This is a genomic window from Aromatoleum petrolei, assembly GCF_017894385.1.
GTDB classification, from domain to species: domain Bacteria; phylum Pseudomonadota; class Gammaproteobacteria; order Burkholderiales; family Rhodocyclaceae; genus Aromatoleum; species Aromatoleum petrolei.
Genome location: NZ_CP059560.1, coordinates 799,507 through 1,030,192, shown reverse-complemented (window position 1 = coordinate 1,030,192; position 230,686 = coordinate 799,507). Strand labels below are relative to the sequence as shown.

Sequence of the window (230,686 nt, the reverse complement as noted above, 5' to 3'; positions counted from 1 at the left end):
GCGCGGACGGGTGGCCGAACTGCGCCTCGCCGTTCAGGCGGCGGAGCTCGCGGCGGCGCAGTTCGACGAGCGGCTCGTGGAGGCCCAGGCCGACGAGGCGGCGCTGCAGCCGCTGCTCGTGCCGGATCTGCGCGAGGGTTCGCTGGTGCGGGAAGTCGGACGGCTTGCGCGCGAGATCGCGGAGCTGGGTCAGGTGAACCTCGCGGCACTGGACGAGCTGCGCAGCGCGCAGGAGCGCAAGGGTTATCTCGACGTGCAGTTCGATGATCTGATGCAGGCGATCGGTACGCTGGAGGACGCGATCCGGCGCATCGACCGCGAGACGCGCGAACAGCTGCAGGACACCTACAATACCGTGACGCAGCATTTCGGCACGCTGTTCCCGCAGCTCTTCGGCGGTGGGCAGGCGCGGCTGGTGCTGACGGGCGACGAAATCCTCGATGCGGGCATCCAGATCGTCGCCCAGCCGCCCGGGAAGAAAAACAGCTCCATCCACCTGTTGTCGGGTGGCGAGAAGGCGCTGACGGCGATCGCGCTGGTGTTCTCGATGTTCCAGTTGAATCCCGCGCCCTTCTGCATGCTTGACGAGGTGGATGCGCCGCTGGACGATACGAATACCGAGCGTTACTGCCAGATGGTGAAGCGCATGTCATCGCAGACGCAGTTCGTCTTCATCAGCCACAGCAAGATCACGATGGAGATCGCGCAGCAGCTCGTGGGCGTGACGATGCAGGAACAGGGCGTCTCGCGCGTGGTGGAAGTGGATATGGAAGAGGCGCTGCGCCTGGCGGAGCCGGCAGCGGCCTGAAGATGAGCACCGCCGCGGCCCGCAACGGGGACGCGGCGGCAAGGTTTAACTGCGAAGCCCAGGGAATTGCGAGGTTCGGCGCGCGCAGCGGCGGGACCGACAACGGGAAGGAAGATGGATAACGAATTGCAGATCGGGTTGGCGGCGCTGGGGGTGGCTTCGGTCGTCGGAATCGTCGCGTACAACAAGTGGCAGGAACGCAAGCATCGGCGCGAGGCCGAGCAGGCCTTCCGGTCGGATCATCGCGACGTGCTGCTGGAGCCCGGGGGCGGCTCCGCGGACGAGGTTCCTGCCGAGCGCCTGGAGCCCTCGATGGGCGAGGCGGAACCGGAAGCCCGCCGTGCGGCCGCGGCCGTGCGCGATTCCGGTGTGCGCAAGGTGACGCCGGGCGTTCCGGATGCGGTCGATCAGCGCATCGACTGCGTGATCCGCATCGAGGCGATCGAGCCCTTGGAAGCGCCGCGCTTGTGGGCCGCACAGGGCGAGCAGCTGATGGGCATCTCCAAGCCCGTGCGCTGGTTCGCCTTCGATGATGCGGCCAATCTGTGGCGATCGCTCGACGCGCATACGGCGGGAGCCTTCCACTGGTTCTGCGCGGCGATGCAGACGGTCGACCGCAGCGGGCCGATCAGCGAGAACGATTTCCTGCATTTCTCCGGCGGCATGCAGCGCGTGGCCGAACAGTTCCTGGCAGTGCCGGCCGACCTGCCGGCGCGTGGCGAGGCGCTGCGCAATGCAGCCGAGCTGGACAAGTTCTGCGCCAATGTGGATGTGCAGATCGGCATCAACGTGGTGAGCAACGGGCAGCCCTTCGTCGGCACCAAGATCCGGGCGCTGGCGGAGTCGCACGGCATGACGCTGGGTCCGGACGGCTCCTTCCATGCGCGTGACGAGGAGGGCAATACCCTGTACACGCTGAGCAACATGGAGCCGGCACTGTTTGCAGTCGAAGAGATGCGCGACCTTGCCACCAACGGCCTCACGCTGGTGATCGACGTCCCGCGCGTGCCGAACGGCGTGTTCGCGTTCGAGCGCATGATGCGCCAGGCCATGCAGATGGCCGACGCCTTGCAGGGGACCGTGGTGGACGACAATCGTGCCCCGTTCGGTGCCGAGGCGGCGACGCTGATTCGCGGCCAGATCCAGCATTTCCAGGCACAGATGGCGAGCGGGGACGTGCCGGCCGGCGGCCCGCTGGCGCAGCGCCTGTTCTCGGTCTGATGATCGCTTCGGCCCAGACGTTCGAGCGCGCCGCGCAGTTGCGGCGCGAACTCGAAGGCCACAATTACGCGTACTACGTCCTCGACACGCCGACCGTTCCGGACGCGGAATACGATCGCCTGTTCCGCGAACTCGAAGCGCTTGAGCGCGAGTTTCCCGAGCTGGCCACGCCCGATTCGCCGACACAGCGGGTCGGCGGTGCGCCGATGCCCGAACTCGCACCTGTGCGGCATGCGGTGCCGATGCTGTCGATCCGCACCGAAACCGATACCACGAACGGCGGCGTGATCGCCTTCGACACCCGTGTGCGCAACGCGCTGGGACTCGGTCCTGCCGACGCGCCGGTGGAGTACCTCGGCGAACTGAAGTTCGACGGGCTGGCGATCAGCCTGCGCTACGAACAGGGCGTGCTGGTGCGTGCAGCGACGCGCGGCGACGGCGAGACCGGCGAGGACGTGACGCACAACGTGCGCACGATCCGCCAGATTCCCCTGCGCCTGTCGGGCAAGCCGCCCGCGCTGCTGGAGGTGCGCGGCGAGATCTACATGCGCCGCGACGATTTCGAACGGTTGAATGCGCGTCAGGAACAGGCCGGCGACAAGCTGTTCATCAATCCGCGCAATACCGCGGCAGGCGCCGTGCGTCAGCTCGACCCGCGCATCGCCGCGAAGCGCCCCTTGTCCTTCTACGCTTATGGGCTGGGCGAGACGGGCGACTGGCCGCTGCCGCCCACGCAGGCGCAGCTGCTCGATGCCTTCGCGGCGTTCGGCCTGCCAGTGTGCGAGCACCGCGTTGTCGCCGCAGGCGTCGAGGGACTGTGCGGATTCCACGACCGCATCGCGGCCCTGCGTGACAGCCTGCCGTACGACATCGACGGGGTCGTGTACAAGGTCAACCGCTTCGAACTGCAGCGCGAGCTTGGTTTCGTCACGCGCGAGCCGCGCTGGGCGGTGGCGCACAAGTACCCGGCGCAGGAAGAGATCACCGAGCTCCTCGACATCGAGGTGCAGGTCGGCCGCACCGGCGCGCTGACGCCGGTCGCGCGGCTCAAGCCGGTGTTCGTCGGTGGCGTCACGGTGACCAATGCGACCTTGCACAATGAAGGGGAAATCCTGCGCAAGGGCGTGCTGATCGGCGATCACGTCATCGTACGGCGGGCCGGCGACGTTATACCGGAGGTCGTCGGGTCGGTGGTCGAACGGCGTACCGGCAGCGAACGGCCTTTCGTGATGCCGACGCGCTGCCCGGTGTGCGCGTCGCACGTCGAGAAGGCCGAGGACGAGGTGGTGGCACGCTGCACGGGCGGGTTGTTCTGTCCCGCGCAGCGCAAGCAGGCCCTGCTGCATTTCGCCGGGCGGCGCGCGATGGACATCGAGGGGCTGGGCGACAAGCTGGTCGACCAGCTTGTCGAGGCGGGCATCGTCAAGACGCCGGCCGACCTCTACAAGCTGGGCGTGCTGGCATTGGCGAACCTGCAGCGCATGGCCGAGAAGTCGGCGGCCAACCTGCTTGCGGCGATCGAGAAGAGCCGGCACACGACGCTGGCGCGCTTCATCTTCGCGCTCGGCATCCGCAATGTCGGCGAGGCGACGGCGAAGGATCTGGCGCGGCATTTCGGCTCGCTCGACGCGCTGATGGATGCGACGCCGGAGAGCCTGCTGGCGGTGCCCGATGTGGGGCCGGTGGTTGCGCAGAGCATCGTGGGCTTCTTCTCCGAGGCGCACAACCGCGAGGTGATCGAGCAGTTGCGTGCGGCGGGCGTGAAGTGGGAAGAGGGCGAGCCTGCGGCTCCGGTCGCGGGCAGCGCGAGCGGCAAGGTGTTCGTGCTGACCGGCACGCTGCCGACAATGAGCCGCGACGAGGCCAAGGCCCTGATCGAGGCGCACGGCGGCAAGGTCAGCGGCTCGGTGTCGAAGAAGACGGATTACGTGGTCGCGGGAGCGGAAGCCGGATCCAAGCTCGCGAAGGCGGAAGAGCTGGGCGTGGCGATCCTCGACGAGGACGGATTGCGCCACCTGCTGGAACAAGGTTGAAGATATGGCACGGACCAGACGCCGGGCTGAAGCAAAAGACGAAACGAGGGAGAGTCATCCAATGAAAAAGGTCACCAAGGCGGTATTCCCGGTAGCCGGCATGGGCACGCGCTTCCTGCCGGCCACCAAGGCCAGCCCGAAGGAAATGCTGCCGATCGTCGACAAGCCGCTGATCCAGTATGCGGTCGAGGAAGCGGTCTCGGCCGGTATCACCAACATGATCTTCATCACGGGCCGCACGAAGCGTTCCATCGAGGACCACTTCGACAAGGCCTACGAGCTGGAAACGGAGCTCGAGGCGCGCGGCAAGAAGGAGTTGCTGGAGATCGTCAAGAAGACGGTGCCGAAGGGTGTGAACTGCGTGTATATCCGCCAGTCGGAGGCGCTGGGCCTCGGCCATGCGGTGCTGTGCGCGGCGCCGGTGGTCGGTGACGAGGCTTTCGCCGTGATCCTTGCGGACGATCTGCTGGACAACCATGGGGCCGAGCCGATCATGCAGCAGATGGTGGGTGTGTATAACTACCACCGCTGCTCGGTACTGGGCACGATGAACGTGCCGCGCGAGGACACGCGTCAGTACGGTATCGTCAGCACCGACAGCCAGCAGGGCAACGTCCAGCGCGTGACCGGCATCGTCGAGAAGCCGAAGCCCGAGGATGCGCCGACGACCCAGGCGGTGGTCGGGCGTTACATCCTGACCCCGCACATCTTCGATCACCTGCGCTCGATCAAGCCGGGGGCGGGTGGCGAGCTGCAGCTCACGGACGCGATTGCCTCGCTGCTGAAGGAAGAGGCGGTGCTGTCCTATCAGTTCCAGGGCGTGCGCTACGACTGCGGCTCGAAGCTGGGCTACCTGAAGGCGACCGTCGAATTGGGCTTGCGCCATCCGGAGATCGGTGCGGATTTCGCGAGCTACCTGGCCGAGCGCAAGTAAGCGCGGATGAGGGAGCGCGGGGGGCGGGTTTTCCATGCTCCCTGAAACGAAAAAGGCGCTGCCGCGGTAGCGCCTTTTTCGTTGCCCCCGGCACCCGCCGGGGCGGGGAGGATTACATCGACTCGGCCTTGGCGGCGCGCTTGCGCTCGTTTTCGCTGAGGTAGCGCTTGCGCAGACGGATCGACTTCGGCGTGATCTCGACGAGCTCGTCGTCGGCGATGAACTCGATCGCGGATTCCAGCGTGAGCTGAATCGCCGGGACGAGGCGCACGGCTTCGTCGGTCCCCGAGGCGCGCACGTTGGTGAGCTGCTTGCCCTTGATCGGGTTGACGACGAGGTCGTTGTCGCGAGAGTGGATGCCGATGATCATGCCTTCGTACACCGGGTCGTTGTGCGTGACGAACATACGGCCGCGGTCCTGCAGCTTCCACAGCGCGTAGGCGACGGCCTGGCCATCGTCCTGCGAGATCAGCACGCCGTTGCGGCGTTCGCCCATCGCGCCGGCCATCGGGCCGTAGTCGTCGAACACGTGGCTGGCGAGGCCGGTGCCGCGCGTCAGGGTCAGGAATTCGCCCTGGAAACCGATCAGGCCGCGGGCGGGGATGCGGTATTCGAGACGGGTGCGGCCCTTGCCGTCGGACTGCATGTCCTGCAGTTCGCCGCGGCGGCGGCCGAGCTCTTCCATGACGCCGCCCTGGTGCTCTTCCTCGACGTCGACGGTGAGCATTTCGTACGGCTCGCACTTCACGCCGTCGATGTCGCGGAACACCACGCGCGGACGGCCGACTGCGAGTTCGAAGCCTTCGCGGCGCATGTTTTCAAGCAGGATGGTGAGGTGCAGCTCGCCGCGGCCGGAGACCAGGAACACGTCGGAGTCGTTGGTGTATTCGACGCGCAGCGCGACGTTCTTCAGCAGTTCCTTTTCTAGACGTTCGCGGATCTGGCGGCTGGTGACGAACTTGCCTTCGCGGCCGGCGAGCGGTGACGAGTTGACCATGAAGTTCATGGTCAGGGTCGGCTCGTCGACGGCGATCGGCTTGAGACCCTCGAGGTTGTCCGGGTGGCAGATCGTGACGCCGATGTTGACCTGGTCGATGCCCGAGATGAGCACGATATCGCCTGCCTCGGCGTAGTCGGCCTGGCTGCGTTCGAGGCCCTTGAAGGTGAGGATCTGACCGATCTTTGCCTTGCCGCGGTTTTCGTCGCCGTACATCACGACGACTTCCTGGTTCGGACGGACGCTGCCGCGCTTGATGCGGCCGATGCCGAGCTGGCCGATGTAGGTCGAGTAGTCGAGCGAGCAGACCTGCAGTTGCAGCGGGCCGTTGGCGTCGACTTCGGGCTGCGGCACGTGTTCGAGGATCGCTTCGTACAGCGGCTTCATGTCGGTGCCCGGCTGGCTGGCGTCGAGCATCGCGTAGCCGTTCAGCGCGGAGGCGTAGACGACCGGGAAATCGAGCTGCTCTTCGGTGGCGCCGAGCTTGTCGAACAGATCGAAGGTGTGGTTGATGACCCAGTCCGGACGGCTGCCCGGGCGGTCGATCTTGTTGATCACGACAATGGGCTTGAGGCCCAGGGCGAGTGCCTTACGGGTGACGAAGCGGGTCTGGGGCATCGGGCCTTCGACCGCATCGACCAGCAGCAGCACGCCGTCGACCATGGACAGGACGCGTTCGACTTCGCCGCCGAAGTCGGCGTGTCCCGGGGTGTCGATGATGTTGATGTGGGTATCGCCGTACTGGACTGCACAGTTCTTGGCGAGGATGGTGATGCCGCGCTCCTTCTCCAGGTCGTTGGAGTCCATCACGCGTTCGGAGACCTGCTGGTTCTCGCGGAAGGTGCCGGATTGGCGCAGGAGCTGGTCGACGAGCGTGGTCTTGCCGTGGTCGACGTGGGCGATGATGGCGATGTTGCGGATGGAGCGGGACATGGGGGGCCGGAAGTCTTTGAAAAGTTTTTAATTTTAGCACGCGGTGCGGCATCGCAGCATGGGTCGTCGCGCGATCGGGGAGCGTGCAGGCGGCCGTACGGATGTCGTCCGGGTAGCGGGTGTGCCGTCAATGCCGCGCGGGCCGGGGGGCGCTGCGGCCGCGTGCTAGAATCGGCGCCGTTTTTCAAGGAGACAGGCTTCATGCTCGCGATCATCGGCGGGACCGGACTCACCCAGCTTTCCACCCTCGAAATCACCCGGCGCGAGGTGGCGCGCACGCCTTACGGTGAGCCGTCCGGTGCGCTGACCTTCGGCAAGCTGGCGGAAAAGCCGGTGGTGTTTCTGGCGCGTCACGGTTACGGCCACACGATCCCGCCGCACCAGGTGAACTACCGTGCGAATATCTGGGCGCTGAAGCAGGCGAAGGTGTCGGCGATCGTGTCGGTCGCGTCGGTGGGCGGCATCCGCCCGGAGTTCGGGCCGGCTGCGATGGTGGTGCCGAACCAGATCATTGATTACACGTGGGGTCGCAAGAGCACATTCTTCGAGGGCGGCGAGTCGGCGGTGCATCACATCGACTTCACGCATCCCTACGACGAGCCGCTGCGCCAGCGCATTCTCGCGGCGGCCGCGGCAATGGGCGAGGCGATGTACGACGGCGGCGTGTATGCGGCGACGCAGGGGCCGCGCCTCGAGACGGCGGCGGAGATCAATCGCATGGAGCGCGACGGGGCGGATCTCGTAGGCATGACCGGCATGCCGGAGGCGGCGCTGGCGCGCGAGTTGAACCTGCCTTACGCGGCGATCAACGTGGTCGCCAACTTCGCCGCCGGCCGCGGTGCGAGCGAGACCGGGATCCAGTTCAGCAGCATCGAGGTGGTGCTGCAGGAGGCGATGGTGCGGGTGCGCCGCGTCCTCGAGGAGGTCTGCCGCGCCTCCTGAGTGCGGCTTGCGGCCGGAGCGCGTTCGTCCTCACCAGTAGAAGGCGAATTCCCGCTGCCCCTTGGCGGGGAGCTTGGCGTCGCGCAGTTGCTGCTTGCCTGCGTTGGTGACCGCGACGCGGTAATCGCCGGCGGGCAGGCGGGCAAACACGAACGGCCCCTGGGCGATGAGTTCGAGCACCTTGCGCCCGTCGCGTCGGGTCACGACGACTTCGGTGTCGGACAGGTAGGAACCGCCTTTTTCCGCGAAGACAAGCTTGAGGTTGTAGTCGGCGGCCGTGAAAAACAGTTGTTCGCGTTCGTCGAGGCTCACTCCGCCGGTGAGGTAGGGCACGCCCTCGAATTCGCCCTGTTGCAGGGCGGAATCCTGCGCGAGCGCAGCCGTCGCCGGCAGGGTGGCGGCAAGAGCCAGGAGTGCGGCGGCGATGATCGATCCTCGGTTCATCCTTATCACCTCCATTGTTTGCAGGGGCCGGCCGCGCGGGCGGACGGCTTCATGCACTAGTGACGCGCGAAGGTGCCGATGAGTTCGGCCTGGGCGATGACGTGGCCGTGCATTTCTGTTTCAAGTTGTGCCTTCGTCGGGTGTCCCAGGTCGGGAAGGACGGTATCCAGTGCATACAGCTTGTGGAAGTAGCGGTGGCGGCCGATCGGCGGGCAGGGGCCGCCGTAGCCTGTGCGCTTCCAGTCGTTGAGGCCTTCGAGGGTACCGGGCGGCAGCGTCGTCGTCGCGACGGCCTCGGGCAGGCCTTCTGCGGTCGCGGGGATGTTGTACAGGACCCAGTGTACCCAGGTCATCTTGGGCGCGGCGGGATCGGGGGCGTCGGGGTCGTCGACGATCAGCACGAGGCTCCGCGTGCCCGGCGGGAGGTCGCGCCACGCGAGCGGGGGCGATACGTTGCGGCCGTCGCAGGTATAGGTTGCGGGCATCGCGTTGCCGTGTGCGAAAGCGCTGGATGCCAGTTCAAGGCTCATGTCGGCGATCTCCTGTCGCATGCCGGTGTCAGCGCGGCGCGGGGGCGGCGGCGTCCAATCGGCGGTCTACGGTTTCGGCCAGCTCTTGCAGCGCAGGGGAGACGGTGACCGGCGGGGCCGCGGCGGGACCGATCTGGCGCAGGCGGGGCGGCAGCGCAGCAAGACTGGCGGTGGTACGGGCGCGCACCGCGGCAAGCGGCGGCGAGGGCGCAAGGCGCTGGCCGCCACGCATTACGGGGACGAGCAGGGGTTCGCCGTCCGCGGCATCGTCCGATGTCGTGAGCAGGTCGCCGCAGATGCAGCCGTCGGCGTCGCGGTGGCGGTAAACCTGCTTGCGGCCGGGCCACGTCGCCTTGCCTTCGGAGCGCTTGCGGCGCGGCTGGCCGTCGTATTCCTGCAGTTTGTACGCGCAGTCGAGCCAGGGCTGGTCCGCCGAGGTGTTCATGCGCGTGCCGACGCCGAAGCCGTCGATCGGCGCACCGCTGGCGAGCAGATCGTGCACGGCGAATTCGTCGAGATTGCCGCTGACGAAGATGCGCACCCCGGGCAGGCCTTCGCCGTCGAGGATCGCACGCACGCGCCGGGCGTGCTCGGCGAGGTCGCCGCTGTCGATGCGCACGGCCTGGATTGCGATGCCGTCGGGGGCGAGACGGGTGGCTAGATCGGCGAGCTTGCGCGCGGCCGATTCGGTGTCGTAGGTGTCGATGAGCATCGTGTTCGCCTTCGGCTGCGAGCGGGCGAAATGCTCGAAGGCGCCGAGTTCGTCGTCGTGGGCCTGGATGAAGGAGTGGGCCATCGTGCCGTACAGCGGAATGCCCCATTTCATGCCGGCGGCGACCGTCGCGGTGCCGTCGAAGCCGGCGAGGTGGCTGGCGCGCGCGGAGAGCAGGCCGGCTTCGGCGCCGTGGGCGCGGCGCAGGCCGAAGTCGACGAGCAGCCGGCCTTGCGCGGCGAGGGTGCAGCGCGCGGCCTTGGAGGCGACCATGGTCTGGAACTGCAGCAGGTTGATGATGCGCGTCTCGACGAGTTGGGCCTGCGGCAGGGGGGCGGTGACGCGCAGGATGGGTTCGTCGGCGAAGAACACCGTGCCTTCGGGCATCGCCTCGACGTCGCCGGTGAAGCGCAGGTTCGCGAGCCAGTCGATGAAGCGGCGGTGGAAGCGCCCGCAGGCGGCGAGCCACGCGAGTTCCTCGTCGGTGAAGCGCAGGGTCTCGAGGTAGTCGAGCACCTGCTCCAGACCGGCCGCGACGAGGAAGTTGCGGTGCTCGGGCAGCCGCCGCACGAAGAACTCGAACGAGGCCGTCCTGGTCATGCCGCCGTCGAAATAGGCCTGCAGCATGGTGAGCTGGTAGAGGTCGGTGAGCAGCGCGGACGCGGACGGGTTCATGCGGGATTCCCGATGTTGACGGACGCGATCGGGTGCGCGCCGAGCCGCGCCATTTCGTCGATGGCGCGCAGGCCGTCGCCGGGCGTGACGTCGACGGCGCGGATCGCGTCGGTGAGCAGGATCACTTCGTAGCCGTTCGCGAGGCCGTCGCGCACGGTGTTGAAGACGCAGTAGTCGGTGGCGAGGCCGCCGACGAGCAGGCGACGCACGCGGGCGGCCTGGAGGCGGTCGTGCAGATCGGTGCCGCCGAAGCCCGAGTAGGCGTCGACGTCGGCCGTGACGGCTTTGGATACGACGGTGGCGGATTCCGGAAGGGCAAGCGCAGGCGCGAAGGCCGCGCCGGGCGTGGCGGCGATGCAGTGCGGCGGCCACGGACCGCCGCGGGCCTGGAATGAGCAGTGATCCGGCGGATGCCAGTCGCGCGTGGCGATGACGGGCAGTCGGAGCTGCGTGCAGCGTGCGATCAGGGCGTTGAGCGGCGCGACCACTTCATCGCCCCGAGGCACGGCGAGGCTGCCCCCGGGGAGAAAGTCGTTCTGCACGTCGACGATGACCAGCGCGTCGCCGGGCTGCAGGGTGATCGGTGCGGCGGGGCGTCCCATCGTGCGTCTCCGGTCTTTCGATCATCAACCCGGCGTCCATCCACCCTCGTTCGCCCTGAGCGTGTCCAAGGGTAGTCGCAGGGTTTCGACGGGCTCGGCCCGAACGGTCGGTCATGGTCGGGCCGATTCCTTCTTGCCTTGTTACTTTAGACCTCCATCGGGCTCCTGCGTCCTTGCGCTCTTGCCATTGCCCTTCGCGCCACGCTTGCCGGAGCCGAATTCCTTGCGCAGGGCGATGAGCTCGGTGATGCGGGCCTCGATGCGCTGGTTCACGCTGCCTTCGGGGTAGGCGCCCTTGGCGTCGGCTTCGCCGGCCGAGATGCCGGTGAGGAGGGTGATCGCCTCGTCGACGGTGGATACGGGATGGACGTGGAAGCGTCCTTCGGCGGCGGCCTGCACGACGTCGTCGCGCAGCATCAGGTGTTTCACGTTGGATGCGGGAATCAGGACGCCCTGCTCGCCGGTGAGTCCGCGTGCCTGGCAGATATCGAAGAAGCCCTCGATCTTTTCGTTCACGCCGCCGATCGCCTGCACCTTGCCGTGCTGGTTGATGGAGCCGGTGATCGCGAGCGACTGGCGGATCGGTACGCCCGACAATGCAGAGAGCAATGCGCACAGTTCGGCGAGCGAGGCGCTGTCGCCTTCGACCGGGCCGTAGGACTGTTCGAACACGAGGCTGGCCGACAGCGACAGCGGGCGGTTCTGCGCGTAGCGCGACGCGAGACAGGCCGACAGGATCATCACGCCCTTGGTGTGGATGGCTCGGCCGAGCTCGGCCTTGCGCTCGATGTCGACGACGTCGCCGTCGCCGAGGCGGGCAGTCGCGGTGATGCGGGTGGGGCGGCCGAACATGAAGTCGCCAAGATCGATGACGGCGAGGCCGTTGATCTGGCCCACTTCGGCGCCGGTGGTGGAGATCAGCAAGGTGTTGCGCAGGACCGCGTCGTGCACCGCGTCGCGAAGGCGGTCGGCGCGTTCGATGCGGGCCGCCAGGGCGGACTCGATGTCGCGGCGCTGCATGGCGGGTCGGCCCGCCGCGCGCGCCACGTGGTCGGATTCGCGCAGCAGGTCGGCGAGCTCGCGTGTGCGCGTGCTGAGCTTGCCGGCGTCTTCGGCGAGGCGCGATGCGTATTCGACGAGGCGGCCGGCGGCGTCGCGGTCGAGCGGCAGCAGGCCCTGCTGGCGGGCGAGCGACGCCGCCTTGCGCAAGTAGTGGCGGGTGTTGTCGGGCGTGCGTTCGACGACGTCCTCGAAGTCGGCCCCGATCTTGAAGAGCTCGTCGAACTCCGGATCCAGGGCCTTGAGCAGGTAGTAGTGGCGGCGCAGGCCGACGAGGACGACCTTGACGGAGAGCGGGATCGGGTCGGGTTCGAGCGGCAGCGAGCCGACCCAGCCGAAGACCTGGGCGAGCGATTCGATGCGTACCTGGCCCGACTTCAGGGAACGCTTGAGGCCTTCCCAGGCGTAGGCCTGCGTCAGCACTTTTTCGGCGTCGAGGATCAGGTAGCCGCCGTTGGCGCGATGCAGCGCGCCGGCACGGATCAGCGTGAAGTTGGTGACCAGGGTGCCCATGTGGGCGATCTGGTCGACGCGGCCGACGAGGTTGGGGAAGGTCGGGTGGTCCTCGAACACGATGGGTGCGGTCTTGCGTCCGTCCTGGTCGACGAGCAGGTTGACCTGGTAGCGCTGCGCCGAGATGCCGCCTTCGCTCGGGCCGGACGAATCGCTCTTGCTCGCCTGGTCGCGCAGTTCCTGGCCGACCTCGACGACGTCGCGCAGCACCTTGTCGAGGAAGGTCTGGATTGCGGGCAGGTCGGAATGGCGTTCCTTCAGTTCCTCGACGAGGTGGCCGACCGCGAGCTCCAGCGTCTCGCGGCTCGCCTCGCGAATGCGCCCCTGCATTTCGCGCCGCTGTCGCGGGAACTGCTGCAGCAGTTTGTGCAGCTTTTCTCGCAGGCCTTCGATGAGCTTGCCGATGCGTTCGCGCTCTTCCTCGGGCAGCGCGTTGAAGGCTTCGGGGTCCAGGCTCTCTTCGCCCTTCATCGGCACGAATGCGAAGCCCTGAGGGGTGCGCAGGAAGGCGATGCCCTTGTCGCTCGCCTCGTCACCGAGCGCGCGCAGGGCGCTTTCCTCGCGCTGCTTGAATTCGTCCTGGATCGATTCGATGCGCGCGCGGTATTCGTCGCTGTCGAAGCCGGCGGCGATGGCCTGGCCGAGTTCGGAGACGAATTGTTGCATGTCGTCGCGGAACTGGGTGCCGCGTCCGGGCGGCAGCTGCAGCGCGTGGGGATAGTTTGGTTCGGCGAAGTTGTTGATGTAGATCCAGTCGCCGGGCGAGGGCCGTGTGGCCGCGTGGGCTTCCAGCAGGCGGCGCACGGCGGCGTGGCGCCCGCCGCCGGGTTCGCCGAGGACGAAGAGGTTGTAGCCGGGAGCGTCAATTTCCAGCGCCAGGCGTACGGCGTCTACGGCGCGCTCCTGACCGAAGATCTCGTCGGGTTCGGGCAGGCTCTCGGTGGTGTCGAAGTCGAGGAGATCGGGGGTGCAGCGAGTGCACAGTCGTTGTGGCTCGAGCGGAGGGATGGCGGGCATCGCGATGGTTCTCCTGCATCCTGATATTCGTTCCGGATTCCCGGTGTTTCGCCTGTAATTAAACTGGATGGGGCGATAGTTTGCGAGCTATTTGTTCATGAGTTGCAGAGACCATGCCAATCGCGTGGGAATGGCCTGGAACGAAATGCCGGTGGCCGGGTCCACAAGCCGAGGATAGCCATGCGCTTCGGACATGGAGGATCGTGGAATGGGCAAGCGTTCCGTGCAGCTCGACGAACTGATCAGCCAGGAATACCGCCATGGCTTCTACACGCCGCTGGACGTCGACGCCGTGCCGCGCGGCCTGTCCGAGGACGTGATCCGCCTGATCTCGGCGAAGAAGCAGGAGCCGGCCTTCATGCTCGAGTGGCGGCTGAAGGCGTTCCGCCACTGGCTCACGATGTCGGAACCGCACTGGGCGACGGTGCATCATCCGCCGATCGACTACCAGGACATCGTCTATTACTCGGCGCCGCGCGGAAAGGGCGACGGTCCGAAGAGCCTCGCCGAAGTCGATCCGGAACTGTTGCGCACCTACGAGAAGCTCGGCGTGCCGCTGCAGGAACGGGAGCTCCTCGCCGGCGTCGCGGTGGATGCGGTGTTCGACAGCGTGTCGGTCGCGACGACCTTCAAGGAGAAGCTTGCGTCGCTCGGCATCGTGTTCTGCTCGTTTTCGGAGGCCGTGCGCGATCATCCGGACCTCGTGCAGGAATATCTCGGTTCGGTCGTGCCCTACACGGACAACTATTTCGCGACGCTCAATTCGGCGGTGTTCTCCGACGGGTCGTTCTGCTACATCCCGCCGGGGGTGCGCTGTCCGATGGAGTTGTCGACCTATTTCCGCATCAACGCGAAGAACACCGGGCAGTTCGAGCGCACGCTGATCATCGCCGACCGCGGCGCCTACGTGAGCTACCTCGAAGGCTGCACGGCGCCGATGCGCGACGAGAACCAGCTGCATGCGGCGGTCGTCGAGCTGATCGCGCGCGAAGGCGCGCAGATCAAGTATTCGACGGTTCAGAACTGGTACCCGGGCGACAAGGACGGCAAGGGCGGCATCTACAACTTCGTGACCAAGCGTGGCGACTGCCGTGAGGCCAATTCGAAGATCTCGTGGACTCAGGTGGAAACCGGCTCGGCGATCACGTGGAAGTATCCGAGCGTGATCCTGCGCGGCGACAACTCGGTGGGCGAGTTCCACTCCGTGGCACTGACGAACCACTGGCAGCAGGCCGACACCGGCACGAAGATGATCCATCTGGGGCGCAACACGCGGAGCACGATCCTCTCGAAAGGCATCTCGGCGGGGCATGGCAGCAATGCCTACCGGGGGCTGGTGAAGGTCGCGAAGAGTGCGGCCGGTGCGCGCAACTACACGCAGTGCGACTCGCTGCTGCTCGGTGACCGCTGCGCGGCGCACACCTTCCCCTACATTGAGGTGAAGAACCCGACTGCGCGCGTCGAGCACGAGGCCTCGACCTCGCGGATCGGCGAGGACCAGCTCTTCTATTGCCAGAGCCGCGGCATTTCGGCCGAGGACGCGGTGTCGCTGATCGTGTCCGGCTTCTGCAAGGAGGTGTTCAAGCAGTTGCCGATGGAGTTCGCGGTCGAGGCGCAGAAGCTGATGGGCGTGAGCCTGGAGGGAAGCATAGGGTAAGGAGAGCACCATGCTCGAGATCCGCAACCTGCACGTGACGGTCGATGACAAACCCATCCTGCGTGGCCTCGATCTGGATGTGCGCGCAGGCGAGGTGCACGCGATCATGGGGCCGAACGGCTCGGGCAAGAGCACGCTTGCGCACGTGCTGGCGGGGCGCGAAGGCTATGTGGTGACGCAGGGGGAGATCCGCTACATGGGGCGCGACCTGCTCGCGCTGGCGCCGGAGGAGCGGGCGCGCGAAGGCATCTTCCTCGCGTTCCAGTATCCGGTGGAGATTCCCGGGGTCGCGAACATCTACCTGCTGAAGGCGGCGCTGAACGCGATGCGCCGGCACCGGGGCGAGGCCGAGCTCGATGCGGTCGACTTCCTCGCGCTGGTGAAGGGCAAGCTCAAGCTCATGGAAATGGATGAGACCCTGCTGTATCGCGCGGTGAACGAGGGGTTCTCCGGTGGTGAGAAGAAGCGCAACGAGATCCTGCAGATGGCGGTGCTGGAGCCGCGGCTGGCGATCCTCGACGAGACCGATTCGGGCCTCGACATCGATGCGCTGAAGGTGGTCTCGAACGGCGTGAACGCGATGCGCAGCCCGGAGCGCGCGATGATCCTCGTGACGCACTACCAGCGCCTGCTCGACCACATCCGGCCCGACCGCGTGCATGTGCTCGCGCAGGGGCGGATCGCGCTGTCGGGCGGGCCGGAGCTGGCACAGGAGCTGGAGCGGCGCGGTTATGCCTGGGTCGAAACCGAGGCGCGCGGGAAGCAGGCCGGCGCGGCGGGAGCGCAGCGATGAGAGTCGCACCCGCTGAACCCTGCGTGCCGGGATTCGTGTCGGCGTATCCGGCCCTCGCACCGCGGCTTCCCGGGGTGGCGCTCCCATGGTTGTGCCGGTGCCGTGACGAGGCGATGGAACGCTTCGCCGCGCTCGGCCTGCCGACCACGCGCGACGAGGACTGGAAATACACCAGCGTCGCGGCGATCGCGCGGCGGGCGTTCGGGGTGGCGACGGCGGTCGACCTCTCGGACGACGTCCGTGCGATGGTGTCGCGCCATGCGATGGCGGGAACGCACCGGATGGTGTTCGTCGATGGACATTTCGTGCCGGGATTGTCGCAAGCGATGCCCTTGCCGGCTGGCGCGTGGGTTGGCAGTTTGGCGCAGGCGCTCGATACGCGGGCGGAGGATGCGGAAGCCTTCTTCGCTGCTGCCGACGAGGCGACGGACGGTTTCGCGGCTTTGAACGCCGCGTTCTGGAGCGACGGCGCGTGGATGGACCTGGCCGCGGGCGTCGCGCTCGAAGCGCCGGTGCATCTGCTGTTCGTCACGACGCGCAGCGATCTCGCGGTCTTCCCGCGCAACCTGATCCGGGCGGGAGCAGGCGCCAGCGCGACGGTGATCGAACACCACGTCGGCCCGGATGGCGTCGCCTACCTCGGCGACACGGTGACGCGCGTCGTGCTCGGGCGCGGTGCGCGCGTCGCGCACACGAAACTGCAGCAGGAGGGCAGGAAGGCGTTCCACATTGCGGAGGTCGCTGCCGAGCAGGGGCAGGACAGCGCTTTCGTGTCGCACGCCTTCGCCTTCGGCAGCCAGCTCGCGCGTGCCGCGATCGCGACGCGGCTCGGTGCGGAAGGCTGCGAGGCGCGCCTATCGGGCCTCTACGTGGGAAGCGGGCGCCAGCACATCGACCACCACACCTGCATCGACCACGTCAGCCCGCGCGGCACCAGCCGCGAGCTGTACAAGGGCGTGCTCGACGAGGCGGCGCGGGCGGTGTTCAACGGTCGCGTGATCGTACGGCCGGATGCGCAGCGCAGCGACGCGTTGCAGTCGAATCGCAACCTGCTGTTGTCGGAGGACGCCGAGGTCGATACCAAGCCGCAGCTCGAGATCTGGGCGGACGACGTGAAATGCGCGCACGGCGCGACGGTCGGTCAGCTCGACGCGGATCAGCTGCACTACCTGCGCGCGCGCGGCATCGGCGAAGGCGATGCGCGGGCGCTGCTGATCCGGGCCTTTGCGGCGGACGCGCTCGCGGGCATCGAGCACGGCCCGCTGCGGATGCGGCTCGAATCGCTGCTGCCGGGTGCGCTGCCCGAGGTGGCGTGAGGAGGATGATGATGCGCGACGACCCGAAGGAGCGCGCGGCGCTGGGCAGGACGGCGAATGCGATCGCTGCGGCGAATGCGATCGCTCCGGCGGACGCCATCGCGCGCCGGCGGGCGGATTTTCCCATCCTCGCGCGGACGGTGAACGACCGTCCGCTGGTGTATCTCGACAACGGTGCGACGAGCCAGAAGCCGCAGTGCGTGATCGACTCCGAGACCCATTACTACGCGCATCTCAACGCCAACGTGCATCGCGGTGTGCATCGCCTGAGCCAGGAGGCGACCGATGCCTACGAGGCCGCACGCGACACCGCGCGGAATTTCCTCAACGCCGCGCAGCGCGAGGAGATCGTGTTCGTGCGCGGCACGACCGAGGCGATCAATCTCGTTGCCAACAGCTTCGGGGCGCGTTTCCGCGCCGGGGACGAGATCCTCATCACCGGCATGGAGCACCACTCCAACATCGTGCCGTGGCAGCTCGCGTGCGAGCGCAGCGGGGCGGTGCTGAAGGTGGCGCCCGTGGACGACAGCGGCGAACTCGACGGGGCAGCCTTCGAGTCGCTGCTGTCGCCGCGTACCCGCATCGTCGGGCTGACGCATGTGTCGAACGCGCTTGGCACGATCAATCCGGTGCGCGAGCTGATCGCGCTGGCGCATTCGTGCGGCGTGCCGGTGCTGCTCGACGGCGCGCAGGCGGTGCCGCATCTGGCGATCGACGTGCAGGCGCTGGATTGCGATTTCTACGCCTTCTCGGGTCACAAGCTGTACGGGCCGACCGGCACCGGCGTGCTGTATGGGCGGCGCGCCTTGCTGGAGGCGATGCCGCCGTGGCAGGGCGGCGGCGACATGATCCGCCAGGTGAGTTTCGCGCGCACGACCTACAACGACCTGCCGTACAAGTTCGAGGCGGGCACGCCCAACATCGCCGGGGCAATCGCGCTGGCGGAGGCGATGCGCTATGTGCAGGGCGTCGGCTTCGATGCGATCGCGGCCCACGAAGGTGCGCTGCTGCGCGATGCGACGGAGCGCGCGCGAGCGTTTCCGGGGCTGCGGCTGATCGGCACGGCACGCGAGAAGGCGGCGATCCTGTCCTTCGTGCTCGCGGACGTGCATGCGCACGACGTCGGCTCCATCCTCGACCACGAGGGCGTGGCGGTGCGCACCGGGCACCACTGCGCGATGCCGCTGATGGAGCGCTTTGGCGTCGCGGCGACGGTGCGGGCCTCCTTTGCCCTGTACAACACGCACGAGGATGTCGCGGCGCTGTTCGCGGCGCTGGAGAAGGTGCGGGAGGTGTTCGGCGATGCCTGAACTGCGCGACCTGTATCAGGAACTGATCATCGACCACGGCCGGCGGCCGCGCAATTACGGTGCGCTCGCCGATGCCAACCACAGGGCCGAGGGCTTCAACCCGCTGTGCGGCGACCGCATCACGCTGTTCGTGAAGACGCGCGAGGGGGTGATCGAGGACGTGCGCTTCGAGGGCACCGGCTGCGCGATCTCGACCGCTTCGGCGTCGCTGATGAGCGAGGCGTTGAAGGGCAGGACCGAGGCTGAGGCGCGGGCACTGTTCGACGGTTTCCATGCGCTGGTGACCGGCGAGGGCGCCGCGCAGGAGACGCCGCTCGGGAAGCTGGAAGTGCTCGCCGGCGTGGCGGAATTCCCGGCACGCGTGAAGTGCGCGACGCTCGCGTGGCACACGCTGCTGGCGGCCTTGAAAGACCAGTCCGCTCCGGTTTCCACGGAGCAGGATGACCCGGAGCGCGCGGATGCGGCCGGGACGGGGCGGGCGTCCGATGGATAAGCGGGAAAAGAAGGGAAAGAGCAGGAAGATGGGCATCTTCGATTGGCTGCATCGCGCCGAGAAGCTGAAGGCCGAAGAGCAACAGGCGCCGCCGGAGGCGGGTCTGCGGGCCGAGGTCATCGCGGCGCTGCGCACCGTTTATGACCCGGAGATTCCGGTCAACATCTACGATCTGGGCCTGATCTACGGACTCGATGTCGACGAGGAGTCGGGCAAGGTCGCCGTACGCATGACCCTGACGGCCCCCGGCTGCCCGGTCGCGGAGACTTTCCCGGGTACCGTGCAGTGCGTGGTCGAGGCAGCACCCGGCGTCAGCGAGGCGAGTGTCGAGCTGGTGTGGGATCCGCCGTGGTCGGCCGATCAGATGAGCGAAGCCGCGCGGCTGGAACTGGGGCTGCTGTGATGGCGGACTGGGTCGATGTCGCGAAGCTCGACGAATTCGGCGACGGAACGGTGCGCGTCGTGGCGCTGGACGACGGGCGCGAGGTGGCCGTGTTCAACGTGGGTGGGCGTTTCCATGCGATCGAGGACCGCTGCAGCCACGAGGAGGAGACCTTGTCCTGGGGTGTCGTCGAGGGCGACGAGGTGATCTGCCCGCGCCACGGCGCGCGCTTCTCGCTGGTGACGGGCGCGGCGCTCACGCCGCCGGCGTGCGAGCCCGTTGCGACCTTTGCGGTGCGTGTGGAAGGCGGCGTCGTGCAGGTCGACGCGGCGTCCGCGCGTTGATGGGTACGGTTCGCGGCGGTCCGCTCGGCCGTTCAGGTCGTTTCCATCGCCTGGTGCGCCGCGATGTAACGCACGACGTCCGCCGGCGGCACCGGCCGGCTGAAGCGAAAGCCCTGCATCACGTCGCAGCCGTGCAGCCGCAATGCGTCGATCTGGCTTTCCGTCTCCACGCCTTCGGCCAGGACGCTGAGCCCGAAGCCGCGCGCGATGCCGACGATCGCGCTGATCACCGGCGACTGGCAACTGGTGGTCTCAAGGTCGCGGACGAAGGACTGGTCGATCTTGATGGTGTTGACGGGGAAGCGGCGCAGGTAATTCAGCGATGAGAAGCGCGTGCCGAAGTCGTCGATCGAAATGCGCAGGCCGTGCGTGCGCAGCTCCTGCACCTTGGCGATGACGGTTTCGGCGTCATCCATCAGCATGTTCTCGGTAATCTCGATCTCGATGCATTCGGGCGCCAGCTCGTGCGTGCGGATCGGCTGCAGGATGCGCTCGACGATGTCGGCGCGGGTGAACTCGAGCGGCGAGATGTTCACGGCGACCTTCAGGTCGGTGATGCCCTGCTTGATCCAGATCGCCTGCTGGCGGCAGGCCTCGTTGAGGACCCAGTCGCTGATCGCGAAGATCAGGCCGCCTTCCTCGGCGAGCGGGATGAAGGTGTTGGGGCCCAGCATGCCGCGCTCGGGATGTTCCCAGCGCACCAGCGCCTCGACCCCGGTGACGCGGCCGCGGCGGATGTCGACCTGCGGCTGGTAGTGCAACGTGAGCTGGCCGCTTTCGATCGCGATGCGCAGCTCGTTGTCGAGGTCCACGCGCTCGCTGTGGTTGCGGCTCATCTCCTCCGTGTAGCGCAGGAAGCCGTTCTTGCCCTGGGCCTTGACCTGGCACATCGCGATGTCGGCGTCGCGCAACAGGTGGTCCGGCGTTTCGGCGTCGTCGGGGAACACCGCGATGCCGATGCTCGCCGTGCAGCGGAAGTCGCGCCCGCCAACGGTGAAGGGCGTTTTCAGCGCCGTGGTGATCTTCTCCGCGATCGTGCGCACGGCCTCGGCATCCGCGATGTCGGGCAGCAGGATGGTGAATTCGTCGCCGCTCTGGCGCGACATCGTGTCGCCGGCGCGCAGGCATTCGCGCACGCGACGCGCGAAGCCCTTCAACAGCTCGTCGCCCTCGAGTTGGCCGTGGGTGTCATTCACGAGCTTGAAGCGATCGAGGTCGATGTACATCAGGCCGACCACTTCGCCGCGGCGGCGCGCCTGGCTGATGGCGAGGTTGAGGCGGTCGCGGAACAGCACGCGGTTGGGCAGGCCGGTGAGGAGGTCGTGGTAGGTCTGGTAGCTGATCGTCTCCTCGGCGTGCTTGCGCTCGGTGATGTCGCGCAGGACGCCGGCGGTGCCGACGAAGCGCTTCGCATCGCCGTCGTCCACTTCATGCTGGTAGATGCCCTGCGAGCTCAGTATCGCGACGATGGTGCGGTTCTCGAAGCTGCGTACGTCGAGGTTGCGGCAGCGCAGGCGGATTTCCTGGTTGGTCGTCGCGCGCAGGCCGACGCGGCGCTCGGCGAAGGCGCTGCGAGCCTGCTCCAGGTCCATGGGGTGGACGATCACGGAGTAGTGCTTGCCCACGAGCTCGCCGCGGTTGTAGCCGAGCAGGGATTCGATGCGGCGGTTGAGGAAGACGAAGCGGCCTTCCGGGTCGAGGGTGTAGATGATGTCCGGCGAGTATTCGACGAGGAATCGGTGCAGGCGCTCGGAATCCTCGAGGCGCGCGGTCATGCGCGCGTTCTCGCGCTCGAGACGGCGGCGGCTGATGGCCTTGTCGACGGTCCGGATCAGGTCTTCCGGGTCCGCGTGCTTGCGGATGAACTCGCAGGCGCCGCGTCGCAGCGCGAGGATGGCGGAGTCGATTGCGTCGTCGCCGCTGAACACCACCACGGCGGTGTCGATGCCGGCTTCGGCCATCTGGGCCATGATCTCGGTGCCGTGCATGTCGGGCAGGTGCAGGTCCAACACCATGACATCGATCTCGGTGCTGCCGAGCCGGGCGATCGCGTCGGCGCCGTTCGCGCAGGTGAGGATCTCGCGTCCTTCCGCAGCGAGGAGCGCGCCGTAGGCTTCACGTATGCGCGGCTCGTCGTCGACGATCAGCACCCGCGCTACAGGCTGCGCGGCGGGGCCGGCCTTGCCTGCCGTGAACAGGCTCTTGCCAATCTCCATCGAAGTTCTCCGGAGCGAGTGTCACGCATCGCGCTGGCTCGCAAGCATCATGAAACCTGGACACACGGCAGCAGGAGTGAGAGCGTCGTGCCCACGCCCGCCTTGCTGCGACATGAAATTCTGCAGCCGATCCGTGCGGCGATACTGCCCACGATGGACAGACCGTGGCCGCGGTCGGCACTGCTGTGCGCCTGATCCGGGAAGGACAGGTTGCGGATTGCCTCGTCGGGCATTCCGGCACCGCTGTCCTCCATGCGGATCTCGACATACCGCCGTCCATTCTGAACGACTCCGTCGAGCACCGAGATTTCAAAGCGCCCACCTCGGGGCGTCGCCTCGGCGGCGTTCTTCCACAGGTTAACGAGGATTTGTTTCAGGCTGTCGGGGTCGCAGCCAGCGTTTTCGGTGTCTTCGCCGAGCCGGCTGGTGACGGTGATCCCCCTGTCGCCGAAAAGCGGTGCGTCGTAAAGGGCGAGGAGTTCGCGGATGAGCGCGTTGACCGCCACGGAGGTCGCCGCGCCGGTCGGCGTCGGTACCTCGTTCATGCGCCGCACGATGCCGGCGACGCGGTCGATTTCTTCGCGCAGCACATCGAGCTCGTGCCGCACTTCGCTGTTTTCAGGCAACTTCTGGTCGAGGATGCGCAGATAGCTCTTGATGATCCCGAGCGGATTGCCGGCTTCGTGCACGATGCGGCGTGCCTGTCGACGGAAGGCCGCGGCAGCTTCGTCCTCGGCCTGCTTGCGGGAGGCGGTGGCGTCCTGCCATGCCTCGACGCACACGCCGCCAATTCGGCCGAAGTTGAGCAGCCAGGGTGTGCGGCGTCTGAGTCGCGCGTGGGCCGGGTGGCCGAGGGCGAACAGCATCACGCCAACGGTGCGGCGCTTGCCGACCATCGGCACGGAGAGGACCCCTTCGCTGTCGAACGCACGCGCGAGCTGGCGGTCGAGCAGGGATTCGCGTGCTGGCCGTGCGTCGTCGAAGCTGCTGCGGACGTCACGGTCGGCGATCGCGCGCGTGGCGAGCCCCGCATCGCTGCCGCGCGGGACGCGGGTCTGCCGGAAGATGGCGGCCTGGCCTGCGATGTCCCTGCCGCTGAGGTCGCCCGAATCGCGGTCGATGAGCAGGAAGCCCATGCGCGGCAGTTCGAACAGGATGCGCGCAGATTCGCGCAGGGCGTTCAGCAGTTCGGTTTCGCTCGTGAGTTCGTGCAGGTCCTGCTGCAGCGGGTGCATCACCGCCATGTCGCGGACGCGCTCAGCCAGTGCGCGGTCCGCGTCGTGCGGCTCGTGCGCAGGTGCGAGGACCGTCACGTTGGGGAGCGTGCGCTGCGCCGGGGCGTCTTCGGGCTCGGGTTGTGCCGTGATCCCCATGGCGGTGGCGATGACTTGCACGTGGTCGAGGGCACGGGTCAGGATGCGTCCGGGTTCGAAGCTCGCGTCGGTGTCGAAGAGCGTTGCGCCGAGTTCCTCGAAGGGGGCGAGGCCGCGCACGCCGCGCGCGAGCACGTCGGCGAACCACACCAGGCGGGGCAGCTTCGAGGCGGTGACGATTTCCTCGGCACTCGCGTGGTGGAACAGGATTGCGTCGGCGAGTCCGCTGTCCAGCTGCCATTGGTCGGCGAGCCAGGTGCCCACCTCGCAGTGATCGGTCGACAGGCTGGTGCGCTCGAGCTCGGCGAGCTTGTCTTCATCTCCGGCCTGCGACAGCAGCCAGGCATACTGTTCCCCCAGCGCGGACATGAGCACGAGCTGGCCCACGTCGTGCAGGAGTCCGGCGAGATAGGCCTCTCCGGGGTGCGGATAGCCGGTTGCGGCGGCCAATGCGCGGCTGGTTTCGGCCACCAGGAGCGAGTGGTGCCAGAAATCGGTGAGATCGGCGGCGACCGTGCCGGGTTCGGAGTCGAACAGACGCTTGACCGCGAGGCAGGTGGCCATGGAGCGCACCAAGCGGATCCCGAGCAGCGACACGCAGGACTTGATGTCGCTCGCAGGGGTGCTGCGGCAGAACGCGGCCGAATTGGCGGCGGTCAGGATGCGGGCGCTCAGGGCCGGATCCTGGCTCACGACGGCGGCGAGTGAGTCGACGGTGGACGATTCGTCGTCCAGCAGCTGTATCAGGCGTAGCAGGACCTGCGGCAACGGAGGAACGTTCGCGCCTTCGACTGCAGCCGTGACGGTTTGCGGAAGTTGAAGATCGCGCATTGGTCGGATTATTCGATCGCCGATTACCACTGTCCGTGACGGGTATTGCCACCCGCGCCTTGCGCTCGTTGGCGCCGCACGATTACTGCCGTTCGAGAGTAACCTGTAAGTGATAGTAACCGAAGATTCATCATCTACGTAGGGTGGCCGGGTATAAGGCAACGCTTATTTGGTTGATGTGTGCAATTTTCACGCGAATCCGGCTTTCTCTGCCATTGCGCAACGGCGATCGCGATCCATGCTGAATACAGGTCGCGGAGCCGGAAGGGGGAAGGCCCCGTGGCGCCTGTGGCGGGAGAGGGACCGGGGGCGGGCATGGACATCTGGCGCGGACAGGTCGATGAGGTGTTGGCGGGGCTCGGAACGGGGCGCGAAGGTCTGGGCGTCGCCGAGGCCGCGCGCCGTCTTGCGACCTTCGGACGCAACCGCGTCGAGGCCCGTCCGCGACAAGTCCTCGCGCTGCGCTTTGCGCGCGAATTCACCCATTTCTTCGCGATCATCCTGTGGATTGCAGCGGCGCTTGCGCTGGTCGCCGACCGGTTCGATCCGGGGCAGGGCATGGGCGCGCTGGCCGCCGCGATCGTCGGCGTGATCTTCGTGAACGGATGTTTCTCGTTCTGGCAGGAGTATCGCGCCGAGCGGGCGATCGAGGCGCTGGCGGCGCTGTTGCCGCAGCGTGCGCTGGTCTGCCGCGACGGGGTGCTGGAGACGGTGCTGGCGCAGGACCTCGTGCCGGGCGACGTGATCGTGCTGGAAGCGGGCGACAACGTGCCGGCCGACTGCCGCGTGATCGGGGCGCAGGGACTGCGCGTGAATGCCGCGACGGTGACGGGCGAGTCGCGGCCGGTGGGACGGGTGGCCGAACCGGTGGAGGCCGCAGGGGCCGAGGACGCGCGCAACCTCGTGCTCGCGGGGACCTCCGTCGTGGCCGGGCATGCGCGGGCGGTGGTGTTTGCAACCGGCATGCACACGGAGTTCGGTCGCATCGCGCACCTGAGCCAGCACACGGAGGAGCGGCCGTCGCCGCTGGCGCTGGAGATCGCCCGTCTGTCGCGGCTCGTCGCGCTGGCGGCGACGGCGCTGGGCGCGGTGTTCTTCTTCGTCGGGCGCGCGATCGGCGTGCCTTTCTGGGACAGCGCGCTGTTCGCGATCGCGATCATCGTCGCCAACGTGCCGGAGGGGCTGATGCCGACCGTGACGCTGTCCCTCGCGATGGCGACGCAGCGCATGGCGCGGCGCAATGCGCTGGTGCGCCACCTGCCGGCGGTCGAGGCGCTCGGCGCGACGACGGTGATCTGCACCGACAAGACCGGGACACTGACCGAGAACCGCATGCGCGTCGTGAGCCTGCTGGCCGGGGGGAGGGAGCGGACGCCGCGCCCGGCAGGGGCGGAGGGGGCGAACGGGCCGGGCGTGACCGCGGAGCTGGCGGGCTTGCTGGCCGTTGCCGCAGGGTGCCACAGCCTGCGTCCCGATGCGGATGTGGAGGGCGGCTACGCGGGCGATCCGATGGAGGTCGCGCTGGTCGAGTGCGCCGCGGCATGGGGTGTGCGGGAGTCGGGCACGCGGATCGCCGAACTGCCGTTCGAGACGGGGCGCAACCGGATGTCGGTGGCGGTGGCGGAGGGTGGCGACGTCTGGTTGCTGTGCAAGGGCGCGCCGGAGGTCGTCGTGCCGCGCTGCGTGCTGCAGCGTGCACCCGATGGCGGGACCGTCGCGGTGGATGCGGACGCCGTCCGCAGCGCGCTCGATGCGATGGCGCGGCGCGGCCTGCGGGTGATCGCACTGGCGCGGCGCCGGCTCGATGCCGGTGAGACGGTCGCCGACGATAGGGCCAAAGACGAGGCCGAGCGAGACCTGATCCTCGAAGGGCTTGCCGGCATCGAGGATCCGCCGCGGCCGGATGTGCGCGAGGCGGTGGCCTGCTGCCGCGAGGCGGGCATCCGCGTGATCATGGTGACCGGGGATTACCCGGCGACGGCCGTCGCGATCGGACGCGAGATCGGCCTTACCGGAGAGGCGCCGCGGGTGTTGCGCGGCGAGGACGTCGCGCGGATGAACGCGGCGCAGCTCGCGCTGGCGCTCGACAGTCCCGAGGTGATCTGCGCGCGCGTCACGGCGGAGCACAAGCTGCGTGTCGTGCAGGCCCTGCAACGGCGCGGAGACGTGGTCGCGGTGACCGGCGACGGCGTGAACGACGCGCCGGCGCTGCGGGCGGCGGACATCGGCATCGCGATGGGGCGCGGCGGCACCGACGTGGCGAAGGAGGCGGCGGACATGGTGCTGCTGGACGACCACTTCGCGACCATCGTCAGCGCGATCGAGGAAGGGCGCGCGGTGTTCGAGAACCTGCGCAAGTTTCTGACCTACATCCTGACGTCGAACATCCCCGAACTGGTCCCGTGCCTGGTGTTCGTGCTGCTGCGCGTGCCCCTGCCGCTGACGGTGATCCAGATCCTGGCGGTCGATCTCGGCACCGACATGCTGCCGGCGCTCGCGCTCGGCGCCGAGCCGCCGTCCCCGGGGCTGATGAAGCGGCCGCCGCGCCCGCGCAGTGCGCGCCTGGTGGACGGAGCGCTGGTCGCGCGGGCCTACCTGTTCCTCGGTGTGCTGGAGTCGGCGGCGTCGCTCGCCGTGTTCTTCGGCGTGCTCGCGGCGGGCGGCTGGGTGCACGGCGAGGGGCTGGGAAGGCTGGATCCCCTGTATCTGGAGGCGACCACGGCCTGCCTGACGACGATCGTCGTGATGCAGGTCGCAAACCTGTTCCTGTGCCGCGATGCGCGCCAGGCTGCCTGGCCCCCGGGGCTGGGGGCGAATCGGCTATTGCTGTGGGGGCTGGGGTTCGAGTTGGCGCTGATCGCGGCGATCGTCTACCTGCCGGTCGGCAACGCCATTTTCGGCACCGCGCCACTGGACGCAGAGATCTGGCTACGGATGCTGCCCTTCGCGTTCGCGATGGTGGCGCTGGAGGAGGGGCGCAAGGCGTGGTTGCGACGTCGGGCCGCCGCTAGCGGCGGCGCGATCGGTGGATGCGGCTACGGGCGGGGCGCAGGGCGGCGGTAGTCGCGCAGCAGGCGCAAGGCCTCCTCGTCCTCGACTTGCGTGAAGTCGCCGTAGAAGCCGCTGATGCCGCCCAGCCAGGTCGGCTTGAGCACGCATTCGACGTCGTCGCAGTGGCGGGCGAGGGTGTCCAGCGTGTCGGGCGGGGCGACCGGGACGGCGACGATCAGCTCGTGCGGCTGCTTCGCGCGGATCACGTGCAGCGCCGCGAGCATGGTCGCGCCGGTCGCCACGCCGTCGTCGGTGACGATCACCGAGCGTCCTGTGATTTCGGCCGCGGGGCGCACGGCGCGGAAGCGTTCCTTGCGGCGGTCGATCTCGGCGATCTGGTGCGCACGCTCGCGCTGGAGGTATTCGTCATCGACGCCGATCACCGAGCGCGCATAGTCGGCGAGGTACTCCTCGCCGTCCTCTCCGATCGCGCCGATCGCGAGCTCCGGGTCGTAGCGGGCGCGCAGCTTGCGGGCGAGCACGACGTCGAGCTCCGCGCCGAGTTCGCGTGCGAGCACGGCGCCGGTGACGACGCCGCCGCGTGGTATCGCCAACACGAGCGGATTCTTCAGCGGGCGTCCCTTGAGCCTGGCCGCGAGTTGGCGCGCGGCGTCTTCCCTGTCCTTGAACATGGCCGTCTCCGATCATCCATTTCAGTTATGGAGGATCGCGGCGGAAAGGCAAGGAAACGGGGCTTCTGCCCCGCGAGTTGGCGTTCAGGGCGGCGCGACGCCGCGGCGGACCATCTCGACCATCGCCTCGGCGATCTGCTGCGGGGTGCGGCGGCCTTCGCGATACCACAGGTAGACCCAGTTCATGCCGCCGAGCAGGAACAGGCGCAGCAGCGAGCGGTCCGTGCCGGCTGCGAGGGGCAGGGCGTTGACCAGGTCGCGGAATAGTTGTTCGTAGGCTTCGCGCGCCGGCTGAATCTTCGCGAGGAGTTCCTGGTTGCCGACGAGTGCGAGGTTGTGCCCGGTGATGCGCTCGACCGCCGGGCCTTCGATCATCTGGGTGACGTGCACCTCGCAGGCGCGGCGTAGTCGCGCCCAAGGGTCGGAAAGGGCCTCGATCTCCTTGGTGATCGTGTGCATGACGCGCTGGAAACCTTCGTGGTGGACGGCGAGGTAGAGCTCGTCCTTGGACGCGAAGTGATGGTAGACGGAGCCGGGCAGCAGCCCGACCTTGCGCGCGATGTCGCGGATCGAACTGCGGTCGTAGCCCTGCTCGGAGAAGAGTTCGGCGGCGGCGTCGAGGATGATCTGGCGGCGGTCGCGCGGTTCGTCATGGTCGCCCGAACCGTCGCTGGCGCATATCGCCAGTTGGGTGCTGAGCGTGCCGCGTTCGAGGAGCTCGCGCTGGTTGTCGGTGAGGGTGGCGAGGCCCTCGGGGGTGGCGTCCACGAGGGCCTGCAGGCGCTTGGCGGTGGTCTCGAGGCCGTGCTTCTGCCAGATGTAGCGCACGCCGGAAGGCGAGATCGTCAGTCCGGTGCGGCGCAGGCGTTCGGCAACGGCGGCCTGCCCGAGCCCGGGTTCCTCCCGCGACAGCCGCAGGATCTCGGCCTCGGTCGGGGAGGGCTGCGGATCGTCGTGGGCGGCGGCCGGGGCGGAGGTCATCGAAAAGGTCTTTGGCTGCTGTTGTGGGGCGGGAATCATAGCGTGCAGGGCGTCAGGGTGCGTGTGCGGTCTTCCGGACGAGCATTTCGGCCCTCCCCGCCCTTGTTGATGATTGGACGACTTGATCCAGTGTTTGAGATGGTTGTCCGGGCGTCAATAGAAAGGACGCGCGACGCAATGAGCACCACGCCTGTCTCTTGTGCGCCGAGTACCGGCGAACCTTCGGGCGTCCAGTTCCGCAATCCAGGACGGTCGTACCAGGGGGTGTAGGCCGGTGTACAAACTAATCGAACAAGTGTTTGACAAGTAACAATAGCGCTGCTAACTTGGACACCATGCCGACCCATGACGAGGTCCGGCGACAGAGCGGCCGGAGCCGCCATCCAATCGACCCGACACCGTCGGGCGCAAAGACACCAAAGGAGTGAGTGAACATGCAGGTCAAGAAACTCGCAGTGCTGTGCTCGCTGGCCGCCGCCTCGTACGTTTCGCCGGCGCTGGCCGACATCACGATCGGCATCTCGCTGTCGGCGACGGGGCCGGGCGCCTCGCTGGGGATTCCCGAGAAGAACGTGTTTGCGCTGCTGCCGACGCAGATCGGCAACGAGAAGGTCAATTTCGTCGTGCTCGACGATGCCACCGATCCGACGATGGCGACGAAGAACGCGCGCAAGCTGGTGACCGAGGACAAGGTGGACGTGCTGATCGGTTCCTCGACGACGCCGGCGACCGCTGCGATCGCCGAGGTGGCCAGCGAGAGCGCCACGCCGCAGGTCACGATCAGTCCCGTATCGCTGCCGGCCGAGCGCAACAAGTGGGTGTTCCGCACCCCGCAGCAGAACAGCGTGATGGCCGCGGCGTTGGTCGGCCACATGAAGCAGAACGGCGTGAAAACGCTCGGCTTCATCGGTTTCTCGGACGCGTATGGCGAGGACTGGCTGACGTCGGTGATGGGCAAGGCGGAGGCGGCTGGCATCAAGCTCGTTGCGACCGAACGCTATGCGCGTGCGGACACCTCGGTGAGCGGCCAGGTGCTGAAGCTGATGTCGGCGCGACCCGACGCGATCCTGGTCGTCGGTTCGGGTAGCCCCGCCGCGCTGCCGCAGACCACGCTGGTCGAGCGCGGTTACAGGGGGCAGGTGTATCAGACGCACGCGGTCGCCAACCAGGCCTTTCTCAAGGTCGCGGGCAAGGCGGCCGACGGCGTGATCATCCCGGTTGGGCCGGTGGTGGTGGTGGATCAGATTGCCGATTCGCATCCGTCCAAGACGATCGGCAAGAGTCTCGTGACGAAGTACGAGGAGAAGTACGGCGCCGGCTCGTTCTCGTCCTTTGCAGGTCATGCCTTCGACGCGTGGCGGCTGATCGAGCAGGCGGTACCGGTCGCGCTGAAGAGCGCCAAGCCGGGTACGCCGGAGTTCCGCACGGCCCTGCGCGACGCGCTCGAGGGGAACAGGGAAGTCGTCGCGAGCCACGGCGTCTACAACATGAACGCCAACGACCATTTCGGCCTGGACGAGCGCTCGCACGTGCTGGTGAAGATCGACAGCGGCAATTACCGGCTGATCAAGTAAGCAGCGCATGCGGGGACGATTCATGAGCACACGCAACGAGATCGACGCGATGTTCGCGCGCCCGGTCGTGAATATCGAGGAAAGGCCCGATGGAAGCCGGGTCCTGCGGTCGGGCATCACGCTGCCTCAGACCTACGCGCGCTGCGTCGGCGAGTGGCTGGAGCACTGGGCGCGGGAGGCGCCGGAGCGCGTCTTCCTCGCCGAGCGCAACGCGGCGGGCGAGTGGGACAGGGTCACCTACGGCGAGGCGCGCCGGCGCGTGGTCGCGATCGCGACCTGGCTGCTGGGGCAGAACCTGTCCGCCGAGCGGCCGGTGGTGATCCTGTCCGACAATTCCATCGAGCATGCGCTGCTGATGTACGCGGCGATGCACATCGGCGTGCCTTCGTGCGCGATCTCGACGGGCAACTCGCTGATGTCGAAGGACTTCGCCAAGCTCAAGGGCAACATCGAGCTGATGCGCCCCGGCGTGATCTATGCCGACGAGGTTGGGCGCTTCGCGGCGGCGATCGAAGCGGTTCGGCCGTTGCACGACGGTGTGGTCCTCGCGGGCCGCCGGAGTGGACAGGTGGCCGGTTGCGTCGCCTTCGCGGACATCGAGGCGAGTGGTGGCAAGAGAAGCGGCGACGAGGCCGCGGTGATGCGTGCCTTCGATCGCATCACGCCCGACACGATCGCCAAGTTCCTCTTCACGTCCGGTTCGGTCGGTACGCCCAAGGCGGTCATCAACACGCAGCGCATGCTGTGCGCGAGCCAGTTGGCGAAGGAACTGGTGTGGCCCTTCCTCAGGGACGAGCCCCCGGTGCTGGTGGACTGGCTGCCGTGGAGCCATACCTTCGGCAGCAATCACAACCTGAACATGGTGCTGCGCTGCGGCGGCAGCCTCTACATCGATGACGGCAAGCCGGTGCCGGCGCTGCTGGGCAAGACCTTGCGCAACCTCAAGGAGGTGTCGCCGACGATTTACTTCAGCGTGCCGCGCGCCTACGACATGCTGGTGCCCGAACTGCGTCGCGACGCCGAACTGCGCAACGCCTTCTTCGGGCGCCTGAAGCTGATCTTCTACGCCGGCGCGGCGCTGCCGCAGCACCTGTGGGCGGAGCTGGAGAACCTGTCGGAGGAATCCATCGGCCGCCGCGTTGCGATGGTGTCGTCGTGGGGTTCGACCGAGACCGCGCCGCTCGCGACCGACTGCCATTTCCAGGCGGTGCGCTCGGGGGTGATCGGCGTGCCGGTGCCGGGCGTCGAACTGAAGCTGGTGCCGAGCGCGGACAAACTGGAAGTGCGCGTGCGCGGTCCGAACGTGTTCCCCGGCTACTGGAAGCAGCCCGAGCTCACGGCGAAGTCCTTCGACGAGGAAGGCTTCTACCTGATCGGCGATGCGGTCGAGTTCGTCGATCCGGCGCGGCCCGAAGAGGGGCTGCTGTTCGACGGCCGTGTGGGCGAGGACTTCAAGCTGCTGACGGGTACCTGGGTGCACGTGGGCGCGCTGCGCGTGAAGGGGATCGACGCGCTGAAGCCCGTCGCCCAGGACATCGTCGTAACCGGCCACGACCGCGACGAGATCGGCTTCCTGGTCTTCCCGAACGTCTCCGAGTGCCGCTCGCTGTGCCCCGGCCTGCCGGCCAATGCGCCGGTGGAGCAGGTGCTGGCAAATCCGGCGGTGCTGGCACGGGTGCGCCTGGGCATGACTGCGCTGACGCAGGGCGGGGGCGGATCCTCGACGGTGCCGACGCGGGCGCTGCTGATGGCCGAACCGCCGTCGGTGGAGGCGGGCGAGATCACCGACAAGGGCTACATCAACCAGCGTGCGGTGTTGGCACGGCGCGCGGATCTTGTCGCGGTGCTGTACGCCGAGATGCCGGACAAGGCAGTCATCACCGCGTGACATCGGGGCCGCCCGCCATGGGCGGCCGGAACAAGGAAAGAAGGATCGCCATGAGCGAAGAACTGGTAAGAACCTCGTTTGAGGACAACATCTATACGGTGATGCTGGCGCGGCCCGCGAAGCGCAACGCGATCAGCGACCGCCTCCTGAGTGCCATCGACGCCGCCTTCGCGGCCGTGCCTGAAGGCACGCGCGTGATCGTGCTGGGCGGCGAGGGCGAGCATTTCTGCGCCGGGCTGGATCTCACCGAGCACCAGCATCGCGACCCCTTCGGCGTGATGCAGCACTCGCGCGGATGGCATCGCGTGTTCGACAGCATCCAGAACGGCGGCATCCCGGTCGTCGCGGCGCTGCACGGCGCGGTGATCGGCGGCGGGCTGGAGCTGGCGACCTCGGCCCACGTGCGGGTCGCGGAACCGAACACGATCTATCAGTTGCCGGAAGGCCGACACGGCATCTTCGTCGGCGGCGGGGCATCGGTGCGCGTCGCGAAGATCATCGGCGCGGGGCGCATGTGCGAAATGATGCTGACCGGGCGCATCCTCGAATCCGACGAGGGCCAGCGCCTCGGCCTGTCGCACTACCTCGTCGGCCCCGGCGAGGCGCTGGCGAAGGCGCAGCAGCTCGCGCGCCGCATCGCCGAGAACGCGCCGATGGCGAACTGGGCGATGGTCAGCGCCGTACAGCGCATCGACAACCTGTCGAGCGACGACGGTTTCTTCGTCGAATCGCTGACCGCCGCATTGACACAGACCAGCCCGGAAGTCGCCGAGCGCATCGGGCACTTCCTGCAACGCAAGGGACTGGGACCGCAGCGATGAGCAATCCATACACCGCATCCGAAGCCGCCGCGCAAGCGCGCGCCTACGACGACATCTGGCTGGTGGCAGGGCAGCGCACGCCCTTCGCCGATTACAACGGCCCGCTGCGCGACGTGTCGCCGACCGATCTCGGCATCTTCGCGGCGCGCGCGCTGTTCGAGCGCAGCGGCATCCCGGCCGGCGAGGTCGATGCGATCGTCGCCGGCAACATGGCGCAGGCGAGCTTCGACGCCTACTTCCTGCCGCGCCACATCGGCCTGTATGCGGGGGTAAATCCGGCCGTGCCGGCGCTGCTAGTGCAGCGCCTGTGCGGCACCGGTTTCGAAACCATCCTCGCCGCGGCCGACCAGATTTCGCTCGGCAAGGCGAAGGTCGCATTGTGCGTGGGTACCGAGTCGATGTCGCGCAACCCGATCGCCGCCTACACGCACCGCGCGGGCTTCCGCATGGGGCAGCTCGACTTCCGCGATTTCCTGTGGGAAGCGACCAAGGACACCGCGCCGGGCGACAGCATGGGCGACACCGCCGAGAACCTTGCCAAGCGCTACGGCATCTCGCGCGAGGAGGTCGATCACTTCGCCGCGCAGAGTTTCGTGCGCGCCTGCTCGGCATGGGAGTCGGGCTACTTCGCCGACGAGGTCGCATCCGTGGTGAATTCGAACTGGGTGCTCCCGGGCTATAACCCGCGCGCCTTGAAGCTCGCCGATCGCGCCGAGTGCGTGGACCGCGACGGTCACGTGCGACCGACTTCGCTGGAAACCCTGCAAAAGCTGAAGCCGGCCTTCGGTGGCGTGCAGACCGGCGGCAATAGCTCGGCGATCGTCGATGGCGCAGCGGCGGTGATCGTCGCGCACGGCGACTGGGTGCGGGCGCATGGCGTGAAGCCGCTGGCGCGCATCGTCGCCGGCGCCTCGGTCGCGGTGCCGCCGGAGATCATGGGCATCGGCCCGGCGCCGGCCATTCGCGTGGCCGCGGCGCGAGCCGGACTGAAGGTGGGCGATCTGGGGCGCGTCGAGATCAACGAGGCCTTCGGTGCGCAGTACCTCGCGTGCGAGAAGGAGCTCGGGCTCGACCGCGACAAGACCAACGTGCATGGCGGCGCGATCGCGATCGGGCATCCGCTCGGCGCGTCGGGCGTGCGCCTGACGACGACAGTGGCGCGCGAGCTGCGCGAGGCCGGCCTGCAGTTCGGCGTGTCGTCGGCTTGCTGCGGCGGCGGGCAGGGCGTGGCGATCGTCGTCGAGAATGCGGCTTGAGGGACACCTGATGCAACTCGAACACAACACCTTCATCATCACCGGTGGCGCCTCCGGACTCGGCGAAGCCACTGCGCGCGCCTTCCACGCCGCGGGCGCCAACGTCGTCATCGCCGACCTGAACGCGGCAGCAGGCGAGAGGCTCGCCGACGAACTCGGCCCGCGCGCGACCTTCCATCGCACCGACGTCGCCTCGGAGACCGACGCGCGCGGCTGCGTCGAACTCGCCGTGCAACGGTTCGGCAGCCTGCAGGGCCTCGTGAACTGCGCCGGCATCGGCAACGCCGCGAAGGTGCTGGGCAAGGACGGCCCGCATCCGCTCGACGTCTTCGCCCGCATCGTGAATATCAACCTGGTGGGCACCTTCAACATGATCCGCATCGCCGCGGAGGCGATGGCGCAGGGCGCGGCGAACGCCGGCGGCGAGCGCGGCGTGATCATCAACACCGCCTCGGTGGCCGCCTACGACGGTCAGATCGGGCAGGCCGGCTACGCGGCGTCGAAGGGCGGCATCGTGTCGATGACGCTGCCGATCGCGCGCGAGCTGGCGCGCTTCGGCATCCGCGTCGTCACGATCGCACCGGGTCTGTTCCTGACGCCGATGATGAAGGGGTTGCCCGAGGACGTGCAGAAGTCGCTCGGGGAGTCCGTGCCCTTCCCGCCGCGGCTGGGCGAGCCGGCCGAATACGCGCAGCTGGCACGCTCGATCGTGGAGAATGCGATGCTCAACGGCGAGACGATCCGCCTCGACGGTGCGATCCGGCTCGCGCCGCGGTGAAACATTGCTGATCAGCCCGGCGATCAACTACTTCCGTTCGCCTTGAGCTTGGCAAAGGGCGAGGGCAGGGCTGCGACAGGCTCAGCCCGAACGGTGCTAAGTTTCCGGGCACATAAAACGGACTGCTGCCATGACCGATTACATCGCGCCGCTGCGCGACATGCACTTCATCCTGCGCGAGCTCGCGGGGCTTGACGCCGTCACGGTGCTGCCGGGCTGCGAGGAGGCAACGCCCGACGTCGTCGAGGCGATCCTCGACGAGGCGGGCAAGTTCGCCGCGGGCGTGCTCGCGCCGATCAACCGTGCGGGCGACGAGCAGGGATGCCGGCTGGAGGCGGACGGGCGGGTGACGACTCCCGAGGGCTGGAAGGAGGCTTGGCAGCAGTACGTCGAGGCGGGCTGGATCGGACTGTCGCTGCCGGTCGAATACGGCGGCCAGGGCCTGCCCAAGCTGGTTTCAACGCCCGTGTGGGAGATGTGGTTCTCGACCAACATGGCCTTCACGATGCTGCCGCAGTTGAACGTCAGCCAGGCCGAGGCGCTGCGCATCGCGGCGAGCGAGGACCTGAAGCAGACCTGGCTGCTCAAGGTGGTGAGCGGCGAGTGGGGCAGCACGATGAACCTCACGGAGCCGCAGGCGGGTTCCGATCTCGCGGCGACGCGCGCCCGCGCCGAACCGGCGGCCGACGGCACATACCGCGTCTTCGGCCAGAAGATCTTCATCTCCTGGGGCGAACACGAGCTCACCGAAAACATCGTCCATCTCGTGCTCGCGCGCCTGCCGGACGCCCCGGCGGGGGTGAAGGGGCTGTCGCTCTTTCTCGTGCCGAAGTACCTGCTCGACGCCGACGGAAATCCCGGCGCGAAGAACGACGTGCGCTGCATCGCCATCGAGCACAAGATGGGCATCCACGGCAGCCCGACCTGCACGATGAGCTACGGCGATGCGGGCGGGGCGGTCGGCTGGCTGGTTGGCGAGCCGAATCGCGGGCTGGAAACCATGTTCATCATGATGAACGAGGCGCGCTTCGGCGTCGGCGTGCAGGGCGCGGGGCTGGCCGAGCGCGCCTACCAGCTGGCGCTCGCCTATGCGCGCGAGCGCGTGCAGGGGCGCGACGCGATCACCGGCGAGGCGGGCAAGCCCATCCTGTGCCACCCGGACGTGAAGCGCATGCTGCTGTCGCTGCGCGCGCGTGTGATGGCGATGCGCGCGCTGCTGTACACGGCCGCGGCGTGGTTCGACACCGCGCACCATCACCCGGACGCGGCCGTTGCGGGCAAGGCGCAGCGCTACGTCGACCTGCTGATGCCGGTCGCGAAGGGCTGGTGCACCGAGGTCGGCCAGCAGGCGTGTTCGGACGCGATCCAGGTGTTCGGCGGCATGGGCTTCGTCGAGGAAACCGGCATCGCGCAGTTCGCCCGCGATGCCCGCATCATCACGATCTACGAGGGCACGACCGGCATCCAGGCGAACGATCTCGTCGGGCGCAAGATCCTGCGCGAAGGCGGCGAGACACTGTTCGAACTGATCGCCGAACTGCGCGCGACCGTTGCCGAGTTGCGGCGGGAGGCGGGATTCGGCCCCATCGCCGACGCGCTGGTCGAGAACATCGCCGTGCTCAACGAGACGACATACTGGCTGCTTGCGGCGGGGAAGGACCGCTTTGCCGAGGTCCTGGCCGGGGCGGTGCCCTTCCTGCATCTGCTGGGTACGGCATGCGGCATGTGGCAGATGGCGCGTCTCGCTCTGGCGGCGCGGCGCAGGATCGCGGCCGGGGAGGGCGATGCCGGCTACCACGAGAGCCTGGTCGAACTCGCGCGTTTCTATGCGGCCAGCTTCGCGCCGCAGGCCGCGGCACACGGGCGCACGGTGCGCGAAGCGGGCGGCGCGCTGGCGGCGTTCGACCCGCTCGCCTTCTGACGTTCGCGCATCACCGTACGGTGATGCTGATCTTTCTCGAACGGACGGGCGGGTTGTGCGGGACGTGCTTGTCGTCGCCCATCAGCAGTTGCAGCGTGTGCTTGCCGGGCGGGAGTTCCAGCATCGTCTCGGTCTCGCCCGCGCCGAAGTGAAGGTGGTTGCGATCCGAGGGGATCTCGTGGTCCAGCGCCGGCATGTCCGTGTCGATCAGCAGGTGGTGATGGCCGGTATTGGGGAAGGCCACCCCCTTCGGCGCGACCCCCATGTTGCGCAGGCCGAACCAGACCTTGAACGGCTTTCCGGCCGACATGACTTGGCCGTCGACCGGCCAGCCGATGTAGAGATAGGCATTCGCCGGGGCGGGCGTGCTGCCGGCGAGCGCCAGATCCGAGAGCAGCAAGGCCGCGATCGCGGCAACGAACGGCTTGTACATGAATTCGCTCCCACTGCTTCACTGCGTGATGGGGACACCGCCACTGCGGGCGACGGCTCGGGCCGACCGTGCGCTCAGGGGACGATGATCGTGACCTTTTTCGAATACACGGGCGGGTCGTGCGGCACGTGCCTGTGGTCGCCGAGGAGCATCTGCAGCGTGTGCTTGCCCGGCGGCAGTTCGATGCGCGCCTCGGTCTCGCCGGCGCCGAAATGCAGGTGATTGCGATCCGAGGGAATCTCGCCCTCGGTCACCAGCTCGGTGTCGATGAGGAGGTGGTGGTGTCCGACGTTGGGCATGTCCACCCCTTTCGGCGCAACGCCCATGTTGCGCAGGCCCATCCGCACCCAGAACTTGCCACCGACGATCGTTGCACCATCAGGCGGCCAGACGATGTAGGCCTCGGCGTTCGGCGGTGAAGGCGTCGCGGCGGCGGCCGCGGACGCAATGGTCAGAGCCGCCATCGTCAGCGCGGCAAGAGTGATTTCCCTCGACATGCTGCGCATCCTCCCCGCACAAAGCTGAAGCGAACACACGATCCCGGGCGCATGCGGCGCCCGACTTGCCCGAATTGATTATCACTTCACATTAGGACGGAACTTGCGGGAAAGATACATATAATGAACTGAGATATCGCGGGACTGTGGCCGCCCGAATCCGGGGTGGGCGAGGGGTCGTCCGGCCATGTCTCCTTTCTCCGCGCGAGTGCCCGGGAGGGCTTCCGGACTGCCATGGCAGCGCCCGGGAACCCGCGTTTCGGAGGAGGCCGTACGCTCAACTACAAGGCGAACGAGGTGCGGACGTGTGGCGAGAAATGCTCATCATCGTTGCGTTGGGAGCGAGCGCCGGCGCGGGCGTTCAGGCCGGGGTCCTGCCGAAGGACAGTGCCGACCAATACGAACTCACCTTCTGGGATTCGGTGAAGGACAGCCAGCACGCCAGCGATTACGAGGCGTACCTGAAGGCCTACCCGAACGGCCGCTTCGCGGCCCTCGCCAAGGCGCGCATCGAGCGCCTGCGCGCGGCGGCGCCGAAGACCGACGCGCCCGCTGCACCCAAGGTCGAGGCTCCTGCACCGAAGGTCGAACCCCCGCCGCCCAGGACACCCGCTGCTGCTCCGCCCGCGGCCGAACGGGTGCGGCCGGCCCCCGCTGCGGAGCGGCCACGCGCGACGCCGCGGGTCGCGCCGGCAGCCGCTGCCGCCGTGGCGAGCCTGACTGAAATCCGCGACTGTCCGGCCTGTCCCGTCATGGTCGGCTTGCCGCAAGGCGACTTCGTCATGGGCAGCAATACCGACGATCCGTCCGAACGGCCGGCGCATCCGGTGACCATCACGCAGGCGTTCGCGATCGCCAAGTACGAGGTCACCAACGAGCAGTGGGGCGCCTGCGTCGAGGCCGGCGCCTGCCCGCGCCTGGGCAGCGAAGGCAACGCCCCGAAGAACGCGCCGGTGCGCGACCTGAGCTGGGACGACGCGCAGCAGTACGTCAAGTGGCTGGCGAAGACGAGCGGCAAGCCGTATCGTCTGCCGACCGAGGCCGAGTGGGAATATGCAATTCGCGGCGGGACGACGAGCCGCTATTGGTGGGGCAGCCAGATGCGGCCGGGCAATGCGAACTGCAAGGACTGCGGCGAACCGTCGCGCGCCGACGGTCCCGCATCGGCCGGTTCCTTCGCCGCCAACCCGTTCGGCCTGCACGACATGAACGGCAGCGTGTGGGAGTGGGTCAGCGACTGCTGGCACAGCTCCTACAAGGGCGCCCCGTCCGATGGTCGTTCGTGGGAGGACGCGGACTGCCGGGTTCGCGTGATACGCGGCGGCTCGTGGCGGGAAGGGGCCGATTACATGACGTCGTCGACGCGCTTCAAGTACGGTGCGAGCGTCCGGCATTCCCAGAACGGCTTTCGCGTTGCGCGTGACCTGAAGTAGCGCAGGCGCCGCGACGCCTCAGCGTTCGCGCGCGCGAGTGGTGATCTGCACGAAGTCCGCGACGATGCGGTCCGTGCCGTGCTTGGCGGCGATCTCGCGCAGGCGCTGTTCGAGAGCGCGCAGGTATTCGGCCCGTGATTCGAATTCTGGCCGCAACCCTTCGAAGATCGGGACGGGCGTCACGAGCAGCGTGATCAGCTCCGTACCGAAAGGCTTCGAGATCGTCCAGCCCGCGAGCGTTCCGATGGTCGCGGAGTGGTTGGGCGGCGCCTGGTTGGCTCGCGCGCGCCGGCTTGGGACGAGGTGGGCGACGCTGCCGTCGAGGACGTGATAATCGACGTGGACGTAGGATTCATAGGCGGGCGTGGTGACGTCGACGATCAGCGCGTCGCCTTCCGTGAGCTCGGCGACGGCGCCGCGCATCCGGATCGACGCCGGGTGCCCGGCCTGCCAGTTGCGGTTCCAGTGGGACGAAAGCGCCGCGATCACGTTGCATTTGTCGTCGCTCAGTTGCTGCACGTCGGCCTTCAGCGTCTTGACACCCGGGATGGCATTGAGCGCCTCGGTTAGGCGCGCGACGCCGAAACGCTCGGGCACGTAGCCCCGGACCTGCAGCGCGTCGCCGCTGACCGAGGCCGTCAGTGCGGAACAGGGCACCTGGGCCAGAACGGGCGTGACCGCGGCGAGCGAGAGTGCGGGAGCGGGCGGCGGTGCGACGGGCACCGGCGTCGGCGCCGGGGTCGGCGCCGGGAGCGGGGGCGCGGCTTCTGCGGTCGGCGCCGGGGCGGCGGGCGGTTCGTCGGAACCTTGCGGCGACGCGGGGGTGTCGGACGGTTCCCAATACCAGATCACCGTCACCGCCACCAGCGCTGCCGTCGCGAGGCCAGCGACGCCCAGCGCCAGGGGCACGGTCAGGCGGTGCTCGCCTTTCATCCCCTGCAGGAACTGCGCGACGCTGGGCGTGCGCGACGCGCGATCGAAGGACAACGCGTTGCGCAGGGCCCGCCACTGCATGGCGGGAAGTCCTTTCGGGCGCTGCGGGCGCAAATTGGCATTGCGTGCCTGCGTCGCCGGCAGGCGCCCGAACGGGTGGGTGCCGGTCAGCAGTTCGTAGGTGATGCAGGCAAGCGCGTACACGTCGTCGCGCGGATCGGGTTCGAGGTGTTCGAGGATCTCGGGGCTCGCATACGCGGGCGTCAGGCCGCCCAGGCTGCCCGCGTCGAAGATCGTCGCCTCGACTTCTTCCTCCGAGCGCCGGAAGACGCGGGCGATGCCGAAGTCGATGATCTTCACCTGGCCATTGTCGGTGAGGAAGACGTTCGCCGGCTTGAAATCGCAGTGCACGAAGCCGCGCTCGTGTGCGTACGACAGTGCGTTCGCCATCCCGGTGAAGATGCGCAGGGCGTCGGCATAGGGCAGGCCGCGAAAATCCGGCGCGTGCAGCATGCGGCTCAGCGGCTGCCCGGCCAGGTATTCCATGGTCAGGTACACCATCGACCCGTCGCGGTCGAAGTCATACACGGTGACGATGTTCGGGTGCGCGAGCGTCTGCGCCTTCTTCGCTTCGCGCTGCAGGGCGATCAGCGATTTCGGGTGGCCGCGGAACTGGACGTTCAGGATCTTGATGGCGATGTAGGGATTGCGGTCGGAGGCTTCCAGCTTGCGCAGGTCGAGCGCCTTGTAAACGGTGCCCATGCCGCCGAAGCCGATGCATTCTTCCAGCCGGAAGCGTCCCTTGATGGTCTCGCCGACGCCCTTGACCCGCTCCGGTTCGGCGTCCGGCGGGGCGGGCGAGGCCGCATCGGCCGGCGGGAACATGTCGGCGGGGTTGATCAGCATCCGGGTCTGGTCGGCGCTGGTGGCGGCACCCTTGTTCTGCTCCGGCGCTGCCAAATGCTCGATACGCCGATGCACTTCCGCGTAGACGTCCGGCGGCAGCGGGTACTTGGTGTTTTCCTCGCTAAGGACTTCCAGGAGTTGGGTGTAGTCGGTCTTTTCGGCCTTCAGGGCGTGGTCAACCTGCGCGAAGAACTCGTTGCTGGACAGACCTCCGGCCTGAAAGGCGTGAATCGCGTGCGAAAGACTAGCCATGCGCTCCCCCTCGGTTGGCCGCGGATCCCTGGGCATCATGTTCTCGCCCGCTCGGGCCGGAGAGGATGAACCGGGCGCTGTCGCGGGTTGTGCGACGGGGGCGCACCGCGGCGCCCTTCGGGCAGGGGAAGCGACTGCGCAAAATTCCCCAATCGGACCTTTCAAGAAAAATATAGCCCATATCCATGCGCTTGGCGGTGCGTGGCGCACGCCTGAGAGGCGCTCGCCGCCCTGTCTGCCGCGCCGGTCGCGGCGGATGTTGCTGCCGCGCAGACAGTATTTCGGCGACCTGTTCGGTGGCGCCCACCAGTCTCAGCCGCCGCGCAGGCCGAGTTACGCTGAAAATTTCCTGGACAATGAAAAAGATGCAGTGTTTTCAATGTGTTGAATGTTGTTGGCGGTGCCGCTGTACAGCTGGCACGCTCCCTGCGATAGGAGTTTCGAGCGCGCGAAAGTGCTCGAAACAAATCACCGACCCAAGACGCAAACCCAAGGAGAGCCATCATGAAAACCCTGACCATCAACGACCTGCCGATGACCGAAGAACTGGACCGCGAAGCCATGAGCGAAGTGCGCGGCGGCATGTACATGGGCTTTGCGCCCTATTACTGGGGCGGCTATGTCGACGCCTCGACCACGGACATGTCCTTCAGTGCCGCGCAGCTGATCAACCAGGGGCAGAGCGTCGCGACCAACGTCGGCAACAACGTGGCCGTGCTGGGTGGGTTCGCAAACCCGTCGGTGCCGGTCACCGCGACCCAGAACGCCAGCATCAACAACAACGTCCGCTTCTGATCCAGTCACCGCCCGCGGAGGCAAGCGGCCTCCGCAGCACCCCCACCCCGAGGAGAGCCATCATGAAAACCCTGACCATCAACGACCTGCCGATGACCGAAGAACTGGACTGCGAAGCCATGAGCGCAGTGCGCGGCGGCATGCACATCCTCCCGTATCCGTGGTTCGGCTATGACGCCTCGGTGACGAACGCCTCGTTCGAAGCGCTGCAGCAGATCAACCAGGGCCAGAGCGTCGTCACCAACGTCGGCAACAACGTGGCCGTGCTGGGCGGGTTCGCAAACCCGTCGGTGCCGGTGACCGCGACGCAGAACGCCGACATCAATAACCGCGTGCATTTCTGAGCGGCCGCGCGGACGCGGGGGCCCGACGGCCTCCGCGCCGCGACCCGCATCTCGCCCGGAACCGGCTTTTCAGCGCCATGTCGAATATCGTTGGGATGATCCGTCCGGCGCATGCGGGAGGAGGGGGGATGCAAAATACAAGGACCGTTCCCGAGTCCGCGACTCCAGTGATGGCCTACCTGGAGGTGACCGCCGCGGGCAAGGTCTTCCCCCTGCACGACGAGGTGCTCATCGGGCGCGATCCGCAGGACTCGCTCTCATCCGACCGCTTCCTGTGCATTCCCGAACACACCGTCAGCCGCCGCCATGCGCGCATCCGGCTGCGCGACGGGGCCTACTTCGTCGAGGACCTTCACTCGTCCAACGGTACTTTCGTGCTCGGCAAACGCCTGCAGCCGGGCGCCTGGCATCCCTTGCGCGATGGTGACGAGCTGGCGGTTGCGGCCGAGCACATCATATTCCATTCGCTGCTCGTGCCGCCGCCCGAAAGCGTGCCGGCCATGATCAAGCAGACGGTCGACGCGACCCTGTACGCCCGCCCGCTCGCGGCCCCGCCGGCGCAGACGGCGGGCGATGCGCAGCTGACGATCCGCAAGCTGCACGCGATGGCCCAGGTCGGGATCGCAGTGGGGGCGGTGACCAACAGCGAGACGCTGATCGAGAAGATCATGAACCTGATCTTCGAGCTGTTTCCGCTGGCCGAACGGGCTTTCATCCTGCTGAGCAAGAACCGCGACGAGGCGCCGGTGCAGGTGGCGGCGCGCCGGCGCGACGGCACGGTGGATCGCGGTGACACGCTGCGGCTGTCGCGCACCATCGTCGCCGAGGTGCTGCAGAACAAGCTGGCCGTCCTGTCGGTCGATACGCTCGCCGACCGCCGTTTCGGCGCGCAGGAATCGATCGTCGACCAAGGGATCCGCAGCGTGATGTGCGCCCCGCTGCTGCTCGAGGACGAGGTGCTGGGCCTGATCCAGGTCGATACGTCCTCGGATCCGTATGCCTTCAAGGGCGAGGATCTGCAGATGCTGACCGGGGTGTGCGCGGAAATGGCCGTTGCGCTGAAGAACTTCCAGCTGTATTCGGACATCGAGCGCCTGCTGGAAGGCTTCGTCCGCGCCTCGGTGCAGGCGATCGAGGAGCGCGATCCGGTGACGGCCGGGCATTCCTTCCGCGTCGCCCACTATGCGGAGGGGCTGGCCCAAGCGGTGGACCGTGCGGACGGACCGGAACTGCGCCAGATCGTGTTCACGAAGGACCAGCTGCGCGAGATCCGCTATGCGGCGCTGCTGCACGACTTCGGCAAGGTGGGCGTGCGCGAGCACGTGCTGCGCAAGGAGAAGAAGCTCCACCACGCCGACATGCGCATGCTCGAGCAGCGCTTCAAGTATGCCTGCGCGTGCCTGGAGCGGCAGGCGTATCGCCAGCTCGCCGAGCGCCAGTGCGAGCAGGCGCTGGGTGTCGAGGCGTTCCGCGAGGAGAAGCGGCGGGTCGAGGCGGGATTGCGCGAGGAGTTCGGGCGTCTGGACGAGTTTCTCGCAGCGATCCGGCGCGCCAATGAACCGGCGATCTCGTATACCGAAGCGCCGCGCGAGCTCGACGCGATTCTCGACTATACCTACAGAGAACCGGACGGTGCCGCCGTGCCGCTGCTGCTGCAGCACGAGCATCTGGCGCTCGGTGTATCGAAGGGCTGTCTGACCGCCGAGGAGCGCAAGCAGATCGAGTCGCACGTGGCCGATACCTATTCGTTCCTGATCCTGATCCCGTGGACGCACGACCTGTCCGGCGTGCCGGCCATCGCGCACGGGCATCACGAGAAGCTGGACGGCTCGGGGTATCCGATGGGGCTGCGCGGTGGGCAGATCAGCGTCCAGACCCGCATCCTGACGATCTGCGACATCTACGATGCACTGACGGCGGGCGACCGGCCGTACAAGAAGGCGGTGCCGGTCGCGGAGGCGCTGGGGCTGCTGGAGGCGGAGTGCCGGGCGGGGCACATCGATTCGCGCCTGTTCAGCGTGTTCGTCGAATCGAAGGTGTGGGCAGCGGCCTAGGCCGCGTGTCCGCGAAGGCACAAGAGGCATCGTCGTCGGGCGTCTGGCACGTCGGGCGGCGGGAGAAGTGGAATGAGACCTATTAACCTGACTGCCGCCCGCCTGCTGCTTGTCGGCATGGGTGTCGTGCTCGCGAGCGGTTGCGCCAACGTGGGCATCACCGAGTACGCGCGTCCCGCCACGCCCGCGAAGGCCGACTGGTCGCGTCAGGCGGTGTCGGCCGCCGACACGATCGCGCCCGACTGGTGGCGCGAGTTCCGCGACCCCCACCTCGACGAGCTGGTCAATAAGGCGATATCCGGCAACTTCGACGTCAAGATCCTCGCCGCGCGCATCCAGGTCGCCAACGCGCAGATCGGCGAGGCACGCGCCGGGGCGCTGCCCACGCTCGACCTCGGCGCCGGCGCGAGCTTCGAGAAAAGCACCGGCCAGAAATCCGTGACCCAGTACAACCTCGGCACTCAGCTCAACTGGGAAATCGACATCTGGGGCAAGGTGGAGAAGGGCGTCCAGGCGCAGACCGCCGAGTACCATGCGTCCGAGGCCGACTGGCGGGCCGGCTACCTGAAGCTCGTCTCCGACGTATCGACGACCTATTTCCAGATCCTGCAGCTGGACGAGCAGATCGACCAGCAGCAGCGCGCGCTCGCCAGGAACCGGGAAATCCTCACCACCTACGAGGCGATGCACAAGCACGGGCTCGTACCCAACACTCAGGTGCTGCGCCAGCGTGCCGAGATTAACAAGCTGACGCACGACCTGCTGGACCTGCGCCGCGCGCGCGATCTCGCCGGCAATGCGCTCGCGACCCTGCTCGGGGTGCCGGCGGGTGAATTCAGGGTGCCGGTGGGGCGCCTGCAGGATCGAGTGCAGCTGCCGGCGGTGCCGGCCGGCCTTCCTTCCCTGCTGCTCGAGCGCCGGCCCGACATCATTGCCGCGGAGTTCCGCGTGCTGCAGGCGCACAACCTGGTCGGGCAGGCCAAGCTCGCGCAGCTGCCGTCGATCAGCCTGACCGCGCGCGGCGGCACGTCCAGTTTCGCGCTGGGCGACCTGCTCAAGTCCTTCACCTTCGGCTTCCTGCCGAGCATCAACATCCCGCTGCTCGACCCGAGCGTGAAGGCGCGCGTGAAGACCAGCGAGGCCCAGATCAAGGTCGTGGAGCACGACTACCAGCGTGTCGTCATCGGCGCGTTCGAGGAAGTGGAGAACGCGCTGGTGAATCTCGATGCGCACAAGCAGCAGCGAACGGAGCTGCAACAGCAGATCGACCAGCTGAAGGTCGTCGCGACCCAGACCGAACGGCAGCTCAGGGAAGGCGTGGTATCGCAGCTGGAAGTGTTCGAGACCGAGCGCACGCTGCTCGCCGCGCAACTCGCGCTGCTGGCCAATCATCAGCAGATCCTGGCCGACACGGTGACTCTGTACAAGGCGCTGGGCGGCGGCTGGCCGACCGTGGAGGTGGCGAATGCGCGCAACTGAAGGGCGCGACTGAGGGAGCACGACCGAGGTACGCAATCGAGGTCCATGAGCGAGGCGACAAATGCATGAGCCTGGTGTCGCAACATGACTGCTGACGAAGCCTTTTCCGCCGCGATGCAGGCGACGGCCGAACAGGAGTTCAGCGTTCGGCTCAAGCCCAAATCCCATCCGGAACTGGGCGACATCCTCATCGAGGAGAACCTGTTCGCGATCGGGCGCAACGAGCCCCCGTTCGCGTCGTATGACCGCGAGCTCGTTGCCGAGCTGTCGCGCCGCCATGCCCGGGTGTTCTGGGAGGGAGGCGCGCTCTACGTCGCGGACCTCGGCAGCAAGAACGGCACGAGCGTCAATGGCGTCGCCGTGGAGGACAAGCCCTGCCGGCTGTACGACCGCGATGAGCTCGGCCTGGGCGGGACGCTCACGTTTCGCGTGAAGATCGCGCCCCGCACGGCGAAACCGCGTCGCGCCGGTGCGCTGCTGAGCCTCACGCTCACGCCCGTGCGCGACGACCTCGGCCTCCAGCCCATCGTCATCGCCCGCTTCCCCTTCCTGGTCAGCAAGGCCGACGAGGTGTTCGCACGCTACAAGAATGCGAGCCCGCATCAGGTGAAGTACCTCTCGCGGCGCCATGCGCACATCTTCCTCAAAGGCAATGCGCCCTTCGTCGAGGACCTGGGCAGCACCAACGGCACCTTCGTCGACGGCACGCGGCTCGACGAGCATGCGGTCGAACTGCGCGACGGCGCCGTGCTCGGTTTTGCCGGCAGTCATTTCGTGTACACCGTCGGCCTGCAGCGCGAGCCCGAGACCGACCCGACGCTGACCACATTCAGCCCCGCCGACGCGGTCGCCGCCGATGCGCACGCCAATGCCGACCGGACGACCTTCGTCGCGGCCGCCGACTCCTTCCTCGACATCTTCTGCCACGATCCCGCCGCCGCGCAGGACGAGCTCGACAACGACGAGGTGCAGCCCGAGGACGCGCCGCCGCAGGTCGTGGAGCGCGAACGCAGCCGGGCCGCGATCTTCCTGCGCGAGCTGCGCAAGGCCTTTGCGGGCGGGGCGCGCGATACGCAGCGGCGCGCATTGCGCTGGGGCGTGCCGGGACTGGCGCTGCTCGTGGCGGTCGCGCTCGGCGTGTATTTCATCGGTTCCACCGAGCGGGAAGTGAAGGACCTGCTGGCCGAAGGCGCGTATGCGCAGGCGCTGGCGGCGGCCGACGAGTACCTGGCGGGGAATCCGGACGATGCGGCGCTGAAGGCGCTCGGCACCGAGGCGCTGCTCAAGGCCAGGCTGCCCGAATGGATAGCGGCGCTGCAGGGCGGCGGCTTCGATCGGGCGACGGCGGCAGTCGCCGACATGAAATCGCAGGCTGGCCACAACGCCGATGCCCTGGCCCTGATCGGCGAGCTGGAGTGGATCGGGGGGCTGGAGCAGTTCATGCGCGAGCGCGGCGGTGCGGAGGCGCCGATCCGCCTGTACGCCGACGAAGAGCGGATCAGGGCCCTGCTGCAGCGCTGGAACGACGACGCCAAGGGTCACCAGCGCGCGCTGGCCCTGATCGGCGCGCACGTGCCGGCGTTCAGGGACGTCCATGCAGAGGCGATGACCCATCTGCGCAAGCTGGAGAGCGACGAATCGGTGTATCTCGCCGCGATCGATCGCCTGAACGCGAACATCGCGACGGAGCTGGCGCAGGACCGCCCGGAGGCGCTGGAGACGGTGCTGAGCGAGTATGCCGACAAGTACCCGCGGCTCGCCGGCATCGACGCCCTGCGCGAGGACCTGCGCCAGTATGCCGCGCTCGACGCCGCGATACGCGCGGGCAAGCTGGGGCCGCTGATCGCGGTGCTCGACCGGCTGAAGCTCGCTACGCCGCCGTTCCGGCAGCAGCTGGCGAAGCTGCAGGCGGGCCGGCTGCCGTCGGCGGAGCTCGTGCGCCAGTACCGGACGGCCTCCGCCGCTTGGCGCGAGGGCAGGGCGGAAGAGGCCTTGGCCGCGCTGCAGGACATCCCGACGGGGGCGTGGGCCGACGTGGCCGCCCGCCAGCTCGAACATCGCAGGGCGGTGCAGCAGCAGTTCAAGGAGCTGCAGCCGCTGCGGCAGGCGCAGGGGGGCAAGGGCTACGAGGAGCGCCTGCTGGCGTTCTACGGTTCGCTCGATGCCGACGAGGACGCCTGGTTCGTCCGCGCCACCGAAGCGGAGGTGCGCAGCTATCGCGACAAGGCACTGGGGCGTGCGAATGAACTGCTCGGCCGGGTGCAGGGCCTGTGGCGCCAGTACCGCAACGGTGGCGGCATCGGCGGCGAGCACAGGCTCGAGGCGGGTATCTCGGGCACCTTCCGTGCGCAGGCCCGCCTGCTGTCCGAGTCCCACGCCGACATGCAGCAGGCGATGCGGATATTCCGCCTGCTGAACACCGCGGACGCCGCCAAGTGGGCATCGCTGGAGGAAGCGATCGACACGGAGATCGGCCTGCAGCGGCGCTCGCTGCAGGATCTGCACATGGTGCTGGAGCCGGGTCTGCTGCAGGCCAAGCTGGCGCTGATCGGAGGTCGCATCGATGAAGAACGAAAGTCAGCTCGGTAAGAGTCAACTCAGGCCGCTGACCGACGCTCTCGAGGATCACAGCGCCGAGGGCATCGAGCTCCTCACCGCCGAGCCGGGGCGCCTGAGCCAGGCACTCGTCGTCGTGATGCTCGGGCTGGTCGTCGCGGCCCTGATCTGGTCCTTCGTCGGGCGGGCCGACGTGATCGTCACGGCGCCCGGCATCCTCGCGCCGGAGTCCGAGGTGCGCCGCGTGTATGCACCGATCGACGGCGAGCTGGTGGACGTCTACATGGAGCCCGGCCAGCCGGTGTCGAAGGGCGACGTGCTCGCGCGGCTCAACGCCCGAGGCGCGGTCGAGGCCGCGACCCATGCGCTGGAGGCGCAATTGAAGCTCGAGGATGCCGAGCGCGAATGGAAACGCTTCCCCGAGCGCAAGGCGCTGCTCGAACGCAAGGCCGAGGCGCTGAAGCAGCAGATCGAGGCGGCGCTGCACGTGCACGAGAAGCGCGTTGCGGAGGGCACGACGAAGCTCGCCGAAGGCCAGAAGGCGCAATTGCAGCAGGCGCGCAGCGAGCTCGACAACGCGCGCCGCACGCGCGACGCGACGAAGCTGGAGTACGACCGCTATCAAAGCCTGTTCGCGCTGCCCGGCGGCGGCGGCGTGTCGCAGCTGCAGGTCGAAACGAAGAAGACCGCCTGGCTCGCGGCGGAGAACGCCTTGCGCGTCGCCCAGTCCCGGCTCGGCGAGCTGGATTTCCGCCTGAGCCAGGAAAGCGCCAAGGCCAGCGCCGAACTCGAGACCAGCGACCAGGAAGTGACGCGGCTGCGGATCGACTACGACGCGGCCTCGCGTGAAGTCGCGAAGGAGGAGGACAAGCTGCGCCTGCAACTGCAGACGGCGCGGCTGGCGGCGCAGGCGGCCGAGCGGATCCGCTTCGAGAACATCGACAAGGACAACTTCCTGCTGATCCTCGCGCCGGTCGATGGCGTCGTCACCGACGTGAGCACCACCCAGCCGGGCGACAAGGTCCAGGCCAACACCCCGCTCGGCGGCATCGCGCCGAAGGACGCGCGCGCGGTGATCAAGATGGAGATCGCCGAACGCGACCGCGCCTTCCTGCGCGAAGGCCTGCCGGTGAAGCTGAAGTTCAGCGCCTTCCCGTATCAGCGCTACGGCCTCATCGACGGCACGCTCGAGTTCATCTCGCCCGCGACGGCCGCGTCGCCGAAGACCAAGGAGCCCGTCTACGAGGGCCACGTGACGCTCGCGCGCGACCACTACCTCGTCTCGGACACCAAGTACCCGGTCCGCTACGGCATGACGGCCACGGCGGAGATCGTCGTGCGCGAGCGTCGCGTGATCGACCTCGCGCTCGACCCCTTCCGCCAGATCAGCGGCTGATTCGACTAGCGTTTATCCCAAGGAGCACATGACATGACGGCGATCGTGCGAATCGATGATGAAAACATCGGCACCGAGGATTTCGTGCGGATCCTGAAGCTGACCGGACGCTTCGAGAGCCTGATGGACGAGATCGTGCGCGACCGAGTCGCGGTGCATGCGGCGAAGAAGGCGGGCATCCCGGTGGCGGCCGAGGAGATTCAGGAGCGCGCGAACCAGTACCGCCGCGTGCTGGGCCTGCACCGCGCTGCCGACATGAACCGCTACCTCGACGCGATGGGCGTGAGCCTGGACGAGTTCGAGGACTTCATCGTCGACGGCCTGTACCAGGAGAAGATGATGCAGCGCGTGTGCAGCGACCAGGCGGTGGAGGAATTCTTCCAGCTCAACTCGCCGCGCTTCGACAGCATCGAGGTGAGCCACATCGTGCTCGAGAACGAAGGCCAGGCGAAGGAGATGATGTCGCTGCTGGCGGACGATCCCGAGAGCTTCGGCGAGCTCGCGCGCGAGCATTCCATTGCCGACACGCGCGAACAGGGCGGCTACGTTGGCACGGTGCTGCGCGGCTCGCTCAAGACCGAGATCGAGGCCAAGGTGTTCAACGCGAGCGTCGGTGACCTGCTCGGACCCTTCGCCGCGCCCGACCGCTCGTTCTTCGAGATCTTCCTCGTGAACGCAAAGAACCCGGCGCGCCTCGACGGCGACACCGCCGCCGAGATCCGCCGCCTGCTGCGCGATGCCTGGCTCGCCGCACGGGCGCAGGAACACGTGATCGAAGTGCGCTAGCACGCGAGGCTGAACGACCATGGATGCGCCCCCAAAAACGGCCCAGCAAACGGCTCCGCAAATGCCCCCGCAGGCCGACTCGCTCGTCGAATTCCTGTCGTCCGTCGAGCTGCTGTCGCCGTTCACACGCGACGAGCTCGAACAGCTGGCGGAGCAATGCCAGTCGCGCTTCCTCGCGTTCGGCGAGGCCGTGTGCAATGCGGGCGAGCCGGCCGAGGGCGTGTTCGTGATCCGCTCGGGCTCGGTGCGCGTGTTCGCCGACGAGCACGGCAAGGAAGTGAGCCTGGGCGTGCGCAAGGCGGGCGAGGTGGTCGGCGAGATGGCGATGCTGCGCGAGTACCGCCACGAGTTTTCCGCGCGCGCTTCGGCCAAGACCGAGCTACTGCTGGTGCCGCGCAGGGCCATCGAGCCCGTCATCGCGCAGAACCAGGCCGCGCTCGCCTTCGTCACCAGCTACGTCGCGATCGGCTCCGCCGGGGGCGTGGTCGCGCGCCTCTTCGACCTGCGCGGCAAGGTCGACAAGAAGGAACTCGAGGAGCTCGTGCGCAGCGTCGGCGTCAAGCGCGTCGCCGCGGGCAAGGAGATCCTGAAGCAGGACGGGCGCGAGGATCGTCGTCTGTACGTCGTGCGCCACGGCGAAGTGCGCGTGGTGCGCAGCGAGCAGGGCAACGAATACGTGCTCGCGACGCTCGGGCACGGCGAGACATTCGGCGAGAAGGCCTGCATGATGCGCCAGGAGCAGATGGCCTCGGTGATCGCGGCGAGCGACACGACGCTGCTGGTGGTGCCGGAAAAATCCGTGCATCTGATCCTCGAGCGCAACCCGAAGCTGCGCGAGGTGCTGGAGGAGCGCATCCGCTTCGCCGAGCGCGAGCTCGAGCGCCAGAAGAAGCTCGCCGAGCGGCGCAAACTGAAGGTCATGCTGGACCTGCAGTCGAAGCCGGAACTGGGCGAACGCGTGATCCGCCGCTTCCCGCTGGTCGAGCAGGCCGAGGAGATGGACTGCGGCGCCGCCTGCCTGGCGATGATCTGCCGCCACTTCGACATCCCGATGACGCTGGGCAAGCTGCGCGAGCTCGCCAACGTCACGACGCAGGGGGCGACGCTGGACAGCCTCGCGCGCGCCGGCGAATCGCTCGGCTTCACGACGCGCGGCGTGCAATGCACCTTCGACGCGCTGCAGGGCTTCGAGCTGCCCTTCATCGCGCACTGGGAGGGCTACCACTACATCGTCGTGTACGGTGTGTCGAAGAAGCAGGTGTGGGTCGCCGACCCGGCGCTGGGCTTCCGCCAGATGGCCGTCGAGGACTTCGAGCGCGGCTGGAGCGGCACCTGCCTGCTGTTCGCGCCGGGACAGAACCTCGTGCAGATGGCGGCGGCGCGTTCGCCGTGGATCCGCTTCGTCGGCTACCTGCGGCCCTACAAGAAGATCCTCGCCCACCTCGTGATGGCGACCTTCGTTATCCAGGTGCTGGGCATCGTGCCGCCGATGATCATCCAGAACGTCCTCGACGGCGTGATCGTGCACGAGAACGTGAGCCTGCTGCATCTGCTGATCGCCGGGCTCGTCATTACCAACCTGTCGACGCACCTGATATCGACGGTGCGGGCCTTCCTCGCGAACTTCATGGTGCGCAACATGGACTTCGCGATGATGTCGCAGTTCTTCAGGCACACGATGTCGTTGCCGTTCTCCTTCTTCGCCAAGCGCAAGACCGGCGACATCCTCGCGCGCTTCCAGGAGAACCAGACGATCCGCTCCTTCCTCACCGAGTCGACGGTCACGACCCTGCTGAACCTGCTGATGGTGTTCGTCTATTTCACGATCCTGTTCCTCTACAACGTGCAGATGACGCTGCTGCTGATCGCCTTCGTCATCCCGATCATGGCGCTGACGGTGATCGTGACGCCCAAGGTCAAGAACTACGCGCGCGAGGTGTTCAGCACCTCGACCGAGGCGCAGGCCTTCCTGATGGAGGCGCTCGGCGGAGTCGAGACGATCAAGGGCATGGGCATCGAGCGCCCGATGCGGCTGAAGTGGGAGAAGAAGTACGCCAAGGCGCTGTCGGTGCAGTACCGCGCGCAGATGTTCAACGTCGGCGTGGGCTTCGTCAGCCAGCTCCTCAATTCCGCGACGACGATCGCGATCCTGTGGGTGGGCGCAAACCAGGTGCTGGCCCACGAACTCACGGTCGGTCAGCTGATGGCCTTCAACGCGATGATGGGGAGCGTGCTCGCGCCGCTGATGGGGCTGGTCGCGCTGTGGAGCCACGTCAATGACGCGGCCGTCGCGATGGAGCGCCTCGGTGACGTGCTCGACATCGAGCCCGAGCAGCGCCCCGAGGATGTGGCCTCGCGCGTCGTGCTGCCCGACCTGAAGGGCGAGATCAGCCTCGAGGGCGTGTATTTCCGCTACGGTGGCACCGACACGGCCTATGTGCTGGAAAACATCAGCTTCGACATCAAGCCGGGCGAACTGATCGCGATCGTCGGCCGCAGCGGCTCGGGCAAGACGACGCTGGCGAAGCTGCTGGTCGGCTTCTATCCGCCGTCCGACGGACGCATCGTGGTGGACGGCTACGACATGGGCGTGATCGACAAGGAGTACTACCGCGCCCAGGTCGGCTACGTGATGCAGAGCAACCTGCTGTTCTCGGGGACCATCGCCGACAACATCGCCAGCGGCGACGAGACGCCCGACCGCCGGCGCATCGAGGAAGTGGCGAAGATGGCCGACGCCCACGCCTTCATCCGCAAGCTGCCGCTCGGCTACGAGCAGATCGTCGGCGAGCGCGGCATGGGGCTGTCGGGCGGGCAGATCCAGCGCCTGTGCATCGCCCGCGCGCTGTACCACGACCCGCGCCTGCTGGTGTTCGACGAGGCGACCTCCGCGCTGGATACGCAGTCCGAGAGCAACATCATCGGCAACATGCAGGAAATCCTCCGCGGGCGCACCGCGGTGATCATCGCGCACCGGCTGTCGACGATCATGCGCGCGGACAAGATCCTGGTGCTGTACGAAGGGGCGATCGTCGAGCAGGGCCGGCACGAGGAGCTCGTCGCGCGCCAGGGCATGTACTTCCAACTGGTGCAGAAGCAGCTGGCGGCGGCATGAAGATCCTGGCGCCCGGTTCGCGCGGCAGTTCGGCGATCTCCTACGCGGGCTTGCTGGAGAAGATCGAGATCCTGCGCTCGACGCTGCGCTGGGCGACCAACCTCGGGCGGCCGGAGATCGAGAAGCTGCTGCGCCAGGCCAACACCCTGCGCGACGAGGTGATGCAGCTCTCGCACAAGGAGCGCTTCGTGCAGGCGGCCGCGGCCGAAGCGGCGCCGGTCGACCTCGCGCCCGGCGCGCGGCGGCGTGCGCTGCTCGAACGCAGTTTCGTGTTCGAGGGCGCCTTCGGCGACAACCCGCAGCTTCTCGAAGCCCTGGAGATCGCCGAGAAGGCCGCGCCGACCGACCTGCCGGTGCTGATCGACGGCGAGAGCGGCACCGGCAAGGAGCTGATGGCCAAGGTCATCCACGCCAACGGCGCGCGCTCGGACAAGCCCTACATCTCGGTGAACTGCGGCGCGATCCCCGACAACCTGCTCGAATCCGAACTCTTCGGCCACCGCAAGGGCGCCTTCACCGGGGCGGTGAGCGACCGCAAGGGCAAGTTCGAGAGTGCGCACACCGGCACGATCTTCCTCGACGAGATCGGCGAGCTGCCGCTGCCCGGGCAGGTGAAGCTGCTGCGGGTACTGGAATCGCACGAGATCCAGCGCGTCGGCTCCGACGAACCGATCGCGGTGGATGCGCGCATCGTCGCCGCGACCAACCGCAACCTGCGCCGCCTGAGCGAGGAGGGTACGTTCCGTGAAGACCTCTTCTACCGCCTCAGCGTCATCCACCTGACGCTGCCGCCGCTGCGCGAGCGCCGCGACGAGATCCCGCTGCTGTTCGCCTACTTCGGCGACGAGGCGGCCGAAGCGCTCAAGCGCCGCCCGCTCAAGATGACGCCGCGCCTGCGCGATTTCCTGCTGCGCTACCGCTATCCCGGCAACATCCGCGAGCTGCGCAACCTGATCTATCGCCTCTCCTGCCTTGCCGGCGATACGGCCGATCTCGAGCACCTGCCGCCCGATATCCGCCCCGCCGCGTCCGCGCCTTCCCCCTCCCCCGCGTCGGGCGTGGCAAACATCGATGCGGCCGTGGCAGCGGTGGCGACCTCGCTCAGCGACGCCAAGCGGGTCGCGAGCGACGAAGCCGAGAAGCGGTTCCTCGAACGCGGGCTGGAGCAGGTCGGCGGCACGGTGGCCGAGCTCGCCCGCCGCTGCGACATGAACCGTTCGCACCTGCAGACGCTGCTGAAGAAACACGGCATCCGCTCGAAGGATTTCCGCAAGGGCAATTCCGCGCGCGGCGAAGAGGGCGACTGATTTGCCAACTGAGGGGCGCAAGGCGCCCCGTCACAGCGCCGGGTTCAGCAGCGTCATGTCGGAGGAGTCGGGATCCTCGGCGCGGATCACGATCGCGGTGATGTTGTCGCGCCCGCCGCCCTTCAGTGCGAGGTCGACCAGCGTGTCGCAGGCCTGGCGGCAGTCGCCGCTCGCCAGCGTGTTGCCGATCTCCTCCGCGCTCACCAGGTTGCTCAGCCCGTCGCTGCACAGCAGGAACATGTCGCCGTCGCCGACCACGACCGCACCCTGGTCGAGTTCGAGCACGTCGACGGCGCCGACCGCGCGCGTGATCAGGTTGTGGCCCGGCTGCTGCGCGTCGTTGCCGACCGGGAAGCCGCGTGCCCGCAGTTCCTCGAGCGTGCTGTGATCGCGGCTGAGCAGGGTGAGCCGGCCGCTCCGATACAGGTAGATCCGGCTGTCGCCGGCCCACAGGTAGGCGCAGGAGCGCTCGCAGGCGATCAGTGCGACGACCGTGCTGCCGATGATCGAGACGCTGCGCATCAGCGCCTCGGCGCGGAGGCGGCGATTGACGTCCTGCAGCCGGTCGCGCGCCGCGGTGACGAGGTTTGTCAGCCCGGTTTCGGGAGGCAGCGCATCGAGCGCCGCGACGACCATGCCGCTGGCGAGGTCGCCCGCATCGTGGCCGCCCATGCCGTCCGCGACCGCCCACAGGGCGCGCTCCGGGCGGTCGAGGAAGGCGTCCTCGTTCACGTCGCGCACCAGGCCCACGTGGCAGCGTGCGGCGGAGGTCCAGGTGATCTGGTTCGGGCCCGTCAAAGGCGTCTCCCCGATGGGGCCGGATTCCCGTGCGGCGCTCGCGCTCGCCGCCGGGAAGGCGGCCGGGCTACAGCTTCAATGCACTGCCGTCCGCACCGACCCCGACGTTGATCGTCGAGTTGGCGGCGGTATTCGTGACGTCGATGACCTGGAACTGGTTCACCATCTGGTCCGCGATGAATGTGTTGTTGATCTGGTAGTAGTTGACCGACCGGCCGAAGCTCGGCTGCGACGACACGTAGGGGCGGATCCAGCCGTAGACCCACGGCGCGCCTCCGCCCCTGATGGATGCCAGGGCTTCGCGGTCCAGGTCGCGTTTCATGCTGAGGTCGTGGATGGCGATGGCGGACATGATGAATTTCTCCGGATTCGGTGGTCGATCGGGGTGGGCGCTTGCGGTGCGCCGTGCAGGCGGCTACCTGAACAGCGTGCTCGGCGCCGGGCGCCGGCCGGTTTCGGCTATCGCGCCACGCGTCTCGCGCGGGGACCCGGGAAGGCGCGGCGTGCGTGCGGCTCCTGTCGCGGTGCCGCGCAGGCGCGCCCCCCCGGTGATCGCCTGCATCGCCTGGCGATCGAGGTCCATGTTTTCCGGCAAGTCCTTGATAACGATGGTGGCCATGGCTTTTCCTGATGGTGCGTGCTTGGGGTGGTGATCGACCGTGTGTTCAGTATAGGTCAGGGGGATCGCCCCGCCGATCGACAAGGGAGGCCGCGGCCTCCGCTGCCCTAGATTGCAATGACCGGGTTGGCGATCTGCGCCGCGCTCAGGTCGAGTTCGAAACCGAGATCGGCCCCGATCACGCCCACGTTGTTCAACGCGTTGACCTGGATGCTTTGCAGTTGCGCGATCGTCTGGTTGATGCCGACATTGACGTTCACGTTGGCGAAGGGAAGTCCCGTGATGGGGCCCAGCGCGCCTCCTCGGACGGCAGACATCTCGCCGCTGTCGAGTTCCTTGCTCAGGGCCAGATCGCTGATGATGATCGACGACATGGTAGTGCTCCTCGTGTGGGGTGGAATCGGCGGCTGCCCCGGGGGGGCTGCCGCCCGATCCGCTCATGCATCAGAAATGCACGTGGTTGTCGATGTTGGCGTTTTGCGTCGCGGTCACCGGCACCGACGGGTTTGCGAACCCGCCCAGCACGGCGACGTTGTTGCCGACGTTGGTCGCGACGCTCTGGCCCTGGTTGATCTGCTGCAGGGCGCTGAACGAGGCGTTGGTCGTCGATGCATCGACGTAGCCGCCCCAGTAGTAGGGCGCAAAGCCCATGTACATGCCGCCGCGCACTTCGCTCATGGCTTCGCGGTCCAGTTCTTCGGTCATCGGCAGGTCGTTGATGGTCAGGGTTTTCATGATGGCTCTCCTTGGGTTTGCGTCTTGGGTCGGTGATTTGTTTCGAGCACTTTCGCGCGCTCGAAACTCCTATCGCAGGGAGCGTGCCAGGATCGCGGTAAAGCGACGCAGACTGCGCAAGATGTTGAAAAATAATGAGTTATGTGAAGGTGTCGGAGGCCGGGCGCACGCATGGCAGGCGAGGTGCGCCCCGAACTGACGGGTCGAGTCCAACACCCTGACGCGTCCCTGTCGGTCGGCGGGCAACACCCGCGTCGGACCAGCCCGCCGGGCACGCGCAAAAGGCCGCGACAGGGCGCCGATCGGCATTCGCGCGCGCGTGGTCTATCGTGGTTAATAAGTCAGCTGGCTGGATCACCTGGACAGGCGGGGGCCTCATGAGCCGGAGCGTGCATGTTTTCGTCAGCTACAGTCACGACGACAAGGCCTGGTGCGATGCCGTCGTGAAGCATCTCCAGAGCCTCCACGATCCGATCGAGGTGGAGGTGTGGGTCGATCGCAACCGCATTCGCGCCGGCGACCAGTGGCTGCCGGAGATCGAGACCGCACTCGCGCGCGCCGATCTCGCGCTGCTGCTGATCAGCCCGTCCTTCCTCAGTTCGGACTTCATCCGCAAGACCGAACTGCCCAAACTCCTCGCGCGCCGCAAGAAGGGGCTGCGCGTGATCCCGGTGCAGATCGTTCCCAGCCCCTGGGAGGCTATCGGCTGGCTGAACGAGACCGAAGTGCGGCCGAAGGTGCGCGACGAGAAGACACGCAAGATCAAGGCGCTGGCCGAGTTCGGCAACGAGAAATCGGTTGCCGTGAATCGGCACCTCAGCAACCTGATGGTGGAGATCGCCGGACTCCTCGGGGAAGCCGGGGGCCACGCGGGCAACGGCGGCGCGGGCCGGGCGGCCGCGGACGATGAGGCGGTGCATGCCAGGGCCGCCGCCACGCTGCTCGCGGCGACGCTGCTGCAGGAGATGCTCGGCGAGGCGCGGGAGGACTTCGCCGGCCAAGTCGTCGCGCGGCTGGGAACGTTCTGCGATCTCTCCGGCGAGGCTCTGTTCAGCGCGCTGCGCCTCTTCGTCGAATACCAGCTGCTGCGCTCCGAGGCGCCTACGTCTGCGCAGGCCTTGCAGGAAACGCTGGACGGACTCGAGGGCAGCGACACGGCGCGCCGGCTCGCGGGCGAGCTCAAGCGCGGCGCCCGGAACGGCGACTTCAGCGCCAGCGTGGTCGAGGTGAATTCGCGCTTCTTCATGCTGGCGCGAGAACGCGAGAGCCTGTGGGAGGCGTATTTCGACACCGTCGAACGCGTCGCGCGCGATGCCCCCGCCCCCGAGCAGCTCGCGACCTTGTGCCGCATCCGTGTGAACCTCGGCTTTGTCGCGCCTCAGTTCCTCGTCGCCGGCCTGCTGTCGCATTTCGAGGACGACTGGCGGCCGGTGCTCAACGCTTACCAGCACTCGATTCCCAAGGCCGCGATCCGCACCGGCGCCTTCGAAAGTCTGCAGGCTTCGCAGTGGAACTGCTGGCTGGTGTGGGGGCCGAGCATCCCGATCTGCCGCTGCGAACAGTGGCAGGGCAAGTTCGCGTACCAGTACGGTTATGGCGACGAGAACAACTCGCTGCCGCTGATCGAGATCGACGACAACGAGCGCGGCGAGCCGCGCAAGCTGGGGCCGCTGGTGACGGAGCTCGCCGCCGCCGGCCGCAGCGCGAAACTCGTGCAGCTGACCGGACGGCTGCGCTGGGGGCCGAACTTCCTCGGCGAGGATGGGGACGAGGGCGAGCGATTCCCGGGCGACGACGCGACCGGTGACCTGATCGACGAGCTGGATCGCGACGACAGCGACGAGGAGCTGCGGCCGCGCAAGTACCCAATGGCGGCCGCGCAGGCCAGCCTGTGGTGCGGCGAGGGGCCCGGCCACGCGCATCATTCGGACGGGCTGGTGTTGCAGCTGGAACAGGTCGATCGCGAGGTCGACGAGACGCGCGTCTACTTTTCCGCCTACCTGTGGATGATGTACCTCGTCGCCGTCGGCAAGCCCGATCCGTCCGACCCCGAGGTCGGCCCGTGCCTGCTGCGCCGCAAGTGCTATCCGCAATGGCCCGAGAATGCGAGCCAGCGGGTGCGGGTCGGCGACGCGCGCCTGTGGGAGGACCTGCTGCCGGTGTTCGTGCATGCGAACATCGCCGATCCCGCGGCCCTGCGCTTCCAGCGCCGCGCAGTGGTCGAGAACAGCCTGCAGTTGCTGCGCCAGGTGTGGGAGCGACGGGCCGAGTTCTTCGACGCCGATGACGTCGCCGCCGGCATCCGCTTCCACCTCGTGTGCAGTTCCGACTACTCCGGCTGCGATTGTGCGGTCCGCTATCCGTCGGCCGAGCCGCTGCCCGACCTGCTGCGCAAGCGTCTCGAAACCGAGGCCGATCGCGACTTCGCCGCCGCGGTGATCGTGCCGGGCAGTGCCGACAACCCCGCGCTGCGACCGTGGGGCCTCGCTGGCTACTTCTCGTCCTGCCACCTGCCGGAGCTGGTCGCCGATTACTTCGGCTACGTCGACCAGCTGCAGCGGCAGAAAGCCAAGCGCTGACATGGCCGGAGGCGGACCGCAGGGCATGGCCGCAGCCGCCCCGGCGCGAGGCTTGCGTTTCCGCGAGATCGACGCCTCGCCGGCCGGGCTCGCCGCGCTGCAGCGCTTCTACCACGAGCGCTATGTCGCGGAGTTCCCCGATCCCGACGAGCGCGAGTCGCTCGACAACATGCGCCGCTATCTCGCGCTGAAGGCGCAGGGCTGGTACGGGGACAACAACTATCACATCGTCGTCGCCGAACTCGATGGCGAAGCGCTCGGGGGTGTCGTGTTCGACTACCTCGCCATGCCGCGCGCGGGCGTGATCGAATTCCTGTTCGTCGCGGCGGACCGGCGTGCGTCGGGCATCGGCCGTGCGCTCCTGGACGAGGCGATCCGCCTCCTGCGCCGGGACGCCCGTCGGCACGGCGCACGCCTGGCCGCCGTGGTCGCCGAGATGAACGATCCGTTCCGCCTCCCCGCGACGCCCGACAACATGGACCCCTTCCGTCGCGCGGCGATCTGGGGCCGCTGGGGCTTCGGCGTGCTCGAATTCCCCTACGTCCAGCCCGCGCTGTCGGCGGGACAACAGCCCGTCGACGGCCTGCTGCTGATCATGCGTCCGTTCGGACGGGTGCCGCAGTCGGGCTTTCATTCGCCTTGGGTCGAACTCGTCGTCGCGGAGTACCTGCGCTGGGCGATGCGTATCGAAGATCCCGCCGCCGACCGCGACTTCCTCGCGATGGCCGACGCGCTCGCAGCGCGTCCGCGCGTCGCGCTGGTTCCGCTCGGTCGTTACGCGGGCCAGGAGCCCACGGACGGACTGCTGATCGAACCCGTCTCATCGCCGGATCGACCGCCTGATGCCATCGCGACGGCCGCCGCGATCGCCCGCGCGGCGATTCCCGTTCCCGGTCGCGTCGCCGCGCAGCAGGACTTTGCCGCGGCCTTCGCGGTCGGCGACAGCGGCGCGGCGCGCTATCACCTGTGGTTGTTGCGCGCCGCAGCGGACGCCCCGGCCGAGGGCATGGCGAGCTTCTTTACGCTGCCGACGGCCGGCTTCGGCGGCTATCTCGTCCTTGCCGGAAGCCTGCGCGGCCGCGGCCTGCTGCGCCCGGTGCTCGCGCGCATCGAGGCGCACATGCGGCAGGACGGGACGTCGGCGGAAGGCTGGTTCATCGAATGCGGTACGGAATCGGCGGCGGTGTTCCGGCACGTCGGCTTCGTCGAGGTGCCATGCGACTACCGCCCGCCGGCGGTGGGCGGCGGGCCGGCGGGCGGCGCGCCCGAACGTCTGCACCTGCTGTTCAAGCCCTTCGGCATGCGTCGGGCGCCGGATCGCCTCGACCGCAATTTCGTGTTCCGTGCACTGCGTGAAATTCTTTGTTTCGTCTATGCGATCGGCAATCCTGCGGCGGCTGCGTGCTATCGGCGAGTATTGCGGACGCTTGCCGACGGCGACCGTAGCGGGCCGCTACGATGAACGCAGGTGCTTGAAAACCATGTTTTTATCATGGCTATTACCCGACAAAAATAGTTGGATACGGTGCGTCGATTTGCTATAGATACGTCATGGACGGGGATTCAATTCCGCACCACGGAGCGATCTCCCCCCATTCCGCGCAACATTCGCGAACCGGGGAGTACGCATGACGATTGACGTTTGCAGTCTCCTGCTGGACGAGGCGCCCGATGCCTTTGTGGTGCAATCGCCGGAAGGGATCGTCCTGCACTGGAGCAAGAGCGCGGAATCGATCTTCGGGTACCGGGCCGAGGAAATCGTCGGGCGGGATCTGCTCGACCTCGTCGTGCCCCCGGGCCGCGCCGAAGAGGAACGCGGCATGCGTCGCGAGGCGCTCGCGAACGGCTTCGCCGCTGTCGAAACACTGCGGCGCTGCAAGGACGGTTCGCTGCTCTTCGTCTCGATCAGTGCGAAGACCGTGCGCGACGTCGAGGGACGGCCGCAGTACCTGATCATCGGCAAGCAGGACGTCACGCAGCTCAAGGTGATGCGCGACGCGAAGCTCGTCGAGGCGCGCTATGGCAAGTTGCTCGAGTCCATGCCCGACGGGATCGTGCTGGTCAATGCGTCCGGGTGCATCGTATTCGCCAACACCCAGGCCGAGGCCATGTTTGGCTACGAGGCGGGGCGCCTGCGCGGCCTGCCGGTGGAGGTGCTGCTGCCCGAGCGGCTGCGCGGCGGGCATGTGGCCCATCGTTCGGACTACTTCGGCCAGTTGCGCACGCGGGCGATGGGCATGGGGCTGGAGCTGTACGGACTGCGCCAGGATGGTAGCGAGTTTCCGGTCGAGATCGGCCTCAGTCCGCTGGAGACGGGGGAGGGCACGCTGGTGACCAGTGCGATCCGCGACATCACCGAACGCAAGCGCATCGAGCGGGACCTGCACGAGAAGAACGTCGAGCTCGCGCAGGCCAACGCCGCGAAGGACCGCTTCCTCGCGAGCATGAGCCACGAGCTGCGCACGCCGCTCAACGCGATCATCGGTTTCACCGGCACCCTGCTGATGAAGTTGCCGGGTCCCCTGAACGAGGTGCAGGAAAGGCAGCTGCGCCGCGTGCAGTCGAGCGGCCAGCACCTGCTCGAACTCATCAACGATCTGCTCGACATCGCGAAGATCGAGGCGGGCAAGATCGAGCTGGTCGTCGAGCCCGTGGATTGCCGCACGCTGGTCGAGGACGTCGTGGCGACGCTGCGTCCGGCGGCCGAGGACAAGGGACTCGCATTTGCGGTCGAGGTGCTCGACGAGGGCTTGCGGCTGTCGACCGACCGTCGCGCCTTGAGCCAGATCCTGATCAACCTGGTGCAGAATGCGATCAAGTTCACCGAGCAGGGAAGCGTCACCGTCGGGCTCGCGCGGCGGATCGAGGGCGAGCTCGCGCTGGTCGAAGTCAGCGTGCACGACACCGGCCCGGGTATCGGCGAGGAGGACCGTCAACGCCTGTTCGCGCCTTTCGCGCGCATCACGCCGCGCAGCGGCAAGTTTGCCGAGGGAACCGGCCTTGGCCTGCACCTGAGCCAGAAGCTCGCCGCGCAGATGGGGGGGCGGATCACCGTGGACAGCGCCCCGGGGGGCGGCAGCACCTTCTCGCTCCTCTTGCCGGAGGCATGAACATGGCGGTGCGCATTCTCCTCGTCGAGGACAACCCGGCGAATCTCGAACTCGTCAGCTACCTGCTCGAAGCGGCCGGGCACACCGTGCTGATCGCCGAGGACGGCCTGCAGGGGCTGGAGCTCGCCCGCAGTGAGCCGCCCCCCGACCTCATCATCAGCGACCTGCGCATGCCGGTGATGGATGGCTTCGAAATGCTTCGTCACATCCGTACCGACGCCGCCCTGAATGACATCCCGGTGATCGCGGTCACAGCGTTCTCGATGTCGGGCGACCAGACTCGCGTAATGCTCGCGGGTTTCGACGGCTACATCTCGAAGCCCATCGTTCCCGAGACCTTCGTCAGCGAGGTCGAAGCCTATCTGAAGGCCGGACGGCGCATCGCCGGTCCGACTGCCGGCGAGTGAGGATGCATGCCGATGGCGAAGATCCTTGTCATAGACGACCATGCCGTGAATCGCGAACTCATCGTCGCCTTGGCCGCCTACGAGGGCCACGAGGCACTGGAGGCGGGCGACGGTGCAGAGGGACTCGCCATCGTGCGGGCGCAGCGTCCGCAGCTGGTCATCTGCGACATTCTCATGCCCAACGTGGACGGTTACGAATTCGTGCGCCGGCTGCGTGCGGACCCCGAGATCGCCCATACGCGCGTGATCTTCCACACCGCCAACTACCATGAGCGTGAAGTGCGCAACCTCGCCGGTCTGCTCGGCGTGTCGCGCATCCTCGTGAAACCGTGCGACCCGGAGGTGATCGTGCGGACGATCGCGGAGGTGCTGGTGGAGGCCGCACGGGATAACCCGCCTGCAAGCGACGCCGAGTTCGAACGCGAGCACCTGCGCGTGCTCACCGACAAGCTCGCCGCCAAGGCCGAGGAGCTTGAACGCCGTGCGGCGGATCTCGCCAGCGAGGTCGAGACCCGCAAGCTCGCGGAGGCGCAGCTGCGGCGCGTGCTGCGCGCGCGCAAGGTGATGGCCGAATGCAATCGCACGCTGGTGCGTGCCACCGACGAGCGGCGGCTGCTCGCGGACATGTGCCGCTTCCTCGTCGAGCTCGGCAATTACGGCATCGCCTGGGTGAGCTTGGCGTGGCACGACGCCGACTGCACCGTCGAGACGGTCTCCGCCGCCGGCGAGGGGGCTGCCCTGCTGAAATCCTTCCGCTTCTCCTGGGGCGACAACGCCTGCGGCAACGGTCCGGTGGGCGAGGCGGTGCGCACGCGCGAACCGCAGGTCGTGCGCGACATCGCGAGCGATCCGCGCGTCGGGCGCTGGCGCGAGGCGGCGATCGGGCGCGGCTACCAGGCGGCGGCGGTGCTGCCCCTCGTGTTCGAGCGCGAGACCTTCGGCGTGCTGTCCATCGTCACGCGCGAGAAGGAAGCCTTCGATGAGGATGAACTCGAACTGCTCGGCGAACTCGCCGACGACATCGCCTACGGCATCCACACGCTGCGTGCGCGCGTCGTGCAGCAGCGCACCGAGGAGACGCTGCGCCTGCGCAACCGCGCAATCGACGAGAGCATCAATGCCATCGTGATCAGCGCCGCCGACCGCGAGGCCGACAACCCGGTGCTGTACGTCAATCCGGCCTTCACGCTGATGACCGGCTATGCGCCGGAGGAGATCATCGGGCGCAACACGCGCCTGCTGATCGGCAACGACTGGGGCCAGCCCGACATCGAACGCCTGCGCGAGGCCGTGCGTCGCGGGCGCGACGCACGCGTGGTGCTGCGCTGCTATCGCAAGGACAGCTCCCTGTTCTGGAACGAAGTCTCGCTCGCCTCGATGCACGACCCGAGCGGGCGCGTCTCGCACTTCATCTCGATCTTCAACGACCTCACCGACCGCAAGCGCTACGAGGCGGAACTCGAACAGCAGGCCAACCACGACGCGCTGACCGGGCTGGCCAACCGCAACCTGCTCAACGACCGCCTGCAGCAGGCGATGATCCGTGCGCAGCGCAACGCCGGCGCGGTCGCTGTGATGCTGCTCGACATCGACCGCTTCAAGCTCATCAACGACAGCCTCGGCCATGTCGTCGGCGACGAACTGATCTGCGAGGTGGCACGGCGCCTCGCGGCCTGCGTGCGCCAGGGTGACACCGTGGCGCGCCTGGGTGGCGACGAGTTCATGATCGTCATGCCCGAGCTGTGGGCCGAGAGCGATGCCGCATCGCTGGCCGCCAAGGTGCTGCAGGCCGTGTCGGCGCCGATGAAGCTGTCGGGCCACGAGATGGTCGTCACCGGCAGCCTGGGCGTCGCGCTCTACCCGCGCGACGGCGAATCGGCTGCCACGCTCGTGAAGAATGCCGATGTCGCGATGTACCGCGCGAAGGAGCAGGGCCGCAACGATTTCCGCTTCTACGCCCCCGAGATGAACGCGCGCATGCTCGAACGCCTGGAACTCGAGAACGGCCTGCGTCGGGCGCTGGAGCAGGACGAGCTGGAACTGCACTACCAGCCCAAGGTCGAGCTCGCCAACGGCCGCGTGGTCGGCGCCGAGGCGCTGATCCGCTGGCGCCATCCGGTGCTGGGCATGGTGTCGCCGGCCGACTTCATCCCCCTCGCCGAGGAAACGGGGCTCATCGTGCCGATCGGCGAGTGGGTCATCAACACCGCGTGCCGCCAGTTGAAGGCGTGGCGCGAGGAAGGGCTCACGGGCGTCAGCGTCGCGGTCAATGTCTCGGCACGACAATTCCAGCAGGAGGACCTCGTCGGCGTGCTGGGCGAGGCTCTGCGCACGTCCGAGGTGCCCGCACGGAGCCTGCACCTCGAGGTCACCGAGAGCGGCGTGATGAGCAACCCGGAGCGGACGATCGTGATCCTGCGCACGCTCAAGGAGATCGGCGTGCTGGTCTCGCTCGACGACTTCGGTACCGGCTATTCCAGCCTCAACTACCTCAAGCGCTTCCTCATCGACAGCGTCAAGATCGACCAGTCCTTCGTTGCCGACCTCACGACTTCGTCCGAGGACGCCGCGATCGCGCGCATGGTCATCTCGCTCGCTCACAGCCTGAACCAGACGGTGGTCGCCGAAGGCGTGGAGACCGAAGCGCAGCTCGACTTCCTGCGGCGCCATCGTTGCGACGAGATGCAGGGCTTCCTGTGCAGCCGCCCGGTTCCGGCGGCCGACTTCGCCAACCTGCTGCGCGACGGCGGGTGCATGTCGCTGCGGCCGACGGCGCGGCTTCACTGAGGAGCCGATTGCCCCGGCAACGCCCGCGCTCCTCGCATTGGCCCTAGAATGCGGCTGCTTAAGTCCGCACAACACGGCCGCGTGCCGTCCGCCATGTCAGAAACTTCCCTGCGCGTCCTGTCGGTGATCCCGCCGATGACGCAACTCAACACCCCGTACCCGTCGACGGCCTATCTCACCGGCTTCCTGCGTTCGCGCGGCGTCGACGCCGTGCAGGAAGACCTCGCGCTGGCGCTGGTGCTGCGCCTGTTCTCGCGCGACGGCCTCACGGCCATCCGCGACCGCATCGAGGCCACGCCCGAGCGCCAGCGCAGCGCGCGCGTGAAGGCCTTCCTCGCGCAGTTCGAGCGCTACCGCATCACGATAGGCCCGGCCGTCGCCTTCCTGCAGGGCCGCGATCCCACGCTCGCGAACCGCATCTGCGGGCGCAATTTCCTGCCCGAAGGCTCGCGCTTCGAATCGCTGGAGGTCTATATCGACCCGGACGGCGGCGACCCGCTCGCGTGGGCCTTCGGCGCGCTGGGGCTGGAAGACCGTGCCCGCCACCTCGCGACCCTGTACCTCAACGACGTCGCCGACGTGCTGCGCGAGGCGGTCGATCCGCGCTTCGAGTTCGTCCGTTACGCGGAATCGCTGGCGCAGAGCCAGGCGAGTTTCGAACCGCTGGCGGCCGCGCTCGCCGAGCCGCTGAACCTTGTCGATGAGACGCTGCGCGCGCTCACGCTCGACGCGATTGCCCGCCATGCACCGCGGGTGGTGCTGCTGTCCGTGCCGTTCCCGGGCGCGGTGTACGGCGCCTTCCGCATCGCGCAGGCGATCAAGGCGCACGACCCGGGGATTGTCACCGTGCTGGGCGGCGGCTTCGTCAACACCGAGCTGCGCGAGCTCAAGGAGCCGCGCGTCTTCGACTACTTCGACTTCGTCACGCTCGACGACGGCGAGCGCCCCATCCTCGCGCTGCTCGATCACCTCAAGGGCGGGCGCGGGCGATCGCGCCTCGTGCGCAGCTTCTTCCGTGATTCCGAGGGTGACCAGGGCAAGAACGGCGAAGTGCGCTACGTGAACCTCGGCGAGGCCGACATCGCCTTCGCCGAAGTCGGTACCCCCACCTGGGACGGCCTGCCGCTCGACCGCTACCTGTCGGTGCTCGACATGCTCAACCCGATGCACCGCCTGTGGTCGGATGGGCGCTGGAACAAGCTCACCGTCGCGCACGGCTGCTACTGGAAGAAGTGCAGTTTCTGCGACGTGAGCCTCGACTACATCTCGCGCTACGACGGTGCGAGCGCGAAGACGCTGGTCGACCGCATCGAGGCGATCATCGCCGAGACCGGCCAGACCGGCTTCCACTTCGTCGATGAGGCCGCGCCGCCCAAGGCGCTGAAGGCGCTCGCTCAGGAATTGATCGAGCGTGGCGTGGCAATCTCGTGGTGGGGCAACATCCGCTTCGAAAAGTCCTTCACGCCGGAGCTGTGCCGCCTGCTTGCCGACAGCGGCTGCATCGCCGTGTCGGGCGGGCTGGAGGTCGCCTCCGACCGCCTGCTGCAGCTGATGAAGAAGGGCGTGTCGGTCGACCAGGTCGCGCGCGTCACCAACGCCTTCACCGAAGCTGGCATCCTTGTCCATGCCTACCTGATGTACGGCTTTCCGACGCAAACGGTGCAGGACACCGTCGATGCCCTCGAATACGTGCGCCAGCTGTTCGAATCCGGCTGCATCCAGTCCGGCTTCTTCCACCGCTTCGCCTGCACCGTGCATTCGCCGGTCGGCCAGAACCCGGACGAATACGGCGTGAAGCTCGTCCCGCTGCCGCCCGTGACCTTCGCGAAGAACGACGTCCGCTTCATCGACCCGACCGGCGTCGACCACGATGCGCTGGGCGTGGCGTTGAACAAGGCGCTCTACAACTACATGCACGGCATCGGGCTGGAGCAGGACGTGCGCGGCTGGTTCTCCGACCGCGTCCCGCGCCCCCGCGTGCCGCGCAATTTCATCGAGCGGGCCTTGCGCTAGCGTCATCCGCCACGCGCTGCCAGACCCGTATTAAGGGGTCGCGCCGCGAACCTTCGCGGCGCAATGCGTTCTAACGGCGACTGGGATTCATCGACCGGCCCGAAAGCGGGTAGTGCCGCTACCTGAAGGGAGGTATCGGCGAGGTCTTTGATTTCGATAATAATTCTGCAAAATTCGGGTTTTAACATCGACCGGCGAATCGGCATCAGACCGCAGCCGGACAGGTTTCAATGGAGGAGACAGCAATGAGCACGACAACGACCGAACGACTTCCCACGAGCGATCTGGAGAACGAGTTCATTCCGCCGATCGGACAGCCCGAGGCGAACGACGTGGCGTGGGACCAGCGCCTGAATGCCGAAGTGGCGTGGCAGCTCGCACGCGAGACCGTCGATGACGGTCTCGCGCAATGGACGGACCGCGCAGAGGGCGCACCGCGGCGCCTGCCGACGATGCGCACGATCGCGCGCATGAACACCGCCCTCGTGGCGCTGCGCGAACGGCTCTACCAGATCCAGAACGAGGCCGCGAACATCGCTATTTCCGAGCTGGCATTGCGACAGGAGGCCGATCCGGCCGCGTCGTCCGACGATGCGTTCTCGCCGCTGCATGCCCAGAATGCGCGCCGCGCCGAGGCGCTCGCCGCGTCGTGCTACGAATTGCTGGCAGCGGCGCAGGGAAATCTCGCGGCCGTGGCGGGCAAGGTGCGGGCCGGCTCCGGCGCCGCCACTGCCCGTACCGGACTCGAGGACTCTCTGTACGCCGAGCGCCGGCAACGCGACGCGGTCATCGACTTCCCTGATCGTCGCGCCGCCGCGTGAGTTTTCGCGGGTGATGCATGTCCTGCGTCATCCGCACTCCCGGCGTGTGCGCTAATCCGTCGCGCCGGGAGCTTCTTCTGCTGCATCCGTGGCGCAGCATCACGCTGGCACGGACTCCCTGATCAGGTGATCGAAGGCCGCCAGTGAGGCCTTCGCGCCTTCGCCCATCGCGATCACGATCTGCTTGAACGGCACCGTCGTGCAATCGCCGGCGGCGAAGAGGCCCGGCACCGAGGTCTGGCCGCGCGCATCGACGACGATCTCGCCGAAGCGCGTGCGTTCGACCGTGTCCTTCACGAAGTCCGTGTTCGGCAGCAGGCCGATCTGCACGAAGATGCCTTCGAGCTCGATGCGGCGCGACTCGCCCGACACGCGATCGGTATAGACCAGACCATTCACGTTCGCGTCGCCCGTCACTTCGGTCGTCTGCGCGTTCGTGATCACCGTGACGTTCGGCAGGCTCGCGAGCTTCTTCTGCAGCACTGCATCGGCGCGCAGCGTGTCGGCGAATTCGAGCAGGGTGACGCGCGCGACGATGCCGGCGAGGTCGATCGCCGCCTCGACGCCCGAGTTGCCGCCGCCGATCACCGCGACGCGCTTGCCCTTGAAGAGCGGGCCGTCGCAGTGCGGGCAGTAGGCCACGCCCTTGCCGCGGAATTCCTTCTCGCCCGGCACGTTCATCTCGCGCCAGCGCGCGCCGGTCGCGAGAATCACGGAGTGCGCCTTCAGCGACGCGCCGTTCTCGAGCTTCACCTCGAAGCCGCGCTCGTGCGGGATCACCGCCGCGGCGCGCTGCAGGTTCATCACGTCGACCTCGTATTCCTTGACGTGCTCTTCGAGCGCCGCTGCGAGCTTCGGCCCTTCGGTGGACGTCATGGAGATGAAGTTCTCGATCGCGAGCGTGTCCATCACCTGGCCGCCGAAGCGTTCGGCGACGACGCCGGTGCGGATGCCCTTGCGCGCGGCGTAGATCGCCGCCGCCGCACCCGCCGGTCCGCCGCCAACGACGAGCACGTCGAACTCGCCCTTCGCGGCAATCGTCTCCGCCGCGCGCGCCTGGGCGCCGGTGTCGATCTTCGCGACGATCTCGGCAAGCTCCATGCGGCCCTGGCCGAAGTGCCGGCCGTTGAGGAAGACGGTCGGCACCGCCATGATCTGGCTCTCATCGACCTCGTCCTGGAACAGCGCGCCGTCGATCATCGTGTGGCGGATGTTCGGGTTGAGCACCGACATCAGGTTGAGCGCCTGCACGACGTCTGGGCAGTTGTGGCAGGAGAGCGAGATGAAGGTCTCGAATTCGAATGTGCCCTCGATCGCGCGGATCTGTTCGATCACTTCCGGCGCGACCTTGGGCGGGTGGCCGCCGACCTGCAGTAGCGCCAGGATCAGCGACGTGAATTCATGCCCCATCGGCAGGCCGGCGAAGCGCACGCCGGTGTCCTCGCCCTTGCGATTGATCACGAAGGAGGGCTTGCGTTCGGTGTCGTCACGGCGCTCGATGACGGTGATGCGGTTGGATTGTTCGGCGATGTCGCCGAGCAGGGCCTGCATCTCGCGCGACTTGTCGCTGTCGTCCAGCGAGGCGACGATTTCGATCGGCTGGGTGACTCGTTCGAGGTAGGACTTCAACTGGTTCTTGATGTTCGCGTCGAGCATGGCGGGATCGTCCGTGAAATGCAGGGGAATCAGGGGGCGGGCGCTTGTGGCGCCCGCCTTGCCCCGGCCGGAGCCGGGGAGAGCGGGATGCTGCTCAGATCTTGCCGACGAGGTCCAGCGAGGGGGCCAGCGTCGCGTCGCCTTCCTTCCACTTCGCCGGGCACACTTCGCCCGGGTGGCTGGCGACGTACTGCGCGGCCTTGACCTTGCGCAGCAGCTCCGAGGCGTCGCGGCCGATGCCGCCGGCGGTGATCTCGACGATCTGGATCCTGCCTTCCGGATCGATCACGAAGGTGCCGCGGTCGGCCAGGCCTTCCGATTCGATCATCACGTCGAAGTTGCGGGCGATCGTGCCGGTGGGGTCGCCGACCATCGGGTAGCGGATCTTGCCGATGGTCTCCGAGCTGTCGTGCCACGCCTTGTGGGTGAAGTGGGTGTCGGTCGACACGGCGTAGATCTCGACGCCCAGCTTCTGGAACTCGGCGTAGTTGTCGGCGAGGTCGCCCAGTTCGGTCGGGCACACGAAAGTGAAATCGGCCGGGTAGAAGAACACCACCGACCAGTTCCCCTTCAGCGATTCGTCGCTAACCGGAACGAATTTGCCGTTGTGGAAAGCGGTGGCCTTGAAGGGCTTGATTTGCTGATTGATCTGGGACATCACACACTCCTTTGTCGTATCGGGGTTAGGGACCGAGCGGCTTGTCTTGCTCGATGGAGGCCACTTTACCGAGGGGTGTGCTATAGCTCCAATTGAATGAAAAAATGAATGCGATAGCGGATTGCGATGGATGTGCTCAATCGGTCCTGGCGGCGATCGCCTCGACCGTCGCATCGATCAGCCGGCGCGCGATGCTGAAGCGGTGCGGCAGCCGAGGTAGCCGGTCGATCGGGAACCAGTCGGCTGCCTCGATCTCGTCGGCCTGCAGCGCGAGCTCGCCGCCGGCGTAATCGGCGGTGAAGGCAAGCATCAGCGAATGCGGAAAGGGCCAGGACTGGCTGCCGAAATAGCGCAGGTTCGCAACCTCGATGCCGACTTCCTCGCGCACTTCGCGCGCGATGGTCTGCTCCAGCGATTCACCCGGCTCGACGAAGCCGGCCAGCGCGCTGAACATGCCTTCCGGGAAGTGCGGCGAACGCGCCAGCAGCAGCTGGTCGCCGCGTCGCACCAGCGCCATCACCGCCGGGGCGAGGCGGGGGTAATGGACTTGGCCGCAACTCGGGCACACGCGCGAACGCTCGCTCGCGTGCAGCGCTGTCGCGCTGCCGCAGCGGCCGCAGAAGCGATGCGTCAGATCCCATTGCACGATCTGCAGCCCGCGGCCGGCGACGCCGAAAACCGCTTCGTCGATGCGCCCGAACAGGCTGCGCAGGTCGCGCCATTCCATGCCGGCCGGGGGCTGCGTGTCGGCCCCGGTGGCTGCGGCATAGCAGTGCCGTCCGGCGAGGCTGCCGATGTAGTGTTGCGCGCCGGCCGGATCCAGGCCGCCCGGTTCGCAGCGCACGGGCACGCGGGTCGGGCCTTCGGCGGCGAACACGAGCAGCGCAGTGTTGCGGAACACGAAGCACAGGTCGTCGGCGGCGAGCGGGTCGGGCGGGAGGTGTCCGGGGATGAACATGGGTGATGGAGGCCGTAGGGTGTAGCGGCCATGATGCGCGGCACGCTGCGGGCACGCAACCGTGGGCAAGCGTGCGCCGGACGAATTGATATTGCTCATGGGGAAGCTGGCCCAGCTGGGCTAAGGTTTGCCCTTCGGTGACGAAAAGGGAGGTTTCGGCATGAGCAGCGGTGCGTGGAGTTGTCCGCATGACCTCGACGGCGTGTGTCAGCGTGTTCAGGGGGCGGTGTGCGAACCCGGGATGCGGGGGTGTGTGCTCGAAGGCAAGGTGCGCTTCGCCCGCGAGGAGATGAACCTGCCGCGCAAGCCGGTGAAGGCCGTGAGCGCCACGAAGGCGACGGCGGAGAAGAAACCTGCCCAGCCGCCGCGGCGACGCCTGCCGTTCTGAGCCTCGACGCGGGCCTGCGGCCGCGCGGGTATTTTTTCCTGCCGGGCGCGAGTCATTTCGCGATCTAATAGCGATTTTTCCGGCGGCCGCGATGCCGCGGGGAGACTCGTGCCGAAAAAGGTTGCCGATGGGAGATCAGGATAGCAAGGTGGATGCGAAGGCGGGTGCGTTCAAGGTCGTACTCGCGTATGCCGTCTTCGGTGCGCTTTGGATCCTGCTCTCCGATCAGGCGCTAGGGGTACTTTTCCGCGACCCTGACGTCATTGTGAAGGTAAGCCAGGGCAAAGGGTGGGTTTTCGTCGCGATCACGGCGCTGCTGCTTTACGCGCTGTTGATGCGCCTCGTCGGCAGGCTGGACCAGAGTCTGCGGCGCGAGTTCGCGTCGGAGACAGAGCGCCGGCGCGCCGAGGAGCAGGTGCATAACCTGTCCTTCTACGATTCGCTGACCAGCTTGCCGAATCGCCGCCTGCTGTTCGATCGCCTCGGGCAATCGCTGCTGGCCTGTCGCCGCAGCGAAACGCGCGGCGCGGTGTTGTTCATCGACCTCGACGGTTTCCGTGCGCTCAACGACACGCGCGGCCATGAAGTCGGCGACCGCCTGCTGGTCGAGGTCGCCCGCCGCATTGCCGCGTGCGTGCACCGCGAGGACACCGTCGCGCGCGCCGGCAGCGACGAATTCGTTGTGGTCGCCAACGGTTTGAACGCGGAGAAGGATGCGGCGGCGGTGGCCGCGCGCGAGATCGCCGAACGCATTCAGGGCGTGGTCAGGCAGCCGTTCGACGTCGAGGGGCATGAGGTCCAGAGTTCGGTCAGCATCGGCATCAGCATGTTCTCGGGTGTGGAAGGCGCCGCCGATGAACTGCTCAAGCAGGCGGACGCCTCGATGTTCGAGGCGCGCAGTCGCGGGCGCGACGGCATTCATTTCTTCGACGTGGCGATGCAGGCGGCGCTCGACGAACGCGTACGCCTGGAAGGCTGGCTGCGCAAGGCGCTGCCCGACCAGTTGCGGCTCTATTACCAGATGCAGGTCGACGGCAACGGCTCCATCCAGGGCGCGGAAGTGCTGATCCGCTGGCTTCATCCGGAGCGCGGGATGATTCCGCCGTGCGAGTTCATCCCGCTGGCGGAGGAAACCGGGATGATCCTGGCGATCGGTCGATGGGTGCTGGAGACCGCGTGCCGGCAGCTGAAGGACTGGGAGGGCGATCCGGCGACGCGTCACCTCAAGCTTTCGGTGAACGTCAGCGCACGCCAGTTCCAGCAGGATGAGTTCGACCGCGAGGTACTCGAGGTCGTGAAGAAGACTGGCGCGGACCCGGCGAACCTCAAGCTGGAGCTGACCGAGAGCATGGTCGTGGAGAACATCGACCAGGTCGTGCACAAGATGGCGGTGCTCAAGGCGACCGGCATCCAGTTCTCGCTCGACGACTTCGGCACCGGCTTTTCCTCGCTGTCCTGCCTGCGCCGCCTGCCGCTGGACCAGCTCAAGATCGACCAGTCCTTCGTGCGCGACGTGACCGAGAACGCCAACGACGCCGCGATCGTGCGCACCATCATCGCGCTCGGCCAGAGCCTGGGGCTCGAAGTGATCGCCGAGGGCGTCGAGACCGCCGAACAGCGCAACTTCCTCGCGGTGCACGGTTGCAGCAACTTCCAGGGCTATTTCTTCAGCCGGCCGGTTCCGCTGGAGGAGTTCGAGCAGCAGCTCGCCGCGCACCGCCGCCCCTGACTGCGGGCGGCGGTTCGTCGCATCGGGATCAGAACGGCATGATCAGCCGGAACCACGCCTTGTCGCCCTGGAAGCGGTTTTCCGCCCCGGATTCCTGCTGCCACTGGCCGATGAACATCGTTCCCCCCTTGGTTGTGTAGCTGACGCTCGGGCCGATCGCGAACACCTCGCCCTTGCGCCCCGAGGACCACGGCCCAAGCGTCGACGAGATCGTTTCGCCGTCGAGCTTGTCGTTGGTCGTTTGCTTCAGGTAGTAGCCGGAAAGGCCCACGCCCCACGGGCCGAAGCGTTTGCCCGCGAGGTAATCGACCCGAAACTCGTCGCCCGACTCGTAATCCATCTTCGGCGCGCCAGGGGCAGGGCGAAAGTCCTTGTTCTTCGTCTTCATGTTGTACATGAACTTGCCCGACAGCTCCCAGCCCGAATCGGAGATCCAGGTCACCGCAAGGACCGGCTCCACGCTCCAGTAGTTGGTGCCGATGCTCTTGATCGCCTGGCCCGACTTGTATTCCCCTGTCGGGGCGAAGAAATCGAGGGCGAAGACCCAGTGCAGGTTGCCGGCGTGCCAGCCGATCACGAGCGGCGAGAACAGCATGTCGCCGATGCCGGTGACGGTCTTGCTGTCACCGAGGGTCAGCTTCTGCTGCACGACGGGCAGGATCGCCTGTACCGCCCAGTCTCCGCCGAGGATCTTCGTGTTCGTGACCTTGACGACCCGCATCGCATCGAACCAGGCGCTGACACCGGTCCCGGGCACCTTGTCGCCGTCGCCGTTGCGCAGGCTATCGGCATGGTAGTACCCGAAATAGTTGAGGAAATAGTTTCCCGGTGGCGGCAACGCGCCCGCGACCCAGTTCTCGCTTCCATGCGGATATTGGTCGCCCCCTTCCTTCGCGAGCGCACCGCCGCAAACCAGCCCGGACAGGGCCAACGCCACGCAGATCTGCTTCAGTTTCATGCCTCCTCCTTGATTTCTTGTTTGCGATCCCTTCGTTGGCACGATTCGGGGCGTTGCCGCCCTTGGCCTCGGCCAGGCCATTGCCGATACCTGGGTGCGGAAGCTGGCTCAGGCCGCGCGATTGACGTGGAAGCGCTTGGCCTTCATGTCGAAGCGAGGCAGGACGTCGCGGCCGACGTGGTGCACCCGCGGACGGAAGGCGAGTACCGAGTCGAGTCGCTCGGCGATCGAATGCACGACCGACGGGTCGGCGCCGTCGCACAGCTCAACCTCGATGTCCATCTCGTCCATGTGCTTGACCTTGCTGACGGTGATGCGGAACTCGTCGACCTCGACGAACTTGCGGATGATGTTCTCGACGCCGGCCGGGAAGACGTTCACGCCGCGCACCGTGACCATGTCGTCCGCGCGGCCGAGGATGCCGCCCTGGAAACGCAGGAAGGTCCGGCCGCAGGAACAGGGGTCGAGATTCACCTCGACGAGATCGCCGGTGCGGTAGCGGATCAGCGGGAAGCCCCAGCGGCCGAGGTTGGTGATCACCAGCTCGCCGCGCTCGCCCGGCTTCACGGCTTCACCGGTCTTCGGGTTGATGACCTCGGCGATGAATTCGGATTCGATCAGGTGCGTTCCGCCGGGTTGATGTTCGCACTCGAAGGAGTGCGCGCCGATCTCGGACGCACCGGCGTGATCGAAACACTTCGCCGCCCATGCTTCCTGGATCCGCTGCTTGGTCGAGGGGATGTTCGCCCCCGGCTCGCCCGCGTGCACGGTGGATTTCATCGGCAGCGAGCGCATGTCGAAGCCATGCTCGCGTGCGACTTCGGCGAGCCGCAGCGCGTAGGTCGGTGTGCAGCACAGCACCGTCGCGCCGGTCTCGCGCATCAGCTCCAGGCGCTGCAGCGAATCGCGCCCGCCGCCCGGGATCATCACCGCGCCGAGCTTGCGTGCGCCTTCGAGCGCCGCCCAGAAGCCGATGAAGGGGCCGAAGGCGAAGGCGAGAAAGACCCGATCGCTCGCGTCCACGCCCGAGCCGGCGAGCACGTGCGCCCAGCACTTTGCCCACCAGTCCCACGAGTCCTGGGTGTCGAGCACCTTCAGCGGCACGCCGGTAGTGCCGGAGGTCTGGTGCAGGCGCGTGTATTGCTCGATCGGATAGGTGAGGTTGGTGCCGAAGGGGCCGTTCGCCGCCTGATCCTCCATCAGCTCGGACTTCGTCGTCAGCGGCAGGCGCGCGAGGTCGTCGAGCGTGCGGATGTCGCGCGGCTCGATGCCGGCGGCCTTCCACTTGTTGCTGTAGAAGTGGTTCTTGCCCCACAGCTCGCCCATCATCGCCTGCAATTTCTCCAGTTGCAGTGCGCGAAGCTGCTCGCGGGGGAGGGTTTCGGTAGCCTGATCGAAATACGCCATGACTGTCTTCCTCGAAATTCTGGACGAACCGTCCCTCGGCGATGCCGTCCGGGTTCGGAAGGAGGCATTGCCGTACGGGCGGATGCTGCGGAGTTGTCGGGGGAGCCCGCGGTGCGCGGGGCGCGCTCAGCCTGACGGGCGGGGTATCGTGGCAGTCATGGTTATCTCCTCATCATTGTTCTGGCGCTCGTCTGGCGCCCCCATTTCCATGGTGCGGTGACTTCGTGAATGACGTCGTAGAACCAGCGGTCGATCAGCGGTGCCCCTTCGGGGGATGGCTGGATCGGCAGTTGTCCGGGGGCGATGAGGGCAATTTCGCCGGCATCGTCCCCTGCGACCGGTTCGCCGGCGACCGAATGCGCGCGATACGCCAGAATCACGGCACGCACGCCGGTCTGCGAATACACGCCGATCAGGCCGTCGACGGCCACTTCCAGCCCGGTCTCCTCGCGCGCCTCGCGCACGACGGCCTCTTCGAGCGACTCGCCCTGCTCGACGTAGCCTCCGGGCGGTGCCCAGTAGCCGCCGAGCGGGTCGAGGTTGCGGCGGATCAGCACCAGCTTGTCCGCGTGCTCGATCACGGCCAGCACGACCGGCGCCGGCTTGTGGAAGAAGGTCTCGCCGCAGGCGGGACAGGTCTCGCGCTCGCGGTTGTGGATTTTCGCGAGGACCAGCGGCGTGCTGCATTGCGGGCAGAACTTGGGGGCCATCTTGGTCTCCTTGAATGGGTCAGGCCGCAGTCGCGTCGTCGCGGGCGGACAGGGCGAGGTCGAGGCGCAGATTGACGAGGTCACCGTCCTGCAGTCCGAGCGTTTCGCGGATCGGCACCGGGGCGACGATCTCGAACTTGTCGTCGGGGTAGTCCGGCATTTCCGGGAACACGACCGCGCCGGTGAGATGGCCCGCAATGCTCACGCCGAAGCATTTCGCCGCGCAGAAGCCACCCCGTGGCGTGATCGCGATGCCGGCGGTGGAACGCAGTCGCGCGCGTGCCCAGTCCCAGGCGGCGCCGCGCATGCGCAGGTTGAAGGTGCCGGGCCAGGGGATGAAGCCGAGCTTGCGGCGGAACTCGAGGATCACCCAGTCGATCGCCGTGAAGCGCGAGCCCTCGCCGAGGCCGGGAGCGACTTCGCCTTCGAGTTCGAGGCCGGTGGCGGTGGTCATCATGCGGGCTGCCCCCCGCGCGATTTCGCGTGATCGCGCTCCTCGTTGCCGGTCCAGCGCCCGAAGAGATCGACGTCGAGGTCGAACTGGTCGAGCACCTTGGTCACCGACTGGTTGATGATGTCGTCGATGGTCTTGGGCCGGTGGTAGAAGGCCGGAAGCGGCGGCACCAGCACTGCGCCGGTCTCGGTGGCCTGCGTCATCAGGCGCAGGTGGCCGAGGTGCAGCGGCGTCTCGCGCAGCATCAGCACGAGCTTGCGGCGTTCCTTGAGCGTCACGTCGGCGGCGCGGATCAGCAGGTTGGTGTTGAAGCAGTTGGCCACGGCCGAGAGCGTCTTGATCGAGCAGGGCGCGATGATCATGCCAGCATGCTTGAACGAGCCGCTCGCGATGGAGGCGCCGACGTCGTTGTTGTCATGCACGCAGGAGGCGAGGCGCTTCACGTCGTTGATCGAGTAGTCGGTCTCGTAGACGATCGTGCGCTTGGCCGAGTCCGACATCACGAGGTCGGTCTCGACGCCGATCTGCTTGAGGGCTTCGAGGATGCGGATGCCGTAGATCGCACCGCTTGCTCCGGAAATGCCGACAACGATTCTCATGGTGCTGTCTCCATCAATTGCGCAGCGTTGCGAGCAGGGCCTGCGCCTTCGCCAGCGCGGCGGCGGGCAGGGTGACGCGGTCGAATTCGGGGCCGGCACCGCGTGTCGCGACGAAGCCGGCCTTGGAGCCGGCGCTGCTGCCGGCGGAAGAGGGGTCGATGACGTAGCCTTCGGCCCCACCGATGATCACGGTGTCGCGTTCGGGCAAGTAACGGGTGGCCATCGCCCACGCGATCTCGCGCGGATCGCGGATGTTCACATCGTCATCGACGACGGTGACGGTCTTGAGGCGCTTGTCGAGGTTGAGCGCGAGCATGACGAGGCGCCGCACTTCGTGGCGGGGGCAGTTCCTGACCGCGATTGCGGCCGAGAAACCGGCCGTGCCGCCCGTCAGATCGAGATCGACGACGCCGGCCACCATGGTCTGCAACTGGCCCAGCAGCTCGGTGCCGGCGGCGAGCGAGAGCAGGGTGTCGACGTCGCCCGACCACGGGCACAGGCCGGGATAGATGAAGTTGTCGCGGTGCGTGACCGCAGTGACCTCGACCACCGGGCTGACATTCGAGAAGTAGTAGCCGGTGTTCTCGCCGAACGGGCCTTCCGGCTCGCGCACGCCCGGCAGGATGCGGCCTTCGATGACGATCTCGGCACGCGCGGGGACTTCGACGTTCACGGTCAGCGCGCGCGCGAGCTCCACCGGTTCGCCACGCAGCCCGCCCGCGATGGCCATTTTGTCCGGTCCCACCGGCCCGCTGCGCACCACCGACGCCAGCAGCGTCGCAGGTTCGAGTCCGAGTGCGATCGCGACGTCGAGCGCTTCGCCCTTGGCTTCGGCATTCGCATGGAACTGCGACAGCGGCGGGTTCGCGAGCAGAATCCCGAGGCGATTGCCGCCCTTCACCATCATGCGGTGGATGCCCATGCCACGGCGTCCGGTCGCGGGATCGGTGCATAGCACGACGCCGGTCGTGATGAAGGGGGCGCCGTCCTTCTCGTGGTGTGTCAGGATGGGCAGCAGCGGCAGCAGCTCAATCGGCGCGCGATGCACGACGTCCTGCACCGGCACGGATTTCGCAGCAAGCGGCGCGATCGTACGCTGCTTGTTGTCGAGCCAGGTTTGCGCGAGGCGTTCTTCGGCCGTGCCGAAGGCGCGGGCAACGCGGCGGCGTCCGCCGAACAGGTTGCCCGCGACACGCGCACCGGGATAGCCGCGCACGTTTTCGAACAGCGCCGCGGGGGCGTCGGCCGGCAGGCTGCGCAGGACGGCCGCTATCTCGAACCTCGGGTCGAATTCCTCGCGCACGTGCAGCAGGTCGTCGCCGAGGTCGTCCAGGAAGCTGCGCAGGTCGGGGTAGGCCATTGTTTTCGCTGTTCCCTTCGATGATTGAATGGGGCCGGGCGGGCAAAGGCCCGCCCGGGGGGGCACCGCTTACCGGTACTGCGCCGGCATCCGCTCGACGCGCTCGATTACGCGGATCGAGAATTTGCGATCACTCAGCTGCCCGCGCCCCAGCCGCACCTGCAGGCTGTCGGCAAACTGGTCGAGCCTGCTCGACACCTCCACCTTCGCGCGCTGGTAGGTGTATTTGTGCAGCCCGTCGTTGAGCGTGCGGATCGTCAGCTCCAGCTCCTTGCCCTCGGCCAGTTCCCCGAGGTCCATCACGAACACTTCCCACTTGTTTGCCATGACCGCTCCTTATTTCTTAGCGCCGCGGAAGCCGTAATCGGCCCAGCTGTTGAGGACCTTCTCCTGCACGTTCTTGGGATAGACGTTCTTGAAGCTCACTAGCGTCGGCACGTCGTTGGTCTTGTCCCAATCCACCGGCCACAGGCAATCGAACAGCACCTGCGAGCCGATCGAGTACTTGCGGTCGTGCGGGGTGGCGTGCGGGTAGAGCGCCGTGCCGGTTGTGTTCTTGAAGACGTGGATGCCGCGCTCCGGATTGCAGCGCGTGCAGAACGCGTGATAGACCTCGTCCCAGTTGAAGATGTCGGTCTGGTCATCGACCACCATCACCATGTGGAACCACGGCCCGAGCTTGGAGCCGAACGCGAGCTGTGCGATCTGCATCGCGATGCCGGCGTAGGTCGGCTTCACGCCGACGATCATCATGTGGTGCGTCGAGCGCGGGTGCATGTACACGCCCGTCACCGGGATGCCCTGGCTCTTGAGCAGCTTTTCCAGCTCCAGCCCGAGCGAGAACGAGCGCAGCAACTGTCCTTCGTCCTGCGGCACGCCCATATTGGAGATCGTCATCGTCGCGTTGTTGCGATAGGTGATCGCATCGACGCGGAAGGTCACGCGGAAGTCGCGCGGGCTCGTGCGGTAGCCGGTGTATTCGCCGAACGGGCCTTCCTCGACCTTGTAGTCGGGCAGGATCATGCCCTCGATGATGATCTCGGCATCGGCCGGAACTTCGAGGTCGTTGGTCTCGCACTTCACCAGACGCACCGATTCGCCGGCCAGCATGCCGGTGAGCTCCGGCTCCGGGATCGGGGACGGCGCGCACGCGGCCATCGCGGCCAGCGGCGACAGTCCGATCGCGGTCGCGAAGGGGCAGCCTTCGCCGCGCGGCAGGTAGTAGTCGGTCAGCGTCTTGCCGAGGTCCGAGAACGGGAACACCGCGCCCGACATCGTGCGGCCGTCCCACATCATCTGCCGGTACATGCCCCAGTTCACATCGCCGCGCACCGGATGCTTGGTGATCACCGCGTGCCAGGTGCCGACGTAGCGCCCGCCGTCGCCGTCATGCACCAACGGCACCGGCAGCTTGCACAGGTCGACGTCGTCGCCGAGCAGGATGTTCTCCTTGCACGGCGCGTCGCGCTTGTCGATGACCGTCGGCGCGATCGGCTCGCTATTGGTGCGCTTGAGGTATTCCGCGCCGATCTGCGGCAGGGTGGAGGCCGGGTCCATGCCCAGCGCGATCGCCATGCGGCGGTAGGTCGACAAGGGTGCGCCGAAGTAGCTGAAGCCCGGGTAGTCCTTGATGTTCTCCATGAAGGGCGCGGCTTCGCCGAGCTCGCACACGCGGCGCACGATCGCGCCGGCCTCGTTGTCCCAATCCACTTCCTGCTTGATGCGCACGGCGTCGCCGGACTTGACGCACGCCTCGATGAATTCGCGGTTGTTGCGCGGTGCCGAAATCTTTCCCACGTCGTTTCTCCTTGCTGGTGTGGTCTGGGTGAATCAGTGGATCTTCGAGAGCATTGCGTCCCACTTGCCCTGCGCTTTCAGGATCAGCTCGGCCACCTCGCGCACCGCGCCGTGCCCGCCGCGCGCCGTCGTCACGTAGGCCGCCGCCTCCTTCACGTCCGTGACCGCGTCCCCCACCGCGACCGGCAGGCCGACCCGCTTCATCATCGAGAGGTCCACCAGGTCATCGCCGACGTAGCAGACCTCGGCGTCGGAGATGTTCATCTCCTCGAGCATCTGCGCGTAGGGTTCGGTCTTCTTCTTGATGCCCTCGTGGAAGCGCTTGATCTTCAGCTCCTCGGCGCGATGGCGCACCGCGCCGGACTTCTTCGAAGTGATGATCGCGACCTCGACGCCGCACAGCTGCAGCACGATCACGCCCATGCCGTCCTTGATGTCGAAGTTGCGCGACTCGATGCCCTCGTCGTTGATGACGATGCGCCCGTCGGTCATGACGCCATCGACGTCGAGGATCACCAGCTTGATGTTCTTGGCCTTTTCCATGGCTCCGTTTCCTCCTCAGATCCCGATCCCGTACTCGTGCCAGCGCGCGCGGATCTTCGCCAGCGTCTCCTCGTCCATGCGTGCCTCGACGGGCTTCTGCTTCCATTCGTACGGAATGCAGGCGTCCATGAGGATGCGGGACGTCATGAGCTTGTCGGAGTCGGGGTCGAGCGCCGGGTCGAGCGGGGTGGAGCGGCCGCGCTTGATGAGCTCGGTGCCGCGCATCGGGTCGTAGCGGCAGGACAAGGCCCAGAACACGCGCTGCAGGTCGTCGGCCTGGATGTCCTCATCGACCGTGATGACGCCCTTCATGCCGTAGTTGCCGGTGTTGCTGCCGATCACCGCGTCGGCCACCTGGCGCGAATGCCCCGGGTAGGCCTGCTTCACCGACACCACCGTCCAGAAGCGCCCGGCGGATTCCGGCAGCACGCACACCGACTGGATGCCGGGGATGCGCATCTGCTCGAGTTCCGTCCACAAGGTCGCCGTGCGCGTGAAGGCGAGCAGCATATGGACGTCGGTCACCGGACGGCCCTGGCCGGTGGCCCACAGGATCGGATTGTTGCGATGGAGGATCTGCTGCACCTCCAGCACCGGCTTCGGAATCGGCTTGTGCAGCTCGTCGGTGTAGTAGCCGGTGTATTCGGCGAACGGGCCTTCCGGCAGGAAGTTGTTCGGGTCGATCTCGCCTTCGAGCACGATCTCCGCGCCCGCCGGCACCGGGAGCCCCGTCAGCGGCGCCATCAGGAACTCGGACTGCTGGCCGCGCACCGTGCCGGTGATGTCGTAGTCGGACGCGCCCTTGTGCATCAGCGTGCCGGCCATGAAGATCAGCGGATCGCAGCCGATGATCGCCGCCGCGGGCATCTTCTTGCCCATCTTGGCGTACTTCTTCATGATCCGCTCGCCGCGCTTGCCCGGCAGGATCTGCACGCCGCAGCGCTTGTCGTCGAGCATCTGCATGCGGTAGGTGCCGAGGTTCACCTCGCCCGTCTCGGGGTCCTTCAGCACCACCGATACCATCGTCCCGATGTAGCGTCCGCCGTCGAGCGGGAAGAACTTCGGCACGGGGAACATGTTCAGATCGACCTTGTTGCCGGTCAGCACGTTTTCCAGCACCGGCCCGTCCTTCACTTCCTTCGCCTTGATCAGGCCTTCGGAGGTGATCGTCTTCTTCATCCACTGCTGCGCCGACTGGCACAGCGTCAGATCGTGCGGCAGGCCCAGCATGATCGCGAGGCGCTTGGTCGTCGCGAAGGCGCCCGTGAAGACGGGGGTGTTGTAACCCTTCACGCTCTCGAACAGCAGCGCCGGGCCTTTCTTCTCCTCGGTGAGCTTCGAGACGTGCGAAAGCTCCAGATTCCAGTCGACCTCGGTCGTCACGCGCTTCAGTTCATGAGCTTCGGCGCACTGGTTGATGAAGTACCTCAGGTCCATTCGGATGTCTCCTTGGCTGGAAAGTTGGGGATGTGTGTAGCTGGAATCAGTGCGTGGCCTGCACCGACTCGATGACTTCGTAGCCGGCGGTCGTGAGCGCGCGCGTGACTTCGGCGGTATCGGCGTGATGGAAGCGCACGATCACCTTGCGCTCCTGGTCGCCGCTCGCGACGCCCTTCGGCCCGAGGCTGATCGGGTAGATCGCGTGCACCTCGGCGCCCGTGCCCTCGACGATGTCGGCGATGCGGCCGATCGTTCCCGGGCCGATGCGCGTCGGCGCCAGCGTCACGCCGCTCCTGCGCTCCCATGCGCCGAGGAAGTGCGCCGCGAGCGAGAACATCTCGATCGCCGAGATCATCCCGACGACATGGCCGTCGTCCAGCACCGGCAGCTGGCCGACGCCCGCCTGCTGGCCGACCTGCAGGCAGCGCTCCATCGTGTCGTTGGCATCGATGGTGGCGGGGTTGCGCACCATCACGTCCTTCACCTTCACGTGGTTCGAGAAGTAGTTCAGCTCATCCGGGCTCTGGCTGCGGATCGCCGCGTGCGCTGCGCGCAGGCAGCCGGCGCGGGTCACCAGCCCGCGCAGTCGCCCGTCATCGACGACGGGCAGCGCATGCAGGTTGGTTTCGGACAGGATCCGCTTCGCCTCGGACAGCAGCGTGTCGCTGCCGAGCACCGCGGGATTGGCTTGCATCCAGTTGCGTACGATCATGGTCGTGTCCTCCTCAGCTCAGGCGTTTGCCGACGATCAGGCTCGACACGATGTAATCCATCGCCGTAGTCGCCCCGGTCGTCGCCGGCGCCTTCTGCTTGTTGCTCCAGATCGTTTCGGGTCTGGCCTGCAGGATGAAAACGTTGCCGCCGGCCGGCAGGTTCTTGTCGATCGCCCACTCGATGTCCATCGGACGGCCGTAGTGCTTCTCGATCTTCTTGGCCATCCACGAGAGTTCGGTGATCTCGTCGTCGAGGATCGACTGGATGTTCTGGCGTTCGACCGGCACCTCCATCGCGACCGAGCGCTGCAACTTGAGGTCCGCCGTGTAGCAGATCTCCTTCGTCGAGATCGTCCGCTCGATGATGTCCAGCGTGACCTTATTGACCACGAAGTTGTCCGGCGTGACCTCGCCCGACACCACCGACTCGCCGAAGCCGAAGTTCGAGTCGATCACGATCACCGAGCGGTCGCCCGTGGAGGGATGCAGCGTGAACATCACGCCTGCCGTATAGGCGTTCGCCATCTTCTGCACGCCCACACTGATCGCCACCTGCTCGTGCGGGAAGCCCATGCGGATGCGGTAGGCGATGGCCCGGGCCGTATAGAGGCTGGAGATGCACTTGCGCACGTGGTGCATCACGCTGTCGATGCCGCGGATCCACAGATAGGTGTCCTGCTGCCCGGCGAAGCTCGCGCCGGGCAGATCCTCCGCCGTCGCGCTGGAGCGCACCGCCACCGGCACCGCCGGCAGGTAGCAGCGCACCGACAGCTTGCGGTAGGCCTCGGCGATCAGGTCCTCCAGTTCGATCGACATCGGCCGCGACTCGATCATCTGGCGAATGGCGGCGGAGGCGGCCTCCAGCTTGTCCATGTCGTCGTGGTCCAGGCCCTGCAGCAGCCCGTTCACCTCGTCCAGGATGCCGGCGTCACGCATGAACTGCGCGTAGCCCGCGGTGGTCAGGGCGAAGCCCGGCGGCACCCGCACGCCGGCGTTGATCAGTTCGCCGAGCGAGGCGCACTTGCCCCCCACGAGCGGCACCGAGTCCTTGTTGCAGTCCTCGAAGAAGCACACCTTCGGGGCCCGGCTGTCGATGCCGGGGGCCAGGTGCACGTCTTCGGCCATCAAAGCGCTTCCCATGCTGTCACCCCCTTCACTGGACAATGGTCACGAGCCCGGACGAGCCGTCGACTCTCAACGTCATGCCCGTCTTGATCACGCGGGTCGAATGGCCGGTGCCGACCACCGCCGGCATGCCGTATTCGCGGCACACGATCGCCGCGTGACTCATCACGCCGCCGACATCGGTGATGCAGGCCTTGATCTTCGCGAACGCGGGAGCCCAGGACGGCGAGGTCGTCGGCGCGACCAGAATTTCCCCTTCGACGAGGTCGCGGATGTCCTCGGCGCTGCGGCACACGCGGGCCGTGCCCTCCACGGTGCCGGGGCTGGCGGGAAAGCCCTTTAGCTCGGTGATGCTGTCGGGATCGGCGACGTCCTGCACCGATGCCCACGCGGAGAGCGAATTGTTGGTGACACCCCACAGCACGATCGTGAAGGGCTCCTGGATCACCTCCGGCGCGATGCCGATCGCCGGCGGCGGCGCCCACTCGCGGAACTTCTGCATCACCCTCTTGCGCCATTCGATCTCGGCCGGCCAGGTGGCGGTGCCGCGCGGCTTCACGCCCGTCGCCCAAGCGGTGACGATGTCCCACAGCGCCTGCTTGATCTCGTCGCGGCGCAGCAGCCAGATGTCCTCGATTTCGGCGATGAGGCCATGTTCCTGCATGATCGCCGCAACTTCGCGCATCTTGTTCCAGAACACCGAGTGGAACCAATGCTCGACGTAGAACAGGTGGTTCTCGACGTAGGGGAAGACCGTGCGCGCGCAGCCCAGCAGCTCGTCGAACTGTTTGCGGTCTTCCTCGTTGTCGATCAGGTCGCGGTACTCGGCGGTGACGCGATCGCGTTCGGCGCGCACGGCCTCCATCGGCCGGTCGATCGTCACACCGGCGCGCAGCTTGCCGATGTAGGTCTGGATGCCGTCGAGCGGGATGTTGAGGTTGTCGTTCCAGCTCCGGTCGGTGTGGAACCAACCGGTGCCCGACGAGATGTTGAACCACGGATAGCGCGCCTTCTCGAAGGCCGCGAGCCACTCGTCGCCGTGGCGACGGTTCTCCAGCGCCGCCTTCACGTCCGCCCATTCGCGGTGGCCCGTCACGACGTCATCGACTTCCAGCGCGACGGCCTTCTTCGCCAGCTCCTTCAGCTCGTCGTCGGACTTGTACATGATCACGTCGATGCCCGAGATCATCTGCGTCACGCGCTGCAGCGGAATGCTCGGGAACAACTTCTGCGTGAAGTCCATGAAGAACACGTAGGCCGCATAGCCCAGGTTCAGGAACTCGAAGTGGTACTGCCAGCACTTGATGCCGAGGTTGATCAGGTCGTCGTAGTTCTTCAGCAGGTGGTAGGCCGTCGACTCGCCGACGCCGTCGGTCACCACGGTCAGGTCCTCGACCTCCGGCAGGCGCGGGATCGGCAGCGCCTCGAGCTCGGCGATCGTGCCCTCCATCTTCGTCTTCCACTTCGCTTCGAGCTCGTCCCAGTTCTTGTAGTAGTAACCGGCGCGCTCCATGAAGTTGGGCACGCGTTGGCCGATCTCGTCCGGGTTCTTCACCGGCACCGGCGAGATATAGACGTAGCCGTTGATGATGCGGTGATCGACGCCACGCACCGGCGGCACCTGGAAGATGCGGTTGTTGAACTGCGACAGCGCGAGATACCAGGCCTCGTCCCAGATCGTGTCGAAGGGGTAGAGCGGCTCCGGGTAATGCAGCCCGTCGTAGAACCAGAACGTCTCCTTCTCGTACTGGTTGCGCTCGGCGTCGTCGGTGACGAACTGGTAGTGGTACGGATACATCCGCTCCCAGCCTTCGGTCCCCGGGATCGTCTTGCCCTTCACATCGTGCGGAACAGGAAACTTCATGTGTGTCCCCTCGTGCTTGTGTAGTTTTCGGGTTTCGCCGGACTCGTCTCGCGGCCGGTTGCCGGACAGCAATCGCAAGCGGTGTGCCACCACGCGATCGCGCAGTGCAGCAATTGGATATGCGAAAAGCATTGTCGGGAGGCGCTGGAAACCCGTCCTGCGGGGCGATCGGTGTCTTGGTGCAGGTGCGGAAAAACGTCCGCAAAATTGCCCGTTTCCCCAGTAATCGCGCACTTTTCCGCCGCGCAGTGGTCTAGCGGGAATTGATCATTTGATGAGTTTTTCGGTGTGCGCCGGAGGCATCTCACCATTTGATAAAAAGCGCCGACGGGCCGTCCCGGCGGGAGTGCGATAGACCGACTTCCAATCGTTTGACTTTTGTCAATACGGCCCTTTTTGGCGACGCGTAGAAGGTACGGTCCAGGAGGAGACAATCCATGAGGACCAGGCAATGACCAGGGCCCGAACCAAACCGTGCATCCAGGCGGACGATCTGCGCGCGCGCGTGCATTTCTGTGCGGAAACCGGGCAGATCTGGCTGCACGAGCACCGCATGCTGCTCGTGCATGCCGAGGCACAGGCGTCGTTGCGCAAGGAGTTGATCGACACGCTGGGCATGAACCGCGCGCGCGGCCTGTTGCTGCGCATGGGGTATGCGTCGGGCGTGCGTGACGCCGAACTCGTACGCACGCGCATGCCCGAGCTGAGCGAGTCCGACGCCTTCATGACCGGGCCGCAACTGCACTCGCTCGAAGGCATCGTCGGCGTGATCCCGATCCGGGTCGAGGTGGACCGCGAAGCCGGAACCTTCCATTGCGAGTTCCGCTGGATCAACTCCTGGGAAGGTCAGTCGCATCGCCGCCAGTTCGGCATCCACAACGAGCCGGTGTGCTGGACGCAGATCGGTTACGCCTGCGGCTACTCCTCGGCCTTCATGGGGCGTTCGATCCTCTTCAAGGAGGTCGAATGCGCCGGCATGGGCGACGACTGTTGCCGCATCGTCGGCAAGCCCATCGAAGAATGGGAAGATGCCGACGAACACATGCGCTATTTCGCGCCGGATCCGATCGCCGACCAGCTCATCGACCTGCAAACCCAGGTCGTGCAACTGCGCTCGACGATCGCGGAGAAGGAAAACCTCCCCGCCGACATGATCGGCAATTCGCCCGGTTTCCGGCACGCGCTCGACCTGCTCAAGCAGGCTGCCGCGGGCCAGATCACCGTGCTGCTACTGGGCGAAACGGGGGTGGGCAAGGAGCTCTTCGCCCGCGCGCTGCACGAGATGAGCAATCGCCGCGACAAGCCGCTCGTCGCGATCAACTGCGCCGCGATCCCGCACGATCTCGTCGAATCGGAACTCTTCGGTGTCGAGAAGGGCGCCTACACCGGCGCGCAGGTGTCGCGCCCGGGCCGCTTCGAGCGGGCCGACGGTGGCACGCTCTTCCTCGACGAGATCGGCGACCTGCCGCTCACGGCGCAGAGCAAGCTGCTGCGCGTGCTGCAGGAAGGCGAGGTCGAGCGCCTGGGCGACGACAAGGTGCGCAAGATCAACGTGCGCCTCGTTGCCGCAACCAACGCCGGCCTCGCGCAGCTCGTCAAGGAAGGCCGCTTTCGCGCCGACCTCTACTACCGCCTCAACGCCTTCCAGATCGACATCCCGGCGCTGCGCGAACGGCGTGACGACATCTCGCCGCTCGCCAAGCACTTCCTCGAAAAATACGCCGCGATCAACGGCAAGAAGCTGCTCGGCTTCACCGACAAGGCCAAGAAGGCGCTGGTCGGCTATGCGTGGCCTGGCAATATCCGTGAGCTGCAGAACACCATCGAGCGTGGCGTGATCCTCGCGCCCCACGGCGGTCGCATCGAGATCGACCACCTGTTCCTGTCCCGCAACGAGGACGAAGTGCAGGAACTGGGCCTCGATTCCGACGGCAAGCTCGACATCAACGGCCCCAAGGTCGGCCGAGCGCTGTGCGACGCCGTGTGCGACGGCGCCATGACGCTGGACGAAGTCGAGACCATGTTGCTCGAGGCCGCGATGGACAAGGCCCGCGGCAACCTCTCGTCGGCTGCCCGCATGCTGGGCCTGACCCGGCCCCAGCTCGCGTATCGCCTCAAGCGCCTGCACGAGGAGACCGAGCCCCGCGCCTCCGAGCCCGATGCCGCGCGAGGGACGGCATGACGAGCGCCTTGCGGGAAAGGGTCGTCGAATACCTCGATTCGCACCACGCGATGACCATCGCATCCTGCGGGGAGGAGGGCGTCTGGGCTGCAGCCGTGTTCTACGTCAACGACGGCTTCCGCCTGTATTTCCTCTCCGCACCGACGACGCGTCACAGCCGCAACATCGCGCGCGATGCCCGGATCGCGATCACCATCCAGGAAGACTGCGCCGACTGGCCACAGATCAAGGGTATCCAGGCCGAGGGGCGGGCGGTCGAGATCGGCGGCGCGGAAGAAGCGCGCGCGCGCGAACTCTATGGCGAAAAGTATCCGGTGGTCGGCAAGGTCGCGCAGGCCCCTGCGTTCATCGTGAAGGCGCTGGCGAAGGTGCGCTGGTACCGTTTCGAGCCCGAGTGCCTGTACTTCATCGACAACTCCGCCGGCTTCGGCCACCGCGAGGCCGTTGATTGTCACGCTCCGTCGTCCTGAGGGGGCGCCCCGCTGTCCAGCGCCCGACGCGAAACCGTTGATTCCGAGCCCTTCGGCTTCGTTCAGTACAGGCTCGTCGAAGAGCGCGGCTGGGCTTCGACAGGCTCAGCCGAACGGCATCTGCATGCCGCGCTAATTGGCCTGCTCCACCAGAATCCCTGCGGATGACCCCGGTGCCTTGGCCAGGTCCGAAGCGGGCTGCAGCGCGACCCGCCGAAACGTCCACGCCGCCAGCACTCCGATGCCTGCCAGCACGGGGATCAGCCAGCGACCGCCGTCCCAGCCGCCGAGAGCGGTCGCCAGTGCCGCGATGGCCGGCACGCCGATAAAGGTGCCGACGTTCGAACACTGCATCAGGATGCCGTTGGCGATGGCGATGTCGGCAGGCGTGCGCGCCACCAGCGGTATGCCTCCCATCGTGGCCGCCGGCAGCACGCCCCCCGCGCTGCACACGAAGACTGCGGCCACCGAGCGCAGCACCGGATCGTAGCCCGCTGAGAACACGAACCAGCCGAACGCCCCCATCATGATCGACACGCCGGCGAGCAGCGCCCAGCGGGGAACCCCCCGCGCCAGCCAGAAATCCGTCGTCAGGTTGCCGAGGATGTTGCCCCCCACGGCTAGGGCCGTGAGCCAGGTTGCCCGTTCCGGCGTGTAGCCCATGTGCTCCACTGCGAACGACGGCAGCCAGGTCGCGATCATGAACCAGATCGCCGCATAACAGCCGAAGCACACCCCCATCAGCCACGGCGCCGGCTGCGCGAGGCGTGCGCGCGAGAACATCGTCACCGGCACCGGACGGGGGCCGCTTCCCGGTCCCGCCCCGAGCTTTAGAAACAGCGCGACCAGCACGCACGTGCCGATCGCCAGTGCGTTCGCCGTCCACAGGCCACGCCAGCCGTGGTGCTGGAGGATGTAGGGCGCGACCGCCATCATCACGCCCATTCCGGTCGGCATGTAGCAGCTCCATAGCGTCAGCAGCCGCCGACGCCGTCGGGGATCGTCCGCCGCGGCGGTTGCCAGCAGCGAAGGGGCGGCCACGACCACCAGCACGAAACCGGCGCCCTCGAACGCCCGCGCAGCGATCAGCATCAGACCGTCGGCGGCGGCCGCTCCCAGTGCGGAGCCCAGGCCCAGGAGCAGCAGCCCGGCGAGGAGTCCGCGCTGCGCACCGAGGCGGCCGAGCGCCAGCCCGACGAGAACGCCGAGCATCGCGGCGGCGGCATTGATCGCCGTCGCGATCCAGCCCGCGTGAATCAGGCCCACCCCCAGCTGATCCCTGATCGCGCCGAGTGCGGGGGGCACCTTGCCGACCTGGGCCGAGGCGAGACAACCGGCGACAAGCGCCAGTGCCGTCCTGCTGTCGAGCGTCTTCATGCGGGTCCTGCGGAATTGGTACGGAATGCGGTCAGGATGGAAGTAAAATCGTTTGAGGTCAAGCAAAAAAATCGGCCGCTGCGGCCGGTCGGGAATGTCGGCGCGCAGCCGTTCAGGTGCGGCGTTATAGTATCCGCATCGCCCGCCGCGCGTGCGGGCCTGACCGGAGGCGCACATGGAACGCCCACGCGGATTGCGAACCTGTCTTTACGACGAAACCCAGCTCGAGCTGGTCCTCGCGGAAATGGCACAAAGGCTCGCAACGCGGCTTGACCGCGCGGATCCCGTCGCCGTTGTCGGCATCCTGCGCCGTGGCGCGCCGCTGGCCGACCGACTGGTCGCTGCCCTGCAGCGCCACCACGGGGTGCCGCCACCGCTGCGCCTCGATCTGCGCATCAAGCGTTACGAAGACGACCTGACGCTGCTCCATCCCGAAACCCGCCTCGACGAGAACGAGCAACAGCGTTCGCTGGACCTGAAGGACTACACCGTGGTGGTGGTCGATGACGTGCTGTATACCGGGAATTCGATGCTGCGGGCGGTGGCCTGGCTGGCGCAGAAACAGCCGCGGCAGATCATTGTCGTGACCCTTGCCGACCGTTGCGTCACCCGGCTGCCGATCCACGCCGATGTGGTGGGGGTCCGCCTGCAGGTGGCGCCGCCGGACATTGTCGAATGCAACGTGCCGCCCTACGAGCCTACGTTCCGCATCGAATTGCTGAAGCTCGAACGGGCAGGGGGCGAATACCAGACCTGAGCCGGCGTTGGCAGATGCGGCGCATGAAAAAGGGGGCCGACGGCCCCCTCGTGTACCCTGCAGCCTGGATGCAGGGCGTCTGCGTGCGCTCAGCTCAGGCTGCCTTGCGGCCCTTGGCGTTGCTCGCCGGTGCCGTCAGAATGGGCTGCAGTGCATTGCTGGCGGCTGCGAGGTTGGTCTCCGCCACGTCGCGGCTGGTCTTGACGAAGCTCTCGTAAGCAGCGCTCGCGTTGCTCATCGCGGTCTTCATAGCATTCACGAACTCGTTGGTGCCCGCAGGGGCGCTGTGGGCAAACTGCTCCACGAACTCGCCCAGGCCGCGCGCGGCTTCGTCGAACTGGCGGGTGCCGAAGGCGGCGATCTCACCCTGGGTTTCGACGAACAGCACGTTGATGTTGCGGAAGTACTCGGCGGCCTGTTCCAGCGACCGGTTCTGCACCGTGAGGCGCGAGGCGAACTGCTCGCGCATGTCGCCCTCCACCACGGGTGCTGCGCTTGCCGACATGCACGCGCAGGCATTGCGGGCGGCATCGATGTTGAGCGCCATCAGGCGTTCGGTCGCATTCAGGATGGTGTCGGCGAGCGTCTGGAAGGCCTCGATGTTGCCGTTCGCGGCTTTCGCCAGTTTCTGCGTCGTTACAAGAGTGTTCACGTCAAGCTCTCCTCGGCTGTATGTGATCATGGGCGCCGTCCGATCTCCGTCGTTTTGGCGTAGGGCAAAGCGAAGGGGAATGCTACGTCGCCCGCCTTGCTCATGACATACATCTTTCTGCGTGTTTTGGATACCTGTTTACAGGTATTTTTTCCCGGGTTCGACTCTATCCCGATATCGTCGTGATGCCGTTGCGGATGGCATACTTGGTGAGTTCGGCAACGCTGTGCAGATCGAGTTTCCGCATGATGTTGCGGCGGTGCACCTCGACCGTCGACGCAGCCAGATGCAGGCGTTCCGCAATGCGTCCCGATGTATGCCCCTCGGCGATCAATTGCAGTACCTGGCGTTCGCGGGCCGTGACCCGCGGCATCGAGGTGTCGCGCGGCGTATTGTCGAGCAGGGCGCTTGCCACCGTCGCGGCCACGTCGGGGCAGAGGTAGGTCTTGCCTTGCTGCACCGTATGGATCGCGCGCAACAGCTCCTCGCCCGCCTCGGCCTTGGTGACGTAGCCCTTCGCGCCGGCGTTGAGGAGATCGAGTACGAACTGCCGGTCCGAGAAGGCCGACACGCCGATGACCTTGAGATTCGGCCGGATGGCCAGCAGGCGGCGAGTCGTCTCTATTCCGTTCATTGCCGGCATGCCGATGTCGATGCAAGCGATGTCTACCTGCTTGGTCGAGACGAGGGCCAGAAGCTCGTCGCCGGTACCCGCCACGCCGATCACTTCGATCCCGGGCTCCTTCTCCAGCATCGCACGCAAGGCGTGCAGGAACATGCGGTGATCGTCCGCCAGCGCGACCTGGATCTTTCCGCCGTTCATACACGCCCCGCGCTGATCGAGTGTTCCACGACCTGGTTTCTTGCCGGCCGCGGCTGCCTGCGGAACTCTCCCGCCTGGAGGTCGAAGCTGACCCGGATTGCGGTTCCGGCATCCGGGGCGGATTTCAGCTCGAAAGCGCCGCCCGCGAATTCGGCGCGCTCCTTCATGGTGATCAGACCCAGTCCCGGTGCCGTACCGGACTCGCCGAGGTGGTGGGGGTCGAAGCCGACGCCGTCGTCGGCGACTTCCATGCAGAGAAGACTATCGGAGTTCTCCAGCTGGATGCGGATGTTCGTCGCGCGTGCGTGCTTTGCGCAGTTCGTCAGCGCCTCTTGGGTGATGCGGAAGAGCAGTGACTGGACGTTGGAGGGCAATTGCATGGTGAAATGGGTGGTATCGAGATGCACGGCGATGCCGGTTCGCTGGCGGAACTGCTGCGCGTAGTCCTGTACAGCCGGAATCAGGCCTGCATAATCCAGGGTCGCCGGGCGGAGGTTGGTGCAGACGTCGCGGATGCCCGTGATGGTGTCCAGCAGCAGCGCCTGCGCATCGTCGAGCAGGGGTTCGAGTTCCGCAAGAACGGGCGCAGGCAGCGCGCGTGCGAGGTTCGTGAGCGTGAGTTGCAGCGCCGCGAGGTTGGGGCTGGTGTGGTCATGCAGTTCGGCGGCGAACTTGCGGCGCTCGTTCTCCTGCACGTCGACCATGTGGCGCGAGAGCTCGGCGAGCCGCGCCGCGTGGGCCGCGCGTTCGAGTTCCAGTTGCTTGCGGTCGGAATTGTCGGAAAGCACTGTCCGGCTCGCGACGAAGTTGCCTTGCGCGTCGAAGATGGCAGTCGAACTGAGCAGCACGGGCAGCGACGAGCCGTCCCTGCGCAGTAGCTCTATGTCCATGTTGCGCAGGAGGCCGGTCTTCTTGAACGTGCGGAACACCTGTCCGAACAGTGCGCGGCTTGCGGGGCTGAACAGTTCGAAGGCACGCATGCGGCCGACGATTTCGTCGCGGTCATGCCCCAGCCAGCGTAGCAGCGTCTCGTTGATGCGGATGATCATCCCGTCCGCGTCGAGTGAATAGTAGCCGCAGGGCGCATTCTGGTAGAGATCTTCGATCTCGAAGGTCTTGCGCCGCAACTCCTGTTCCGCAAGCTTGCGTTCGGTGATGTCCTGGGTCGTGCCGTAGAGCTTGTAGACCCGACCGCGGTGATTCTTGACCGGTACGATTGTCGTTGCGTGGAAGCGCTCGGCGCCCGAGGGCAGATGCACGGTCTGCTCGAGTTCCAGCCGCGCCCCGGTGTCGATCGCCTCCCAGAAAGCAGCTCGCGTGAGCTCCACGGATTCGAGCGAGTAATAGCCCAGGGCTTCATTGAGGTCGGGGATGCCCTGGCTGCTGGGCCGTTCGAACAGGCGGAACAGCTGTGGCGACCAGCTCATGGCGCCGCTGTCGCGATCCAGCTCCCAGTCGCCCATGCGCCCGACGGCCTGCGCTTCGTGCAGGCGAGCTTCGCTTGCGCGGAGGACTTCTTCGACGTTGGGTGGGTCGGGCATCTCCCGGGGCATGACAACCTCACAGGGGTCAGATCGACGCAGGAATCACTCTGGTGCTTGGCGCCCAAGCCGAGTGCACGCGCGCGAAACGCTTCATGCTCACGTTTCCGGACGCCGCGAAATCCGTGAGAATCATTTTCATTCTAGTGCGCCGGCCAAGATATTCATTAGAGTTGCATTCGCCCCCAGCGCCCCGCCCGGTTTCCTGCCGATACCTTTGTCGCAGCGAGAAAATGCGGACATGACACGCGTTCTGCCGCGTGTCCGAATTCGGACGTATCGCCTCAAGCAGCGGGAATGGGCCGCGCCTGTGCGCCCCACAGTACAATGCGGGGCAGCGCATGTCTCCTGATGGCGCGTTCCGTCGTCATACGGACGGCATGGCTGAAACCGGCTTCACGGCCAAGCTTCAAAACCAACGATCATACCGGGGGGAGATTCCCGGACCTATACCCGGAACCCTGTACCAGTGTGTAACGCGATGTATCGTCCGCTTGTCGTCATTCGTCCGCCATCGCGCGGCGTGGCGGGCGCAACAGGTAGCGCGCCGGATCGAGCGCCTCCACCAGCGAGCGTTCCAGCGGCAGGGGGTCGCCCGCGAGTTCGCTTGCCAGCAGTTCGGCCGCGAGTGCGGCCCAGACCAGCCCGCGAGCTCCGAAGCCTTCGACGGCGTATAGGCCGGGGTGGCGAGGAATGGAGGACAGCGGGCTCGCGCGATCGGTCTGCTGCACCGCCGGAACGGCGCCGACCATCGGCAGCCGGTCTGGCGATGCGGGGCGGAATCCGACCCGTCCGTCGAGGTGGGTCGGATCGAACGCTGCGGCGAAACCAGGCAGGATGAAGTCGAGCTTGGCGAGATTCTCGCGGTGATCGCTCATGCGCAGTGCGGGGTCGTCGTCATCCACCGAAAATGTGGCGCCGGCGCTGCGCACGCCATCGATTGCCGGGCTGACGTAGCCGAGGCGGCACACGACCACGCGCGGCGCGCTGTCCGCCTGTGCCAGGAGGTGGCTCACCTGGCCGCGTGCGCTGCGCACGGGCAGGGCGGCTGCCTGCGGGAAGCGCCGGATGCCGACACCGTTCGCGAGAATCGCGACGGGTGCAGCGGCGATCACGCCGCCGTCGGTGTCGAGGGCACGCCAGCCTCCCGCATCCGCCTCCAGCGCGGCGACATCGCGGCCGAAGTGGCAGCGGATCGCTTCCGGAAAGGCGGCAAGGTTCGCCCTGCACAAGCTCGGCGGATTGACCCAGCCGCCGGCTGGAAACCACCATCCGCCCAGCGGCAGCGGCCAGGCCGCAATACGCGAGGCCTCTTCGCTTGCGACGAAGCGAAGATACTCCTCGGGTGCCTGCTGTGCTTCCACCACGCGCCGCTGCTTTTCTTCGTGCATCGGGTCGCGTGCGAGGTGGAGCACCCCGCATGCGTCCCAACGCACCGGCAGGCCGCGCGCGCTGAGCCGATGCAGGTGGCGCAGGCCGTACAGGGCGCCCGCACGGGTGATGCGGGCGAGGCGGTTGTCGTCGAGGCTGGGCAGCGGACGGAGCACGCCGCTGAGATTGCCCGAGGCGCCTTGTGCCGCCTCCGGTGCGGCGTCGACGACATCGACGGTCCAGCCGCGCTCGGCGAGGCGGTTGGCGATGCTGCTGCCGGCGAGTCCGGCCCCGATCACCAGTGCATGGCGGGGCGTGCCCGCCGTGGCGGCGTCGCCGGCCGCTCCGAACCTGGCTCGCAGCATCTCGCGCTTGCCGCCGAATCCGGCAACCTTCTCGCAGCGGAAACCCAGGTCGCCCAGCGCGCGTCGCACGGCACCCGTCACCGACCAAGTCGCGAGCGTGGCGCCGGGCGCCGCCAGGCGCGGCAGTTCGCGCAGCAGTTCGGTCGACCACAGCTGCGGGTTTGTCGCGGGCGAGAAGCCGTCCAGATTGAAGGCGTCGGCGCGGCATTGGAGTTCGGGCATCAGGTCCAGCGCGTCGCCGAACAGCAGGGTCAGCACGATCCGGCCCGCATCGAGGTGCAGACGGTGGGTCCCTGGTGTCAACACGGGCCAGTGTTCCTGCAGCTCAGCCGCGAGCGGTGCCAACCCGGGCCAGCGCGCGTGCAGCGTGGCGAGATCCTCGCGGCGGAAGGGGTGACGTTCCACCGACACGAAATGCAGCCGATCGCAGCGCTGCGCATCCTCGCGCCAGGCCGCCCAGGTTGCGAGGAAGTTGAGCCCCAGCCCGAAGCCGGTCTCGACGATCGTGAAGCGTTCGCGCCCCTGCCAGCGCTCCGGCAGGCCATTGCCGCCGATGAACACGTGCCGTGCCTGCTCGAACCCGCCGTCGCGCGAGTGATAGACGTCGCCGAAGGCGTCGGAGCAGGGCGTGCCGTCCTCGGTGAAGGTCAGGCGGGCGGGTTCGATGGGCATGGGCGTCGGCCGGGACAATGAAAAAAAAGTACCCCGAAAAGGACAGGGCGCCTTTCGGCGCCCTGTATTCGCTGCGGTGTCCAGATTATTCCGTTCGCATTTGCGGGAAGAGGATCACGTCGCGGATGCTGGGGCTGTCGGTGAGCAGCATCACGAGGCGGTCGATGCCGATGCCGCATCCGCCGGTCGGGGGCAGGCCGAATTCGAGTGCGCGGATGTAGTCGGCGTCAAAGAACATCGCCTCCTCGTCGCCGGCTTCCTTGGCCTTGACCTGATCGAGGAAGCGCGCTGCCTGGTCTTCGGGGTCGTTGAGCTCGGAGAAGCCGTTGGCGATCTCGCGGCCGACGATGAAGAGTTCGAAGCGTTCCGTGATCTCGGGATTGGCGTCGTTGCGGCGCGCGAGCGGCGAGACCTCGGCCGGGTAGTCGATGATGAAGGTCGGCTCCCACAGCTCGGCCTCGGTGGTCTCTTCGAACAGCATCAGCTGCAACGTGCCGAGGCCGGCGCCGGCACGCGGCTCGGCCTTCAGGTCGGTGAGCTTGTTGCGCACCCAGGTGGCGTCGTTGAGCTGCTCGACGGTGTAGCCCGGGTGGTACTTGCGGATCGCCTCGACAATGGTCAGGCGCGCGAAAGGCTTGGAGAGGTCCAGCTCGCGGCCCTGATACACGAATACCTCGGTGCCCAGCGCCTCGCGGGCTGCCTGGCGCAGCAGGCCTTCAGTGAAGTTCATCAGGCTGCGGTAGTCCGCGTAGGCCTCGTAGAACTCCATCATCGTGAATTCGGGGTTGTGGCGCGGGCTCAGGCCTTCGTTGCGGAAGTTGCGGTTGACCTCGAAGACCTTCTCGAAGCCGCCGACCACCAGGCGCTTGAGGTAGAGCTCGGGCGCGATGCGCAGGAACAGTTCCATGTCCAGCGCATTGTGGTGGGTCGTGAAGGGCTTGGCCGCCGCGCCGCCGGGGATGGGGTGCATCATCGGCGTCTCGACTTCGAGGAAGCCGTGGTTGACCATGTAGTTGCGGATCGACTGCACCATGCGGCTGCGCGCGACGAACGTGAAGCGCGTCTGCTCGTTCATGATCAGGTCGACGTAGCGCTGGCGGTACTTCTGCTCGACGTCGGTGAGGCCGTGGAACTTGTCCGGCAGGGGGCGCAGGCTCTTGGTGAGCAGGCGCACTTCCGACACTTTCACCGACAGCTCGCCGGTGCGCGTCTTGAACACGGTGCCGACTGCGCCGACGATGTCGCCGATGTCCCAGTGCTTGAAGTCGGCGTACACCACTTCGCCGACCGCGTCGCGCGTGACGTAGAGCTGGATGCGCCCGGACAGGTCCTGGATGGTGATGAAGCTGGCCTTGCCCATGACGCGCTTGAGCATCACGCGGCCGGCGACCTTGACCTCGACCGGATTGGCGTCGAGGGCTTCCGGTTCCTTGTCGCCGTACAGCTCGTCGAGCTTGCCGGCGGTGTTTTCGCGCGAGAAGTCGTTCGGGAAGGCGCGGCCGGTGGCGCGCCAGGCGGCCAGTTTTTCACGCCGCTCGGCGATGATGTGGTTCTCGTCGGGTGCGCTGGCGGGGTTGTTGTTCTGGTCGCTCATGAATCGAATCGGCAGGTTGCGGCGAAAAAAGACAATTGTGGCATGCCCGAAGGTACCCGGCAAATGCAAGCCGTCTAGCATCATGCTGCGGACCGCGCTACGAATTTGCTCTTGGCGCTAAAGTGTCGCCCGGTTGTGGCCGATAGTCGCGATATATTCGAACAAAATCGATAGCGGAGAGAAAAGATGGGCTCGCCCGATAGCCTGTACGAGACGATCGAAAAAACGTTCTGGAACTCGCTCACGAAGAAGCTGTGCAGCTTCCTGCTGCTGTTCTTCATCGACGTGGTGTATCTCGGGATCTACCTGAACCAGAAGACCGAGGTCCGAACCCTGCTCGAGGCGGGCAAGGTCTCGCCCGAACTGGCGCAGCAGGTCGCCGGTTCCCTCGAGGGAGGGCTGTACCTGATGCTGATCCTGACGGCCGTGGCCCTCATTATCAACGTCGGCCAGATCGTCTACATCCGGCACCTCATCGTCCGGCCGGTGCGCATCATCACCGGCATCTTCAATGAGATCGCGCGCGGCGAGGGTGACTTCTCGCGCAACCTGCCGCTCGTCACGCACGACGAGCTGCGCGATCTTGCCTTCAGCTACAACCAGTTCGCCGAGAAGATGCGCCAGATCATTGGCGACGTGCGCACGTCGAGCGTGAATATCGCGCGCGACGCAGTCGTCGTGAAATCGCGCGTCGGAGGCGCGGCGAACAACGCACGCCGGCAGGGCCAGCTCACCGAAGTGGTGTTCAGCGCGAGCACCGAGTCGACCTCGGCGATCGAGAGCGTTTCGGCGAGCACGCAGCAGATCTCGGCCTCGACGACCAAGAATCTGGAGGTCGCGCGGGCTTCGCTGGGGGAGATGCGCGAGATCTCGGACAAGATCAATGCGGTGAGCGAGAAGGTGGTGCACTTCAATGCGACGGTGGACGATCTGTCCACGCGCTCCGAAAGCGTCAAGCAGATCGCCAAGCTGATCCGCGAGATCGCCGATCAGACCAACCTCCTTGCGCTCAACGCGGCGATCGAGGCGGCGCGCGCGGGCGAGGCGGGGCGCGGCTTCGCGGTCGTCGCGGACGAGGTCCGCAAACTGGCCGAGCGTGTGAATACCGCGGCCGAGGAGATCACCGGCAACATCGACGGCATGATCGGCCGGGTGATGACGACGCGGGCGGAGAACGAGGTCATCAATGCCGACGTGCTGCAGGCGCGTGAGGTTGTCGCCCGCTCGGCGACGCAGTTCCAGTTCATGGTCGGCGAGTTCGAAACGACCGGCGAGCAACTGCTGCAGATCGCGGCGGCGATGGAGCAGCTATCGGCGACCAATGCCCAGGTCCATGACAACGTGACCGCGATTCACGATCTGTCCGGCACGGTGGCAGGCCACATGGAGGAGTCCGAGGCCTGCACGCACAAGCTCGCCCGCGCGACCGAATCGGTGCAGGAACTGGTGTCGCGCTTCAAGATCGGCAAGGGCGAATTCGATCACGCCGTTGAGCAGGCGCGGATTTTCCGCGATCGTGTCCAGGCCCAGCTCGAGGACATGAAGAACAACCGTTTCGACGTGTTCGACAGGCGCTACCAGCCGATTCCGGACACCTACCCGCAGAAGTTCAAGGTGTCGTGGGGCGACGAGTACACGCGTCGCTGCCAGAAGTTGCTCGACGAATGCCTCGCGGCGATTCCGGGCTGCACCTATGCCGTAGGGCTGAATGTCGACAGCTATCTGTCGGGACACAACCTCAAGTATTCGAAGCCGCTGACCGGAAACAGGGAGGTGGACCTGGTCGGCAACCGCACTTGCCGCAAGTTCGAGGGAGTGGCGGAACTGCGCGGGGCGAAGAACACCGAACCGCTGCTGCTGCAGACGTTCATGCGCGATACCGGCGAGATCCTGTGCGACATATCGATGCCGATTATGATCGGCGGCCGGCTGTGGGGCAACGTGCGCGTCGGCATGCCGGCAGAGGCGCTGCTGGCCGGCTCCTGACCGGAATCAACGGAGCAAGGCCAGGTGGGCGCGGATTCATCCGCGCCCACCGTGTCTGAGGCCCTCCCCGAGGGTCAGCGTGCCTGTTCGGGCAGGACGATATTGACTTCCAGGACTTCGTAGTTGTCCTGCTTGTCGAGGTGCACCTTGATGTCGTCCGGATTGACCGCGACGTACTTCGAGATCACCTCGATCAGTTCACGCTGCAGTGCGGGCAGGAAGTCGGCCTTGGCCGCGTCGCCGCTGCGCTCGTGTGCGATCAGCAGCGACAGGCGGTTCTTGGCGATCTCCGCCGTCTTCTTCTTTTCGCCGAAGAGGCGGGCAAGGAAGGACATCTTACTTGCCTCCGAACAGGCGCTTGATGAGGCCCGGCTTTTCGTAATTCACGAAGCGCAGCTCGCGGGTTTCGCCGAGGAAGCGGGCGACCACGTCGGTGTAGGCTTCGGAAACGTCGGTTCCCTTGAGGTGGATCGCAGGCGTGCCCTGGTTCGAGGCCTGAAGGACGGACTCCGACTCGGGGATCACGCCGATCAGCGGCACGCGCAGCAGTTCCTGCACGTCCTTGTACGACAGCATTTCGCCTTCCTCGACGCGCTTGGGCGAGTAGCGGGTGACGAGCAGGTGCTCCTTGACCGGCTCCTTGCCTTCCTCGGCGCGGCGGGACTTGGACTGCAGGATGCCGAGGATGCGGTCGGAGTCGCGCACCGAGGAAACCTCGGGGTTGGTCGTGACGATGGCCTCGTCGGCGAAGGTCAGCGCGAGCACCGCGCCGCGTTCGATGCCGGCGGGTGAGTCGCACACGATGTAGTCGAACCCCATGTGCTCAAGGTCGCGGATCACCTTCTCGACGCCTTCCTCGGTCAGCGCATCCTTGTCGCGCGTCTGCGAGGCGGGCAGCACGAAGAGGTTGTCGCAGTGCCTGTCCTTGATGAGCGCCTGGTTGAGCTTGGCGTCGCCGTTGATGACGTTGATGAGGTCATACACGACGCGACGCTCGCAGCCCATGATCAGGTCGAGGTTGCGCAGGCCGACGTCGAAGTCGATGACGGCCGTCTTGAAGCCGCGTAGGGCGAGGCCGGAGGAAAACGCAGCGCTGGTGGTGGTCTTGCCCACGCCACCCTTGCCCGAAGTTACGACGACGACACGAGTCACGGTATGTCCTTCCTGAGAGTTTGGACTGCGCTCAACCGAGCTGCAGCGATGCGATGTCAAGTTTCTGTTCGTTGTCGTCGGCCGTGAGACGCACGAGCGTCGGCCGGCCCGCGACGGCGGCGGGAATGCCCTGCTCGAAGGTGCGGTAGATGCCCGCGATCGACACCAGCTCGGGACCGAAATTGGTGGTGACGATGCGGGCTTCGGCGTTGCCCTGCGCGCCGGCCAGTGCGCGGCCGCGCAGCGGGCCGTAGCAGTGGATGCTGCCGTCGGCGATGACTTCGGAGCCGTTGCTGACGCCGGCGAGGAGCACGAGGTCGCCGCCGCGGGCATACACCTGCTGGCCGGAACGCAGCGGACGGTCGATGTAGAGAGTGTTCGCGCCCAGAGCTGGGGGCGCGGCCGGAGCCGGAGCGGGCTGAGCCGCGGGGGCGGGTTCCGGTCGGGCCTGCGGTGCCGGCGCGGCGCCACCCTGGCGTTCCCGGAGTTCGGCGCCGTCGAGGATCGCGAGGCCGGCCTGACGGGCCGATGCAGCGAGGTCCTCGGGCAGGCTGCGCACGCCGACGGGCTGCAGCCGATAGCGGCGGAACAGGCTCGCGAGACCGATCCAATCGATGCGTTCGGGATGCGAGCTCACGCCGGAGAAATCCAGCACTGCCGCCTCTCCGTTGAAGAAATCGGGCATGCCGCCGAGCATCAGGTGCAGGGCGTCGGCGAGCCGTGCCGGTTCGGTTTCGCGCAAGACCGCGATGGTGGCGCCGAGCGTCGCGTTGCGGAACTCGATCGAACGGGCGGCGTTGGGTGCGGACATGGGTGCGAAGAGGCCGAAAAACCTCAAAGTCTACTGACGACTGGGGATTCGGGCAAGGCTCTTCCGGTGCATGATGTCATGCGCCGGAAGAGTGCGGCGCCGCGCATCAGTGCAGGGTCGGGGGCGGTTCGATGCCGCCCGGTCCGGACTTGAAGAATTCGTCGATTTCTTCGGGTTCGAAGCGGTACTCGTGGTTCGACAGGTCGTCGCGCACGATCAGCTCGCCATGCTCGGCGTAGATGCGACGCACCTCGCTTTCGCCCAGTGAGCGCAGCATCGCGATGATCTTGTCGCGGTCGGGCGGGAAATCGTGGAGCACCGGGCGGGCGTCATACAGGCGCACGGTTTCCTCGGCGAACAGGCGGCCGAGCAGGATCTCGGGTTCGAGCGCGAGGAGTTCCTCGCGCGTGACGGTCTGGGCGAACTGGTGCGCGCGCGACCAGCCGTCCTCGTCGCGCTCGTCGGCGCCGGGGAGCTTCTGCAGGAACAGCGCGGCCGCGGCATCCTTGTTGCATGCGAGCCACAGGCCCGCCGGCTGCTGTTCGGATTGCTGCAGGTAATGCTCGAACACCGCGGCGATGCTGTTGCCCTCGAGCGGGACGAGGCTCTGGTAAGGCTGGTCCATGCCTTCCACGTCCAGGGTGAGCTGCAGCACGCCGTCGCCGACCAGTTCCGACAGGCGATCGCCTTCCGGAACGTGCTCGTCGAAGGCTGCGAAGCCGCGCAGGTTGAGAGCTTCATTGCAGTCGATGACCATCAGCCGCACCGGGCCGTGTCCCTGCACCTGGAAGGTGAGGCGGCCCGCCTGCTTGAGGTTGCCGGCGATGAGGGCCGACACGGCGCTCATCTCTCCGAGGAGGGTGCCGACATTGCGCGGGTAGTCGCGCCCCGTCTGGAGCGCCTGCCAGACGTCGTCCAGGCGCACGACGGCGCCGCGGATGTCGAGATCCTCAAGGAGGAAACGGCGCACGTAGCTCTTGTGGTCCTTCATGGACGGGCTCCTTCCCGGGCGAACAGCGCCGCGAGGTGTTCGGGGTCGAATCCGGCGACGATCTCGCCCGACGCGGTTTCGACTACCGGCCGGCGGATGACGCTGGTGTGCGCAGCCATCAGCGCGATCGCGTCGGCGGCGGAGGCGATGTCCTGCTGCGCGGGATCGAGTTTGCGCCAGGTCGTCCCGCGCTTGTTGACGAGCGCCTCCCAGCCAAGGCGGTCGCACCAGCGTGCGAGCGTATCGGGAGAAATGCCGGACTTGCGGTAGTCGTGGAAAGTGTAGGCGATACCCTGTGTGTCGAGCCAGGTGAATGCCTTTTTCATCGTGTCGCAGTTCTTGATGCCGTAGATCGTCGTGCTCATCGTCATGCGTCCATCCGCGTGGCGCGCTTACTTGCGCAGCGCGCGCGCGAGCGCGTCGGCCATCGCGCCGCCGGCGGCGGGGCGGTCGTTGCTGCGCGATGGGGCGCGCGGGGCGTTGCGATCCTGCCGCGGGCTGTCGCTGCGACCGCGCGGGGCGTTGTCACGCGCGCTGCCGGCCGGACGGGGTGCAGCCGGTTCGTCGCTCATGCGCATCGTCAGCGCAATGCGGTTGCGCGGGAGATCGACTTCCAGCACCTTGACCTTCACGACCTGGCCGGCCTTCACGACGCTGTGCGGATCCTTCACGAAGCGCTCCGACAGCGCGGAGATATGCACGAGGCCGTCCTGATGCACGCCGATGTCGACGAAGGCGCCGAAGTTGGTGACGTTGGTCACGACGCCTTCGAGCATCATGCCCGGCGCGAGGTCCTTGAGCGTCTCGACGCCGTCGCGGAACGACGCGGTGCGGAACTCGGGGCGCGGATCGCGGCCGGGTTTTTCCAGTTCGGCGACGATGTCCTGCACGGTCGGCAGGCCGAAACGCTCGTCGGTGAATTCGACCGGGCGCAGGGTCTTGAGGAAGCTCGCGTTGCCCATCAGCTCGCGCACGTTCTTGCTGACCTTGGCGAGGATGCGTTCCACCACCGGGTAGGCTTCGGGGTGGACGGAGGAGGCGTCGAGCGGGTTGTCGCCGTTGGGGATGCGCAGGAAGCCGGCGGCCTGTTCGAAGGTCTTGGGGCCGAGGCGCGGCACCTTCTTCAGAGCGTCGCGGTTGGGGAAGGGGCCGTTGGCGTCGCGGTGCTCGACAATGTTGCCGGCGAGCGTGGCGTTGAGGCCGGAGATGCGCGCCAGCAGCGCCGCCGAGGCGGTGTTCACGTCGACGCCGACGGCGTTTACGCAGTCCTCGACGACTGCGTCGAGGCTCTTGGCAAGGCGCGACTGATTGACGTCGTGTTGGTACTGGCCGACGCCGATCGACTTCGGGTCGATCTTGACGAGCTCGGCGAGGGGATCCTGCAGGCGGCGGGCGATCGACACGGCACCGCGCAGCGACACGTCGAGTTCGGGGAACTCGCGTGCGGCGAGCTCGGAGGCCGAGTACACGGACGCGCCGGCTTCGGACACCGTGACGCGGGTGAGGCGCAGTTGCGGCAGGGCGTCCATCAGGTCGGCGACGAGCTTGTCGGTTTCGCGCGAGGCGGTGCCGTTGCCGATCGCGACCAAGTCTACGGCGTGCTTCTTCGCCAGCGCGGCAAGCGTTGCGAGCGAGCCTTCGCGGTCGCGGCGCGGCTCGAAGGGGTAGATCGTCGCGGTGTCGACGAGCTTGCCGGTGCGGTCGATGACGGCGATCTTGACGCCGGTACGGATGCCGGGGTCGAGGCCCATCGTGCAGCGCGCCCCGGCCGGGGCGGCGAGCAGCAGGTCCTTGAGGTTGCGGGCGAACACGCGGATCGCTTCCTCTTCGGCGCGCTCGCGCAGCACGTTCATCAGTTCGAGTTCGAGGTGCAGCGAGATCTTCACGTTCCACGCCCAGCGCACGCTGTCGCGCAGCCAGCGGTCGGCCGGGCGGCCCTGATCGCGGATGGCGAAGCGCGCGGCGATGCGGCCTTCGCACGGGTGGGGGGCGTCGGGGTCGGGCTGGTCGACGGTGAGCGCGAGGCGCAGCATGCCTTCGTTGCGGCCGCGGAGCAATGCGAGCGCGCGGTGAGAGGGCATCGTCGCGATGGGCTCGCGGAAGTCGAACCAGTCGCGGAATTTCGCGCCTTCCGTCTCCTTGCCTTCGATCACCGTCGAGCTGACCTGGCCGTTCTCCTGCAGCCAGGTACGCAGGGTGCCGAGCAGTTCGGCGTCCTCGGCGAAGCGTTCGATGAGGATCTGGCGCGCGCCGTCGAGCACGCTCTTGACGTCGGCGAAGCCGGCTTCCGCATTGAAATAGCGTTCGGCTTCCGTTTCCGGGACGAGGTTCGGGTCTTCCAGCAAGGCCAGTGCGAGGGGCTCGATGCCGGCCTCGCGGGCGATCTGGGCCTTGGTGCGGCGCTTCTGCTTGTACGGGAGGTACAGGTCTTCGAGGCGCTGCTTGGTCTCGGCGGAGGCGATCTCGGCGGCCAGCGCGTCGGTCATCTTGCCCTGCTCGGTGATCGATGCGACCACGGCGGCGCGGCGATCCTCGAGCTCGCGCAGGTAGCCGAGGCGCTCTTCCAGGTTGCGCAGTTGGGTGTCGTCGAGGCCACCCGTGACTTCCTTGCGGTAGCGGGCGATGAAGGGCACGGTGGCGCCTTCGTCGAGGAGCTGGATGGCAGCGACGACCTGACGGGGCTGGGCGGCAAGTTCGGCGGCGATGCGGTGTTCGATCGGGGGAAGCATGGGTTGTGGCTGGCGTGCGCGGGTAGCGCCGTCTGTCTGGAAAGGGGTATCGAGGGGGGCGATGGTGCAACAGGCGGGCGGGCCTACGCAAGCGCCGCCCGGTTGCAGGAATTGTCGCGTCAGAGCGCGATCAGGCTCTGGCGCCCGACCCAGTTTTCGCCGGCGTCGAGTTCGATGCGCTGGCGCGCGGCGGCAGCCTCGACGCACAGCATGTAGCGGAAGCCGTTGGCGGGCATGTCGGCGAGCGCGGCGCAGCGTTCTTCCCACGGGTTCCACACGACGACGTCGGGGAAGCCTTCGGCGTTGATCCCCAGGCTGCGGCTGCCGTCACGCAGCAGCAGCGGGCGCTTGACGTCGTGGTAGACGCGGTCGGTCTCGTTCTCGACGACCACGACGTCGCCCGAATCGCGCTTGATGCGGTCGTGATCGGCGGAGTCGCGGTATTCATGGCCGTAGAGGCCTTCGAGGCGGGCGTTCTCGACCTCATGCACGCGCAGGTAGGTGTGCAGCGCGGCGGTGAAGGCGAAGGGGGCGTGGCCGGTGTTCTCGACCTCGAATTCGACGTCGAGGCGCTCGCCCTCGACCACCACGGTGAGTTCGGCGACGAAATTCTTCGGCCAGATCGCCCAGGTGTCGTCGGTCTCGACGAAGCGGAGCGTCACCAGCGCGAAGTCGTCACCGGTGCGCTGCTCGGCCACCACCCAGGGGTGGGTGCGCAGGATGCCGTGCTTCGGGAGCTTGCCGAGTCCGGCGAACTGCGGGAAGCACACCGGGATGCCGCCGCGGATGGCGGTGCTGCCGTCGTAGATGGCGGAGGGGCTGAGGTAGAGACGCTCCTGGCCGCCGGCGGGGATCCACGACAGGACCTGTGCGCCGAAAATCGACACGATGGCCCGGGCGCCCGCCTGCGTCGTGAGCGCAATTGCGGGCTGGTCGTGGAAGTCGATGGTTTCGATGTTTGCGGGCATTGTGGGCCTTCAGTCCTGCAGCGCGAGCACGCCGAGCTTGACGGTGCTGTCCTCGGGGTCGCTCGAGAGCACGAAGCCGAGGCCCTGCACGAACTTGAGCATGCGCTCGTTGTTGGCGAGGAAGACGCCGTTCATGTAGAGCAGGCCCTTGTTGCGCGCGGTGTCGATCAGCACGCCCATCAGCTTGCGTGCAAGGCCGCGGTGTTGCCAGTCGTCGGCGACGACGACCGCGAACTCGCAGGATTCGCCGTCGGGATTGACCGCATAGCGGCACACGCCGACCTCGACCTCGGCCACGCCATCCTCGCCGGGGATCGTCGCGAGGAAGGCCATCTCGCGGTCGTAGTCGATCTGCGTGAGGCGCGCGACCATCGCGGGCGGCAGTTCGCGCATGGTGTTCATGAAGCGGTAGTACTTGGACTCGGACGACAGCTTGCGCACGAACTCGACTTCCAGTTCGGCGTCCTCGGGCTTGATCGGGCGGATCGTGACGACGGTACCCTCGGGCTGGGTCCAGGTGCTGGTGAGCTGCGAGGGGTAGGGGTGGATCGCCATATGGGCGTAGCGGTCCACCGAGGGCGAGACGTTCTCGACCGTGACGCGCGCGTCCACGGCGACGGCGCCGTGTTCGTCCACGATGAGGGGATTGATCTCCAGTGTCGTGATCCACGGCAGCTCGCAGACCATTTCGGAGACGCGCAGCAGCACGAATTCCAGCGCCTCCATGTTCACGGGCGGCATGGTACGGAATTCGCCGAGCAGGCTGGCGACGCGCGACGACTTGATGAGGTCGTGCACGAGGTAGTTGTTCAGCGGCGGCAGCGCGACGGCGAGATCCTTGTTGGCTTCGACGCGGTTGCCGCCCTCGCCGAAGGTGATCACCGGTCCGAAGACGGGATCGCGGCGCACGCCGACGACCAGCTCGCGGCCGTTGCGCTTCATGATCATGGGCTCGATCGCGACGCCGTTGATCGCCGCATCGGGCTTGTTGCGGCGGACGTCTTCGAGGATTTCCTGGTAGGCGGTACGTACCGCGGCGAGGCTGCCGAGGTTGAGGCGCACCCCGCCCGAATCGGCCTTGTGGATGATCGACGGCGAGTCGATCTTCATGACGACGGGCAGGCCGATCTCTTCGGCCAGTACCATCGCCTCAGTCGCGGAGCGCGCGACGACGGTTTGCGCGATGGGGATGCGGAAGGCGGCGAGCAGCGCCTTGGATTCCATCTCGTTGAGCACATTGCGGCGCTCGGCCAGCGCGGTCTCGATGACGAGGCGTGCGCTCTCGATGCTCGGCGGCTTCAGGTGCGACAACGAGGCCGGGGTCTGCATCAGCAGCTTCTGGTTGCGGTAGTACGCCGACAGGTGGCTGAAGAGCTCGACGGCCGGTTCGGGCGAGCGGAAGGTGGGAATGCCGGCGGCTTCGAAGGCCTTGCGCCCTTCGCGCACGAGCTCATCGCCCATCCAGCACGTGACGACCGGCTTGTCCGCGGTCTTTTCCACCTCGACGATGGCTTGGGCGACGGCGGTGGGGTCGGTGATCGCCTGCGGCGTGAGCATCACCAGCACGCCGTCGACGTTCTGGCCTTCGAGCACGGCCTGCACGGTCTTCTGGTAGCGCTCGACGTCGGCGTCGCCGAGCATGTCGATCGGATTGGCGCGCGACCAGCCGTGCGGCAGGATCGCATTGAGCTTCTCCATCGTCGCTTCGGAGAATTCGGATAGCGGAATGTTGAGATCCGCGGCGCGGTCGACGGCCATGACACCCGGTCCGCCGCCGTTGGTGATGATGGCGAGACGGTTGCCGCGCGGGCGGAAGTGCGCGAACAGCGCGTTCGCCGCGGCGAAGAGCTGGCCCATGTTGTACAGGCGGATCACGCCGGCGCGGCGCAGTGCGGCGTCGAACACGGCGTCGTCGCCGCTCACCGAGCCGGAGTGCAGGCGGATTGCGCGCGCGCCCTGGGGATGACGACCGACCTTGATCAGCAGCACCGGCTTCACGCGGGCCGCGCCGCGCAGCGCGCTCATGAAGCGACGTGCGTCGCGGATGCCTTCGACGTACATGATGATGCTCTCGGTGCGCGGGTCCGAGATCATGAATTCGAGGATTTCGCCGAAATCGACGTCGCTCGACGAGCCGAGCGAGACGACGGTGGAGAAGCCGATGTTGCTCGGTTTGGCCCAGTCGAGAATGGAGGTGACGAGCGCGCCCGACTGGGAGATCAGGCCGATGGTGCCCTTCAAGGCGCTGACGTGCGCAAAGGTCGCGTTGAGGCCCAGTTCGGGGCGCATGATGCCCAGGCAGTTGGGGCCGAGCAGGCGGATGCGGTAGCGGCGGGCGGCCTCGACGACGTGGCGCTCGAGCGTGGCGCCGCGCGGGCCGCTTTCCGAAAACCCCGCCGACAGGATGATGATCGCCTTGACCCCGGCGCGGCCGCAGCTTTCGACCACGGTCAGAACCTTTTCCGCCGGCACGGCGATGACGGCGAGGTCGAGGCGATGCGGCACGTCTTCGACGGTCTTGTGGCAGGGGACGCCAAGCACGGATTCGTGCTTGGGATTGATCGCGAACAGGCGCCCGCGGAACCCCGCGTCGAGCATGTTGCGCACGACCACGTGGCCGATCGAGTTCTCGCGTTCGCTGGCGCCGATGACCCCTACCGATTTGGGTTCGAGCAGCGGGCTGAGGTAGTGCTTTTCTTTCATTGTCATTTGCCTGGATCCAGGTTCGTCAGTGGCCTCGCCCGATCGGGGGGCGTTGGCGGCCATGCCGCGTGAATCGTGTCCGTGGTGATGCAGTCTGGTTCACCATTGGTGAAACTCAAGTTTACCGCAGTGCACAAATCTTATTGTGACATAAACGGTAACGAGATCGGGTCCGTATCAACCGCAACCCGTGCAGGTGGCGGGGCGGGCGCTGCCGTGCGCTCCCGTGCGCAGGCGTGGTGGCGCGACTAGAATCTACGTTCCCGCGGCATTCGCGCCAACATCGACACATTTCCCCATCATGAAGACACTCGCCGACTACCCCAATTTCCGCCAGCAGGCATACATCGACGGCAGCTGGTCCGACGCCGATTCGGGCGCGACCTTCGCCGTCCGCAATCCGGCCACCGGTGAAACGATCGCGCACGTCCCCGACATGGGGGCGGCGGAGACGGCGCGCGCGATCGCGGCGGCGAATGCGGTGCTGCCCGCGTGGCGCCGCACATTGGCGAAGGAGCGTGCGGCGCTGCTGCGGCGCTGGTTCGCGCTGATTCTCGACGCGGCCGACGAGCTGGCGGCGATCATGACCGCCGAGCAGGGCAAGCCGCTGGCGGAGGCGAAGGGCGAAGTCACGTATGCCGCCTCCTTCGTCGAATGGTTCGCCGAGGAGGCGAAACGCACGATGGGTGACGTGATCCCGACCGTGGGTCAGGATCGCCGCCTGCTGGCAATCCGTCAGCCGGTGGGTGTGTGCGCTGCGATCACGCCGTGGAATTTTCCCGCGGCGATGATCACGCGCAAGGTCGCGCCTGCGTTTGCAGCGGGCTGCACGGTGATCGTGAAGCCCGCGGAGCAGACGCCGCTCACCGCGCTGGCGCTGATGGCGCTCGCGGAGCAGGCGGGCTTCCCGAAGGGGGTTTTCAACGTCGTCACCGGCGATCCGGTCGCGATCGGCGGGGAGCTGACGTCCAGCCCGGTCGTGCGCAAGCTGTCCTTCACGGGTTCCACCGAGGTGGGCCGCCTGCTGATGGGACAGTGTGCGCCGACCCTGAAGAAGCTGTCGCTGGAACTCGGTGGCAATGCGCCCTTCATCGTGTTCGACGATGCGGACCTCGATGCCGCGGTGGAGGGCGCAATGGGGTCGAAGTACCGCAACGCGGGCCAGACCTGCGTGTGCGCGAACCGCCTGCTGGTGCAGTCGGGCATCTACGACCGCTTCGCCGAGCGCCTTGCCGAGGCCGTGAAAGGGCTGCGCGTCGGCCCCGGGACTGCCTCGGGGGTGAACATCGGCCCGCTGATCGACGATGCGGCGGTGGTCAAGGTCGAGAGCCACATTGCGGATGCGGTGCAGAAGGGGGCGCGCATCATGACCGGCGGGCGGCGCCACTCGCTGGGTGGGTCCTTCTTCGAGCCGACCGTGCTGGCCGACGTGACGCCGGCGATGCGGGTCGCGCGGGAGGAGACCTTCGGTCCGGTGGCACCGTTGTTCCGCTTCGACACGGAGGAGGAGGCGATCCGCATGGCCAACGATACGGAGTACGGGCTGGCCGCATATTTCTTCTCGCGCGACGTGGGGCGCATCTTCCGCGTGGCGGAGGAGCTCGAATACGGCATGGTGGGCGTCAATACCGGGCTGATGTCGAACGAGGTGTCGCCCTTCGGCGGCATCAAGCAGTCGGGTCTCGGGCGCGAGGGCTCGGTGTACGGCATCGACGAGTATCTCGAGATCAAGTCGATCTGCGTGGCGGGCATCGATCGATGAGCGAGGCAATCGCGGCGAGCCATCCGCACCCGGCCGAACCTTCCGCGTGGGTGCGGCGCTTCCTGCCATTGGTGGCGCCGGGCGGCACGGTGCTCGATTACGCCTGCGGCGGCGGACGCCACGCCCGCCTGTTTGCGGCGCGCGGCTTTCGCGTTGTGGCGGTTGATCGCAACGCGGAGGCGGTCGCGACGCTGGCGAGCGTGCCGCGTATCGAAGCGCGTTGCGCGGATCTGGAGGATGGGCCGTGGCCGCTGGCCGGGGAGGGCTTCGACGCGGTGGTCGTCACGAATTACCTGTTCCGGCCGCGCTTCGCCGATCTGCTGGCATGTGTCGCGCCGGGGGGCGTGTTGATCTACGAGACTTTCATGCTGGGCAACGAGCGCTTCGGGCGACCCGCGAGTCCCGAGTTCCTGCTGCGGCCGGGTGAGCTGCTCGGCGTGCTGGGAGCGGATTTCACCGTGCTGGCGTTCGAACAGGGGATCGTGGAGCGGCCGAAGGCTGCGGTCGTTCAGCGTGTGTGTGCCGTCCGACGTCCCGCGGATACGACCGCGCTGCCGCCTGCGTCCGAGTGAACAATCAGGTGGGTAGCAGCCCCCGAATTTGCAGGAAGAAATGGGGGATATGCCCCAGATGGGGGCTCCCCCATCCGGCCGCACAGAGGCAGTAAAGGCGGCAAAGGGGCGTGATCGTTGGGAGTGGGAAGATTTTCCATGGCTGGCACGGGGCGTGCATAGGGACTGGCGAACCCGGCATTCGAGTCCGGGAATCAGCAGCCAACCGCTCCGGAGGCCGAAAATGAACACTCCCAACGTCAGCCTGCTCAATGTCAGCCGTGTCGCCCGTCTCAAGACACCGTACACGACCCGCCGGATCCCGGCTTCCGCGTTCGTCACGCTTCTTGGAGGCTCGCGTGCCCCGCGCGTGGGGGACTTGATCTTGGCGCGCGTCGACAAACTCGGGCAGCACCGCCACCTTGAACTCGCCTGCGGGCGACGCGCGCGCCTGTACGAGGGCGACGAAATCGTCCTCGCGTATGGCAACCGCTACGCGCCCGACCAGTTCGAGGCCGAGGTGCCGTCGGACCTCGGGCCCTGCCACATGGTCGCGGGCGGCGGTGTCGCGGCACGCGTGATCACGCGTCACGACAAGATGCGCGGTGCGACGGTCGTGCAGCCCCTGGGACTGCTTGGGGATCGCAACGGGCGCCCGATCAACCTCGCGGACTTCGCCCTGGATTCGCCGCGTTCTGACGGTCGGAGAGCCTTCACGGTCGCGGTGGTGGGAACGTCGATGAACGCCGGCAAGACCGAGACGGCGTCGAACCTGATCCGCGGCTTTGCAGGTGCCGGACTGCGAGTCGGGGCGGCCAAGGTGACGGGCACGGGGGCGGGCTGCGACATCTGGATGATGGTCGATGCGGGCGCGCAGTCGGTGCTGGATTTCACCGATGCGGGGCTGCCGTCGACCTACCTCGCGGATCCCCAGGATGTGGAGCGGGTGATGACCACGTTGTTGGATGTGCTGTATGCGAGCGGCGCCGATGTGGTGGTGTTCGAAGTCGCGGATGGACTCTATCAGCGCGAGACGGCGCACTTGCTGAAGTCGGCGGCCTTTGCGCATGCGGTCGACGCGGTGGTCTTCGCTGCCGGTGATGCCATGGGGTCGGCCGGCGGCGTGCACGCCTTGCGCGCGATGGGTTTGCCCGTGATCGCGGCGAGCGGTCTCCTCACGGCGTCGCCGCTGGCGATGCGCGAGGCGGCCCATGCGACCGGACTCGAGGTACTCGATCTCGACGCGCTGCGCAGCCCCGGGATTCTCGATTTCGTGGGCTTTCGGGCCGCGGAAGGCTTGGCGGTGGGAGCGATGTGATGCCGGGCGCAGCGTCCATTGTGCCGCCCATGTGGGCTGGGGCGCGGCGCACGATGCTCGCGGGGCTGGGGCTCAACGGGGTTGCGCAGGCCGTGGTGGCGCTGGTCTGCGCCTGGCTGACGAATCGCTTCTTCGACATCGTGATCGAGCAGCGTGCGGGGGGCTCGGGGGTGGCCTTCGCTCTGATCGGTGGGCTGCTGGGGGCCGGGGCCGCGCTCGCCGCCTTGCGCGTGATGGAGCGGGTGCAGGCCGAGCGTCTGGGGCAGGACTACGCTTCGGAACTGCGGCTCGCGCTTTACGACAGCATGGCGGGGCAATCGCCGCGGCGAATGCAGGCGCGCAGCCGCGGCGCGACATTGTTGCGCTTCGTCGGCGATGTAAAAGGGATCCGGCGCTGGATCAGCCTTGGTTTGCCCAGAATTGCGGTTGGCGTGTTGAGCGCAAGCTTAGCGTTGTCCGTGCTGGCCCTGGTGAATGGGGTCATTGCCTTCGCCGCGAGCGCGGGTTTCATCGGCGCGGCGGCCACGCTGGCGCTCCTCAGCGAGCGCGTCGATCCCGCGGTGCGTGAGGCGCGGCGGCGGCAGGCGCGCCTCACGGCGAACGTGAATGACAAGATCGGCGGGATAGCCGTAGTGCAGGTGTTCGATCAGGTCGCGCGCGAACGCGCCCTGATCGAGCGGCAGGGGAGTGGTCTCGCGGAGGCCATGGTGGCGCAGACACGTGGGATGGCCCTGCTGAAATCCGCGGCAGAGTTCAGTTCGTCCTTCGCAACCGCAGGGGTGCTCCTCGCGGGTGCAATCGAGGTGGCGACGGGCGAACTGAAAGCGTCGCAGGTCGTGGGCGCGATCACTGTCGTCGGCTTGATCTCCCCGACGTTTCGCGATTTCGGCCAGGCTTTGGGCTACTGGCGCTCGGCGCGCGTTTCGATGGAAAAGCTCGCGACCTTCCTTGCAGCCCCGCGGTTCGTTACGCCGCCGCAGGAAGGCGGCCATGCTTGCCCGGTGCCGCTTGCGGTCTGCGGGACGGCGGTAGATATCGAGTTCTGCGACGTGGCGAGCGGGAATGCATTGCGGAACTTCAACGCGCACGCGCCTGCCGGGGCGATGGTGGCGATTGTCGGGCCGAGCGGGGCAGGCAAGTCGACGCTGCTCGGCCTGGCGGCTCGCCTGCTCGAACCGGACTGTGGGGAAGTCCGCGTCGCCGGGGTACCGATCGGCCACTATCGGCTGTCCGAGTTGCGCCGCGCTCTTGGGGCTGTGATGCCCGACCTGCCGCTGCTACGCGGCTCGATCGAGCGCAATCTTCGCTATCGCTGGCCGAATGCCCCGGATGCCGAGGTGGCCCGTGTGGCCGGCCTGTGCGGTATCGACGAACTGCTCGCGGATCTGCCGGACGGCGCACGCACGCGTGTTGCGGACGCAGGGGGCAATCTGTCGTACGGACAGCGTCAGCGCATCGCGTGGGCGCGGGCGTTGCTCGGGAGACCCTCGGTGCTGCTACTCGACGAGGCCGACGCAAACCTCGACCCCGTCTCGGCGCGTCGTCTCGGGAAGATTCTCGACAGCTTTGCCGGAACGACGCTGATGGTCACGCACAGCTACGTGCGGATGATCCAGGCCGACCTCGTGTGGTACGTCGAGGCCGGGCGACTGCTCGAATCCGGTCCTCCGGAAGAGCTGATGGGTCGTGTGAGCCGCACCCGGCGCCTGTTCCAGCGAGAAGCGAACGCGGCGGGGTGACGACATGCCTTGTTCGTTCCCGGTTGCGCACTCGAACGGTCAACCTGCGATCGTGTGTCATGCGCCTCGCGAAGCGGGCCGGGCTTCCCCCACCGCGCCTGCGGCAGGCGAGGCCGGAACTGCATCGTTCCTGCCGAACCGGATCGAGCGGCGGGTACTGGAATCCGACGCAAGCCTGCCGTACGTGGTGTTCGAGCCGTCGCGCGGCGGTGCCGGTGCGCCGATACTCGTCACCGTGCATGGCATCTCCCGCAATGCATGGGAGCAGGTGAGCATGTTTGCCCCCTACGCCGAGCGCGCTGGCGTCGTGCTTGTAGCGCCGCTGTATGAGCACGCGCGGTTTCCCCGCTACCAGCGTCTGAGCGCCAACGAGCGAGGCGAACGTCCGGCCGCCGTCATGGAGGCGATCATTGCCGAAGTGACGCTTACAACCGGGGCCAAGGGGGACCGGCTTTACCTCTTTGGCTTCTCCGGGGGTGGCCAATTCGTGCATCGCTACGCAATGGCCCATCCGGATCGGGTTGCGGGCTACGTCGTCGGCTCGGCCGGCTGGTATACCTTCCCCGATGCGCAGCGACGCTATCCTTACGGCGTGCGATACAGCCGGCGCCTGCAGATGGGCGGCTTCGACCTGGGGCGCTTCCTCACAGTGCCGGGTTGGGTGCTGGTGGGGGAGCGCGACGTGCACGAGGGCACGGCGATGCGCAAGACCGAGCGCGTGATGGTCGAACAGGGCCTGTCGCGGATGGAGCGCGGGCTTCGTTGGGTCGATGCGGTCAATGCCCGCGCCGCCGAGCTGGGGCTGGCTGCGCCGGTCCGTTTCGAGCCGCTGCCGCGTTCGCCGCATTCCTTCCGGCGCAGCATGCGCAGGGGGGAACTCGGGCAGCGAGTGTTCGGCCACCTGTTCGGTCTCGAGGAGAGCGTAGTGCGGGGCTCGGAGTGGGGGACTACGACATCTTGTGCCCCTGAACGGAGGGCTGCGGAATGAGTGCCGGTTTCTCCTTCATGCGCAGGACATTGACATGGGTCGTTCCGGGCCCGGCGGGCGATGCGTGGGGACGTGAATTGTCCGCGGGCGTGAGTGCGGGCGGGGGGAATGGCGCAGTGACCGGAACCGGACGCGAAAGACATGCGACGCCCGCCCTGTTGCGGCCGTTCAATCTGAGCCGTTGGTTCGCGGTGATCGGGCTGCTGTCGATTGCATCGATCTCGGCGATTGCGGCGTACCTGATCTCGGATTTCGTAACCGAGCGCATGGTCCGGCAGGAAGGCCAGCTGACCATGGAGATGGTCGACAATCTGGTCATGAGCGAGCAGTCCATGCGCAAGCTCCTCATCGAACATCAACCCGTCAGCGTGGATGAACCGGGTGGGGCGTTTGCCCATCTCGGGCTGATGCCAGGAGTGCTCAGGGCCAATCTGTACGACACTTCGCGCCGCATCCTGTGGTCGAGCGAAACCGAGTTGATCGGACAGCAGTTCGGAGCCAACCAGGAACTCGACGAAGCCCTCGCGGGGCGCCTCGTCGCGCACGGCAAACACCACGAGGTAGGGGAGAAGGCCGAGCACATGCATCTGGCACGGGCCGCCAACTTCTTTGTCGAGATATACCTGCCCGTGCGCGACACGGATGGCACAGTGTTGGGGGCAATCGAGTTTTACAAGAATCCCGTGGCGCTGTTCAATGCCTTGCAGCAGCTCAATCGCAACATCGCGATCGGCGCCGCACTGGCCGGGCTGTTCCTGTATGTCGCCCTGTTCGGCATGGTGCGTCGGGCGGATCTGCTGATCTCCGAGCAGCAGCGCCGCTTGGTTGATGCGGAGACGCTGGCGGTGGTGGGGGAAATGAGCTCTGCGGTCGCCCACGGCATACGCAATCCGCTCGCATCGATCCGCAGCTCCGCGGAGCTGATCCTGGTCACCGACGAGGAGACCGGGCGCGAGGCGGCGGGCGATATCATCTCCGAATCCGACCGGCTGGAGGCGTGGGTACGCGAACTGCTTTCCTACTCGCGGCCACTGGATGAAAAGGCCGGCGCAGTCTCACTCGCGCCCCTCGTGGTGCGGTGCATCGAGGAGTTCGGACGCGAACTGCATCGACGGAATATCACCGCGTCACTGCAGATGCCTCCCCACATACCGGCGGTGCATGGGGATTCGCTGCTGTTGGCGCAGGTCCTGCACAGCCTGATGGCGAACGCCATTGAAGCGGTCCAGGCGGATGGGCGCCTGGAGATCTGCTGCGAGAGCGTGCGCGGCGGACGTCAGGTAGTGCTTACGGTGCGCGACAGCGGCCCCGGCATGACCGCGGAACAACTGCAGCGGGTGGGCAAGCCGTTCTATACGACCAAGACGCAGGGCCTTGGCGTTGGCCTCGCGCTCGCTCGGCGGATCATTGAGCGCTATGGCGGCGCGATGGAAATCGACAGCGCGCCAGGTCGCGGTACGGCGGTGCTCCTGACGCTGACCTGTGGATGACGGGACCGATCGGACAGGAGAGGGCAGGAGAGGGTCTATGGGGCGCGCGATTCTGGTCATCGAGGACGAGGCGGTTCTCGGCAAGAACATCCGCATCTATCTGGAGCGTAGCGGCTACGACGTCCGCGTCGCGGGCAGCGCGGAGGACGGACTGGCGCTGCTCGACGTGTTCAAACCCGACGCGGTGATCCTGGATTTCAACCTGCCCGGCCTCAACGGCCTGGAGGCGCTGACGCGCGTGCGGGCTTTCGACTCCGGCATCCCCGTCATCATGATTACCGGCCACGGTACGGTCGAGCTCGCGGTCGAGGCGATGAAGGCGGGCGCGCGCGACTTCCTCACCAAGCCGGTCGCACTGGGGAAGCTCAAACTGCTGGTCGACAAGGCTTTCGACGAAAAGCAACGCGACAGCGCGCTCGACTACTATCAGCGCCGCGAGGCCGATGCCACCGACCTGGCGAGCCTGTTCGGCGATTCACCGCCGATGAGGGCGCTGAAGAATACCCTGCGCCAGTTGCTCGACGCGGAGTCGCAGCTGCAGGACAGTGATGCGCCGGCTGTGCTGGTACTCGGCGAAACAGGAACGGGTAAGGAGCTGGTCGCGCGGGCGCTGCACTTAAACGGGCCGCGGCGCGACAAACCTTTCGTCGAGCTCAACTGCGCTTCGATCCCAGTGCAACTATTGGAGTCGGAGCTGTTCGGCTACGAACGGGGGGCGTTCACCGATGCTCGGGAACGAAAGCTGGGGTTGGTCGAGACGGCCGAAGGGGGAACGCTGTTCCTCGACGAGATCGGTGACATGGACCTCTCGCTGCAGGCCAAGTTGCTGAAACTGTTGGAGGAGAAAACCCTGCGGCGCATCGGCAGCCTGCGTGACCAGCGCGTGAACGTGCGCATCGTCGCGGCCACGCATCGTCCGATGGAGACGCTGGTGCGCGAGGGTCGCTTCCGTGCCGACCTCTATTTCCGCCTGTGCGTATTCCAGATGACCCTGCCGCCGCTGCGCGAACGCGGTGCGGACATCCTGTCGCTCGCACGTCACTTCATCGCGCTTCACGCCGCACGCTACGGCAAGCATCCCCCGGCACTGACGCGGGACGCGGAGACGCTGATGCTTACGCACCGCTGGCCGGGCAATGTGCGCGAGTTGCGCAACGTGCTGGAGCAGGCCGTGCTGCTGGCAACGGGGCCGACCATAGATATTTCTCAGCTGTCGCTGTCGACCGGGGTCAGCGTGCCCTCGCTCGCGCATGGAGTGCTGGAGTCAGCACCCGCAGCGTCGGCAGCGCCCGCTGCGCCGCAGACGCTGGAGGACCTGGAGCGCCGCGCCCTCCTCGATGCGCTGCGTGGAACCGGCTGGAACGTGTCGCGCGCGGCCCGCGTGCTGGGCATCAGCCGCGATACTTTGCGCTACCGCATCGACAAGTTCGGGCTCAGCGTGACCAGCGTGTGAACCGGCTCAGGCCTGCGCAGCCAGGATCCGTTGCGCCAGTCCGTGGATGCCCGCGGGCGTGAGGTCATCGCAGGCGAAGCTTGGGGCGTCGGGGAAGCGCGCGAAGTTGCGGTTCTGCGAACGCCGGTAGAGCGGGTCGTAATGCAGGTCGATGAACTCGCCGTACAGCGTGTGCAGGTCGCGCTGCCGGGCGAGCTCCTTCCAGCGTTCCAGCACTTCGTTGCTCTGCAGGCCGCGCAGGAATTCGATGCGGTTCTGGAGATCGGGCACATCGTCGCCGAGGTAGTCGTAGTCGCGCACCAGGAATTCGATGCGCGCGTCGCGGGCGGCCTCGATCGCGACGCAGGCGCTCGCCCGCATGTGCGCGATCAGGCCCTCGGGCAGGTGGATGCGGCCGATCTTGCGGCTTTCGGCCTCGACGAACACCGGGCGTGCAGGATCGAAGCCGTGCAGTTTCTCGTACAGGCGGGTCTCGAAGGACTTCTGCGTCGGCTGCGGACGGTCGGGTAGGGCGCCCAGCACCGACCCCTTGTGCGCGGCGAGATCCTCCAGGTCGAGCACCTGCGCGCCGAGCGCCGCGAGCTGCTCGAGCACGCGCGTCTTGCCGCTGCCGGTGGCCCCGCAGAGCACGCGCAGGTCGAAGCGCTGCGGCAGGGTTTCCAGTTCGGTGACGACCATGCGGCGCCAGTTCTTGTAGCCGCCTTCGAGCTGGCACGCATCCCAGCCGATGAGCCGCAGCCAGGTCACGAAGGAGCCGCTGCGCTGGCCGCCGCGCCAGCAGTAGACGAGCGGGCGCCAGTCCTTGGGCTTGTCCTGGAAGCGCTCGCGCAGGTGGCGGGCGATGTTCTCGGCGACCATCGCGGCGCCGATGCGGCGCGCCTCGAACGCCGACTGCTGCTTGTAGATGGTGCCGACGATGGCGCGTTGCTCGTTGTCCAGCACCGGGCAGCTGATCGCGCCCGGGATGTGGTCTTCCTCGAATTCCGCGGGGCTGCGGGCGTCGATGAACTCGTCAAAGGTGTCCAGCTGTGCTACGGTCGCGATGCCTTTTTTCATGCCTTGTCGCGGCGCGCCGGTGCTCGCCGGACGGCCGTCTTTCCCCCTCGGAATCCATGGATCAGATCAAACTTACGCAATTCTCCCACGGCGGCGGATGCGGCTGCAAAATCGCTCCCGCGGTGCTGTCGAAACTCCTCGCGCACGCGCCGGCCGGCATTGTCCCGCCCGAGCTGCTGGTGGGCACCGAAACCGCCGACGATGCGGCCGTGTACCAGCTGAACGAGCGGCAGGCCATCGTCGCGACGACCGATTTCTTCACCCCCATCGTCGACGATCCCTACGATTTCGGCCGCATCGCCGCGACCAATGCGCTGTCCGACGTGTACGCGATGGGCGGGCGCCCGATCATGGCGCTGGCGCTCGTGGGCATGCCCCTCGACAAGCTGCCGCCGGAAGTCATCGGCCGCATCCTCGAGGGCGGCGCCTCGGTGTGTCGTGACGCCGGTATTCCGATCGCCGGCGGCCATTCCATCGACGTGCTGGAGCCGATCTACGGCCTCGTCGGGCTGGGTGTCGTCGATCCGGCCGAGGTCAAGAAGAACGCCGGCGCGCAGGCGGGCGACGTGCTGATCCTGACCAAACCGCTGGGCATCGGCATCCTCTCCGCGGGCCTCAAGAAGGGGCTGCTGGCGGATGCCGACTACGCCGAGATGCTGCGCTGGACGACGCTGCTCAATCGCGTCGGCGCACGCCTCGCCGGCATGGGGGGCGTGCATGCGGTGACCGACGTCACCGGCTTCGGGCTGGCGGGGCACCTGCTGGAGATCTGCCGCGGCTCGAAGCTCGGCGCGACGGTGAATTTCGATGCGCTGCCAAAAATCGCCGCAGCCGAGAAGCTCGTGCGCGACGGCGTCGCCACCGGCGCCTCCACGCGCAACTGGGCGAGCTACGGCGAGGACGTGAGAATGGCGGCCGCCGCGCCCGAGTGGCAACGCAAGTTCATCACCGACCCGCAGACCAGTGGCGGCCTGCTGATCGCCTGCGCCGAGCCCGGCGTCGAGGCGGTGCTGGCGGCGATCCGCGCGGAGCAGGGCAGCGAGGGCCACGTCATCGGCCGCATGGTCGCGGGCGAGGTGGTGCTGCGCGTCGAATGAAGTCGCTGCGGGCCGGGGCGCGCCCCGGCCCGGCCGACTGCTTCAGCCCTTGAGCAGGCCCTTCAGCCCCCTCCATACGGTTTCGAGGATCAGCGGTTGGGCCTCGGCGGTCGGATGGATGCCGTCGGGCTGGAAAAGGTCCGGCTTGTCGGCAAAGCCGTCGAGGAGGAAGGGGATGAGGGGCACCTTCTCGTTGCGCGCGACCTCGGCGAAGGTCTGCTGGAAACGCCGTGTGTAGGCGGGGCCGTAGTTGGGCGGCAACTGCATGCCCACGAGCAGCACCTTCGCACCCTTGCCGCGTGCCGCCTGGATCATCGCGCTGAGGTTTTCGCCCATCAGCGCGGGTTGCAGTCCGCGCAGGCCGTCGTTGGCACCGAGCTCCAGGATGACGAGAGCGGGTTTGTGCCGGTCGAGTGCCGCGCTCAGGCGCGTGCGCCCTCCGGCCGTGGTTTCGCCGCTGACGGAGCCGTTGATCACGGTATGACGGAACCCTTCGCGCACAAGTCGCGTCTGCAACAGGGTGGGCCAGTCTTGCTGCGGCCGCAGGCCGTAGCCGGCCGACAGGCTATCGCCCCACACGAGTATCGTCGCCGCCTGGGCGGCGCCCGACAACAGGATTGCAAAGAAGAAGGTCACGATGGATCGCAGCGGCATTGAGTTCTCCGTTCCGGTGATGCAGGTCTCGGGCCTGTCCAAGAGTGTCGAACTGGCCGACGGCCAGGGGATGCTCCAGATTCTGCAGGATGTGTCGTTCGGCGTCGCGGCCGGCGAGTCCGTCGCGATCGTCGGCGCCTCCGGCTCGGGCAAATCGACCCTCCTCGGATTGCTGGCCGGGCTGGATGTTCCCAGCGCGGGCAGCGTGCATATTCTCGGCCGGGACCTGTTTGCGCTCAGCGAGGATGACCGCGCAGCGCTGCGCGGCGAGGCGATCGGCTTCGTATTCCAGGCGTTCCAGCTGCTGCCGGCGTTGACGGCGTTGGAGAACGTCATGCTCCCGCTGGAGCTCGCCGGCGCCCGAGACGCCGCGGCCACGGCGCGCAAGTGGCTCGAGCGGGTGGGCCTCGGCGGCCGCCTGCGGCATTATCCCAAGCACCTTTCCGGCGGCGAGCAGCAGCGCGTCGCGCTGGCGCGCGCCTTCGCACCCGATCCGCGCCTGCTCCTCGCCGACGAGCCCACCGGCAATCTCGATGCGGCGACGGGCGAAGCGGTGATCGAACTGATGTTCGCGCTGAACCGTGAATCCGGCACCACGCTGATCCTCGTCACGCATGACGAGTCACTCGCGGCTCGTTGCGGCCGCGTTCTGCACATGCAGGCGGGGCGGCTCAGCGAACCGGCCCTGCGCGCATCCTGACCGAGCCGGACGGATCAGGCCGCAGTGCTGGCGAAGCGGCGCAGCACGCGCGAGGCCGCATTGATGCCCGAGCGCACGGCCGATTCCAGCGTCGCTGGGTAATCCGAATCGAGGTAGTCCCCGGCGAGCCAGAGCCCGGGCACGGGGGTTTGCGCCCCGGGGCGCGAGATACCGGGTTGGCAGGCGAACGTTGCGCGCTTTTCGGTGATGACCTGCGACCATTCGAGTGGTGGCAGGCGCTGACCGAGTTCCTGCTCGAGCTGCGCGTGCACGGCGAGCAGCAGATCTTCGCGCGACAGCGCGTCGTGCGGTCCACGCGTGCTGATGACGCAGGCGAGAAGACCCTGCGGCCCGCCGAGCTGGCCGCGGTCGAAGGCCCACTGCGCGGGCCCGTGTGTGAGGCCGATCATCGGGTAAGACAGGCGCGTGGTCTGCCCGAGTGCGAGGTAGACGGTGGTGATCGGCTCGCTGGGCAGCGCAGCGATCATCGCCGACAGCCGCTCGCAATTGCCGACGGAATCGAGCAGCGCTGTGGCGTGGTGGGGGGCGGTCGCCAGTACCACCTGCGAATACACCTGTCGCGGCGACGGGTCGCCCTCCAGGCGAAAACCGTCCTGCACCTGATGGATCGCTTCGACCGGTGTGCCCGTACGCAGCTTGCCGCGCCGCACGGCGAGGTAGCGCGCCGCTGGCACGGGGAAGAGCTCGGACAGGTCGACGCGCGGGATCAGCAGTTCGCTCGCAGCCGCGCCGGCGCCGAGGCTGTCGCGCAGCACGTTCGCGAACACTTGCGCAGAAGCCTCGTCCAGTGGCGTGTTCAGCGCGGCGACGCACAGTGGCTCCCACACCAGCCGGACGAGGTGCTGGGGCTGGCGTAGTTCGTGCAGCAGCGCCGCCACGCTCTGCCCCGAGTCGACGCGGAAGCGCCGCTTCTTCAGTACGCGCATCAGGCGCAGCATCGCGAGCCGGTCACCCCAGCTCAGCCCTTTCGCGGTCAGCAGGCCGAGCGCCAGATGCAGTGGGGCCGGCAGGCGAGCAGCCTGCAGGTGCAGCTGCCCGGGCGTGTGCAGGGTGAGCGGCAGGTGGGCCAGCTCCTTGGGCGAGCCGCCGGTCATGCGCAACAGGCGCAGCAATTCGCCATAGGCGCCGAGCAGGATGTGCTGGCCGTTGTCGACGCGCCAGCCGTCCTTCGCGACTGCGCGCGCGCGTCCGCCGAGCGTGTGCGAGCGTTCGAACACGGTCACCTGCACGCCGCGCCGGGCGAGTTCGACCGCGCAGGCGAGGCCGGCGTAGCCGGCGCCGATGACCGCGACCGGATGGTTCATCGCAGGCTGCGTCCCTTCGTCATGCACGCACCCAGGTCTTGCCGGCGATCCACAGTTTGCGCACCGGTGTGAGCGAGGTGCGGCGGTCGAGCACCACGAAGCCGTCGCTGGCGATTTCGCGCAGCAGGGTGCGGTAGATCGCGGCCATCACCAAGCCGGGCCGCTGGCTCTTGCGGTCGGCCGCGGGCAGTTGGGCGAGAGCCTGGTCGTAGTACTTCTCCGCGCGCTCGGCCTGGAAGGCCATCAGCGCGCGGAAGTTGTCGTCATCGCGGCCTTCCATGATCTGGCTCGCGGGCACCTTGAAGCGCTGCAGGTCCTCGATCGGCAGGTAGATGCGGCCGCGGCGCGCGTCCTCGCCGACGTCGCGGATGATATTGGTGAGCTGGAAGGCCATGCCGAGGTCGTGCGCGTACTTCAGCGTCTGCCGCTCGCGGTAGCCGAAAATCTCAGCGGCGAGGAGCCCAACGACACTGGCGACGCGGTAGCAGTAGAGCTGCAGGCCCTTGAAGTCGAGATAGCGGCTCTGCGTGAGGTCCATCTCCATGCCGTCGATGATTTCGAGCAGCTGTTCGAGCGGAAGGTTGAAGCGCGCGCTGACGTCCTTCAGCGCGAACCCCACCGGATGGCTGGGGGAACCCTCATAAGCCCGCGACACCTCCTTGCGCCACCAGTCGAGCTTGGTCTGCGCGACTTGCACGTCGTGGCATTCGTCGACGACGTCATCCACCTCGCGGCAGAACGCGTACAGGGCCGTGATGGCCTGGCGGCGCTCCGGCGGTAGGAACATGAAGCTGTAGTAGAAGCTGGAGCCGCTCTTCGCAGCCTTGTCGTGACAATAATCGTGCGGATTCATCGGATTCTCGAGTAATGCACGGCGCGCCAGGCGAGTCGCGGCCAGTCGCTGCGGGTGAGGGTGGGGCGGTGCCGGAACACGTCGTAGCCCGCGCGCTCGATGCGTTCGAGGATGCGCAGACCGCCCAGCACCATCAGGCGCAGTTCCCAGCCGACGCGTCCGGGCAGTTGCCGCGCGAGGGGCGCCCCTTCGACCATCATCGCCCGCGCACGTTGCACTTCGAAGTCCATCAGGGCACGCCATGCATCGTCGCAACGGGTGCGGTCGATATGGTCTTCGCTTAAGCCGAAGCGGGCCATGTCGGCTTGCGGCAGATAGATGCGGCGTTTGCGCCAGTCGATCGCGACGTCCTGCCAGAAGTTGATGAGCTGCAGGCTCGTGCAGATGAGGTCGGAGCGACGCAGGTTGTCCGGCGTCGCGGCGTCGTAGAGGTGCAGCAGTAGCCGCCCGACCGGATTCGCGGAGCGGCGGCAGTAGTCGAGCAGCTCGGCGAAGTCGGCATAGCGGGTCTTGCCCACGTCTTGGCTGAAGGCGTCAAGCAGGTCGCGGAAGCACTGCAGCGGCAGTTTGTGTGCGCGGATGTTTTTTGCGAGGCGGGTGAAAATCGGTGCGAGCGAGGCGTCGCGCGGCGCCTGGCCGGCTTCGATCGCGTTCAGTTCGATGCGGTAGTCGTTGAGGCGCGCCAGGCGCGCGATGGGTGCCGCGTCGCCTTCGTCGGCGATGTCGTCCGCACTGCGGGCGAACGCATAGATCGCCTCCACGGGCTCGCGCAGGCGGGCCGGAAGCAGGAGTGACGCGACAGGAAAGTTTTCGTAGTGGTCGACGGGCATGATCGGGGCGCCGCGAGTATACGCGAAGCCGTGTTTGCCGCAGCACAGCATGCGAGGGCAGTTGCGGGCACCAGGGCGGGCTCAGACCGCCTCGGCGCTGTCCGGTCCTTCAAGCGCGGGTGAATTCTGATGTTCCGCTTCGAGCGGATAGCGCACGACGCGGTTGCGGCCGCTGCGCTTGGCCTCGTAGCACGCGGCGTCGGCCGCGATGAGGATGTCCGAGGGGTCCGTGTGGCTGCCGTCGATGTAGGCCATTCCGACGCTGGCGCCAATCGAAAAATGGCGTCCGTGCCATTCGAAGTCGAACGAGGCGATGCTGGCGCGCAGTTCATCCGCGATGTCGAGGGCGTCGGATGGGCTGCAGCCGCGCAGGATCAGCGCGAACTCGTCGCCGCCGATGCGGCAGATGATGTCCTGTTCGCGTACGCGCTGCTGGATCAGGAGCGCGATGCGCATCAGCAGGTCGTCGCCGGCGGCGTGGCCGCAGGTGTCATTAACGATCTTGAAGCGGTCGAGGTCGATGAAGCACAGCGCCCCATGATCGCCCGCCCTGCGGGACGCCACCACGCACTCGTCGAGTTTCTGTTCGAAGACGCGGCGGTTCGGCAAACCCGTCAGCGGATCGTGCTGTGCCTGATATGCGAGCAGTGCGGTTGCGTCGTCGATGCGCAACTGCAGGGTTCGGTGGTTCTCGGAGATCGCGTGCGCCATCGTATTGAAGCCGCGTTCCAGCGCTGAGAGCTCTTGGCTGGTGGCGTGTTCGGGGATCGCGACGTCGAGCGCACCGTTGGCCATCTGCCCGACGCCGCGGACCAGGCGTGCCACCGGACGCGAAACGGAGCGTGCGAGCCGCACCGCAATCACTGCGGTGAGCAGCAGGCCGACCGCGACGATCGCGAACGACGTCCAGATGATGAAGGCTTTCTCGCGCGAAGACGGTCGGGTGTCGAGCTCGACGTGCACCCAGCCGATCGTGCTTGCCCGCTGCTGGGAAGCGCCAGGCTGCCATCCGTCGACCAGCTCGTCATCGATGGCGATGCCGCCCGACGTGATGGGGGCGACTACCGCGAGGGTGTCCGGGGCGAAGTGGCTCGTGGCGCCTTCCTGGATCTTGCGCAGGGCTTCAGGCTCCAGCACGCCGATGCGTCCCCTGCTGGCGAGCAGCGTGCCGCGGTCGTCATACACGGCGGCCGCGCTCACTTCCCGCTGCGCCATCGCGGCCTGCAGCAGAGACTGGAGGGTGGCGCGATTGCCCGAGATGACCCCGTATTCGGCGGCGGGGGCGAGGAAGCTGACGATCGCGTTGCCGCGCTCGTGCAGGGTCCGATCCAGCGTTTCGGCCCCGCGATACAGCACCAGCGTCGTGACCAGGGTGGCGAGCAGTGCCGCCGGCAGCAGCGCCACCAGCAGCAGTCGATTGTGCAGAGTAAGGCCGGATCGCTTCATTGCGGCCTCCGTTTATCGATCGCTTCGACGAGGGCCGCTTCGTCAGGTACCGGGTACAGCAGCGAGCGCGCGACGTGGCGATTGACGCTGACGCTGAAGTACTTGGGGGCCTCGGCAGCAGGAAGATCAATGTGTCCCGCCCCCTGCTGCGCGGCGAGCCATTCGCCCACCTGGCGAGCAGCGTCCTCCGGCGCGGTGAATACGGAGGCGATCGCTCCGGCGGTCACGTAGGCCTGGGAGTAGCCGAACAGTGGCTTTCGGTAGCGGTAGGTGGTTAGCAGGATCGGCCGTGCGGTGGCGGGACTGTAGGCGGTCGAGTCGGGCACCGCGAGAATCGCGTCGGAGCTCTCCAGCAGGCGTTCGAGTGCTGGCAGCAGGCCGTCGGTATCCGCGATGGTCTCGAAAATCATCGTTAACCCCTGCCGGGCACCGGCTTCCGCGATTGCGCTGCGCATCGCGGCGGACTGCGGGCCGAGCAGCACTCCAACGCGGGGCGTCTTCGGGTTGGTCGCGCGGATCAGGCGCATGTGCCTGCCGAGGGGCTGGTCGAGAATGAAGCCGGCGAGCTTTGCGCGCGGATGCCGTTGCTGCAGCGCACGCAGGTTGGGCGCCGAGATGAGCGCAACCAGTATGGGTGAGGTGCTGCGCTCGGCAATGGCCTCGGCCGCATCAGCGCCTACGGCAATCACGACGTCGGCGCGTTTGAGGATGGCCTCGTTGATCGAGTCGCCCGTGCTGCCGGCATCGTTCAGGCGGACCGCCGCCGAGGCCATGATTTCCCGGCCCAAGGCGGCCGCAAAGGCCGTCTGGGCGTCGCTGCGTTTCGACAGGACGATCGCCGCTTCGAGGGCGAATGCCGACGGGACCGCCAGGGCCAGCGCCAGCAAGGGAAGTGCGAGGAGCGCCAGTCGCTTCAGCATGTCATCCGTGGCGCGCGACGTTCGCCGCATGGGAACAGGGCAGCGTATGCTTGCGAGCGGACTCGCCCCTGATCGGCGTGTTCGTTCCCGTTGCGGAGCCTGGGCGCGACGGGCTTGCGGCCTGGGTGATTTTCGTCCGCGTCATGCGCGCCGGATATACTGTGCTGTTCAAATGGGACAGCTTTCCATTTATGCCGTGTCGAGTCAATCCCGGATGTGCCCATCATAGGACTTCGGGATTTGCATTGTGATGGTGCAGGCGCTGTCTGGCTGAACCACGGGCAGGGGGGAGCGGTCGGGATGCTGGAAATCGACGATTTGAGGAAGGGACTCGGGGCCGCTGGCGCGCGCGTGCTGTTCGAGGGGCTGTCGCTGCGCGTGCAGCGCGGCGAGTGCGTGGCAGTGATGGGCGAGTCCGGGGTCGGCAAATCGACCCTGCTCAACTGCATGGCCGGGCTGGAGGCCGTCGATGGCGGGAGCATCCGTCTCGACGGAACCGAGCTCGTCGGGCTGGACGACGACGCCCTGGCCGGATTGCGCCGGCGGCGCTTCGGCTTTGTTTTTCAGGCCTTCCACATCCTCCCGCACCTCGATGTGGCCCAGAACGTCGCCCTGCCGCTGTGGCTGCTCGACGTCGAGGGCGTCGAAGCCGACCGGCGCGCCCGTGCGATGCTGGAGCGGGTCGGACTCCTCGACCGTGCCCGAGACTGGCCGCGTGAGCTTTCCGGTGGAGAACTGCAACGCGTGGCGATTGCCCGCGCGCTGGTCCATCGACCGTCGCTGGTGCTCGCCGACGAGCCGACCGGCAACCTCGATCCCGGGCGCGCGGCGAGCGTGCTGGACCTGCTGCTGGAATGCATTCGCGACGCGGGGGCGATGGGTATCCTGGTGACGCATTCGCATGCCGCGGCCTTGCGTGCCGATCGTATTCTGCGCCTCAGCGCGGGCGGTCTCGTGCCGAGCGGCGAACTCACGTGAGCCAGGTGCTCGGCCGGGTCTTCATCGGCAGCCTCGCGCGTCGCCGTCTCGCAACGGCACTATCGCTGTTTGCGATCGCCCTGGGCGTCGCCCTCGGCCTGGCTGTGCAGATCATCCACGCTGCGGCACTCGAAGAATTCGGTCGTGGCATGCGCCTGCTTGCCGGCGAGGCGGACCTGCAGGTAGCCGGATCGCGCGAGGGCTTCGATGATGTGCTTTACAGCCGCCTCGCGATGCGCGAAGAGGTGTCCGATGCCAGTCCCGTTGTGGAGCTCGAGGTCCGCCTGCCGTCGCACGAGCGCTCGCTCGCCCTCTACGGCATCGATGCCCTGCGTGTTGCGCACGTCCATCCGGCCCTGATGCCGCAATCCGATGAGGCGCGGCGCGAAGGCGCGGCGCTCGACGTGCTGCAGCACGACGCGCTTTTCCTGAGCCCTGCCGCCCAGGCCGAGCTCGGTGTTGCGCCCGGCGATCGGTTGGATGTCGTCGCTGCCGCGCGAGTCGTGTCGCTGCGAGTGGCTGGTGCGGTCCCCGGCGCGGGGCAGGGCAGGGCGCTGGCCGTCATGGATATCGCTGCGGCCCAGCAGCTCTTCGGCCGGGTGGGGCGCATCACGCGCATCGACCTCAGCCTGAAGGACGGTATCGACATTCCAGCGGCGCGCGATGCGCTTGCGGCCGACCTGCCCCCGGGCGTCGAAGTGCTCACCCCGCGTGCCGCCGAGGAACTGGCGGCAGGCCTCTCGCGCGCCTACCGCGTGAATCTCACGATGCTGGCCACGATCGCCCTCGTCACCGGCGGTTTCCTCGTCTTTTCCACCCAGTTCCTTGCCGTGGCTCGCCGTCGCAAGGAATTCGCCTTCCTGCGCGCGTTGGGAATGGACCGCGCTGCGCTGATGCGCGGATTGCTCGTCGAAGGCGCCGTCGTCGGGCTCGCGGGTGGCCTGCTCGGGATTGCCCTCGGGCATGGGATCGCCGCCATCGCTTTCGACGTCGCGGGCGGGGATCTCGGCGCAGGCTACTTCAAAGCGGTAAGCCCAGCGCTGCGCTTCGACCCGGTGGCAAGCGGCGCTTATCTTATCCTCGGCGTCCTCGCCGGACTGGCGGGGGCGTGGCTGCCGGCGCGCGAGGCGCGGCGCATGATCCCCGCACGTGCGCTCAAGTCCGGTGACGAAGCTGTAATGTTCCGCTTCCGCGCGCATCCGCTTGGCGCATCCGCCTGCCTCGCGGGCGCTGCGGCGCTGTGCCTGTTGCCGCCGCTCGGCGGGGTGCCGGTATTCGGCTACCTTGCCGTCGCCCTCATCCTGGTTGGTGCCGTGCTGGTGCTGCCGATCCTCGTGCAGGGCTTCGCGCGCATCGCATCCCGCCTGCGCCGGCCCCTCTGGAGACTGGCGAACGCACGCCTCGCGGCCGCGCCCGGGCAGGGCGTCGTCGCTGGCGCCGGGGTGGTGGCGAGCGTCGCGCTCGCGGTCGCCATGGCAATCATGGTTGCCTCCTTCCGCGATTCGGTCGATCGCTGGCTCACCGCCGTGTTGCCCGCCGATCTCTACGTGAGCGCCTCCCCATTGGGAACCAGCGGCTTCCTCGAGCCGGCGATACTGGAGCGGATTGCGACCCTTGCGGGCGTGTCGCGAACGATGCCGCTGCGCTTCGACACGCTGCGGCTGGACGACGAGCGTTTCCCGGTGTCCCTGATCGCGCGTCCGGTGGACGGCGGTCGACTGCTTCCCTTGGTCGGCCCGGCGACGCCCATTCCCGCAGGGGAGAGGCCGGCGTGGGTATCGGAGGCGATGGCCGACCTCTTCGCGCTCGCGGCCGGCGACGCCCTGGTCCTGCCGCTGGGCGGGAAACCGGTGGCTTTCCGCATCGCCGGGGTGTGGCGCGATTACGCCCGGCAACAAGGCGCGGTCGCGATCGAACTGGCGGACTACCGTGCGGTCACCGGCGACCTCGTCGCGAACGACGTCGGCGTCATTCTTGCCGAGGGCGCATCCTTCGATACGGTCGCAGCCGCGGTTCGCGACATCGTCGGCGAGAACACCGTGCGGATCGCGAGCCCCGGAGAGATCCGCGCGCGCAGTCTCGCGATCTTCGATCGCACCTTCCTCGTTACCTACGCGATGGAGGCGGTCGCCGTGCTCATCGGACTGTTCGGCGTCAGCACCAGTTTCGCCGTGCTGGCGATCGTACGGCGCAAGGAATTCGGCATGCTGCGGCATCTTGGAATGACGCGCAGCGAGGTCGGCCGGCTGATCACGCTCGAGGGTGTGCTCACGGCTGCGGCAGGCACCTCTCTCGGCCTGGCGGCGGGCGCCGCGGTTGCAGTGGTCCTGATCGAGGTCGTCAATCGCCAGAGTTTCCACTGGAGCATGGACTTGAACCTTCCAATCGGCGGCTTGCTGGTATTTGCCGCCACCGTGATCGCCCTTGCGGGGCTCGCCGCGCGCGTTTCCGGCCATCAGGCGATGCGCGGTTCCGCAGTGCTGGCTGTGCGGGAGGACTGGTGATGGGCTGGCGGCGCATCCCGCATTTGCTCGCGTTCGCCTTGTGCGGAGCGCTGGCCGCCTCGGTAGCGGACGCCGCGCCTGACTTCCCGCCCGTGCTACCCGGAGCGGTGCTGCGTTTTCCGTCGGATGGCGGCGCACATCCCGACTACCGGACCGAGTGGTGGTATGTCACCGGCTGGATCACCGACGAACGAGGTGTCGAGCGCGGCTTCCAGGTCACTTTCTTCCGCGTCCGCACCGGCATAGGCGAGGACAATCCGAGCCGCTTCGCGCCGCGCCAGCTCGTGCTCGCGCACGCGGCAATCGCCGACCCCGCCGCGGGGCGATTGCGTCACGCCGAACGCAGCGAACGCGCACTGGAACCGCTTGCCGGTGCCGATCCCGGCGAGACGCGGGTATGGATCCGCGACTGGCAGCTCGCATGGACGCAGGATCACTATCGCAGCCGCGTCGATGCGGAGTCTTTCGCCTTCGACCTGCGTTTCGACCCGTCCGGTCCTCCCGTGCTCAATGGCGACAACGGTTTCAGCCAGAAGGCGCCCGATCCGAAGCACGCCAGCCATTACTACAGCCGCCCACAGCTTGCGGTCAGCGGCTCGCTGCGCGTGGATGGCAGCACGGTGCCGGTGACTGGCCGGGCCTGGCTGGACCACGAGTGGTCCAGCGAACTGCTGCCCGAGGGAGCGCGAGGCTGGGACTGGATCGGCATCAACCTGCACGACGGCCGTTCGCTGATGGCCTTCCGCATGCGCGACGAGCGCGGTGAATCAATGTGGTCGGCCGGCACGTTGCATGCGGCCGACGGAGAAACCCGTGTCCTGCGGTCCGGGCAGGTGGCATTCACGCCGCAGCGGCGCTGGCGCTCGCCACGCACCGGCGCCGAGTATGCGGTCGAATGGACCATCGACATCGACGGCCGCCGCCTCGAGCTGCGCCCGCTGATGGACGACCAGGAACTCGACAGCCGACGCTCGACCGGCGCGGTGTATTGGGAAGGCGCGGTACGGCTCTTCGACTCGGGCCGCGAGATCGGGCGAGGTTACCTTGAGATGACGGGCTACACCGAACGCCTGCGGATGTGAGGCCGTGTATAATGCGCCCGCCGCTGCAATGGCGGCAGCCCGCTCTGCGGGTACGGCGGGGCCCAAGTGGCGGAATTGGTAGACGCACCAGATTTAGGTTCTGGCGCCGCGAGGCGTGGGGGTTCGAGTCCCTTCTTGGGCACCATACGGTGTGATCGCAGTCCGTGCGAAGCCGGTCTTCGTGCGGTGTGCGGTGCGTTGCCGCGTCGGCCTTCATCGCCGGCATCGTTTCCTGCCGGCCGGGAAGCGGAAGCTTTTGACACCGGGGAAAGGGTTGCCTCCCGCTCCTTTCCGCATTCACGGATTGCGCGATGACTAACGCACAGTGGTTCCTGCTGGTGGGCAGCCTTTTGCTCGCGATGGGTCTGACTTCCTCGGCCCTCAAGCGCTTGCCGGTCACCAGCGCGATCATCTACCTCGCGGTCGGCATGCTGGTCGGGCCGACCGTGCTGAGCCTCTTTCACTTCAATCCGCTCAAGGAATCGGGGCTCCTTGAGATCCTCACCGAGGCGGCGGCGCTGATCTCCTTGTATGCGGCGGGCGTCAAGATGCCCGTTCCCTTTAGCATGGCGAGGTGGCGCACGCCGGTGCTGCTCGCGTTCGTTTCGATGGCCATCACGGTTGGCCTGGTGGCCGTCTTCGCCCATTACGTGCTGGGGCTGTCGCTTGGCGCGGCGATCCTGCTCGGCGCAATCGTCGCGCCGACCGATCCGGTGCTGGCGACCGAGGTGCAGATCCGCCATCCGGGCGATCGCGATCGCCTGCGCTTCACGCTAACCTGCGAAGCAGGGATGAATGACGGGAGCGCGTTTCCCTTCGTGATGCTCGGTCTCGGCCTGCTCGGCCTGCACGAACTGGGGGAGATGGGCACCCGGTGGCTGCTGGTCGATGTCGTGTGGGCCACCGCTGCCGGGATAGCGCTCGGTGCGGCTGCCGGCTCGAGCCTCGCCCATCTTGCGCACCGACTGCGCAGCCGCCGCTCCGAGCACGGCCTGCTCGACGATTTCCTGGGCTTGGGCCTGATCGCGTTGGTGTATGGCCTCAGCCTGCTGATCAATGCGTGGGGCTTCCTCGCTGTGTTCTTCGCAGCGGTCGCGCTGCGTCAGACCGAGCGCAAGCTCGCCGGGGCCGGGCCGGACGTGCCGGAGCGGCTGCTGGCTTACGACAGCCCAGAGCGCGACGAAGACACCCCCGCGGCGACGGTCAGCGAGGGCTCGCTGGTGTTCAAGGAGCACCTCGAGCGCCTGTCGGAGGTCGTGCTCATCCTGCTGATCGGCGGGACCCTGTTCGTTGATTCGTGGAGCTGGCGTGCCGTGTCACTGGCGCTGTTCCTGTTCCTCGTCGCCCGTCCCGTGAGCGTGTTCGTCGGGTTGGCGGGAACGCGTACGCTCTGGAATGCCAAGGCACTCGCCGGCTGGTTCGGGGTGCGCGGGATCGGCTCCCTGTATTACCTGATGTACGCCATCCAGCACGGCCTGCCGGAAAAGCTGGCGCTCGAGCTGATCCACATGACACTGATCGTCGTCACCCTGTCGATCCTGTGCCACGGGATCAGCGTCAAGCCGCTGATGGAGCGTTTCTGGTCGGAGCGCTGATCACTGCGCCGGCTTGGGGAGCGGTGAATACTCGATCGGCACCCACGCATAGACGCCCTTGCCGTCGGCGCGCACGTGGCCGATGCCAGGGAAGGGCAGGTGCATGCCCGCAACCAGGGTCTTGCTTGCGGCCAGCGAATACATGAGGCTGCGACGGGTCGCGATCGCCTGGGTCTGGTCGAAGTCGAACTCGATCGAGACGCCCGGCAGCGCGAACTGGACCGCGTGCGAGTGCACGATGTCGCCCCAGATCAGCAACTTTTGGCCCGACGACTCGATGGAGATCGCGCTGTGCCCCGGCGTGTGGCCGTGGGCCTTGACCGCGCGCACGCCGGTTGCGATCTCGGTGCCGTCGGCGAAGGTGCGCCACTTGCCCCGTGCCTGGTAGGGCGCGGCGATGTCGCGGGCCATGCGGAAGAAATCCTGCATCTCGGGCTTGGCTGCTGCGGCCGCTTCCGGTGACAGCCAGAAGTCGTTGTCGAGCACGGACACGTACACGTTGGCATTCGGGAAGACGGGCGGAGCCGCCGGATCGCCAAGGCCGCCAATGTGGTCGGGGTGCATGTGCGTCAGGATGATGGTGTCGACCTGCGCGGGCTCGTAGCCGGCGGCTCTGAGGTTGTCGACGACGAAGCCGAGCGCGGGGCCGAAGAGCTTCGCCGCACCGGCGTCAACCAGGATCAGGTTGCCCCCGGTGTTGACCAGGTAGGCATTCACCGCAGTCTGCATCTTCGGGTTGCCGACGAAACCGCGCGCCAGCATCCGGTTGAGGTCTTCCGGTTCGGCGTTCTTGAGCAATTTGGTGTCGAGTTCGATCGCACCGTCATACAGCGCGGTGACTTCGAACTGGCCGACCATGGTCCGGTAGTAGCCCGGAGCCTGGGTCTTCACCATGGGGGCATCCGCCAGCACCGGGGCGGCCGGCGCAAGGGCGAACAGCGCTGCACTCACCGCGAGGATTCGCTGGAGGCTCTTGTACATGGACATTCTCCTGTCGGTTGGGGCGACGACCGCTTCATCGAGGATAGCGCAAGACGCGATCGCCGCCCGGTCGTGGCTTTCAGCGGGTGATTGGCTTGTAGCGGATGCGCTTCGGCTTCGCGCCTTCTTCACCCAACCGCTTCTTCTTGTCTTCCTCGTACTCCTGATAGTTGCCCGCGAAGAAGGTCCACTGCGAGTCGCCTTCCGCCGCGAGGATGTGCGTGCAGATGCGATCGAGGAACCAGCGATCGTGGCTGATGATCAGCGCACAACCGGCGAACTCGAGCAGCGCGTCTTCCAGTGCGCGCAGCGTTTCGACGTCGAGATCGTTGGACGGTTCGTCGAGGAGCAGCACGTTGCCGCCCGAAATCAGTGTCTTGGCCAGGTGCAGGCGGCCGCGCTCACCGCCGGAGAGGTTGCCGACGAGCTTCTGCTGGTCGCCGCCCTTGAAGTTGAAGCGGCCGATGTACGCCCGGCTCGGCATCTCGAAGCGGCCGACGGTCAGCACGTCCGCGCCGTCCGAGATCGCCTCGAACACCGTCTTGTCGTTCGCGAGTCCTTCGCGTGACTGATCTACCGCCGCAAGCTTCACGGTGGAGCCTATCGTGATTTCACCCGCATCGGGCTGGTCGCGGCCTTCGATCATCTTGAAGAGGGTCGACTTGCCGGCGCCGTTGGGGCCGATCACGCCGACGATTGCGCCGGGCGGGATGCTGAAGCTGACTTTGTCCATCAGCAGCTTGTCGCCGAAGGCCTTGGTCACGCCGTTGAACTCGATGACCTTGTCGCCGAGGCGCTCGCCGGGCGGGATGAAGATTTCCTGCGTCTCGTTGCGCTTCTGGTACTCGACGGTGGCCATTTCCTCGTAGCGTGCGAGGCGGGCCTTGGATTTCGCCTGGCGGGCCTTGGGATTCGAACGCGCCCACTCCAGTTCGGTCTTCATCGCCTTCATGTGCGCGTCGATCTGCTTCTGCTCCTGTTCCAGGCGCTCTTCCTTCTGCTCCAGCCAGGAAGAGTAGTTGCCCTTCCACGGGATGCCGTGGCCGCGGTCGAGTTCCAGGATCCACTCGGCGGCGTTGTCGAGGAAGTAGCGATCGTGCGTGACGGCGACGACGGTGCCGGGGAAGCGCGTCAGGAACTGCTCCAGCCACTCAACGGACTCCGCGTCGAGGTGGTTGGTCGGCTCGTCCAGCAGCAGCATGTCGGGCCTGGAGAGGAGCAGTTTGCACAGCGCCACGCGGCGCTTCTCGCCGCCGGAGAGATTACCGACGATCGCATCCCACGCAGGCAGGCGAAGCGCATCGGCGGCGATCTCCATCTGGTTCTCGATGTCGGAGCCGGCGGTGGCGAGGATGTTCTCGTACTTCGCCTGTTCCTCGGCGAGCTTGTCGAAGTCCGCGTCCGGCTCGGCGTAGGCGGCATAGATCTCCTCGAGCTTCGTGCGCGCCTCGACGATCTCGCCCAGGCCGGATTCGACCTCTTCCTTGACCGTCTTGATGGGGTCGAGCTGCGGTTCCTGCGGCAGGTAGCCGATGCGGATGCCCGCGAGGTGTTGGACCTCGCCTTCGTATTCCTTGTCGGCGCCCGCCATGATGCGCAGCACCGTCGACTTGCCGGAGCCGTTCAGGCCGAGCAGGCCGATCTTGGCGCCGGGGAAGAACGACAGCGAAATATCCTTGATGATCTGCCGCTTGGGCGGCACCACTTTGCTCACTCGGAGCATCGACATTACGTATTGGGCCATTGGGTCGCTTTTTTGTTTCGGTCGAACCGATATGATGAAGTGCGCAAAGGATACCTCAAGCCCGCCACCGCTTGCGCTGTCGCCGAAGTGAGAAGGAATCCCGCGTCGAAGGCCTAGGTGTTCATTATCATTTTGTTACATGGTGGCCGCATGGGCGCCTCTGCCCGCTCCGAGTCCGATGGATCGCGAAATGCACGATGCCGAAGTTCAGGGCGCCGATACCGCATCGGCGCGCACCTGGTCGCCGCTGGGGGGGGTATTCATCGCAGTGGCTCTCGCCTGTGCGATCGGTGCAGCCGCCGTCGTCTGGCGCCATCTCGGGCAACGGCATGACGAACAGCTGAATGCGCACCTGGCGAGCCATTCCGCGGAAGTCGTCCTGACGGTTCGGGAGCGGTTTCAGTCCTATCGCATGTTGTTGCGCGGCGGCCAGGCGTTCATGAGGTCGCGCGACGATTTTGATTTTCTTGCATGGCGGACCTACCTGCAGCGGCTGTCCTTCCAGGAAGAGTTTCCAGGGGTCCAGGGGATCGGGTTCGCGCAATGGATCCAGCCGGGGCAGCTCGAGGCACACTTGCGGGCCATGCGCGAATTTGCGGGCGACGACTATCGGGTATGGCCTGAGGGGCAGAGGGCATTGCTGAGCAGCATTGTCGTGCTGGAGCCCGCCGACTGGCGCAATGCCCGCGCGATCGGATACGACATGTATTCCGAGCCGATCAGGCGCGAGGCGATGGACCGGGCCGTTCAGTCCGGCGACGCCGCACTGAGCGGGAAGACGATTCTCGTTCAGGAAACGGAATCGGATGTGCAGGCGGGGGTATTGCTCTACATGCCGTTGTTCGCGGACGGGATGCCGATCGCAAGCGAGGCCGAGCGCTGGGCGGCGCTTCGGGGATGGGTCTACATGCCTTTTCGCATGACCAGCCTGATGCGCCAGATGCTGGACCAGCATCCGGGCCAGATACGTCTGCAAGTGTTCGACCGCGCCACCGCTGCGGAAAGTCTGCTCTACGACAGCCATGCGGGAATGCCGGAATCCGCCTCTCGTCCGGTCAGTGCCGAGCATGTTTCACTCGGCGGGACCGAATGGATCATCCGGCTCCACGCACTGTCGTCCTTCGATGCCGAACCTGACATTCGTCAGGCCGAGTTCGTGTCGGTCGTGCTGGTCGGCGTGCTGCTCGTGGTGACCGCGCTGTTCTTTGCCGTCACCCGCGAGCGGGCGACCCGCCTGGCGCGGACGACCGAATCGCTACGCCGCAGCGAGGCGAAATACAGCACGCTCGTGAACCTTGCGCATGACGGCATCGCGGCAACCGATGCGGAGTTCAGGCTGACGTTCGTCAATCCGGGGTTCATCGAGCTCGTTGGGCGCGAAGAGTCGAGTTTGATCGGCCGCACGCTGGACGAGCTGTGGGTCGATGGCGGCGGCGAAAGTCGCGAAGCCATGCTCGCCCGCCTCGGTGAAGGGAAGAGCAGGCACTACGAGGTCCGACTGAAGCGCGGCGACGGCCGGCAGCTGACCGTTCTTGCGTCGCTGGCGCCGCTTAAGGATGGCTGGGGCCAGACGAAAGGTGCAATCGCCCTGCTGTCGGACATCACCGAGCGCAAGGACGCGGAGCGACGCATTGCGCACATGGCCACCCACGACATCCTCACGGGAGCGGTCAATCGGCTGATGTTTGGCGAACTGCTCGGTTATGCCCTCGTTCAGGCGCGTCGCTCGGGTCATCGGTTCGCACTGCTGTTCATCGACCTCGACCACTTCAAGCGGGTCAACGACGATTTCGGGCATCATGTCGGTGACATGCTGCTGTGCGAAGCCGTGCGGCGCATGCAGGGCTCGATCCGGTCGTCGGACGCGCTCGGGCGGCGTGGCGGGGATGAATTCGTCGTGTTGCTGCCTGAAATCGTCGGCGACACGGATGCCGAGATCGTCGCGGAGAAGATCCGCAGCGCGCTCGAAAAGCCGTTCATGTTCGAGGGGCGCGAAGTGCGCATTTCGTCGAGCATTGGTATCGCGCTCTATCCCGAGGATGGCAAGGACGAGCATGAGCTGATGTGTCGTGCCGACGAGGCCATGTACCGGGCGAAACTCGGCGGTCGCAATCGCGCATGCCGGGTGCGTTAGCGGCGGGAGGTATTAACCGACGGCGATCAGTGCGATCAGGTCGCCTTCGTCGATCAGGTCGCCCTCGTCGACCTTGACCTCGACGATGGTGCCGGCCCGTGGAGAGGGAATGTCCATTGCGGTCTTGCCGGTCTCCAGGACGATCAACGGTTCGTCGAAGCCGATGCGTTCGCCGGCACGCACGAGCACGCTTTGCACGAACACATCTTCTGTCCGGCAATTGCCGCAGCTGTCCCAGCATTCGGGGAATTTCGGCATGCGGATCTCGACGAGCTGAACGGCTGCGCTCATCGTTTCACGGGCGCGGTCGAGACGGCGTCGACGAACATGACTGACTGGAAGGTGCGCTTGAGCAACTTGCTGTAGAACTGCGCCATCGTCACACCCTCGTCGAACTGCACCATGTCGCCACGCATGATCTGCATCCGGGCAGTAGCGATCCAGTAGCTCTTCCCGCCCTCATCCACTTCGATGTAGGTGTATTCATTGGCGTCGATGGAGTCGAGTGCAACGCCGGTGCGGCGCATGGTGGCGGGCTGTTCCGCCCCGGGCCGGATCAGCTGCAGTGCAGCGCCCGGCGAGGGGTGCCCCGGTGGTGGGAGGGATTGGGCTTTGGCGGGCGCCATTGTCATGAGCACCGCCAGCACCGGGAGTGCCAAACGTGCGGCGGCGTGCATGAAGGGCACGACCGTCTGGCGAGGGAGTTCCATGCTTCGATCCGGCTTACTGCAAGTGAATCGAAGTGTACTCCTGCACGGCCGCTTGTGCATGCGGCTTGTTGTGCCCCGACCTGACGATCAGTCATTCGGCATGCAGTACCGCACATCTGGTCACTGCATCACCTTATTTCTCCACGAATGCGCGCTCGATCACGTAGTCGCCCGGATCGCCGATGTGCTTCGAGATGTGGAAGCCGCGCGAGTCGAGCAAATCGCAGCAATCCTTGAGCATCGCGGGACTGCCGCAGATCATGGCGCGGTCGACGGCGGGGTCCAGTTCGGGAAGGCCGATATCGCGGAAAAGCTTGCCGCTGTTGATGAGATCCGTGAGGCGCCCTTGGTTCTCGAACGGCTCGCGCGTGACCGTCGGATAATAGATGAGCTTGTCGCGCACGAACTCGCCGAAAAACTCGTGCTGGGGCAGTTCGCGGGTGATGAAATCGCGATATGCCAGTTCCGACACGGTGCGCACGCCATGGATGAGCACGACGCGCTCGAACCGCTCGTAGGTCTCGGGATCCTGGATCACGCTCATGAAGGGGGCCAACCCGGTGCCGGTCGACAGCAGGTAGAGGTGCTTGCCGGGCTTGAGGTCGTGCAACACCAGAGTGCCGGTGGGCTTCTTGCTGACCACGATGGGATCGCCTTCCTTCAGGTGCTGCAGGCGCGAGGTCAGAGGGCCGTTGGGCACCTTGATGCTGAAGAATTCGAGGTGCTCCTCGTGGTTCGGGCTCGCAATGCTGTATGCACGCGTTAGCGGGCGGCCTTCGACCTCCAGCCCGATCATCACGAATTGGCCGTTCGTGAAACGCAATGCACGATCTCGGGTGGTACGGAAGCTGAACAGGGAATCGTTCCAGTGGTGCACGCTCAGAATGCGCTCGGTCGCCAAGTTGCTCATTTCGGGTCTTGCTCCGCTCCAGTATCAGATGATGCGATTTTAGTCAGTCGCGTTAAGCTGATGCGTGGATAATGTTAATAATCAATATCTGAAAAATCGATATGAAGCACACCCTCCGACAGCTTGAAGTCTTTGTCGCGACCGCGCGCGCAGGTACGGTGTCGAAAGCCGCCGAACAGCTGGCGATGTCGCAGTCTGCCGCGAGCAGCAGCCTTGCGGAGTTCGAACGGCAGTTCGGCGTGCGTCTGTTCGATCGCGTCGGCAAGTCGCTGCGCCTGAATGAACTTGGTCAGCGCCTGCTGCCGCGGGCGGTCGAGCTGCTGGCGCGCGCCGAGGATGTCGAGGACCTGCTCCAGGGCGGCATGGGTTTTGGCAGCATGAAGGTCGGTGCGACCCTCACGATCGGCAACTATCTCGCGACGCTAATTGTCGCGACCTTCCTGCAACGACATCCAGAGAGCCGCATCCATCTGAGCGTGCACAACACGGCGACCATCGTCCAGCAGATCGCTGGCTTCGAACTCGACGTGGGGATGATCGAGGGCAGCTGCCACCATCCCGAGCTCGAGGCGGTGCCGTGGCTGGAAGACGAGCTCGTGGTGTTCTGCGCACCTTCGCATCCGCTCGCGAGCGCGCGGCGTGCGAGCCTCGATGAACTCACGCGGCAGGCGTGGATCCTGCGCGAAATCGGGTCCGGGACGCGCGAGACCTTCGATCAGGCGACGCGCCACGTCGCGCGGCGCATCGACGTGCGTCTCGAACTGGAGCATACGGAAGCGATCAAGCGGGCGGTGGAGTCGGGGCTGGGCATAGGCTGCATTTCGCGCCTCGCCTTGCGGGAGGCCTTTCGGCGCGGCAGCCTGGTGCCTGTCGATACGCCGGAACTGGATCTGCTGCGCTCTTTCCATTTTCTCTGGCATCGCCAGAAGTTCACCACCCCGGGGATGCGCGCCTTCATTGGCCTTTGCCGCGAAATGACCGCGGGGGCACGCACCAGCGACGAGATCCCACTCGCCTATATCCCCTGAAGCTTTGGGCCCCGAGCCGGGGCGGCAGCACTAGCCGATGCAAAAAAGGGCGCCATATGGTGCCCTGTATGTTCAAGCGTTGTGCGGGCTCAGCCGGCCTGCCCTGCCGTGCCGCCCGGGGTGGTCGTCAGGGGCTTCGCCGGTTCGGCCTCGGGCATGTAGGACGCCACCTGGCAGGCGATGGAGGCGAGGTAGGGCACGCACTGCAGCGCGAGGATGCCGACCCACAGCTGCACCTCGATATCGTCATAACCGCGCTGCATCACCAGCACGACGCCACCCAGCACCAATGCGAGCAGCAGGCCGATCTCCTCGCGCAGCGGCGAGAAGAAGGCGAGAGTGCCCTTGTCTTTCCAGCCCTTGGGGGTGCGGACGAATTCGCCGCGCCGCTTGACGAGCCCCGCAAATACGCCGCGCGCGATGGCATGCGCGAGTCCGACCGACAGTATCGAGGCGCCGAGGATGTCCTTCCACGGGGCGTCCATGGTGCGCCGGTAGAGGATCGGTCCCAGGCCGGCCTTGAACGCCATGAAAGCGAGAATGGGAATCGCCAGCGAGGTCACGGGCAGGCCGAAGGCCTTGGGGTAGAACAGGATGCCGACGGTCCATGCCAGGCTCGCGAACGCGAACACGAGCTGCAGCGCATCGCCCAGCCAGGCGAACCAACCGGTGAGGAAGTGGTAGCGCTGGGCAAGGTTGAGCCGGCTCGGGCCGATCATCGCGGGCAGGTGGTGCTTGAGGATCTGCATCGCGCCGAAGGCCCAGCGGAAGCGCTGGCTCTTGATCGCAGGGAAGTCCGCCGGCGTGAGGCCGCGGCCGAGGATGTGGTCGACGTAGCGGGTGTCGTAGCCCTTTTCGATCAGACGCAGACCCAGCTCGGTGTCCTCGCAGATACACCATTCCGACCAGCCGCCGACGTCGTCGAGCGCCAGACGGCGCACGAGGGTCATCGTACCGTGCTGGATCAGTGCATTGCGCTCATTGCGGTGGTGCATGCCGATGCGGAAGAAACCGTCGAACTCCCAGTTGCACATGCGGCGGAAGGGGTGCGTTTCCCAGTCGCGGTGTGCCTGCGGCGCCTGCACGACGGCGACTTCCGGGTCGTCGAAGTGCGGGATCAGACACGACAGCCAGTCGGGCGACACGACGTAGTCGGCATCGACGACGCCGACGACTTCTGCGCGCGGGTCGGTCTGGCGCAGACCGAAGTTCAGCGCGCCAGCCTTGAATCCCGGCCAATTGTCCAGATGGTAGAAGCGGAACCGCGACCCCAGCTCCGCACAGCGCTTCTCCAGCGGCTTCCACAGCGCCTCATCCTTGGTATTGTTGTCTAGGACGAGGACCTCGAAATTCTGGTACTTCATGGCCGCGAGGCTGTCGATGGTCGCGATGACCATCTCCGGCGGCTCGTTGCAGCAGGCGAGGTGGATCGAGACGAAGGGCTCCTTGTCCGCATCGTGCGGGGGCAGGGGCAGGAAGCGGCGGTTCCACTTGCGCTTGAACAGCACCTCCCCAAACTCGAAGCCGTGCGACAGCAACACTGCAATCGTCAGCACCGTTGCCCCAATCAGCATCGCGAGGCCGACGAGGTCGCGCTGCGTGAGGTAGTAGTCGGCCGGTACGTTGATGCCAATGACCAGCGTCGTCGCGCAGGCCTGCACCAGACCGGCCAGCCACAGGCGCCCGAGCACGCTCCAGTCGCGCAGGAAGAACGCGATCAGGAACATCGGCAGTAAGGCAATCAGGCCCGCGCTGCGTGCCTTCTCATGCCAGCGAACGTCCTTGACGACGAGTCCATCGAGCGCGAATTTCTGGTGGCGGTCGGCATTGAACATGCCCCAGTACGCCCCGGCCCAGCCTTCGATCTCGATCTTCCATGGCTGGTCGATCGCTTCCATGATGTAGTAGTCGAGCGTCGCCGAGCGTGGATGGGCGAGGAACTCGCGAATGAAGCGCGCCTGGTTCTCGGCGGAGGCGACCCCCTTCGTATCCCCGCCGCCCAGGCTGTCCATGACCGGCCCGCGGCTGGGCCAGCCGATTTCACCGATGACAATTTTCTTCTTGGGGAAGCGCTTAGCGAGCTCGTCGTAGCGCATCAGCGCGTAATCGACGGCGTTCTCGACCGGCACCCCCTCGTGGTAGGGCAGCAGATGCACGGTGATGAAGTCGACGCTGTCGGCTAGTTCAGGGTTCTTCAGCCAGACGTGCCAAGGCTCCGCGGTGGACACGGTTTTCTTGGCTCGTTTCAGTGCCTTGCGCGCCTTGTCGAGGTGGACGGCAAGTTCCTTGACGGTCAGGTCGCCACGCAGCAGGACCTCGTTGCCGACGATGACGCGGTCGACGTGGGAGTACTTGCGTGCCGACTCGATGACCGCGTCGACTTCCTTTGCATTGCGCTCCTCGTCTGGGCCGATCCACGCACCGGCCATCACGGTCAGCTTGCGTTCGAGCGCGAGCGGAACGATGGCGGGGGTCTCGAGACTGCCGTAGGTGCGGATGTGCTCGGCGGACTGCGCGAGCAGATCGAGGTCGGCCCCGATCTCGGCGTCGCTCGGGTAGGCGCCCTGCAGCGGACTCTGGTCGCGCTGGTAGGGGCTGTAGGCGTATCCGTGAATGCTGTTGGCGGCGCCAACAAACTCGGTGCCGCGGTTCCAGCGTTCTGCAATCAGGTACTGCGCGCCGGCGACGATTCCGGCAAGGATCAGAGCTACGACAATTCGGTAAATCAGCGAAGCCGCTTTTTTCATCAGGATCGATGTCCCTCGAGGACTGCATCAAACACCGCGGTACCCGCCCACGACGGGCGAGGCACCGGGCCTTGCAGTGCAATAAAATACTTCAGGCTATGCCAGAATCGGTGCATACGGGCCCGTACAGCCGTTGGCCGCGGAGTTTATGCGCTTTTTCTTCTACTTAGCAAAGAGATTGTGGGTTAATTTGCAACACGTTTCAGCCTCGTGTTCGGGGCCTTGATTAATAAGGAAAAAGGTGTTGTCAGTGAAGGAAATGCGGCGCGGAGGCGGGGTTGGCCGGCTGGTCTGGGTGAGCGCGGTGGTGCTGGCGGCGGTCCTTCTATTGCGTTATGCGGGGCTGGAAGCCGGGGTTTTTCCGGCCGACTGCAAGCCGCTGATCGCCGACGGTCTGGAGGGCCTGTGTCTGGTGAAGTGGGCACTCGTCCAGGCCTTCATGCACCAGCGGCTCGGCTGGGTGAGTCTGGCGCTGGGCGTGCTGGCCTTCGTCTCCGGTCGTCGCCCCGCGGCGTGGGCCGGGTGGTTGAGCGGAATTGCCGGACTCGTGCTCTATAGTTTCGATTACGCCGCAGTCGGCGCGATGCTGTCGCTACTGGTCCTTGCGCGCAATGGCGCGCAGGCACGGGGCGGCGAGGACCAGGCCCGTGGTGAGCCACGCGACGGCCTGCGGGTTGAAGGGCTCCGGTAACCAGCGGCCGGCGACGCACACGGCGATCACGAGTCCGCACACTTTTTCCTCTGCGCCGAAGCGGCTCGCCGCCCACCATCCGGTGACGCCGAACACGAGGGCCGGGACGAGGTAGAGGAATACCGGGAAGTCGCGGTAGCGCGGGTCGGCGAACAGCAGCAGGGCCGTGACTGCCGCGGCGAACAGGAGCACGCCGCGCAGCAGTCCCAGCCACTGCCCGGCACTGAGGTGGGCCGGGCCGCCGCCGCGAAGGGCCGCCCACGCCTCGCCGGCGGTGCAGATGGGCGTGGCGCCCGGCCAGCGCGCAGCCGCCGGGGCGGCCAGCAGGCCGAGGACGCCGATGCTGCCCAGCAGCCACCATTCGAACGTGTCGCGCCAGGCGAGCTGCGCATGTTCCCAGCCGAGGACCGCGGCGAGCCCGGCGACCGTACCGGTTAGGGCCAGCGCGGCAAGCCGCGCCAACGTCCCGCGCGTGCCGAATGCGAGCAGCAGGCACAGGGTCGCCCCGAGTGCGGCGCCTGCCAGCGGCGCAGCAAGGCCGGAGCGCTCGGTGACCGGGCCGGCGAGGGGGAATTTCGGGCTCAGGTCGGTGCCGAGCATGCCCCAGAAGCCGCCGACGGTGCCTTCGAGGCGGCGCTTCCACGGCTGGTCGATGGCCTCGATGAGGTTGTAGTTCCAGCCCTTTTCGTGCGCGATATGCACGAATTCGCGGATGTAGCGGGCCTGATTGACTTGGGACGGTTCCGAGCCCTGGCGCTGGCGACCGGCGCTGGGCCAGCCGGTCTCCCCGATCATCAGCGGCCTGTCGAAATGCGTGCGGACCTCGTCGAACACCTCGGCAACATGCGCGACAGCACGGTCGATGGCGACCGGATGGTCTTCCCAGAAGGGAAGGATGTGCACGGTGACCCAATCGACCGACTCCGATAGCTTGGGGTGCTGGAGCCAGAATTCCCAGACGTCGGCGTAGGTCACCGGTACCGTCGCGCGGGCGCGTGCATACTCTATGAGCTCGCGCAGCTCGGACTCGGTCCGCTCGCGGCGCAGCAGCACCTCGTTGCCGACGATCAGCACGCGGACGACGTCGGCATAGTCGTTGGCGAGCGCGATCGCGTGGTCGAGCTGCTTCATGTTGCGCTTTGGATCGGCATTCACCCAGGCGCCGAGCAGCACCTTGAGGCCCACTTCGCGGGCCACCGCGGGCACCTGGTCCAGCCCCTGGTCGACCGAGTAAATGCGCACGCATTCGGTGATCTTTGCCAGTGCGGTGAGGTCCGCCGCGATCTGGTCGCGCGCGATGACGAGTTGCTCGTCGAAGGGCGTCTGGCCGGGAAGCCGGTAGGGGGCGTAGGAGACACACTTCAGGCGTTCGCCGTCCGCGAGCTTGAGATCATGCATCGGCACCGGCCGGGTCTGCTGCACGAGCACGGTGCCCAGGACCAGCAGCACGATCAGGGCCGAGGCGAGCAGGCCGAGCCAGTTCCGGTCGTTCGGCGTGGACGGGGCATGCGTTGACATGGAGGTGCGTGGGGCTCGTGTTGCGAGGGTCGAAAAAAAGCCACGCCGGTGTGGCGTGGCTTCCGATGGGCGCGAAGCGGCGCGATTTTAGCCTGCGTAGTCTTCCATCGGCACGCAGGCACAGAACAAATTGCGGTCGCCGTACACGTCGTCGATGCGATTGACGCTGGGCCAGAACTTGTTCTCGCCGATCCAGGCCAGCGGGAATGCGGCCTGCTCGCGGGTGTAGGCGCGCGTCCAGTCGCCGATGAAGTCGGCCTGGGTGTGCGGGGCGTTCTTCAGCGGGTTGTCCTCGGCGGTCCAGCGGCCGGCCTCGATCTCGCCGATCTCGTTGCGGATCGCGATCATCGCGTCGATGAAGCGGTCCAGTTCCGCCAAGTCTTCCGATTCGGTGGGCTCGACCATGATGGTGCCGGCAACCGGGAAGGACATTGTTGGTGCGTGGAAACCGTAGTCCATCAGGCGCTTGGCGATATCCACCTCGCTGATCCCCGTCGCCGCCTTGATCGGGCGGATGTCCAGGATGCACTCGTGCGCGACGCGCCCCTGCGAGCCCGTGTAGAGCACCGGGTAGTGCTCGGCGAGGCGGCCGGCGATGTAGTTCGCGTTGAGGATCGCCGCCTGGGTCGCCTTGCGCAGGCCTTCGCCGCCCATCATCGCAATGTACATCCACGAGATCGGGAGGATGCTTGCCGAACCGAAGGGGGCGGCGCTGACAGCACCCTGGCCCTTGTTCGGACGGTCCTCGCCACCGGTCGCGGCGACGACGTGATCGGCCATGAAGGGCGCCAGATGCGCCGCAAGGCCGATCGGGCCCATGCCCGGACCGCCGCCGCCGTGCGGGATGCAGAAGGTCTTGTGCAGGTTCATGTGGCTGACGTCCGCACCGATGTGCGCGGGCGAGGTCAGCCCCACCTGGGCGTTGAGGTTGGCGCCGTCCATGTAAACCTGGCCGCCGTGCTCGTGCACGATGGTGCAGATTTCGCGGATCGCCTCCTCGAACACGCCGTGTGTGGAGGGGTAGGTGATCATCAGCGCGGCGAGGCGGTCGGCATGCTGTGCCGCCTTCGCGCGCAGGTCGGCGACCTCCACGTTGCCCTTGTCGTCGCAGGCGACCACGACCACTTCCATGCCGCACATCTGCGCCGTCGCGGGGTTCGTGCCGTGCGCGGATTTCGGGATCAGGCACACATTGCGATGTGCTTCCCCGCGGCTGGCGTGATAGCGCGCGATCGTCACCAGGCCCGCATATTCGCCCTGCGCGCCCGAGTTCGGCTGCATGCAGATTGCAGGGAAGCCCGTGACCGCCCTGAGGTAGTCGGCTAGGCCTTCGATCATCTCGAGGCAGCCGGCCGCCTGCTCGCGCGGCGCGAACGGATGCATGTTCGCGAATTCCGGCCAGGTCACGGGGATCATCTCGCTCGTCGCATTGAGTTTCATGGTGCAGCTGCCGAGCGAGATCATCGAATGGTCGAGGGCGAGGTCGCGATTCTGCAGCTTCTTCAGATAGCGCAGCATCTGGTGCTCGGTGCGGTGGGTGTTGAACACCGGGTGCTTCAGGATCGCGTCGTCACGCAGCAGCGCTGCCGGGATGGCGCCGCCGTTGGCCGCGACCGCGGCGTCGAGTGCGGCGATGTCGGCGTCCGCGCCGAAGCACTGCAGCACGGCGGCGACGTCGGCGGCGGTCGTCGTCTCATCGACCGAGATGCCCAGCACGGTGTCCGAGGCCTTGCGCAGGTTGAAGCCGGCTGCGTCGCATGCTGCGGCGATCGCCGCAGTCCGCGCGTCGGTCTCGACCTGCAGGGTGTCGAAGAAGGCCGCCGTCGGCACCGCGAAGCCGGCGCAGCGCAGGCCCTCGGCGAGGATCGCGGCGAGTCGGTGGATGCGCGCGGCGATCGTGCGCAGTCCCTCCGGGCCGTGATAGACGGCGTAGAAACCGGCCATATTGGCGAGCAGCACCTGCGAGGTGCAGATGTTGGAGTTCGCCTTCTCGCGGCGGATATGCTGTTCGCGCGTCTGCAGCGCCATGCGCAGCGCCGTCTTGCCGCGCGTGTCCTTCGATACGCCGATGATGCGGCCCGGCATCGCGCGCACATTGGCCTCGCGCGTCGCGAAGAAGGCGGCGTGCGGCCCGCCGAAGCCCATCGGCACGCCGAAGCGCTGGGCCGAGCCGAGCGCGATGTCGGCGCCCATGGCTCCGGGAGACTTGAGGAGGACGAGCGCCATGAGGTCGGATGCGACGGCGGTGACGGCCCCCTTCGCCTTCAGCGCCGCGATCGTGGCGCCGAGATCGGCGATTTCTCCGCGCTCGTTCGGATATTGCAGCAGGGCGCCGAACACGTCGTGGTCGGCCGCGCCGGCAGCCGGGCCGAACACCAGCTCGAAGCCGAAATAGGCGGCGCGGGTGCGCATGACGTCGATCGTCTGCGGGAAACAGGCCTCGTCGATGAAGAAGGCATTGGCCTTCGACTTGCTCACGCGTCGCGCCATCGTCATCGCCTCGGCAGCGGCCGTGGCCTCGTCCAGCAGCGAGGCGTTCGCGAGTTCCAGTCCGGTCAGGTCGATCACCATCTGCTGGTAGTTCAGCAGTGCCTCGAGACGCCCCTGGGAGATCTCGGCCTGATACGGCGTGTAGGCGGTGTACCAGCCGGGATTTTCCATCACATTGCGCAGGATCACCGCCGGCGTGAGGGTGCCGAAATACCCCATGCCGATCAGCGATTTCTTCACGACATTTTTCCGTGCGATCGCGCGCAGTTCGGCCAGTGCCTCATGCTCGGGCTTCGCGCCGCCGAGGGGCAGCGGCCCCGGGAGACGGATTCCTGACGGGACGGTCTGGTCGATCAGCGCGTCCAGCGTCGGAGCGCCGATGGCTGCGAGCATCTTCGCGACCTCGGCAGGATTTGGTCCGACGTGGCGGGCGATGAAGGCGTCGCGCTGCTCGAGCCCGGAGAGGGGCGCGTGCACGGATGAGGAGGCAGGGGTGTTCGACATGAAGAAAGCTCTGCTGGTATGCCGGGCCGCGCATCGCCGGCCCGGGAGGGAGATGCGTGCGGCGGAATCAGGCGTTGGCGACGGCTTCGTAGCCGGCGGCGTCGAGCAGATTGGTTAGGTCCGCCCCGGCGTCCGGCCGGATCTTGAACAGCCAGGTGCCATAGGCGTCGGCATTCACCGATTCGGGTGCATCGACCGCTGCCTGGTTGAACTCGACGATTTCGCCCGCAACGGGCGCGTAGATGTCCGAGGCGGCCTTGACCGACTCGATCACGGCACAGGCCTCGCCTGCGGTAACGCCGCGGCCCGCTTCGGGCAGTTCCAGGAACACCACGTCACCCAGCGCTTCCTGGGCGTGATCGGTCACGCCCACGGTCAGCGTGCCGTCGGCTTCGACGCGGATCCATTCGTGCGACTTGGTGTATTTCAGGTTTGCAGGGATGTTGCTCATGACGGGCTCCAGTGATGGAAGGTTCGTAGTCCAGGCTTCGTGCCGGACGCAGTGTTGCTTTCGTTATGATCGATTGTCGAAGTCAGCGTCGCAGGTCAACGTTGCCGACCGCCCGATGCGCGACGGGGCGACCGTCGATCCTTCGATGTCGGCCATCGGCGCTTGCCTTGGCGGGATGACGCTGCGGGAACGATCGGGCACCGGGAAATGAACGAGAAATAAGGCTGGATGAATAGGCGTCTGCATGGGAACCGGACGCTCCTGCCGAAACGCGGAATCGGTTGTCGAGACTGTCAGCGCAATGCCCAGGGGGCCTGCGTCGCAGAGCCGTGCGATCCCGACTCGGGTGTCCGGGAGGGCGCGAGCTGACGGTCGATGCGGCAGTGGATCCGGTGTGTGCCGGCCGCTGCAGGCGTCGCTTTTGCTCGCTTTGTTCCCCCGGGCCGGCATTCGGTCCGCTTGCCAGCGCGATCTCCGGGATGTTGCCAGCGGCGTTTTTCTATCCGGAATGCTCACCCGCTCCCGCGCGACGGGCGGACGATAGCACCACGTCGAGGGACTGGCAACGGCCGGGGCGGCCATGCGGTTTGCTATCATGAAAAAAATATCTGTTCCGGCGTCCGGCCGGGATGGCGTCCCAGATCCCCGACAATGTTCTCGAATGCAGATCTTCATTGCCACTCGACCGTATCGGACGGCTGGCTGACTCCCGCCGAGGTGGTGCAGCGCGCAGCGGCCAATGGCGTCGAACTGCTGGCACTCACCGATCATGACGAAGTGGGTGGGATCGACGAGGCGGCGGCCGCGGCGTGCGAGTGCGGCATTGCGCTGGTCGCCGGGGTGGAAATATCGGTGACCTTCCGCGACGAGACCATCCATGTGGTCGGCCTGGGCATAGACCATCGCAATGCGCGACTGCTGGACGGGCTGGCCCAGGTGCGCAGCGGCCGCGAGCAGCGGGCGCAGGCCATGAGTGACGCGCTCGACGCGATCGGCCTGCATGGCGTACTCGAAGGCGCGCGCCGATTTGCGCGCAACCCGGCGATGGTCGGCCGCGCACATTTTGCCCGCCACATCGTTGCGAGCGGACTGATGCCCGATGTCGGGACAGTGTTCCGCTACTACCTGACCCGCGGCAAACCCGGCTTCGTTCCCCACGTGTGGGCGCGGCTCGAGGACGCGGTCGGCTGGATCCGCGCGGCCGGCGGCATCGCGGTGATTGCTCATCCCGGGCGCTACCGTCTCTCCGCAGGCGACATGGACGCGCTCTTCGACGCCTTCGTTGCCTGCGGCGGCGAGGCGCTGGAGGTCGTCTCCGGTGCGCATGCCGCTCCGGACGTGCAGCGCTTCGCGAGCGTTGCGCGCCGCCGTGGGCTGCTCGCCTCGCGCGCCTCCGATTTCCACGGTAGCAGCGAGAGCCCCGTCGATCTCGGTCGTTGCGATCCGCTGCCGCCCGACCTCGTTCCCGTCTGGTCGCGACTTGTGGCGCCAGCGCCCGTCGCCGCCGGGCTTCTCTGATCCGGAATGCATTCATGGCCCAGTTCTTTTCGCTTCACCCCGAGTTTCCCCAACCGCGGCTGATCCGCCAGGCGGCGGAGATCATGCGCGCCGGCGGGCTGGTCGCTTTCCCCACCGATTCGGCCTACGCGCTCGGCGGCCTCACCGGCGATGCTGATCTCCTGCAGCGGATCCGCAGGTTGCGTGGGGTGGACGAGCGCCACCACTTCACCCTGATGTGCCGCGACCTCTCGGAAATTGCAAAATACGCCCGGGTCGACAATGCCCAGTATCGTCTGCTGAAAGCGGTCACGCCGGGCCCGTACACCTTCATCCTCGAGGGTACGAAGGAACTGCCCCGGCGCGTGCTGCACCCCAAGCGCAAGACGATCGGGCTGCGCGTTCCCGAGCATCCCGTCGTGGCCGCGCTGCTGCAGGAACTGGACGAGCCCATCCTCACCTCCACGCTCCTCCTGCCCGATGACGATTTTCCGCTGACGGACCCCGAGGAAATCCGAGAACGTCTCGAGAAGCAGGTCGAACTCGTCATCGAGGCCGGCTATTGTGGCCCGGAGGCGACCACCGTGATCGACCTGACGTCGGGCGCCCCGGTGCTGATCCGCGCCGGCCGCGGGGATCTGGCGCCATTCGGTCTGGAGAACGACTGAAAGTGCCGGAGGAGGGCGTGCGGGGACGCGGGGGATTTCCCCGCTCTGCTAGAATGCGGCGTTTTGCCCCCTGACTTCATGGAATCGCTGATCGCCACCCTTGCCATCTGGGCCTTGCCGGTGCTGCTTGCCATCACGCTGCACGAGGCTGCGCACGGCTATGTGGCGCGGCATTTCGGCGATCCCACGGCGGAGCTCGAGGGACGCATCACCCTCAATCCCTTCAAGCACATCGATCCGGTCGGAACCGTGATCGTGCCGGGTGCCATCCTCGCGCTCAGTTCGCTGCTGGGGAGCGGAGGAATGCTGTTCGGCTGGGCGAAGCCGGTGCCCGTCAATTTCAATCGCCTGCGCCGGCCCAAGGCCGACATGCTCTGGGTGGCGGCGGCAGGGCCGTTCATGAATTTCCTGATGGCGCTCGGTTGGGCGCTGCTGCTGAAGTTCGGCATGTCCGATCCGCACGGCATGTACGCGGAACCGATGCGCGAGATGGGCATGGCCGGCATCCAGATCAATTCGGTGCTGATGCTGCTCAATCTCCTGCCGATTCCGCCGCTCGATGGCGGTCGCATCGTCGTCAGCCTGCTGCCGCACCGGCTGGCGTGGAAATTCGCGCGTATCGAGCCCTACGGCTTCCCGATTCTTCTCGTGCTCCTTTTCACCGGCATCCTCGGCCAAATCCTGTGGCCGCTGATCGCACTCTTTCAGATCCTTCTCGCGACGCTTTTCGGGTTTTAAATCATGTACGCAGAACGCGTTCTCTCAGGCATGCGCCCGACCGGGCGACTTCATCTCGGCCACTACCACGGCGTGCTCAAGAACTGGGTCAAACTGCAGGAGGAATACCCCTGCCTGTTCTTCGTTGCCGACTGGCATGCATTGACCACGGTCTACGATAATCCGGAGGTCATCACCGACAGCGTGTGGGACATGCTCGTCGACTGGCTCGCGGCCGGTGTCGATCCCGAGAAGGCGACCATCTTCATCCAGTCCAAGGTGCCCCAGCACGCCGAACTGCACCTGCTGCTGTCCATGATTTCGCCGGTGGGCTGGCTCGAGCGTGTCCCGACCTACAAGGACCAGCAGGAAAAGCTCGCCCACAAGGACCTCGCCACCTACGGTTTCCTCGGCTATCCGCTGCTGATGTCGGCGGACATCCTCCTGTACCGGGCAGACAAGGTTCCCGTCGGGGAAGACCAGGTTCCGCACATCGAATTCACTCGCGAGATCGCACGTCGCTTCAACCACATGTTCGGGCGCGAGCCCGGCTTCGAGGACAAGGCCAGGGAGGCCGTCAAGAAGCTGGGCGGCAAGACCGGCAAACTGTTCGAGGAGCTGCGCAAGCGCTTCCAGCAGGAAGGCGAAACCGAAGCGCTCGAGCAGGCGCGGCTCATCCTGCGCGATGCGGGCAGTGTCAGCCATGTCGATCTCGAGCGCCTGCACGGCTACCTCGAAGGCAGCGGCAAGATGATCCTCGTAGAGCCGGGTGCGCTCCTCACCGAGGCCGCGCGCATGCCCGGCCTGGACGGCCAGAAGATGTCGAAAAGCTACGGCAACACCATCTTCCTGCGCGAAGATCCGGCCACGGTGACGAAGAAGATCCGCACCATGCAGACCGACCCGGCACGTGTGCGCCGCACCGATCCAGGCGATCCGGAAAAGTGTCCGGTGTGGCAGTTTCATCTCATCTACTCCGACGATGACACGCGCAACTGGGTGCAGCAGGGTTGCCGCAGCGCCGGCATCGGTTGTATCGAGTGCAAGCAGCCGGTCATCGACGGCGTCCTCAAGGAACAGGTCATCATGCACGAGCGCGCCCAGCGCTACCTCGACGACCCCGCCCTGATGCGGCGCATTGTCGCCGACGGCTGCGAACGCGCCGCTGTGCTCGCCGAAGAGACGATGCGCGACGTGCGCGAGGCGATGGGCCTCTCATATCGCTGACGCACCGACAGACTGTGGCTTGCAGGATGAGCGTGGCATGAACATGCCGCTTGCACTGGCTCCGGCCGAGACACCCGTCCCGGTCGAGGTCTTCGCTCGCCTGTACGGCGAGCCGATGCTCGAGCTGCCCAAGGATCTCTACATCCCGCCCGACGCGCTCGAAATCTTCCTCGACGCCTTCGAGGGGCCGCTCGACCTGCTGCTCTACCTGATCCGCAAGGCCAACCTGAACATCCTCGACATCCCGATGGCGCCGCTCACCGAGCAGTACCTCGTCTATGTCGAGGCGATGCGCCGACACAACCTCGAACTCGCAGCCGACTATCTGCTCATGGCCGCGACGCTGCTGGAGATCAAGTCGCGCATGTTGCTGCCGCGCCCACCGCGCGAGAGCGAGGACGAATCGCTCGACCCGCGCGCCGAACTGGTACGCAGGCTGCTCGAATACGAGCAGATGAAGATGGCGGCTGCGCGGCTCGACGCCATGCCGCGAATCGAGCGCGACCACGAATGGGTCGGCATCTTCGTCGCCGAGAAAGTCATCGAGCGCCTGCCCGAGGTCAGTCTCCACGACCTGCAGTTCGCCTGGCTCAAGATCATGAAGAAGGCCCGGCTGACGCAGCATCACCAGGTGAAGCGCGATGAGCTGTCGGTGCGCGAACACATGACGACGATCCTGCGCAAGCTGGCTGACGGCGGCTTCGTCGTCTTCGACACCCTGTTCGAGTCCGCGCGCGGTCCTGCCAGTCTGGTCGTGAGTTTCCTCGCGGTGCTCGAGCTCGTGAAGGAAAAGCTGGTCCACGTCGCCCAGAACGAGCCCTTCGCGCCGATCTACGTGAAGCTTGCCGATGCAGCCAACGACGCCTGAAGACTTCAAGCGCGTGATCGAGACGGCTCTGCTGGCAGCAACTGCGCCGCTGCAGGTCGCGGACGTACGCCGCCTTTTCGATCCCGATCCCGGGGCCGATCTGGTCCGCCGACTGCTCGACGAACTCCGCGGCGAGTGGGGCGGGCGGGGCGTCGAGCTGGTGCAGATCGCCTCCGGCTGGCGTTTCCAGACGCGACCGGAGTACCAGGTGTTCCTCGATCGGCTGAAGGAAGAAAAACCGCCGAAGTATTCACGCGCCGTACTGGAAACGCTTGCGATCATCGCCTATCGTCAGCCTGTCACGCGTGGAGACATAGAGGACATCCGCGGCGTTGCAGTGTCTCCCAGCGTGTTGAAGACGCTGGAGTCGCGTGGGTGGGTAGACATCGTCGGCCATCGCGATACGCCGGGGCGTCCGGCCCTGTTTGCGACGACGCGGCGCTTTCTCGACGATCTGGGCCTGCGCAGCCTCACCGAATTGCCCGCGTTAACCGAAATTGAAAGGATCATGGATCTTGTCGACACCAAAGAAATCGAATCGGCCGCTCCGGCCGCCAACGAAGAAGAAGGCTGAGCCTGCGGCGGGTCCGCTGCGCCCCCATGGCGCCCGTCAGCCGGGCAGCGTTGACATGCCCGCGGAGACGGCGCGCGAGTTGCCCCAGCGGCGCGGGCCGGCCGCCGCTCGCGGGGCGCCGCAGGAAGAGCACGAACCGGAGCGGCTGCAGAAAGTCCTCGCCCGCCTCGGAATCGGTTCGCGGCGCGAGATCGAGGAATGGGTCGTCGCCGGGCGCATCACCGTCAATGGCGAACCTGCCGAACTGGGACAGAAAATCGGCCCCGGCGATCGCGTAAAGCTCAACGGCAAGCTCCTTTCGGTAAGATTTACGGCGCGCGCTCCGCGCGTGCTGATCTACCACAAGCCCGAAGGCGAAATCGTCTCGCGCGAGGATCCGGAAGGGCGGCCCACCGTCTTCGAGCGCCTGCCGCTTTTGCGCAAGGGGCGCTGGATCGCCGTCGGTCGCCTCGACTTCAACACCTCGGGCCTGCTGCTGTTCACCAACGACGGCGCTCTCGCCAACCGGCTCATGCACCCGCGCTACGAACTGGAGCGGGAGTATGCGGTGCGCCTGCTAGGCGAACTCACCGAAGAACAGATCGAGTCGCTGAAGACGGGCATTCAGCTCGAGGATGGACTTGCGCGCTTCACGAGCCTCACCGATCAGGGCGGGGAGGGGGCCAATCATTGGTACAAGGTCACCTTGTCCGAGGGGCGCAATCGCGAGGTGCGACGAATGTTCGAAGCCGTCGGGCTGACTGTCAGCCGCCTGATGCGCGTGCGTTACGGCCCGGTGACACTGTCCTCGCGCCTCAAGCGCGGCATGTGGATGGAGATGCCTGAGGAAGAGGTGTGCAAACTCGCCGGCGTTCCGCAGCCGCAGCGTCAGGTTTCGGCGCGCACCGCAGAAAAGGAGCGCCAGGTCCGGCTGCACCGCACCACGCCGCGCGGGCGGGCATGAGGGGGTGTGCGCGCGGCCGGTGTCGCAATTGCCTGTTTTCAATGGGGCTGTTATAATCGCAAAGCTTTGATACCGGCTTCCTTGCCGGTGTCGTTTTGTGGATGGAATCAACAAAGATGGGCGTTACGCCCATTTTTTATTTGTGGGCGTGGAAATGGACGTCGAACGTCTGGTCGAACAGGTGGTCACCGGCCTGGGTTTCGAACTGGTGGATTTCGAGACTTCCCCTAAGGGGCGGTTGATGCGCGTGTTCATCGATATCGAGCGTGGAGTGAACGTCGATGATTGCGCGACTGTCAGCAACCAGTTGACGCGCGTTTTCGAGGTCGAAAACGTGGACTACGATCGACTTGAGGTTTCCTCGCCCGGGCTCGATCGGCCGCTCAAGAAGGCTGCCGATTTCGAGCGCTTTGTCGGTAGCGAGGTGCAGGTTCGCCTGCGTATGCCGATCGGCAATCAACGGAATTTTGCCGGCGTGCTCACTGGCTTTGCCGAAGGTGTGGTGCATCTGAGCACCGGGAAGGGGGATGTGGCCCTTCCCTTCGACGAGGTCGAGAAGGCGCGTCTCGTGCCCAGATTTTGAATTCGTGTGTGGAGATTTTGATTAATGAGCCGCGAGATTTTGCTGCTTGTCGATGCGCTGGCGCGCGAAAAAAATGTGGCCAAGGACATCGTCTTCGGTGCCCTGGAAACGGCGCTTGCCTCTGCGACGAAAAAACGTATCAATGACGAAGCCGATGTGCGCGTGACGATCGACCGCGAGACGGGCGATTACGAGTCCTTTCGCCGCTGGGTGGTGCTGCCCGACGAGGAGGTCGTCAACGACGAGGCCGAGATGGGCATCATCGATGCCCGCGACGTGCAGCCCGGCATCCAGGTCGGCGAATACATCGAGGAACCGCTCGAGCCGATCGACTTCGGCCGCATCGGCGCCCAGGCCGCCAAGCAGGTGATCCTGCAGCGCATCCGCGATGCCGAGCGCGAACAGGTGCTCAACGACTTTCTCGATCGCAAGGAACACCTCGTTTCGGGCTCGATCAAGCGCATGGAGCGCGGCAACGCGATCATCGAGGTCGGGCGTCTCGAGGCCATGATTCCCCGCGATCAGATGATCCCGCGCGAGAACCTGCGCGTCGGCGATCGCGTGAAGGCCTTTCTGCTGCGCATCGATCGTGGTGCCCGCGGTCCCCAGTTGATCCTGTCGCGGACGGCGCCGGACTTCCTTGGCAAGCTGTTCGAGCTCGAGGTCCCCGAGATCGAGGACGGCCTCCTCGCAATCAAGGCTTGCGCCCGCGACCCTGGTCTGCGTGCGAAGATCGCCGTGCAGTCGAACGACTCACGTATCGATCCGATCGGCACCTGCGTCGGTCTGCGCGGCTCGCGCGTGACCGCCGTGCGCAACGAGATCGCCGGCGAGCAGATCGACATCATCGTTTGGTCGCCGGATCCCGCACAGTTCGTCATCTCCGCGCTGCAACCCGCCGAGGTCGTGTCCATCGTTGTGGATGAGGAAAAGCACAGCATGGATGTCGTCGTCGACGACAACAACCTCGCGATCGCGATCGGCCGCAACGGGCAGAACGTGAAGCTCGCGTCCGAGCTGACCGGCTGGACCATCAATCTGATGAGCGAAGAAGAGTCTGCGCAGAAGTCTGGCCAGGAGCGCCAGAGCCTGCGCCAGTTGTTCATGGACAAGCTCGACGTCGACGAGGAACTCGCCGACATCCTGATCGACGAAGGTTTCTCGTCGCTCGAAGAAATCGCGTACGTGCCGCTCGCCGAAATGCTCGAAATCGAAGCCTTCGATGAAGAGACGGTCAACGAGCTGCGCAATCGTGCGCGCAACGTCCTGCTCACCGAGGCCATCGTGACCGAAGAGCAGCTGGAAAATGTTTCCGACGATCTGATCAATCTCGAAGGGATGGATAAGCCGCTCGCCGCCAAGCTGGCCGAGCATGGCGTGCGTACCCGCGATGATCTGGCCGATCTCGCAGTCGATGAGCTCGTTGAAATCGCCGGAATCGAACAAGAACGTGCCAGCGCGCTGATTTCCGTCGCGCGCGCGCACTGGTTCGAAGAATGAGGGGAGGGCACTGACTGATGGAACAAATGAGCGTAAACCAGTTCGCCGGCGAACTAAGAATGCCGGCAGCGGTACTGCTCGAGCAGTTGCAGAAAGCCGGTGTTGAGAAGACCAGCCCCGACCAGTTGCTGACCGAGCAGGACAAGGCGCGGTTGCTCGAGTACCTGCGTCGTTCCCATGGCGACAGCCAGCCCAAGGGCAAGATCACGCTGACCCGCAAGCAGACGTCCGAAATCCGCGCGACCGACTCGTCCGGCCGCGCCCGTACCGTTCAGGTCGAGGTGCGCAAGAAGCGCGTGTTCGTCAAGCGTGACGAACTGGGTGGCGAGATTGGTGCCGGCGACGTGTCCTCGCTCGAGGAAGCGCTGGCAACGGTCGAGGCTGACGGGATGGTCGAGCCAGTGGCCGAGGTCGTGCCCGAGACTCCCCCTGTCGAAATCGCGCCCGTCGTCGAGGTCGAGCCGGAGCCGATCATCGAGCCCGAACCCGAACCGGAGCCTGAGCCTGAGCCTGAGCCTGTCATCGAGGCATCCGTCGAGGAGCCCGAGCAGCAGGCCGTAGCCGAATCTGCCGACGACGCTGCCGCAGCACCGGCCTCCGTGCCGCGTCCGCGCGTTTCCATCCTCAGCGACGAGGAGCGCGCCGCCCGCGAGCGCGAGGCGCGTCGTCACGAAGAGTTGCGTGCGCGTCAGATGGCCGATCTGAAGGCCAAGCAGGAGCGCGAAGCGGCTGCACGTGCTGCCGCCGAGGCCCGCCGCGCGGAAGAAGAAGCGCGTGTCCGCGCCGAAGCCGAGAAGCGCGCCGAGGCCGCTAAACCGGAATCGCGCGATGCCGCCAAGGCGCCGTCCGGTACGCTGCATCGTCCCGCCAAAACTGATGATAAGGCGGGCGGCAAGGATGCCAAGCGTGGTGTGCGCGGGGGTGCCGCTGAAGCCGGTGACAGCGCCAAGCGTCGCGGCCTGAAGACCCGCGGTGAAGTCGGCGCCACGACCGGTTCGTGGCGTGGCGCCCGTGGTGGCGGTCGCGGCCGGGGTCAGCAGGACGATCACAAGGCGTTCCAGATGCCGACCGAGCCGGTGGTGCGCGAGATCCACGTGCCCGAGACCATCACCGTCGCTGACCTTGCCCACAAGATGGCAGTCAAGGCGGCCGAGGTGATCAAGGCCCTGATGAAGATGGGGTCGATGGTCACTATCAACCAGGTGCTCGATCAGGAAACCGCAATGATCCTGGTCGAGGAAATGGGGCACAAGGCACTTGCCGCGAAGCTCGATGACCCGGATGCCTTCCTCGAGGAGACCGCAGCCCAGGCTGATGCCAAGGTGGAAGGGCGTGCGCCCGTCGTGACGGTCATGGGCCACGTCGACCACGGCAAGACCTCGCTGCTCGACTACATCCGGCGCGCCAAGGTCGCCTCGGGTGAGGCTGGCGGCATTACGCAGCACATCGGCGCCTATCACGTCGAGACGCCGCGCGGCATGCTCACCTTCCTGGATACCCCGGGTCACGAGGCATTTACCGCCATGCGCGCCCGCGGCGCGAAGGCCACCGACATCGTCATTCTCGTGGTCGCGGCTGATGACGGCGTGATGCCGCAGACGCGCGAGGCGATCCACCATGCGAAGGCGGCGGAAGTGCCCATCGTCGTTGCGGTGAACAAGATCGACAAGCACGAGGCCAATCCCGACCGCGTCAAGCAGGAGTTGATCGCCGAGGGTGTCGTGCCCGAGGAGTACGGCGGCGACGTCATGTTCATCAACGTGTCGGCCAAGACCGGTGTCGGAATCGACAGCCTGCTCGAATCCGTCCTGCTGCAGGCCGAGGTGCTCGAGCTGACCGCTCCGGTCGATACGCCTGCCAAGGGCCTTATCATCGAGGCGCGCCTTGACAAGGGACGTGGTCCGGTCGCATCGTTGCTGGTCCAGTCTGGCACCCTGCGCAAGGGTGACGTCATGCTGGTCGGCGCCACCTTCGGCCGCATCCGTGCGATGCTCGACGAGAACGGCAAGGCGATCGACGAAGCGGGTCCGTCCATTCCGGTCGAAGTCCTCGGTCTTTCGGATGTCCCGTCGGCCGGCGACGAGGCGATTGTCCTAGCCGACGAGAAGAAGGCGCGCGAAATCGCACTGTTCCGCCAGGGCAAGTTCCGCGAAGTGAAGCTGGCCAAGCAGCAGGCGGCCAAGCTCGAAAGCATGTTCGAGCAGATGGCCGAGGGCGAGGTGAAGTCCCTGCCGCTGATCATCAAGGCGGACGTGCAGGGTTCGCAGGAGGCCCTGGTTCAGGCGCTCAACAAGCTGTCCACGGACGAGGTCCGCGTCAACGCGATCCACTCCGCAGTCGGTGCGATTTCCGAGTCGGACGTCAACCTGGCGCAGGCTTCGGGTGCGGTCATCATCGGCTTCAACACCCGCGCCGATGCCGGCGCACGCAAGCTCGCCGAAACTTTCGGTGTGGATATACGCTACTACAACATCATCTACGACGCCGTGGATGACGTGAGGGCGGCGCTGTCGGGGCTGTTGTCACCGGAGAGGCGCGAGAATGTCATCGGTCTCGTGGAAGTCCGTCAGGTGTTCCGCGTGCCCAAGGTCGGTACCGTCGCGGGCTGTTACGTGCTCGAGGGCCTCGTCAAGCGCGGCGCGCAGATCCGCGTGCTGCGCGGCAACGTGGTCGTCCACTCGGGCGAGCTGGAATCGCTCAAGCGCTTCAAGGACGACGTCAAGGAGGTCAAGTTCGGTTTCGAATGCGGCTTGTCGGTGAAGAACTACAACGATGTCCAGGAAGGCGACCAGCTCGAAGTGTTCGAAATCCAGGAAATCGCCCGGACGCTTTAAGAGATGCCCAAGGAGTATTCCCGAAGCCAGCGCGTGGCGGAGCAGGTCCGCCGCGAACTGGCCGAGCTGATCCGCCTGGAAGTGAAGGATCCCCGCGTGGGATTCATCACGCTCACCGACGTCGAGATCACCCCCGACTACGCCCATGCGAAGGTGTTTTTCACCTCGATGCGTGGCGAGGAGGGGCTCGATGAAATCCTTGTCGGTCTGCGCCGTGCCAGCGGCTTCCTGCGCAGGGAACTCGGAAAGCGCGTGCGTATCCACACGCTGCCCGAGTTGCATTTTCACTACGACCCGTCCGTCGAGCGCGGCAGCCGCATGTCGCAACTGATCGACCAGGTGGTGCGCGAGGATGATGCGCGCCACAAGGACGATCCGGAAAGCTGAGCGGTCTTGAAAGCACAGAAGCAATTCAGGCACCAGCGCCGCGCGCTGGACGGTGTCCTGCTGCTCGACAAGCCGGCGGGCATCACGTCGAATGCGGCGCTGCAGACGGCCCGCCGTCTTCTCAATGCCGCAAAGGCCGGTCATACCGGTACGCTCGATCCGATGGCGACGGGGTTGTTGCCGCTGACTTTCGGTGAGGCAACGAAGTTCTCGCAGATGCTCCTCGACGCGGACAAGGAATACGAGGCAACGGTCCGTCTCGGTATCGAGACGGATACCGGGGACGCCGAAGGGCGTCCGAATGCCGAAGCTCCCGTGTCGGTCTCCGAGGATGACGTCCGTGCTGCGCTCATGCGCTTTGCGGGCGAGATCGAGCAGATACCGCCGATGTATTCGGCGCTCAAGCGCGACGGGAAACCGCTGTACGAGTACGCGCGTGCCGGCATCGTGGTTGAACTTGCGCCGCGCCGCGTCACGATTCATGAGCTGGAACTGCTCGAGTTTGGTGGGGAGACCTTCCGGATCCGCGTCGCGTGCAGCAAGGGCACCTATATCCGGACGCTCGCGATCGATCTGGGCCGGGTTCTTGGTTGCGGTGCTCATCTATCGGCATTGCGGCGCACCCGAATCGGTCCTTTTGCTGCGGGGGTCGGTACGGTAACGCTCAGCGAACTCGAAGCGGCATTGGCGGACGAACGGGAGCGCCTGCTTGCCCCTGCCGACGCGCTGGTGTCGCACTTTTCCGTTGTCACGCTCTCAGCGGAGGCGGCGGCGGGTTTGTTGCAGGGGCGCGCGGTTGCATATGTCGGCAACGAGCGCGGTTTGGTAAGGGTGTACGGGGACGGGCGCTTTCTTGGCCTGGGGGAACTTGGCGATGACTGCCGCCTGTTGCCGAAACGCCTCGTTGCAGCCGGTACGACGGCACGGCAGTCCTGATAATTATTGAGTTTTTCATGGTGCGTTGGGTATAATCCCACGCTTCTGATTGGCAGAATACGAAAAGAGTAAACACCCACATGGCTCTCGATACCGCATCCAAGGCGCAGATCGTCACGGACTTCCAGCGCGCACAAGGCGACACCGGTTCGCCGGAAGTGCAGGTCGCTCTGCTCACCGCCCGCATCAACGGCCTCACCGGCCACTTCAAGGCCAACGCGAAGGATCACCACTCGCGCCGCGGCCTCCTCAAGATGGTCAGCCAGCGCCGCAAGCTGCTCGACTACCTGAAGGGCAAGAACGCCGACAGCTATCGCGCCCTCATCGAGCGCCTGGGTCTGCGCAAGTAACTCGCCGACCGTGTCGCGTCTGACAGCGTCGCAAAAGACAAGGTAAGCGAACAAGCCGGTGCGGATCCCGCGGGGTCGCACCGGCTTTGTTTTTGCTGTCGGGGTTGCGTGACCGGGACAGCTTCGCAGTTGTAGTCTGCTGCATATACTCACCTAAAGGATATTCAACTTGCCTACCGCCATCAAAAAGACATTCGCGTACGGCGCGCATACCGTCACCATCGAGACCGGCGAGATTGCCCGCCAGGCGGGTGGTGCCGTCATCGTGAACATGGATGACACGATGGTCCTGGCGACCGTCGTTGCCGCCAAGGAAGCCAAGCCCGGGCAGGACTTTTTCCCCCTCACCGTCGACTATGTCGAGAAGTTCTACGCCGCCGGCCGTATTCCTGGCGGCTTCTTCAAGCGTGAAGGGCGTCCGACCGAGAAGGAAACGCTGACCAGCCGCCTGATCGATCGCCCGATCCGCCCGCTGTTCCCGGACGGCTTCTACAACGAAGTCCAGATCATCATCACGGTGCTGTCGCTCAACCCGGAGATCGATCCGGACATTCCGGCGATGATCGGCGCATCCGCCGCGCTGGCAATCTCGGGCGTGCCGTTCGATGGCCCGATCGGTGCCTGCCGCGTGGGTTATGCCAACGGCGAGTACATCCTCAACCCGACGGTCGAGCAGCTCAAGACCAGCCAGCTGAACCTGGTTGTTGCCGGTACCGAGGCCGCGGTGCTGATGGTCGAATCCGAAGCGCAGGAGCTGTCGGAAGAAGTGATGCTCGGTTCGGTGGTTTTCGGCCACCAGCAGATGCAGGCCGCTATCCGCGCGATCAACGAACTCGTCGAGATCGCCGGCAAGCCCGAGTGGGACTGGCAGCCGCCCGCCAAGAACGAGGCGCTCATCAACCGCATCAAAGAACTCGCGGGCGCCCAGCTCGAGGACGCATTCCGCATCACGAGCAAGCAGGCCCGTACCGAGCGCGTGAACGAGATCCGCAAGAATGCGTTCGCGACAATCGCCGCGGAGATGGAAGCGGCTCCGTCCGGCAACGAGCTCAAGGACATCTTCCACGAACTCGAGGCAGGCATTGTCCGCAGCCGCATCCTCGCCGGTGAACCGCGTATCGACGGCCGCGACACCCGCACGGTTCGCCCGATCGATATCCGCGTCGGTGTGCTGCCCCGTACGCACGGTTCGGCGCTGTTCACCCGTGGCGAGACCCAGGCTCTCGTCATTGCGACGCTGGGCACGGGGCGTGACGAGCAGATCATCGACGCGATCGCGGGCGAATACCGCGAGAGCTTCCTGCTGCACTACAACTTCCCGCCGTTCTCGACCGGCGAAACCGGCCGCATGGGCGTGACGAAGCGTCGCGAAGTCGGCCACGGCCGTCTGGCAAAGCGCGCGCTCGTCGCTGCGCTGCCGGCGCCGGAAGACTTCAGCTACACGGTTCGCGTCGTGTCGGAAATCACCGAGTCCAACGGCTCGAGCTCGATGGCGTCGGTGTGCGGCGGCTCGCTCGCGCTGATGGACGCCGGCGTGCCGATGAAGGCGCACGTGGCCGGTATCGCGATGGGCCTCATCAAGGAAGGCAACCGGTTCGCGGTGCTGACCGACATTCTCGGCGACGAGGACCACCTCGGCGACATGGACTTCAAGGTCGCGGGTACCGAGCGGGGCGTCACGGCGCTGCAGATGGACATCAAGATTCAGGGCATCACGAAGGAAATCATGCAGGTTGCGCTCGCACAGGCGGGCGAGGGTCGCATGCACATCCTCGGCATCATGAAGCAGTCGCTCGCCTCGCATCGCGGTGAAGTGTCGGAGTTCGCTCCGCGCATGATCACGATGAAGATCAACCCGGAGAAGATCCGCGACGTGATCGGCAAGGGCGGTGCGGTGATCCGTGCGCTGCAGGAAGAGACCGGCACCGTGATCGAGATCGAGGACGACGGCAGCTTGACCATCTCGTCGGTCAGCGCCGAGGGTGCGCAGCTCGCGAAGGAAAAGATCGAGGCCATCACGGCCGAGGTCGAGGTCGGCAAGGTGTACAACGGTACCGTCATCCGCCTGCTCGATTTCGGTGCGATCGTGAACATCATGCCGGGTCGTGACGGCCTGCTGCATGTGTCGCAAATCGCGAACGAACGCGTCAACAACGTCGCCGACTACGTCAAGGAAGGGCAGGCTGTGCGTGTCAAGGTTCTCGAGACGGACGAGCGCGGCAAGATCCGCCTGAGCATGAAGGCGCTGCTGGACCAGTCCGCGGAATAATTCCGCTGGAGCAAACAAAAAGGGACGCTGCGGCGTCCCTTTTTTTATCCGACGTCCGTCCGTGCGCAAGGCACGGCGGAGGCGGTGCGATCATTTTGCGACTTGGCGCTCGCGCATTTCTTCCAGCGTCTTGCAGTCGATGCACAGCGTTGCGGTGGGGCGCGCTTCCAGCCGCTTGAGTCCGATCTCCACTCCACAACTGTCGCAATAGCCATATTCGCCGGCATTGATGCGGCCGATGGCTTCGTCGATCTTCTTGATCAGTTTGCGTTCGCGGTCGCGGTTGCGCAGTTCAAGTGCAATGTCGGACTCCTGGCTCGCGCGATCGTTCGGGTCGGCGAATGCGGTTGCTTCGTCCTGCATCGTGTGAACGGTGCGCTCGATATCCCCAGCCAGTTCCCGTTTTACCGATTCCAGCATGCTGCGGAAGTGGGCCAGCTGCTTTTCGCTCATGTATTCCTCGCCTTTTTCGGGGACATACGGCGGGAACTGTTTCTGCAGTGTATCGTCCGGCATGACTTCGAGTTCCGGTTGGTAATTGAAAGAAGCGAACTAATATCAGAAACCGATCGAACCGGCAAGAAAAGAAGCCGTTCTCGGGTCGATTCGACCTTTTTGGGCGGGGACAAAAATTTCTTCATTTCGCATTTGACGGACCGGGAATGAGTGTGTATTATTCGCGGCTCTCGGGGTGTAGCGCAGTCCGGTAGCGCGCTTGCTTTGGGAGCAAGATGTCGGGGGTTCGAATCCCTCCACCCCGACCAGCTAACCCCGAAATGCCCGCGGGATGGATTTACTGCCCGTAGCTCAATTGGATAGAGCACCGGCCTTCTAAGCCGGGGGTTACAGGTTCGATCCCTGTCGGGCAGGCCAAAAAATAGGTTTTTTGATTGCAGGGATTTCCTGCAATCGGAGAAGTGGCGGCATTAGCTCAGTCGGTAGAGCACTGGATTGTGGCTCCAGTTGTCACCGGTTCGATCCCGGTATGTCGCCCCATTTTCAATGAGATACGGCACCCTTCGGGGTGCCGTTTTCAATACTCCGGCCGATTTTCAAAACTCCCCGCCAATTTATTCCAGCGGCGTTGCCTTCTTGACTCGGCGGCGGTCATAGACTTTTTCGACCATCGCGTCGGACGCATGGCCGGAAAGGGTGCGCGCATCCCGGCCCGCTTCCTTCAATTCTGTTACCGTCTTCGCTCGCAGGTCGTGGAAGTGGAACCGCTCGGCAAGGATCGGCGGCTCGCCGTTCGGTCCAGGCGCGGTGGCCTTGTCCATCGTTCGCTGCCACGCCGTCTTCCAGCCCTCGACCGTCATCGGCGATCCGTCGCGGCTCGTCACGAGCCGCGTGCTCGCAATGGGCCGTTCGAGGTCCTTCAGCGCATCGACCGCAGCACGTAGTGCAGGCGTCCAGGCGATGCAGATCTGCACCGGGCGACTCCGTGCGGTCTTCCCTTGCGTGATCAGCAGGCCCTCTGCGGTAATCGCATCGCGGCGTAGCGCAAGGAGATCGCCGCGGCGCTGTCCGGTGAGGCGCGCGAGATCCATCATCGCCGCGATGAGGGGAGGCGCAACCTTCTTCACAGCGTCGAATTCCGCGTCGGTGACGTAGCGCGTGCGCGGCATTTCCTTGAACGGCTTTACCTCGCGCACTGGATTGTCGCGGCAATGGCCCCACATGATGGCGTGCCGCATGACGTCCTGCAGAAGGGAGCGTTCGCGATTGGCTCTCACCTTCGACTTCTGGCCGCGCACCTGCATGAAGTCCCACACGTCGGCTGGGGTGATGTCGGCGGGCTTCATCTGTCCGAACACCTTCGTCAGGGTGGAGGCTTCCAGTTTATTCCCCGCCTGCGTGCTCGCGGCCTTCTGCGGGACGACTTCGCGCAGGTATCGACCGATGACGCCCGACATCGTTTCCTTGGGGGCGTTCGTGTTCTCCAGCTCCGCCCACTTCGTGCGCGCGATCGATAGGTCACGGCCGAGATTGGTCCAGCCGCCCTTAGCGGCGTACCAATACGACCGCCCTTTGAGGTACATGCGGGGCGGCAGGTTGAGATCAATCTTGCGCGGGCGTCCCATCATTAGAGGATAGCTCCGAGATCGGGGCCTTGTCTGCGATGGGCAGATTCAGTTGAACCGCCCATGCGCTTCTCGACGATTGAGCGCAGGACTTTTGGATCGCCAGCTGCGTTCTCCTCGTATGGCCAGCCACGATCCGTGAGCCAACGCTTTTGCAGAGACGGCTTCTGGTAGCCGGTGAGGTTGCGGAGTTCGTCCTTAGTCAGGAACATGTCATGCCTCTTTTCACGCAGGCGGTAGCTTCGCCTCGGCCGCGTCTTCCAGCGCAGTCTTACCGCTTGGCAGCGTCTGCGACGGAGTATGGGTCGTCCTTAATCCGACTACCTCCGGTGTTGGTGTCGCGCTGGAAGCCTTGACGAGAAGACCGGCAGGCATCGACTCGGCCGACATAGCCAGTCTTCCCGAGCAGGCCGGTGATACACAGAGCGGTCATGGCGAAGCCGTCCGCCTCGCCCGTAAGACCGCCTGGCGTCAGGAAGGGGCAAGTCTCACGCACTGTGTTCGGAACGACACCGAAGGCATGCTGCTTCATGAGGCACCGTCCGCAGTAGGGAACGCTCTCCGGTCCTCCTGTGGTCGGAGCTCGTAGTAGCGATCGATGAATAGGTGCTTCGCCACGATAGGCGCTAGCGCCTGAATCGGCCGGGCCAGCGGTGAGGACTGTGTCGTACCGGTCCATGCGTCGTCATAGGGCGGATCGAGATCGCGTCGTTCGGTGGCGCGGAGTACGAGGTCCGCGTACTTGACCGATGGCGGCAGGCAGGGCTGAGCGCCGAGGTGGGCCAGAATGTCCGCGGTGGCCTGCCCCTCGGGGTCGAGGCACGCGGGTAGCAACTCCTTGAGCGCATCGCCGGCGTGAAGGAGGAGCGCGGCAAGGGCATCGTCCAGCGGCACGATTGTGCTCGCCAGATAGTCGTGCTGAGCGATCGAATAGAAGGTGCGTGCCCGGCCGGAAAAGCAGCACGTGCTCGCCAGGACATGGGCGACGTCCTCGATGCTCACCTGGCCCGGCGGAGGGTTATCGCCAATGACCTGACCGGCGCCGGTCAGGTCCCCGAGTCGGCGCATGGCGCGTGGTGCTGGGAATTCCTGCTTCATGAGTCTCTCCTTGCTGGCGTTCGTTGTCCGAATGGTCGATGCATGCCAAGGCCAACCGATGGCGATGGCATCGGCCGCGGGGCGGGGAATCAGGACGAGTCGAAGTCAGAGCGGCGAGAAGCGCCGGTCGACGAGCAAGGAAGTGAGCGAGGGTGTCGCGCGAAGCGAGAGAGCAAGGCGTCCCCGCCGGGTCTCGAGCGGCGGCATTGCGCCTTCGAGACAGCACAAAAATACCGGCTAGACCGTGGTTTGGCAAGCCCAAGGGAATTCCCTTGGACGGGAGGCTACTGCCGCAGTCGCCACCCTTGATTCGTGCTTAACGAAGCGGCCACCCGAAGGGGCGCGGGATAGGGATGGCTACGGGAGATGCTGGCCGGCGAAGTTCGCGTTCGCGGCGTTGGTGGTGAGGAAGTGGTCGAGCATCCTCTGGGCGGAGATTCAGGGCGATGTCGGTTACAGGCCGAATGGTACGAGTTCGCCCGGCAGCCCGCGCATCTTGCTCGATGGTCCGTAGCAACTTCCCGAGAAGTCGTTGGCTCCAGGTATGGCGATGCGCAGATGCGACTGAATCCGCCAAAGACGTGGGGGAAAGTAGAGGAAGAACCGCTTGTTGTTGAAGAACGGCAGAGCGCCGTTCCATCATGAGATCGACATGAGGCTCGAAGCGGACCCCGGACCCGAAGGCCGTTCCGGTTACAGGGGCTGACCGGACGTTGCTATATTCATAGGCGCCACACTCCGACGCGTCAAGGCGGCGGCCATGTCAGGCGGCGACGGTTTCATTGATTCCGCGTGTCGGGCATCGGTCCGACGCACCGACCGATCGTGGGCTCCTTGGGCGGCAGGTGAGTGCCGGCTACTTGAACCGTTACGACTCGCTCGTCATGGCCCCTTGCGCGGTAAAGCCCTTGATGACGTCCAGATGGCCGGCGTTCTGAGCGCGCAGCGCTTCCAGCTCGCCAGTCGCCTGAGCGAGGCGAGCGGCCAAGTCGCGGGACTCCCTGCGTATCTCCGACAGATCTGCCTCGAGGTTCGCGTTTCGCTGCTTTTGGTCCTGCAACTGGCTGTCGAGGTTCGCCACTTCGCGCGTGTGGCGCGCCTGGCTATCCGCCAGACGCTCGCCGAGGCCTGTGGCCTTCGCCTCGGCGATCGCGGCCAGACGTTCGGCATTGGTGCGGGCGTCGCGCTCGGCGTCTACCGCATTTCGTAGCCGCTCGTTGTCCTTTTCGAGGACGGGGATCGTGTCGAGTCGGACGTGTGCCTTGGCTAACTCGGTGCGGGTGGTCTCGGCTGCGCGGCGCTCACGGGCGGCTTCGTCTCTTGCGGCGGAGAGGTCGGTCTCCATCTGCTCGATCTTTCCGGCGAGCGCTGCCTTCTCTTCCTGAGACGTCTGCAGGGCGCTTTCCAGCGTCTCCATGTGGCCGCTCTGGCGCTCGTTCTCGGCGGCGAGCTCGTTGGCGGCCGCTTGCATGTCGGACAGTTTTGCGTCGAGGTCGGCCCGGGCCGTTGCCCGTTCCTGCGTCACGAAGTCGAGAATCGTCCGTTGCAGCGCAGGGGGGAGGGCTGAACCTGCTTCGATGGATGGCGGCTGGTTGCCTTCCCATCGTTGGAACAGCTTATGGATGGTGCCCAGGCTGCCGCTGCCGTGACGCTCGCGGATCTGGCGTGGGGTGGGCTTCCCGCCGGCGGCCTTGATCCCATCGGCGATGGCCGCCACCTGCTCGTACGTGATGCTGGCTTCCCGAGGCATATCGCGTCTCCAGTACGATACGTTACGTACGATAGGTTACGGTACGGTATGAATCAAGCGCCCATGACCCCGATTGAGATGAGCCCGGTCAGCGGTGGGGTGGGGCGCTGCTTGTGGGCCCTGGCGAGTCCGGTTTCGCAGACGTCTCATGTCGCTGGCGCCCCCCGTGGAGGTCGTCGGGCCGCGAGGTCAAGGGGCGTTTGCGCTACCGATTCGCCGCAGATTGACGGTCTTGGCATCGGCTTCAAGCTGTCGCACCCGACCCAGTCCTCCCAGACGGTCAGGACTTCGCCGTCGATCTCGTCGGGTTCGAGGGCGTCGGGGGCTACCAATGAGCGGTCGATCCATCGTATTCGTAGCAGTGTTCCGGCGCGTTCGAGGATCTCGACCCATCCGTGCTCGCGGTGGATCGCCATCTCGCCCGGTCGCAGACGGGCCGGATGGGTGTTGATGTGCACGACGTTCATAACCCTTACCTCCATGCCCAGGGGAATGTCATGTGATTGCAGTGTGGATGGCGCCAAGTCGGGTGCAGCCCCCGAGCGGAGGAGCCCCGAGCGGAGGAGCCCCATCGGGGAGAACAACTGGCGCGGGGGGCCTTTCAGACGACGGGAGCACCACAGGATGGGCCCGCCGTGGGCACCAGCTCCCTGTCTGGGGCGTCAAACGCGCGCGGGCGGCATCAAATCCGGCGCATTGGCGTGCTGTTGCAGATGCGAGAGGTCGTGCAGCCGAGCAGGCTGGTCGCGATCGTGTGCGAAGGGTTTCTGTCGGGCGGATGAGATCCGTCCCCTCGCGGGAATGTCGCTGATCAAGCGAAGAAATGCAAGGCGGTTTGGCCAGGCTGAAGGTGCGCTCGAGTCGTCGTGCCACTGTCTGGGGCGCAACACCGCTGGTCCCCGTTTCTACGGTGGTGGCATGCTGCCATTGGCTCGATGGCGTTGCCCTGTTGACGGCGCGGGCACTTGGCGTAAAATCGGCGCGAGTATTCGGCCATGCGGCCGGTGTACTGCGTCCGGTCAGCCCCTGTAACCGGAACGACCGTCAGGTCCGGGGTTTCGTTTGTGTCACCCACCCGATCGGGAAGATTCACTTCCCGATCATGGGACGTGTGGTCTCCCGATTTTTTTCGTTTGGAGACTGTCATGTCCGAATCCACGCAAGTTGCTTCCAAGACCGCTCCCGAGAAGGAGCATTTCGACCTGCATACCAAGGGATGCGGCTATTTGGGCCGGGTCCGGTGGGTGAAGCCGCGCGGCGGTGGCCGTCGAGCCGAGCCCTTTCTTGCATGCGCGATCAACGCTGTTCACGGGTCCGTCTCGGAACCGGCGTACACGTACTTTGACCTCAGAGTGGTCGGTGCCGAGTGTGCCGAGCTCGTTGAACGCTTCAAGCAGGATGTCCAGAACGACCGCAAGGTCTTTGTGTCATTCCGCGTGGGTGACATCTACCCACATCTCTACTATGCCGACGTCAAGGATTCCGAAACCGGTGCACCCGGCAAGGAACCGCGAGTCATCATCAAGGGCCGGCTGCTACTGCTGACGCACGTCAAGGTGGACGGCCAAACGGTCTACGAACGCCCGAAGACAACGGATGTTCAGCCAGCGGCCGAAAGCGCTCACCTGGAGCGCACCGGCACCAGCGGGTGATCACCCGATCAGCCGTTCCAAGCTCGGAGCCTTTCGTGGGTTTCCACCCGTTTTGCACGTTTCGGCAAAAACGTGTGTGGTGCGCCCAGTCAGCCCCTGTAACTGGGACGGCCGTCAGGCCTGGGGTCCTCGCTCGGGCCTTGCCTGTCCGCTTCGATCCCGTACCGGTCCGGAATACCGGTGCCTCTTTCAAAGCCGGGGCCACCAACCATGTTGGTGGCCCTCCTGTACCGCACGCACCGATGGTTCGACCCGTTCGGTGTCCGATTTTCAACCACCCATCGGGGGCGTTCGTCCCCTTCGGTGGGCACGCCTCCGATACCGCATTCGGAGATCGAGATCGTGAGCATCACTGTCGAAGGCACGCTGAACATCAAGCGCATCAAGGGGGCCAATGGCCCGTTCTGTGTCGGCGATCTGCTGACCGATATCGGCGAGTTTCGTGTCAAGGATCCAATCCTCGATCAGTTCGAGGAAGGGAGCTACACGGGGCGCTATATCATCCAGCGCATCTTCCCCTGGTCCTATGCCAGCAACGGTCGGCTCGTGTTGGAGATTCGCGCCCGACTCGCCGATTTGCACGTTCATAGCGGCACGGAAAGGAGTCTGCCCGAGGCGCCGATGGAACCCGATCCCGCTGACGAGGCGGTAGCGCAGGCTGCGCGTCCGGGTGCCGGGAATGGCGAGTTGGAGGGAAGCGGTGCGCCCGAACGGGGGCAGGAGGGCGGGGCGCCGCCGGTATCGCCCACCACGGGTTCGGACGAATCGCCCGATCTCGCGCTCTTCGGCGACGAGCTCCACGGGCTGGTCGCGGTGCGCCAACCGGTGAAGCTCGACCCGACGATCGATGACCGCCGGCGCTTCCGGGAGCAGCGCAATCGGTTGAAGTCCGGACTCCAATACGGTTTTGTGCCGGAAGAGCAGGTCTGGTATCCGGAGGAATCCGATCGGTATCGGGCCTACCTGGCCGCGAAGGCGGACGCATCGTAGAACAATCCCCGCGGCCGACTCCGGCCGCCAGCCCGCGCGCGGGCTTTCCGAATCGGGTTCAGTGCGTCAGGGGACGCGCGTGATTCGGAAAGCCTGCGAGGGCTCCATCGACAACTGGGCAGCAACACGCCCGATGTGTTGCGGCATTTGCGTCGGCGGTTTCCCCGCGCGCCCTTTCATCGGCGCCCACGCCTTCCACTGGGGTGCCTCGCATCCGAGCCACGGGGTCTCAGGGCAACGCGTCTTGAGGCCCGCGGGTGTGACGAAGGTATCGTTCAAATCCCATCCAAGCGGAACCAGCGGGTTCCCATGGTCGGCCCACAGCAGGCAGACCGACGATGGAAATCCGTTTGCGGCCGTCCGGCTATCGGCCGGTGGCGCGTGTTGCCAGATTCATCAGCCTGTCAGTCCCTGCAACAGGACCGAGCATGTCGCTCCGGGACATCATCCACAACCTGCGGGTCGCGATCGGCCCGTGGAGGGGCATTGCGTCCCGCCGACTCCGAGGAGGCTCCATGGCCCTGATATTCCCGCGCCTGGCGCGCAATTTCGTGAAGAAGGGCTACTATCCGACCGACCAGGCGACGCTCGAGCGGATTGTCGCCGCCCTCGATGTAGCAGGCAATGAGCTACGGATCCTGGATCCGTGCTGCGGCGAAGGCGCTGCGCTCCACCAGGTCAGGGAAGCGCTGACTGGATGCGGTGCCGCCGTTCAGGCATTCGGCGTCGAGTTCGATGCCGAGCGCGCCTGGCATGCGAAATCCGTCCTGGACCTTGCGATTCACGCCGACATTCAGGACGTCGTCGTAACACCCGGGTCCATGGGGCTCTTGTTCCTGAATCCGCCCTATGGCGACGCGGTGGCGGACCGGGCGCAGACCGGCGACAAAGGGCCGGACCGACTTGAGAAGATCTTCTTCCGGCGGACCTTTCAAACCCTTGCGTTCGGAGGCGTCCTTGTTCTCATCGTGCCCTACTACGTCCTCGACGCGGAGTTCGCAGGCCTCCTTGCCCGCAACTTCGAGCGCATTCGCTTCCATATCGCGCCGGAGCAGCAGTTCAAGCAGTGCGTGGTGTTCGGCGTTCGGCGCCGTTCGGATCGGCCGGAATCCCGCACCGTGTCGGCGCTCATCGCTGCCGGCAAGGGAGAAGCATTCGATCAGGTATTGCCCGAGTGCTGGACCGACGAGCCGTACGCCATTCCGGAGATTGCGGGTGGGGAGGGCCGCTTTCACGCGGTCCGCATCGATGCCGCCCAACTCGCATCCGAGGTGGCGCGACTGCATGCGCATAGCCTCTGGCCGCATTTCCGGACTCACTTCGGGGTTACGCAAGGCGCCCACCGTCCGCCCTTGACTGCAATGGGGCGGTGGCACCTGGCTTTGGCGCTGGCGGCCGGTCACGCGCACGGAATCGTGACCGCTGGCAGCGGTCGCACCCTGTTGATCAAGGGCGACACGTACAAGGATAAGGTCCGCTCCGTCGAGCTTTCGGAAGGCCCGGATGGGACCGTCAGTGAAACCGTCATTCTTACCGATCGGTTCGTGCCCGTGATACGCGGGATCGATTTCACGCCAGGGCCCGGGTTCGGGTCCATCGTCACGATCCAATAGGGCAGGGCAAACACACTGCATGTGGGTCTTGCGGAGCGCCGCTCCGCCTCGCTTTGCTGGCCTCGGCGCCGGCGCTTTGACCACCACCACTGCAACCCGAACGGGCTCCCTCTTCGGGGGCGAGCTCGCCTTTGTGTTGTCTTCCAGCCATCTATCATTCTTTGGGAGAACGAGATGCAGCAGGAAATCGATATGTGGGTGCTCGTGCGACACCGTGACGTGTCCGCACTGTCGCGCGCGGGCCGCAACCGCTTGACGACGGATCGCGAGTGGCGGGCGGGCTGCCTCGAGTATCTTCAGACCACGCTGCTGTGCCACCCGGGCACGCTCGCGCGGACGGAGGTCGTCTGGCGGCTGGCGTGCCGGGCGCCCGACGAAGCCGACACGTTCTGGTCGATCATCCGAGTGGTTCGAGCCAAATTCAACCACGCACTGGCGAGTACCCTGGATCGCATGTGCGTACTGCTTCCCGAAGCGGGTGCCGACCAGATGGAGATCCCGATCGGAGCCGACGGCGGAATCGATTGGCCGGAGGCCCTGTTTCCGATGGGCGCCGCGCTCCTCACGCATGTTGCGGAGCGACTGCAAGACACGCATGACTCCGACACTGCCGGCGAGGCCGTCCTCCACGTGCTGACCGACCTGGCGCGCCTTCTGTCCGACCATCTCACCGATCAGTCTCCATTCTTCGATGCGATTGCGCGGTCGGTGCGTGTGCCGAGCGACAAGGTGCTGATGTCGGCGCTGGCGCAGGGCGAGCTGCTCTTGCTTCCGGTCCGGCGCATCAGCGATTCGTAGTTTCTCCTGGGGCGGCCGTGCCGCCGCGATTCCATTGTCCTCCCTCATCACCCGTCGGGTTGCACGCCCGGCGGGTGCGGCGACCGACGGGACATTCAGGAGCGCATCATGCACACATCGCGAAACTTCGACCGTGTGGCGGAAGAGTACGAGCTTGCGCAGCGTCAGCCACTTCGCGTCGCCTTGATGACGGCGGGTAACCCGGACCTCGGTCAGGACCCCGCGCAAACACTTCTCGGCGTCCGGAATCGCCTGGCGCCGGTGGCGTCCCTTGGAGACGCGAGCCGTGTTGTCCGCAGCTTCATCGTCGAGAACCAAGTCGGCGGCGGCAATTGGGTGGGGGGACAAGTCCTTGACGGTTGCGGCCAGCAGGTCGCACGCGTGAGTTACAACGGACGGGTCTGGCTACCTGCTCCCATGGCAGTGCCGCAACCAGTTGCCCAGACGTAGTTTTCCGGCGACGCCATCGCGTCGACGCCGCGCGCTGTCAGCCCCTGAAACAGCGACGGCCCTTCGGGGCCCGGGGCATTCGTCCTTCATCCACCCCCATCGGGAAGATCCGCTTCCCCGATGGGGGGCGGCATCTCCCCATTTCACGAGGAGCTCTGCCATGGAAAACGTCGATTTCACCGACCTCGAAGCCACGCTCGCGGGCGTGGACGCCAGGCGCTTGTCCCGCGTCCGGTTCGCCTCCCTACCCGAAAACCGATCGCCATGGGCGATTGGCGTCCATTGAAGGGAGGCACCCATCATGTTGTCGATCGAGGGTTTCTCCGATCTGTACGCGGATGCCTGCGTCCGCGGTGAAAATGGCGAACTGTTGCTGCTCTCCTTGTACGGACGCGACACCTCCGTGCTGCAGTTCATGTCCGCCTTCTCCGTGCCTCGCGATCAGGGCGGCCTGCTCCAGGCGGGGGAGGCCACCTTCACCCTGGCCGATGATGGAGCGCGACACACGGTGTTCGTTCCGGAGCCGGAGCGGCTGCAGAAGTTCACAGGTCGTTTCCCTGACCGGAATCTGTTCGGACCACTGACGCACACGTGGCTCTACGACCCGGTTCTGGTGCAGCTCGACCGGCCGGGAGGAACTGCCTGGCTGGTGAGTGATGAGCGCGACGTGCCGCGCTCCCAACTGTGGGCCCTGATCCGGGACCTCAGCCCGCTGCCACTCCTCGATCACTGGCGCGATCCGTTGCTCGACGGCCTGGGTGATCGGCTCTGCATGCCACTGGGCTGCTTCAGCTATCCACCGCTCGGTAAGGTTGGCGGTGTTCGCGTCACGCTGGAGGAGCGGTTCCAGGACATCGTTTCGATGGCCGTCAAGCAGGGGGTGTTGACGCTCGAGGCGGACGACCTCGCCGCTGACGCGGCGGGACGGATCCGGGCGATCGCCGACGCCTTGCCGCCCAAGCAGGCATCGGCCAAACCCTTGTTTGAACTCGGTCGTGTGGTCATGACAGCGGGGGTCGAGCCGCTCCTCGAGCGCCATCCGGATCTTGTCGACCGCTGTCTCGCCGCCTACGTACGAGGCGATTGGGGGGTGAGCTCCGAACCCGAGCAGAACGACGAGGCCGTGCGGTCGGGCGACCGCATATTCGCCGCGTATCCGATCGACCCGGCTCGGCCGAGCGCGGGCTACGGCACCAATACGTTGTGGATCATCACGGAAGCGGACCGCAGCGTCACGACCTTGCTGCTGCCCGAAGAGTACTGAGCGAAAAGTGTTCGGGGCGAATACGGGCCGCCTTCAGCCATCGCCCCCTTTCTTCCACATCAAACCCATGCGGGGATACGTACCCGCATGGGTTCGGTCTCCGCCTTCTCAAGGAGACCTCCATGCAACTCGCTCGTGCCGACTTCGCGTCGCCTCTCGTCCTTCCGGAACCTGCCCAGCTGTCGCTGGCGGAGTTCGTCGACGACTTCGGCGCCAGCCTGCTGGACGCCGTTCGACGCCAGAATCCTCCCGTCTATGACGGCGCAGCCGATCCGCGGCGCGATGAGTTGATGGATCGGCTGCGCCGAAAGCCCTTTCCGGCGCAGCGCGATGCCGTCCAAGCCCTGACTCGCCTGCTGCTCGACACCGGTGACCCGGCGGCGATCCTCAACGCCGAGATGGGAACTGGCAAGACCATGATGGCGATCGCCGCGGCCGTCGTGATGCACGAGGCGGGCTTCCGCCGCACCCTTGTACTGTCTCCGCCTCACTTGGTGTACAAGTGGCGCAGGGAAATCATGCTGACCGTGCCGGATGCTCGAGTCTGGATACTCAACGGGCCGGATACCTTGCAGAAGCTGCTCACACTGCGCGCGATGCGCACGGTGCCCGCAGTGCCAGAGTTTTTCGTGCTCGGGCGCGTGCGGATGCGCATGGGCTTCCATTGGCGGCCCGCGTTCAACGTACGCAGGACGGTTTATCGGGACGAGCTCGGCGTGCGCCACGTCGCCGCCTACGCCACGTGTCCGGACTGCGGGCAATGGCTGACGGACAGGGCCAACGACTCCGAGCTGCCAATGTCGGCGGCGCGGGCGAAGGTCGTGCTCGACGAGAATCGAAGCGCTTGCCCTCATTGCAGCGGGCGCCTGTGGACCTTGACCCGCAAGGGCAAGCCGCAGCGCTCGCACCGTGAGCTCGTCATGGACGCTTTGCAGCAGCTGCCGACCATCGGCGTGAAGACCGCTGACAACCTGGTCCGACGATTTGGCGAGGAGATGCTCGGCGCCATGCTTGCGGACAACGTGCACGAGTTCATCAACCTGATGGACGAGGAGGGGGAGCTCGTCTTCTCCGACCGCCAGGCCGCACGCATGGAGCGCGCCATGGCCGCCATGGAGATCGGCTTCGGCCAGGGCGACTACCAAGCGACGGAATTCGTTAAACGGTACTTGCCCCAAGGCTACTTCGGCTTGCTGGTGGTCGACGAGGGGCATGAGTACAAGAACGCCGGTAGCGCACAGGGGCAAGCCATGGGCGTCCTGGCCGCAAAGTGCAGCAAGACGCTGCTGCTGACCGGGACGCTGATGGGGGGCTACGCAGAGGATCTGTTCTATCTCCTCTGGCGCCTCAATCCGAGGGCGATGATCGACGACGGCTACCGCCCGAACGTGCGTCGCAGCCTGGGCCCGGCGGCAATGGCTTTCATGCGCGATCACGGTGTCGTGAAGGACATCTACCGGGAGGTGGAAAGCCGCTCCCATCGGACTGCGAAGGGCAAGACGATCAGCCATCGAACGGCCAAAGCCCCCGGCTTCGGCCCGAAGGGCATCATGCGGTACGTGCTGCCCTGCACGGTCTTCCTGAAGCTCAAGGACATAGGCGGCGACGTGCTGCCGCCCTACCGCGAGGTGTTCGAATCGGTGGCGATGACGGAGGTCCAGCGCGAGGGCTACACGAAGCTCGCGACGGTCCTCACCGCCGAGTTGCGCCAGGCGCTGCGCTGCGGTGACGCGACGCTGCTCGGTGTGGTGCTCCAAGTGCTACTTGCCTGGCCTGACTGCTGCTTCTGCGACGAACTCGTCAGGCATCCTCGAACTGGCGCAGAGCTTGCGTATCAGAGGGCAGTCTTCGGCGACGGGGACGTGAGCCCGAAGGAAGCGGCGCTGATCGAACTTTGCCGTCATGAGAAGGGCAGGGGCCGCAAGGTGCTCGCGTACTCCATCTACACGGGGACCCGAGACACCACAAGTCGCCTGCGGGCCCAGCTGGAACGCGCCGGCTTCAAGGTGGCCGTGCTGCGCGCGAGCGTTGAAGCGGCCCGCCGCGAGGATTGGGTGGCCGACCAGGTCGAACGCGGCATCGACGTGCTCGTCACAAATCCGGAACTCGTGAAGACCGGGCTCGACTTGCTCGACTTTCCGACCATCGCCTACATGCAGTCGGGCTACAACTGCTACACCCTGCAGCAGGCCTCGCGCCGTTCATGGCGCATCGGGCAGCGGAACGACGTGGCCGTGCACTTCTTCGGATACGCGGAATCGGCACAAATGGACTGCCTCACATTGATGGCGCAGAAGATCGCGGTGGCGCAATCGACGTCGGGCGACATGCCGGAAACCGGTCTCGACGTCCTCAATCAGACCGGCGACAGCATTGAGGTGGCGCTGGCCAAGAGGCTGGCGGCCTGACGAAGCCAGGGCGCGGGCGGCAGCCCCCGTCCTGGTTTCACCTCGCTCTCGCATCTTGCAACCGCTGGCACTCTCGCCGGGACGGCTTCTGTACCTCTAGCATGAGGCGCTGACCCGGAACTGCCGCGGACGTCAGTGGGCGGCTGTGCAGAGACTCCCTCTGCTCGCGCAGGCGTTAGTGTGTTGCATCCACTGACTGAATCCGCAGCTCTTACATGCAACGGTCGTTCAGAGGGTGACGGGAGCGTTCGCCGGGTTTTGCCTCGGTCTGACGACGAGCAAAGCTATAATCCGTTTCGCATTTCGGCAGCGCGCCGAGCCGGTGTGGCTCCCAGAAGCTCAGGTGAGGCCAAGCGGCTTCGTTCAATCACGCGAATCGGATTCAGTCATGGAAGCCCCCCTTATTCCGAACCAAATGTTCGCTAGTCCCCCTGCGGGCTCGTGGATTCGTTTCTTGCGCTCGTATGGTCCGACGCCGAATAACTTGAATTTGTTCGACGAATATGTGACCGGCGCGCTGAATCGGGCCAAGGTCGAGCCGATCACCTTGACCAGCCCCCATTTGGAGGGGATGAAGCAGAGGGCAGCCTCGGGAGCTCCTGGGTCCATCCTGATCGCGGGCACTGCCGGCGACGGGAAGACCTACCATTGTCGCAGCCTTTGGATGTCGCTTGGCGGCACAGCTAAGGCATGGTCCGCGCCGGAGTTGGTCAAGACACTGGACTTGGCTGACGGCCGAAGTGCCGTTTTCGTGAAGGACCTGAGCGAACTGAACGACGAGCAAAGCGACGCAGTTTTCGATCTGTTGGAGCGTTCCGCGCTTGGAGAGGAAAACGCCAAGTTCGCAGTGATCGCCACGAATCACGGACAGATCCTCGAACGCCTTCGCGACCTTGGCATTCGTCAAAACAGGGCGCACCCCTTGCGAAAACCCATTCAAGAGGCGTTCCTGCTCTCCGGCGGCCTTCCGGAGCGACTGGCCCTTTACGACCTAAGCCGCACGGCGCATCGGCAATCCCTCGAAGAGGTGATTTCAGCGGTCGCTGGCCATCCCGAGTGGGAAAACTGCCAGCGCTGCGCGCTGCAAGCCGACGGCCGAATCTGCCCGATTTTCGAAAATCGCAATCGGCTGATGGGCTCGGTGAACGGCGTGCGCTTCGCGGATCGGTTGGGCGATCTGGTTGAAACCTCCCGCCTGAACGGCTGGCATCTTCCGGTCCGCGATTTGCTGGCCCTAGTCTCCAACATCATTCTGGGACACCCGGACGCCAAAGAGGACTTGATGTCTTGCTCTGAGGTCGGCCACATCCAATCGGTTGGCACAGTTGAAAAGGGCAGCCTTTACGACAACGCCTTCGGCGTGAATCTTCCGCGCCGCCGAGCGATGGATCGCCCAGTCTTCAAGGCGTTCTCCACCTTTGGGATCGGAGAGGAAACTTCGAACGGCTCCGACGGGCTCTTGGTCTATGGGGCCGACGACGCCAAGTTGTCCGAGGCCTTCCAGAGATTCGTCGGCTCCGATCCGGTCTACGGCGCCACGGCCGCCTACCTCTCGGCACAGCAGCATTACCTTGAAGGCGACGAGGCCGCCCGCATTGACGGAGGCCAGGAGGACTTCCTGAGCCATTTGGCCGCGCAACGGCGCCGGTTCTTTTTCACGCTGCCGGAAGGCGAGCCCGATTGCCATTACTGGGGCATGACGGCCTTCCGCTTTGCCGGCGACTATTTGGAGCTCTCCGAAGCGCTGCTCCAACGCAAGCCGGTCAGCGAATCGATCCGGGCTCGCTTGGTCCGCGGCTTGAACCGCGTCATGACCGGCCTGTTGCTGGAAAACTCCGACCGAATCTTCGTCGCCAGCTCCGGGGGCTTCACCCAGTCCAGGATCAGCGTTCTGTGCGACACGCAGACTTCGGCGCGACGTCAGGGCGGGCTGGGGATGGCCGTCAAGCTGGATCCGCAGACGGATCGGCCGTCTCTCGACATCGTCCTCGGGCATGCCCCCGGGTCGGGAGCGCAATTCACTCTCTCGCCCGTGCGCTTCGAATTCCTATGCCGAGTCGCCGAAGGCGCCTTGCCGGGAAGCTTTTCCAACGAGTGTTTGGAGGATCTTCTCGCGTTCAAAGCCAAGCTGCTGCGCAAAGCCGAGCGGCTGCGCTCGCTTCTGACTTCGGATGACGACGAGGAAGGCTCTCCTGAGGAGGGGGCTTTGACCCTGAACTTCATCGAAATCGAAAAGGACGGCCACGGCTTCACCCGCCCGTCGACGATAAGGATCGCCTGATGCCGTTGAACATCGAGAAGGTCGACTTCACGGTCGACGAACACATTTGGGGGCACCGCCTCTACGACGAGCAGTTGCCGCACCTGACGGTTCTCGAGTTCCTTAGCGTCCTGGGAGCGAACCGCTCCAATCCGCTGGCGAACGACCCGGCCGCCGACGTTCGCTATGCCCCACAGCAGCAAATTCGGCTGCGCGGGCTCCTGTTCAACAATCCGTATGTGGAGACGATTCGGGAGCGTGGCGATCCGGACGAGGACAAGTGGCGCGACTGGATGGAGTTGTTCAAACAGGATGCGACTGGCCGCGACGATTTGGACATGGAGTATCTTCGCAAGTCGTTTTTGACCTTCGACGACTTTGCCAAGGCTTTGGAGCTGCTGCGCTCCTCTTCCTTCGAGGCTCGGAGCAACAAGCGGTGGAGCTCCAAGTTCGTCTTTCCCTTTGGGCCGGACGCTCTCTACGAGGATCTGCGCATCGATTCCAGCGGAGCCTCCAACGACCGCCGATTCTTCGCCCGGACCGGCGAGCTCCTTTATCTGATGCTCAGCCGAGCCGCCAACGGTCCGGAACTCGGCAAAAAGCTGGTCGAGCGACTGTTCGACGCAAATGCCCCGATGAACCGCTTGGTCAAGGTTCTCCAAGGCGAGCCTCAGCATGCGGATGCGACGAAGGCCATCGGCCAGCGCTACTTGCCCTATGCGACCCATCCTCGCTTCGACCGGATGTGCGACGACTGGCTCGCGATCTTGTCTCGGGACATCCCGATCTACGACGCCTTGGAGCATTTGATCGCTAGCGCGGGGCTCAACCTGCTTCTGTATTTCCTCGAATGCGCCAAAGCCCATAGCGGCGACGCCGATCCGGTCGAGATGGTCTGCGAGATCATCTCTCGCGAACGAACCAAGGTGCGCTCGCTCTCCGGCAAGTCCTACCAGGCGCATCAAGCCGTTTCTGAGCGGGCGGTGGTCTCCTTCATCGAGTCCATCAAGCTGATGCCCGAATGGACGGCCGCGCTCGAAACCTCTGATCCGGAAGGGGAGTGCTTGAAGCTGATGCGCGAGCGCTTCCAGTGGCCCCCGGCGGGCCGCGACGACGAAGACGACTATGAACGCGAGCGCGGAGACGAATTGGTGCGCAAGCTCGTCGAGAAGGCCAAGAACCGGCATGACCAGCACTTCGGCAAGATCCATTCGACTTGGTCCAAGTCCATCGGTCTGAGCTCGCGCCGCCTCGCCCGGGGGAACCGCTACGCTCCGAACGATCGCCTCCTGAAAACCTTGGTGGTTACGGTGGTCGACGAGCGCATGCAGTTCGACGAGTTCCTGCACGAGCTGCGCCGTCGTTACGGCATCGTCATCGGCGATGCGGAAGGAGCTCACTTGGTCAAACAAAACTTAGTCGACCAAGAGGCTCTGAGCGAAAACCGCTCGAATCTTGAAGCCCGCCTCCTCGGGCTCGGCTTGGTTAGAAGGCTCTCGGATTCCTGCTCGTTCGTCGAGAATCCGTTCGCCAACGAAGGAAACAATTGATGGTCCCTGATCGCATCGTCGGGCGCGTCGGCGCCGATATTCTCCTGCGTCGTCTCTCCGATAGCCGCCAAAGCGACGGACTGCTTCCCGATTCTTCGGCGCTCTTCCGCTTGGACAAGCTCTCGTCGGGGCAGATCGCTTCTGTGGTAAAGGCGATTCTCGCCAATCCTGAGCTCTCGGCCCGAGTCGATTTGCGCATCCCGTCAGCCTTGGTTGAAGGCGAGGGGCTTCCTGAAAACGTTCTTACCGCTCAGAACGCCGGGGCCGTGCGCAACTCAGGAACCTCCAAGGAGGCTCTGCTCACCGCCAACGGGAACGAGCACAACCTCGCCGACACGCTCGGCCATGTCACCGCGCTCGGGGCCAAGGAGTTTCGAGCCAACGAAGACTGCTGGGTTGAGGCGACTTGCCATGTGACCGGCATCGCTCCCGCGCCGGAGGATCGAAAGATTTTCTTGGCCGCCTTGAAGGGGATGCTCTCTTCGTTCGACCTCAGCTTGCACCAGATTGGCAGCTTCTGCGCCTTGGTCAGCGAAGCCAACACGACGCAAGGCCAGCCGATCCGCGAGTCCGTCGGGTGGGCGCTGCCGGCCGTGGGGCTGCCTCGGGATACGTCCTTCTTTTCGAGCGCTCGCACCTTCGGGACGGCCGCCGGGCCGTGGCGCAAGGCTTTCGACAAGCTGTTCGTCAATCGCTATCCCCTGTTGTCCCGGCTCAAGCCCAATGGCCAGCCCTTGGAAGCGGCCGAGATGCTGCTCCTCCTGGAAGAAAATGCGGCGGCCATTCAAGATCACGCCCGCGTCGCTTTGGAAGCTTTCATCAACGCTCCGGCCGGCGACGAGGCGACTGCGCAGGCCATCGCCCAGCTGGAATGGGAGGTCGACGGCGTCCACTTCATCTTCGACAAGCCCCGGGAAAAGCAAAAAGGGCTGGCCGATTCGACGATCCACTTCTTCGACCATGACTGCGAAGAGGCCGATGTTCTCGACGAGCGTTGGCGCAAGCATCTCGAAGAGTTCAAGGCTCGCGAGCGTCGATCGGAAACGAACGAGGACGACGAGGCTTTCTTCGAACTGCACCGCCGCTACATCGAGCAAGCCCCCAAGCTGCTCGCCCGGTGGGAGAAGGCCATTTTTGGCAAGCCGATCGACTGCCACGACTTCCTGGAAGGGTTCGCCACGGCGGCCCAGCGTCTGGTGGCCGGCGCGGACGCTCCCAAAGGCGAACGAGCCCTTCGCCTGACGGTCTCCAAGGGGCGAACCGAGTGGCGGGAGCGTTTCAACCGAGACGTCGGAGCGTATTTCTCGATGATGCACCGAGGCCTCAAAGAGCTCATGGGGAACAAGGTCGAGTGGGTCATCGAGCGCATGGGCTCGGGCAACCTGCCGGATCCGCTGTTCGAGCATCCGGCATTCCTCGCCAAGGAAAAGGAGATTCGCGGCGACAAGCTGAAAACCTCCGCTTCCTTGTCCAAGCCCGCCCTCCAAATCAAATTCGAGGTCGCCTTGATCGAGCGGAAAGGAACGGCGACCGAGACTTTGGACAAAACCCAGCTCCTTTGGTCCTATCGGCCGGAGTCGATCGGTTTGTCCTTGGCGGCCGACATGGCTCGCCTCAAAGAAAAAGGGGCGGTCGGCTGCACCGAAGTCCCGCGGCGGCTCGTCAGCAAGAAAGGCGGTGTGCAAAGCGTTTCGCTTCTCGACACCTCCTCCTTGGAGGCGAGCTACTCGCGCGACGCCGGCTCCCTCGTGCCTCCCCCGAACAAGCTGCGCAGCCTGCGCGCCGACATCAAGCGTCGCATCGACGAGTTGGCGTCAGACGGGCGCCTGTCCGCCGAGCAACGAAACGAAATCAGGGCGGCGTGGAATGTCTTCGAAGAGGATTACATCAAGGCCTCGGATGACTTTATCTCCTATGGCCTTCATGGCGAAGCGGTCCTGAAACAGGCCGACTCCTTCGGGGCGCTGCTAAGGACCTTGTCGGAGCACGCCCGAGGCGATGTTTGCCGCGCCAAGCTGGTCGCGGAAGTGCTGTCGATCGGGACGGTTCGGCTCTCCGGGGCTCAACCCTGCCTGATCATTCCGCCTTGGCATCCGGAGCGCATGAAAGCCTTGGCCGTCAAAACCCGGCGGGTCGCCGGCTTGGTGACGCACATGCTCGGCGGCAAGGATGCTCTGTTCGGTGATCGCGGGATCTTCTTCCGAGAGTTTTCCGAAGAGCTCGCTCATCCGTTCTATCCGGAAATCGGGGTCGTGATGCGCGGAGCCACTCCGCATCTGGTAGCGGAGACAAGCACTGTCAACGGTTACAGCTTGCTTGAATCCCCAGAGCGCGGCGGCGAAGATCAGTTTTCTGACGTCGATCCCTCGGCGGCGGCCAAACAGATCCGGGAGCTGCTGGAACGCTATGTCGGCTTGCAGCCGCACGAAGGGGCGAACCTGAGCGTCTTGCTCTACAACGCCGACGCCGCGGAGCTCCCGTTGGCGGCCGTGCGCGAGCTTTCCAATCTGAACACGGAAGCCGACTTCCAGTGCAACGTCTCCGTCCGTCACAGAGACCAGGCCAAGCTTCGCCGGGTCTATGCCGAATTGGTCAATAAATCGGGGGATGACCCCGATCTTCCTGTCGTCAGCGAAACCTCGGACAACTTCATGTCCAAGCTTCGGATTTCGGTGATCCCGCCGTCAGCCACTCCGGCGCGATCGGCCAACGAGTTTCGCCCGTTTGACATCGCGTTCTTGCACGACGTTGTTTCCCGCACGGCGGCGGTCGAATGGGTCCAAGTCGACTGGACGAACGAGCGGCCGACTTTGGAGCACGCGCCTTCGCGTTGGTCCTACCGGAGCGTCTCAGGGGAAAACGAGCTCAAATCGACCACCTTCCTGACTTGCCCGAGGCAGACCGCCTCTGGCTGGGAGTATGTCGGAGCGGTCGGCGCCGTCGCTCGCCGGACCGATCCGCCGGCCAATGCCCGATTCCTTCCGGCGCGGCGGATTTCGTTGCAGGACGAGGCGATCGGGGGAGCGCTTGACGACGCGCACGCTTTGGCCGAATGGGTCGCCACCTACGACGAATTGCTAGACAAGCGTCAGCTCCAAGCGAACAAGGTGACTGTCGTCCGCTACCGCCGGGCGAGCACCAATGGCCGCAACATGATTGTCAGCTCTACCTCGGAACTGCGCCTGCTCGGAGTTCTGGTAAAGCGACGCCTCGACGGGCTGGCCCTGCCTTTGGATGCCGATCAGACGGCGGCGTTGGCTGGCAGGATGAAGAAAGACGCCTTGTCTATATCCGGCGACATCGTTCTGCGGGCGGCCAAGCGGGGAGTCTCTGCCGGCGAGATGATCGGCTTGGTTCTCAGCCGCCATTTGCTTGAACAGGAGTTTAAGGCTCTGACGGGTAGCCGACAGGCGTTCAGTGTCTTCTTCCTGCTCGACGATTACGCCGATTGGTTGTCCCAGAAGGAAAGCCGGATTGCTGACATCCTAGGCCTGTGCGTGGAGGAGGGCGAAGACGGCCCGCGCCTGCATATTGCAATCGTCGAATCCAAATACGTCTCGCATCTTGGAGCCGCCGAAGCCAGGCGCACGTCAAAGGCCCAGCTTTTGGCAACCTTGGCGACTTTCCAGGCCGCTCTCTTCGGAGATCCAGGGCGCTTGGATCGTGATGTATGGCTGGCGCGTCTGGCCGACATGCTTTTGGATGCCGAGATTCCTCCGGGATGCACGCCGCTGTTGGAACGGGTCAGGGCCAAGGTCCGTGACGGAGAGGCCGGGATTTCACTGCGCGGGTATTCCCACGTGTTCGTCCATTCGGCGGAGCCGGGAGCCTCTCAGCCGGCCTCGGAGCAAGTGGCCATTGCCGATGCCGGCGGGCTGCAGGCTTTTCAAGAAGTTTTCGAGCGCGGAGAGCTGCGCGAGTTGATCTGCGGCTACGCCAATGGGTCCGATCCGGCGCTACTGCGCTCGAAGCTTGGCCCTGATCGTCCGTGGGCTTCTGCTGAGGTGAGGCTTCCCGCTCCTCGGGTCGCTTGGACGGCCATGATGGAGCAACTGGGTCCAATGGCCGAGGCTGGGAACGAGGCGCAAATCGTTGAGATTCCAGCTAGCGAGCTTGTCGTGGTTGAGCCTTCAATCGTCGAGTCCGCGGCGGAAGAGATTCAGCCCGCCAACCGGCCATTGGTTCCGAACGTTGGGGAGCAGCTTCGAGCGCTGGTTCAAACGAAAATGGCTGACCGCTCCTCTGCGGCGGACGAGCGCGAGGCTTGGGCAGAGGAGACGACGCGCAAGCTGAAAACGGCGCTCAACGGGTATGGCCTGCAAGCCGCGGTCCTTGGCACGCGCGTGACCCCAAACGGCTGCCTAGTTCGGCTGGCCGGATCCGACAAGCTTCGAGTGGAGGACATTGAGGCGAAGCGTACCCAGCTTCTGACGACGCACGCCATCAACCTCGTTACGGTCCAGCCCAAACCGGGCGAGATCGTGGTGACCATTGCCGGTGAAAAGCGCCAATCCGTCTCGATGTGGGATCTGTGGGCTCGGCGCGAGCTTAACCGCAACGCTGCCGGCATCAATACATCCTTCATCCTCGGCTTGCAGGAAATCAACGGGGCTCTCCTCTATCTGAATCTCGGCAAGGAGTTCGGCGGGCTACAGTCTCACGAGCCGCACTCCTTGGTCGCGGGAGCGACTGGCAGCGGGAAATCGGTGCTGCTGCAAGCATTGCTCCTCGATGTCGCGGCGACCAACCCCAAAGATTTGGCGCATATCATCCTGATTGACCCCAAGATGGGCGTCGACTACGCGGCGTTGGAGGATCTGCCGCACATGCGCGAGCCAATCATCACGACAAGGGAGCGCTCGACGGAGGTTCTGACGGCTTTGGTTGAGGAGATGGAAAGCCGGTATCGGCTGTTCGCCCCGGCTCGCGCCCGAGATCTCGCAACCTACAACGCCAAGGCAGCCGTCGAAGACCGGCTGCCGATGATCTTCTTGGTTCACGACGAGTTTGCCGACTGGATGCTTGACGATGAATACAAGGGAGCGGTCAGCGCGGCCGTTCAGCGCTTGGGAGTCAAAGCTCGGGCGGCCGGCATTCATTTGATCTTCGCAGCACAGCGGCCGGATAAGGACGTGATGCCGATGCAGCTTCGCGAGAATCTGGGCAACCGGTTGATCTTGAAGGTATCCAGCGAAGCTACTTCCAAGATCGCGCTTGACCGTCCTGGAGCGGAGTTGTTGTTGGGACGCGGGCACTTAGCGGCCAAGCTCAATGGAGAGCAGGGGCTAGTCTACGCTCAAGCGCCTTTCCTAAGCGATGAAGATATAGCGGCCGCCGTGGCGGCGATCGCGGAGGAAGGCTGATGCGACAATCAATAAGGTACAACCATGGCTAGTTCATTTCGGGTCGCAGCGCGTGCCCTTCGTCAGATCGGAGCGGAGCTTATAACCTCGGACGATGTTGCCCTTAATGAGCTCATCAAGAACGCTTTCGACGCTCGTTCGCCGCGAGTGGAGGTGCTGCTCGAAGCTCCAGCCGACGCAGGGGCGCTTTCGCTCCTGCGCGAGCGTCTTCTTGCCAATCCAGTCAAGATCGGTAAAAAGGAGGCACGTGAGGCGTTCCAAACGGCACTAGCGCCAGAACTGAGCTCTCGCGATCGCGCTGCCATGCTTGAGGCGTATGACAACGCCCTCTTGCGCGGTTCGGCAGGGGTTGCGAAGTTCGTCGGGGAGATCCTGGCGACGAAATTCAAGATCGTCGTTTGCGACACTGGATCGGGTATGAGCGCGGAAGATCTTGAGAGCCGATTTCTGGTCATTGGCACTCCCGGGAAGCTCTTGGCGAAGCGCGCCTCTCAAGTTGGCGATCCCACTATTTTGGGCGAGAAGGGAATCGGACGACTATCGATGATGCGTCTTGGTCGTGTTGCATTGGTCAAATCCAAGATGGCTAGCGAGAGTCGTTGGCATCAGGTCCGCTTTGAGTGGAGCGAGTTCGACGAACCTACGCGCTTCTTGGATGAGATCGAAGTTACAGTTGAGCCGGCGGGGCTCGGCGAGACTGACGTGTCCGGAACCATTATAGAAATCACAGAGCTTAACGCGTTTTGGACTCCGGACAAGATAGCAGGGTTTATCCAGAAGTACTTGCGCCGTCTTCAAGACCCGTTCGCCACGCAGCGTAAGCGCTACCCGGTAGACGTTCTTCTTAACGGCAAGCGTCAGCCGATTCCCACGTTGCCCGACTGGCTCTCAGAATGTGCCCAGTTTCGGGCACGCATCACATTTGACCCCGCAGGTGTCGACGCAGAAGGCAGCGTCATGCGGCGATCTCTGCTATGGAGAGGAAACGCGGCACCCGACGATCGAGCATGGAAGTCCGCTGAGCTCGCCGAAAGGCTTTCGGTCCCCGAGAGCCTCTTTGAAAGCCTCGGGGCATTTGAAGCTACATGCCTCTGGTTCAATCGCCAGTCGCTGAATGCACAGGCTGTCGACCGAAGCCGGACGGACATCGTCAATGAGTTGAACGTGTGGTGTGGTGGCTTCGCCATCTATCGGGACGGCTTTAGAGTTGGACAAACCGGTGGGATGGACGACGACTGGCTGGAATGGGACAGTCGCGCGCTCAAGACCAAGGGCTATGCCCTAAATCGATATCAAACCGTTGGAAGCGTAGCGATTTCGTCACAGCGCAACCCTCGGTTGATCGACGCGTCGAACCGAGAAAGGCTGGTTTCTTGCCCAGAGCAGGAGCTACTTAAAACGTTGCTAGGTGTCGAGATCGTCGTTGATTTGCGGGGGCTAATTAGCGCAACGCAGGAAGCTGAAGTCAAGATTGCTTTAGCGGAGGAGTCGACTGAAGAGTCGCTCCGTCAAAGCGAGAACAACCTGGCGCGAACCCTTAAAGCTTTCAATCAAATTGCCAAGGCAATTCCGGCGGAGCACAAGGAGAAGGTAGTTCAGGTCCGGGAGGCGATCAGCGACCAGATCGAATATGTGAAGACTATCAAGCGTGCGCTCGACATGGCTCAGGAAACGCGTGTCGAGTTGCTCGAACTCGCCAACATCGGCCTCGTGGTTGAAATTGTGGTGCACGAGCTGGCGCGCCTTACAGAGCGCACTGGCGAGCTTCTGGCTCAGCTCGAGGACGGAAAGAGTCGCGTTAATGTGGTCGAGGTGATTGACAACCTGCGTAGGCAAATTGTCGCTACCAACAAGAGGGTACGAACTGTCGACGCGATGAGCCCGTCCGGGCGTAATCGAAAAGAAACCTATGACGTCGTAGCGCAAACGAAGACGATTGTCGACAGCTTCAAAGCTCGCATGGTCCGACACGGCGTCGAGGCCGTAGTCACAGTGGACGGCACAGATTCCAAGCGCGAGTTCGGCGTCTACATGGTGCGCGGTTTGGTTGCTCAAACGTTGGAAAACTTGATCGTGAACTCGCTGCATTGGGTGGGCCAAGCCCTGAAGGAAGGCGAAAGGACACCAACCATCCAAGTCGACATCGACACGGGCGCTAGCGCAATCATCGTCACGGACAACGGGCCTGGGGTTGATCCTCGCTACGCCAAGGCCATTTTTAAGCCCTACTACTCGACGCGAAAGAAGGGCAAGGGCCTTGGACTCTACATAGCTTCGGAACTAGCTTCCTATCACGGAGGGAAGCTCTATCTCGATGAGATGCCGGATGAAGACGGACGGCTCAGAACCTTCATTCTGGAGCTTCCGCGGGAGGGGAAATGAATATCCATGAGATCAAGAATGCCACCGGGGCGGAGAATTCCGAGTCGATGGAGGAGACCAAGGGTAACGCTGGTGATGCGCCGATAGAGGGGACGCAAGGAACCGAGCAAGCCAAGCCTCTACGCATCCTTGTCGTCGACGACGAGTTTGTTCAGTTTGTGTATGCGCAGCTTCGGGAGAGCGAGCCCGATATCGAAACGTTGCTTGGCGATGTCGATGCGCCGGAGGTTGCGAACCTGTTGCATCTCTGTGCCGAAAAGATGGATGGAAGGGTGTTCGAAGCTGATCCCAAAGCGTTCCAGAAATTCCTCATGTCGGATGCCTTTGTTCAAGACGTGCTCCTCAGCGATTGGTTCCGCGAGAAGGCCGACAGCGACCTAGTCAGCAGGTTTTCCAATTTTTTCACGCGAGCTGATCGTGGCAAGGCGCTGCGAGGGGAATTTGACGCAGCGTTTCCCGCGCAGGAGTTTCTAGTCGACTTCGTTCCGAAACGCCCTGGACGAGCGGAGGCAATAGCTTACGACTTCTTGTTCTTGGACTTGGTTTTGGTCGGCAATGGGTCTCCCGTTGACGACTTGAAGATGTATCTCCGGGAGCTCTCAAACGAGGCCGGAGACAAATCCATGCCGCCCATCGTCGTCATGTCGACCGCCGAAGAGGAGTTGACAAAGCATCGGCAGGAGTTCAGCAAGGCATCCCAGATCAGCGCGGCCGGCCTCTGGATACTTCCCAAGTCCGATCTGGCTTCCGAGGATTTCAAGGCTCGCGGGCTGCGCGTTCTCTTCGATCAACTGATGGCTCAGTGCGCGGCCGCCCAACGTATGCGCGCGTTCATCCGCAGTTGGGCCGATGCACTCAAGAGGGCGGCGGATGAGGCCGCGACTACGCTGTGGAACTTGGACGCGGCCGCGATCCAGCGCGTTCATCTCACTGCGATCGCCGACAACGATCCATTCGACGGACATCTCGGTGACCTCATTAGCCGCGAATATCTCTGGCACGTCGAACGAGACAATGCGGTCGCTAAGAAAATTGGCGAGTTGGATGCATGCTTGCGAGAGCACATGGACGGCGGCGACGGATTGAAGACCCGCTTCATGTCGCCCATCGTGAATCCCGAAGTGGGTCGGGCCTTCTACTCCCACTATGTCTGGAGCGGTTGGCCCACAGGTGAGGCGTTCTACGGACCGGCAGTCGATAAGCCGGAACAGCGATTCAACTCCACGCTTCCGTTCGGTTCGGTCCTCGCGTCAAACCTGAAAGCTGGCGGCGAGTGCCTCGTTCACGTGACGCAACAGTGCGATTTGAATGTCACTACGAGAGACGACATGGCAGGAAGTAGATCGGCCGTATTCGCGATTGCGGAAGTTCATGAGGCCCTGCCGCACCATCTCTCTCGGTTCGACAGCAGGGATCTTGTGGCGGTCGGGCTAAAAACGGCCGCTGGAGTTTTCGACTTGCAATATGCGCCAGGCCGAGTATTGGCGATGCCAATTGCCGACTTCCTGAAGCGTGCGGAAGCCGACAAGCTCGCGGTTGTCGGACGGCTGCGGTTCGATGTCGCCGCTCAGTTCGCCCAGGCGACTGCGAGTCAGTTGACACGCCCGGCGGCATTCAAGATGGCGCGCGACTCCGAAGTTGTCGTGAAGGCGTTCTTGCTTTGCGAGAAGATCCCCAAAAAGCCGGCCACCGCTTATTCGGACTCGACTGGCTGCCACCGCTTGATAATGGCAGTTCGCGGTGGCGATCAGTCACTGTCGTTCCCCGGCGAGGATGCAATGCGGCTTGCGGTTTGGCTGGAGCGCATGCTGATCGCCCATTGCGGAGGATCGGGGCTTGATTTGGCCGCGCTGTCCAACAAACTGCGGCTTGGCGTGAAGGTCAAGCAAGACATCGTGACCAATGTCCGCTTGGATTTGCACTACGGGAATATGACCAACCCACAGGAAACTATCGACGGCCTGGCAGCGCCGAAGGGCGTGGCGGTTAAGCTCCTGCTAATCGCGGACGAGTCGACGAAAGCACCATAGGGGGTCTTAAACGCTACTTATGGCACACCACACACGCTCCTCCGCCTTCGTCTTCGCCAAAGAGGTCATCGATGTCAACGATGTTCTCGATTGGCCGCAGAGGATTGATCGGCTTGCGGTTCAACTCCCGCTGCTTCCGCCGTTCGAAGTCTTCAACGATCTGCTGAACCCGTTCCGGCTTGGCGAGTTCGTCCAGTGATTCGCCCTTGGTCCAGGTGAATGGGGAACCGTGCTCCAAGGCGTTTTTCTCGTAGGTTTTGGCGTCCTCATAGGCTTCCGGATGCTGCTCGCGCAGGCGCACCCACTCAATTTTCTGCTGAAAGAAGCAGAAGGTGCAGCCGCTTCGAGAGCGCCAGTCGTAATACTTCGGGATACCCACTCCGGAGGATTCCAGGATGTCCATCACGCATCGCTTGTCGATGCCCGACTCGCGGAAGGGCAGGCGCACTTTGAGGTTCTTGTGCTTGGAGGTGTATCCCTCGCGGTAGTCCTCGTCGGCGCGGATGGCCACATAGGAGACGACAGTGTCGCCGGCCGCGAGCATCGGCCGCACCCACTGCTCGAACGGGGCGAGCTTCAATTGCCGGGTGCACCAGCGAGTCTGGGCCGAAGGCAGGAAGTGGTTGTATTCGCGCAGCCAGAAATCGAAGTCTCGCTGGGGATTGAGCCGCAGGATCGGCTTTCCAAGGAAGCCCTCCAACCGTCCCAGAAACTCATAAACCTCGGGCAGCTCCTTGCCGGTGTCGGTGAAGAAATACTCCACGTCGATTTCGGGATGATGGTGCCGGACGAACACGGCCAAAGCCGCGCTGTCCTTGCCGCCGGAGATCCCCAGAACGTGCCTCTCAGCCATGCTCGACCTCCGCGGAGTCGTCCGTCGCCAGCTTCAAGCCGGCGCGGGCGAGGGCGGCCAGCAGGACGTCGGTGTCCAAGCCCTTCGATTGAAGGCTGCTGGCTAGTTCGTCGGCCAGGTTGTCGACCGTCGCGCGGTGTCGCTCCGAAAGGTCGAATTGGCGCGAAATTGTCCTCGCCGAGGAGCCCGCCCCGATGACGACAGCGAACGCATCGGTCATGGGCTTTCTGCCGCGCACGGACACCAACGCTTCCGACTGGCGGAAACGCAAGGCCAGCCTCGCAATTTCAAGCAGGGCCTGGTCGAAATCTCGATCTGTCCAGTCGCGTGCGGGCTTATTGACCGCCAAGCCAACGATTCGCTCGATGCTCGCCAGGCTGCCATCGTGCTTTGCCAGATGACCTGCGAAGGCGTTTTGGCGCAGCTCGCCATCCAAGTCTTTGAGCAACTCCGCTCTTGCGCGCAGGCGCTCCAAAGCGTTTGCCGGCGCGTCGAGAGCTTCGAGCATGCTCGATTCAATCTTGCGCAGCATCGCCTCGTAGGCCCCTGCGAGCTCGGTGATCGGGCCTCGCAAAGCATCGACGTAATCGGAGCCGTTGGCCGCGCCGAAAACCGCCGCTAGATCCATGAACAGAACCCTGTGCGGATCGCTGGCCTTCGACAAGATGTCGCGCACTTCGCGAGCCTCGGCCGATAGGGTCGCGGTTCGCTTCGTCCAATGGGGAAGGCGGAAAACCAAGGCGACCAGGCCCTTTGCCGCTTCCAATGGGTCGCTTGCCGGCGCCGCGGCGCCGATCGATGCCAGAAGATTCGAGATCCCCGATAGGATCTGAGTTTTCTCGTCGTCTACGACCACCCAGCGAAACGAAAAGCGCTTCTCGTCCTGTAAATACTCGTCGAGATCCGCGTCGTTCAAGCTGGGGATGAACATGCTGTCCTTGTAGACCGCTAGGTTCCCTTTGTGAGCCAAAAGGAAGGCCGTCAGAAGGATGGGTCTGACGGCGGAGCGAACGCCAAAGGGATCGCCGGCCCACAACCTGTCGATTTCAACAGCCTCCACCCGTTTGGACGCGTCGGAGAACAGCTTTCGAGTTTCCTCCCACAAGCGAATCAGGCTTGCTCCGTGCTGCTCGTCCGGAGGCTGAAAGCGCCACGTGTCCGAATCGCCGTCTTTGCGATGCAACCCCGTCCCTTTCAACAGGGACTCATAGAGCCCGCGTTCCGCCGGGAAGGCTTCGAAACCGAGGTTTTCCAGGTTCTCATTTTCCAGCATCGCATGAATCAGGTCGCGCCGAGCTTTGACGCTCGCGCTCGAAGGAGCGTCGCGGTTGATCAGCTCGCTCCAAAGTCGAGGCGAATCCCGGTAAAGATCGTCGGCCAGATCCGACGAGCAACGAGCAATTGGTGTTCCGGCCGAGCAGGTCCGTCCGGCCAAAGCCCAAGTCGCTCGAGCTATCGCAAACCGAAGTTGCTCTTCAAGGGCAGAGCGGGCGGCTGAAATTCGGGCGGTAACTTCACGCTTCCCGACTTGGTCGCCTTCCAGCTCCGGTCGTCCCTGCACGGATTGCAAGCAAACCAGCTCCAAGCCTAGTTCCTCGATCCGAGCGTAGTTCGGCGGGATTCCGACGGCCACCGGCCAAGGGCGACTGCGGGCAATCGTTTCGCATTGGCTAAGAGCGGCCTCCAAACGGACTTCTTTGGACGGAAGAGTCAACAAGAAGAGGCCGAATTCGCCTTTCTTTGGGGAGAACTTGGACGCGATCCCTTCGGCATCTTCAAGTCTGCACAGAGCCACATCCATCCACCGGAGCGTTCCCGTCTTGTGATAGTGCCGCTTGGCGATCGCTGGATAGAGATTGGCGAGGCTCGTCAGCATCGAGAAATCGATGCCGGGAAGGGTCGCCTTCGCTTGGGCAAGTGCTTTTTCGATGTCGAAGTCGCTGCCTTCGAAGACAGACCATGCTCCGAGATGCTTCTTGTAGATTGCAACTCGCCACTTTGAAAGCTGCTTCAACGCCGATTCGACTTCATTGCCGAGACTCTCCGGGAAGAGGGACCGCAGAACCTCGGTGTCGGCAGCCAAGCCTGAGGTGGCGCGAAGTAGATCAATGACGGCGATGCTTTTGATCAGGGCGGAGTGAAGCCCGCTATGGCGAGCCTCGGTTCGATCGACGGCATCCGCAGCTTGCGCCCAGCGGTGGCCGTCCGGGGAAGAAAGAATCGCTTGTTCGAGATTGCCCCTGAGGTAGTCCCAGTAGTGGTCCGGGCGATAGCAGCATTCTTCAGACAGATCCTGCTCTTTGAGGAAAGAGCGGAATCCATGGGGCTCCACGGACCCCAAGAATCCGAAGGTGCTACGTTCATTCTGGCCAAATTGCCGACGGGAAACCGGGCCGAGGAGGGCGGCCATAGCGGGGTGCAATGGCCAACACGCGTCGAGGCTCTCGGTAAAGGCTTCCACGCCAATGGCAGGCCGCCGGGCCGCCATAGCGGATGCGATGGCTCTAGCGCGGGTGCGATTGAAGTGGGGGTGGGCATTCGTTTCGACCGCACGGCCGATCAACTCCACAACCTCGTCACTTGCCGCGACCAATGGAATGTCTACGTAGCGACCTTGAACTTTCGCCCAGTCGTCACGAGCCTCGCTGCCGAGGCGGGAGGCATACTGCCGGAAGGATTGGTGCAGTATGCCGACCACGACGAGCCTTCCTTGGGCTCGGGCCGCGGACTCGGCGAGATCCTGAAAGAAATAGACGTCGTCGCCGAGGCCGAGAGCGGCTGCTTCGAGAAATTTTCCCATTTCGTCGATGACGAGGATGACCCCGTCATATCGCTCACTGGCAGCCACAGCGCACAGCTCCGCAACGACTTCCTTGGCAGAGCCAGGGCTCGCGCGCGAGCCAATCGCGTGATTTAGCGCCTTTGAAATTTCTTCCGAGACAAACCCCCTCCGGCCGACGACCGGAAGAACGAGCCAGCCGTTGCTTACGGGGAGGGCTTCGTCGAAATTCGGATGGACATTCAGGCGCAACACCTCGCGGGCTTGAGCGCGCAGGCTTTCATCGGGGCCAAGAGCTGATGCCAGAGCAACGGCTAACGAAGACTTGCCGCCGCCGAACGGGCCGGTCCAGGTGAAGGCCCGCTGATTGCTCCCCGAAATCTGCTTGGCCATGGTGTCTAGCACATCGGCGGCCGTCTTGTGGCATACATAGCCGTCGAGGGCGTCCATGCGCCCAAAGTCCACGTCCAAACGGATGGAGCGTTGGTATTGCTGCCGGATACGAACGATCTCGGAAAGCTTTTTTGTTTTTTGAGCGTTCATTCGTAGGCCTTGTCCAGCATCCTGTTTCGAAACGCCGAACTGTCCCAGCTCTTTCGAAGCACTTGCCGAAGGCCGGAGGTGTCAGTCCAAGAAAGGACGCCCAAGGTGAACTCATCCAAAGAGAAAAGGCGCTCGGCAACCGACTCCTCGTCAAGCTTGAATACGCGTCCAGGGGAGCCTTCGCCATAAACGATAGACTCGAATGCCATTGAGCTAGCGGAGGAGTTTAGAGCTTCCCAATAGTCGATCAGCGCGTAGACGAACATGCCGTTGCTGAGCGTGGGCTTCGGGCCGCGCCGAAAGGCGAAGATTCCTTTGGTTTCCTCGGCGATCAAGCCCAACTCTCCGAGCATGGGCTCGGCGAAATCTTCCGGCGAGCCGCCGCCGGATCTCGGTGCATAGCTGCGGATGCACGTATCGATGTCGCGGGTTAGGGTCGAGGCGGATACGCCGCGCTTGGTGTTGAACTTGGCCGCAAAGTCGGCCAAGGGTCTTTCAAGGTCCGTCTTTCTGAAGTTCGGTGCGGTGACCTTGTTGAACAGCCAAAACCAAGTCGTCGAGCGGTTTCCCAATCCGGCAAGCTGCCAATGGACGAACCACGCGGTCGTCGGGTTCTCCGAATAGGGGTCCAAGCCATCGTTTGAAAAAATCTTCTGAGCCGTGGTGGATAGCTCGTAGTCGTCGGAGCGGCCTTCGCTGATCAGATTGGTGGCGAGAGCCCAATGCCGGATCGAGGCGACCATGTTCTTGCCGACGCCAAACCGGGCGATCGATTCCTCGTTGGTGAAGACTGATTTCTTGATCCGGTTGTCTTCCGTTTTTTGGTCGAAGACCTTCTTGAGCCACATCTGCCTCAGCGTGAAGGTTTCATGGCCAGAGAAGTGGGGGATGTATCCCGGCGAAATGGCGGCGATTGTCATGGCCGAATTTTACCACTGGACGATCCGTCCAGGCAGTGGGATAGCTAACTGGAGGAGTTCCCCAGTGCCGGGCTCTGCCGTTAACCTCAGAGGTTCCTGTTAGTTGTCCTGATGCCAGACGTTGCTGTTAATAAGATGATAATTGCCAATTTTCTATGAAGTTTTCGCAAGAATACTCCGCTCTGGTCGAATGTTGATCTCTTCGCGATCTGCTACGGCACCCAAGAATGCCGACGGTTCCACGTCATATCCTAGGCGGTCGAATATCTCTAACCTTCTTTGCCGCGCTGCCCGTTCCAAGGCTGAGTTGATGTCGAGTCCAGTAATGATCGGGGTGGGCCGCCAGTGAAGAGCCTCCGCGTCGGAACCGAAGTCGGCCGCGGCCACCGCATTACCGAGGTTGTCGAGAAGCTCGACCCGGGCGATACCGCTCGCCGGCTCAATGGGTGATGGATGTTCGCGTCTGTTCAAGGACCCGAACCATGCGTACAGGGAGTCCTGTTAACGGACCGCCGTCCGCGCGTCTTCGAACGTCCCTGGTGAAAGCTCAATGAGCTTGACGAGACGCCTTCTGAGCGATGTGAAATCGATGGAAGCGTGCTCGTCGTACACCGGATCCTCCCTCCATCCGACGATGCGGACGGCGGACACGACGGTCGGGCCCAGGTAGGACATGTGCGCGAGCTCGCGACAGTCGTCCGTCGTGTCGAGGCCAAGATCCACTCCGCTGCGATCGTCGCTTTCAAGACTCGGCGATGGGCCTCGAAAGTGGCGGCCTCGATGACGGCGCGTGTGACCTCCTCTGCGACAAAGGAGGCTGCACCTGAAGGGTCGGCGCGCAGCGCCAGCTTGTCGGTCGGCGTGTTCATGCAGATCCGCTACGGCTCGACGATCGTGTGCTGTCGGGGCTCGAGAAACGCATCGTGGAACAGGGCCGGTGGCAGGCTTTCGCCAACCAGGTAGCCCTGGACCATGTCGCAGCCCATGACGCGCAGGAGTTCGTGTTGAGCCGCCGTCTCGACGCCTTCCACAATGACGATCAGATCCAGTTCATGGGCGAGCGATATGATGTTTCGCACGATTGTCGAATCCGCGCGGTCGGCGAGATCGACTACAAAGCTTCGGTCTATCTTCAGAATGCGGACCGGCATGCGCTTGAGGTAGCTCAGCGACGAGTAGCCGGTGCCGAAGTCGTCGATGGCCAGCCGTATGCCCAGATGCGCGAGGCGGGCGACGTTCTCCCGCGCGCGATCGTTGGCGCGCATGCAAATGCTCTCGGTTATTTCGACGACCAGGTCATCGGGCCGCAGGTCGAAGCGTTCGAGTGCGTTGGCGACCGTGTCGGCGATGTCGCGCCGGCGCAATTGCTCGACCGAGAAGTTGACCGCGACCCGCAGGTCATGGCCGGCGGCGTGCCACGCGTGAAGCTGCGCACACGCGGTCTCAAGTACCCATTGTCCGATCTTGCCGATCAGTCCTTGGTCTTCCGCGACGGGGATGAAGGTGTTGGGGCTGATCATGCCGAGTTGGGGATGCTGCCAGCGGATCAGCGCCTCGGCCGCCACCATGCGGCCGGTGCTTGCGTCGATCTCGGGTTGGTAGTGAAGGACGAACTCGTCATGCTCGACGGCGCGTCGGAGGTCTCGCCCGATCCGAAGGTGCGAGCGAGCTGTTGCGTCCGTGGCTTGATGGAGCCGGCGCGCGGGCCGGACGCTGCGCCGTCGATTCCAATTCCACCCATGCGGGTGTTCCGGGGGATTGCGTGTCGTGTGCATTGTTCCTCTCCGTGTCTCGGTTGCCGGTGGCCGAAAAATGTCTCGGCCGTGCTTCTTGGCTTTTCGACGTGTCGCAGCCAAGCACGGGGCGTTAAGGCGGGCGGACACCGATCGCGAAAGCGGAGCGAAGCCAGGCGCGCAACGCCTGGACACTGCGCCGGCATGCACCGGCCGCGAGGGATCCTACGAGACGAGGCAACCCGCGTAGGCGAGTCGCTCAGACAGCAGCGAAGGGAAAGCAAGGTGCGAAGCTGCTTCGAAGGGTCGAAGAGGTCGCTTAGCGAGGGGAGCGAGAGCAGGAAATATCGACTGGACGGCTTTACGATAGTGCGTCAGTCGAATATCGGCAAGGCATTATTGCAGCATGCTGGCTGCGCGGGTGGTGTGGAGCGTTCCGGGCGAATCTGCCCGGAACGCCGCTTTCTGGTTAGAACGGTAGCTCTTCTTCGGCGATGGAGCCGGTGGGGCGCAGCAAGAGATGCTCATGGAACCAGCGCTGGTACTTTGCGAGCTCGTTTGCGAAGTAAGCGGAGCCGGGAAACACGAGTAGCAGCTCCTGGTAATGTGCGATGCGTTCGCGAAAGCGGTCCTCCCAATGGGTAAATGGAAGGTGGGCTTGTGGATCCTGCCCCGGCCTGTTTGCGGGTTCGTCGTGCCACATTTGGCGATCTCCCGGAGGGTAGGTGCTGGACGGGAGAGCGCACGAGCCGCGACCGGGACGTGGATCATCCCGGAGGGGAAGTTGGATGCAACTGGAACGAAGACCCCGGGCGGATGCCGTACCTGTTTCAGGGGCTGACAGGTCGCGCGGCTACGATGAGCCGGTGCTGGAGAATGTCATCCAATTGTGGTTCACGCCAGGCTGGCATTCAAGGATGAAGGATAGTCGTGAGGCGAGGGCGGCCTTCCTCGGAAACGGCTGGTGATTCGTGGACCTTGCCGCGCCGGTCAGTTACTGCGTACCAGGGGCTGACCCGATGAGGGCGTTGGACGGGCTGGTGTGATTCGAGCAGTTGGCATGCACGCAGTCCTCTGTGTGGGCCGGCTCTTCGGCACAAGGGGGGAGCCGCGTCGGACCCATGCCGTTCATGCGCTCTTGCGCGGCGCGGAACATGCTGGCCTTGCGTGCCTCCATTGCGGCCTGCCGCCCGCGCTCATCGGCGGCGCGCTGCGCCTCGAGCTTCGCCGCCTGGTCCCCAAGTTCGGCGAGGTGGGCCCGGAGGCGCTTGAGGCCGCGCGTCGCGGTCTCGCGGGCATCCTCCGGAATGTGGGCGAGCAGCCGCGCGTCGTCGTCGCCGATGAGCGACGCCATCACCGAGTCGCTGTCCGCCGGCACGGGTAGCAGGGGCTGGACGGCCTCTTGCGTGATTCGCCCCGCCACGACGGCCGCAGAGAGGGTCGCCGCGCGCTGCCGCGCGTCATGGCCGAGCGACGCCCACCATCGGCATGGCACCCGCGCCTCGCGCGCCTCGCGCACCAGACGCTCGTACGCCTGGCAGAACGCCATGCGCGCCGCCACCTTGTCGCGAGCATCAAGGAGCGGCCTGGCCACCGCCAGCGCCTGCGTGATCTCGTCGGTCCATACCACGGTCACGGCGTCGTCGTCCGCGGAAAGAGCGGTCGCCCACGCCTCCTCCGCGCCAGGGCGACCATCGAGTTCCGCGACCCGCTCGAGCACGGCGGCCACGGTCAGGCGGCCCTTCAGTTCCTTGCGGCAGCGCTCCAGGGCGCGCAGTACGTCGGCGTCGGGGTAGGCCGACAGGTCCGCATCCATGACCTTCAGTGCCGCCGCGGACAGCTCGGTCCCGGTCAGTTCGGCCGTCATGGCGATGGCCTTCAGCGTGTTCGCGCTCACAGTGACTCTCCTCGTTCGGCCAGCACCTCGGCGAGGGCGGCCATGGTGGTGCCGGCTCTGTCGGACTGGCGCGCCTTGCCGGCGGTCATGAGCCTTCCCGTCACCCACTCGGTGCGCAACTTCTCGGCGTCGCTCAGTAGGCAGCCGAAGTCGTGCATGCGGCCAACGTAGTAGCTCCCCGGGTGCAGCACGAACCACGCGGCAATCAAGGGTGATTCGTCGTAGCCGATGCGCTGCACGAACTGCTTCACCTGCGAGCTGACCTTCTGGTTTCGAACTGGGGCGGCGCCGTAGCGGTCTGCATAGGCGTTCCGGTAGGCCGCCCAGGTCGTCCGGCACGCGGCCTGCAGGCGCGTCTCGCCGGCCGGATCCTGCTGGGGGGCTGGCGCCTTGGCGACAGCAGGGAGGCGTTCTGGCTCCGAACACGGCGCCGTCCCCCTGACGGTTAACTGGTGGTTCATTGGTGGTTCACTGACGGTTTGGCTCCCACTGGTGGGAGGCGTCTCGGGACACCCATGGGAGGCCTCCACTCCCATGGGTGGGAGCCCTCCGCTCCCCTGGGTGGGAGGGGTGACATCGACGGGAGGGGTGACATTGGGGGGAGGGGTGACATTGGGGGGAGGGGTGACATTGGGGGGAGGGGTGACACGGACGGGAGCCGTCTTTCGGGCCGCCGCCTCGTCCGCCAACCCCTTGAGCTTCGCGACGTTGAGCTGATACTGCTTGGTGGTGCCGGGCGCGCCACCATTGGCATGCCCGACCACCTTGAGGTATCCCGCCTCTTCAAAGCCGTGAATGATCCTGCGGGCCTGCTTTTCCGACACACGGATCTTTTCCGCAACAGCTTTCATCGACGGGTGGAGGCTCCCGCCCTCGTCATTGCACCAGTCGGCGAGGGCGAGCATTGCCAGCATCTCGCTTCCGGACGCAGGGAAGCCTTCCCACACGAGGGACATGACCTTGATGCTCACGAAGACGGTACCTCACCCGCGCGGGCCGTGGGTCGAGGAGGACAGCGCATCTCATGATCGGCGTGAATCAAGCCGCCTAATTGACGCCCGGGACATGCTGCCTGTGATTCCTCCATGTGCTTTCCTCGCTGGCATTCGTGGTCCGAGATGGTCGATGCATGCCAAGGCGGTCCGATGGCGATTGCATCGGCCGCGGGGCGGGGCATCAGGACGGGTCGAGGTCAGAGCGGCGGGAGGCGCCGGTCTACGAGCAAGGAAATGCGCGAGTGTCGCGCGAAGCGAGAGATCAAGAGCGTCCCCGCCGGGTCTCGAGTGACGGCATGGCGCCTTCGAGACAGCACAAAAATACCGGCCAGACCGTGGTTTGGCAAGTGCAGGGGATTCGCTGGCGAATTCCCCTGACGGATCGGCGCCACGGCTACGGTGGCCGCAGGAAAGGCAAGACTACAGGAGCCCCCGCTGGGCGAAGGACACATCCGCAGTGCCTGCGATGACGAAGTGGTCGAGCACCTTCACGTCGACCGTGGCGAGTGCCTCCCTCAGCCGCCGGGTCAGGAGCTCATCGGCCGTCGAAGGCTCCGACGCGCCCGAAGGGTGCTGGTGCGAGAAGATCACGCCGGCTGCACGAAGCTCGAGCGCTCGGCGCACTATCTCGCGGGGATAGACGCTGGTCTGGGTCAGCGTGCCGCGAAACGCCTCTTCGCCGCGGATAAGGTGGTTTCGGGCATTGAGGTACAGGACCACGAAGACCTCGTACGGCAGCTCCTTGAAGAACGTCCGGAGGAACTGCCTGACGACATCAGGCGAGTCGAGAACGTTCCGGGTTGTCAGTTGCTCGGCGAAGCTGCGGTGCAGAACCTCGATCGCGCAGGCGAGCGCCTCCCATGCCGGGGTGCGCGGCTCCCGGGCAAGTTCGACGATCTTGCTCCAGGATCCATCGCAGTGCTCCCAGATGTCCTCGGCTTCGGGGCCGAAGAAGCGCTCGAGCAGTGCAGCATCCGCAAGGGACGTTTGAGAGGAAAAGAAGGACAACATCGGCGTCTCCTTGGAGAAATGCGGGGAGCGCCGTGTTCCCGCGGGAAAACAACTCCCCACGGGATTGACGAGAAACTGATCCTTGACCCCGAGCCCGAAGGCCGTTCCGGTTACAGGGGCTGACCGGACGCAACGCAGCCGCGCGGCTGGGCGTTGAAGACATGCTAGTTGGCGCGTCGCACGATTTCAATGTCGGGCGGCATCCCTTGTGGCAGTGTGCGGCCTCACTGACCTCACGCCAATGCGAATCGCCCCGGCGCCAACGCGCTTGTCCACAGAAACTGGGGATAGAGCTGTGGATAAACAGCGAAGGTCCTTAGCTGTCAGGGGCATGGCGCACAGTTCGAGAAAGGAGCGAATGTGCCGAAATGTCGTTAACCAGGAATTGAACCTCGGCCGTTGCAGGACGGGCACAGCTGGAATTCTCTGCTCGTCTCGACGCCGTATCCGTGACATGCCTGGCAGGTGTCGGCGCCGAACCGCGGATCGTCGGTCGAGGAGCGTCGGTCGCGACCGGTGCCTCCGCACGAGTGGCAAGTGCGCTCGCTTGCTACGAGGGTTTCGCCGGCCCCGCGGCACAGCGGGCAAGGACGTTCATCGAGCATGGTGAGGCTCCGGTGGTCAGAAGGTATTGTCGAGGCTCAAGCGGATCTTGGCCGGCAGATCCCGCCAGCCGGCGGGGTCATCGGTGGTGACGCAATACTCGCCGGTGACGCGGGTGCCGGAGCCGTCGCGGGCGAGGTCGAGCCGCAGCTTGTACTGGCGCTGGCCGTTGGCCACGTCGGGCGATTGCACTACCTGTTCGAGGCGGTAAAGGGCGCCGGGAGTGGTCTCGTGGAGATAACCCGAGATGTAGAGTCCCGCCTCGCCGGTTCCTGATTGAACCTTGGCCTGGTTCGGAGTAACGAAGCTGTACCGGCTCATCACCCGCGCATAAGTTGAATCGACGTCGCGAACCGAGCGCGTAGAGAATGGGTTGCACACCACGTTGTTGCGCCAGTTCCGATAGATCTTCTTGCCGAGGGTATCTTCGGGCGCGTCGAGATTCATCATGGTCGGTGCGCTCGGGCTCGACTGCTGTCGCACTCGCTCGCGCGTTTCGTCAGCCTCGCGTTTGGCTTGCTCCTCGCAGGCCTTGCGATCGGCAGCGCCTATGCACTTGGCGCCGAAGATCAGGCCGTCGAGCACGTCGGCGCGAGCAGGCTGCAGGGGCGCCACCAGAAGGAGGGCGGCCAGGTATGGCGTTCGTTTCATCATCGCCTCCATGGAAGTCATCAGACCTACATCATGATGAGCAGCACAATCCATGTCAGAACAATAGCGCGGCCGACGTCGACCGCGAGATCCCGCTTTGTATCAAATCCCTCCGACAGGCCGCGCCACTTGGCGACGACGACCCATGCGATCCAGGTAACGAGGGCCATTGCTGCAATTCCGACCAGCAACTGCCTGACCTGCCCCATCTGGTAGCCGGTGGCGCCGAAGAAGCCTTGGGCGGCGGAGGTGTAGCCGAAGCTCGTGCCCTTGAGCAAGGCGGCGGAGCCTGTCCCGGCCGACGGCGTCAAGGGGGCAGGGGTATGGACATAGCCGCCCGGCGAGCCGCTTGAGGGCGTGGCGGCGAGGACCTCGGCGTAGCTGGGGGGCGTGAAGGCCAGTGTATAGCCGGCAAACTGCCCCAGGTAGGAGACGAGCTTGGTGCCGTTGCCGTCGGCCGGATCGGTCGCCCCACCCGATCTCAACCACTCCCCTACGGCGCCAGCGCCCACGAGGTGTGCCGCGGCGACGAGACCCGACGCGGTGATGGGGATGCCATTGATCGTCGTCCCCAGGTAGCTTTCGGCGCCATGGACTTTCCTGAGCGCGTTCCACTCCTGCTCGTGGTAAGCGGTTACCGCTTGGATCTGGGCGTCGGGATTCGCGAGAAGATCGGTCAGCGAATTGACCCCGTACTTGCCGGTGAAGCGGCCCGCCCAGTCGTTGGTCTTCGGCGTGCCGTCGCCGGCGTAGAGGCCTGCGTCCTGCAGGGCTGCCTCGCCGAACTGGAAAAGACCGACGTGACCGAACTGGTTGGTGACCGCCGGGTTCATCGTGCTCTCCCGCTGCCCGAGCGCTTTGAGGAAATCGGTGTAGGCCACGCCGGCCCAGACGAGGCCGGCCAGCAGAAGCAGGACGAGCGCGAGCTGTATACGGGCGTTCATGCCACGTCGCCTATTGGCTTGGGCACGGTGTGCCGTCGGGCCTGATGGAGCGCGCGTACCGGTACCTACCGTCCGCGGCGAGGCGCCACACCCCTTGGCACAACCCACGGCCGCCGACGGCCAGGTCGTGCCACCCCTCAGTCGTTGTTGGCAGCACGCGGTAGGCGGCCGCCATGACGTCGAGGCGCTGGCCCCAGCGCCCGCCGAGGCGCTTGGCGAACAGCCAGACGCTGCTGCCCGTCATACCCGACGTGCAGGTATTGCCGGCGACGACGAAGACCTCTGGCCCGCCGTCGCCGTTCAGGTCTTCGAGGATCACCTCGGGATGCATCGCCGTTTCGCAGCCGGGGAGGCTGCTCACGACGACGCCGTTGTGCAGGGCGAGAGGGGTGAGGGCCGAGATTTCGGCCCGGTCTGTCTGAGACAACGCGGCCGGCGGCACCGCCGCGAAGAGCGCGGCGGCGAGGGGCTGGAAATCGCCGTGCGACGTGTCTGCAGCCGGGGGTACGCCCGAGTAGACGAGGGCAAGGCCGATGGTAAGCCCCTGCGGGAGGTTGATTCTCTGATTCATGGCGTGACCTCCTACTGCGAAATCGCCCCGTCGGCGCCGATGAGGACGGGCCAGACGTGAATCCCGGCCGCCTCGAGGAGCGCATCGGCCGACATAGGCACCATATGCAGGTCGGCCGAGGCCCGCAGTCGCAGGAAATCCTCCCGAGTGCCTACGGACGCGACGATCCCCCGCGCGCCCATCCGACGCAATGCGTCCGCATTGCGTTGCAGCCATTCGAGGGAGGCCGGGTCGTCGCCGACTATGAAGATGGGCTGCCCGGGTCCGCCCGGCAGCTTGCTGGGCATTGGGTTCTGCAGCAACCGACCGGGCCCTGCGCGGGTCGAGACCACCGGGAAGAGCTGAGGCGGCTGTAGTTGCGCCGGCATCTGGGGGGCCGGCGCCGCTTCGCCGACGTCGTCGGCGAACGGTTCGAAGTATGGCGCGAGCGGCATGCCTCCGGCGTCGTGGATGACGGTGGGCGGCCGGCTGGCAAGGGGGGGCGCCGACCAGGACGGCGCGGCGAGAAGAACGGCCAGCATGGGGATGAAACGGATCGGATTCATCGCATTCACCACAAGCCGAACTGGATGCTGCCGAGAAAGATCTGGCCGCGCACCCGGCAGCAGGCGTACGGACGCCACAGCGTGTAGGCGTAGCTTCCGGAACGGGTGGTCATGGCGTCGCCGTAGGAGACTGGGCTCGCAGTGTCATTGAGCCCGAAGACGTGGCAGGGTGTGGGGAGCGCGACGTTCATCTGCCACAGGCCACCCATGGGATCGTTCTCCCGCGCCGGCGGCGGATCCCACACCAGCTGACCGCGCCGGCGCCGCGTGCCCCCCGAGGGGACGTAGGCGTAGACGTGCGGCTGCGCCGGTCGGGTGATGAAATCGGCGATGCGCTGCGACAGGACCGCGGCGGCCTTGACCTCGTGCTGTTGCACCACCTCGCCGGTGCGTGGATAGAGGTTGCCCCAGGTGTTAAGTGGCCAGGTGCCGACCTCGCGCATGCCCGGCACCCAGGAGGCCGGAAGCAGGAGCTCTGCCGGCAGATAAGAACGCCACACGGCCGCGTCCAGGGGCGATTGGTAGTAGGGCACGAAGGGAATCACGGCCGAGGGGCAGGTGACGAGGTCGGGCAGTCCAGCCGCGGGATGGCCGATGACATCCGCGTCGCGGAAGCGCCGCTGCTTGTCTGTGCGATCGGCCTGAGATTGTGTGCCGGCGCTGTCGGCCAAGTCGACGCCGAGCAGTGTCCCGAGGAGCCCTCGGCTCGCGGCTGCGAGCGGGATGCCGATCTCGGGCCAGGGGTGCGTGGCCACATCGTGGTAGGTGCTCACTACCAGGTCGGGGGCGAAGTGGCTGAAGCGGGTAGACGTGCGGATGGAGCAGCCGACGGGCGTGCACTGCAACCAGTAGCAGATCCCCGACACATGCCAGGCAGCGCAGGCCGGGTAGCTTGCGACTGCCTGGGCGAGGAGGGCAGCGGTGGAGGTGATCTCCAAGGCGCCCGACTGGGGCGCGCAGGTGACGACGCAGGCGGCCAGGAGCGTGCGCAGACGTCGCGTCGCGGCCGACCGGGTGACGGAGAACGCGCGCATGCCGCTTCCTCCTACCGACCGCGCCGGGCAAGCCATGTCTGGTAGATGGCGCGGGCCTGATTCACGTCCCCCACGCCGTAAACCACGGCCGCCCCATCGAAGACGATCGCCGGCACCTTGGTGAGCCGGTACTGCATGGCCGCGGCCAGGCCCTGTGCGCTGGTCCCGATCGCCTGGCGGTCGGCCTCGGTGAGCGCCTCGAAGCGGCGCTTGGCGATCGCTTCGGCATGAGCGGGGTCGGGGGGTAGCCCGGCGGACAGGGCGGCATTGATTCGCTCCATGCCGTCAACGTGATACACCGTCGCCGTTCCCGTGCCGCGCACGTGCTGGGTGCCGAGCAGGAAGACCTCGACCCGCTCCTGAGCCTGAACGGGCGGAAGGGCGGCGGTACAGGCCAGCGACGCGACGAGCTGGCGCAACGTCGCGCTCACTTGCCTGCTTCCCCGGCTGCGCGCGTCAGGGCTTCCTCGAGCTCGGCGCCGGGGATCGTGCCGACCAGCCGGCGCCCATTGGTCAGCACGAGGGTTGGCGTGTTGCGGATACCACGGCTACGTCCGAACTCGACAATCCGCCCGACCCGCTCCATGGCCGGCTCGCAGTGGGGCTCGATCTGCCGTGGCGCCGGCGCGCCTTCCATGTAGGCCTGCCATTTACCGGCCTGTTGACCGCCCGTGCCGCACCAGGCGGCCACCGCTGCGGGAATCGATTCGGGGGAGACAACGGGGTACGTGAAGGTGTAGATCGTCACATTGTCGAGTGCGGCGAGCGTAGGCTGCAGCGACCGGCACGCAGGGCAAGCCGGATCCTCGAACACGGCGAGCCGCCGCGAGCCGTTCCCGCGCACCGTCTTGATCGCAAGGTCGAGCGGCAGATCGGCGAAGGGGATTGCCGCGAGCGCTTCGAGCCTCGCCTGCGTGAGGTCGCGGCGATCAACCATGTCCACCAGGCGACCCTCCACGAAGGCGTAGCGCCCGGTCGCGTCCACATAGAAGACGTCCGTTCCATTGACGATCTCGTAGATGCCGGAAACTGGCGTGGGGGCCACCGAGTCGGGCCGGACCTGTCCGGCGGTGTTGCGCGTGACGGCGGCCTTGATGTCGTCGGACGCCTTGATCGGATCGGCCGTGGCGATGCCGAGGGAGAAGGACAGGAGGATCGCGCCCGCCACATGACTTACAGCGCGGTACATCTTCGAGGTGTACGTACCGGGTCGGGCGGCGTATTTTTCAGAGTGGGTGATTGTCATTGGTACATTCCTCACCTGTGTAGGAGGCACGTATGAAGCCAATTGCGAACCTGATCCGTACGCCGTTCGTTTGCGCGTTTGCCCTCCTGGCGGGCATGGCGAAGCCGTTGGCTTTCTTCCTGACGACAGGGCGTGATGCGGATGCAGAGAACCATGAACGCGGCACTGACGCGTTCGGGCGAAATGACATCGCGCCGTTCGACTACGGACCTTTTGGGGGCTTGGACAATACCGAGGGGGCTTACACCGGTTACACGGTGCATGGTCGCGAACCGATCTCTGTCGGTCGCAACGGGGAGCGAGTCGGCGCATATTCCGGCGACCCCATCGTCCATTTCTGAGTCTGACGCCATCATCATCGTCCCCGCCGGAGTGTGTGCCCGACACCACCAACAAAGCGGGTGGCGATATGTGCTCCGGATTGGCCCGCCGCCATGCCCGCTGTGATTGCACTGTGCTTCATGGCATCGATGCCATGCACTACGTGCAGGCTCGCCCATCCCATCATCCCGCTCCAGATCAGGGGTAGGCCGAGATAAAGGCCGATGAGGAGCGTATTCAAGGTGCTACGCTTGAGCGCCGCGTCGAACTCCAGGTGCAGGACGTTGAGTAGAAGGTGCTCGGCGTCCGGGTACATCGCGATCCACAGGTGTTCGTCGATCCACATCGCGATGTACCAGAGGACCGCCCAAAGCTTGACCGTGAAGATGGCGAGCGCGCCCAGGAACATGATTTGAAGGCTGTAGCGCCCGAAGACCAGGATCAGGGGCAGGAACATGTAGATGCCCATGAGGATCAGGGGCTGGGCCAGGGTTGCAAACTGGATGATGGGAAAGCGGGAAGCCTGGGTGTGGAGCGCCTTGTTCACCATCCCCGCCATTCCTGCGACGTCGGGTCCGGCTCCGAGTAAGGCCTGGTACCAGCGGCGATTGTCATCGGGGAGCATCGTCTCGGGCGCGAGCGCCGGATTTGACCGCCCCGTGGCGAGCCTTGCCAATCCGTCCTCCCGCTTCTCGACGGCGACTGGGCTGAACACCAGCGCCACCTTCTCGGTCAGCGAGGTCGGCATCGCCGCGAGATTGCCGACGCCCTTGACCAGCTTGGCTCGCACGCCGATCGCAGGATCCGCCCACCATTCGAGACAGGTGGGGCGCCCGTAGTCCGGGACTGCGGTGTTGGCATCCATATCCGCATCCTGGACGGCTTTGTCGAGAGCGAACCCCGGCACGCCGGCACGCGCATGCAGGGCCGGGTAGAGGTTCGGGTCGGCCTGAAAGGCGTGGCTTCCCATCCAGTCGGGATCCCCTTCGCCGTAGGCCTCCAGCGCGGCAGCCGCGGCAGGGGATGGCGGATTTTCGAGATAACGGGACCGGCCTGGCAGGTAGCATTCGTTGTAGAAGCGCTGCACCTCCGCGCGCAGGGTCGGATCCTCCACCGCGGCGGAGCGGGCGAATTCTTCCACTTCCCGGAGGCCGCTCAAGCCGCCCGAGATGCCGCCGCGCACCGCATCATTGAACCCGGCAGACAGGCCCATGACGGAAAACCACCAGGGGGGCAGCGCGAGGTTCTGCGGCACCGAGCTGAAGGCATCGTCGTAGGTGCTGTCCGAGCTCGTTCCGGTTGCAGTGGCGGGAGCCGGATTGAGTGCGGTCGCTGCGGGCGTGTGGCGGAGACTGACGTTTTGGAGGCTGGTGCCGACCGGCGTGAAGCAGAAGGCCATGACGAAGATGGCGGTCCAGAACTCGACCTCCATTTTCCTCACCATCCAGGCCGCATCGGCGCCTTCGACGGCGTTCATTTCATGGGCGCGCAACCAGGTGCCGATGATGATGAAGAGGAAGGGGAGGAAGATGATGCCAGTGTCCACGAGGATGTCGCGAAAGATGCCCGCGAACGCCCAACCGTACATGGTGGTGAAGAGCTCCAGGTAACTGTCGACGCTCACGGCAGGTCCTCCTACATGCTGTGGCCGAATGGAATTCCGAGCACCACGATGAGCTCGATGAAGAGCAAGCCGATGCAGATCCGGTGGCGCGCGCCCAGGAAGGCCGCGCGGGCTTCGTTGGGCCAGTGCGCCGGCAAGCGGCGGGTGAGCCACGGCCAGGCAAGCCACAGGGCGCCGATCGCGAGGAGGTGTAATCCGGCCAGGTACGGTTTGATCCGCCCGACGACCTGATGCAGGACCTCCAGATCGTCGCGGAATCCGAGCGCAATCAGCGCTACCACGACGAAGGCGGCGAGCCCGACAATCGCCAGCAGTGCGGCCATGACCGAGCGGGCGAGAGGACGAGTGACGAGGCGTCGGCGTCGCGACGGCAACGGATGAACCGTCATTTCCTGACCCGCCCGTCAATCATGGGCCGCTGGTCGACCGGCTGCTGCACGGCATTCGCGGCCGAAGCGGCGCGCGCGGCGTGATAATTGTCCAGCAGGATGGTCGCCGTCTCGGAGATGACGCGCTTACGGACATTGGCCTCGTAGAGCACGTCGTCGATGTGGCGGTTCAGCTCGGCGAGCTTGGATTCGATCTGTGTATTGGCGGTCTTGTACACCTCAGGGATCATCCGTCCCGTCAGGAGCAGGTTTCGGATGATCAGTGCCTTGTCGACGGTCCTCGCCAGTGCCACGTCCTGGACCAGGCGCTGGCGCGCAATGCCTTGCTCGATGGCAGGGAGCTCGCGAATGGCGTCGACGAGCTCGCGGGTCACGACGATACCGGGAGCGGACGCCGCCGCGAGATCCGTCCCGCGTGGCACGACGTTGGCAAATACGGCGTCGACTTGCCGTTGCACGACCGGGATTTCAAGCTCGAACTTCTGAATCAGGCCAAGGCCGGTCTTCGACTGCGGGACCGGGCAGGCATTTTCCTTGCAGGTACTTATCTCCACATCGCCAAGTACGTCCGTTCCAAACGTGGCGGCGCTTCCCGGAGAGGGGAAGGTCGCAGTCAACTTGACAGCAGGATAGGCTGCAGCCGGCGTCTTGGGCGATTGCCCCATTGTAACGTTGAAGCCCCCGAATACTGTGTCATGCACTATTCGGACAGGCTCCTGGGCGACTCCCCCGGCCTTTTCCCCTCCGATCCAACTGATACCCTCATTCCCGGCACTGGCATTTACCTTGTCCTTCGCCACCACCACATCCCTGGTGACGGTAGCCTGCTGCTTCCAGGCCTCGCCCCGCGCCATGCGGATGAAATCCTCGTAGGGATCCTCGCCGGCCTTGATCTGGGCCTCCATCTCCTCGCAGCTCTTGGTGGCGATCTGGATTGCCACCTCGGCCTTCTTCGCGTAGGTCTGGAATAGCTCGTACAGACCGGGCGATGCCCGCTGGAAGAGGTACAGCGGCAACGCGGCGATGCCGGCCTGAACGGCGTTCGTGACCTGGGTGCCGAGTTGCGCGAACCGGTTCATGAGGTTCTGGAACGAAACCTCGAAGTCGTAGGCTCCGCACGAGTAGTGGAGGCGGGCCACCCCTGACAGGGTGAGCTTGTAGGGCACGCCGTGGGGGTTGGCCGCACGCGAAGCGGAATCGCCGCCTCCCAGCCGGTAATAGAGCCCGGATCGGGTGCTCGGGATGTCCGCGGCCTGGAGGGCCATGGCGGCGAGCCCAAGGAGGACGGCGGCGCCAATGCTTCGCATCGTCTTCATGGGTTCTTCCGTGAGGACTTGATGACACGGCCCGCGAGCTCGGCGGCTGTGCCCGAGAACCGGCCGTCGAGGATCTGGTCGACGGCGACGTGGTGGCGCCCGAGGCGACTTACGAACGGCGTCGCGTCCGCGGTATTGGCGACCGTCAGCGGCAGCCGGATGGCGGCCCATTCCAGCCACTGGAACAGGCGCTCTCCCAGCTGCTGGCGGGCGTTTTCGATGCCGGACACGAGGACCAGAGTCCGCCCGAAGAGCACGGTGTTGAGGTCTTCGTCCAAGTCGTCGCCGTCCACCTCAAGGCCGACGATGACCCCGGAAATGACGCCTCGGCCGCTCGCCAGGAGGTGGATGTAGGCCACGTCGTCCGGCTCCGAGAGCGCCTTGGCGCGGGCCCACAGGGCAAATGCGTCGTCGGGCACGCACTCCAGGAAGATCAGCCGGTGGTGTCCGCGGGCTTCGGCTGTGACCCGATCGAGCTGCGTGGCCAGGATAAGGTCGGCGGCAAGGGGTTCGCGCGGATCCTGTGTGTCCATCACGCTGCCCTCTTCGCCGCGATCTCGCGGGAAATCGCGTAGGCCGCCTCGAGTTCGGTGCAGCCGGTGGCCTTCATGATGTCCAGGCGCCAGGCCTTCTCGTGCTTCTCCGTCATCGCGAGCGCGATGGCGAGGGGCGGGGGCACATTCCTGAAGAGGGCCTGCATTTGCGGATTGAGGATCACCCCCTCGGTGTACTTCGGAGGCTCCTTGCGAGTGGACTCCATCAGCGCGCGCTGTTCGGGGGTCAAGGTGCGGAAGCGGGCGACCTGCGCGATCTCGTCGCGGTCCATGGTGAGGAGCACCCAGTGCTCGCACATGTTGAGAATTCGGGAGGCCGATGCCGGAAAGTCCTGCATGTTCTGGGTGCCGAGCCAGTACCACGCGCCGAGCTTCCGCCACATCTTGGTAATCTTGACGGAGTAGACGTTCAGCAGATCATTGGCCGTGATGATGTGCCCTTCGTCGGTGAGGTTGATGATGGGGCGGTGGTCATACTGGGTCGCCTCGGCCAGCGCCTGGACATGGGTAATCAGGGACGTATAGGCGACCGCGAGGGCATCCTCATATCCCTCCTGCGCCAGCGTGCCCATCTCCACGATCGTCACGTCAGCATCCGGCCAGGTCGCGCCGTAGCGGTTGAAGAGCCTTCCGCGCAGACCGTCGCAGAAGACCATCATCGCCTGGCCCATCTCCTCGGCCCGGTCGCGCCGCGAGGGCCCCAGATCCTCGTCGTCACGCATGGCCATCAGGGCGTGGGCGACGTCCTGCACCCGGGGATGCGGCTGGCCGCGGTCGCGGGCCTGGCGCGCGGCGGCCAGGATTCCCCGAGCGACCAGGTAGCGGTCCGCGCGACTCATCTTGCGCATCTCGCATTCCTCTCCGCCGGTAATCATCAGCGTCGTCGCAATGACCATCTCGCCCAGGATGTCGCGCTTGCCGGGGTCCGCGCCTTCGTCATCGTCCTCGGGCGACGCGGGGAGCCCGTCGGGGTCCGCGTCCGGGAGCTCATCGTCGTCCGGCGTCCCGTATGCCTCGTCGAGGGCCTTGATGCCTTCCTGATCGAAGAGCCGCGGAGCCATCGCGAAGGGTGGCAGGCTGACATGCGTATCGGGGGTGAGCTCGACCTGGTTGACGGTGAGCCCGTGGCGGCGCATGTGCTCGCCCAGGAGGCCGAAGGATTTCCCTGCGTCGATGATGAAGAAGCGTGGTCGGTAGATCGCCATCATCTGCATCGCTAGATAGCACAGGGTCGCCGACTTGCCGGCGCCGGTCGGACCCAGGGTGAGGAGGTGGGCGTTCTTGTTGCGGTCGTGGGGATTCAAGGGGTCGAACAGGAGGGGCTCGCCGCCGCGGTTCCATAGCCAGAAGCCGGGCTTGCCCGTACCGCGGGCGCGCCCATAGAGGGGAAGCAGGGACGCGATCTGGGAGGCGAAGGCGAGGCGCGAGCGGCGCAGGTGGCGCGCGTCGAACCCGGGGTCGAAGCACATCGGGAGTGCGCGCAGGAAGACGTCGCAGCCGTGCAGCTCGTCCACCGGCTGAATGAAGCGGAGCCCCGATGTATGCAGGGCTGCGGTGAGGTCTGCCACCGTGCGCCCCAGCTGGGAGGTGTCTTCGCCCCGCACGAACAGCGTGAGGTACATCGGGTAGAGCTTGTCGGTGCGCATGTTGTCGAGGACGGCCTCCGCCTCATCGTAGGTGTGAGCGGCTTCGAGGATGTTCGCGCGCGAGGCGCTCTTGATGGCTTCGATGCGACCGGTCATCGTGTCCTGCGGGCAGATGACGACGGTCGCCGAGAGCATCGTGCCGTCGGGAAAGCGATCGAAGCGCGCGAAGAGCTTGCCGGCATGATCGCGCTCGGCGGTGAAGTGGCCGATCTCGGGGAGCTTGCGCATCGATTGCAGCGCCAGCGCCCGCACCGGCCGGCCGTCGAAAAACCACAGGCCGGCCTCGGGATCCGACTTGGGCGCAGCAAGGAAGAGCAATTCCCCAAGATCGAGGTTGTCTGGCGCCTCGTCGGGTTGCGGATACGGACACAGCCGGAGCAGCTCGCCTACGGTGTCGGCGAAGTCTGGCTTCGGGTTGAAGAACGGCAACAGCCACGAGTAAAAATCTGCGGCGTTCATCGGCCGGGCATGGATGCCGGTCTGCGCCAGGCCGGCGACGAGCCCGCGTGCCGTCTGCTGAAGCGTCTCGACGGGATCGAGAAGCTCCCGGGAGAAGTCGAAGCGAGGCGGGAAACGGCGATAGATGGCGCAACGCACGCGGCGGATCTGGCCGCGCCACCGGTTGCCCGACACCCCCTCATCGAGAAAGAGGCCCTCGGGCCGGGCCACGAGTGACAGATGCTCGGCCATCTCGGCGAGGAAGTGGCGCGTGAAGTCGCTCGCAAGAATCTGCCGCGCCCGCTCGGGTGCCTTGGCATGCACCGAGACGATGTAGTCGCGTATGCGCTCGATCTGCCACGAGAGATCCGTGTCGTCGTTGCAGAAGAACTGGACGACCCACGGGGCCTCGTCGTACTCCGGCAGGGCCTGGAGCGCCGCCTGGACCTCCGCGCAGCGTGCCTTGAGATACTGATCGGCACAGGCTTCGCTCGGCATCGGATCGAGCTCGTAGAGCAGTGCGCGGGAGACGCCGTCCTCGAGGAGGAAGGTGCCGGTCTTCTCGTCGAAGTCCCGCCAGGGCAGCAGGTCGGTGATGCTGGGTGGGCGGGAGGCGAGCCGCTGGCGCTCCCGCACCGGGAGGGGGTTCCTCGGCACGGCGGGCTCGCAGCGCGAGACCTCCGTGTCGGCAGGGGCGGACCCGGCGGTTGGCGCGAGCCCCAGCATGCGAATCAATCCGAGCATGGCCGTCGCTCCTTTAGGGGTGGGCCACCCGGCTGGTGGCAGAATCGCGCGCCGGCCGTAGCGCGTCCGCCTCGCCGGGGAGCAGGTATTCGACCCGCTCGTACATCGGAAACGCCGTCACGTAGCCCGGTGCCGGGTACTTCCCTCGGGACAGGTGGGGAAACACGACCATGATGAGATCCGGGTTGGGCAGCCGGGCGAAGCGGCGCTCAAGCTGGAGCATCGCCGGCTCCAGGACGGGGCCGGGCAGGACTTCGGTGGCGGGCCGCAGCGGGAGGGCTTCGCGGGCCCGGATGCGCTCGTATTCGGAGGTACGCTTGCGGTAGATCTCCTCTACGGTGGGTCCGTCGTCCGGCAAGGGCGACTTGCGGGGTCCTGCGACGCTGCAGGCGCCGAGGGCGAGGGCCGCGACCGTGGCAGCTGCGAGGAGGCGGGCGAACCGCGGAAAATCAGTCCAGTCCATAGTAGCTACCTCGCAGATGGGACGTCGTGGTGGTCGGGGCGTCGAGACGCCCGTAGTCGATTCGCCGCGCGTCGGGGGCCTTGTCGATCTGGATTTCGGCGTCGATGTGCACGTCCACCTCGCCCCCCGCGCGTACGACGACCGCATCGAAACTGTCGGCGAGCCGGCGCATCAGCCAGTTCGTCACCTCGTCGGTGCCGGCGCTCGCCATCTGCCCGAGGATGTAGGTGCCCTTGCTCCCGGTGACCCGGCTGGAGGTGGTGCCAAAGACGTTCTCGGTGGTGGTGGTCTGGGCCGCGGCCGCCGCCTGGCCCGCGATCGACAGGCTGCGCAGGCCGATGGTGTCGGCGAGGACGGCCGGGGCATTGGTGACGAACTGCCCGGGGATGCATGGGTTGCCGTGGCGGTCGGAGATCCAGCCGAGCTTCGGCGCCGCGGCGAGCGAAGGCTTGCCGCCGGCGGCCCCACCGCTTGCGCCGTACAACGGGGTCGTTCCGTCGCGGCGACGGCTGACCGTCTGAATGCTTCCGTCGTTGAAGACGAAGGTCATGGACTGGATGAGGCCCTCGGCGCAGGAGAGCGTCATGTCGCCGATGGCAACGCCCGACACCACGATGCCGGCGAGGTTGCGGGGAAGATAATGACCGTTGGCGGCCAGGTTCTCGGGCCCCAGCAGAAGCTTGAACTGCATCGGATCGGTCACTTTGCCGTCCACCGGTACGCGGCCGATGATCGCGGTCATGTTGGCGACGCCTGTCAGGGTCGCGTTCTCGGGGATCGTGTAGAAGGGCGTGGGGGCAGGGGCGGCCGTTCGGGCCGGCGCGCGCGCCGTACGGCGGGCGGGCGGCGCGGCTTCGGCGAGGGTGACCTTGCGCACGACGCCTTGCCTTCCGTCGGCGCCCTTGCCCATCTCGTAGCCCAGCGGCAGGATGCGGGTCGGCGCGGCGGTCCCGACCAGCGCCGTCGCATCCGGTTTCGCCTTGTCGAAGCCGAAGCCGGCAGGGAGGTTGGCCGCGCCGATCGCTGATCCCAGCACACCGCTCGACGCCTGTGAGTCGGCCGCGGCGGCCTGCTGGCGCTTGAGGGCGTCCATTTCGGCTGTCATTTCAGTACGCAACTCACGGCGAAGCTGCTCGCGGATGCGATCCTCGCTACGCTGGTGGCGATCGTTCTGCTCCAGCAGGCGCCGGTTTTCGGCGATCAGGGACTGCACCTGGTCGTTCAACTCGGTGTAGCCCGCGACCACCGTTTTGAGGGTTTCCTGCGGCGTATCGGCGTCGGCCCCCTTGGCGGTGGGCGGCAGGGGTACTTCCGGCACTGCGGTCAAGGGCGGCCCCGGCTCGACGCCCGGCGTGTCGCTCTGCCGATAGAGGATGTAGCCCGTCACGATGAGGGCAATCACGGCGAGGAAGGGGACCAGCCTGTTCTGGACAATCTGCATGGCCGGTCTCCTAGCGCCACAGCGGCACGGCCGCAAACGGCCGGTCGGAGACGAGGTAGACGGCGGTCGTGTCGGCCTCGGAGCCATGGGGCAAGAGATGCCAGTGCTGGGGCGTTGCGGCGATCCACTGCCCGCGTAGCCACCGCGTGTCCAGCTCGAGGTCGATGGCGCGCCCGGTGCGGTTCGTGAAGCGCACGGCGGTCACGTACAGCGACCCGCTCGACCAGGCCCCCAAGGGCGCCGTTTCGATCTCTCCTCCCCGGTAGAGGCCGGCCACGGGGGACCGATCGACCGGCTCCTGGCGCACGCCCGGCAGGGTGGGGAGCAGGCGGGCCGGCGCATACAGCATCTGCGCCGCGTAGCGCGTGAGCTGGATCATGTCGACCGCCGGCTCGTCGTTCCGCCGGGTTGCGGCGAGTTCGTCACTCTCTTCGGCGGCATCACCGGGCAGATGGACGCGGAGTATCGGCGGGACCTGGACGCCTTCGACCGACTCGATATCGAGCGGAACCGTCGCGCCGCCGTCGATTGCCTGCGCATACAGCCGGGCGCGCGGGAAGGGTCCGTTCGCCGTCAGATACGCGGTGTCCTCGATAATCTGGAGCTCGAGCACACCCTGCAGGCTAGCGGGCACATCCATCAATGCGACGAACGGGAGCTGCAGCAGGCGCTCCCGCCCTGGGCTCAGGAGCACCTGGACGGGAAGGCGCTCGAACAGCACATGCTGGGTGCGGCCGACATTGGTTTGGCGGTCGTCGGGGCGATCGGCGGGTCGAGGGGGTGGGCGCGGCGGCGCCTGCGTTTCCGGGGGCGATAGAGGACTTGCAGGCTTCCCGGCGGCCGAGCCGTGGGACTGGGGTGCGGGTGCCGGAGCGGGCTTGGGGGCCGGCTCCGGGGGGAGGGTGCCGAGATCCATGGTCGTCGTGCCTGCGGGATGCCAGGTTGGTGCCGTCCCCGACCCGACAGACCCGGGCGACAGGCTAAGCGGGGAGGGCGCCTTGGCTTCGGGCTCCTGCGCAGAGGCAGAAGCAAGAACGCCGAGACAGACAAGCGCGGTGGCGGCGCGAATGGCGATCATGACGACTCCTCCTTCGTGTCCGGGACCCGCGGCGGCACGGCCTGCGGCAGGTCCGAACCGGTAGTGGTGGGAGACGGTGCCGCGGATGGAGGCAGCGGCGCCGCCGGCGCCGGCTGGGGCGCGATCGGCGCCTCCAGGGCCTGCGGGTCGATCCGCTCGGGATGACGGCGGGCAAAGCAGTTCAGGGCGAGACCCCACGGGTTGCGCTCCCGGTCGACGTCGTAGCGCACCACGTGCAGGGGATAGCGGATGAAAGTGTCCTTCACGGGCATCCCTTTGGAGGTTTCGAGGATCTGTGCATCGAGGAGCACCGTCCATCCACCGTTGCCGTGTGCCGTCACCCGGTTCGCGGTGTAGCCGTACCCGGGAATCTCCAGGAGGGCGCGGGTGCGCTGGATCAGCTCCGCATCGCCGGTCTTGACGCTGACGTCCTTGAGGAGCTGCTCTCGGCAGGACGGCGTCAGGTAGTTCTGGAGCGCGTAGATCTGAGCGACGTAGTCCTTGGAGCCATCCTTGGCCCAGCGGTTGAGCTGCTGCCAGATGAGATAGCCGAAGGCATAGACGTTCGGGGGCGGCACCTCCGGCGTACGTCCCGCCTGAATGGTGACCCCGCGGGAGAGGTCTGGCGGGATATGCACGATGAAGTCCGTCTGCCTCACGAAGCGGTCGGCCACCGCGATCAGCACGATGACCAGCGCGACGAGGATGGCCCATGACTGGAGGCGAATCGTCGCGCGGGCGTTTGCGAGGTTGTCGGTGTAGGTAGGCATGGCAATGCTCCGGGCTCAGCACAATGGGTTCCGGCGTTTCGCCACCTGAGGGGGCACGAGGGCGCGGCCGAGGTCCCAGGCGCCCGCGTGCGCAACAAAATGAGAGCGGAGGAGGCCGAGGCGCGCCGCGCGACGCTTGAGCAGTTGAACGTAGTAGTGATCGGGGCGATTGCGCTTCATCGTAGCGAGGTACCCCGCCGCGACCCAGACCGTGGCGATGGGACCGGTGGCGATGATGAGAACGGCCACCGGTAGGTGCTGCAGGGCCAGGCCCACCACGCCGCCCACGGGGAACCACAGCAGGAAGGCCAGCCCGATGGCCCATTTCGACTCGGTGTACGAGAGTCCCTTGATGATCGAGGGCTCCGCGTTAACGCGGTCGGGCAGCGGCGCGCGGCCCGTTCCGCTGGATGCATCGGGCGTCGGCGCCAGAGGGCTGGAGGTGTCCATGGTGGCGCCTAGTCGATGATGGTGGCCGCCTCGTTGAGGAGGTAGACCATGAGCACCAGCACGACGGCGCCGACGACCGCCAGCACGCCCAGGTCCCCGAGCTCCGCGCGACCCATGCGGTATTCGTTGAACTTCGCGATGCCGCCGGCCGCGACCGCGATGAAGCCCAGCGTGGCGATGATGAGACCCAGGACGATCAGGCCGTTCTTGAAATACTGCTTGCCGATCTCGATGTAGTCCCCGGAAGCGGCACCGTCCGCGGCGACGGCCGTCGGCAACTCGGCCAGGGCTGGTTCGGCGACGAAGACCGAGGCGAGGACGCCGAGGCCAAGCAAGGCGATGTGGGCGGCGGCCTTCGCCCTGCATCGCAGGGGAAGCGCGGGGGCTTGCGCCGTGTGACGATCCGCGGCACTCGCTGCGCCCGAAGGTTGGATGAGGAGATTCATGGTTTCCTCCGTGAGGTGGTGAGGCGCCGCACCGTGGAACGTCGGCAGGCCTGCGGCCCGGCCTGCCGAGGCGGCCGCGATCTAGGTGAGCAGATAGATCAGCAGCAGGACGATGATCAGCACACGCAGCTTGTAGAACAGGAGCATCGGCAGGCGGCGCGGGTCGTCGAGGCCTTCGATCCCGAGTCTGCGCACCATGTCGGCGGCCCAGAGAACGACCACAGCGCCGACGAGCAGGGCGAAGAAGAGCCCGATGTAGCCGGGTTGGTAGCCGGCCGCGGCGGCGAAGGCGGCGGACTGCTGGGGCGACATGCCGGTACCTCCGGGCTCAGCGCCGGTAATCGCCCTTCAGCGGTTCGATCGGGCGGGGATGGCGCGGTGCGTCGAGGTGATCCGCAATACCGGCACGGATGAGATCGAGGTCGCGGGCGAGCTCGTCGTACTGAAAATGGATGCGGGCAATGGAGGGGGCATCGGCCTTCGCCGCGCGAACCTCGGTGGCGAGAAGCGCGAGCTCATGTTCCAGGCGCGCGAGGTTCTCGCGCTCGCGGTCGGTGTCGGCAGCCACCGGCAAGGTGGTAGCGGCGACGAGGGCGGCGATGGTGAAGCGGAGCAGCAATGGCATGACGGACTCCTTGGTTGCTACAGGTACTTCTTGAACGTGCTGGCGGTGGTAGAGAGGGCCGCGGCCACCAGGGTTGCGAAGATCAGGACGAGGTACGCGGGATTGAATCCGCCGAAAGGCCACGCGAGATAGGCGGTGAAACCGGCAGTGAGGAACCACCAGGTGAAGCGCTTCGAGTGGTGGTAGACGTAGGAGGACTCCCGGCCACCGGTCCACCTGCGCAGGTCGCGGCGGACCAGGCCATCGATCAGGCCGATGAAGATGGCCATCACGAAGGCCGGCAGCGCATAGAAGGCGATCGCCAGGCGGATGGCGGTGTCCTGGGCCACGTAGAAAGCGGTCTCAACGGCGCGCCCGACTTCCTTGACGATGCGGCGTACGGCGCGCGCGTGGGGTTTCGCCACGGCGTCGGGCTCGATAGCAGTCGTACGGGCGATGAAGGCGGGGGCGCCCAGCGAATGGAACGGACGCGCGACGAGCTCGGCGAAGTCGCGCGCAAAGGCGACGGTGTCGTCGACCATGAGCGACCGGGGATAGCCCTGGAGGTAGCCGAAGTCCTCCTCCACGGCGGCTATGGCGCGTTCGACGCCGCGGCCCCTCCAGAAGGTGTGATCGCCCAGGACAGTAAGGGCAGTCCCGAAGATCCAGGAGCTCAGGGTGGAAAAGGCGAGGCCGATAACAACGCTCGCCAGCGCAGCAATGGGGCCGCGGGAGCGGCCCGCCGGTGTGGCCGATGCCTGGGGCGCCGGGGGACGGGCGGATCCCGTGGATGACGCGGCGGTGCTCACAGGACTGCCCTCCTGTCGCTACGCGACATCCTCCCCGAGGGAGGGGGAGCGCCGCCTTCGGGCGGCCGGGCGGGGGCGCTCACTGCCGCCTCCCCGGCGTCATCGTCCGAGGTGTCGAAGCCCAGTGGCGCGACGAGCCCGACCGGCATGTCCTTTAGCCAATCCGTCTGAGCGGCCCAGTGCTCGGCCGTCCGATATTTGGCCCGCATCTGGAGTGCCACCTCGTGGAGCGACGGCGGAATGAAGCGATCGTTCGTGGCATCGGGCAGCGGAAAGCGCAGCTTGAAGAGGCGGTTGCCCTCCAGCAGGGCGAAGGCCTGCCCTTGTGGCAGGGCCATGATGTCAGCCGGGGAGACCATCGGCAGTCGCTGGGTGGTGAGGCGGTCTTCGTTGCGGGAGGTGAAGTCCGTCTCGGTCGACCCGTCGGTGTCGCTCACGCCGGTCACGACCATGAGGTGCTGCACGTCGACTTCGGGCAGCTGATTGCAGAAAAACTCCGCAGTGCCCGGATCCTTCACGCGCAGCATGATGATGTTGTTGAAGTTGCCCAGCACCTGCCGAGCCTTGGCGGCGTCGCCGAGCTTTGCCTCGATGTCGGGAATGGTCTGGGTGTAGGCGGTGATGCTGAAGCCCGATCCGCCCAGTTTGTTCACCATCGGCACAAACTCCGGTCCCGCGATCTCGTTCACCTCGTCGAAGTGGCAGGCCACATCCGGCAGGACGATCTTGCCTTCGGGATGGTGAGGGTCGAGGCCGGTCTTGTAGAGCTTTCCGCCGACGCTCACGAGATCGGCGAGCATCGAGTTGCCGACGGCCGCAGCGACGGTGGCATCCGAGAGGGCGTCGAGACCGACGTAGACGATGCCGCCCTGCCGGATGACCTGCATCCAGTCGAAGATCGGCCGGATATCGGTCTCGTCGAAATAGTCCGGCGAGATCAGCTTGCCGACGGGGCCGGTGGTGAGCTTCTCCAGGAAGGGGCCGAGCGAGGCCACGATCTTCTCGAAGAAGCTCCGCTCGTAGCGGACCGCGGTGGCGAGGCCCTGGAGGACTGCGTCGGGCAGCTGCAGATCCTTCAGAACGTGCACGAGGGCGATCAGGCGGTCGCTACGATCCTGCAGGGCGCGCGGAACGGTGATCTGGCGTTTCTCGATGCGGGTCTGCACTTCCTCGACAAGGATCTCCCAATTCTCGGGGCCTTCCGTGCGCAACACATGCGTCGCGTAGCGCAGGAAGAGCGGTTCGATGTCCGTGATGTCGCGCAGCAGCACGTTGTAGGTGGGCACCTGCCCGAGGGCAACCTGGGCTTGGGCGACGAGATTCGTGAAGCGCCAGGCGAATTCCTTGAAGGCCGCCGAGTTGCCGCTGGAGGGCAGGGGATTCGTCGTGCGGTTCGCGACCTCGGTGATGCGGGCGAAGTTGCCGATGCCGTTGTAACGGGCGGAGATGTCGGGGTAACCCAGGTGGAAGAGATAGAGGTGGTCGAGGCGCCCGGTCCGCGCGGCTTCGGCATGGACGCGCAGCATGAGGTCCGCGTCGCCCTTCGGGTCGATGACGACGACGACCTTCCCGTCGCGGATGTCCTGGGTGACGAAGAGCTCCATCGCACGGGTCTTGCCGACGCGCGTCGTGCCGAGGACGACCAAGTGGCCGGGGCGATGTTTCTGCCCGAGGGTGACGTGGGCCTCATTGGGCTCGACGCCGTGCAGTACCGGCGTCCCACCGAGATCGGCAGGCTCCGACAGCGGGTTCCACCAACGGGGGAGCGCGAGCGCTGCGGCAATCGGCCTGAGCGGTGTGGCGCTCATCGCGCGAAGCACCGCGCGCATTGCGCGAATGCTTGCGCCTTCGACCAGGTAGGGTTGGGCCTGCGGGCGCGTGGCGTCCATGCGGCGTTGCGTGTGTTGTTGCCCCCAGGCGAAGCCTTCGCCCAGATACAGCTTGCCCGGAATGCGCGGCAGCTTGTGCGGCGCGATGGTCGTCGCCTTGTACCGGGTGAGACCGTACTGATAACGGCATACCCGCCATGCCTGTCGGGCGCGCAGGCCGGCAAAGCCGAAGGCGAGGGCGGCGGTGCCCAGGCCCAGGTCCGGGGGCATCATCAGCGCCCACGGAGTGATGAGCGCGACGAGGCCGCAACACGCCGCGGTCAGCGCACTCCAGATCTCGATGGGGGGACGCAGCCACGCTTCGATGGTGCCGTGGCTCATGTGCGATTCGCCAAGAAGAGCGCACAACCATGGTCCATCGGCAGGGAGGACGCCGTTGAAGAGGACCATGGTTGTGCTGAAACCGCTGTTGCAGCGGTCAAGGACCCGCAAGAACTGCGGGGGGAGGGAGACGGCACGGCTATCGGGATGGGATATGGCGCCGAAGTCGTTCCGGCGCGATGGGGTCCCGCACGGAAGGTGACAGTGGCAGCGTAGAGGCGCGGGCGATCGCCCCCGATGCGGAAGCCAGTCAGACGCGGCCGATGCGGCAACTCATGCATGATCGGGAATCCTCTCCATCCGTGCGAAGACGGAGCGTGCGTAGCCGTTGGCCCGCGAGGAGTCGCCGGGGCTGTGATAGGCGCCGGCGGCGTCGAACCAGTTGGCTGCTGAGCGGCGCCGCTCGAGGAGGATCGCGCCGGCCACCCGCAGGTTGTGCCAGGGGTCGAGCGCAAGCTCGGGCGTGCGCAACTTGTCGGAGTGGTAGTGCCAGTTGACCTGCATCGGGCCGCAATCCACGTTGCGTAGCCCCTGGGCGAGGACGTGCTTTAGGTCGGTGACCGCTTCCGGATAGCGTTGGTAGCGGCGGGGGCTACGGCGGACATTGAGCGTCCACGGCCAGGGCAGCGCCAGCGCACCCCACTGCATGGTGGACTCCTGGATCGCGATGGCGAAAAAGAGCTTGGGCGGAAGCGCGAGCGACTGGGCCACGATGCGATAAGCGGGCGGGACTGGTGGATAGACCACGCGGGTGCGCTCGCGGCCGAAGGCGAGCCCAGGCACTGCCGCCAGCAGCCCGCCTTGGCAGAGGCGGACGAGGAAGGTGCGACGTGCGGGAGACGAGTTCATTGCGCCGCACCTCCCGGCGTGAAATACCAGTTGGGGAGGGTGGGGGCGTTCGGAGCGCGCCCGAAGTCGATCGCCTTGCCGTGCGGGTAGAGACGCCGCGTGGCAGCATCACCGGCTCGCTGCCAGGCGAGGACACGCTGAGTATCGTCGTGCAACAGTTTGGCGAAGAGCTCCGCGTAGCGGTCGCGCTCCGCGTCGGAGCGGGCGTGGATGCCAAGCACTTCGACCGGGCTGATGGTGGCCACGCTGAAGGCGCCGCGTGGGCCGCGCATCAGGCGTCGCGCACGGTGCAACTCCTCGACGGTGATGCCCCAGTAGCCGGCTTCGACGCGATCGACGGCCGCAACTTCGGTGGCCTCGGAGGCCGAGGGGTCGGCGGCGGTCGTGGCAGGTTGGACGGCGCGCAGCTGCGTGTGGCCGGTCTCGACTGCCGCCGCCGGGTGCAGCACGGCGACGAAGAGGAACAGGACGGTCTTTCGCATGACTCACGCCTCAGTTCTTGGCATCGACGGCGGTCACGGTGCCATCGGGTAGGCGGAGGTGGACCCGGCGCGCCTGGGAATCGATGCGCTCGATGCGCGCAATTCCGACAGCATCACCCTCGCGATAGAACGCCAGGTTGCCTTGCGTGTCGCGAATCGCGACAGAAGGCTTACTGCCCCAGGTGTCGATCGACAGGATGGTGGGCATCCGCGGCTCGGGCCCAGCCGGCTTGGGCGGCTTGGCGCGTACGGGCCGTTGTGCCGGCACCGGATTCGGCTGGGGTGGGTTGGCGAGCGCTTCCAGCCGCGTGCGAATGTCGTCATTGCGCTCATCCAACGCGACAAGGCGGGCCTCAATGGCCGAGAACCGGGCCCCAAAATCCTCGAAGGAGCGGGAGAGTTCAGCGATGCGGTCGTCAAGCTGGTCCAGCCGTCGCGAAGCGGGGGGCGGCGGCTCGGGCGCCGCGATCGTGGGTAGCGGCTGCGGCACCGGGGCCACACCTTCGGGTTTCAGCAGCGGTTCCGACGGGCTTGGGCTGAGGACCAAGAAGACTGCCCCGGCGACGAGCAGGGCAGCGATCAGGTACAGGACGCGCGCGCGGTGGTCCGACGAGGACAGCGAAATGTGTGGAGCGAAGCGGGAGAAGGCGCCGACGGGTGGAGTTTGCGGCGCGTTCATTGGATCGCCTCCGGTGGCGTGACAGGTGCGACGGGACGGGTGATGACTGCTTCCACGATCGCCACCTCGTTTGGGTCCGCAGAGTTGGGGCCGCCCAGAGTGATCGTCAGGGTGCGATCGACGGGCGAGGGATTCACGTTGTAGGAGTCCCCGAGGAGGACCTGAAGAATCGCGCGGGCCGGGTAGGGGCCCAGGACGCGATGTGATTCGGGTAGGGGTAAGGCCAGAAGGGCGGTGGCAGCGGGATCGGCGGATGCCACGCGGTAGCCCGTCCGCAGGAGGAGGTAGGCGACCGCATCGCCTACGGTTCGCACATGCTCGCGCGGGAAGTTGACAGCTGCGACTACCGCGAGCGGATCGACGACCGCTGCGGCAGGGGCAGGTTCGGCGACGGTATAACGGGCAAGGCGGACCTGGTCGGGCGGGGTGGCCCACGCACCGGTGACAACCAGCAGCAGCGCAAGCGCAAGAAGGCGAGTCATGTGGGTCCGCTCCGTGAGGGGAGGCGTCCCCACCGGGAGCGGTGAGGACGCCGGGCTGCTGGGGTCAGCGGCCAGTCACGGGGCGCAGTGTGGCGAGTGCGATTGCGTCTTGCAGCCCGAAATTCGAAAAACATTTTTCGAATTTCGCCTTGCATCGAGGGGGAAAAGATCGTAGGCGAAAGGGTGCAAGGGTGGGCGGCCGGTGGCGGTCCGCCTTCTACGGGGCTACAGGCCCAACCCGAAAGGGCGCCCAGCTCAAATTCCGCTGGGCGAAGGATTTACGGGTACGGGGCGCCTTGCGGCAAAGGCCGACGGGAGACGGGTCGCCAGACCGCCTGGAGCGGCCTGGCGACAAATGCGCCAAAGGTTCCGGTACAACCGCTGCGGCATGTCAAGCGGAAAGTCGAAAAACCTGGCGCGATTTTGATGCGGACAGAAAGGGTGAATTGCGGCACGCTCTTGTCGCGCCCCGTCAATCGCGGGCGTTATCGTGTCCTCGCCAAGTCCCCTGTCCTATGCCTAAAGTAAGGTGTGCCCTGCGCGGCCGCGAGCGGCCGTGCACGGCTTGGGACAAGACGTGAAGAAGAACAACTCGCACCTTTCAGAGGTGTTTTCGTGATGAACGACCTGCCCCCGCCGATTCCCTCGCACCAGCAGGAGGCCCGCACCCAGGCCGTCATGACCATCGGTCATTTCCTGGAGGGCCTTGGAGAGCCGGGATGGCGCAACGTGCTGCTGTGCTGGCTCGGACGATACGATGGCCTAGAGGTGTACCTCTATCCGGAGGATGACCCGATCTTGACGGTCCGCGACCTGCTGGCGCGTTACGTGGAGGCCCTGCGGCCGGCTGATCCGGCCCAGCTCGCGGCGGATCTGGTCACCCTGCCGTTCTGCCGGTACCGCGCGAAACGCGACGACGAGAAGTGGAAGCCGCTGGCCGAAACCTTCTCCGCGTTCTGCCGAGGTACGACTGTCGAGGTCTGGGAATCCGAGCGACCCTCGCCACCGCCGGAAGTGCTGCAGAAGTGGCTGCTGGCGCAGTTCTGCGCGGCTCAGATCCGCAATCGCCAGGGCTGACCCGATGGCCGCGCTTGCCGCCACATGTTTCCTGGCTGCGGCAGCGCTGGCCGGCTGGCTCGGCTGGTCCATTTACCGCGAACGGGCCGTGCGACAGCGTCCGGCCGATGCGGAGCAGGCGATGGCGGGAGCTCCCGCCACCGGTGCCCTTGCCGCCCCTGGCCTGGCCGCCAGCCGAAGCGGCTGGCTCAGGGTGCTCGACGCGCCGACGCTGGTCGAGGTATGCAAGCTTTCGAACGCGCTGCAACAGATCCATCGTGAATCGAAACTGAGCCAATCCACTTGGGATCGCGACGTCGCGCCCGCGATCCTCGGCTACCTGCGGTTCGTGCAGCTCCTGCCGGCCAGCGAGGCGCACCATCACGCCCATGTCGGCGGCTTGGCCGCCCACACGATCGAGGTACTCCATGCAGCGGTCAGCTTGCGCAATGGATACCTGCTGCCCAAGGGCGGCGCCGCCGAGGCGATCGACGCCCAGCGCGATCACTGGACCTACGCCGTCATCCTCGCCGCGCTGTTCCACGACATCGGCAAACCGATGACCGACTTGCGCGTGAGTGTCGCCGACCGGACAGGCGGCCCCGGGCGGCAATGGCTTCCGGTGTCCGGCGACATGCCGACCGCCGGCGCGGTCGAATACGAGGTGCGATTCGCGCCGAAAGCCGAACGCAACTACGGTGCGCACCGTCGCCTGCCGCTGGTGCTGGCGCCGAGGATCGTCCCTGCAACAGCCCTGGCCTTTGTGGCGCGCGAACCGCTGGTCATGCGCCAGCTCGAGGATGCCTGGTCGGGCGATGACGCAACCGGGGTGCTGACCGAGATCGTGCGCCAGGCCGATCGCCGCTCGGCCGCGAGCAACCTGCAGCATGGGCCACGCAACCAGTTCGCGACTGCGACAGCGGTCCCGCTGGTCGACCAACTGATGGACGCCATACGCCGGCTGCTGCGCCAAGGTGCGTTGCCGCTCAACCGGGACGGTGCGGCAGGTTGGATTGGCGCTGGCGCAGCCTGGTTTGTGGCGAAGCGGCTCGCGGACACGGTACGGGAAGAGATCGCGCACGCCAATCCGGACGATGGCGCGAGCATTCCCGGTCCGGCCAAGAACGACCGGCTGTTTGACACTTGGCAGGACTATGGGCTGCTGGAGCGCAACCCCGACACCGGTCAGGCGATCTGGTACGTGGAGGTCCGCGGCGAGGGCTACGCCCACGAGTTCGCGATGCTGAAGTTCCCCTTGGTGAAGCTCTTCGATTCGGCGGACGACTACCCGTCCGACTTCGATGGCGAACTCGTCGTCAAACCGCCCCGAAAGACACGGGACAAGCGAGCCGACGAACCCCCGGGCGACGGCCAGGGCGGGGCACCAAAGCCCGGTGATCGCCCTGAGCGGCAACGCGCCTCGGGTCCGCTGACGCCGCCCGATATTCCTCCTCCCAAGCCCGCCAATGCGGCGACCAGGCCATCCACGGGTCGTGACCAGCCGGCGAGCGAGGTGAAGACCAG

192 protein-coding genes, 4 tRNA genes and 1 pseudogene (2 of these 197 running past the window's edge) are annotated in these 230,686 nt (G+C 65.9%); 92 read left to right on the top strand and 105 right to left on the bottom strand.

Annotated features, from left to right (window positions below; all coding sequences use genetic code 11):
- The 4 genes from smc to galU form a co-directional block, all read left to right on the top strand.
- Positions 1-808 carry the final stretch of a chromosome segregation protein SMC gene (gene smc, locus ToN1_RS04620; protein ID WP_169206730.1) on the top strand. Its footprint begins 2,720 nt before the window's first position, so only the last 808 of its 3,528 coding nucleotides appear in the window; its start codon lies off the left edge, out of view; it ends in the stop codon at positions 806-808.
- A 114-nt stretch (positions 809-922) separates the two neighbouring features.
- Complete coding sequence (locus tag ToN1_RS04615) at positions 923-2,029, top strand: cell division protein ZipA (protein ID WP_169206676.1); 1,107 nt, start codon at positions 923-925, stop codon at positions 2,027-2,029.
- Positions 2,029-4,062, top strand: coding sequence for an NAD-dependent DNA ligase LigA (gene ligA, locus ToN1_RS04610; RefSeq protein WP_169206675.1), 2,034 nt, complete (start codon positions 2,029-2,031; stop codon positions 4,060-4,062). The genes ToN1_RS04615 and ligA overlap by 1 nt, the downstream gene beginning before the upstream one ends.
- A 61-nt stretch (positions 4,063-4,123) precedes the next feature.
- Positions 4,124-4,996, top strand: a complete 873-nt coding sequence (gene galU, locus ToN1_RS04605; RefSeq protein WP_169206674.1) for a UTP--glucose-1-phosphate uridylyltransferase GalU — start codon at positions 4,124-4,126, stop codon at positions 4,994-4,996.
- Between the two features lie 112 nt (positions 4,997-5,108).
- Here galU and typA read toward each other — a convergent pair whose 3' ends face one another.
- The gene (gene typA / locus ToN1_RS04600; protein ID WP_169206673.1) at positions 5,109-6,926 is read right to left on the bottom strand and encodes a translational GTPase TypA; all 1,818 of its coding nucleotides are present in this window, start codon (positions 6,924-6,926) and stop codon (positions 5,109-5,111) included.
- 201 nt (positions 6,927-7,127) lie between these two features.
- On the opposite strand from typA, the gene ToN1_RS04595 reads away from it, so the two are divergent.
- Positions 7,128-7,868 carry an S-methyl-5'-thioinosine phosphorylase gene (locus ToN1_RS04595; protein ID WP_169206672.1) on the top strand — a complete coding sequence of 247 codons (741 nt, stop codon included), beginning with the start codon at positions 7,128-7,130 and terminating at the stop codon, positions 7,866-7,868.
- A gap of 30 nt (positions 7,869-7,898) precedes the next feature.
- On the opposite strand, the gene ToN1_RS04590 is transcribed toward ToN1_RS04595, so the two are convergent.
- From ToN1_RS04590 to ToN1_RS04570, 5 genes are all read right to left on the bottom strand, one after another.
- A complete protein-coding gene (locus tag ToN1_RS04590; RefSeq protein ID WP_169206671.1) occupies positions 7,899-8,312 on the bottom strand; it encodes a carboxypeptidase regulatory-like domain-containing protein in 414 nt (137 codons plus the stop codon).
- A gap of 56 nt (positions 8,313-8,368) precedes the next feature.
- Positions 8,369-8,842 carry a YbhB/YbcL family Raf kinase inhibitor-like protein gene (locus ToN1_RS04585; protein ID WP_169206670.1) on the bottom strand — a complete coding sequence of 158 codons (474 nt, stop codon included), beginning with the start codon at positions 8,840-8,842 and terminating at the stop codon, positions 8,369-8,371.
- A gap of 28 nt (positions 8,843-8,870) precedes the next feature.
- Positions 8,871-10,229 (bottom strand): nicotinate phosphoribosyltransferase, encoded by a 1,359-nt coding sequence (locus ToN1_RS04580; RefSeq protein WP_169206669.1) that lies wholly within the window; start codon positions 10,227-10,229, stop codon positions 8,871-8,873.
- The gene (locus ToN1_RS04575; RefSeq protein ID WP_169206668.1) at positions 10,226-10,831 is read right to left on the bottom strand and encodes an isochorismatase family protein; all 606 of its coding nucleotides are present in this window, start codon (positions 10,829-10,831) and stop codon (positions 10,226-10,228) included. Before ToN1_RS04575 ends, ToN1_RS04580 begins: the two co-directional genes overlap by 4 nt.
- Positions 10,832-10,972: 141 nt before the next feature.
- Positions 10,973-13,420 carry a Lon protease family protein gene (locus tag ToN1_RS04570; RefSeq protein ID WP_169206667.1) on the bottom strand — a complete coding sequence of 816 codons (2,448 nt, stop codon included), beginning with the start codon at positions 13,418-13,420 and terminating at the stop codon, positions 10,973-10,975.
- Between the two features lie 208 nt (positions 13,421-13,628).
- Here ToN1_RS04570 and sufB point away from each other — a divergent pair, with 208 nt between their 5' ends.
- The 7 genes from sufB to ToN1_RS04535 are packed head-to-tail and all read left to right on the top strand — an operon-like array spanning position 13,629 to position 19,715.
- Positions 13,629-15,077, top strand: coding sequence for a Fe-S cluster assembly protein SufB (gene sufB, locus ToN1_RS04565; RefSeq protein WP_169206666.1), 1,449 nt, complete (start codon positions 13,629-13,631; stop codon positions 15,075-15,077).
- 10 nt (positions 15,078-15,087) lie between these two features.
- Positions 15,088-15,870, top strand: coding sequence for a Fe-S cluster assembly ATPase SufC (sufC, locus tag ToN1_RS04560; RefSeq protein ID WP_169206665.1), 783 nt, complete (start codon positions 15,088-15,090; stop codon positions 15,868-15,870).
- A complete protein-coding gene (gene sufD / locus ToN1_RS04555; protein WP_169206664.1) occupies positions 15,867-17,186 on the top strand; it encodes a Fe-S cluster assembly protein SufD in 1,320 nt (439 codons plus the stop codon). Before sufC ends, sufD begins: the two co-directional genes overlap by 4 nt.
- A gap of 11 nt (positions 17,187-17,197) precedes the next feature.
- Positions 17,198-18,496: a cysteine desulfurase gene (locus ToN1_RS04550; protein WP_211162137.1), complete on the top strand. Its 1,299-nt coding sequence runs from the start codon at positions 17,198-17,200 to the stop codon at positions 18,494-18,496.
- The gene (gene sufU / locus ToN1_RS04545; RefSeq protein ID WP_169206663.1) at positions 18,489-18,989 is read left to right on the top strand and encodes a Fe-S cluster assembly sulfur transfer protein SufU; all 501 of its coding nucleotides are present in this window, start codon (positions 18,489-18,491) and stop codon (positions 18,987-18,989) included. Before ToN1_RS04550 ends, sufU begins: the two co-directional genes overlap by 8 nt.
- Positions 18,982-19,392, top strand: a complete 411-nt coding sequence (locus ToN1_RS04540) for an SUF system Fe-S cluster assembly protein (protein ID WP_244860963.1) — start codon at positions 18,982-18,984, stop codon at positions 19,390-19,392. The genes sufU and ToN1_RS04540 overlap by 8 nt, the downstream gene beginning before the upstream one ends.
- On the top strand, positions 19,392-19,715 hold the full coding sequence (locus tag ToN1_RS04535; protein WP_169206662.1) for a non-heme iron oxygenase ferredoxin subunit: 324 nt from the start codon (positions 19,392-19,394) through the stop codon (positions 19,713-19,715). The genes ToN1_RS04540 and ToN1_RS04535 overlap by 1 nt, the downstream gene beginning before the upstream one ends.
- A 32-nt stretch (positions 19,716-19,747) precedes the next feature.
- On the opposite strand, the gene ToN1_RS04530 is transcribed toward ToN1_RS04535, so the two are convergent.
- Positions 19,748-21,931 carry a putative bifunctional diguanylate cyclase/phosphodiesterase gene (locus tag ToN1_RS04530; RefSeq protein ID WP_169206661.1) on the bottom strand — a complete coding sequence of 728 codons (2,184 nt, stop codon included), beginning with the start codon at positions 21,929-21,931 and terminating at the stop codon, positions 19,748-19,750.
- Positions 21,932-21,978: 47 nt separating this feature from the next.
- The gene (locus tag ToN1_RS04525; RefSeq protein WP_169206660.1) at positions 21,979-24,135 is read right to left on the bottom strand and encodes an HDOD domain-containing protein; all 2,157 of its coding nucleotides are present in this window, start codon (positions 24,133-24,135) and stop codon (positions 21,979-21,981) included.
- A gap of 315 nt (positions 24,136-24,450) precedes the next feature.
- Between ToN1_RS04525 and ToN1_RS04520 the strand changes: the two genes are divergently transcribed.
- Positions 24,451-27,198, top strand: coding sequence for a cation-translocating P-type ATPase (locus tag ToN1_RS04520; protein WP_210148020.1), 2,748 nt, complete (start codon positions 24,451-24,453; stop codon positions 27,196-27,198).
- On the opposite strand, the gene ToN1_RS04515 is transcribed toward ToN1_RS04520, so the two are convergent.
- Positions 27,171-27,818, bottom strand: a complete 648-nt coding sequence (locus tag ToN1_RS04515; RefSeq protein ID WP_210148019.1) for a phosphoribosyltransferase — start codon at positions 27,816-27,818, stop codon at positions 27,171-27,173. The genes ToN1_RS04520 and ToN1_RS04515 overlap by 28 nt on opposite strands.
- Positions 27,819-27,902: 84 nt before the next feature.
- Positions 27,903-28,799, bottom strand: coding sequence for a TetR/AcrR family transcriptional regulator (locus ToN1_RS04510; RefSeq protein ID WP_169208243.1), 897 nt, complete (start codon positions 28,797-28,799; stop codon positions 27,903-27,905).
- A 434-nt stretch (positions 28,800-29,233) separates the two neighbouring features.
- On the opposite strand from ToN1_RS04510, the gene ToN1_RS04505 reads away from it, so the two are divergent.
- The 6 genes from ToN1_RS04505 (at position 29,234) to ToN1_RS04480 (ending at position 37,037) form a co-directional block, all read left to right on the top strand.
- The gene (locus tag ToN1_RS04505; RefSeq protein ID WP_169208244.1) at positions 29,234-30,373 is read left to right on the top strand and encodes an ABC transporter substrate-binding protein; all 1,140 of its coding nucleotides are present in this window, start codon (positions 29,234-29,236) and stop codon (positions 30,371-30,373) included.
- Positions 30,374-30,395: 22 nt separating this feature from the next.
- Entirely contained in the window at positions 30,396-32,261 is a 1,866-nt protein-coding gene (locus ToN1_RS04500) for a feruloyl-CoA synthase (protein WP_169208245.1), read from the top strand.
- A gap of 50 nt (positions 32,262-32,311) precedes the next feature.
- Positions 32,312-33,082, top strand: coding sequence for a crotonase/enoyl-CoA hydratase family protein (locus tag ToN1_RS04495; RefSeq protein WP_169208246.1), 771 nt, complete (start codon positions 32,312-32,314; stop codon positions 33,080-33,082).
- Positions 33,079-34,338, top strand: a complete 1,260-nt coding sequence (locus ToN1_RS04490; RefSeq protein ID WP_169208247.1) for a thiolase family protein — start codon at positions 33,079-33,081, stop codon at positions 34,336-34,338. Before ToN1_RS04495 ends, ToN1_RS04490 begins: the two co-directional genes overlap by 4 nt.
- Positions 34,339-34,348: 10 nt before the next feature.
- Positions 34,349-35,116, top strand: coding sequence for a 3-hydroxyacyl-CoA dehydrogenase (locus tag ToN1_RS04485; protein ID WP_169208248.1), 768 nt, complete (start codon positions 34,349-34,351; stop codon positions 35,114-35,116).
- 130 nt (positions 35,117-35,246) lie between these two features.
- The gene (locus ToN1_RS04480; protein WP_169208249.1) at positions 35,247-37,037 is read left to right on the top strand and encodes an acyl-CoA dehydrogenase; all 1,791 of its coding nucleotides are present in this window, start codon (positions 35,247-35,249) and stop codon (positions 37,035-37,037) included.
- 10 nt (positions 37,038-37,047) lie between these two features.
- Here ToN1_RS04480 and ToN1_RS04475 read toward each other — a convergent pair whose 3' ends face one another.
- The gene (locus tag ToN1_RS04475) at positions 37,048-37,470 is read right to left on the bottom strand and encodes a DUF4399 domain-containing protein (RefSeq protein WP_169208250.1); all 423 of its coding nucleotides are present in this window, start codon (positions 37,468-37,470) and stop codon (positions 37,048-37,050) included.
- Between the two features lie 74 nt (positions 37,471-37,544).
- Positions 37,545-37,967, bottom strand: a complete 423-nt coding sequence (locus ToN1_RS04470) for a DUF4399 domain-containing protein (RefSeq protein ID WP_169208251.1) — start codon at positions 37,965-37,967, stop codon at positions 37,545-37,547.
- A gap of 317 nt (positions 37,968-38,284) precedes the next feature.
- Here ToN1_RS04470 and ToN1_RS04465 point away from each other — a divergent pair, with 317 nt between their 5' ends.
- Positions 38,285-39,400 carry a formylglycine-generating enzyme family protein gene (locus ToN1_RS04465; RefSeq protein ID WP_169208252.1) on the top strand — a complete coding sequence of 372 codons (1,116 nt, stop codon included), beginning with the start codon at positions 38,285-38,287 and terminating at the stop codon, positions 39,398-39,400.
- Positions 39,401-39,418: 18 nt separating this feature from the next.
- Here the strand turns inward: ToN1_RS04465 and ToN1_RS04460 are convergent, their stop codons facing one another.
- Positions 39,419-41,491, bottom strand: coding sequence for a serine/threonine protein kinase (locus tag ToN1_RS04460; RefSeq protein ID WP_169208253.1), 2,073 nt, complete (start codon positions 41,489-41,491; stop codon positions 39,419-39,421).
- 504 nt (positions 41,492-41,995) lie between these two features.
- Here ToN1_RS04460 and ToN1_RS04455 point away from each other — a divergent pair.
- The 9 genes from ToN1_RS04455 to ToN1_RS04415 all read left to right on the top strand — a co-directional run bounded on the left by ToN1_RS04455 (position 41,996) and on the right by ToN1_RS04415 (position 55,323).
- Entirely contained in the window at positions 41,996-42,286 is a 291-nt protein-coding gene (locus tag ToN1_RS04455; RefSeq protein WP_169208254.1) for a hypothetical protein, read from the top strand.
- Positions 42,287-42,348: 62 nt separating this feature from the next.
- Entirely contained in the window at positions 42,349-42,630 is a 282-nt protein-coding gene (locus ToN1_RS04450) for a hypothetical protein (protein ID WP_169208255.1), read from the top strand.
- Positions 42,631-42,758: 128 nt separating this feature from the next.
- On the top strand, positions 42,759-44,684 hold the full coding sequence (locus tag ToN1_RS04445) for an HD domain-containing phosphohydrolase (protein WP_169208256.1): 1,926 nt from the start codon (positions 42,759-42,761) through the stop codon (positions 44,682-44,684).
- Between the two features lie 72 nt (positions 44,685-44,756).
- A complete protein-coding gene (locus ToN1_RS04440) occupies positions 44,757-46,163 on the top strand; it encodes an efflux transporter outer membrane subunit (RefSeq protein ID WP_169208257.1) in 1,407 nt (468 codons plus the stop codon).
- A gap of 84 nt (positions 46,164-46,247) precedes the next feature.
- Complete coding sequence (locus ToN1_RS04435; protein ID WP_169208258.1) at positions 46,248-48,752, top strand: FHA domain-containing protein; 2,505 nt, start codon at positions 46,248-46,250, stop codon at positions 48,750-48,752.
- Positions 48,727-50,115 carry a beta-barrel domain-containing protein gene (locus tag ToN1_RS04430; RefSeq protein WP_169208259.1) on the top strand — a complete coding sequence of 463 codons (1,389 nt, stop codon included), beginning with the start codon at positions 48,727-48,729 and terminating at the stop codon, positions 50,113-50,115. The genes ToN1_RS04435 and ToN1_RS04430 overlap by 26 nt, the downstream gene beginning before the upstream one ends.
- Before the next feature lie 33 nt (positions 50,116-50,148).
- A complete protein-coding gene (locus ToN1_RS04425; RefSeq protein ID WP_169208260.1) occupies positions 50,149-50,901 on the top strand; it encodes a peptidylprolyl isomerase in 753 nt (250 codons plus the stop codon).
- 61 nt (positions 50,902-50,962) lie between these two features.
- Positions 50,963-54,016: an ABC transporter transmembrane domain-containing protein gene (locus tag ToN1_RS04420; protein WP_169208261.1), complete on the top strand. Its 3,054-nt coding sequence runs from the start codon at positions 50,963-50,965 to the stop codon at positions 54,014-54,016.
- Positions 54,013-55,323: a sigma-54 interaction domain-containing protein gene (locus tag ToN1_RS04415; RefSeq protein WP_210148017.1), complete on the top strand. Its 1,311-nt coding sequence runs from the start codon at positions 54,013-54,015 to the stop codon at positions 55,321-55,323. Before ToN1_RS04420 ends, ToN1_RS04415 begins: the two co-directional genes overlap by 4 nt.
- A 30-nt stretch (positions 55,324-55,353) precedes the next feature.
- On the opposite strand, the gene ToN1_RS04410 is transcribed toward ToN1_RS04415, so the two are convergent.
- The 5 genes from ToN1_RS04410 to ToN1_RS04390 all read right to left on the bottom strand — a co-directional run bounded on the left by ToN1_RS04410 (position 55,354) and on the right by ToN1_RS04390 (position 57,475).
- Complete coding sequence (locus ToN1_RS04410; protein ID WP_169207183.1) at positions 55,354-56,121, bottom strand: PP2C family protein-serine/threonine phosphatase; 768 nt, start codon at positions 56,119-56,121, stop codon at positions 55,354-55,356.
- A 67-nt stretch (positions 56,122-56,188) separates the two neighbouring features.
- Positions 56,189-56,473: a hypothetical protein gene (locus tag ToN1_RS04405; RefSeq protein WP_169207182.1), complete on the bottom strand. Its 285-nt coding sequence runs from the start codon at positions 56,471-56,473 to the stop codon at positions 56,189-56,191.
- 63 nt (positions 56,474-56,536) lie between these two features.
- Positions 56,537-56,740 (bottom strand): hypothetical protein, encoded by a 204-nt coding sequence (locus ToN1_RS04400; RefSeq protein WP_169207137.1) that lies wholly within the window; start codon positions 56,738-56,740, stop codon positions 56,537-56,539.
- Positions 56,741-56,847: 107 nt separating this feature from the next.
- Complete coding sequence (locus tag ToN1_RS04395; RefSeq protein ID WP_169207181.1) at positions 56,848-57,114, bottom strand: hypothetical protein; 267 nt, start codon at positions 57,112-57,114, stop codon at positions 56,848-56,850.
- 70 nt (positions 57,115-57,184) lie between these two features.
- On the bottom strand, positions 57,185-57,475 hold the full coding sequence (locus tag ToN1_RS04390; protein WP_169207180.1) for a hypothetical protein: 291 nt from the start codon (positions 57,473-57,475) through the stop codon (positions 57,185-57,187).
- A 377-nt stretch (positions 57,476-57,852) separates the two neighbouring features.
- Between ToN1_RS04390 and ToN1_RS04385 the strand changes: the two genes are divergently transcribed.
- From ToN1_RS04385 to ToN1_RS04355, 7 genes are all read left to right on the top strand, one after another.
- On the top strand, positions 57,853-60,054 hold the full coding sequence (locus tag ToN1_RS04385; RefSeq protein ID WP_169207179.1) for a toll/interleukin-1 receptor domain-containing protein: 2,202 nt from the start codon (positions 57,853-57,855) through the stop codon (positions 60,052-60,054).
- A 25-nt stretch (positions 60,055-60,079) separates the two neighbouring features.
- Positions 60,080-61,516, top strand: coding sequence for a GNAT family N-acetyltransferase (locus ToN1_RS04380; RefSeq protein ID WP_169207178.1), 1,437 nt, complete (start codon positions 60,080-60,082; stop codon positions 61,514-61,516).
- 166 nt (positions 61,517-61,682) lie between these two features.
- A complete protein-coding gene (locus tag ToN1_RS04375) occupies positions 61,683-63,164 on the top strand; it encodes a PAS domain S-box protein (RefSeq protein WP_169207177.1) in 1,482 nt (493 codons plus the stop codon).
- Positions 63,165-63,166: 2 nt separating this feature from the next.
- Positions 63,167-63,571 (top strand): response regulator, encoded by a 405-nt coding sequence (locus tag ToN1_RS04370; RefSeq protein WP_169207176.1) that lies wholly within the window; start codon positions 63,167-63,169, stop codon positions 63,569-63,571.
- Positions 63,572-63,583: 12 nt separating this feature from the next.
- Positions 63,584-66,358 (top strand): two-component system response regulator, encoded by a 2,775-nt coding sequence (locus ToN1_RS04365; RefSeq protein ID WP_169207175.1) that lies wholly within the window; start codon positions 63,584-63,586, stop codon positions 66,356-66,358.
- A 93-nt stretch (positions 66,359-66,451) separates the two neighbouring features.
- The gene (locus ToN1_RS04360) at positions 66,452-68,371 is read left to right on the top strand and encodes a B12-binding domain-containing radical SAM protein (protein ID WP_169207174.1); all 1,920 of its coding nucleotides are present in this window, start codon (positions 66,452-66,454) and stop codon (positions 68,369-68,371) included.
- A gap of 245 nt (positions 68,372-68,616) precedes the next feature.
- The gene (locus tag ToN1_RS04355; RefSeq protein WP_169207173.1) at positions 68,617-69,192 is read left to right on the top strand and encodes a hypothetical protein; all 576 of its coding nucleotides are present in this window, start codon (positions 68,617-68,619) and stop codon (positions 69,190-69,192) included.
- A gap of 99 nt (positions 69,193-69,291) precedes the next feature.
- Here ToN1_RS04355 and ahpF read toward each other — a convergent pair whose 3' ends face one another.
- From ahpF to nudC, 3 genes are all read right to left on the bottom strand, one after another.
- Positions 69,292-70,848 (bottom strand): alkyl hydroperoxide reductase subunit F, encoded by a 1,557-nt coding sequence (ahpF, locus tag ToN1_RS04350; RefSeq protein ID WP_169207172.1) that lies wholly within the window; start codon positions 70,846-70,848, stop codon positions 69,292-69,294.
- A gap of 94 nt (positions 70,849-70,942) precedes the next feature.
- Entirely contained in the window at positions 70,943-71,506 is a 564-nt protein-coding gene (gene ahpC / locus ToN1_RS04345) for an alkyl hydroperoxide reductase subunit C (protein WP_169207171.1), read from the bottom strand.
- A 136-nt stretch (positions 71,507-71,642) separates the two neighbouring features.
- Positions 71,643-72,464, bottom strand: coding sequence for an NAD(+) diphosphatase (gene nudC, locus ToN1_RS04340; RefSeq protein WP_169207170.1), 822 nt, complete (start codon positions 72,462-72,464; stop codon positions 71,643-71,645).
- A gap of 160 nt (positions 72,465-72,624) precedes the next feature.
- Between nudC and ToN1_RS04335 the strand changes: the two genes are divergently transcribed.
- Together ToN1_RS04335 and ToN1_RS04330 are read left to right on the top strand one after the other, a co-directional pair.
- Positions 72,625-72,852, top strand: coding sequence for a hypothetical protein (locus ToN1_RS04335; protein WP_169207169.1), 228 nt, complete (start codon positions 72,625-72,627; stop codon positions 72,850-72,852).
- Between the two features lie 127 nt (positions 72,853-72,979).
- On the top strand, positions 72,980-74,581 hold the full coding sequence (locus ToN1_RS04330) for a putative bifunctional diguanylate cyclase/phosphodiesterase (RefSeq protein WP_169207168.1): 1,602 nt from the start codon (positions 72,980-72,982) through the stop codon (positions 74,579-74,581).
- A 28-nt stretch (positions 74,582-74,609) separates the two neighbouring features.
- Here ToN1_RS04330 and ToN1_RS04325 read toward each other — a convergent pair whose 3' ends face one another.
- The 13 genes from ToN1_RS04325 to ToN1_RS04265 all read right to left on the bottom strand — a co-directional run bounded on the left by ToN1_RS04325 (position 74,610) and on the right by ToN1_RS04265 (position 87,551).
- Positions 74,610-75,539, bottom strand: coding sequence for a SphA family protein (locus tag ToN1_RS04325; protein WP_169207167.1), 930 nt, complete (start codon positions 75,537-75,539; stop codon positions 74,610-74,612).
- 108 nt (positions 75,540-75,647) lie between these two features.
- Positions 75,648-76,946 (bottom strand): phenylacetate--CoA ligase family protein, encoded by a 1,299-nt coding sequence (locus ToN1_RS04320; RefSeq protein ID WP_169207166.1) that lies wholly within the window; start codon positions 76,944-76,946, stop codon positions 75,648-75,650.
- 161 nt (positions 76,947-77,107) lie between these two features.
- Positions 77,108-77,656, bottom strand: a complete 549-nt coding sequence (locus ToN1_RS04315) for an NUDIX hydrolase (protein ID WP_169207165.1) — start codon at positions 77,654-77,656, stop codon at positions 77,108-77,110.
- Positions 77,657-77,675: 19 nt separating this feature from the next.
- The gene (locus ToN1_RS04310) at positions 77,676-78,113 is read right to left on the bottom strand and encodes a DUF120 domain-containing protein (RefSeq protein ID WP_169207164.1); all 438 of its coding nucleotides are present in this window, start codon (positions 78,111-78,113) and stop codon (positions 77,676-77,678) included.
- Complete coding sequence (locus ToN1_RS04305; protein WP_169207163.1) at positions 78,110-78,709, bottom strand: UbiX family flavin prenyltransferase; 600 nt, start codon at positions 78,707-78,709, stop codon at positions 78,110-78,112. Before ToN1_RS04305 ends, ToN1_RS04310 begins: the two co-directional genes overlap by 4 nt.
- Positions 78,710-78,722: 13 nt before the next feature.
- Complete coding sequence (locus tag ToN1_RS04300; protein ID WP_169207162.1) at positions 78,723-80,069, bottom strand: UbiD family decarboxylase; 1,347 nt, start codon at positions 80,067-80,069, stop codon at positions 78,723-78,725.
- Between the two features lie 69 nt (positions 80,070-80,138).
- Positions 80,139-80,396: a phenylphosphate carboxylase subunit gamma gene (gene ppcG, locus ToN1_RS04295; RefSeq protein WP_169207161.1), complete on the bottom strand. Its 258-nt coding sequence runs from the start codon at positions 80,394-80,396 to the stop codon at positions 80,139-80,141.
- A gap of 9 nt (positions 80,397-80,405) precedes the next feature.
- Complete coding sequence (ppcA, locus tag ToN1_RS04290) at positions 80,406-81,866, bottom strand: phenylphosphate carboxylase subunit alpha (RefSeq protein ID WP_169207160.1); 1,461 nt, start codon at positions 81,864-81,866, stop codon at positions 80,406-80,408.
- Between the two features lie 33 nt (positions 81,867-81,899).
- Positions 81,900-82,409 carry a phenylphosphate carboxylase subunit delta gene (ppcD, locus tag ToN1_RS04285; RefSeq protein WP_169207159.1) on the bottom strand — a complete coding sequence of 170 codons (510 nt, stop codon included), beginning with the start codon at positions 82,407-82,409 and terminating at the stop codon, positions 81,900-81,902.
- Positions 82,410-82,424: 15 nt separating this feature from the next.
- The gene (gene ppcB / locus ToN1_RS04280) at positions 82,425-83,846 is read right to left on the bottom strand and encodes a phenylphosphate carboxylase subunit beta (RefSeq protein ID WP_169207158.1); all 1,422 of its coding nucleotides are present in this window, start codon (positions 83,844-83,846) and stop codon (positions 82,425-82,427) included.
- 46 nt (positions 83,847-83,892) lie between these two features.
- Complete coding sequence (locus ToN1_RS04275) at positions 83,893-84,561, bottom strand: CBS domain-containing protein (RefSeq protein ID WP_169207157.1); 669 nt, start codon at positions 84,559-84,561, stop codon at positions 83,893-83,895.
- A gap of 13 nt (positions 84,562-84,574) precedes the next feature.
- Positions 84,575-85,702: a PEP/pyruvate-binding domain-containing protein gene (locus ToN1_RS04270; protein ID WP_169207156.1), complete on the bottom strand. Its 1,128-nt coding sequence runs from the start codon at positions 85,700-85,702 to the stop codon at positions 84,575-84,577.
- 13 nt (positions 85,703-85,715) lie between these two features.
- Positions 85,716-87,551 carry a PEP-utilizing enzyme gene (locus tag ToN1_RS04265; protein ID WP_169207155.1) on the bottom strand — a complete coding sequence of 612 codons (1,836 nt, stop codon included), beginning with the start codon at positions 87,549-87,551 and terminating at the stop codon, positions 85,716-85,718.
- A gap of 451 nt (positions 87,552-88,002) precedes the next feature.
- On the opposite strand from ToN1_RS04265, the gene ToN1_RS04260 reads away from it, so the two are divergent.
- Positions 88,003-89,733 (top strand): sigma-54-dependent Fis family transcriptional regulator, encoded by a 1,731-nt coding sequence (locus tag ToN1_RS04260; RefSeq protein ID WP_169207154.1) that lies wholly within the window; start codon positions 88,003-88,005, stop codon positions 89,731-89,733.
- Complete coding sequence (locus tag ToN1_RS04255; RefSeq protein ID WP_169207153.1) at positions 89,730-90,203, top strand: pyridoxamine 5'-phosphate oxidase family protein; 474 nt, start codon at positions 89,730-89,732, stop codon at positions 90,201-90,203. Before ToN1_RS04260 ends, ToN1_RS04255 begins: the two co-directional genes overlap by 4 nt.
- Positions 90,204-90,335: 132 nt before the next feature.
- Here the strand turns inward: ToN1_RS04255 and ToN1_RS04250 are convergent, their stop codons facing one another.
- Positions 90,336-91,580, bottom strand: coding sequence for an MFS transporter (locus ToN1_RS04250; RefSeq protein ID WP_169207152.1), 1,245 nt, complete (start codon positions 91,578-91,580; stop codon positions 90,336-90,338).
- A 175-nt stretch (positions 91,581-91,755) separates the two neighbouring features.
- Between ToN1_RS04250 and ToN1_RS04245 the strand changes: the two genes are divergently transcribed.
- Positions 91,756-92,337, top strand: coding sequence for a phosphoribosyltransferase family protein (locus ToN1_RS04245; RefSeq protein WP_169207151.1), 582 nt, complete (start codon positions 91,756-91,758; stop codon positions 92,335-92,337).
- A 94-nt stretch (positions 92,338-92,431) separates the two neighbouring features.
- On the opposite strand, the gene ToN1_RS04240 is transcribed toward ToN1_RS04245, so the two are convergent.
- The 5 genes from ToN1_RS04240 to lysS all read right to left on the bottom strand — a co-directional run bounded on the left by ToN1_RS04240 (position 92,432) and on the right by lysS (position 99,355).
- The gene (locus tag ToN1_RS04240) at positions 92,432-92,989 is read right to left on the bottom strand and encodes a phasin family protein (RefSeq protein ID WP_169207150.1); all 558 of its coding nucleotides are present in this window, start codon (positions 92,987-92,989) and stop codon (positions 92,432-92,434) included.
- Positions 92,990-93,155: 166 nt separating this feature from the next.
- Positions 93,156-93,812, bottom strand: a complete 657-nt coding sequence (locus ToN1_RS04235; RefSeq protein WP_169207149.1) for a response regulator — start codon at positions 93,810-93,812, stop codon at positions 93,156-93,158.
- Entirely contained in the window at positions 93,809-95,365 is a 1,557-nt protein-coding gene (locus ToN1_RS04230) for a PAS domain-containing sensor histidine kinase (protein ID WP_169207148.1), read from the bottom strand. Before ToN1_RS04230 ends, ToN1_RS04235 begins: the two co-directional genes overlap by 4 nt.
- Before the next feature lie 488 nt (positions 95,366-95,853).
- Positions 95,854-97,761, bottom strand: coding sequence for a bifunctional tRNA (5-methylaminomethyl-2-thiouridine)(34)-methyltransferase MnmC2/FAD-dependent 5-carboxymethylaminomethyl-2-thiouridine(34) oxidoreductase MnmC1 (gene mnmC, locus ToN1_RS04225; protein WP_169207147.1), 1,908 nt, complete (start codon positions 97,759-97,761; stop codon positions 95,854-95,856).
- Between the two features lie 85 nt (positions 97,762-97,846).
- On the bottom strand, positions 97,847-99,355 hold the full coding sequence (gene lysS, locus ToN1_RS04220; RefSeq protein ID WP_169207146.1) for a lysine--tRNA ligase: 1,509 nt from the start codon (positions 99,353-99,355) through the stop codon (positions 97,847-97,849).
- Between the two features lie 186 nt (positions 99,356-99,541).
- On the opposite strand from lysS, the gene ToN1_RS04215 reads away from it, so the two are divergent.
- Positions 99,542-101,341 (top strand): methyl-accepting chemotaxis protein, encoded by a 1,800-nt coding sequence (locus tag ToN1_RS04215; protein ID WP_169207145.1) that lies wholly within the window; start codon positions 99,542-99,544, stop codon positions 101,339-101,341.
- A gap of 74 nt (positions 101,342-101,415) precedes the next feature.
- Here ToN1_RS04215 and minE read toward each other — a convergent pair whose 3' ends face one another.
- From minE to ToN1_RS04175, 8 genes are all read right to left on the bottom strand, one after another.
- Complete coding sequence (minE, locus tag ToN1_RS04210; protein ID WP_169125577.1) at positions 101,416-101,676, bottom strand: cell division topological specificity factor MinE; 261 nt, start codon at positions 101,674-101,676, stop codon at positions 101,416-101,418.
- A gap of 1 nt (position 101,677) precedes the next feature.
- Positions 101,678-102,454: a septum site-determining protein MinD gene (gene minD, locus ToN1_RS04205; RefSeq protein WP_244861115.1), complete on the bottom strand. Its 777-nt coding sequence runs from the start codon at positions 102,452-102,454 to the stop codon at positions 101,678-101,680.
- 70 nt (positions 102,455-102,524) lie between these two features.
- Positions 102,525-103,304 carry a septum site-determining protein MinC gene (gene minC / locus ToN1_RS04200; RefSeq protein WP_169207144.1) on the bottom strand — a complete coding sequence of 260 codons (780 nt, stop codon included), beginning with the start codon at positions 103,302-103,304 and terminating at the stop codon, positions 102,525-102,527.
- 106 nt (positions 103,305-103,410) lie between these two features.
- Positions 103,411-104,295 (bottom strand): Hsp33 family molecular chaperone HslO, encoded by an 885-nt coding sequence (hslO, locus tag ToN1_RS04195; protein ID WP_169207143.1) that lies wholly within the window; start codon positions 104,293-104,295, stop codon positions 103,411-103,413.
- Complete coding sequence (locus ToN1_RS04190) at positions 104,292-104,660, bottom strand: ArsC family reductase (protein WP_169207185.1); 369 nt, start codon at positions 104,658-104,660, stop codon at positions 104,292-104,294. Before ToN1_RS04190 ends, hslO begins: the two co-directional genes overlap by 4 nt.
- Positions 104,661-104,687: 27 nt before the next feature.
- The gene (locus ToN1_RS04185) at positions 104,688-107,024 is read right to left on the bottom strand and encodes a Tex family protein (protein ID WP_169207142.1); all 2,337 of its coding nucleotides are present in this window, start codon (positions 107,022-107,024) and stop codon (positions 104,688-104,690) included.
- Between the two features lie 119 nt (positions 107,025-107,143).
- A complete protein-coding gene (locus ToN1_RS04180; protein WP_169207141.1) occupies positions 107,144-107,992 on the bottom strand; it encodes a D-hexose-6-phosphate mutarotase in 849 nt (282 codons plus the stop codon).
- A gap of 9 nt (positions 107,993-108,001) precedes the next feature.
- Positions 108,002-110,695 (bottom strand): bifunctional acetate--CoA ligase family protein/GNAT family N-acetyltransferase, encoded by a 2,694-nt coding sequence (locus ToN1_RS04175; RefSeq protein ID WP_169207184.1) that lies wholly within the window; start codon positions 110,693-110,695, stop codon positions 108,002-108,004.
- Positions 110,696-110,996: 301 nt separating this feature from the next.
- On the opposite strand from ToN1_RS04175, the gene ToN1_RS04170 reads away from it, so the two are divergent.
- The 7 genes from ToN1_RS04170 (at position 110,997) to ToN1_RS04140 (ending at position 119,996) form a co-directional block, all read left to right on the top strand.
- Positions 110,997-112,457 carry an NAD-dependent succinate-semialdehyde dehydrogenase gene (locus tag ToN1_RS04170; RefSeq protein ID WP_169207140.1) on the top strand — a complete coding sequence of 487 codons (1,461 nt, stop codon included), beginning with the start codon at positions 110,997-110,999 and terminating at the stop codon, positions 112,455-112,457.
- Positions 112,454-113,029: a class I SAM-dependent methyltransferase gene (locus tag ToN1_RS04165; protein WP_169207139.1), complete on the top strand. Its 576-nt coding sequence runs from the start codon at positions 112,454-112,456 to the stop codon at positions 113,027-113,029. The genes ToN1_RS04170 and ToN1_RS04165 overlap by 4 nt, the downstream gene beginning before the upstream one ends.
- A 223-nt stretch (positions 113,030-113,252) precedes the next feature.
- Entirely contained in the window at positions 113,253-114,326 is a 1,074-nt protein-coding gene (locus ToN1_RS04160) for a P-loop NTPase family protein (protein WP_169207138.1), read from the top strand.
- Positions 114,326-116,065, top strand: a complete 1,740-nt coding sequence (locus ToN1_RS04155; RefSeq protein WP_210148016.1) for an ABC transporter ATP-binding protein — start codon at positions 114,326-114,328, stop codon at positions 116,063-116,065. The genes ToN1_RS04160 and ToN1_RS04155 overlap by 1 nt, the downstream gene beginning before the upstream one ends.
- 4 nt (positions 116,066-116,069) lie before the next feature.
- Positions 116,070-117,053, top strand: a complete 984-nt coding sequence (locus ToN1_RS04150) for an alpha/beta hydrolase family protein (protein ID WP_169206653.1) — start codon at positions 116,070-116,072, stop codon at positions 117,051-117,053.
- Positions 117,050-118,543: a sensor histidine kinase gene (locus ToN1_RS04145; protein ID WP_244860962.1), complete on the top strand. Its 1,494-nt coding sequence runs from the start codon at positions 117,050-117,052 to the stop codon at positions 118,541-118,543. The genes ToN1_RS04150 and ToN1_RS04145 overlap by 4 nt, the downstream gene beginning before the upstream one ends.
- A 37-nt stretch (positions 118,544-118,580) precedes the next feature.
- Positions 118,581-119,996: a sigma-54-dependent transcriptional regulator gene (locus tag ToN1_RS04140; RefSeq protein ID WP_169206652.1), complete on the top strand. Its 1,416-nt coding sequence runs from the start codon at positions 118,581-118,583 to the stop codon at positions 119,994-119,996.
- Positions 119,997-120,002: 6 nt separating this feature from the next.
- On the opposite strand, the gene mnmH is transcribed toward ToN1_RS04140, so the two are convergent.
- Entirely contained in the window at positions 120,003-121,052 is a 1,050-nt protein-coding gene (gene mnmH, locus ToN1_RS04135; RefSeq protein WP_169206651.1) for a tRNA 2-selenouridine(34) synthase MnmH, read from the bottom strand.
- Between the two features lie 56 nt (positions 121,053-121,108).
- Between mnmH and selD the strand changes: the two genes are divergently transcribed.
- The gene (gene selD, locus ToN1_RS04130; RefSeq protein ID WP_169206650.1) at positions 121,109-122,149 is read left to right on the top strand and encodes a selenide, water dikinase SelD; all 1,041 of its coding nucleotides are present in this window, start codon (positions 121,109-121,111) and stop codon (positions 122,147-122,149) included.
- A 42-nt stretch (positions 122,150-122,191) separates the two neighbouring features.
- On the opposite strand, the gene ToN1_RS04125 is transcribed toward selD, so the two are convergent.
- Complete coding sequence (locus ToN1_RS04125; protein ID WP_169206649.1) at positions 122,192-122,803, bottom strand: arylesterase; 612 nt, start codon at positions 122,801-122,803, stop codon at positions 122,192-122,194.
- On the opposite strand from ToN1_RS04125, the gene ToN1_RS04120 reads away from it, so the two are divergent.
- Entirely contained in the window at positions 122,787-123,503 is a 717-nt protein-coding gene (locus ToN1_RS04120) for an ABC transporter ATP-binding protein (RefSeq protein ID WP_169206648.1), read from the top strand. The genes ToN1_RS04125 and ToN1_RS04120 overlap by 17 nt on opposite strands.
- Positions 123,504-123,517: 14 nt before the next feature.
- On the opposite strand, the gene hpnE is transcribed toward ToN1_RS04120, so the two are convergent.
- The 5 genes from hpnE to ToN1_RS04095 form a co-directional block, all read right to left on the bottom strand.
- Positions 123,518-124,828, bottom strand: coding sequence for a hydroxysqualene dehydroxylase HpnE (hpnE, locus tag ToN1_RS04115; RefSeq protein WP_169206647.1), 1,311 nt, complete (start codon positions 124,826-124,828; stop codon positions 123,518-123,520).
- 19 nt (positions 124,829-124,847) lie between these two features.
- Complete coding sequence (gene hpnD, locus ToN1_RS04110) at positions 124,848-125,681, bottom strand: presqualene diphosphate synthase HpnD (protein WP_169206646.1); 834 nt, start codon at positions 125,679-125,681, stop codon at positions 124,848-124,850.
- Positions 125,678-126,511, bottom strand: a complete 834-nt coding sequence (gene hpnC, locus ToN1_RS04105) for a squalene synthase HpnC (protein WP_169206645.1) — start codon at positions 126,509-126,511, stop codon at positions 125,678-125,680. Before hpnC ends, hpnD begins: the two co-directional genes overlap by 4 nt.
- Before the next feature lie 81 nt (positions 126,512-126,592).
- Positions 126,593-127,957: a sensor domain-containing diguanylate cyclase gene (locus ToN1_RS04100; RefSeq protein ID WP_169206644.1), complete on the bottom strand. Its 1,365-nt coding sequence runs from the start codon at positions 127,955-127,957 to the stop codon at positions 126,593-126,595.
- Positions 127,954-128,877, bottom strand: coding sequence for an ABC transporter substrate-binding protein (locus ToN1_RS04095; protein ID WP_169206643.1), 924 nt, complete (start codon positions 128,875-128,877; stop codon positions 127,954-127,956). Before ToN1_RS04095 ends, ToN1_RS04100 begins: the two co-directional genes overlap by 4 nt.
- 300 nt (positions 128,878-129,177) lie before the next feature.
- On the opposite strand from ToN1_RS04095, the gene ToN1_RS04090 reads away from it, so the two are divergent.
- The 5 genes from ToN1_RS04090 to ToN1_RS04070 all read left to right on the top strand — a co-directional run bounded on the left by ToN1_RS04090 (position 129,178) and on the right by ToN1_RS04070 (position 135,036).
- Positions 129,178-129,855 (top strand): ABC transporter ATP-binding protein, encoded by a 678-nt coding sequence (locus ToN1_RS04090; RefSeq protein ID WP_169206642.1) that lies wholly within the window; start codon positions 129,178-129,180, stop codon positions 129,853-129,855.
- The gene (locus ToN1_RS04085) at positions 129,852-132,359 is read left to right on the top strand and encodes an ABC transporter permease (RefSeq protein ID WP_169206592.1); all 2,508 of its coding nucleotides are present in this window, start codon (positions 129,852-129,854) and stop codon (positions 132,357-132,359) included. The genes ToN1_RS04090 and ToN1_RS04085 overlap by 4 nt, the downstream gene beginning before the upstream one ends.
- On the top strand, positions 132,359-133,441 hold the full coding sequence (locus ToN1_RS04080) for a lipocalin-like domain-containing protein (protein ID WP_169206641.1): 1,083 nt from the start codon (positions 132,359-132,361) through the stop codon (positions 133,439-133,441). The genes ToN1_RS04085 and ToN1_RS04080 overlap by 1 nt, the downstream gene beginning before the upstream one ends.
- Positions 133,442-133,501: 60 nt before the next feature.
- Positions 133,502-133,586 (top strand) — tRNA-Leu (locus ToN1_RS04075).
- 166 nt (positions 133,587-133,752) lie between these two features.
- Positions 133,753-135,036 (top strand): cation:proton antiporter, encoded by a 1,284-nt coding sequence (locus ToN1_RS04070; RefSeq protein ID WP_169206640.1) that lies wholly within the window; start codon positions 133,753-133,755, stop codon positions 135,034-135,036.
- Here the strand turns inward: ToN1_RS04070 and ToN1_RS04065 are convergent, their stop codons facing one another.
- Entirely contained in the window at positions 135,037-136,017 is a 981-nt protein-coding gene (locus ToN1_RS04065) for an MBL fold metallo-hydrolase (RefSeq protein WP_169206639.1), read from the bottom strand.
- A 79-nt stretch (positions 136,018-136,096) separates the two neighbouring features.
- Positions 136,097-137,761: an energy-dependent translational throttle protein EttA gene (gene ettA / locus ToN1_RS04060; RefSeq protein WP_169206638.1), complete on the bottom strand. Its 1,665-nt coding sequence runs from the start codon at positions 137,759-137,761 to the stop codon at positions 136,097-136,099.
- A gap of 190 nt (positions 137,762-137,951) precedes the next feature.
- Between ettA and ToN1_RS04055 the strand changes: the two genes are divergently transcribed.
- On the top strand, positions 137,952-139,895 hold the full coding sequence (locus tag ToN1_RS04055; protein ID WP_169206637.1) for a CHASE domain-containing protein: 1,944 nt from the start codon (positions 137,952-137,954) through the stop codon (positions 139,893-139,895).
- A gap of 12 nt (positions 139,896-139,907) precedes the next feature.
- Here the strand turns inward: ToN1_RS04055 and ToN1_RS04050 are convergent, their stop codons facing one another.
- The 3 genes from ToN1_RS04050 to ToN1_RS04040 all read right to left on the bottom strand — a co-directional run bounded on the left by ToN1_RS04050 (position 139,908) and on the right by ToN1_RS04040 (position 141,515).
- A complete protein-coding gene (locus ToN1_RS04050; RefSeq protein ID WP_169206636.1) occupies positions 139,908-140,186 on the bottom strand; it encodes a biotin/lipoyl-containing protein in 279 nt (92 codons plus the stop codon).
- Positions 140,183-140,605, bottom strand: a complete 423-nt coding sequence (locus ToN1_RS04045; protein WP_169206635.1) for a hypothetical protein — start codon at positions 140,603-140,605, stop codon at positions 140,183-140,185. Before ToN1_RS04045 ends, ToN1_RS04050 begins: the two co-directional genes overlap by 4 nt.
- A 133-nt stretch (positions 140,606-140,738) precedes the next feature.
- Positions 140,739-141,515 (bottom strand): ferredoxin--NADP reductase, encoded by a 777-nt coding sequence (locus tag ToN1_RS04040; RefSeq protein ID WP_169206634.1) that lies wholly within the window; start codon positions 141,513-141,515, stop codon positions 140,739-140,741.
- A gap of 101 nt (positions 141,516-141,616) precedes the next feature.
- Here ToN1_RS04040 and ToN1_RS04035 point away from each other — a divergent pair, with 101 nt between their 5' ends.
- The gene (locus ToN1_RS04035) at positions 141,617-142,543 is read left to right on the top strand and encodes a LysR family transcriptional regulator (RefSeq protein WP_169206633.1); all 927 of its coding nucleotides are present in this window, start codon (positions 141,617-141,619) and stop codon (positions 142,541-142,543) included.
- Positions 142,544-142,632: 89 nt separating this feature from the next.
- On the opposite strand, the gene ToN1_RS04030 is transcribed toward ToN1_RS04035, so the two are convergent.
- The gene (locus ToN1_RS04030; protein ID WP_169206632.1) at positions 142,633-145,290 is read right to left on the bottom strand and encodes a glycosyltransferase family 2 protein; all 2,658 of its coding nucleotides are present in this window, start codon (positions 145,288-145,290) and stop codon (positions 142,633-142,635) included.
- 250 nt (positions 145,291-145,540) lie between these two features.
- On the opposite strand from ToN1_RS04030, the gene ToN1_RS04025 reads away from it, so the two are divergent.
- Positions 145,541-145,981 carry a hypothetical protein gene (locus tag ToN1_RS04025; RefSeq protein ID WP_244861112.1) on the top strand — a complete coding sequence of 147 codons (441 nt, stop codon included), beginning with the start codon at positions 145,541-145,543 and terminating at the stop codon, positions 145,979-145,981.
- Here the strand turns inward: ToN1_RS04025 and ToN1_RS04020 are convergent.
- The 3 genes from ToN1_RS04020 to gcvH all read right to left on the bottom strand — a co-directional run bounded on the left by ToN1_RS04020 (position 145,883) and on the right by gcvH (position 150,944).
- Positions 145,883-147,499 carry a glycoside hydrolase family 17 protein gene (locus tag ToN1_RS04020; protein WP_169206631.1) on the bottom strand — a complete coding sequence of 539 codons (1,617 nt, stop codon included), beginning with the start codon at positions 147,497-147,499 and terminating at the stop codon, positions 145,883-145,885. The genes ToN1_RS04025 and ToN1_RS04020 overlap by 99 nt on opposite strands.
- A gap of 87 nt (positions 147,500-147,586) precedes the next feature.
- Positions 147,587-150,493, bottom strand: coding sequence for an aminomethyl-transferring glycine dehydrogenase (gene gcvP, locus ToN1_RS04015; protein ID WP_169206630.1), 2,907 nt, complete (start codon positions 150,491-150,493; stop codon positions 147,587-147,589).
- Positions 150,494-150,560: 67 nt separating this feature from the next.
- Entirely contained in the window at positions 150,561-150,944 is a 384-nt protein-coding gene (gene gcvH / locus ToN1_RS04010; protein ID WP_169206629.1) for a glycine cleavage system protein GcvH, read from the bottom strand.
- A 651-nt stretch (positions 150,945-151,595) separates the two neighbouring features.
- Between gcvH and ToN1_RS04005 the strand changes: the two genes are divergently transcribed.
- The 14 genes from ToN1_RS04005 (at position 151,596) to pnp (ending at position 166,297) form a co-directional block, all read left to right on the top strand.
- Positions 151,596-152,462 (top strand): 3',5'-nucleoside bisphosphate phosphatase, encoded by an 867-nt coding sequence (locus tag ToN1_RS04005; RefSeq protein ID WP_169206628.1) that lies wholly within the window; start codon positions 151,596-151,598, stop codon positions 152,460-152,462.
- Between the two features lie 14 nt (positions 152,463-152,476).
- Positions 152,477-153,109 (top strand): L-threonylcarbamoyladenylate synthase, encoded by a 633-nt coding sequence (locus tag ToN1_RS04000; protein WP_169206627.1) that lies wholly within the window; start codon positions 152,477-152,479, stop codon positions 153,107-153,109.
- A gap of 78 nt (positions 153,110-153,187) precedes the next feature.
- On the top strand, positions 153,188-153,847 hold the full coding sequence (locus ToN1_RS03995; protein WP_169206626.1) for a site-2 protease family protein: 660 nt from the start codon (positions 153,188-153,190) through the stop codon (positions 153,845-153,847).
- 3 nt (positions 153,848-153,850) lie between these two features.
- Entirely contained in the window at positions 153,851-155,053 is a 1,203-nt protein-coding gene (locus tag ToN1_RS03990) for a tryptophan--tRNA ligase (RefSeq protein WP_169206625.1), read from the top strand.
- A 37-nt stretch (positions 155,054-155,090) separates the two neighbouring features.
- Positions 155,091-155,921 (top strand): segregation and condensation protein A, encoded by an 831-nt coding sequence (locus tag ToN1_RS03985; protein WP_169206624.1) that lies wholly within the window; start codon positions 155,091-155,093, stop codon positions 155,919-155,921.
- Entirely contained in the window at positions 155,902-156,495 is a 594-nt protein-coding gene (scpB, locus tag ToN1_RS03980) for an SMC-Scp complex subunit ScpB (RefSeq protein ID WP_169206623.1), read from the top strand. The genes ToN1_RS03985 and scpB overlap by 20 nt, the downstream gene beginning before the upstream one ends.
- Before the next feature lie 55 nt (positions 156,496-156,550).
- Positions 156,551-157,438, top strand: a complete 888-nt coding sequence (gene rluB, locus ToN1_RS03975) for a 23S rRNA pseudouridine(2605) synthase RluB (RefSeq protein WP_244860961.1) — start codon at positions 156,551-156,553, stop codon at positions 157,436-157,438.
- A 154-nt stretch (positions 157,439-157,592) separates the two neighbouring features.
- Complete coding sequence (rimP, locus tag ToN1_RS03970) at positions 157,593-158,021, top strand: ribosome maturation factor RimP (protein ID WP_210148113.1); 429 nt, start codon at positions 157,593-157,595, stop codon at positions 158,019-158,021.
- A 24-nt stretch (positions 158,022-158,045) separates the two neighbouring features.
- The gene (gene nusA, locus ToN1_RS03965) at positions 158,046-159,521 is read left to right on the top strand and encodes a transcription termination factor NusA (protein ID WP_169206621.1); all 1,476 of its coding nucleotides are present in this window, start codon (positions 158,046-158,048) and stop codon (positions 159,519-159,521) included.
- 17 nt (positions 159,522-159,538) lie between these two features.
- Positions 159,539-162,355, top strand: coding sequence for a translation initiation factor IF-2 (infB, locus tag ToN1_RS03960; RefSeq protein WP_169206620.1), 2,817 nt, complete (start codon positions 159,539-159,541; stop codon positions 162,353-162,355).
- A gap of 3 nt (positions 162,356-162,358) precedes the next feature.
- A complete protein-coding gene (gene rbfA, locus ToN1_RS03955) occupies positions 162,359-162,742 on the top strand; it encodes a 30S ribosome-binding factor RbfA (protein ID WP_169206619.1) in 384 nt (127 codons plus the stop codon).
- Between the two features lie 6 nt (positions 162,743-162,748).
- A complete protein-coding gene (truB, locus tag ToN1_RS03950; protein WP_169206618.1) occupies positions 162,749-163,678 on the top strand; it encodes a tRNA pseudouridine(55) synthase TruB in 930 nt (309 codons plus the stop codon).
- A gap of 80 nt (positions 163,679-163,758) precedes the next feature.
- On the top strand, positions 163,759-164,028 hold the full coding sequence (rpsO, locus tag ToN1_RS03945; RefSeq protein WP_169206617.1) for a 30S ribosomal protein S15: 270 nt from the start codon (positions 163,759-163,761) through the stop codon (positions 164,026-164,028).
- 169 nt (positions 164,029-164,197) lie between these two features.
- Positions 164,198-166,297, top strand: a complete 2,100-nt coding sequence (gene pnp / locus ToN1_RS03940) for a polyribonucleotide nucleotidyltransferase (protein ID WP_169206616.1) — start codon at positions 164,198-164,200, stop codon at positions 166,295-166,297.
- Between the two features lie 90 nt (positions 166,298-166,387).
- On the opposite strand, the gene dksA is transcribed toward pnp, so the two are convergent.
- Positions 166,388-166,813 (bottom strand): RNA polymerase-binding protein DksA, encoded by a 426-nt coding sequence (gene dksA, locus ToN1_RS03935; protein ID WP_169125530.1) that lies wholly within the window; start codon positions 166,811-166,813, stop codon positions 166,388-166,390.
- Positions 166,814-166,984: 171 nt separating this feature from the next.
- Between dksA and ToN1_RS03930 the strand changes: the two genes are divergently transcribed.
- The 3 genes from ToN1_RS03930 (at position 166,985) to ToN1_RS03920 (ending at position 167,293) form a co-directional block, all read left to right on the top strand.
- Positions 166,985-167,061 (top strand) — tRNA-Pro (locus tag ToN1_RS03930).
- A gap of 32 nt (positions 167,062-167,093) precedes the next feature.
- Positions 167,094-167,170, top strand: a tRNA-Arg gene (locus ToN1_RS03925).
- 47 nt (positions 167,171-167,217) lie between these two features.
- Positions 167,218-167,293, top strand: a tRNA-His gene (locus tag ToN1_RS03920).
- Between the two features lie 74 nt (positions 167,294-167,367).
- On the opposite strand, the gene ToN1_RS03915 is transcribed toward ToN1_RS03920, so the two are convergent.
- The 5 genes from ToN1_RS03915 to ToN1_RS03895 form a co-directional block, all read right to left on the bottom strand.
- A complete protein-coding gene (locus ToN1_RS03915; RefSeq protein WP_169206615.1) occupies positions 167,368-168,381 on the bottom strand; it encodes a tyrosine-type recombinase/integrase in 1,014 nt (337 codons plus the stop codon).
- Positions 168,381-168,590, bottom strand: a complete 210-nt coding sequence (locus ToN1_RS03910; RefSeq protein ID WP_169206614.1) for a DUF4224 domain-containing protein — start codon at positions 168,588-168,590, stop codon at positions 168,381-168,383. The genes ToN1_RS03915 and ToN1_RS03910 overlap by 1 nt, the downstream gene beginning before the upstream one ends.
- 316 nt (positions 168,591-168,906) lie before the next feature.
- Positions 168,907-169,476 carry a hypothetical protein gene (locus ToN1_RS03905; protein WP_169206613.1) on the bottom strand — a complete coding sequence of 190 codons (570 nt, stop codon included), beginning with the start codon at positions 169,474-169,476 and terminating at the stop codon, positions 168,907-168,909.
- 868 nt (positions 169,477-170,344) lie between these two features.
- A complete protein-coding gene (locus ToN1_RS03900; protein ID WP_169206612.1) occupies positions 170,345-171,226 on the bottom strand; it encodes a DNA-binding protein in 882 nt (293 codons plus the stop codon).
- Positions 171,227-171,372: 146 nt separating this feature from the next.
- Positions 171,373-171,693: a hypothetical protein gene (locus tag ToN1_RS03895; RefSeq protein WP_169206611.1), complete on the bottom strand. Its 321-nt coding sequence runs from the start codon at positions 171,691-171,693 to the stop codon at positions 171,373-171,375.
- Positions 171,694-172,371: 678 nt separating this feature from the next.
- On the opposite strand from ToN1_RS03895, the gene ToN1_RS03890 reads away from it, so the two are divergent.
- The 13 genes from ToN1_RS03890 to ToN1_RS03835 all read left to right on the top strand — a co-directional run bounded on the left by ToN1_RS03890 (position 172,372) and on the right by ToN1_RS03835 (position 193,986).
- Positions 172,372-172,878, top strand: coding sequence for a DUF3577 domain-containing protein (locus tag ToN1_RS03890; RefSeq protein ID WP_169206610.1), 507 nt, complete (start codon positions 172,372-172,374; stop codon positions 172,876-172,878).
- A gap of 210 nt (positions 172,879-173,088) precedes the next feature.
- A complete protein-coding gene (locus tag ToN1_RS03885; RefSeq protein ID WP_169206609.1) occupies positions 173,089-173,868 on the top strand; it encodes a DUF3275 family protein in 780 nt (259 codons plus the stop codon).
- Between the two features lie 515 nt (positions 173,869-174,383).
- Complete coding sequence (locus tag ToN1_RS03880) at positions 174,384-175,481, top strand: DUF6094 domain-containing protein (RefSeq protein WP_169206608.1); 1,098 nt, start codon at positions 174,384-174,386, stop codon at positions 175,479-175,481.
- A 174-nt stretch (positions 175,482-175,655) separates the two neighbouring features.
- Positions 175,656-176,279: a hypothetical protein gene (locus tag ToN1_RS03875; RefSeq protein ID WP_169206607.1), complete on the top strand. Its 624-nt coding sequence runs from the start codon at positions 175,656-175,658 to the stop codon at positions 176,277-176,279.
- A 108-nt stretch (positions 176,280-176,387) separates the two neighbouring features.
- The gene (locus ToN1_RS03870; RefSeq protein WP_169206606.1) at positions 176,388-176,729 is read left to right on the top strand and encodes a hypothetical protein; all 342 of its coding nucleotides are present in this window, start codon (positions 176,388-176,390) and stop codon (positions 176,727-176,729) included.
- 160 nt (positions 176,730-176,889) lie between these two features.
- Positions 176,890-177,015, top strand: coding sequence for a hypothetical protein (locus ToN1_RS24885; RefSeq protein ID WP_280516665.1), 126 nt, complete (start codon positions 176,890-176,892; stop codon positions 177,013-177,015).
- 15 nt (positions 177,016-177,030) lie between these two features.
- Complete coding sequence (locus ToN1_RS24690) at positions 177,031-177,993, top strand: hypothetical protein (protein ID WP_244860960.1); 963 nt, start codon at positions 177,031-177,033, stop codon at positions 177,991-177,993.
- A 122-nt stretch (positions 177,994-178,115) separates the two neighbouring features.
- Complete coding sequence (locus tag ToN1_RS03860; protein ID WP_169206605.1) at positions 178,116-180,401, top strand: DEAD/DEAH box helicase; 2,286 nt, start codon at positions 178,116-178,118, stop codon at positions 180,399-180,401.
- A gap of 388 nt (positions 180,402-180,789) precedes the next feature.
- A complete protein-coding gene (locus ToN1_RS03855) occupies positions 180,790-182,682 on the top strand; it encodes a hypothetical protein (protein ID WP_169206604.1) in 1,893 nt (630 codons plus the stop codon).
- Entirely contained in the window at positions 182,682-184,211 is a 1,530-nt protein-coding gene (locus ToN1_RS03850) for a methylation-associated defense system protein MAD7 family protein (protein ID WP_169206603.1), read from the top strand. Before ToN1_RS03855 ends, ToN1_RS03850 begins: the two co-directional genes overlap by 1 nt.
- Positions 184,211-189,574 (top strand): FtsK/SpoIIIE domain-containing protein, encoded by a 5,364-nt coding sequence (locus tag ToN1_RS03845; RefSeq protein WP_169206602.1) that lies wholly within the window; start codon positions 184,211-184,213, stop codon positions 189,572-189,574. Before ToN1_RS03850 ends, ToN1_RS03845 begins: the two co-directional genes overlap by 1 nt.
- A 24-nt stretch (positions 189,575-189,598) precedes the next feature.
- Complete coding sequence (locus tag ToN1_RS03840; protein WP_169206601.1) at positions 189,599-191,956, top strand: ATP-binding protein; 2,358 nt, start codon at positions 189,599-189,601, stop codon at positions 191,954-191,956.
- The gene (locus tag ToN1_RS03835) at positions 191,953-193,986 is read left to right on the top strand and encodes a hypothetical protein (protein WP_169206600.1); all 2,034 of its coding nucleotides are present in this window, start codon (positions 191,953-191,955) and stop codon (positions 193,984-193,986) included. Before ToN1_RS03840 ends, ToN1_RS03835 begins: the two co-directional genes overlap by 4 nt.
- 13 nt (positions 193,987-193,999) lie before the next feature.
- On the opposite strand, the gene ToN1_RS03830 is transcribed toward ToN1_RS03835, so the two are convergent.
- From ToN1_RS03830 to ToN1_RS03755, 16 genes and pseudogenes are all read right to left on the bottom strand, one after another.
- On the bottom strand, positions 194,000-194,839 hold the full coding sequence (locus ToN1_RS03830) for a phosphoadenosine phosphosulfate reductase family protein (protein ID WP_169206599.1): 840 nt from the start codon (positions 194,837-194,839) through the stop codon (positions 194,000-194,002).
- Positions 194,832-198,161, bottom strand: coding sequence for an ATP-binding protein (locus ToN1_RS03825; protein ID WP_169206598.1), 3,330 nt, complete (start codon positions 198,159-198,161; stop codon positions 194,832-194,834). Before ToN1_RS03825 ends, ToN1_RS03830 begins: the two co-directional genes overlap by 8 nt.
- Positions 198,158-199,081, bottom strand: coding sequence for a DUF4007 family protein (locus tag ToN1_RS03820; protein ID WP_210148015.1), 924 nt, complete (start codon positions 199,079-199,081; stop codon positions 198,158-198,160). Before ToN1_RS03820 ends, ToN1_RS03825 begins: the two co-directional genes overlap by 4 nt.
- 878 nt (positions 199,082-199,959) lie before the next feature.
- Positions 199,960-200,856, bottom strand: coding sequence for a putative bifunctional diguanylate cyclase/phosphodiesterase (locus tag ToN1_RS03815; protein ID WP_169206596.1), 897 nt, complete (start codon positions 200,854-200,856; stop codon positions 199,960-199,962).
- Between the two features lie 427 nt (positions 200,857-201,283).
- The gene (locus tag ToN1_RS03810; RefSeq protein WP_169206595.1) at positions 201,284-201,517 is read right to left on the bottom strand and encodes a hypothetical protein; all 234 of its coding nucleotides are present in this window, start codon (positions 201,515-201,517) and stop codon (positions 201,284-201,286) included.
- A gap of 291 nt (positions 201,518-201,808) precedes the next feature.
- Complete coding sequence (locus tag ToN1_RS03805; RefSeq protein WP_169206594.1) at positions 201,809-202,711, bottom strand: hypothetical protein; 903 nt, start codon at positions 202,709-202,711, stop codon at positions 201,809-201,811.
- A complete protein-coding gene (locus ToN1_RS03800) occupies positions 202,708-203,682 on the bottom strand; it encodes a helix-turn-helix domain-containing protein (protein ID WP_210148014.1) in 975 nt (324 codons plus the stop codon). Before ToN1_RS03800 ends, ToN1_RS03805 begins: the two co-directional genes overlap by 4 nt.
- A 444-nt stretch (positions 203,683-204,126) precedes the next feature.
- A pseudogene (locus ToN1_RS03795) lies at positions 204,127-204,850 on the bottom strand (JAB domain-containing protein).
- A 241-nt stretch (positions 204,851-205,091) separates the two neighbouring features.
- Positions 205,092-205,322, bottom strand: coding sequence for a zinc finger domain-containing protein (locus tag ToN1_RS25030; protein ID WP_169208750.1), 231 nt, complete (start codon positions 205,320-205,322; stop codon positions 205,092-205,094).
- Positions 205,323-205,338: 16 nt separating this feature from the next.
- Positions 205,339-205,992 (bottom strand): hypothetical protein, encoded by a 654-nt coding sequence (locus tag ToN1_RS03785; protein WP_244860959.1) that lies wholly within the window; start codon positions 205,990-205,992, stop codon positions 205,339-205,341.
- A gap of 5 nt (positions 205,993-205,997) precedes the next feature.
- Complete coding sequence (locus tag ToN1_RS03780) at positions 205,998-206,915, bottom strand: transglycosylase SLT domain-containing protein (protein WP_169208749.1); 918 nt, start codon at positions 206,913-206,915, stop codon at positions 205,998-206,000.
- 10 nt (positions 206,916-206,925) lie between these two features.
- Positions 206,926-207,486 (bottom strand): hypothetical protein, encoded by a 561-nt coding sequence (locus tag ToN1_RS03775; RefSeq protein ID WP_169208748.1) that lies wholly within the window; start codon positions 207,484-207,486, stop codon positions 206,926-206,928.
- 11 nt (positions 207,487-207,497) lie between these two features.
- Complete coding sequence (locus ToN1_RS03770; protein ID WP_169208747.1) at positions 207,498-208,031, bottom strand: PFL_4695 family integrating conjugative element protein; 534 nt, start codon at positions 208,029-208,031, stop codon at positions 207,498-207,500.
- Positions 208,032-208,036: 5 nt separating this feature from the next.
- The gene (locus ToN1_RS03765) at positions 208,037-209,065 is read right to left on the bottom strand and encodes a TIGR03756 family integrating conjugative element protein (protein ID WP_169208746.1); all 1,029 of its coding nucleotides are present in this window, start codon (positions 209,063-209,065) and stop codon (positions 208,037-208,039) included.
- An 11-nt stretch (positions 209,066-209,076) separates the two neighbouring features.
- Positions 209,077-209,496, bottom strand: coding sequence for a TIGR03757 family integrating conjugative element protein (locus tag ToN1_RS03760; protein ID WP_169208745.1), 420 nt, complete (start codon positions 209,494-209,496; stop codon positions 209,077-209,079).
- Positions 209,493-210,311 carry a DsbC family protein gene (locus ToN1_RS03755; RefSeq protein WP_169208744.1) on the bottom strand — a complete coding sequence of 273 codons (819 nt, stop codon included), beginning with the start codon at positions 210,309-210,311 and terminating at the stop codon, positions 209,493-209,495. Before ToN1_RS03755 ends, ToN1_RS03760 begins: the two co-directional genes overlap by 4 nt.
- Before the next feature lie 32 nt (positions 210,312-210,343).
- On the opposite strand from ToN1_RS03755, the gene ToN1_RS03750 reads away from it, so the two are divergent.
- Complete coding sequence (locus tag ToN1_RS03750) at positions 210,344-210,652, top strand: hypothetical protein (protein ID WP_169208743.1); 309 nt, start codon at positions 210,344-210,346, stop codon at positions 210,650-210,652.
- A gap of 14 nt (positions 210,653-210,666) precedes the next feature.
- On the opposite strand, the gene ToN1_RS03745 is transcribed toward ToN1_RS03750, so the two are convergent.
- From ToN1_RS03745 to pilL2, 19 genes are all read right to left on the bottom strand, one after another.
- Positions 210,667-212,256 carry a conjugal transfer protein TraG N-terminal domain-containing protein gene (locus ToN1_RS03745; protein ID WP_169208742.1) on the bottom strand — a complete coding sequence of 530 codons (1,590 nt, stop codon included), beginning with the start codon at positions 212,254-212,256 and terminating at the stop codon, positions 210,667-210,669.
- Positions 212,257-212,267: 11 nt separating this feature from the next.
- Positions 212,268-212,579, bottom strand: a complete 312-nt coding sequence (locus tag ToN1_RS03740) for a hypothetical protein (RefSeq protein WP_169208741.1) — start codon at positions 212,577-212,579, stop codon at positions 212,268-212,270.
- A gap of 62 nt (positions 212,580-212,641) precedes the next feature.
- Positions 212,642-213,961 carry an integrating conjugative element protein gene (locus tag ToN1_RS03735; protein WP_169208740.1) on the bottom strand — a complete coding sequence of 440 codons (1,320 nt, stop codon included), beginning with the start codon at positions 213,959-213,961 and terminating at the stop codon, positions 212,642-212,644.
- Positions 213,958-214,494: a hypothetical protein gene (locus ToN1_RS03730; protein WP_169208739.1), complete on the bottom strand. Its 537-nt coding sequence runs from the start codon at positions 214,492-214,494 to the stop codon at positions 213,958-213,960. Before ToN1_RS03730 ends, ToN1_RS03735 begins: the two co-directional genes overlap by 4 nt.
- Positions 214,494-217,343 (bottom strand): conjugative transfer ATPase, encoded by a 2,850-nt coding sequence (locus ToN1_RS03725; RefSeq protein WP_169208738.1) that lies wholly within the window; start codon positions 217,341-217,343, stop codon positions 214,494-214,496. The genes ToN1_RS03730 and ToN1_RS03725 overlap by 1 nt, the downstream gene beginning before the upstream one ends.
- Positions 217,344-217,356: 13 nt before the next feature.
- On the bottom strand, positions 217,357-217,806 hold the full coding sequence (locus ToN1_RS03720) for a TIGR03751 family conjugal transfer lipoprotein (RefSeq protein ID WP_169208737.1): 450 nt from the start codon (positions 217,804-217,806) through the stop codon (positions 217,357-217,359).
- A complete protein-coding gene (locus ToN1_RS03715; RefSeq protein WP_210148013.1) occupies positions 217,793-219,247 on the bottom strand; it encodes a TIGR03752 family integrating conjugative element protein in 1,455 nt (484 codons plus the stop codon). Before ToN1_RS03715 ends, ToN1_RS03720 begins: the two co-directional genes overlap by 14 nt.
- A 10-nt stretch (positions 219,248-219,257) precedes the next feature.
- Positions 219,258-220,325, bottom strand: a complete 1,068-nt coding sequence (locus tag ToN1_RS03710; protein WP_210148012.1) for a TIGR03749 family integrating conjugative element protein — start codon at positions 220,323-220,325, stop codon at positions 219,258-219,260.
- Complete coding sequence (locus ToN1_RS03705; protein ID WP_169208925.1) at positions 220,322-221,095, bottom strand: PFL_4703 family integrating conjugative element protein; 774 nt, start codon at positions 221,093-221,095, stop codon at positions 220,322-220,324. The genes ToN1_RS03710 and ToN1_RS03705 overlap by 4 nt, the downstream gene beginning before the upstream one ends.
- 15 nt (positions 221,096-221,110) lie before the next feature.
- The gene (locus ToN1_RS03700; protein ID WP_169208926.1) at positions 221,111-221,545 is read right to left on the bottom strand and encodes a TIGR03750 family conjugal transfer protein; all 435 of its coding nucleotides are present in this window, start codon (positions 221,543-221,545) and stop codon (positions 221,111-221,113) included.
- Between the two features lie 8 nt (positions 221,546-221,553).
- Complete coding sequence (locus ToN1_RS03695; RefSeq protein WP_169208927.1) at positions 221,554-221,991, bottom strand: TIGR03745 family integrating conjugative element membrane protein; 438 nt, start codon at positions 221,989-221,991, stop codon at positions 221,554-221,556.
- A gap of 81 nt (positions 221,992-222,072) precedes the next feature.
- The gene (locus ToN1_RS03690) at positions 222,073-222,303 is read right to left on the bottom strand and encodes a DUF3262 family protein (protein ID WP_169141258.1); all 231 of its coding nucleotides are present in this window, start codon (positions 222,301-222,303) and stop codon (positions 222,073-222,075) included.
- A 16-nt stretch (positions 222,304-222,319) separates the two neighbouring features.
- Positions 222,320-222,616: an integrative conjugative element protein, RAQPRD family gene (locus tag ToN1_RS03685; RefSeq protein WP_169208928.1), complete on the bottom strand. Its 297-nt coding sequence runs from the start codon at positions 222,614-222,616 to the stop codon at positions 222,320-222,322.
- Between the two features lie 17 nt (positions 222,617-222,633).
- Positions 222,634-223,404, bottom strand: coding sequence for a TIGR03747 family integrating conjugative element membrane protein (locus ToN1_RS03680; RefSeq protein WP_169208929.1), 771 nt, complete (start codon positions 223,402-223,404; stop codon positions 222,634-222,636).
- The gene (gene traD / locus ToN1_RS03675) at positions 223,401-225,614 is read right to left on the bottom strand and encodes a type IV conjugative transfer system coupling protein TraD (protein WP_244860958.1); all 2,214 of its coding nucleotides are present in this window, start codon (positions 225,612-225,614) and stop codon (positions 223,401-223,403) included. The genes ToN1_RS03680 and traD overlap by 4 nt, the downstream gene beginning before the upstream one ends.
- 273 nt (positions 225,615-225,887) lie before the next feature.
- Complete coding sequence (locus ToN1_RS03670) at positions 225,888-226,463, bottom strand: transglycosylase SLT domain-containing protein (protein WP_169204643.1); 576 nt, start codon at positions 226,461-226,463, stop codon at positions 225,888-225,890.
- Positions 226,460-226,945 (bottom strand): integrating conjugative element protein, encoded by a 486-nt coding sequence (locus ToN1_RS03665; RefSeq protein WP_169204642.1) that lies wholly within the window; start codon positions 226,943-226,945, stop codon positions 226,460-226,462. The genes ToN1_RS03670 and ToN1_RS03665 overlap by 4 nt, the downstream gene beginning before the upstream one ends.
- Positions 226,946-226,955: 10 nt before the next feature.
- Positions 226,956-227,624, bottom strand: coding sequence for a hypothetical protein (locus ToN1_RS03660; RefSeq protein WP_169204641.1), 669 nt, complete (start codon positions 227,622-227,624; stop codon positions 226,956-226,958).
- Entirely contained in the window at positions 227,621-228,106 is a 486-nt protein-coding gene (gene pilL2 / locus ToN1_RS03655) for a PFGI-1 class ICE element type IV pilus protein PilL2 (protein WP_169204640.1), read from the bottom strand. Before pilL2 ends, ToN1_RS03660 begins: the two co-directional genes overlap by 4 nt.
- Positions 228,107-228,724: 618 nt before the next feature.
- On the opposite strand from pilL2, the gene ToN1_RS03650 reads away from it, so the two are divergent.
- Together ToN1_RS03650 and mobH are read left to right on the top strand one after the other, a co-directional pair.
- On the top strand, positions 228,725-229,183 hold the full coding sequence (locus ToN1_RS03650) for a hypothetical protein (RefSeq protein WP_169204639.1): 459 nt from the start codon (positions 228,725-228,727) through the stop codon (positions 229,181-229,183).
- A 4-nt stretch (positions 229,184-229,187) separates the two neighbouring features.
- Positions 229,188-230,686, top strand: partial view of a MobH family relaxase gene (gene mobH / locus ToN1_RS03645; RefSeq protein WP_169204638.1) — the 5' portion only. It continues 646 nt past the right edge of the window; 1,499 of the gene's 2,145 nt are visible here — the first part of the coding sequence; the start codon lies at positions 229,188-229,190; its stop codon lies off the right edge, out of view.

Coding starts and splice junctions, on each gene's coding strand:
- ToN1_RS04615 (WP_169206676.1), top strand. CDS start 923: ATGGATAACGAATTGCAGATCGGGTTGGCGGCGCTGGGGGTGGCTTCG.
- ligA (WP_169206675.1), top strand. CDS start 2,029: ATGATCGCTTCGGCCCAGACGTTCGAGCGCGCCGCGCAGTTGCGGCGC.
- galU (WP_169206674.1), top strand. CDS start 4,124: ATGAAAAAGGTCACCAAGGCGGTATTCCCGGTAGCCGGCATGGGCACG.
- typA (WP_169206673.1), bottom strand. CDS start 6,926: ATGTCCCGCTCCATCCGCAACATCGCCATCATCGCCCACGTCGACCAC.
- ToN1_RS04595 (WP_169206672.1), top strand. CDS start 7,128: ATGCTCGCGATCATCGGCGGGACCGGACTCACCCAGCTTTCCACCCTC.
- ToN1_RS04590 (WP_169206671.1), bottom strand. CDS start 8,312: ATGAACCGAGGATCGATCATCGCCGCCGCACTCCTGGCTCTTGCCGCC.
- ToN1_RS04585 (WP_169206670.1), bottom strand. CDS start 8,842: ATGAGCCTTGAACTGGCATCCAGCGCTTTCGCACACGGCAACGCGATG.
- ToN1_RS04580 (WP_169206669.1), bottom strand. CDS start 10,229: ATGAACCCGTCCGCGTCCGCGCTGCTCACCGACCTCTACCAGCTCACC.
- ToN1_RS04575 (WP_169206668.1), bottom strand. CDS start 10,831: ATGGGACGCCCCGCCGCACCGATCACCCTGCAGCCCGGCGACGCGCTG.
- ToN1_RS04570 (WP_169206667.1), bottom strand. CDS start 13,420: ATGCCCGCCATCCCTCCGCTCGAGCCACAACGACTGTGCACTCGCTGC.
- sufB (WP_169206666.1), top strand. CDS start 13,629: ATGGGCAAGCGTTCCGTGCAGCTCGACGAACTGATCAGCCAGGAATAC.
- sufC (WP_169206665.1), top strand. CDS start 15,088: ATGCTCGAGATCCGCAACCTGCACGTGACGGTCGATGACAAACCCATC.
- sufD (WP_169206664.1), top strand. CDS start 15,867: ATGAGAGTCGCACCCGCTGAACCCTGCGTGCCGGGATTCGTGTCGGCG.
- ToN1_RS04550 (WP_211162137.1), top strand. CDS start 17,198: ATGCGCGACGACCCGAAGGAGCGCGCGGCGCTGGGCAGGACGGCGAAT.
- sufU (WP_169206663.1), top strand. CDS start 18,489: ATGCCTGAACTGCGCGACCTGTATCAGGAACTGATCATCGACCACGGC.
- ToN1_RS04540 (WP_244860963.1), top strand. CDS start 18,982: ATGGATAAGCGGGAAAAGAAGGGAAAGAGCAGGAAGATGGGCATCTTC.
- ToN1_RS04535 (WP_169206662.1), top strand. CDS start 19,392: ATGGCGGACTGGGTCGATGTCGCGAAGCTCGACGAATTCGGCGACGGA.
- ToN1_RS04530 (WP_169206661.1), bottom strand. CDS start 21,931: ATGGAGATTGGCAAGAGCCTGTTCACGGCAGGCAAGGCCGGCCCCGCC.
- ToN1_RS04525 (WP_169206660.1), bottom strand. CDS start 24,135: ATGCGCGATCTTCAACTTCCGCAAACCGTCACGGCTGCAGTCGAAGGC.
- ToN1_RS04520 (WP_210148020.1), top strand. CDS start 24,451: ATGGACATCTGGCGCGGACAGGTCGATGAGGTGTTGGCGGGGCTCGGA.
- ToN1_RS04515 (WP_210148019.1), bottom strand. CDS start 27,818: ATGTTCAAGGACAGGGAAGACGCCGCGCGCCAACTCGCGGCCAGGCTC.
- ToN1_RS04510 (WP_169208243.1), bottom strand. CDS start 28,799: ATGACCTCCGCCCCGGCCGCCGCCCACGACGATCCGCAGCCCTCCCCG.
- ToN1_RS04505 (WP_169208244.1), top strand. CDS start 29,234: ATGCAGGTCAAGAAACTCGCAGTGCTGTGCTCGCTGGCCGCCGCCTCG.
- ToN1_RS04500 (WP_169208245.1), top strand. CDS start 30,396: ATGAGCACACGCAACGAGATCGACGCGATGTTCGCGCGCCCGGTCGTG.
- ToN1_RS04495 (WP_169208246.1), top strand. CDS start 32,312: ATGAGCGAAGAACTGGTAAGAACCTCGTTTGAGGACAACATCTATACG.
- ToN1_RS04490 (WP_169208247.1), top strand. CDS start 33,079: ATGAGCAATCCATACACCGCATCCGAAGCCGCCGCGCAAGCGCGCGCC.
- ToN1_RS04485 (WP_169208248.1), top strand. CDS start 34,349: ATGCAACTCGAACACAACACCTTCATCATCACCGGTGGCGCCTCCGGA.
- ToN1_RS04480 (WP_169208249.1), top strand. CDS start 35,247: ATGACCGATTACATCGCGCCGCTGCGCGACATGCACTTCATCCTGCGC.
- ToN1_RS04475 (WP_169208250.1), bottom strand. CDS start 37,470: ATGTACAAGCCGTTCGTTGCCGCGATCGCGGCCTTGCTGCTCTCGGAT.
- ToN1_RS04470 (WP_169208251.1), bottom strand. CDS start 37,967: ATGTCGAGGGAAATCACTCTTGCCGCGCTGACGATGGCGGCTCTGACC.
- ToN1_RS04465 (WP_169208252.1), top strand. CDS start 38,285: ATGCTCATCATCGTTGCGTTGGGAGCGAGCGCCGGCGCGGGCGTTCAG.
- ToN1_RS04460 (WP_169208253.1), bottom strand. CDS start 41,491: ATGGCTAGTCTTTCGCACGCGATTCACGCCTTTCAGGCCGGAGGTCTG.
- ToN1_RS04455 (WP_169208254.1), top strand. CDS start 41,996: ATGAAAACCCTGACCATCAACGACCTGCCGATGACCGAAGAACTGGAC.
- ToN1_RS04450 (WP_169208255.1), top strand. CDS start 42,349: ATGAAAACCCTGACCATCAACGACCTGCCGATGACCGAAGAACTGGAC.
- ToN1_RS04445 (WP_169208256.1), top strand. CDS start 42,759: ATGCAAAATACAAGGACCGTTCCCGAGTCCGCGACTCCAGTGATGGCC.
- ToN1_RS04440 (WP_169208257.1), top strand. CDS start 44,757: ATGAGACCTATTAACCTGACTGCCGCCCGCCTGCTGCTTGTCGGCATG.
- ToN1_RS04435 (WP_169208258.1), top strand. CDS start 46,248: ATGACTGCTGACGAAGCCTTTTCCGCCGCGATGCAGGCGACGGCCGAA.
- ToN1_RS04430 (WP_169208259.1), top strand. CDS start 48,727: ATGAAGAACGAAAGTCAGCTCGGTAAGAGTCAACTCAGGCCGCTGACC.
- ToN1_RS04425 (WP_169208260.1), top strand. CDS start 50,149: ATGACGGCGATCGTGCGAATCGATGATGAAAACATCGGCACCGAGGAT.
- ToN1_RS04420 (WP_169208261.1), top strand. CDS start 50,963: ATGCCCCCGCAGGCCGACTCGCTCGTCGAATTCCTGTCGTCCGTCGAG.
- ToN1_RS04415 (WP_210148017.1), top strand. CDS start 54,013: ATGAAGATCCTGGCGCCCGGTTCGCGCGGCAGTTCGGCGATCTCCTAC.
- ToN1_RS04405 (WP_169207182.1), bottom strand. CDS start 56,473: ATGTCCGCCATCGCCATCCACGACCTCAGCATGAAACGCGACCTGGAC.
- ToN1_RS04400 (WP_169207137.1), bottom strand. CDS start 56,740: ATGGCCACCATCGTTATCAAGGACTTGCCGGAAAACATGGACCTCGAT.
- ToN1_RS04395 (WP_169207181.1), bottom strand. CDS start 57,114: ATGTCGTCGATCATCATCAGCGATCTGGCCCTGAGCAAGGAACTCGAC.
- ToN1_RS04390 (WP_169207180.1), bottom strand. CDS start 57,475: ATGAAAACCCTGACCATCAACGACCTGCCGATGACCGAAGAACTGGAC.
- ToN1_RS04385 (WP_169207179.1), top strand. CDS start 57,853: ATGAGCCGGAGCGTGCATGTTTTCGTCAGCTACAGTCACGACGACAAG.
- ToN1_RS04380 (WP_169207178.1), top strand. CDS start 60,080: ATGGCCGCAGCCGCCCCGGCGCGAGGCTTGCGTTTCCGCGAGATCGAC.
- ToN1_RS04375 (WP_169207177.1), top strand. CDS start 61,683: ATGACGATTGACGTTTGCAGTCTCCTGCTGGACGAGGCGCCCGATGCC.
- ToN1_RS04370 (WP_169207176.1), top strand. CDS start 63,167: ATGGCGGTGCGCATTCTCCTCGTCGAGGACAACCCGGCGAATCTCGAA.
- ToN1_RS04365 (WP_169207175.1), top strand. CDS start 63,584: ATGGCGAAGATCCTTGTCATAGACGACCATGCCGTGAATCGCGAACTC.
- ToN1_RS04360 (WP_169207174.1), top strand. CDS start 66,452: ATGTCAGAAACTTCCCTGCGCGTCCTGTCGGTGATCCCGCCGATGACG.
- ToN1_RS04355 (WP_169207173.1), top strand. CDS start 68,617: ATGAGCACGACAACGACCGAACGACTTCCCACGAGCGATCTGGAGAAC.
- ahpF (WP_169207172.1), bottom strand. CDS start 70,848: ATGCTCGACGCGAACATCAAGAACCAGTTGAAGTCCTACCTCGAACGA.
- ahpC (WP_169207171.1), bottom strand. CDS start 71,506: ATGTCCCAGATCAATCAGCAAATCAAGCCCTTCAAGGCCACCGCTTTC.
- nudC (WP_169207170.1), bottom strand. CDS start 72,464: ATGTTCATCCCCGGACACCTCCCGCCCGACCCGCTCGCCGCCGACGAC.
- ToN1_RS04335 (WP_169207169.1), top strand. CDS start 72,625: ATGAGCAGCGGTGCGTGGAGTTGTCCGCATGACCTCGACGGCGTGTGT.
- ToN1_RS04330 (WP_169207168.1), top strand. CDS start 72,980: ATGGGAGATCAGGATAGCAAGGTGGATGCGAAGGCGGGTGCGTTCAAG.
- ToN1_RS04325 (WP_169207167.1), bottom strand. CDS start 75,539: ATGAAACTGAAGCAGATCTGCGTGGCGTTGGCCCTGTCCGGGCTGGTT.
- ToN1_RS04320 (WP_169207166.1), bottom strand. CDS start 76,946: ATGGCGTATTTCGATCAGGCTACCGAAACCCTCCCCCGCGAGCAGCTT.
- ToN1_RS04315 (WP_169207165.1), bottom strand. CDS start 77,656: ATGGCCCCCAAGTTCTGCCCGCAATGCAGCACGCCGCTGGTCCTCGCG.
- ToN1_RS04310 (WP_169207164.1), bottom strand. CDS start 78,113: ATGATGACCACCGCCACCGGCCTCGAACTCGAAGGCGAAGTCGCTCCC.
- ToN1_RS04305 (WP_169207163.1), bottom strand. CDS start 78,709: ATGAGAATCGTTGTCGGCATTTCCGGAGCAAGCGGTGCGATCTACGGC.
- ToN1_RS04300 (WP_169207162.1), bottom strand. CDS start 80,069: ATGGCCTACCCCGACCTGCGCAGCTTCCTGGACGACCTCGGCGACGAC.
- ppcG (WP_169207161.1), bottom strand. CDS start 80,396: ATGGCAAACAAGTGGGAAGTGTTCGTGATGGACCTCGGGGAACTGGCC.
- ppcD (WP_169207159.1), bottom strand. CDS start 82,409: ATGGAAAAGGCCAAGAACATCAAGCTGGTGATCCTCGACGTCGATGGC.
- ppcB (WP_169207158.1), bottom strand. CDS start 83,846: ATGGACCTGAGGTACTTCATCAACCAGTGCGCCGAAGCTCATGAACTG.
- ToN1_RS04275 (WP_169207157.1), bottom strand. CDS start 84,561: ATGATCGTACGCAACTGGATGCAAGCCAATCCCGCGGTGCTCGGCAGC.
- ToN1_RS04270 (WP_169207156.1), bottom strand. CDS start 85,702: ATGGGAAGCGCTTTGATGGCCGAAGACGTGCACCTGGCCCCCGGCATC.
- ToN1_RS04265 (WP_169207155.1), bottom strand. CDS start 87,551: ATGAAGTTTCCTGTTCCGCACGATGTGAAGGGCAAGACGATCCCGGGG.
- ToN1_RS04260 (WP_169207154.1), top strand. CDS start 88,003: ATGACCAGGGCCCGAACCAAACCGTGCATCCAGGCGGACGATCTGCGC.
- ToN1_RS04255 (WP_169207153.1), top strand. CDS start 89,730: ATGACGAGCGCCTTGCGGGAAAGGGTCGTCGAATACCTCGATTCGCAC.
- ToN1_RS04250 (WP_169207152.1), bottom strand. CDS start 91,580: ATGAAGACGCTCGACAGCAGGACGGCACTGGCGCTTGTCGCCGGTTGT.
- ToN1_RS04245 (WP_169207151.1), top strand. CDS start 91,756: ATGGAACGCCCACGCGGATTGCGAACCTGTCTTTACGACGAAACCCAG.
- ToN1_RS04235 (WP_169207149.1), bottom strand. CDS start 93,812: ATGAACGGCGGAAAGATCCAGGTCGCGCTGGCGGACGATCACCGCATG.
- ToN1_RS04230 (WP_169207148.1), bottom strand. CDS start 95,365: ATGCCCCGGGAGATGCCCGACCCACCCAACGTCGAAGAAGTCCTCCGC.
- mnmC (WP_169207147.1), bottom strand. CDS start 97,761: ATGCCCATCGAACCCGCCCGCCTGACCTTCACCGAGGACGGCACGCCC.
- lysS (WP_169207146.1), bottom strand. CDS start 99,355: ATGAGCGACCAGAACAACAACCCCGCCAGCGCACCCGACGAGAACCAC.
- ToN1_RS04215 (WP_169207145.1), top strand. CDS start 99,542: ATGGGCTCGCCCGATAGCCTGTACGAGACGATCGAAAAAACGTTCTGG.
- minE (WP_169125577.1), bottom strand. CDS start 101,676: ATGTCCTTCCTTGCCCGCCTCTTCGGCGAAAAGAAGAAGACGGCGGAG.
- minC (WP_169207144.1), bottom strand. CDS start 103,304: ATGTCCGCACCCAACGCCGCCCGTTCGATCGAGTTCCGCAACGCGACG.
- hslO (WP_169207143.1), bottom strand. CDS start 104,295: ATGAAGGACCACAAGAGCTACGTGCGCCGTTTCCTCCTTGAGGATCTC.
- ToN1_RS04190 (WP_169207185.1), bottom strand. CDS start 104,660: ATGAGCACGACGATCTACGGCATCAAGAACTGCGACACGATGAAAAAG.
- ToN1_RS04185 (WP_169207142.1), bottom strand. CDS start 107,024: ATGCTTCCCCCGATCGAACACCGCATCGCCGCCGAACTTGCCGCCCAG.
- ToN1_RS04180 (WP_169207141.1), bottom strand. CDS start 107,992: ATGCCCGCAAACATCGAAACCATCGACTTCCACGACCAGCCCGCAATT.
- ToN1_RS04175 (WP_169207184.1), bottom strand. CDS start 110,695: ATGAAAGAAAAGCACTACCTCAGCCCGCTGCTCGAACCCAAATCGGTA.
- ToN1_RS04170 (WP_169207140.1), top strand. CDS start 110,997: ATGAAGACACTCGCCGACTACCCCAATTTCCGCCAGCAGGCATACATC.
- ToN1_RS04165 (WP_169207139.1), top strand. CDS start 112,454: ATGAGCGAGGCAATCGCGGCGAGCCATCCGCACCCGGCCGAACCTTCC.
- ToN1_RS04160 (WP_169207138.1), top strand. CDS start 113,253: ATGAACACTCCCAACGTCAGCCTGCTCAATGTCAGCCGTGTCGCCCGT.
- ToN1_RS04155 (WP_210148016.1), top strand. CDS start 114,326: ATGCCGGGCGCAGCGTCCATTGTGCCGCCCATGTGGGCTGGGGCGCGG.
- ToN1_RS04150 (WP_169206653.1), top strand. CDS start 116,070: ATGCCTTGTTCGTTCCCGGTTGCGCACTCGAACGGTCAACCTGCGATC.
- ToN1_RS04145 (WP_244860962.1), top strand. CDS start 117,050: ATGAGTGCCGGTTTCTCCTTCATGCGCAGGACATTGACATGGGTCGTT.
- ToN1_RS04140 (WP_169206652.1), top strand. CDS start 118,581: ATGGGGCGCGCGATTCTGGTCATCGAGGACGAGGCGGTTCTCGGCAAG.
- mnmH (WP_169206651.1), bottom strand. CDS start 121,052: ATGAAAAAAGGCATCGCGACCGTAGCACAGCTGGACACCTTTGACGAG.
- selD (WP_169206650.1), top strand. CDS start 121,109: ATGGATCAGATCAAACTTACGCAATTCTCCCACGGCGGCGGATGCGGC.
- ToN1_RS04120 (WP_169206648.1), top strand. CDS start 122,787: ATGGATCGCAGCGGCATTGAGTTCTCCGTTCCGGTGATGCAGGTCTCG.
- ToN1_RS04125 (WP_169206649.1), bottom strand. CDS start 122,803: ATGCCGCTGCGATCCATCGTGACCTTCTTCTTTGCAATCCTGTTGTCG.
- hpnE (WP_169206647.1), bottom strand. CDS start 124,828: ATGAACCATCCGGTCGCGGTCATCGGCGCCGGCTACGCCGGCCTCGCC.
- hpnD (WP_169206646.1), bottom strand. CDS start 125,681: ATGAATCCGCACGATTATTGTCACGACAAGGCTGCGAAGAGCGGCTCC.
- hpnC (WP_169206645.1), bottom strand. CDS start 126,511: ATGCCCGTCGACCACTACGAAAACTTTCCTGTCGCGTCACTCCTGCTT.
- ToN1_RS04100 (WP_169206644.1), bottom strand. CDS start 127,957: ATGAAGCGATCCGGCCTTACTCTGCACAATCGACTGCTGCTGGTGGCG.
- ToN1_RS04095 (WP_169206643.1), bottom strand. CDS start 128,877: ATGCTGAAGCGACTGGCGCTCCTCGCACTTCCCTTGCTGGCGCTGGCC.
- ToN1_RS04090 (WP_169206642.1), top strand. CDS start 129,178: ATGCTGGAAATCGACGATTTGAGGAAGGGACTCGGGGCCGCTGGCGCG.
- ToN1_RS04080 (WP_169206641.1), top strand. CDS start 132,359: ATGGGCTGGCGGCGCATCCCGCATTTGCTCGCGTTCGCCTTGTGCGGA.
- ToN1_RS04070 (WP_169206640.1), top strand. CDS start 133,753: ATGACTAACGCACAGTGGTTCCTGCTGGTGGGCAGCCTTTTGCTCGCG.
- ToN1_RS04065 (WP_169206639.1), bottom strand. CDS start 136,017: ATGTACAAGAGCCTCCAGCGAATCCTCGCGGTGAGTGCAGCGCTGTTC.
- ettA (WP_169206638.1), bottom strand. CDS start 137,761: ATGGCCCAATACGTAATGTCGATGCTCCGAGTGAGCAAAGTGGTGCCG.
- ToN1_RS04055 (WP_169206637.1), top strand. CDS start 137,952: ATGCACGATGCCGAAGTTCAGGGCGCCGATACCGCATCGGCGCGCACC.
- ToN1_RS04050 (WP_169206636.1), bottom strand. CDS start 140,186: ATGAGCGCAGCCGTTCAGCTCGTCGAGATCCGCATGCCGAAATTCCCC.
- ToN1_RS04045 (WP_169206635.1), bottom strand. CDS start 140,605: ATGGAACTCCCTCGCCAGACGGTCGTGCCCTTCATGCACGCCGCCGCA.
- ToN1_RS04040 (WP_169206634.1), bottom strand. CDS start 141,515: ATGAGCAACTTGGCGACCGAGCGCATTCTGAGCGTGCACCACTGGAAC.
- ToN1_RS04035 (WP_169206633.1), top strand. CDS start 141,617: ATGAAGCACACCCTCCGACAGCTTGAAGTCTTTGTCGCGACCGCGCGC.
- ToN1_RS04030 (WP_169206632.1), bottom strand. CDS start 145,290: ATGAAAAAAGCGGCTTCGCTGATTTACCGAATTGTCGTAGCTCTGATC.
- ToN1_RS04020 (WP_169206631.1), bottom strand. CDS start 147,499: ATGTCAACGCATGCCCCGTCCACGCCGAACGACCGGAACTGGCTCGGC.
- gcvP (WP_169206630.1), bottom strand. CDS start 150,493: ATGTCGAACACCCCTGCCTCCTCATCCGTGCACGCGCCCCTCTCCGGG.
- gcvH (WP_169206629.1), bottom strand. CDS start 150,944: ATGAGCAACATCCCTGCAAACCTGAAATACACCAAGTCGCACGAATGG.
- ToN1_RS04005 (WP_169206628.1), top strand. CDS start 151,596: ATGTTCTCGAATGCAGATCTTCATTGCCACTCGACCGTATCGGACGGC.
- ToN1_RS04000 (WP_169206627.1), top strand. CDS start 152,477: ATGGCCCAGTTCTTTTCGCTTCACCCCGAGTTTCCCCAACCGCGGCTG.
- ToN1_RS03995 (WP_169206626.1), top strand. CDS start 153,188: ATGGAATCGCTGATCGCCACCCTTGCCATCTGGGCCTTGCCGGTGCTG.
- ToN1_RS03990 (WP_169206625.1), top strand. CDS start 153,851: ATGTACGCAGAACGCGTTCTCTCAGGCATGCGCCCGACCGGGCGACTT.
- ToN1_RS03985 (WP_169206624.1), top strand. CDS start 155,091: ATGAACATGCCGCTTGCACTGGCTCCGGCCGAGACACCCGTCCCGGTC.
- scpB (WP_169206623.1), top strand. CDS start 155,902: ATGCAGCCAACGACGCCTGAAGACTTCAAGCGCGTGATCGAGACGGCT.
- rluB (WP_244860961.1), top strand. CDS start 156,551: ATGCCCGCGGAGACGGCGCGCGAGTTGCCCCAGCGGCGCGGGCCGGCC.
- rimP (WP_210148113.1), top strand. CDS start 157,593: ATGGACGTCGAACGTCTGGTCGAACAGGTGGTCACCGGCCTGGGTTTC.
- nusA (WP_169206621.1), top strand. CDS start 158,046: ATGAGCCGCGAGATTTTGCTGCTTGTCGATGCGCTGGCGCGCGAAAAA.
- infB (WP_169206620.1), top strand. CDS start 159,539: ATGGAACAAATGAGCGTAAACCAGTTCGCCGGCGAACTAAGAATGCCG.
- rbfA (WP_169206619.1), top strand. CDS start 162,359: ATGCCCAAGGAGTATTCCCGAAGCCAGCGCGTGGCGGAGCAGGTCCGC.
- rpsO (WP_169206617.1), top strand. CDS start 163,759: ATGGCTCTCGATACCGCATCCAAGGCGCAGATCGTCACGGACTTCCAG.
- dksA (WP_169125530.1), bottom strand. CDS start 166,813: ATGCCGGACGATACACTGCAGAAACAGTTCCCGCCGTATGTCCCCGAA.
- ToN1_RS03915 (WP_169206615.1), bottom strand. CDS start 168,381: ATGATGGGACGCCCGCGCAAGATTGATCTCAACCTGCCGCCCCGCATG.
- ToN1_RS03910 (WP_169206614.1), bottom strand. CDS start 168,590: ATGTTCCTGACTAAGGACGAACTCCGCAACCTCACCGGCTACCAGAAG.
- ToN1_RS03905 (WP_169206613.1), bottom strand. CDS start 169,476: ATGAAGCAGGAATTCCCAGCACCACGCGCCATGCGCCGACTCGGGGAC.
- ToN1_RS03900 (WP_169206612.1), bottom strand. CDS start 171,226: ATGCCTCGGGAAGCCAGCATCACGTACGAGCAGGTGGCGGCCATCGCC.
- ToN1_RS03895 (WP_169206611.1), bottom strand. CDS start 171,693: ATGAACGTCGTGCACATCAACACCCATCCGGCCCGTCTGCGACCGGGC.
- ToN1_RS03890 (WP_169206610.1), top strand. CDS start 172,372: ATGTCCGAATCCACGCAAGTTGCTTCCAAGACCGCTCCCGAGAAGGAG.
- ToN1_RS03885 (WP_169206609.1), top strand. CDS start 173,089: ATGTTGGTGGCCCTCCTGTACCGCACGCACCGATGGTTCGACCCGTTC.
- ToN1_RS03880 (WP_169206608.1), top strand. CDS start 174,384: ATGGCCCTGATATTCCCGCGCCTGGCGCGCAATTTCGTGAAGAAGGGC.
- ToN1_RS03875 (WP_169206607.1), top strand. CDS start 175,656: ATGCAGCAGGAAATCGATATGTGGGTGCTCGTGCGACACCGTGACGTG.
- ToN1_RS03870 (WP_169206606.1), top strand. CDS start 176,388: ATGCACACATCGCGAAACTTCGACCGTGTGGCGGAAGAGTACGAGCTT.
- ToN1_RS24885 (WP_280516665.1), top strand. CDS start 176,890: ATGGAAAACGTCGATTTCACCGACCTCGAAGCCACGCTCGCGGGCGTG.
- ToN1_RS24690 (WP_244860960.1), top strand. CDS start 177,031: ATGTTGTCGATCGAGGGTTTCTCCGATCTGTACGCGGATGCCTGCGTC.
- ToN1_RS03860 (WP_169206605.1), top strand. CDS start 178,116: ATGCAACTCGCTCGTGCCGACTTCGCGTCGCCTCTCGTCCTTCCGGAA.
- ToN1_RS03855 (WP_169206604.1), top strand. CDS start 180,790: ATGGAAGCCCCCCTTATTCCGAACCAAATGTTCGCTAGTCCCCCTGCG.
- ToN1_RS03850 (WP_169206603.1), top strand. CDS start 182,682: ATGCCGTTGAACATCGAGAAGGTCGACTTCACGGTCGACGAACACATT.
- ToN1_RS03845 (WP_169206602.1), top strand. CDS start 184,211: ATGGTCCCTGATCGCATCGTCGGGCGCGTCGGCGCCGATATTCTCCTG.
- ToN1_RS03840 (WP_169206601.1), top strand. CDS start 189,599: ATGGCTAGTTCATTTCGGGTCGCAGCGCGTGCCCTTCGTCAGATCGGA.
- ToN1_RS03835 (WP_169206600.1), top strand. CDS start 191,953: ATGAATATCCATGAGATCAAGAATGCCACCGGGGCGGAGAATTCCGAG.
- ToN1_RS03830 (WP_169206599.1), bottom strand. CDS start 194,839: ATGGCTGAGAGGCACGTTCTGGGGATCTCCGGCGGCAAGGACAGCGCG.
- ToN1_RS03825 (WP_169206598.1), bottom strand. CDS start 198,161: ATGAACGCTCAAAAAACAAAAAAGCTTTCCGAGATCGTTCGTATCCGG.
- ToN1_RS03820 (WP_210148015.1), bottom strand. CDS start 199,081: ATGACAATCGCCGCCATTTCGCCGGGATACATCCCCCACTTCTCTGGC.
- ToN1_RS03815 (WP_169206596.1), bottom strand. CDS start 200,856: ATGCACACGACACGCAATCCCCCGGAACACCCGCATGGGTGGAATTGG.
- ToN1_RS03810 (WP_169206595.1), bottom strand. CDS start 201,517: ATGTGGCACGACGAACCCGCAAACAGGCCGGGGCAGGATCCACAAGCC.
- ToN1_RS25030 (WP_169208750.1), bottom strand. CDS start 205,322: ATGCTCGATGAACGTCCTTGCCCGCTGTGCCGCGGGGCCGGCGAAACC.
- ToN1_RS03785 (WP_244860959.1), bottom strand. CDS start 205,992: ATGACTTCCATGGAGGCGATGATGAAACGAACGCCATACCTGGCCGCC.
- ToN1_RS03780 (WP_169208749.1), bottom strand. CDS start 206,915: ATGAACGCCCGTATACAGCTCGCGCTCGTCCTGCTTCTGCTGGCCGGC.
- ToN1_RS03775 (WP_169208748.1), bottom strand. CDS start 207,486: ATGAATCAGAGAATCAACCTCCCGCAGGGGCTTACCATCGGCCTTGCC.
- ToN1_RS03770 (WP_169208747.1), bottom strand. CDS start 208,031: ATGAATCCGATCCGTTTCATCCCCATGCTGGCCGTTCTTCTCGCCGCG.
- ToN1_RS03765 (WP_169208746.1), bottom strand. CDS start 209,065: ATGCGCGCGTTCTCCGTCACCCGGTCGGCCGCGACGCGACGTCTGCGC.
- ToN1_RS03755 (WP_169208744.1), bottom strand. CDS start 210,311: ATGACAATCACCCACTCTGAAAAATACGCCGCCCGACCCGGTACGTAC.
- ToN1_RS03750 (WP_169208743.1), top strand. CDS start 210,344: ATGAAGCCAATTGCGAACCTGATCCGTACGCCGTTCGTTTGCGCGTTT.
- ToN1_RS03740 (WP_169208741.1), bottom strand. CDS start 212,579: ATGGCCGCACTGCTGGCGATTGTCGGGCTCGCCGCCTTCGTCGTGGTA.
- ToN1_RS03735 (WP_169208740.1), bottom strand. CDS start 213,961: ATGAAGACGATGCGAAGCATTGGCGCCGCCGTCCTCCTTGGGCTCGCC.
- ToN1_RS03730 (WP_169208739.1), bottom strand. CDS start 214,494: ATGGACACACAGGATCCGCGCGAACCCCTTGCCGCCGACCTTATCCTG.
- ToN1_RS03725 (WP_169208738.1), bottom strand. CDS start 217,343: ATGCTCGGATTGATTCGCATGCTGGGGCTCGCGCCAACCGCCGGGTCC.
- ToN1_RS03720 (WP_169208737.1), bottom strand. CDS start 217,806: ATGGACTGGACTGATTTTCCGCGGTTCGCCCGCCTCCTCGCAGCTGCC.
- ToN1_RS03715 (WP_210148013.1), bottom strand. CDS start 219,247: ATGCAGATTGTCCAGAACAGGCTGGTCCCCTTCCTCGCCGTGATTGCC.
- ToN1_RS03710 (WP_210148012.1), bottom strand. CDS start 220,325: ATGATCGCCATTCGCGCCGCCACCGCGCTTGTCTGTCTCGGCGTTCTT.
- ToN1_RS03705 (WP_169208925.1), bottom strand. CDS start 221,095: ATGCCTACCTACACCGACAACCTCGCAAACGCCCGCGCGACGATTCGC.
- ToN1_RS03700 (WP_169208926.1), bottom strand. CDS start 221,545: ATGGACACCTCCAGCCCTCTGGCGCCGACGCCCGATGCATCCAGCGGA.
- ToN1_RS03695 (WP_169208927.1), bottom strand. CDS start 221,991: ATGAATCTCCTCATCCAACCTTCGGGCGCAGCGAGTGCCGCGGATCGT.
- ToN1_RS03690 (WP_169141258.1), bottom strand. CDS start 222,303: ATGTCGCCCCAGCAGTCCGCCGCCTTCGCCGCCGCGGCCGGCTACCAA.
- ToN1_RS03685 (WP_169208928.1), bottom strand. CDS start 222,616: ATGCCATTGCTGCTCCGCTTCACCATCGCCGCCCTCGTCGCCGCTACC.
- traD (WP_244860958.1), bottom strand. CDS start 225,614: ATGAGCCACGGCACCATCGAAGCGTGGCTGCGTCCCCCCATCGAGATC.
- ToN1_RS03670 (WP_169204643.1), bottom strand. CDS start 226,463: ATGAACTCGTCTCCCGCACGTCGCACCTTCCTCGTCCGCCTCTGCCAA.
- ToN1_RS03665 (WP_169204642.1), bottom strand. CDS start 226,945: ATGCGAAAGACCGTCCTGTTCCTCTTCGTCGCCGTGCTGCACCCGGCG.
- ToN1_RS03660 (WP_169204641.1), bottom strand. CDS start 227,624: ATGAACGCGCCGCAAACTCCACCCGTCGGCGCCTTCTCCCGCTTCGCT.
- pilL2 (WP_169204640.1), bottom strand. CDS start 228,106: ATGACTCGCCTTCTTGCGCTTGCGCTGCTGCTGGTTGTCACCGGTGCG.
- ToN1_RS03650 (WP_169204639.1), top strand. CDS start 228,725: ATGAACGACCTGCCCCCGCCGATTCCCTCGCACCAGCAGGAGGCCCGC.